Consider the following 171,337-nt stretch of genomic DNA (forward strand, 5'->3'; position numbering starts at 1 on the left):
AGACGCTATTTGTCGGAGATCTCGATGCGCAAACTCGTGACGGTGTTGCATGGGCAGACCGAGGTCGACCCGGTCGGGGTGGTGATGCCGCTGACCGCGTGATTCGTAGCCCGACCCCGCTGCTTAATACCAAGTTAAAGGAACTACCGAAGAACACCACGAAAAGGGACTTGACCATCAGTCATGTCCTACCACCTCAATTTTAGGGAAGTCTTTCTCCGAGTCTATGGCTGGGACTCGGCAGAAGTCGTCCTGATTGGTGAATAGATCTACTGATCTTGTCGACTGGGTCGATGCTACCTGCGAATACTCTTGGGCCTCGATCTGATCGACTCGGTTAACTCGAAACTGTGACTCCAGTTCATCAGATGTGAAGTAAGGCGAGGTCGAAGACGATATTTGTGGGCGGTGGCGCCGCCATTGGGAAGCTAAATGTGCAATCTGAGGCATTCGCGGAGCTGACCTCTTATTGGATGGCGTCTGAGCTGCTAGAAAGACTTGATTGAGGAGGCAACCGAATTGAGTGAAAATCAGTTTCCAGTCCTGCCGGAGGGGGCTCTTACTGCGGCGTAGGAGCAGACTTTGGCAGCTTTGCGGGATCCGGAGAGCCCGAAGCGAGTCCTGCAGTACTTCGACCCGCAAACAAATTGCGCGGGAGCGACGTTTGCCGGACTCGAACCACACGACCAGTCAGCGATTACAGCGACCGATCTTCTCGCAGTAACTACCTTGGCGATTGATATCCCAGTTCTTGCGATTCGCCGGTTCTTGGAAGATGACAATTTAATGTCGTCGATCGAGGCCACTTTGAAGGCGCTGCCTAAGCATGCGCTTGAAGAGACAACTGAGGCGGACTTTGCCGCCATGGCCGTGTTTTATGACCTGGTGAAAGCATCATTGGCGAGAGCTGGGTCCCGATCGTCGAATTCGTGGGTGACTTCGAGCAAAACTACTGCGAGGAAACGTCCGGACCTGTTCCCGGTCAGAGACAACGATGTGTGTAAATTCCTGCGCATAGATCGTCTTGGCGACCGGGCCAAAGATTGGGTTGTCTTCCGCGAACTAATGCGAGACGAAGCCATTCGTAGTGAGCTCGACGGAGTGATAGCGAAGGTGAACGAGCTGAACGTCGAGAGCCGATCGGTACTCGACAAAGAACCACTCCGACTCCTCGACGTTGTCCTTTGGACTGCGGCACGCCGATGCGTGCGCGGTTCCAATATTTAGGAGATCGAAGTCTGCAGCGACGCTGGCCTAGAGTCCCTGTCCCGCCACCCCAACATTCCCCATCCGAGCCCGCTCCACGGCCACCGCAATATGAACCCGATTGCTCGTGTCCAGCTTGATGTTGATGCGGTTGAGGTGGGTCTTCACAGTGGCCGGGCTCATGAATGTGGCGTCAGCGATCTCCTGGTTCGACAGGCCCTGTGCCACGAGGATCGCGATCTCGAGCTCACGTTCGGTGAGGTCGGCCAGCATCTCCTCGGCCTCATGTTGCCGACGTTGGTCCTGATCGGTCGTCACCTTCGTGATCAGCTGCCGCATCGACCGAGGCGAGAGGATCGGCTCGCCGACGTGGACCTTGCGGATCGCCTCGGCGAGGGCGACTGGAGCAATGTCCTTGAGCAGATAACCTGCGGCACCGGCCTCGAGGGCACGGAAGAGGTAATCGTCGGTGTCGAAACTCGTCAACGCAACGACCTGGGGTGGTCGGACGCTGTTGGCGAGACGCTCGATAGCTTCGATGCCGCCGATTCCGGGCATCCGAATGTCCGTGAGCACGACATCGGGAAAATGAAGTGCCGCCTTGTCGAGCGCCTCTTCGCCGCTCGAGGCAGACCCCACAACCTCGATGTCTTCGGCAGGATGGAGGATCCCTGTGATCCCGGTGACGACCATCGGGTCGTCATCGACGACGATCACCCGGACCGGGGCAGCGTTCTGGCTCATGGTCGACACACTACCCGAGGGGTATGACATCGATAGTTCGTCCGGCTTCAGCCCTGACGTTCGAACGGTGGAAGCGTCACATCGACGAGGAATGAGCCGTCACGGACACCGATGAAGACCTCTCCGCCGAGCATTGCCACTCGTTCCCGAATTCCGACGAGTCCGGCGCCGGCACCTGTCGACGACAGAGACTGCTGAGCGCCAGGGTTGGCTGGACCTACGCGGGGCGCCGAGGTGGGGTAGGGCGGAATGCCGGGACCCGCCTCGGTGGTGGTGCGGGGTGGGTGGAAGCGCTGGGCCGACGGTTCAGCGGGATTGGCGATGACGACCCGGGCGCCGAGGTCGGCCGAGATCGTGACCTCGAGGGTGACCGGGGCACCCGGCGCATGCTTCATCGCATTCGTCAGTGATTCCTGGACGATTCGATACACCGCGCGGTCGAGGACCGTGGGTGCGCTCTCGACGTCCTGGATGATGATTGATGGCCGGATGATCGTGCCGGTGGCCTGCACCGAGGCGACCAGCTGCGGGATCGAACGCATCGAGGTCAGGCTTGGGGGAGTCGACGCCTCCTTCTGCGGACCGGCATTGGCCAACGTCCCCTCACGGACTCCGCCGACAAGATGCCGCAGGTCTTCCAGGGATGCATGGGCCTCCTGACGCAGCGCCGAGGCGGTCGAGGCGATACCGGGGTCATCGTTGCCGCCGACCTCGAGAGCACCGCTGTGCAAGGAGATGACCGAGAGACGGTGGGAGAGCGTGTCGTGGAGTTCGCGGGCGAGAAGTTCGCGCTCGGAGGTGCGAGCAAGTTCGGCGGAAAGGTTCTCACTGCGCCGAGACTGCCGTTGGGCGAAGGACTCGACGGCACGCATGCGACGCGTGCGGCGCAGCAGGAACCCGAATCCGAGGCTGATCGCCAGCCCCATGAGCCCGGCGATGACCGTGAGCATGTTCATCCCGAACACGGATTCCTCTGCGGGCAGTGAGCCATCGACCCCGGGAATCTGGTTCGGGTCCGAGAGGAAGAGAATGCCGAAGGGATTGTTCGCCGGACTCTGCAGGCACAGGCGGACCACCCCGACGGTGATCAGCAACGCCCCGATGGCCGTGGCGGTCAGCGCCTGTTTGCGCGGAGAGCGGACGAGGAGATGGAACAGGCCGATGAGCATGAGGGTTCCGTCGCCCCAGGCGGTGGCGAGCACCGCGCCGATGACGAAGGGAATCCACGGCCATCGATGCCGCGCGAAGACGGAGAGCCAGAGGAAGGCTGCCAGAAGTCCGAGGAGCACGCCGAGGGTGCTGAGCATGCCGGTGTCATCGAAGGCCGGTGGGAACGCGAGCAGCGCGAAGAAGGACAGCGGAACACCGAGGATCCACGCGACGGTGCCGACGAGGATGCGCACAACGATGCGCACCGTGCGGCGTGACCGTGAATCACGCAGGCGCTGCTGGCCCTGGGGCGGAAGAGGTTGGTCTGACACGAGAGCATCGTATCCTGCGGCGCAGACATACGTAGTCAATCGTTCGGCCAGACCGGGTCCACCGATCGGCTGGCAGAGTCTGGCCGACAGGTGGATTCGCCAATTGAAGAACTTCGACAGGCTGAGAGAGTCGAAATCCACGGCTCCGCTTGGTCAGCAGCGATGCATCGACCGCAGTCCTGCCCGGTCTCGGAGCCCATCACCTCAAGGAGTGAAATGTCGAACTATCAGGATCCACAGCAGGCAGGCCCCAGCTACCGTATGCCGCAGGTTCCCACCGGAAACCAGGAGCCCAGGGCTCCCCAATACTTTCCCCAGGTGCCACAGGGACAGAAGCCGGTGAAGGTCAAGAAGCCGCTGTTCAAACGATGGTGGTTCTGGGCGCTCGTGATCGTCGCGCTCATCATCATCGTCTCCGCCATCAACGGTGGCGGAGACGACGCACCGACGACCTCGGCGTCGCAGGAGCAGTCGGACGCGGCCTCGACCAGCGACGATGGTGCCGGCGACCCAGCGGAGGAGGCTGCCCCGGTCGCGGAAGAGCCGGCGGATGACGCCCCGGCGGAGGAAGCTCCTGTCGAAGAACAGGCACCGGCGGAAGAACCGGAACCGGAGGCCCCCGCTGAACACAGCTCGGCACTCAACCAGGCCGACACCTACGCCAACACGATGCACATGAGCAAGGCAGGGGTCTTCGACCAGCTGACGAGCGAATACGGTGGCCAATTCTCTGAAGACGCGGCACAGTACGCCGTGGACAACGTCGACGCAGATTGGAACGAGAACGCTCTGGAGTCGGCCAAGACCTACCAGGACGACATGTCGATGTCGCCCGATGCCATCCACGACCAGCTGACCAGCGAATACGGTGGGCAGTTCACTCAAGAGGAGGCGGACTACGCGATCGAAAACCTGAACAGCTGAAGGGCACTCACCCGCGGGCTCGGGGCATGGCGAAAGCGCTCCGAGCCCGCATCAGACTGCCAGGGCGCGAGCTCGGTCGCTGATCGCCTGTGCCGCATCAAGCGTCTGCCCGAGGAATCCTGCCCCGAATAGCTTGACGTGTGCAAGGAGGGCGAAGAAGTTGTGCACGGGAAGGTCGTCACGCCAGCCGACGGGCATCGGATGGACCGCCTCGTAGCCGGCGAAGATGTCATCGAGGAGCGGTGTGCCGAACAGCGCCAGCATCGCGAGGTCTTCGAGGCGTTGCCCACCATGGGCGGCAGGGTCGATGAGGGTGCAGCCGTCGGGCGTCCACATGAGGTTTCCGGCCCAGAGGTCTCCGTGGACTCGGGCGGGAGTCTCTGTTCCCTTTCCTGCGATCCCGTCGAAGGTGCCGCCGGCGATGGCGTTGATCGCCGAGGTGATGGTTTGGTTCTCGTCCTTCGACAGCTGATCGTCGATGTCGTTCGCCACAGGCTCCAACCGGGTCTCCACCCAGAACTCGGTGAACGACGCACATGATGCGACCTCAACCTCGAACGGAGAGTCGAGCGGACCGAACCACGCGGGCTCTGCCGGTGACCAGCCGAATGCTGGGGCACCGGAGTCGTGGAGCAAGGCGAGCCGACGGCCGAAAGCGAAGGCCGAATGCGCATCCGGGGCGGTCTCTTCGACACGACCGAGACGCAGACTGGTCTTATCGTGATCGATAACGCTTACGACTGGCACGACATCGGGCTCGGCCAGCCATTCGAGACCGGCAGCCTCGGCGGCGAAGAATCCGCGGGGGGCACTGGTGCGCTGTTTGATGAATTCCGCCATGGCACCAGGGTAGTGGCTGGTGCGGTCGATTCACGCGCCATGCCACATCGCGTTTGGCGGTGCTGGTTCCAACTATGAGCCCAGAAGCGCGAGGGGAACCACAGCTACTCCATCCTGTCTGCGATAGGCGAACTTTCCGGATGTGACGACGATTTTGTCGATGAGCTCATCACCAATCTTCTCGTGCAGCCAATTGAGGTGACGAACGTCGGAATCATCGATTTCCGAGGCGAGCTTGATCTCTATTGCTACGACACGACCATCTGGACTCTCGACGATCAGATCTACTTCGTGATCTCCGGAGTGTGTCCTCAGATGACCTACCTGGTGACCGAACGGTGGGACATAGCAACGAACGCACAATGTGACGAGAGTCTCGAAGAGCGATCCGAGAAGGGGGCCGTTCTTCAGGCTCCGATAGTTGCGGTTAGTGTCTGCACGCGTTCGGTTTCCGAGAAGAGACTCCGGAGTCGCGCGGAGGAGCCGTGCTGCAAGAGCCGGATCTGCGAGCTGATGTTTCGGCTTGTTTCCCAGTCTATTCAGTTCTCCGCCTTCGGGTGCCCAAGCGGGAATTTCGTCCAGCAGCCACAGCTGGGCGAGGGCTTCCCTGAAATCCCCTATGGTCGCGCGACTTGGGCGACTCTCCTTTGTAACGGCCGCCGCGATAGATTCGAAACTTGCAGTCGTTGAGGCAGCTGCGGCATAAGCACGGAGCCACGCGAGCAGTGCTTGTGGTCGCCTGAACATTGAACCGAGTGCGGGGACTTCCCGCTGCAGCGCATAAGTAAGGTAGGCATCGAGTTCGTCGGCCACCGTTGCTTCGGATCCGTGTCGGAGGGCAGGAAAACCCGAAGACACAATTTCGCGCACGTACGAGTCGAGAGACACATCAGTTGTTCCTTCGATGTCGACGCTGACGTCGGCAAGGATTTGACCGAGGCTTACCGATGGTTCGTCGAGGCGGCGCTCTGCCAGGGACATTGGGTACATGCGGAGCCGAACGATACGACCCGCACCAGTGTGGATCTGTGCGTCGTTGGTGTTCGCGCTGCCTGTGAGAAGAAAGCGACCCGGAGTACGGTCATGATCAACCTCTCGGCGGACGTGGTCCCAAATCGGCGGATCGTACTGCCACTCGTCTAAAAGGACTGGACGATCGGCTGAGCTGGTTCGACCACGGTCAGCGCGAAGGATTGCCAGTTCTTCAGGGTTATCCAATGTGAAGACAGACCCCGCCAGTCTTGATGCGGTCGCCGATTTCCCCACGGCCTTTGGCCCGTCTAAGGCAATGGCGGGGAATCTCTTCAGAGCGTCTGAAATGACTCCGTCAAGGATTCGTGGTTGATACTCCATGGACCAAGATTACAGTTTCGCTGTCACTTGTTGAACAGTTTCGCAGCTTTGAATCGTACAGTTTCGCTGTCACTTATTGAACTGCTGCGCCGAACTGTCGTTTTCATCAATAGGCAGTTGATCAGATTTGTACAAAGGGAAGCAACGGACTCAGGGGATCGGCGTCGTCACTCGCTGAGGGACAGCCGCAACCGCCGAGGCAGGCCCTCCAACAACGGCAGCCACAGTTCCGAGGCTGCGGGGAAGCTCGGAACCGCGTGGCGCAGCACATGCACGGGAAGGCCCCCGACGATCGCGACCGTCGCCGGATGGATCAGTTCGGCCGCCTCGGGTCCGACGAAGGTGGCTCCGAGGAGCAGACCCGAACGAGCGTCGACCACGATCTGTGCCGTTCCCTCGGCGTCATCGCGCAGCAGCGAGGTTCCGGCGCTGCTGTTGAACGGCAACTGAGAGACCTCGACCTCGTGCCCGTCCTTGCGGGCCTCGGCCTCGGTCATGCCCACAGAGGTGACCTGCGGATCGCTGTAGACGACTTGGGGGACCGGCACGTTCGCCGGGATGGACTCGGATTCCTCGCCTGTGGCGCTGGCCCGGATCTGTGCGCCGTGCACTCGTGCCTGGTACTTGCCCCAGTGAGTCAGGGGCGCATCGCCACTGGCATCCCCGACGGCATACAGCCATTCGGGCAAACGTCCGGCGGTGATGTCCTCGTCAGTGAGTCCCACGCTTTCGAGTCCGAGGTCGTTGAGTCGCGGTTGGCGCCCCGTCGCGACCAGGATCTCATCTGCCGTGACGGTGGATTCGCCGTCGGGGCCGATTGTCTGGACTGTGACCTGTCCGCCATGGATCCGGCCCAGCCCGGTGTCTTTGGCACTTGGACGGTAGCAGGCCTCCACCTTGGTCTCCCGGTCGATGATGACTCCCGCCTTTTCGAGTGCCTGGGCGAGGTGCTGTCCTGCGAACGGTTCCTGGCCGGACAGTAGGCCGTCGCCGCGCACGAGCATCCGCACGTTCGCACCGAGTGCTGCCATCCAGGTCGCGGCCTCCACCGCAACGACGCCGCCACCGACGATGAGCAACGACTCCGGCACTTCCCGGACGCCGGTAGCGTCGCGGGACAACCACGGTGCGACATCGACAAACGTCGACGGTACGGTCGGCTGAGAACCGGTGGCAATGACAACTGCGTGCCGAGCTTCTACGATGACCGGCTGGGGTTCGTTGATCAGGACTCGTCGTTCGCCGATCAGCTGTGCCTGTCCGCGTTCGACTCGCAGACCGGCGCCTTGGGCCCAGTCGATTTGGCCCGTGTCATCGTAATGAGAGACCCACTCATCGCGCCGCTGCATCAGCGCATCGGCATCGATGCGTGCGCCGTCGAGACCGTCCAGATGCTGTGTCGCGTGGGCAAGTTCGATGGGGCGCAGCATCGTCTTCGAAGGGATGCACGCATAGTACGAGCACTCGCCGCCCAGCAGCTCCTCCTCGATGATGAGCGCCTCGAGTTCAGAGTCTTCGGTCGCGTACTGGGCTGCGTTCTCACCGACCGGGCCGCCACCGATGACGATGACATCGGTGGTCAGAGTTTCAGCGTTGTCGGTGTTGACGTCTTCGGTACTCATATCAATCCTGCGCTTTCATGATTCGGTGGGGCTCAGCTGCGCTTTCGCAGCCTCAAGGTGATCACTGTCGCCGGTCTGCAGTGCGTAGAGTCCGAGCTCCACCGGCGAGGTGGAGAACAGCTCGGCGCAGTGCTCAGCGAATTTCGGCCAGACTCTGCCACCGTTGTCCACATAGCGTTTGACTGTCGCATCGAACGCCCGTGCTGAGACGCTGGCGTGGTGGAACATGAAATCCCTGGCCGGGTCGCCGATCGCGGCCGTCGTCCAGTCGAGGATGCTGAGACTCCTCGCCCCTGCCATGAGCTGATGCGCCGGATACACCTCACCGTGCGTCACGACCGTGAGCGTGGGCCAATAGGCGTCATCGTCGAGCCACGCATTCCACCGATCACGCAGACTTCGGGCCACATCGAACTCGGCCACGACGCGATCGATGTCATCGCGCTTGCGCTGCCGCACCTCGGCGGGGGAGTGCTCGGTGATGCCCGAGGCGCGAACAACCGCGGGATCGACAGTGTGGAGCTCGGCGAGGAAATCGCCGAGGGACTGCGCATACTCGTCGGCTTCGACATCGAAGTGCCACTGCGGCTGACCCTGGTCATCGATCGTCAAACCCGGCTTACCGGGCAGGAGGGGATAGGCGATGAGCTCGGCGGTGTGGACCCGCCAATCAGGAACCGCGACGCTGAGATGGGGCGCAATCGCACTCAGGAAACGGCCCTCGACGGCGGCGCGATCGGTGACATCCGGGCGGCGGGGGATCCTCAGCACCCAGGACTGACCGTCGACCGCCTCGGCGATGGCGACCTGGAAGTCGAGGCCGATCTCATTGACTGCGATGGTCTCGGGGACGATGTCGAGGCCATGGTCCTGCGCAAGCTCGCGGATGGCTGTGGCATCAGTACTGGTGATCGGCATCGGGCTGCCTTTCCGGATCGGACTCGCTCCGTTGGGGTCTGACATCAGTTTAAGGCCGTGGCCGATCTGTCCGACAGGGGCGTGTGCGTGCGCAGTCTGCTGAGAAGGAGGGCTCCATATCCGATTTCCCACACGATGATCGCGTACATGCCGATGCGCTCCCAGACCCCATCGGGAAGGACAGTCCGCGGCACGGCTCGTACATCGACCTGGAGCATGACGATGCCGAGAATCCCGATGAGGCCGATCACGACGCTGATGACACCGATGAGGCGGCTGGGACGGCCAAAGGAGCTGCGCCGGCTCAACAGCAGGGAGATGCCGACACAGATCGCGGTCAGGTGCCCACCGAGGAAGGCGAAGAGCGCGCCTAGGAGATGGACCCAGCCGAGGCCGAGCTCGTTGTTGTGCTGACCGCCGTTGACCACGGCAATGAGCACCATTCCCAGGGCATGGAAGAGGGCAAAGACAATGATCGGCAGTCGCAGTGGCAACCGTGAGCCGCGGACCATACATATGGACGCTGCGGCGAACAGCAGACCCTGGACCACGAAGACGATGTTGATGACCATGTGCAGCGGCGAATCAATGGCTCGATCGCCCAACATCTCGACGTCGGGCACGCCGAGGTCGCTGATGTAATTCATTGCATACGAATAGTGAGGGAATGCAGAGGCAGTGATGGCCTCGGCAAGGAGATAGACGATGCCGGCGAGAATCCAGCAGATCGCTGCAATGGTGGTCGAACGCGCAACCGCGGAAGCGTCGGATTGGATCTCACGCATGACGCCAATGGTAGACGGGGAGTTGGGATGCACAAGCCGTTTTGCCAGTGTGAATCGACCGACACGCCCCAAGTCGCAATCTGAATGCCCTTGTCAGGTGGGATACGCCGTGCAACTATGAATTCATCCTGTTGATCGGATCCAAATGATCAATGAGAACCGAATAGGCAGCAAGGAGAAAGCGCATGAGTACAACTACCATCATCTGGATAGTCGTTGCGATCGTCGTAGTTCTGATTGTCGTCGGCATCATTATCGCGGTCAGTCGTAAGGCCGCAGCTAAGAAGCGCGAACACCAGCGCAAGGAAGCATCACGGATCCGCCAGGAAAACGCCGAGTCCGAGCATGAAGTTCATGCTCGGGAAGCGGATGCCGAGCGCCGCAAAGCCGAAGCGAAGAAGGCCGATGCCGACGCCGAGGTCCAGGCCGCAGAAGCCAAGCGCAAAGCCGCCGAGGCGGAGAAGCTGGATGCCGATGCCGCCAAACGCGATCGTCTCGCGCGGGAGCAGCGCCTCGAGCACGAAGATCAGCTCAAGAAGGCCGATGAACTTGATCCCGACGTGGACGCCCACGGCAACCAGAAAGCCGCACCCGGTGCGGCCGCCGGTGCTGGTGCCGGAGCCGCTGCAGGCACCGGAGCAGCAGCTGCCGGAGACGGCCTGGGCGCAGACGAACGTCATCCCGACGCTCCACACGCAGCGCACGACGGTCGGCCCGTCGCCGATGACGGTCGACCGGTACCTGACGAGTCTCAGGCCGGCCAGGATGCCCGTATCGCCGACCAGCCGCGCCCGGTCGCTGACCAGCAGCGCCCCGTGGCCGAAGGTCAGCCAGAGCGTCCCATGGCCGACCAGCGTCCGGTTGCCGATCAGCGTCCGGTAGTCGCCGACCAGCAGCGTCCCGTTGCCGATCAGCGTCCGGTCGACAACGGCCAGCCCGTTGCCGAGAGGCAACCTGTTGCTGACCAGCGTCCGGTTGCCGACCGCGATTCGCACGAGGCGGATTACGGAATGCGCTCGAGGCCGGCCGACCGCCCGGTTGTCGACGATCGTAGCGCGCCTCCTGCACCGGAAGGCGACCCGCGCTTTGTCGACGGTCAGGGACAGCGCGGAGATGTCGACGGTGTGCGAGACCCTCGTGCTCCTGAAGACGACACCCGCTTTACTGATCGCAGCTATGATCCTCGAGCCACCGAACGGAGAACCTTCGAGGATCCGGACTCACCGCGGCATTGAAGCCGCGGCACTGAAGAAGGCACCCAAGCTCCGACAGGCTCATCACCCTGTCGGTGGAACACCCACTTTGAAACAACTGAGGAAGGTCAGGGCAATGGCTATTATTCTCTGGATCATCGCAGCACTGCTCGTCATTTCGGGCATCTTCGCAATTTTCCGTAAGCAGATCGTGTGGGGCATCATCCTCATCGTCATTGGTTGCCTTGTCGGACCAGGCGGAGTGAGCATCTTCACCTGACCTGCTGAGACACCAATGCGGCGCCTCAACCCCCGGGAAGGGTTGAGGCGCCGCATTGTATTGGCGTCACGCGTAGCCGTGGTCCGGCGGCCCGTGGTCAGCCATTGAGGTGATCGATCGCGTACTGCGCTGCATCTTCTGTGAACTGACCGCCGTATTCGCTCGTCAGCTGGTCGAAGATGCCGCCCTTGCTCATGTGCATCATGTCCGAATAGGTCTCTGCGGAAGTAGCGCGGAGGTATATTCAGCGGGAACACTGGACTCAGCCTCTTCCTCAGCGACAGGAGCTTCTTCTTCGACGGGAGCCTCCTCCACGGGCTTCTCCTCCGGTGCCTCGTCTGCAACAGCATCTTCGACGGGCTCTTCGATCGCCGCAGGCTCGGCCTCGACGCTCGGGGCGGGATCCGCGATCTGTGTTGTGGCCGTCGGCTTCGTTGACAGTGCACCGATGAGGATTCCCAGGGCGATGACGGCACCGGTGACGATCCAGGCACGTTTCTTGTGCTTCTGGTAGCCGTTGAGCGGCATGCCCTGCTTGTCCCTCTGCGCACCGGACAGCGTGAGGATGAGGTCGACGAGGACCCGGATGCCGAGTCCGCCGAGGAGCCAAGCGAAAAGCCATGTTGCGATGAACGACTTCTGCCCTGCTCCACGTCCTTCTCAGGGCGGGTCTAAGGTGGCTAGTGACTCCCGTTGTCACCCGAACCGAGAGGAATCATCATGTCCCAGGCGCGCCCGCCTTTCCCGCCGTTCACTGCCGAGACCGCCGCACAGAAGGTCCAGGGTGCTGAGGATGCGTGGAACTCCCGCGATCCGCAGAAGGTCTCCCTCGCGTACACCCCGGATTCGGTGTGGCGCAATCGCGACGAGTTCCTCTCCGGTCGTGAGGAGATCATCGCATTCTTGACCAGGAAGTGGGAGCGCGAACTCGACTATGCGCTGCGCAAGACCCTGTGGTCATTCAGCGACGACCGCATCGCTGTGCGTTTCCAGTACGAATGGCACGACGCTGCGGGCCAATGGTGGCGCAGCTACGGCAACGAGCTGTGGGAATTCACCGCCGACGGTCTCATGTCACGTCGGGAGGCGAGTATCAATGACGTCACCATCACCGAGGCGCAGCGCCGCATCGTCGGTCCGCGCCCCACCGAGGAGCACGGAATGGACATCGATCTGCGGTGACGGCGGGCCACCTCGGCGGTGGTGCAGCAACGTCATGCGGTGCAACGAAAGAAGAGAGACGGACGAAACTGATGACAACGAGCTCGCACCTGCAGTTGCGCGATCTCAAAGCCCCTGACAGCCGGGCGTCAATCGCAGCATACGAACTGGCGGCTGACTATCACTCGCCTGCGTTGCTCAACCACGTGTTGCGGTCATGGCACTGGGCGCGTGGCTTTGCCGCAATGGAAAGTCGATCCACCTTCGATGACGAGCTTCTCTATGTAGCCGCACTGCTTCATGACATCGGAATCGCCGAGCCATTCGACAACCACACTTTGTCGTACGAGGAAGCCGGCGGTCACATCGCCGTTGCGCTGACGACGGGAGCCGGATGGCCCAGAGATCGGCGTGTACGCGCCAAAGATGTCATTGTCCGGCACAACTGGGCAGCCGTGGACCCGTCGACCGACCTCGAAGGGTATCTGCTCGAGGCTGGCACGGCTCTCGATATCACCGGCGCCCGATCGGGGGACCTGCCCTCGAGCTTCGTCAACGAGGTCCTCAAGAAATATCCGCGCCTGACAGTTGCCCACGAGTTCACCGCCTGCGTGAGCGCCCAGGCCGAACGCAAACCCTCGACCGCTGCTCAGCGCATTGTCGATAGCGGCCTCGAGCAGAAGATGCTCAAGCACCCGTTTGAGGCAGCACGTTCGGAGTAGTGCGGTTGCCTCAAATGGGTGCGTGACACGGAGAAGCCACCGGGGATCATGTCTGTACGACGTGGTCACCGGTGGCTTTTCAAAGGACCGTCACAGGGACGGTTCCTCAGGTCAGTTCGACGGGGTGCGGGTCTCGGCGCTGAGGAACCACGCCTGCTGCTCCAGCTGCGAGATGAACTCATGGAAGATGTCGGCCGTGGTCGGGTCGGCGGCATCGACTTCGTCATGGACCTTGCGCATGGTCGCGACCGTGGCTTCGACGGCGCGCACGCTGAGATCGATGGCGTCATGGGTCGTGATCTCGCCGGCTGGGAACTCCGGCAGGGACGACTGCTCGGCGACAACGCTGGGGCGACCGTCCGCTGTGGCGTGCAGGGCCCTCATTCGCTCGGCGATGCTGTCCGAGCCGGTGCGGGCGATGGCCACGACCTCGTCGAGGTTGAGGTGCAGATCGCGGAAGTTGGGGCCGACGACGTTCCAGTGGGCCTGCTTGCCGACCAACTGCAGAGCGATGAAATCGACGAGGACGGACTGCATATTCTTGGCCAGAGCAGGGGACGCAGTGAAGCCGTGCTCCGCGTTCTCCGCGCCCGTGGTCTTCGTTCCGGCCGGCTGGGGTACCTTGACTGATTCAGCCATGATTCGTTCCTCCTAAAGCAGTGCAACGATGTGCCGTATATGGGCACCTCCTGCCGACGATAGACCTCAATCTTGGGTATGAGGTCAACGTTGCCGCCGTCTGGGGGCCGATATACTGAACAGTTATGGGAGCCATTCCGCGCAATCTCCGTCAGGGCCTCGATCGCCTCCGCGCCATCGCACCATGGGCCGCCGCCGGGCTCGCCTGCGCGGTCCCGCTCACAGTGGGGGCTTCATTGGCGATCGACCTGGTGCAGAAACGCGGTCGCAAACATCGGACGGCGCCACGTCCTGGGACCTTCCACGCCCACGTCGAAGACTCCCAGCTGAGCATCTACACCGACGGGGCGACACTGTATGACGACATGCTCGACGAGATCGGATCCGCAAGTGAGTCGATTCAGATGGAGACCTTCATCTGGAAGAACGACGAGATGGGCCAGAAGTTCATCGACGCCTTCAACGCCGCAGCACACCGCGGTGTCGACATTCACCTGATCTACGACGGATTCGCCAACCTGAGCACACCCAGGTCCTTCTACGACCAGCTCGATGAGACCATCAAGGTCCTGCGAGTGCCGACAGTGGCCCGGAAATTCTGGAAGGGACCACTGCGCTACTCCGGGTTCAACCACTCCAAGATCCTCATCATCGACAACGACGTCGCCTTCGTCGGCGGCTTCAACATCGGCTCCCTCTACGCCCGCCACTGGAGAGACACCCATTTGAAGGCCGATGGGCCCGGCACCTGGGGGCTGCGCCAGTCCGTCGCCCAAGTGTGGAACGAACTCCACACACCCGATGAACAGATACCGTGGGTCGCGCCCCAGATCTGGGAGTCGAAGCTGCGCGTCTCGGCCAACCTGCCGATCCAGCTCGTCTATCCGATTCGCTCGATGTATATCAACGCTTTCGAACGTGCACAGAACCGCATCTGGCTGACCACCCCGTACTTCATCCCCGACCAGCAGCTCCTCAAGGCGCTCATCGACGCGGCCGCCCGCGGCGTGGACGTGCGGATCATGGTACCGCAGGAATCCAACCACATCCTCGGCGACTATCTCTCACGGGGCTACTTCGAACAGATGCTGCGCTCCGACGTCACCGTTCTGCTCTACACCGCAGCCATGATCCACTCGAAGATCGCCACGGTCGACGGCACATGGTCAACGATCGGCACCGCGAACATCGATCGGCTCTCGCTGTCATTCAACTACGAGACCAATGTCGAGATCATCGATCCTGACTTCGCGGCGGAGATGGAGAAGGCGTTCCTCAGCGACGCCGAGCACAGCCAGGAGCTCGGGCAGGATTTCCTGGACCGCCACCCGGTGGCCCAGGTCGCCGATTGGGCGCTGCGGCCCATGCGCCCTTTCCTGTGACGAACCGGTCCTGCTCTTGCGAGGACGATCGCGATTGATCACAGGCCGTAGGTGGTGTGCTTCCACAGCTTCGCCCAAGGGCGGGACGAGTCTCGACGTTGTCCAAGGTCGGTCCGTCGCCGCGACCCCACAGGTAGCGCTCCGCGGCCGTGAGGAAGAGCGAGGTGCAGTAGAGAGTGCCGCCGTCGCGCTCGATGACCCCAATGACAATGGTGAATCCGCCCGTCTGGGCTGGGGTGCCAGCTCCAGTCTCCGAAAGCCTGAGTGAATCGATGCTCTGCATTGGCGTGCAGCTCGACCCGATGATCGGCTCACCTGCACTGTTAGGATGCTCGTATGGCTTGGCAGTACTGGACCGAGGCCCACCGACAGGGACGTTGGAGGGAGGTGTCGACCCCTCACGCAGGTGCCGACCCAGGTACTGAGTCAGGTGTCGACGCGGGGCAGATGATGCGGGTACGCACGACCTCCTCGGCGGTGTCGAAGGGGACCGAAACCCTCGTCCATACCGGCCGAGTGCCACCACGAGTCGCCGATCTCATGGCCGCCCCGCACCAAATGGGCGATTTCCCCCATCCGGTCTCCTACGGATATCTCGCTGTCGGCGTCGTCGACGAAGGCCCGGCAGCATGGACCGGAACACGCGTCTTCGGACTGCTGCCCCACCACAGCCATCACCTGGTGACCCCCGACGATGTCCATCCGATCCCCGAGAGCATCTCCGACCATCGGGCGCTGCTGGCCGGAGCCGCAGAAACCGGTCTCAACATCCTCTGGCAGTCACCCCCGCACTACGGTGACCGGGTGGCGATCATCGGCGCGGGCATGATCGGAACCGCCACCGCGCTGCTGGCTTCGCATCTTCCACTCGATCGCCTCGAAATCATCGAGACCAACCCCGAACGGCGCACCCTCCTGACCAGCCTGGGCCTGACTGCCCTGACTCCCGAGGACGCCGGTGATGACTGTGACATCGCCATCCACACCTCAGGAGGCGAAGGCGGGCTGGCGCGGGCCCTCGAGATCACCGGCGATGACGGGACCGTCGTCGAAGCCTCGTGGTACGGGGACACGGAGCCCAAGGTGGCACTCGGTGCCGACTTCCACGCCAGGCGCCTTTCGATCGTCGCCAGCCAAGTGGGTCGGGTTCCGGCCGGACACCGCGCGCGCAGGACCCGCAGCGACCGACTGCGTGCGGCACTGACTGCGCTCCACGATGATCGTTTCGACGCCCTCATCACCGGGGTATCCGGGTGGCAGGACCTGCCGTGGCTGATGGACGAACTCAGCAGCGATACGGCGACCGCGGCAGCCACCCTGTGCCATGTGCTCGACTACGAAGAAGGGTCCTGAATGTTCAGCCTCAGCGTCAACGACCACGTCATGATCGCCCACAGTCTGCCGCACGAATTCTTCGGGCCCGCGCAGTCTCTCCACGGTGCCACCCTCGCCGTCGAGGTGACGTTCACCCGGGCCGAGCTCGACGAGCATGCCGTCGTCCTCGACATCGGTGAGGCTCTGGCGCTGCTCGACGACGCCCTGACACCGCTGCAGTATGCGAACCTCGATGAGCATCCCGATTTCGCGGGCCGCTTCTCGACGAGTGAGACCATCGCCGAATACATCGGCACCCGCCTCTCCGTTTCGCTCGCGGACCGTCCCGACATCGGGATCGCGGTCCACCTCCGCGAGAATCCTCGCGCCGCAGTGTCCTATACCGTTGCGAATCGGCCGTGACCTTCACCCTCATCGAACCGGACCTCGGACGCATCAGCGGGGGACTGCGCTACAACTCCGAACTCAGTGCTGCGGCCGGAGGCCGGATCGAGCGCATCACCGCACCGGGGTCCTGGCCCGAGCCGACGGAGGACGATGTGGCCAGGCTGCGCCAACTGGTTGCACAATGTCAGTCGGGTGAGTCGCAGCGCCCGGTCCTCATCGACGGACTCATCGGATGCAGCCTTCCCACACCGCTGTCTGGCCCGGTAGTGATGCTCCAACATTCGCTCGCACAGGGGCCTTCTGCTCAGCGCCGCGAGGCTGACTGTCTGCAGGCAGCATCTGCCGTGGTCACGACGAGTGCCTTCGCCGCCGCCAAGGTGGCCCGAAGATACGACATCACCGCCGAGGTTGCCCGCCCCGGAACGCATGTGCGCCCCGTGGCGCAGCCGGGTTCGCCTGCCCACCTCATCTGCCTGGGTGCGATGGAGGACAACAAGAACCAGCTGTTCCTCGCCCACGTCCTCCAGGAGCTGCGACGACGCGATGCCACCGCCTGGCGCTGCACCTTCGCCGGCCCCATCACCGACACCGTCTATGCCGAAGGCGTTCGTGAAGCACTGGAGGGCCTGACCTCGGTGGAGTGTGTGGGCGAACTCGACGAGGATGCCGTCGACGACCTCTACCGGCACGCGGACCTGCTGCTCCTGCCTTCGAAGGAAGAGACCTTCGGAATGGTCGTGCGCGAAGCCGCCGCTGCAGCCATTCCCTCTTTCGTCACCGCAGGCACCGGGGCGCAAGAGGCGCTGGGCGCTGGTCGTGCACTGGCGCTGGACGTCTCAGCCTGGGCAGACCTGCTGGAGCGGTGGTTGAGCGACGAGGCTGACCGAGCCGAACTCGCTGCAACGGCTCGTGAAATCCGTGAGTCCGCTGTGCCCGAGTGGAATGACACGGCGCGCACCGTGCTCGCCGTTCTGGAGGGCCAGGTGAGAGTCTCATGACTGCGGCAGAGCCGGGATGGTTGGACCTGAGGGTGCCCTTCGATGACGCAGCGCGAAAGCATGCGCTCCCGCTCCTCGACGAGGCGGCCAGGTCACTGGCGACTCGCGCGCTGACGGTCGACACAGAACGGCCGTTGGTCGTCATCGACGTCGGAGCGGGAACCGGTAACTCCATGCGGTGGTTCGACGCCCGCCTCACCGAACGACTGCGCGGACGTCGGGTGCAGTGGGTGCTCGTCGATGCCGATGAAGCCGCACTCGAGGTCGCCGCTGACAGGTTCGGCACCGCAGTGCACACGGTCGCAGCCCCGATCTCGTCCCTGCCGGACATCGCAGCCGAAGCACTGGCTGCGGCATCGTCGGCGGGGAACGCCGGTTCTGGGGCCGATCCGCGAACAGCATCCACCGTGTCGCCTCATCCATGCGAACTGCTCATCACCGGCAGTGCTCTGCTCGACGTGCTCACCCGCGATGACACGGCGGCAATCATCGAGACTCTGCACCGCTTCTCCGGAATCGGAATCTTCCTGCTCAGCATCGCCGGCCAGTGGCATCTCAGCCCACCGCACCCAGATGACGAAGTCATCGACGAGGCATTCGGCCGCCACCAGCGCCGTGATTCACGGCTCGGCACGCAGGCGGCGCCGGTGCTGGAGGCTGAGGCATGCGACATCGGTGCACGAGTGGAAACGTCGGCCGCCCCCTGGCATCTTGAAGCACCACGAGACTCGGAATTCCTCATCCGGTTCCTCACCGAACGCGTTGATGCCGCCATCGAGGAAGACCCCGGCCTGCGAGAGGCAGGTCGGTCGTGGCTGAAAGAGCGGTTGAACCATGTCGAATCGCGATCAGACGGTCAGTCAGGTCGCACGGAGGGTCAGGCTGCTGGGCTGCGCGTCGTCGTCGACCACACTGATGTGCTCATCGACGCCACAGACCACCGTGGTCGTGCCGATCGGCCCGCCCAGCCGAGCGGCGAGCCGAAGCGATGAGGACGATGTGGCTGCGGCGGGTGCTCATGCTGCTCATCACCGTTGCCCTGCTCGGCCTCACCGTGCGCATCGTCGGAATCCAGGCCCTGCTCGAAGGCGGGCGGGTGGTCACCCCCTTGACGATCCTCGCTTCGCTGGGCCTCGGCCTGCTCGCCACTGCCGGACAGGCCATGCGGTTCTCTCTGCTGCTGAAGCAGTCCGGAACTCATGTGACTCCGCGGCGAGCCCTTGCAGACTGCTATTCTGCCAGTCTGCTCAACATGATCCTGCCTGGCGGGTTGGGCGGAGACATGGCCCGCGTCGCGGCCTATCGCAATTCCGGCCCGCGCCGATGGCTGTCCCCGCTGACCGTCGTCGGAGCCGAACGTCTGAGTGCCACCACTCTGCTCTTCGCCACGGCCACGTTCACTCTGCTCCCGGTGGCCTCGCGCTTCGCATGGATTGCCGCGGCGGTCGCGGCAGCAACCTGCGTCCTCTCCATTCTGGGCATGCGGGGGATGGCAGCATCGACGATCGGGATCGTGTGGCTGACGGCAGCGGTGACCATCGGATCGTTCCTCGGGCTCTACCTCACCGCGATGGCCGCGCTCGGCGGCCCGGTCATTCCGGCGCTCGCAGTCGTCGGCCTCGCAGCGATGAGCATTCCCTTGGGGGTCGGCGGTTGGGGAGTGCGCGAAGTCAGTGTGAGCATTCTGGCCGGCAGCCTCGCAAGCTCCGTCGAATGGGCGGTCACCTCGTCGACCGGCTACGGTCTCCTGGCAACGATCTCAACGTTGCCTGGCGCCATCACCCTCGTTGTCAGGCTGGTGGGCCGCCGCCACTACAGCGGTGAGAGTCCTCCGCGGAGCCACCGTTCGCAAGCTCGCTGAGCAGGTACTCAGTGCACATGTCCTCACCGAACTGGTAACGCCGGAACGGCCGACGCAGCGCCTCAGCCATGACCGGAGTGCCCTCGAAGCGGATCCCCGGAACCCCATTGCCGATGAACACGGGCGCCGAGGTGAGGAACAGCCGGTCGAGTACGCCGGCTGCAAGGAACGACGACACAGTCCGTCCGCCGCCCTCAACGAGGATTGACCCGGCGACATACTCACGGATGAGCGAGACGATGCGTGCTGGAGGGATGTCGTCGCCCTCGGCCGCAGGGAGCCGCACCACACTGACGTGGTCCCCGACGTCCGAACTGGGGGCAACCTCGGCGCCGATGAGCCACAGCGTTGGTGACTCCGGTGAGGTGAGGACGGTGGCAGTGGTCGGGACTCGACCATGCGGGTCGAGGACGACGCGGACGGGGTTCTCCCCGGGCACGGCGCGCACGGTCAGCCGGGGATCGTCGGCGATGACAGTGCCGCAGCCGACGAGGACGGCACCGACCGACGCCCGGATCCGATGGAGATGGGCACGGTCGATCTGCCCGGAGACGAACTGCGCGTCTCCATCGGACGTCGCGATGAAACCGTCCTCACTCTGCGCCAGCTGTGCGACGACCTCGTCTCCGTCGGAGATCGTGTCATAGGCGGCCAGCGTGTCCCCTGCATCCTCTGTGCTGACTGTGCTCGCTGTGCCCTCGGCGTTCGTCTCCGTCTTGTCGACGTATCGGTGAACGGCAGGGGCAATATGGTCCATGAGGCGGCGTTTGGCCTCAAGGTACCCGGCACTCTCTGGTCGGTCCGGCACGTTCAGATCACGGCGTTCGGCCACCGTGATGCCCATGCCCTCAAGGGCGGTGACCTTGCTCGGGTTCGAGGACAGCAGGGTGATCTGCGGGCAGTCGAGATCGTGGAGGATCGCTGCCGCCCCTGTGTAGTCTCGTGCATCGTCGGGCAGGTCGAGGGCACGGTTCGCGGCGACGGTGTCGAGGCCGGTGTCCTGGAGGGCGTAGGCACGCAGTTTGTTCTCAAGTCCGATGCCGCGACCCTCATGCCCGCGCAGATAGATGAGAATACCGTCGCCGGCTTGAGCGATAGCCGCGAGCGAAGCTGAGAGCTGGTCACCGCAGTCGCAGCGATGCGATCCGAGGGCATCGCCGGTGAGACATTCGCTGTGGACTCGCACAAGGGGAGCGTCCACCAACGCCGGGTCACCGATCGACATCACCGCATGGGCCGTTCCATCGTGGGCGAAGGTGCGGAGCGTGAAGAGCCCGTGGACGGTGGGCAGCTTACTCGGCGGCCCGCCGACCAGGCCGGTTGAGTCCGTGCTTCCATGCAAGGCAGTCATTGTCCAAGTCTACGTTCGGGCCGGGTCTGCATTCAGGCAAGCTTTCCCGAATCTTCCGATTTCTGGGCACCGTAATGGGGCCCGATGGAGCCTGCCGCATATCAGCGCGAAGGTGTTGGTCTCCGGGCTTCGGCGTGTTGCTCGAGCCACAGGACGTCGCGGCCGAAGGAGATGACGAGTGCGGCGAGGGCGATCGCCGCACTCATGATGCCGATCCACGGGTTCTCCACCGCCAGAGGTGACCCCGCGGTGAGCAGGAGGATTCCCTGGCTTGCCGCAATCGTCTTGCGCAGGACCGACGGCGGCAGCTGCCGTCTCCAGTCGGGGCGGATGAGGGTGGCCCCGCGGAAGAGGTAGTAGAAGGTGCCCGGCAGAAGCACCCACCATCCCCAGACCGGGATGAGAGCGACGGAGAGGACGAGAACGACGAGCGCATCGACGGATTCGTCGAAGTCGGCCCCCGCCGAGGTGGTCCTGGTTCGCCGTGCCACGTACCCGTCGCAGGCGTCGAGGATGAGTGCCAGCGCACCGACGGTCACGGCCGGCCACGAGAAGCCGACATTGCCGAGGACGAGGGCGGCGAAGACCATGATGAGTCCGAGGCGAAGGGTCGTGATGTCGTCGGCCGGCTGCCACTTCTCGGCGCGGAACAGACTCCGTCCAGCGCCGAGGACTGCGAGGGCGGCCATGATGAGAATCGTCGACCACTGGGGATGGACAGCCAGGGCGAGAACTATCGCGGCGCCGAGTACGCTCAGCGGTGCGAAGAGACGGAGCCCAGGCGTCGGTGGTGGACGGCGGGAAGTGCTCATGCCTCCGTTGTATCAGACAGCGACCTGCCTGCAGGACAGTCATTGTCCGCTGTGAAATCGTCCGGGCGGGCTGCCGGGCGACATTCTGCTGCGACGGAGGTGCCTCTGCTTCGTGGTCAACGATCGCCCAGGTCCCTGCCCAGCTGCTCCATGACGTTCTGGGTCTCACGGGTCAGGAGGTCGAGAGCGAAGCGGATCGTCCGCCGGTCCTGGGCTCCCGCCCGAGTGACCGCGGCGATGTGACGGGTCGGGGCGTGTTCGCCGGTCAGCGGAATGCGCCGCACCGGGTGCAGATCTTGTGAACGCGAGAGGCGGGAGGCGACGCAGACTCCGAACCCGTCGTGGACCAGGGCGGTGCCGGTGTTCCAATCATTGGCGTAGTGGCCGATCCGAGGAGTGAAGCCGGTGCTGGCGCAGTTGGCGATGACCAGCTGGTGGTACGTGGTTCCCGGACGGCCGAGGATCCACGTCTCCTCCCTGGCGTCGGCAATGGAGACCGAGGAGCGGTCGGCCAGGTGATGGTCGAGGGGGACCATGAGGTCGAGCGGGTCGTCGATGAGGAACTGCTGGGCGAAGCGATCATCGGAGCCTGCAGGCGTATCCGTGGTCACGGCGACAATGCCCAGGTCGACGTCGCCGGCCAGCAGCAGGTCGTAGCATTCGCTGGGTTCGGCCTCTATCGTCTGCGTGGCCAGATGCGGGAACTCCTCATTGAGCGCCCGCATCGTCTGCGGCAGCAGAATGCTTGCAGCGGTGGAGAACGCACTGAGGGTGATCGAGCCGGTGACGGTCGTCGAATAGGCGTCGAGATCGGCCAGCGCCCGCTCCCACTCGGCGGACATGACGTCGACATGGCTCAGCAGCGAATGCGCGGCGGGAGTGAGTCGGATATTGCGCCCGCGCTGCTCGAGAAGGACGACACCGAGTTCTGTGGCCAGCTGTTTGACCTGATGGGAGACCGTGGACGGCGAATAGTGCAGAGCCTCAGCGGCAGCGGTGACCGTGCCGTGTCGCTCAATCATGCTCAGCATTGTGAGTCGGTTATCAATCATGCGGTTCCATCGAACGATAGCGTTTGTGATCTTACGATAGACAACAATACTTCAAGAATTGCATCATGAAGTCATCAGGCCATGGCCACCCAGCCGACAGCGCCGATCTGAACAGAAGGAGGTTTCTGCTTGCCCGAGTACGCACGCATCAGAGGATCGAGGCGCCAGCTGTGGATCGGGGCCGCCGTGCTGTTCACACTCGCGGCCGCCGCCAACCTCGCCAGCCCCTTGTACCCGCTCTTCCAGCAGTCCTACTCGATGTCGGATTCGACGATGACGGCGCTGTACGCGACCTACGTCATCAGCTGCCTGCCCTCACTGCTGCTGTTCGGATCCGCTGCGGACGTTTTCGGACGCAAGCCCGTGCTCCTGGCTTCCATCGTCTGCGTCGGTGTCGGCACCGCACTGTTCGTCGTCGGCTCAATCGGGGTCAGCGGACTCTTCGCTGGTCGCGTGTTCACCGGAATCGGACTGGGACTGGGCACCGGTGCCGGCATCGCACTCATGGTCGAAGCTTCACCGGCTTCACGCCCGTGGCTCGGTTCGACGGTGGCCACGATGTCCTTCGTCCTCGGCACCGGCGCCGGTCCGATCATCGCCGGCGCGGTGGCCGAGGCGACCTCCGGCGATGGAATCTCCGCCGGTGCGCTGACGGCTCCATTCTGGGTCATGATCGGACTCCTCATCATCACCGCCGCGCTCGTGGCGACCCTGCGCCTGCACAAGCCCATCACCCGGCAGCGCTGGCGTCCGACGTGGCCATCGGTGCCCGGTCCGATGCGCTCGAGCTTCAACATCGCCGCCGTCACCGGGTTGCTCGGGTGGGCCGCGCTCGGACTCTTCCTCGCACTGCTTCCCTCGATGACAGGATCGGTGCTGCCGGAACCGAGCACACTGACTTCGGGACTCATCGTCGGATCCGTCCTCGTCATCTCCGCTGCCAGTCAATTCGTGGCACCGAGGCTGCAGCCGCGGGCCGCACAGACCATCGGCCTGACGCTCATGGGACTCGGTGCTGCCCTGCTGCTCAGCTCCAACCTGCCCAGTTTGGGCGCCGCGACCGCACTCGTCCTCATGGCCGCTGCCGCCGTCGCCACAGGTGCCGGCCACGGCCTCAGCTATTGGGGAGCGAACCGGGAGACCGACCTGCTCACGCCGTCCCGTCAGCGAGCAGGCATCACCGCCGCCCTCTACCTCGCGTTCTACGCCGGGGCGGGGCTGCCGGCCATCGTCGTCGGTGCGATCGCCATCGGCACCTCGCTCATCGACGCGATCATGATCTTCACCCTGGTCCTCCTCCTAGCCGTCATCGTCTTCATCCCGGTGCCCAGCCTCGCGCTGACGACCATTCGCAGGTCCCGCGCCGAGGCAGCCGCGGCTCTCGACTCGCGAGCCGAGGAGAATGCGGCGCTCGACACGACCGCGACTCGGTCCGCCTGGGAAACTCCCAACCGGTTCGCAGCGAGTCAGGACTACCATTCGTACTGACGAATACTGACCCCTGACAGAGGACCCCAGCGTGACACTGACATCCGAACTGACCACGCAGCTCACCGCTTGGCGACGGGACTTCCATCGGTTCGCGGAGACGGGGTGGACGGAATTCAGGACCACCTCGGCGATCATCACCGTCCTTCGTGACCTGGGGTGGGACACGGTGTATGGCCCCGAACTCCACGACCCCGACGCCCGATTGGGTGTTCCCAGCGCCGAGGTGCTCGCAGTCGAACGCGAGCGTGCCGTTGCGCAGGGAGCCGACCCCGAGCTGGTGGCGGCGATGGGGGACGGGTTCACCGGAGTCCTGGGAGTGTTGGAGACCGGCCGTCCCGGCCCCGTCGTGTGCTTCCGTTTCGACATCGACTCGAACGACCTGATCGAACTTGCCGATGACAGCCACCGCCCGTTCGCCGAAGGCTTCGCCTCGGTCAACGACGGAGCCATGCACGGCTGCGGCCACGACGGTCACGCCGCCATCGGACTGGGCCTGGCCACCTCGCTGACGAGGGCGCAAGATGAGCTGACCGGGACCGTGAAGATCATCTTCCAACCCGCCGAGGAGGGTGTGCGCGGCGCTCATTCGATCGTGGCCGCCGGCTGGTTCGACGACGTGGACCTGTTCGTCGCGACCCACCTGAAATCCGACGATGAGAAGGGCAACGTGCTCACCGGCTCCGATGGGTACCTGGCGAGCACGAAACTCGACGCGACCTTCTCGGGTGTCGGAGCCCATGCCGGGGGAGACCCGGAGAGGGGCAAGAACGCGCTGCTTGCGGCCGCCTCGGCGACGTTGAACCTGCACGCGATACCCCGGCATTCGGCAGGGGCCAGCCGCATCAATGTCGGCACCTTCCATGCTGGTGAGGGGCGCAATGTCGTGCCCAGGGCAGCCTCGCTGCGGTTGGAGACACGTGGTGAGACGAGTTCGATCAATTCCTATGTGGAAGATCGAGCTCGGGACGTCATCGCCGGTGCCGCCCGGATGTATGACATCGATGCTTCTGTCACGGTCGTCGGCAAGGCGGACCAGGAGTCGCCGAGCCCGAAGCTCTTACCGTATATCCGTACGTGCTTCGAAGGAGTCGACGGAGTCGCCGAGATCCATGACTCCGGTGGGCTGGGCGGATCCGAGGACGCCACCGCGATGATGAAGCGGGTCAAGGAGCGCGGCGGCCTGGCCACCTACGTCCAGATCGGCATGGACACCTCCTGGGGCCATCACACCGAACGCTTCGACGTCGACGAGGACATGCTCGCCGTCGGCGTGGTGGCCGAGGCGAAGATTGCGCTGGGGGCGGGGGCGTTCCTGGCCGGGGAGGGTGACGAAAACCGTGTCCGATAAACTCATGTGAATGTCGAGAATTACGTGCCCTGACCTGAGTTCGAGAGTCGTCACCGCGGACAAAGCGGCTGTTCACATCGGTCACGGCGACCGCGTCGCCATGAGCGGGTTCACCGGTTCGGGGTATCCGAAGTCGGTGCCCGGGGCGATTGCCGAGCAGGCTCGTCGAGAGCACGATGAAGGTCGCGATTTCGGCATCGAACTGTGGACCGGTGCCTCGACCGCACCAGAACTCGACGGAGTGCTCGCCGAGGCGGGAGCCGTGAGCAAGCGGCTGCCCTTCCAGTCGGACCCGGCAATGCGGAAATCGATCAACGCTGGCGACACCGAATACGTCGACACACACCTCAGCCATTCGGCCCAGCAGGCCTGGTTCGGCTTCTACGGCAACCTCGATGTCGCCGTCGTCGAAGTCGCTGCGATCCTGCCCAACGGTCTGCTGGTTCCCGGCAGTTCGGTCGGCAACTCGAAGACCTGGCTCGACTTGGCCGACAAGGTCATTCTCGAGGTCAACTCCTGGCACCCACGTTCCTATGAAGGCTTCCACGACGTCTACTACGGCACCCGTCGCCCACCCGAGCGTCTGCCCATCCAGCTGCTGGAACCGATGCAGCGCATCGGCGACCCCTACCTGCGCGTGGACCCGTCGAAGGTCGTCGCCGTCGTGGAGACGAACGCCCCCGACCGGAACCTGCCGTTCAAGGCCGCCGACGAGGATTCGAAGGCGATTGCCTCCCACCTCGTGGACTTCCTGCGCCACGAGATCACAGCCCACAGGCTTCCACCCGAACTGCTGCCGCTGCAGTCGGGCGTCGGCAATGTCGCCAACGCCGTCATGGGCAATCTGGCCGACAGCGAGTTCGAAGGCCTGACCGCTTATACGGAGGTCATCCAGGATGGGATGCTCGACCTCATCGACAACGGGAAACTCGCCTCCGTCTCGGCCACAGCATTCTCACTCTCGGCCGAGCGGGCAGCGGACTTCAACGAGAACATCGAGTCCTACAAGGGGCGCATCCTCCTGCGCACGCAGGAGATGTCGAACCATCCGGAAGCCATCCGCCGCCTCGGCGTCATTGCGATCAACGGAATGGTCGAGGCCGACATCTACGGCAATGTGAACTCCACCCACGTCATGGGCTCGTCCATCATCAACGGCATCGGCGGATCCGGCGACTTCGCCCGCAACGCCTACCTCAACTTCTTCGTGTCGAACTCGGTGGCCAAGGACGGTGCGATCTCGTCGATCGTGCCCTTCGCCAGCCACATCGACCACACCGAGCATGACACTCAGATCCTCGTCACCGAGCAGGGACTGGCCGATCTGCGTGGACTCTCTCCGGTGGCCCGAGCCCGCAAGATCATCGCCAACTGCGCGCACCCGGACTACAGGGACCGCCTCGGCGACTATCTGGATCGGGCGATCGCTGAGAACCCGAACGGGCGGCACACCCCGCACCTGCTGGGCGAGGCCCTGTCCTGGCATGGGAACTTCCAGGCCAACGGGAGTATGTGACGTCTGCCTGTGAGATTGCCTGATTCAGGGTGCCGAACTATTCGGCGATGCCGCGCCAGCTATTCGTCGATGCCGCACCATTCGGCGATGAAGAGCGCCATGGATTTCGTGCACCTGCGCACTGATTCGATGCTCACGCGCTCGTCGAATCCGTGGATGTTCTCCGAGACGGGGCCGTAGACGAGTGTCGGTATCTGGCCGTAGTTGATGAAGACTCGACCGTCGAGATAGCCGGGAGTGGTGAAGCTGGTGAGATCTCTGCCGAAGGCATTCCGGTGAGTGCGTTCGAGCAGCTCTTCGGCATCGCTGCCGGGCCCGAGGACGTAGCCGTCGGCGTAGAACCCGTTGGGAGTCAGAACAGTTTCAAAGGTCGGGCGTGAACTCGTTCCGGCATCGGACACGCACTTTTCGACCTCGGCCCAGGCATCATCGGCGTTCGTTCCGGGGTAGGTGGCCACGCGGACCTGGAGTTCGCACCAGGCAGGCACGCTCGAGGGCCAGTCGCCGCCGCGGATCTCCCCGAAGTTGAAGTTGATGGGGTGATCGAGGTCCTCGAAATACGGATGATCGGCCTTGCAGTCATTCCAGGTCTGTTCGAGCACGCGCAGAGCCTGCATCACATCGAACGCGGCATCGATGGCGTTGAAGCCATTGGCCATCTCTCGTGGGTGAGTGGGGTTGCCGGTGACCCGGACCGTGAACCAGAGGACCCCCACATTGGCTCTGACCAGGGCATCTTCCTCGGGTTCGGAGATGATGACCGCGTCTGCGGTGTATCCGCGCAGCAGAGCGGCCAGGGATCCGTTTCCGGTGCATTCCTCCTCGACGACGGACTGGAGGTGGATGCGACCAGTGAGGTTGAAGCCGGCTTCACGGATGGCATCGAAGGCGAACAGGTTCGCGACGAGACCTGCCTTCATATCTCCGGCACCGCGGCCATACATCCACCCATCGGCCACCTCGGCGTCCCACGGAGAACGAGACCATTTCTCCTCCGGTCCCTGCGGCACGACATCGATGTGGCCGTTGAGGATCAGGGACTTCCCGACGTTCCGAGTGGGCTGGTACGTGCCGACGACATTGGTCATCCCCGTGTAGTCGACGGTGGAGGGGCCGTAGCCCGGATGCGACGTCAGCTCGGGGGAGTCGATGGCCCACCGGTCGATGTCGAGGCCAAGCCTGTGCAAATGGGACTCGATGAGATCCTGTGCGGGTTCCTCATGTTCACGTCTGGACGACGAGTTCACCAGCTCGGCGGTCACCGCCAACTGGTCGTCGAAATGGGCGTCGACTGCCGCGAGGATCCGTTGTTGTGCGTCGTTGGTGATCATCGGCTCTCCTTCGAGCGCAGTCCGTTCTGCGCGGTGGGCTCAGCTCCTGTGCTGACCCGTCTGCAGCGACTCTAGGGGAGTGCGACCGTGGATGCAGCAGCAGTCTCACATTCTCTGTGTCATGTTGTCAGCATCGTCGGCACTGCGGCGACGACCCATGCGAGTCCGGGACCGATGAGGCACATGAGGCCGGCGTATCCGATCATCTGCTTGTAGTAGCGGTCGCGGATCGTTGAGTGCACATTGGCGAGCAGCATTGCACCGTTGGTCGAGAACGGGCTGATGTCGACGATGGTCGCAGCGATCGCCAATGCGGCGACGAAGCCGCCCACGTGGACATCGCCTGATTCGAGGAACGGCACGGCCAGGGCGATGACGACGCCGATGATCGCCAATGATGACGCCAATGCTGAGATCAGACCCGACATGTAGAAGAGCAACAGGGCAGCCAGCAGGGGAATGCCGATCGCCGAGATCCCGGCGGAAACCCACTCGACGGTGCCTGCTGCTTGGAGGACGGAAATGTAGGTGAGCACCCCGGTGATGAGGATGACGACCGACCAGGACACCTTGGTCATCGCGGCCTTGCCCGCTGCCGGGTTGATGAAGGTGAGCACGATGGCGATCGTGATCGTCACGATCCCGACATCCCAGCTGAAGATCAGCACGGACAGAGCCATGGCGATCAGTCCGATCAGGGTCGGAACCTGGCTTCGCGTCAAGCGGACGGTGTCGGTTTTGACCGCGGAGTTCCCGGTTCCGGGACTCTGGATTTCGGGACTCCCGGAATCGGGACTCTTGGTTTCGGCGGACAGGGCATCGTCCGCCTCGGCGCGCAATCCGGGTCGACGGTGAAGGACGAAGTAGACGACGAGTGCGAAGATCAGGTTGAAGATCAGCGGTGCCAAGAACAACGACAACGGGGTCGGAGTCAGGCCGTTCTTGGCGAGGTAGTCGTTGATGAAGATGCCATAGACGCTGATGGGGGAGAAGGCACCGGCCAAGGCACCGTGGACGACGAGGAGACCGACCATGAACTGGTTGATCCGATGCTTACGCGCGAACGACAACGCCAGCGGAGCGATGATGGCCACGGCGAAGAGCGCGCCCAGTGCGATCAGAATCGCGGTGAGAGCGAAGAAGATCCACGGCATGAGCGAAGTCCGGCCACCGACGAGCCTGACACACCAATGGACGATGACCTCGATGACGCCGTTGTTCTGAGCAAACCCGAACAGATAGGTCAGGCCCACGAGCGCGAGGAACAAGTCGACGGGGAATCCGGCGAGGAATTCCTCCGGAGCCTGGTGGAGGACGAGTCCGCCGACCCCTGCCGCCGCAACGAAGCCCAGCAGGCCCATGTTGATGTCACGCCAGGTGCCGATGACGAACATCAGTCCGAGGACGATCACGCAGATCAGTTCAGCACTCATGGGAGCAGTGTCTCCTTCATCTTCACAATTACGATTGCCGGCGTCTTGCTATGGCGCGCTGCGGTAGTGGCGGGTGTCTGATGCGGCGGTGGATCGCTGCGACCCGGCGCGGTGGCAGCGTGGCCGCAGGCGAAACCGCACGTCACATGCTCTTCAACCTAAACGAAATCTCATTTATTGACCGCGCTATCTCGCAATGTAGGCGGTGGTGGGGTGGCTTCGGCTCAGCTGGGATGGGACCGCAGAAACTTGCTGGCGATCTCGTGTCAGTGCCGTTTGAGAGTATTGAACAACGAACAGAACTTGTGAATGGCAAGACACTTCTACCGGATCGGAAGATTTCTTAAGAATAGGTCTATACAAATAAGATTCGAATACGATAGAATATAAATATCATTTAATTCAGTCAGTGTTCTACTCACTCTTCCCGACGATGACGTACGAGGCAGGTGACACACGATGAAAAGCGCATCCTCAACCACCAACGAGCAACACCGCGAAGAAGGTAAAAAGGCCGACTCCGCTGGCAATGACGCCGGCGAGAATGCTGGTGAAAACGGAACACCCCGTTATAGCGTTCGCTATGAATCCAGTGTCACCAATCTCGGCAGTGCATCTGCAGAGTATGACCAAGCGCAGCTGAAGGTCTACGAGCTCAGTGCCGGAGTCATACTCGAGCAGGTCATCCAGCACTACGGCACAGACGTTCCCGAAGGGGATGACCCCTACACGGTCGCCACGATTGCCAGCTCAGTTGATCGATGCAAAGAATCTTCAGGCACAGAGAAGGGTAAGGGAACCGAATATCTGGTGACTGCGAGCGATCTTGCCTGGAATATTTCACCGTTGGGTGATCGTGACTTCGACCAAAGATGCACGGACCTTGTGGTCGTTTCCGCTACATCGTCTGCGGTCATGGCCTATGACGCCGAGTTCGCGAAGAAGGTGCGTTCGCCAAAGGTCGAAACCGAGCCCGAGACTGTTGAACCTCCAGACTTTCCTGGCTTCGAACCGGACACCGATTTCTCGCGTTGGGTCCACGACCAGGTGTTCACCGAGGACATCGCTGAGATCTCCGCGATCTTCGGAACATCTACTCCGCGCACCTATCGCCGCCTGACTGCGGCGATGACTGCTATTCACGGACTCCCGCGATTCGCTGACCGTGTTCGTGAGGGAGAATTCACGCAGGCGCACGTCGATGCCGCCGCCGACTTGTGTCAAACGGTTGCCATGCGGTTCCTGCCTCGACTGGACGAGTATCTTTCCGTCAGGCGGGCAGACGTGACGAGCGAATATTTCCGAACTGCTCTGCGTAAGAAGATTCAGCTTCTCGAGCCTGCAACAGACCGGGCCGAAACAGCTGCACGTCGGCGCCGAGTTGATATCGACACTTTCAAAGACGGAACCGCATGCTTGTCGTTGACAGGTCCAGCCGCTGAGGTGAATGCGAGCTTCCAGCGCATCCAGGCCATGGCGAGGGCAATTTATGCGGGGAATTCCAATACGTTCAATCTGGCGCCCGGCGTGGAAATCATCGACGAGCGCACCATCAGCAATCTCATGTTCGACATTGCCATCCGCCCTCAGCCGAAGCTCAGTATCAAGGTGAAAAGGATCGACCCGGTGACGGGAATCCAGACCACCTCCGAATCCTCACTTCTCGATGACAACGGGACTCCGCTGTTCGACTTCGACGACCAGGGTGTGGTCGGGCTGACGAAGTGTGCGAAAGGCGCTGAGGCATCACCTGAGGGTGGAACAGCCTTTGCTCCTGGTACACCACAGCAAGACGAAGTCACGGAATATGACATAACGGTCGGCATGCCCACCGACCAGTGGTGGTTGGCGAACCAAGCAGCCGTGGTGGTTACGGTTCCGTATCTGACGTTGAGCGGCGAATCGGAGCTTCCAGGCACACTGACAGACGGTTCTCCGGTGCCAGCAGAAACTGCACGGCGCATCGGCGCTCGTTCGAAGACGATGACGAGAGTCCTGACGGATCCGGCTACAGGTACTCCCGTCGACGCGAAAGCTACGACTTACCGGATTCCCAACGATGTGCGGAAGACGCTCATTGCAAAATGGGCGATCTGCACAGTACCGGGGTGCAGTCGAAGAGCAGAGAAGTCAGAGATCGACCACATCGTTCCCTTCGACCATGATCACCCTGACCGGGGCGGCCTCACTCGATTCACCAATCTGCATCCGCTGTGCAAAAAGCACCATGCGGTGAAGACTGCGCGAAACTACTTGGTGCGAATGCCGAAATCTGGCCTTGTCGAATACGAATTCTCCCATGGTGTGACCGCCGGTGTTACGGCTCCAGACCAGCCTGTCGATGCTGCTCAAGCACTTGAGCTCTATGCACTATCGGGGATCAGTCCAAAAAGGTGGCGGCTCCCAACAGAAATGGTTCCTCCGCCACCGAACATTCTTGTGCTCACGCCCGGCGAGACGACGATTCGAAAACGTGACGAGGAAAAGCAGCGCGAACGAGAACGGGCAGACCATCAGCAATGTCTGCAGGAGAACTATGACCTCGCAAAGGCCAAGCGCCGACAACTGATGATCGATCGGATGCAGGATTGGGACAATGCAGTATTCCAGCTCTGCCTGCCGCCCGGGTCGGATCCTGTGACCATGAAGCGACTACCTCGGGGTCGTCGCAGAGGCTATCCGCGTTCCAGAGCGAAGAAGGGGCCCGAAGGTTGGTCTTCGAAGAGCGAGTACATGCGAATGAGCAGAGCGTGGCAAGCCGCACGCGTGCAGTGGGAGCACGACAGCGCAAATGACCCACCACCATTCTGATCCTCGCTTCACTGATCTGAGCCCCAACTGTTTTGTTTGAACCTCGCTTCACTGATCTGAATTTCACTGGATCGGGCTGAACGGTTGGCAGAGGCCAGGGACCACCTCGGTGGTCCCTGGCCTCTGCAGTCTGGTCTAGGCATGCGGACCGTAGAGGGGCAGGTTTGGGACTCTCACGGGACGCATAGCTGTGTTTGCTAATGTCACACTGACGAAGTGTGCCAGGCGATTCGACCCCTCGGATCGGTTCAGAGCCGCAGAAGGAGAACCGGAATTCGTGCTGCTCAGCAAGCTGTTCGACAGATTCCTGCCAGCCGACCGCAGATTCAACCCTGAGGCTCTGGCCTGGATAGCGGTGATCTTCACCGCCATCGTGATGCTCGCAGTCGAATCCTCGATCGCGGTGGGAGTCCACGAAGCACCCGTCGCGCTGGCATTCATCATCACCGTCATCCACGCAGGATCGATGCCGCTGTCAATGCTGCGCCCACTCTTCGGCGTGATCGTCTCAGCCATCGCCTGTGGTGTCCTACCGCTGCTCGGCCCGTATCTTGCCGGCAATCCATGGCCGTGGATGGTGCCGATGATGATCACTCAGATCCTCATCATCCTCATCGTCGGGCTCCGCGCCCACTGGGGCGTCGCATTGGCCGCGCTGCTGGCCAGCATCGCCGTCTCTGCGGCCGCAGCCGTGATCGGACATTTCCAGTACCCCGAGAGTCGGTCGGAATCATCGATCGTCAACATCGTCATCTTCTCCTGCATCGCCGGCGGCTTCTACGTGGCTGCCATTATCGTTCAGCAGTGGCACCTGATCCGTTCGCAGCTGCTGCAGGAGCAGGAGAACACTGCCGAGGAGCATTCGAAGCGCGTCGTGGTCGAGGAGAAGACGCGAATTGCCCGCGAACTCCACGACATCGTCGCCCACAGCATGTCGATCATCAACATTCAGGCCTCGAGCGCACCATTTCGCCACCCCAATATCGATTCGGATGTGGAAAGGGAATTCGAGGACATCTCCGTCTCCGCTCGCAATGCCCTCACCGAGATGCGAGGACTTTTAGGGGTGCTGCGCAATGAGGAATCGAACCAGCAGCTGGCACCTCAACCCAAGTTCTCCGAGGTTGAGGGCCTGGTGAAGAAGGCACAGCAGGCTGGAGTCAAGGTCACCATGGAACGCAGCGGGGGACCGCTAGATCGCAGCCTGCGCGACAGCACCGGGCTGGCCGGGTATCGCATCGTCCAGGAAGCGCTGAGCAACGCCATCCGTCACGCCACTGAATCGCAGATCCATATCAAGATCGACAGCGGCGGCACCGCTTTGTGGATCAATGTCTTCAACACCGCGGGAAAAGGCCCCTCTGAGGCCGCGAAGAACGAAGTTCACCGTCATCAGGGGCTTATCGGGATGAGGGAACGCGCGTCCTCGGTCGGAGGCGAACTTCGGACCGGCTGGACCGGAAGCGGAGGCTTCGAAGTGGCGGCGGTGCTGCCGCTGTCCGTGGCCGATGCGCGCAAGTCAGGCTCAGATAAGCCCGGTTCACACGAAGCTGACGAGACAGACGAAGCTGACGAGACAGACGATCGCGACGTCAGCGCCGACCAGGACATAGGTGCGGACCCGGACGCCGACACAGGCACAGACACAGGCGCAGAAGACGTCACTGCCGCAGAGGCAGACGCGCTCACAAGCGCCGAGGCAGACGACACAGCGGGTCAATCGCAGGGTGATGAGAGGAGCAACGCGTGATTCGCATCGTGATTGCCGATGATCAGGCAATGGTTCGAGCAGGCTTCGCCGCGTTGTTGGACGCACACCCCGACATCGAGGTGGTGGGCCAGGCACAAGACGGTGTCGAATGCGTCAGCCTTGTCGCCGAGCTGAAGCCCGACATCGTCCTCATGGACGTGCGCATGCCCGAACTCGACGGCATCGAAGCCACCCGCGAGATCCTCTCGGCCCGGAGCCGTCAATCCGCGAACACTGCTGCGTCGGTGAACGCTGGCAAACCTGGGTTCGCCGGCCAGACTGGGATCGCCGGCCAGCCCGCGAACGCAGAGATATCGAAATCGGCTGTGTCCACCTCGGAGACAAGCGGTATCGGCGATGACGTTCCGCGCATCATCATGCTCACGACCTTCGACATCGACGACTATGTCTTCGATGCGATCCGTGCCGGTGCCAGCGGCTTCCTCCTCAAAGATGCCCCGCCCAATGAGCTCGCCGAGGCGGTGCGGGTGGTGGCCTCGGGCGATGGGCTGCTGGCCCCAAGCGTCACCCGTCGCGTCATCGAGCATTTCGCCGCGGGTCCGCAGACATCGAACGCGGAGGCACTGCCTGATCTCACCGACCGTGAACGCGAGATCCTGGTGCTGGTGGCACGCGGCCAGACGAACACAGAGATCGCTGCCACGCTCTTCATCGCCGTCCAGACCGTGAAGACTCACGTCTCACGAATCCTTTACAAACTCGACATCAGAGACCGTGCGCAGGCGGTCATCGCCGCCTACGAATCCGGGCTTGTGGTGCCTGGAGCAAAAGCCTGATCGTCCACCCCCTACCGGAGTAGGGGGTGGAATACGGTGCCGTGGGGTGATGCCAAACGAATGGTCCCTCTCGTACCGTAAGTAATATGGAATCAGTAGATGTCGTGAATAGGACGCTGTCGACACCCACTCTTGGGAAAGAAACAAGGGCGGAGGTGCTCGAGAAGAGGCGAGCTAATCGCGGTACCGAGAAGCAGGAGTTCACCAGCGATTTCAGTGCGCTGATGGCCCAGGTCAAAGAGGCTGGTCTGCTGGCTCGACGACCCGGCTGGAACACGCTGCGCTTCGTCCTCCTCGGAATCTCCTACGTCGTCGCCTTCGCGATGCTCTTCCTCATCGGCGAAAGCTGGTGGCAGATGGCCACGGCCGTCGTCTTCGGAATCCTCTTCACCCAGACGGCTTATGTCGCCCACGATGCGGCTCACCGTCAGATCTTCACCAATGGCAAGGTCGGCGAGTGGGTGTCGACCATCATCGGCAACCTGTTCATCGGCCTCAGCTTCGGCTGGTGGCTAAAGAAGCACAACGCTCTCCACCACGCCAATCCGAACAAGGCCGGCGTCGACGGCGACATCGCCCCCGGTGCACTGATCTTCGACCCTGCAGATGCCCAAGGACTCACCGGGTTGCGCAAGTGGCTTGCGGCCCATCAGGGTTGGTTCTTCTTCCCACTGCTGACTTTGGCGGGAGTGCAGCTGCACGTGAACTCGGTCAAGGCGATTCTCGTCGGCCAGTCCTCGATCAAGCGCCGTTGGATCGAAGGCATCTTCATCGGCATCCGCATCATCGGATTCCCCCTCATCGCAATCTGGGCCGCCGGACCACTCATCGGCATCGTCTTCACGATCGTCCAGGTCATGGTCTTCGGTGTGCACATGGGCGGCTCGTTCGCTCCCAACCACAAGGGACAGCCGATCGTTCCCAAGGACGTGAAGATCGACTTCCTGCGTCGCCAGACACTGATGTCACGCAACATCTCCGGCGGACGTCCGATGGGCTTCCTGATGGGCGGACTGAACTACCAGATCGAACATCACCTGTTCCCGAGTATGCCCAGCGTCAACCTGCACAAGGTTCAGCCGATGGTCCGCGAATACTGCGCTCAGAAGGACATCAAATACACGGAGACGACGCTCTTCGAATCGTTCGGCATCATCGTCCGCTACCTCAACCGGGCCGGACTCGGCCAGGCCGATCCCTTCGACTGCCCGGTCACCGCACAGTTCCGCTCACGCTGAGCTAGCCGCACATCTCCATCGGCGAACAAGCCGACCAGGACGATTCCACGCAAACCCCCACTGCCACCTCGGCGGTGGGGGTTTCTGCTTCGTGCATGTTGCTCAGGTCGTCGAGAATCAGGCCAGGTACACGAATCAGGTCAGGTGGTCGTGAGCACCGGAGACCCACTCGGCATAGCGCTCGGCCGAGCTCGCCACCGCCTCTTTGGCTCCGCTCGAGATCATCTGCCCGAAGTTGCCGTACATGCGATCGAAGTCGAGGTCAGCCACCGAGGCGGCGACGCGTCTGACGACCTGTGCCGACAGCGGCAGATAGTTGGGGAAGCTGCGCATGAACGTCACCCAGCCCGACCGGGCCACCGGTGCGATTGTGTCTCCGCTGAGCATGACGCCGCGGCCGTCCTGACCAGTCCACAAAGCCACAGCGCTGCCCGGGAAATGGCCGCCCGTTCGCTGCAGTCGGACGCCGGGAACGGGTTCCGCGACGTGATAGTAACGCCAGATGTTGGGGCCCTCGCGCTGAACCCAGTCGGCATCGGCACGGCAGACGAAGATCGGGGCATCGTCAAAGGCCGCGCTCCACTCGAGCTGCAGGCCGAACATGTGGGGATGGCTGGCAGCGATGGCCTGAACACCGCCGAGGTCGGAGACTGCGGCGATGACGTCCTCGTCGATGTAGGGCGGGACTTCGAAGAGCAGATTGCCGTGCTCGGTCTGTGCCAGATAGCATGTCTGTCCGATGCCCAGCTTCGGTTCCACCCGCAGAGCATAGAGGCCGGGTTCGCGTTCGACGATGGAGACGCTGTGGTGTTCGGATTCGAGCTCTTCACGCGTCGTCCAGTCCTGGCCTGACTCCGGCAGCCACTGGCGCTCATCCGAACAGATCGGGCAGACATCCGGTGGAGGCGTAGTCGTTTCGACACCGCACGTTCGGCAGATCGTCACGTTCGTCAGTGCTGTCATCGGGGAAAACCTCCTGCACCCGAGGATAGTCCTCGGGTGCAGGAGGGGCCAGGTACCCGAGGTCGGGTGTGGCGCGAAGGGCCCTTGTCGGGTCACCCCCGTTGGTGAGCCGGAGAGCAGCTCAGCTCACAGCGGCGCGCTTCTTCGAATGGGCCAGAAGGTGACCGACGAGGATGAGGGCGATGCCCAGGACGAACCACCCGATGAGCACCCACCACTGCATCGTCATGGGCGCACCCGGGAAGTAGGAGAGGTCTCGCAACAAGGTTCCAGAGGCACCCGGGACCAGGAACTGACCGATGTCTCCCCAGGCTCCTGCGAGGAATTCCTTCGGTGCTTGGAGCGAGGCGATCGGATTGCCGATGAACATCGTGAGCACCGCGCCGATGGCGATGCCCCCTGGGCCTATCAGCGAGACGAAGCCGTTGATGAGTGCCGCCGTTGCCGCCACAGCAAGTCCGGCAGCCAGCACGTTGAGCCCGAAGTTGCCCTGCAGAATGCCGAACCAGGTCTGCAGAACGAGAGTGAGTGCAAGTCCGCCGATTGCCCCGTAGGCCAGTACCGCGACGGCACGCATACGGCGCGAGTGGACGATCATGCTGGTGAGCACACCGCCGACGATTCCTCCGATGGTCAGAGGCAGGCCGGCGATCGCGAGACCGGCACCGGTGGAGTCATTGTCATTGAGCGGAACGACGTCGGTCACCGTGACCTGGGGGACCTCCATCGCCGAGGTGGTTGGGGCCTGTGCTTGCTCACCGGGGTTTTCCTGGGGTCCGGCAGGACCCTGAGATGCAGGGCTTTGAGATGCTGGGCCTTGAGATGCTTTCGCCAATGCGTCCTGCATCTCCTTCATTCCATCCTGCATTCCCGACATCGCCTGTTTGTCGATCTTCTGCTGCATCTGTGAGGCGATCCCATTCAGCTGTTGGGCAACGGCGGGGGAGGCTGCGGTTGAGGTGAGGATCTCGGGTTCGTCACCAACGATGAATGCTCCGTAGACCTCTCGCTCACGGATGAGCTGTTGCGCCTCGGCGCGGGAATCGACCTTCTTGAGATCGAGCATTCCCTCGGGAGCGTTCGCTGTGATCTGATCGATCTGCTTCTGATCGCCGACGGCTGCCACCGGAAGGTCCTTGGGCTCGGATGTCACGGTCGGCCAGCTGAACGCCAGCAGAATGATGGTGACGATGGCCGCGGCGAAGACAGCTGCGAGCAGAGCCTGCTTAAGGCTGGGTTTGGGTGCGCCCTTGGCTGGTTCGGCCTCGGGGCCCGTCTCGGCTGAGTCCGAGGTAGCGAGGATTCTCGTCTGCATGCCTGTCCAATCATTGAAAACGAATACTCGTTCTTTTTACTCCTGCGGGTACGATATATCAAGAATGGTCATTCGTTTTTGGGGGATTGGTGCCGAAGGTCACGGACGAACACAGAGAGGCCATGCGCACGCGGATTCAGGATGCCGCGCTTACGTGCTTCTCTCGCAAGGGCTTTGCCGGGGCGTCGATGGCCGACATCATCAGGGAGGCGGATCTCTCCGCCGGTGCCGTCTATGTCTACTACTCGTCCAAGGCCGAGCTCACTCTCGATGCCGGCAGGCGAATCATGGAACAGCGGGCAGCCGAACTGCAGGATTTCGGGTCGGCAGACGAGGTCCCGCCTCCTCAGCAGGTCTTCCCGAATCTGCTGAACACGATTCTCCGCGACTCACCATTCGCCCCGCTGCTGTTGCAGGTGTGGGCAGAGGCATCGCACTCGCCCGACTTCGCGAAGGTCGCAGCGAAGATCTATACAGACCTGATTGATCGCTTCACGGCCTATCTGAGCGCGTATTTCCACCGGGGAGCAGGGCTGGGCACAGATGCGGCGGAGGCGAAAGCTGAGCAGATCGCTCCCGCGGTCCTTGCGCTGATGCAAGGCGCCATCGTGCAGAACGCGATCTTCGGTGAGGATTCGCGTGAGCGCATTGCCAGCGCCATCGAAGCGCTGCTGACAGAGATCGCGGACTGAGGCACTGACCGCGGAGTTCGAAGACTGGAAGTATGCGTCTGAGGCTCCAACCTCGCGCCTGGGCTCGATGTTCTCTGGCCGACACTCTTTTCGGCCATGATGCGATCACTGCACACCGCAGGGCGAAGAATGGTCAACAATGGCACCTGAAGCGCACGCTCGTCTGTCGAAAGGACCACGACCTCCCATGTCGATCGCCTACCTCCCCGCCACGAACCGCGAATCCGAGCACATCATCCTGCGCGGAGCCACTCTCATCGACGGCAACGGCGGTGACCCGATCACAGACTCCGAGATCGAGGTCAGGGACGGACGCATCGTCTACGTCGGGTCCCGGCCCGACGAAGGAACCACCTCGGCGAGGGAGGGCAACGACGCAGGTGACACGTCCCCTCGTGTCATCCAGCTGCAGGGCAAGACGATCATGCCCGGCTTCATCGACTCCCACGTGCACTTCGGACTCACGGTCGAGAACCCGGCGGCGAACCTCGCCCGCTTCGCCTCCGAGCGGATCGTGCGCAGCGTTGTCAACGCCCGGAACACGCTCATGGCCGGAGTCACCACGGCGCGTGACCTGGGTGGAACGGACCGCGGCATTCGCGACAGCATCGAGCAGGGACTGATCCTGGGGCCGCGGATCCACTTGGCCATCAGCCCGCTGTCACCGACCGGTGGGCACACCGACTTCACTATGCCCAACGGCATGCCCACCATGCCCCCGATGCCCGTCGACCCGATCATCGACACCGACGACGATGTGCGCCGGACCATTCGCACCCTCGTGCGCTCCGGAGCCGACGTGATCAAGGTCTGCACCACCGGTGGCGTCTCGAGCCCAACCGATACACCCGATGACATCGGCGTTCCAGAAGAACACGTGCGGCTCATCGTCGAAGAGACCGCCAAGCGAGCAGGTCAGCCCGTCGCCGCCCACGCCCAGGGGCCCGAGGGCATCAAGGCCGCTATCCGCGGCGGAGTGCGCTCCGTCGAACACGGTTACGGAATCGACGATGAAGGCATCGAGCTCATGCTCGAACACGGCACCTTCCGCGTCCCCACGCTCAGCAGCGCACTGCGGATACCGGACCCGAAGAACGTGCCCGGCTATCTGTACGAGAAGAAGGTCAAGTGGTCAGCGATCGCACGCGAACGTGTCGCCGTTGCCATGGCCGCCGGGGTGAAGGTCGCACTGGGAACCGACGCTGGGGTGTGCCCGCACGGGCTCAACCTGCGCGAGGAGATGCACGCCGTCGAACTCAGTCTGACACCGATGCAGGCGATCGTGGCCGGCACGAAGAACGCGGCCGAACTGCTGCGGCTCTCAGCCGACGTCGGCACTCTCGAGGAAGGCAAACTCGCCGACCTCGTCGTTGTCGACTTCGATCCGCTGGCCGATATCACTGCGTTGGCTGAACCCGACAACGTCAAGGCCGTCGTCCAGGGCGGATCCCTGGTCAAGGACTCTGCCGGCTGGTTCGGCTCCGCCGCTGTCACCTCGGCGCTCGGATGATATTGACTCCGCCACGCACTATTTGCACACCAGCTCCACCCACCATCTCGACCACAGAAGAGGTACCTCAATGACGACTGACTTCCGGACAGAGGCCCTGTCCCTGACCACCGAACTGCGTGACCTGCGCCGCGAGCTCCACCGCAACCCCGAGCTGGGACTCGAGCTGCCCTTCACTCAGCAGAAGGTCCTCGACGCGCTCGAGGGTCTGCCGCTCGAGATCACCACAGGTCAGGACCTCAGCTCGGTCGTCGCCGTGCTCCGCGGCGGCAAACCCGGTCCCACGGTTCTGCTGCGCGGAGACATGGATGCCCTGCCCGTCACCGAAGCCACCGGACTCGACTACGCATCGATCAACGGAAACATGCACGCCTGCGGTCACGACCTGCACGTGACGGGTCTGGTGGGAGCGGCCAAGCTCCTGTCCGCTCATCAGGCAGAGCTGGCCGGGACGGTGGCATTCATGTTCCAGCCCGGCGAAGAGGGACCGGGCGGAGCCCAGCGCATGCTCGACGAAGGGATGTTCGAGACCATCGGATCGACTCCCGACTCCGCCTACGCTATCCACGTCGCCCCGGGAGTTCCCGGCACATTCGTCGGTCGCCCCGGCACGGTCATGGCCGGAGCCAATACGCTGCACGTGACGATGCACGGCAAAGGTGGGCACAGCTCCCGCCCCGAGGACGCCACCGATCCCATTCGTCCGCTCCTGGAGTTCGGCCAGGCACTGTATTCGATGATCACCGGATCGTTCAGCGTCTTCGATCCCATCGTCGCCGAGGTGACTCAGCTGGAGGCCGGCACCGCCGTCAACATCATTCCCGCGACGGCGAAGCTCGGCGCCTCCGTGCGTACCATGTCGGCCGAGACGACGAAGAAGTTCCCTGTAGCCGCGACTCGCCTGGCAGAGTCGATCGCCGCCGCACACGAATGCACCGCCGAGGTGGTGTGGACCGAGCAGTACCCCGTGACGGTCAATGACGCGCAGGAAATCGAGTTCGTTGCCGAGACGCTGACCGAAGCCTTCGGGGCGCATCGCTACGTGACCGCCCCGAACCCGGTCATGGGTTCCGAGGACTTCTCCTTCGTGCTCAATGAGGTACCTGGGGCGTTCCTCTTCATGTTCGCCTCTCCGGAGGACGTCGATCCTGCAACCGCAGCGACGAACCACTCGCCTGAGGTCCTCTTCGACGACGCACACCTGCCGGACCAAGCGGCAGCGCTGGCCACCCTAGCCTGGCAACGAACGCTGCGAGGCTGAGTCCTGGCCTGAGGCGCACAGGCCTGAGGTACACAGGCCTGCGCTGGCTTGCGAGGGGCCAGGTCAGACGGTGTCGCCGTCCTCGTCGACAGAGTGGACCCGGTCCTCGCGCATGCTCACCTTGTCCACGCCGGACAGTTCCATCAAGGGAGGGATCAGGAGGTGCAGGGGAGGTCTGCCCTCGAACTTCACGTCGATCTGGACCATCTTCACTCCGTCCTCCGATTCGAAGCGTTTGGAGTCGAGGATCGTGTTCGAATACCCCATGTTTCCGGCCACGGCGAGGATATCGCGGAGGATCCCGGACCCATCCTTATAGGCGATGCGCAGCAGCTTGCGGTGCGAGTCGTCGGGGATACGGCGGATCAGGGGAGCGATGACGAACAGAGTCAGCAGGTGGAGTGCGGTGAGCATCATGGCCAACGACAGCATTCCCGCGCCGCAGGCCATGCCCACGGCGGCCGTGACCCACACAGTGGCGGCCGTCGTGAGACCGCGCACCATGTTCCGGCCCTTGAAGATGACACCCGCACCAAGGAAGCCGATGCCCGATACGATCTGCGCGGCGATCCGCGACGGATCCAGGCGAGCCTCGTCGCCGAGCACGGCGGCGAACCCGTAGGCGGAGACCAGCGTGAACGCGCACGTGCCGATGCCCACGAGAACGTGTGTGCGATAGCCGGCGCTCTTCTGCCGGAACTGCCGTTCGAAGCCGATCAGCGAGCACAGGACGAAGCTGGCCAGGAGCAGTTCCGCCTCGACGAGGCCGGTCGGACCGAAGAATTCGATGTGAGAGCCCATAGTGCTTCTGACTTTAGCCCCTCATCTGTGCACGACGTCGCCTTTCGCATTGAACACCGGGCACTGAACACCGCACCACACGTCAGAACAGGCCAGCGCCGAGGTGGTTGTCCACCTCGGCGCTGGCCTGTCTGGGTCGCGCGGGAACTGCAATCAACCGATCACACAGTGGCGATCACACGGTGTTGATCACACAGTGGCGATCACACAGTGGAGGGGATCCACTCCTGCTGATCGGATGACTCGGACCGATCGGCCGCCTCGGCGGGGCGATTGCTCATGCCATCGCCTGCGGTCGGTGCCATCGTGGGCCTGGAGGAGAGCCGGTGGTAATCGTTCGGATCGTCTTCGACGATCGTCGACTGCACGGTCTGGCCCGACTGTCCGAACTGGCTCGACTCGCTGCCTTCCGATGGTGCAGGACCCGTTGATGATTCAGAACCCTGTGCTGACTTAGGCCCTTCGAGGGCCTTGGCCTGCTTCCGGGCCTGCTTCTTCTGCTCCCGCTCACGCTCGAGGTGGAGGTTGCCGAAGTCTTGCTCGGTCCGCGGCGGCTTAATGCTGTCGATGAGGAACACCAGCGCCAGGGACACGAGGCCCCAGAGTCCGAGGACCTGCATATGCTCGGTGACCACATCGCTGTCGAAGTAGATGATCGAACGAATGGTCTCCACCGCGGCTGCCATCGGCAGGAAGTCGTGCAGCGTGGTGAAGAACGACGGGATCATGTACTCGGAGATCGCCCCGTTCGAGGCGGGCATTCCGGCAAACATCAGTGTGCCGATGACCGGAATGATCGCGAGCATGCCGATGAGTCTCTCGAAGACCATTGCAAACATGGCGATGCAGAAGATCGCGATGATCCCGGCTCCCCACAGCTGCGCGAAATGACCGTCGACGGCACCGGTGATCGGGCCGGCGATGAGGGCGACGACCAGAGACATGAACGGTGCGTACACAGCGGTCAGGGGAATCATCCGCTTCAGCGGTCGACTCCACGGGTTTGCATTTGCGCCGACGATGACGACCATAAAACCAGCCAGGATCCAGCCCATGGCGATGTACATGACGACCACGCCGTTCTTGTCCCGATCCGGCAGGGGCGCAACGTTGTCGACGTCGAGCTCCATGTCCTGCGCCGAGGCGACCTGATCGAAGATCCGGTTGACGACCTGGTAGGCGCTGTTGTTCCCGGCCTCGTTCGCGATGAGACCGAACTCGGCGTTCTTCTGCGTCGGCAGGACGAGAGCCGCGACCTCGTCACGGTCTTCGACCTGAGCTCGTGCCTCTTCCTTGTCCGACGTGGCGGTGAAGTCGAACATGTTCTTGCCCATTGACTTCTCGAGGTCGGCGATGGTGTCCTTCGCCTGCTCGGTCGAGGAGCCGACCACAGTCACGGGCATGTCCTTGGGCGTGGGGGAGCCCATCGCGCCGAGCATGAAGGTGAGCATCATCGTGACCATCGCCAAGGGGAAGACGATGAGTGAGATGTAGCGCCACACCTTCGAATCCGGGCGCCGACCACCGTGCAGCGAGGGAATATTGACATCCAGCGGCTTCGGATCCGGATTGCGTCGGTGGGAGATGAAGTCATAGGCCTTCGTCAGCAGCAGACCGACGACGGCTCCGATGGCCAGGACCAGGAGGTGCTCGGTGACTCCTGCGCCGTCGAAGTACAGCACGGATCGCAGTGCTTCGCCGATCGCGGGCATGGGCAGAATCTCGTGCGTGAAGCGGTAGAACGCCGGCATCGTGTACACGGGGTAGGACAGGTTCGACGACGGCATACCGAGGACCATGAGGAAGAAGATGCCGACGATCACGCCCAAGGCACCGACGATTCGGGTGATGAACAGCTGCATGCAGGAGATCGCGAACACGCCCAACCAGGCTATGCCGAGGACTGGGACAGTGTCCTTGACATCGACGATGTCGAGAATCGGGCAGACAACCGTCCAGACCAAGCCGGCGATCACCGCGGCCCAGGCTCCGAGGATGGGGACGATGCGTTTGAACTTCAGCAGTTCGGGCGAATTCGAGCGCAGCACGCTGAAGGGCAGGTATCCGGCCATGACGATGGCTGTCATGAGGAACATTGCCCCGAGTCCCGACGGATCGTTGTCCGGCAAGGACGCAATGTCCTCGGTGGCGACGTCGAGGCCCTCTTCCTGCAGGGCGGGCATGACGAGACCGGTGACCGTCGTCTGCTGTTGAACTCCGGCACCTCCGGCGGTGTAGAGCGTGGCCTTATCGCCCTCGATGACAACCGCCGCCGAGGCTTCGCGATCGTAGACCATCTCACGTGCGGTGTGAGCATCCTCGACCGTGTCGACGTCGAGGGCATCCGGTTCGGCACCGTCGAGTGCGAACTTGATGTCCGCGGCCTTCGAATCCGAACCGGCCACCACGACGGGCATGTCGTTGGCCGAGGGGGAGTGCATGGTGCCGAGGTAGCCCGTGATCATCATGCCCACCATGATGAGCGGCATGATGAAGATCGCTGCCGTCCGGCCGATCAGCTCTGCCTTGGCGCGTTTGGCGGCTGCAGCCTCTGCATCGGCATCGGTGGTGTGCTGCTCGTTCGTCGACTGCGGTGCCTGGTCGTGGTCCTGGCTGTCGTCGTAGTCGTGATCGTGCCTGGTGTCGTGTGAGTCATGCTCACGGGCCTCGCGGCGGGTGAGCGGCGGTGGTGGTGTGGCCACTGTCGTCCTCCTGATGGATCGGAAGTCGAGTGATCACCGTTGACCACCTTGAACTCGACTACTTTAAGACACGTGACTTAGAATTGTGAAATCGACAGAGATTTGCCAAGGTGAGGGCGATGCTCGCCGAGGTGGTCAGGCCGCTGATATCGCGGCAGGGAGTCCGCGTCGTGAGCCACTTGAGAATGAAAGAATAGGGACTATGGGAAGCCAGAGTGACAGAGCGCGCGAGGTGCTGCTCAACTCCGCAGAGGAGCTCTTCGCCATCCACGGCATCGATGCGGTGTCGAATCGCCGCATCGTCGACTATGCCGGGGCTGCGAATCATTCCGCGATCTCATACCACTTCGGAGGGCGAGACGGTCTGCTGCGCGCACTTATGGAGCGTCATGTCGCCGCGATGTCCCTGCGCCGAGACGATTACATCGCTGGCCTGGGGGAAGCTCCGAGCATTCATGATTACGTCCGCAGCAGAATGGGCCCGTTGTTCGATGTTCTCGCCGATCTGCCGCGGCCCAGCTGGCGTGCACAGTTTCTCGCGCAGATGGGAATCGTGCCCTCAGCCGTCGAGATTATGAAGTCCGTGTTGGCTGAGTCCTCGCTGCCTGACGGGTTGAGATTCATCCACGGCGAGATGGAGGGTATTCCCGAAGGGGTCCTGCGCGGCCGGGCCTATCTGCTGGCCCATATGGTCACCAGCGCGTGTTCTGACCAAGAGGTGAGGATGAATGAGGGGACCCACAAAGGTGACTGGGAGCAGGTGGGGCGATTCCTCATCGATGCCGCCGCTGGCATGATCGCAGGCCCCGTGACATCACCGGACGGTGCGATCCGCTATCCCTCGATTCCGTACCTGTAACGGGTGGCTGCGCGAGGATAAATGTCTTGCGGGACTGAATCAGTCGCAGCCTTCGGGCCCGCACACTGCGCCATCGCGAAAGGCTTCGTCTCCGCCGGCAAGCACTGTGAGCTTCTGGCTTTCTCCCCACGCGGTCTCGAGCGCTTGTGTGAATGCCTCGGGAGGCTGGGCGCCGGAGATTCCGTATTTGCGGTCGATGACGAAGAACGGGACTCCGTTGGCACCCAGTGCCTGAGCCTCGGCGATGTCGGCCTTCACCTCGGCGGTGTACTCATCGGTGGAGAGGACGCGACGGGCCTCGTCGGCGTCGATGCCAACGGCGCGGGCCACCTCGGCGAGATACTCGACGTCACCGATGTTGCGGCCCTGCTCGAAATGACCGGACAGAAGGGCTTCCTTGGCCTGGCTCATAACCCCGTGGGACTTGGCCAAGTGGAGGAAGCGATGAGCAGTGAAGCTGTTGGCCACGACGATGGAATCAAAGTCATAGTTCAGGCCCTCGCCAGCGGCCTGCGCGGTGACGTGATCGAACATCTGTCGAACCTGCTCGGCGGGCATGCCCTTGGCCTGGCTGAGGTAGTCGGTCTCGGTTCCCGCATAGTGCTCGGGCAGGCTCGGGTCGAGCTGGTAGCTGCGCCATTCGACCTCGACGTCGTCCTTGTGCGCGAAGCCGTCCAAAGCGGTCTCGAAGCGACGTTTTCCGATGAAGCACCAAGGGCAGGCGATGTCCGACCAGATTTCAATCCTCATGACAGCTAGAACCCGAGCGTGAGACGGGTTATTCCCCGGTCTTGGGTGCTGGAGCGAGCGCTGGCCTGGTGGGTTCGAATCAGAACAGTGCTTCCTGTGGCGGGGGAGTCAGGCTTGCGGCTTGAGCTGCGGTCGACGTTGCGGCCCCGGACCGCGTCCGGTCTCCGCGCTTCGTCATCGGGTAATCATCGTCGGCGGAGCCGCGCAGGTCGTAGGCGTCGATGAGCGGATTGATGCGCCGGCTCAGCCAGGCGCGGTACTCCTTCGACGCATAGGAGGACTTCGCATACATCCGGCGGTAACGGGGGAGCAGCTCGGGATGTTCGCGTTCGAGCCATTCGAAGAACCACTCGCGAGCACCCGGTCGGAGATGCAGGGCACCATAGACCACGCGGCTCGCGCCGGCCTCCTTGATGGCGCTCAGCGCGGCATCAAGATGGTCCATGGAGTCGGTGAGCTTCGGCATCACTGGCATGAGGAAGACCGTGACGTTGAAGCCGAGGTTCGCGGCCGCTCGTACTGTTGCCAGGCGTGCTGTCGTCGTCGGTGTGCCCGGTTCGATCGTCTGCTGGAGGGTGTCGTCAAAGACGGCGATCGACATGCTGATCTCGACATCGACGTCCTCCCTGGCGCGGGCGAGCAGCGGCAGGTCGCGGCGCAGCAGCGTGCCCTTCGTCAGCACTGACATCGGGGTGCCGTGCTCGGCCAGAGCGGTGATGATGCCAGGCATGAGAGAGTAGCGGCCCTCGGCTCGCTGGTAGGGATCCGTGTTCGTGCCCAGGGCCACCAGCTCACGTGCCCACTTCGGTTTGGCCACCTCGGCGGCGAGGACCTCTGGGGTGTTGACCTTGACGATGACCTGCCTGTCGAAGTCCTGCCCGGAATCAAAATCGAGGTAGCGGTGAGTGCTGCGGGCGAAGCAGTACACGCAGGCATGAGAGCACCCGCGGTAGGGGTTGATCGTCCAGGTGAAGGGCATCGAACTGGCCGCGGGCACCTTGTTCAGGGCCGACTTCGCCAGCACTTCGTGGAAGGTGACGCCTGCGAACTCCGGTGTTCGAACACTGCGCACGAGTCCTTTGAGGCCGAAGAGCTCGGCGGGTGGGGCAGTGGTGGCTGATTCGACCAGGCCCGCTTCTGCACCAGCTGACGCTGCGCCAGTCTGTGGACCAGGTGTCGGGGTAAGCGTGCTCTGCTGATTCCACCTCATGACTACATTCGAACATGTGTTCGAGTGCGAGTCAAGGGTGCTCGAGGTGGGATGTGACGCGGTCTAGGGGGCTGTCATGCCCTTGAACTCGCTGCGATGGAAGACGAGCGCATCGGTGTTCGGTGGGTCATCAGCCCGAACGTCTGCGCCCTCCAGGCTGTTGGTGTCGAGGATTTCGAGCAGCGCGACGGTGTGGTCGCCTGCCTCGACCTCGTTGTAAAGACGCGTCCACAGGTGGGCAGGGCTGCCGGGAATGGTCAGCGCACCATCGGTGGTGATCACGGGGTCGATCCCAGAGAATCGCGAGGCACGATCCTTCGAAGCCAGCTGCCTGACCAGGAGCGACTGATGGGCGCCGAGGAGGGAGACTCCCAGTGCGGGTGCTGCCCGCAGCAGCGGCCACGTGCTCGAGGTGGTCTGCACCGCAACGCTGATCAATGGCGGGTCGAGTGAGACACCTGCGGTCACTGTTGAGGCGACCAGTCCGAGGGGTGTGCCGTCGACTTCGGCGCCGATGAGTGCGACGGCCTGGGGGAAGTGGGAGAAGGTCTCACGCAGAGCATCCGGTGACACGGCTGCGGCTCGTGCGATCGTCGTCATGAACTTGCCTCCGGTGGAATTGGGCTGTTGAGCGGCTGTGATTGCTGAGATCTTCCGCTCAACAAAGCCTTACTGATCTCAAGCGATCATCACAGATATCGCCGACAAGTGCATCCCGATGTGACACCAGTGAGTCTTCGTGCGTCCCCATATGACGATCAAAGTCCAACAGTGACGCGGCGGCGACACGAACCGCCACAGAGTCCCTGGATTGCTCAACGAAACTCAGACACTGATAAAGCACCTGACCACGGTAAAGCACCAGGTTCTGAAGAGACACCCTGACCACGTCGATGAGGGAGAACCCCATGTCACAGACCTCCGCAGTGGAGACGATCACCCCGGACCCACCTCGGCGATTCCTGGACGGGAAGAAGCGCGTGCTCGCCTCGGCCTTCGCCGGCACCACCATCGAGTGGTATGACTTCTACCTCTACGGCACCGCCGCCGCACTCATCTTCAACGTCCAGTTCTTCCCCAGCGGCAGCGAACTCGGCAGCAGCCTTGCCGCATTCGCCAGCCTCGCCGTCGGATTCTTCGCCCGACCGTTGGGCGGCATCATCGCCGGACACCTGGGCGACCGAGTCGGACGCAAGGCCCTACTCGTCGTCTCTCTGCTGTCCATGGGCATCGCCTCGACGCTCATCGGCCTGGTGCCGAACTTCAACACCATCGGCTGGTGGGCCGCTGCCGCACTTGTCGTCCTGCGCATCGTCCAGGGACTCTCCGCCGGCGCGGAATGGGGAGGATCGGCACTGCTCTCGGTCGAACACGCACCCCCACGCAAACGCGGCCTGTTCGGATCCTTCACCCAGATCGGATCCGCCGCGGCGTCTCCGATGCCCCGGAGTTCCAGGAACTCAAGGACTCCGGCAACGTCGCCAAGGCACCTCTGCGCGACGTCCTGACCAAGCACCCACGCGTCCTCCTGGTCACGATCGGCCTGCGCCTGGCACAGAACAGCGTCTTCTACCTCATCACCGTCTATATGCTCAGCTACCTGGCCGAGAACCGCGACGACTCGACCGCCGGCGTCACCGCCGTGATGATCGCCTCCGCCATCGGCCTGTTCACCGGGCCTCTGTGGGGATGGATCTCTGACAAGGTCGGTCGCAAACGCGTGACCATCGGCGGCATCATCGGGGTGGCCGTCTTCGGGTGGATCTTCTTCGCCTTCCTCGACGCCGGCCCACTGGCGTTCCTGCCCATCGTCGTCATCCTCGGCATGAACCTCGCCCACGACGCCATCTACGGACCCCAGGCGGCCTGGTTCGCCGAGCAGTTCCCCATCGAGATCCGCTACTCGGGCGTGAACATGGGCTACCAGCTGGGCACTGTCATCGGCGGAGGCATCATGCCGATGGTCGCAACACTCCTCTACGTCGTCGGCGGCCACTCACCGTGGCTGATCTGCGGCTACCTCACCCTGCTGTGCCTGCTTTCACTCATCGCAGCACTGGCGGCGAAGGACCCCGCCCGGGAGCTGGCGATCAGCGCCCGCGCGGGCGACTGAGCTCGCACCTGACTCCTACTGACCTGCCACCTGACACCGACAAGGAAAGAGACACACGATGACGAAACCGATCATTCTCAATGCCTTCGACATGATGACACCGGTCCACCAGTCACCAGGACTGTGGCGCCACCCGGAATCACGAGTCGAGGAATTCACCCAGCTGAACTTCTGGACCGATCTGGCCAAGACCCTCGAGGAAGGAGGATTCTCCTCCCTGTTCCTCGCCGACATCCTCGGCGTCTACGACGTCTACGGAGGCAATGCCGACGTCACCAACCGCGGGGGAGTCCAGTTCCCCCTCCTCGACCCGCTCGTTGCGGTGCCCGCCATGGCAGCGGTGACGAAGACGCTGGGATTCGGTGTGACCGCCTCGGTGACCTACGAACAGCCCTACCTGCTGGCCAGGACGCTGACGACCCTCGACCACTTCACCAACGGGCGCGTGGCGTGGAACATCGTCACCAGCTACGTGGACTCCGCGGCACGCAACCTGGGACTAGAAGGCCAGATCCCACACGATGAGCGCTACGACCGGGCCGAAGAGTACATGGACATCATGTACAAGCTCTTCGAAGGCTCCATCACGCCAGAGGCACTTCGCGCCGACGCCGAGGCCAATGTCTTCGTCGACCCCGACCAGGTTCGCGATATCAATCACGAGGGCAAGTTCTTCACCGTCCCCGGGCAGGCGCTCGCCGTGCCCGGCCCGCAGGGAACACCGCTGCTGTTCCAGGCCGGCGCCTCCAAGCGCGGACAGGAATTCGCCCTCGACCACGCCGAGGCGATCTTCTTCTCCGGACCCACCCCGGAGATCCTGCGCACCTGGGTCGACAAGGTCCGCGACGGACTCGAAGAACGCGGACGGGCCCGCGACAGCGTGAAGATCTTCGCGCTCGCCACCGTCGTCGTCGACGACACCGACGAAGCCGCAGAGGCCAGGCTCGCCGACTACACGCGCTACGTCGACACCGAATCCGCACTCTCCCTCTTCGGAGGCTGGACCGGCGTCGACCTCTCAGGTGCCAAGCCCGAAGACCCGCTGGAATACGTGGCCACCGACGCGAACCAGTCCGCGCTCGCCTCATTCACCACGATGGCCGGTGATAAGACCTGGACCATCCGCGACCTCGCCGAGTTCGTCGCCATCGGCGGACGTGGACCGGTCATCACCGGTGCACCCGCAACGATCGCCGACGAGTTCGAACGTTGGATGGACGAGGCCGACATCGATGGTTTCAACATCGCCGCGGCCGTCCGCCCTGCCGACGCCGAACGGTTCACGAAGTACGTCTCGCCCGAACTGCGTCGTCGCGGTCTCCTGCCCGAACCCGTCGAAGGTGCCACAGTCCGTGAGCAGCTCACGGGACAGGGACCCCGGCTGGCCGATGATCACAAGGGTGCAGGATTCCGGCTGGGATCTGACGCTCTGGTGTGAGCCTGCGCGGGCAAGTTCGACTAGGTGGCCGGTAGATGAGCATTTCGCAGTTGACCTGCGAGTTCATCTGCCGGCCACTTCTGGTGGATAATGGTCTGCGGCCATTTTCCGATCCGCCGATCACCTGAGGATCCCGCATGAGCGCTGCGACGCCCAAGACAACTGCCGAGGCCACCTCGGCGCCCGCCTACAAACGCAAGGCGCTCTTCGCCGCGGCTGTCGGATACGGGCTCGACGGCTTCGATCTGCTCATCCTCAGCTTCGCCCTCGGCGGGATCATCGCCACCTTCGGACTCAGCGACGTCGAGGCAGGGTCACTGTCGACGATCACCCTCTTCGGAGCGGTCCTCGGCGGCATCATCTTCGGATCACTGGCCGACCGCTACGGTCGCGTCCGGGTTCTGACCTGGACCGTTCTCATCTTCGCCGTGTTCACCGGACTGAGCTCAATCGCGCAGGGATACTGGGACATGGCCGCCTACCGGTTCATCGCCGGCATCGGAATCGGCGGCGAGTTCGGCATCGGCATGGCATTGGCCGCCGAGGCGGTGCCGGCCAACCAGCGTGCCCGAGCCACCTCATGGGTGGGCGTGGGATTCCAGATCGGCGTCTTCGCCGCCGCGATCGTCTCCGCTCCGGTGATCGCCCTGTGGGGTTGGCGGGCGCTGTTCGTCATCGGTCTCTTCCCCGCCATCTTCGCCTTCGTCATTCGCCGAGGTGTCGAAGAGCCCGACAAATTCGTGCAGTCCCAGCGGGGCCAGACAGCGGGGGAGTCGGGAGACTCAGCGGAGCTGCCGACATTCGGCGCGAAGATCCGTGCGCTGGTCAAGGACAGGGCGACCGTGAAGATCACCTTCGCGTTGATCGTCCTCTCGACGGTGCAGAACTTCGGGTACTTCGGCATCATCGCCTGGCTGCCCAACTATCTGTCGGAGAAGATGGACCTCGGCGTGACGAAGGGATCACTGTGGACGGCGGTGACGGTGATCGGAATGCTCGCCGGCATCCTCATCTTCGGTCAGGTCGCCGACCGACTGGGCAGGCGTCCTGCCTTCTGGATCTTCCAGGCCGGGGCGATCGTGTCGATCCTCGTCTACAGCCAGATGACCGACCCGAGTGCACTGCTCATCGGCGGCTTCTTCATGGGTGCCTTCGCCAACGGCATGCTCGGCGGTCATGGTGCCCTGCTGGCAGAGATGTACCCCACTCAGGTGAGAGCCACGGCCCAGAACGTCGTGTTCAACATCGGACGCGCTCTCGGCGGACTCGCGCCAGTGGTCATCGCGCTGCTGGCGGACTCCTTCGGCTTCGCCTTCGCTTTCGCGCTGCTGCCGACCATCTACATCATCCAGTTCCTCGCCATGTTCCTGCTCCCGGAGAAGCGCGGCGTCGAACTGGAATAGGGCGACAGCCCCGGCAATCAGCGGTCCGTGACATTTTGTGACGGCCGGGGGAGTGGGCGGGCACGTGCCCAGACCATACTGAGCGATTGTGAATAGTCCAGAACCTGCCGGCACCTCGGCGCACGCACCCCAGACCACCAGCACCGGAGGATCGTCTTCGCGGATCATCCGCAGCGCCTCCGACATCCATTCGGTCCTCGCCGAATTCGGATCCCAGGGCACGAAGACCAAGGCAGTCATCATCCTCGCCCTCGGCGGGATCTTCATGGACGCCTATGACTTCTCCTCCTTGGCCTTCGGCATCACTGCGATCAAGGAGCAGTTCGGGCTCTCCGGTTTCATGACCGGGCTCGTCAACGCCTCGATTATGGTCGGAGCAGTCATCGGTGCTCTCTTCGGCGGATACCTCGTCGACCGCTTCGGGCGCTACAAACTGTTCATGGCCGACATGGTCTTCTTCGTCGTCGCCGCCATCGGCTGTGCCGTGGCTCCCAACGAATGGGTCCTCATCTTCTTCCGGTTCATCATGGGCATCGGTGTGGGCCTCGACCTGCCGGTGGCGATGGCCTTCCTCGCCGAGTTCTCCAAACTCAAGGGCAAGGGAAACCGCTCTCAGCGCGTCAACGCCTGGTCACCTGCCTGGTACATCGCAACGGGCATCGGGTATCTGGTCGTCCTCATCATCTTCGTCACCCTGCCCTATGACCAGCACGCCATCCTGTGGCGAATCGTCGTCGGCTTCGGTGCAGTTCCCGCCCTCATCGTGCTCCTCGTCCGCCGCCGCTACCTCGCCGAATCACCGGAGTGGCTGGCCAACCAGGGCGACCTGCGCGCGGCCGTGGACGTCATGCGCTCACACCACAACCTCGATGTCAGGCTCGCAGACGACGCGAAACGCAGCCCATCGGAATCGACGGATACGGTGGAATCGGCTGATACGATCGCGAACGAAACATCCACTCCGCAAGCACCCACGAGCCAAGCATCTCAGCCTCAAGCGCCCAAGCGCGGAGGCAAGTGGAGCGGGTTCGCAGAACTCTTCGCCCCGCAGTACCGCGTGCGCACGATCGTCGCCCTCTGCGTGTCCGTGTTCTCCACCTTCGGCTACAACGCCGTCGCCTACGGCACCCCGCTGATCATCACGACGCTGTTCCACCAGACTCCGCTGGTCACGATCATCGCCTCACTCGTCATCAACCTCGGGTTCGGGGCCATCGGCGGACTCTTGGGCATGACGATCGTCAACCGGTTCGGCACCCGCCGCATCACGCTCGTGGGCTTCGCGATCCAGGCCGTCGCACTGGCCCTGCTGGCCATCGTCGGCATCCCGACCGGTGCCCTCGTCTTGGTATCGGTGGCAATGCTCGCGGCCTTCGTCTTCGCGCAGGCAGGTGGGCCCGGAGCCAACCTGATGAACTACGCCACCCTGTCCTACCCGACGAGGCTGCGTGGAATCGGCATCGGATTCAACCAGTCCGTGCTGCGTGCGTTCTCGATCGTCTCCCTCATCATGTTCCCGATCCTGGCCGGTTCGATGGGCACCGGAGTCTTCTGGATTGTTGCCTGCGCACCGCTGGCCGGAGCCATCGCCGTGGGCATCGTCAAGTGGGATCCGACGGCCAAGGACGTAGAAGAAGAATAAATGGTATGCCAAAAATCTGATGGCTGAACTGTCGGGTTCAAGCCCGTGACCAGCGGCTGAGCCGCTCGCACGATCCCTGTAGTTGAGCGTATCGACGGCTCTGTTGCAAATGTGTCATTGCGCACAGTCTGTGACTGGGGTTACGCTGAGTTCGAAAGAACCCGCCGTCGCAGCGCAGTGGTATTCAATTTGGTATCCCAGCTCTGTGCCCTGCAGATTTGAGTGACACCCATGTCAAAGACCGAGGCCACGCAGGACTCCGCACCGAAGTGGATGGGGCCGAGCCCCGAACAGCTGGCGGCGCATCGCATCAGTCCCCGGTTCTACAACTCGGATCTGGCGCCCAGTCGCAAAGAAGGGCGCAGTTGGACGGCCTACAGTGTCTTCACTCTCTGGGCCAACGACGTTCACTCGCTGGGCAACTACGGGTTCGCTCTCGGACTCTTCGCCCTGGGCCTGGGGGCCTGGCAGATCCTCGTGGCGCTGCTCGTCGGTGCCGCACTGCTCTTCTTCCTGCTCACGCTCTCCGGCTTCATGGGTCACAAGACGGGCGTGCCCTACCCGGTGATGAGCCGCATCGCCTTCGGCGTCCACGGCGCGCAACTGGCGGCATCTGTGCGCGGAATCGTCGCCATCGCCTGGTTCGGCATCCAGACCTACCTGGCCTCGAGCGTCCTCAACGTCCTGCTCATCACCCTCATTCCCGGTCTCCAGGCGTGGGCCGACACCGAGTTCCTCGGACTCTCCGGGCTGGGCTGGTTCTCGTTCACGCTGCTCTGGATCGTCCAGGTCATCATCGTCAGCTACGGCATGGAGATGATCCGAAAATACGAGGCGATCGCCGGACCGATCATCCTCGTCACCTTCGTCTTACTGGCCATCTGGATGCTCTCCCGCGTCGACTTCTCCATCTCCTGGGCCAGAGAGGACGCCCTGTCCGGGTGGCCGATGTGGATGCACATCCTCGGCGGTGGGTCCCTGTGGGTCGCGATCTACGGCACCTTCGTCCTCAACTTCTCCGACTTCACCCGCGCTGCGAAGAAGAAGGGATCGATCGTCGTCGGCAACTTCTGGGGCATCCCGATCAACATGCTCGTCTTCGGCCTCGTCGTGATCTCCCTGGCCGCAGCTCAGTACAAGATCGACGGCACGGTCATCACCTCACCGGCCGACATCGTGCAGACCATCGGCAACCCGATTCTGCTGGCGCTGGCCTCCCTGGCGCTGCTCATCCTCACCGTCGCGGTCAACCTCATGGCGAACTTCGTCGCTCCGACCTACGCGTTGACGAACATGTTCCCGCGTCATCTCAACTTCCGCAGTGCGGCCATCATCAGCGCGGTCATCGGGTTCGTCATCCTGCCCTGGAACCTCTACGACTCACCCGTCGTCATCGTCTATTTCCTGGGCGGACTCGGCGCTCTGTTGGGACCCCTATTCGGCGTCATCATGGTCGACTACTGGGTGATCAGGAAGACGAAGGTCAACGTTCCCCAGCTCTACACCGAGGCGGGAGACGGCGAGTACTTCTACCACCGCGGAGTCAACTGGCGAGCCATCGGCGCCTTCATCCCCGCCTCCGTCATCTCCCTCGTCTTCGCTCTGGTCCCGGCATTTGCCGGACTCTCGGAATTCTCCTGGTTCAGCGGAGCAGGCATCGCGGCCATCATCTACTTCATCATCGCCCGCCGGAACTTCACCTTCCGCGAGGTCGACGGCGAAGAGATCGCCGTCCCCACCACACACTGATTGAGAGCCCTGCCATGAGAATTCTCATCGTCAACGTGAACACGACTGAGTCGATGACTGAGGGCATCGCCCGCGCGGCACGAGAAGCTGCCTCGGCGGGCACCGAGATCATTGCACTGACCCCCACCTTCGGAGCCGAATCCTGCGAAGGCAATGTCGAGAGCTATCTCGCGGCGCTGGGTGTCATGGACGCGGTGATGAAATATCCGGGGGAGTTCGACGCCGTCGTCCAGGCCGGGTACGGAGAACATGGGCGCGAAGGACTCCAGGAACTCCTCGACGTGCCCGTCATCGACATCACCGAGGCGGGAGCAGCGCTGGCGATGTTCCTCGGCCACAGGTACGCGGTCGTCACGACGCTCGATCGCACCGTTCCCCTGATCGAGGACCGGCTCCTCTTAGCGGGACTCAACACGCACTGCACCTCGGTTCGTGCCTCCGGGATGGCCGTGCTCGAGTTGGAGAATCAGCCTGAGCGCGCCGTAGAGGCGATCGCTGATCAAGCCGCCGAGGCGGTCGAACGTGACCGTGCAGAGGCCATCGTCCTCGGGTGCGGGGGAATGGCCGATCTTAAGCAGGTCATCGTCGAACGCTGCGATGTCCCCGTCGTCGACGGGGTCACCGCCGCAGTGAAGCTGGCCGAATCGTTGGTCGGCCTGGGACTGAAGACCTCGAAGGTGAGGACCTACGCGCCGGCTCGTCCGAAGCAGTTGAGCGGTTGGCCCTTCAGCGCAGCGTGACCTCAGCAGTGTGTGAACTCAGTCCTCGTGTGACTCGGTTCCTTCGGCTGACTCAGTTTCCTCGCGTGACTCAGTTCCCTCATCGACAGCCTTGGCGAGGCGTTCCTTGTGCTTGTCGTGCTGCTCCTGGCTCGTCCCGAGGTGCCGGGCGGCCAGATCCCTGACCTTTGTCTGATCGCGATGGGCGATGGCGTCGTAGAGCTGAGCATGCTCGGTGGCGACGAAGTCGAGGTCATCGTGCTGGCTCAGCTGCCAGCGCATACGGGAGTCGAGGAGCTCACCGATCTCGGCCAGGAGCCGGTTGCCGGAGAGCTCGGTGACGATGGCATGGAAGTCCGCGGCCGAACGGTGGGCGCCGACCACATCGCCGGCCTTCGACAGTTCCTTGCCCTTGGCCATGGTGGCCTCGAGCTTGGCCAAACCCTCCCGATTGTGTCGCTGTGCGGCGAGTTCGAAGGACAGGATGTCGAAGACTGTCCGCACTTCGTTGAGGTCGGCGATGTCACTGGGGGAGAACTCGCGCACCGTCGACCAGGTGTTGGGTCGATTCGCCACCAGTCCCTCGGCAGCGAGCTGCTTGAGAGCCTCGCGGATCGGCACACGACTGACCCCGAGCTCGGTGGCCAGGTTCCGCTCCACCAGCTTGCTGCCGGGCAGACGGATTCCGTCGATGATCTCGTTGCGCAGCACTTCGGTGACCCGCACTGTCTCAGAGCGCGGGCAATCGCTGCGAGGACTGTCATTGTTCTTCACCAGGTCATTCTCCCACCAGTGTTCTGCGCAGCGTCAGCGCTTCATGGCTCGGCCGAGGGCATCGAGGCCGACCGATCCCAGGTTCAGCGCCTTGGTATGGAAGGCCTTGAGATCGAAGTCGGCTCCGGCTCCGGCCTCGGCCTCGGCCTTGGCCTCGTCACGGAACTGCTCCCACAGGCGCTGCCCGATCTTGTAGCTCGGGGCCTGTCCCGGCCAGCCGAGGTAGCGGTCGAGTTCGAAGGCGAGGAAAGAGCGGTCCATGGCGACATTGTCGGTGAGGAACTGCCAGGCCTTCTCCCGGTTCCAGGTCCCACCGCCGAGGCTCTCGGGGGCATCGAGTCCCAAGTGGAAGCCGATGTCGAGGACCACGCGGGCCGCGCGCAGACGCTGCGAGTCGAGCATGCCCAGGTAGTCTCCGGGATCGTCGAGGAAGCCGAGGTCGGCCATGAGCTTCTCCGCGTAGAGGGCCCAGCCTTCACCATGTCCGGAGACCCAGCACATGAGTCGGCGCCAGCGGTTGAGGGTGTCAGAGACATAGGTGGCCTGGCCGACCTGCAGATGGTGGCCGGGCACACCCTCGTGATAGACGGTGGTCTTCTCCTGCCAGGTGGCGAACTCGGTGACGCCTTCGGGCACCGACCACCACATGCGGCCCGGCCGGGAGAAGTCGTCGGTGGGGCCGGTGTAGTAGATGCCTCCGGTGGCCGAGGGCGCGATCATGCATTCGATCGTGCGCACCGGCTCGGGAATGTCGAAGTGGGATTTGCCGAGTTCGGTGATCGCTTCATCGGCGATCTTCTGCATCCACTCCCGCAGCCCGTCCGCTCCGTGCAGGGTCCGATCGGGATCGTTGTTGAGCGTCTCCATGACCTCGAACAGATCGGCTACGGGTTGGATCTTCTCCGCGACTTCGCGCTGCTCGGCGTCGATGCGGGCCAGTTCCTCGAGTCCCCATGCGTAGGTCTCATCGAAGTCGACTTCGGCGCCGAGGAAGTCACGCGAATACAGGGCGTAGGCCTCACGACCGCAGGCCTCATTCTCCGGCGCATCCGGGAGAAGTTCGGCAGCCAGAAAATCGGCGAGGTGGGAAAAGGTCTCACGGCCCGCCTCGGCGTGGGTGCTCAGCTGTTCGCGCAGCGACGACGGGACGTCGGTGGCACCGGCGATGAGCTGGTCGAAGTTGCTGCCGGGTTCGGCCAGCGTGCGGGCCTGTTCGATGACCTTCTCGATCTGGATCCGGGCCGCGACCTGGCCGCGGCTCTTGGCCAGGGCCAAGGACTCCTGATAGCCGGCCACGGAGTTCGGGACGGCCTCCATCGTGGTGGCGATGGTCTCCCAGTCCGCGGTGGTTTCGGTGGGCATGAGGTCGAAGGCGTCGCGGATGGACTGCAGGGGAGATTCGATGACGTTGAGGCTCGAATGTTTGAGTCCGGCGTCGAAATAGTCGCGTTCAACGGTCAACCGGTCGCGCATTGCATCGATGGTCACGAGGTCGACGTCGTCGAGTTCGGCCGTCTTCTCAACCTCGGTGAGCTTGGCCAGCGTTTCGACGGTGAGATCGTTGGCGGCAGCCAGACCGGCGGGGGAGAAGTCATCGAAGCCCTTCGCGCCCTCAATGCCGAGGTAGAGGGCGAGGGACGGGGAGAGCGCAAGTGATCTGTCGACGAATTCTTCAGCAACGGCATCAACGGCCGAAGGGGTTCTCTTCTGGGTCATGATTCTCACCCTATATGACTGAGAACACAGCAATCAGGCGCTAGAGCAAGATCACCCTGAGATGGACCGCCGCCGACGGGGACCACCGGATAGCATGGATTGGTTCCCAGCCCGATCTCAGAAATCAGCCCGATCTCAACGATCAGCGATTCGCCGATCACAGCCGATCGACACTGACCGCAGGCACCGATCTCACCGGGCAGGCTGTTCCCACCGGGCAGCTTGGGGACTGAGCGCATCATTCGACAGGAAGAGAGACTGATCTTCAGTGGCACGGGCACAGCTATGGACCAAGGACTTCGTCGTCGGCATCGGTCTCAACCTGTCGATGTCGATGGTGTTCTACCTCCTCATGACGTCCATGGCCGGCTACGCCGTCGCCAGATTCTCCGCAGGCGAGGCCGCTGCCGGCTTCGCGTCCTCCTCCTTCGTCGTGGGTGCCGTCGTCGCACGTGTGCTGACCGGAAAGTACCTGGACTTCATCGGCCGGAGGAAACTGCTCATCATCACGATGGCGATCTCGATCCTCGCCTCCGTGGCCTATATCTTCGCCGACACCCTGGTCTGGCTCCTCGTCATCCGCATCATCCACGGCATCGCCTTCGGAGCCGGCAACACGGCCATCATGACCGCGATCCAAAGCGTCATCCCGTCCTCTCGCCGAGGTGAAGGCACCGGTTACTTCGGCACCGCCACCACGCTGTCGACGGCCCTGGGCCCCTATCTGGGTGTCATCCTCCCACGTGCCTACGACTTCCCGATGCTCTTCGCAGCCTCGGCGTTCATGTCACTCGTCGCCTTCATCCTCTGCGTCATCATCAAGCTGCCCAAGCAGGAGCTCAGCGACTATCAGCGAAGCAGCAAATGGAACCTCAAACTCTCCACCCTCGTCGATCCGGCAGGGCTGCGGATCGGTTCGATCATGCTCGTCGTCGGCACCGCCTACGCCGCGGCCCTCGTGTTCCTCGCCGGCTATGCCGAGGACAACGGGGTTGCCAGTGCTGCCTCCCTGTTCTTCGTCGCCTTCGCCGTGGCATCTCTGATCGCACGACTGTTCGTCGGTCGCCTGCAGGACACCCTCGGCGACAACTTCGTCATCTATCCCGTCTTCATCTTCAACCTCGTGGGCAACATCCTGCTGGCGATGTGGCCGACCATGACGGGGATCATCCTCGCCGGCGTCTTCGTCGGACTGGGATTCGGCTCGCTCATGCCGTGCATGCAGGCGATCGCCGTGAAATCTGTGCCGATGTCGCGAGTCGCTGTCGCCACCTCCTCGTTCTTCCTGCTCCTTGACGCCGGATCCGGCATCGGGCCGATCATCCTCGGCGCCATCATGCCGCTGACCGGCGGCAGCGGCATGTTCATGCTCTGCGGCGGTCTCGTCATCCTGGCCATGATCCTCTACTACTTCGTCCACGGCCGCCGCCGAGGTGGTCGCCCCGGTCGCGAATACCTGCACTGAGGACGGTGTCGGCTGGGCTTGGTCATTGCCGGCCGGGCTGATGTCGCTGCCAGCTGGACGGAGGTTTCTCAGTTCGTGCGATCGCGATAGCCTGAACCCACCGATGACACCCCTGGATCGCAAGGACTGGCCATGAAATTCGCACTCGCGCAGATCAACTCCACCACCACGGTTGCGGACAACCTCGACAAGGTCCGGGACTACACCAACAGGGCCGCCGAGGCTGGAGCCGAGTTCGTCGTCTTCCCCGAGGCCACGATGTCCGCCTTCGGGCCCGGCCTGCGCGATGTCGCCGAGGCGAACACCGAGTCGTGGCGGTCGGAGATGACCCAGCTGGCAGCCGAGGCCGGAATCACCGTCATCGTCGGCGAGTTCGCGACCTCAGGTGAGAAGGTGATCAACCTGCTTGCCGTCTACACGCCAGAGGGTGAGCGCGAAGACTATGCGAAGATCCACCTCTACGACGCCTTCGGGTTCAAAGAATCCGACACCGTCGTCCCCGGCGAAGACCCGGTCGTCATCGACCTCGCCGGTGAGAGCGTCGGACTGACCCTGTGCTACGACATCCGCTTCCCGAAGCTGTACGCCGAGGTCAGCCGTCGTGGTGCCAAACTCGCCATCGTCTCCGCGTCCTGGGGCGCGGGGAAGGGCAAAGTCGAACAATGGGAGACTCTGGCTCGTGCCCGGGCACTGGACTCCAATATGTTCGTTGCCGCCATCGGCCAGGCCGATCCCGAGGTCAGCGGTGTCGAAGTTCCGCAGAAGGGACCGACCGGCGTCGGCCACAGTCTCGTCTCCGATCCCTTCGGTCACGTCATCACCTCACTGGACGGCCACGAGGCCCTCGAAGTCGTCGAGGTTGACCTCGCCGTAGCTGACAAGGCCGCCGAGGCGATTCCGGTGCTGGCGAACGCGAAGCTCGGGTACCGAGGCTGACTCAGGGGAGAGCTTGAGTCCGGCTGAGAATGTGCCGTAAAACACAGTAGTTGCACTTGAGGCAAAAATGCACCGAGTGCAATAATGTGAATATGGATTCCACATCTTCTAGCGAGCCCGAGGGGCTGCGCGAACGCAAGAAGCGCGAACGCGGTCAGGCTCTGCGTCAAGCCGCCCTCGATCTGGCACTCGAGAACGGGTACGCCAACGTCACCGTCGAAGACATCTGCGAACGCTGCGGAGTCTCACGGCGGACCTTCTTCAACTACTTCTCCAGCAAGGAAGAGGCACTGCTGGGCCGCGCCGACACCGTCTTCGACGATGAGGACCAGCCCGACATCGCAGCGTTCGAGGCAGGCGGCCCGGACGGGCGGCTGCTGTCCGACCTCCAGCACCTGCTGGCCTCGGTCGTGCGCACGCGCTTGAACAAGCGCGAAGAGATGCACCAGTATCACCTGTTGATGAAGCAGGATCCTTCGCTCATGCAGGTTCAGATGTCTCGCATGGGCAACAATGAGCGCCTGTTCCGCGAGATGATCCAACGTCGCCTCGACGGGGGAGCGACGGACTCGGGAACCTCTGCGACCGACGAGAACTCAGCGTCCGACGTGAACCGCAGGGCCACCTCGGCGACCAATAGCTCTTCTGACGATTCCGGCTCAGGCCACTGCCATGACGACGGCGACGGGGTGCCGGTGTCCATCCGCGCCGAGGCTCTGGCCGCCCTGGCGATGATGTCGATCAAGGCGACGTTCCTGCGCCTGCGCAAGGTCGAGGGTGACCCGGCCCCCGTCATCAAAGAACTGTTCGACGAACTACGAGACATTTTTGAGGAGGAAACCGCATGAGCTCAGCAACGCAGACAGCTGAGAAGGCGCCGATCGTCTTGAACAAGAAGACGATCGCCCTCATCTTCTCCGCGCTCATGGCCGCCATGTTCCTGGCGACCCTGGACCAGACGATCGTGTCGACGGCAATGCCGACGATCGTGGGTGAACTCGACGGTGTCGAGCATCAGGCCTGGCTGGTGACCATCTACCTGCTGGCGATGACCATCGTCATGCCGCTGTATGGAAAGTTCGGCGACATGTGGGGTAGGAAGGTCATCTTCCTCGTCGCGATCGCGATCTTCGTCGTCGGCTCATTCGGGTCCGGCATGGCCCAGTCCTTCTGGGAACTCATCGCCTGGCGCGGCTTCCAGGGACTGGGCGGCGGCGGTCTGATGATCCTGTCGCAGGCCATCATCGCCGACATCATTCCCGCCAGCGAACGCGGCAAGTACATGGGCCCGCTCGGCGGACTCTTCGCTATCTCCAGCGTGCTCGGACCGGTCCTCGGCGGCTTCTTCACCCAGCACATGGACTGGCGCTGGTGCTTCTGGATCAATGTCCCGATCGGCATCATCGCCTTCGTCATCGCGCTCTTCGCACTCAAGCTGCCGAGCCACAAGTCGGACAAGAAGGTCGACGTCCTCGGCATCATCTTCATGGTGGCGGCAACCTCGCAGCTGATCCTCGTGACCAGCTGGGGCGGCCACGACTACGACTGGAACTCGCCGACCATCATCGGACTCATCATCGGCACCGTCGTCTCGGCGCTCATCTTCGTCTACATCGAGACCAAGGTCAGCAACCCGATCATTCCGATCTTCCTATTCAAGAACAAGACCTTCGTCCTCTCGACAGTCATCGGCCTGCTGCTGGGCCTGGGCATGTTCTCCGCAATGGCGTTCCTGCCCACGTTCATGCAGATGGCATCCGGGACAGATGTGACAGGATCCGGCCTGCTCATGCTGCCGATGATGGCCGGTGTCATGCTGACCTCCATCGTCTCCGGCTTCATCGTGTCGAAGACCGGCAAGTACAAGATCTACCCGCTCTTAGGCACCCTCATCGCTGGCATTGCTCTGGCCTGGATGACCACGCTGACGGCCGATACCTCGATGGTGCTCATCGGATGCATGATCTTCACCATGGGCTTCGGCCTGGGCCTGGTCATGCAGATCATCGTCCTCGTCATTCAGAACTCCGTGGCCCCGGAGCTGGTGGGCACCGCAACCTCGACGAATAACTACTTCCGCGAGATCGGTGCCTCGGTGGGCACGGCCCTGTTCGGGTCGATCTTCACCTCCCGGCTGGATGACAAGGTCGGCGAAGCCATGTCCCAGGCACCCGGCGGCGCGGCAGCCGGTGGAGCCTCCACCGACTCGCTGACTCCGGAGTCCGTGGCCTCACTGCCCGGACCCATCCATGACCTCGTGGTCAATGCCTATGCGGACGCCCTGGCACCCTCGTTCTGGTACATGGTTCCGGTTTTCCTCGTCGCCTTCGTCCTCGCCTGGTTCCTCCCGCAGCTCAAGCTCTCCGACGTCGCCGGAATGGTGGCTCGTGGTGAAGCTGTCTACGGTGAGGACCTGGGCGGTCCTACACGAGGAGTCGTGAACGATTCGGGCGAGTCGGCGACTGCAGACACAGCGGCGGGTTCGGACGAGTCGGTGGCCGGTGAACGTGGTCCTCAGCGTCTGAGCACGGTCACCGTCGATGACGGATACGCACCGCGTCCTGGAATCGATACCGGAACCATCAACCAAGTGGAGCCCGGGGCCGACCCCGCAAAGGACCAGTACCGGCTGCGGTAAGCATTCCCCTCGGCGAACGGGGTGCACAGTGACATGCTTTGGGCGCCGACAGAAGATCTGTCGGCGCCCAAAGTGTGTCTGGCTGCTGAGCTCGCTGATCTGTCAACGTCCCAACGGCTCAGCGACTCAGCGTCCCGGTGTCAGCGACCCAGTGTCTGCGTCCACGCCTGGGGCAGTCGCCTGCGCACATTGCGACGTGGTGCGTTGAACCCGGCACGGTCATGCTTGGCCGTCTCCATCTGATCGAGGGCAGCAGCCTGATTGGCCGCGTAGGCAAGAGCCACCTGGCGGATCGCGACGACGGCCGCCACCGCAGCGGCACTGGCCATGTCGTCGCTGACGGGCTCGCCGTCGTGTGCGTGCACCTGTGTCCGATCCTCGAACGAGGTGGTTGCAACGTCCTCGAACGAGGTGGCTGCGGCATCGTCGACGGGCTGCGAAACGTCCTCACTCATAGTGGGATGTTACCGTGCTTGCGCGCTGGAGCGTCAACATGCTTGTTCTTCAGCGCCCGCAGCCCGCGCACGATCCGGTTCCGGGTTTCGCTCGGTTTGATGACCGCGTCGATGTAGCCCTCTTCGGCCGCCAGATACGGGTTGAGGAGGGCATCCTCGTAGTCCTGGATCAGTTCGTCACGCAGAGCATCGACGTCTTCGCCTGCCTCGCCGGCGGCCTTGAGCTTGCGCCGATAGACGATGTTGGCAGCCCCCTGGGCACCCATGACCGCGATCTGGGCGCTGGGCCAGGCAAGGTTGAGATCGGCGCCGAGCTGCTTCGAGCCCATGACGCAGTATGCTCCGCCGTAGGCTTTGCGGGTGATGAGCGTGATCAGCGGAACCGTCGCCTCACCGTAGGCGTAGATGAGCTTGGCGCCGCGGCGGATGATGCCGCTGAACTCCTGATCGGTGCCGGGCAGGAATCCGGGCACGTCGACGAAGGTGAGGATCGGAATGTTGAACGCATCGCAGAGGCGCACGAAGCGGGCGGCCTTCTCCGAGGCGTCGATGTCCAGGGTTCCCGCCAGCTGCATCGGTTGGTTCGCGATGACGCCGACGCTGACTCCCTCGACGCGTCCGAATCCGGTGACGACGTTCGGGGCGAAGAGTTCGGAGACCTGCAGGAACTCCGCATCGTCGAGGACCGTGGTGACGACATCGAGGATGTCATAGGGCTGAGACGGCGAATCCGGCATCAGCGTATCCAGGGCCTCGTCCTCAGGTGCGACGCTCAGGTCCGATTCGAACTCGTCGGCATCGGCGGGGTCGAGGTTGTTCTGGGGCAGGAACGAGAGCAGGTCGCGCACATAGTTCAGTGCATCGTCTTCGTCGCTGGCCAGGTAGTGGGCATTGCCGGACACGGTGTTGTTCGTGCGGCCACCTCCCAGCTCCTCATGGCCGACCTCTTCGCCGGTGACGGTCTTGATGACGTCGGGGCCGGTGATGTACATGTGACTGGTCTGATCGACCATGATCGTGACGTCGGTCAGCGCGGGGGAGTACACGGCACCGCCGGCCGAGGGGCCCATGATGAGCGAGATCTGCGGGATCACGCCGGAGGAAGCCACATTGAGGCGGAAGATCTCTGCGAACAGGGCGATCGAGCCCACACCCTCCTGGATTCTGGCGCCGCCGGAGTCGTTGATGCCGATGATGGGGCAGCCCAGCTTGATGGCAAGCTTCTGGACCTTGACGATCTTCCGACCATTCGCCTCGGCGAGGGAGCCGCCGAGGACGGTGAAGTCGTGAGCGAACACGGCCACGGTCCGGCCCTCGATCGTGCCCAGACCGCACACGACACCGTCACCATCGGGGCGGTTGTTCTCCATCCCGAACTGGTGGTTGTGGTGGCGCGCAAACTCGTCGATCTCCTGGAACGAATCCTCGTCGAGGAGCGCTTCGATGCGTTCGCGAGCGGTCTGCTTGCCGCGTTTGTGCTGGTTCTCCACCGACTTCACATTGCCGGTGTGGGCCGCGTCCCGGCGCTGGACGAAAGCGTCGATGCGCTCGGCTGTTGTACGTGGGGTATCCGTCATGCCTCCACAATAACGACGCAGGGTGCGATCATTGTGCACTCTCGCCAAAAGAATCTAAAGTGGTCTGGTGAACAGCCAACACATTCCCTTCCTCGTCGATGTCGAATCACTGCGCCGCAAGGCCGCGGACCGTGGTTTCGATCTCCCTACTGTCATCTGGGACGACGTCTGTTCGTCGACGAACGACGAGTTGGCCTCACTGGTCCGCGGGCAGACGCAGCTTCGCGAGCACCCCACCGATCGCACTCGCCGTATCGCAGCATCCGACGGCATCGACCTCGCCGAGGTGCCCGCCCAGTTCTCCGTCTACGGCACCGATCATCAGAACGCCGGACACGGGCGCCTGGGCCGGACCTGGACCGTGCCCCCGCGTCGTTCGCTGACGTTTTCGATCCTGCTGGAGCCCGGTGCCGTCTTCGACTCCTGGGGATGGATTCCCCTGATCGCCGGTGAGGCAGTCAGATCTGCCATCGCCGAGGCGGGAGTGCCTGCCGTACTCAAGTGGCCCAACGATGTGCTCACCGAAGACGGAAAGAAACTGTGCGGGATCCTGGCCCGAGTCGAACCGGCGCCGAGCGGACCGCGAATCGTCTTGGGGATGGGGATCAACACCCGCCTGCAGTCAGATGATCTGCCACGTGAGAGCGCCAGTTCGATTGCCATCGAAACGGACACCGACGGTTCAGAAGTTGCTCATGAAGACTTGTTAATCTCAATCCTGAGCACACTGATTCCTGCCTACAGGGAGCTTGTCGAATATGACGATGATGATTTCAGCCGCAGCGCAGCCGGTGCCAAGGTGCGTGCGAACATGGTGACCCTCGGGACTCGGGTCAGAGTCGAACGCCCCGACGGAAGCAACCTGTACGGCCGAGCCACCGGACTCGACTCCGGCGGCGATCTCATCATCGACAACGACATCAGTGTCAGCGCCGGCGACGTCCACCACCTGCGACCGGCCGCCGAGTCTGCTGACGAAGCTGAGCCAGCAGTGTCGAACGAGCCAACAGTGACGAACACGGAAGTCGAGGGCCACAGATGACAGGTGTCTCGGACTTCACCGCCGAATTCAACATCGTCTCCGACGACGGTCAAGACCCAGTCGACGAGCAGCAAGGTCCTGTCGATGAGTCGCCGAACTCGGCCGACGCTCCACAGGCTTCGGCCGATGAACCTCAGGGTGTCGCAGATGAGTCCCACGGCTCCGGCCAGGAGAGTCACGACTCGGTCCAAGAGGTTCACAACTCAGCGTCATCGGGCATGAACTCGATACCAGTGGTCACGGAGGACCAGATCGACGATTCGTCCACCTCCAACGCACCTCCCGCGGCCACCCCATCCCCTTCGATGCCGGGAATCGAGCACGGTGATGACGACCTCCCGGCCACCTCGGTGACGGATTCCGTCCCCAGGGACGAGGACGGTTCCAGCGGTGAGACGGATTCGTCCGAGGCCTCGGGACAGCTGGATGAGAAGGCTCGCGGAGACTTCTTCGGAGGGCTGCATGAGGACCCGCGAACTGCGGCCCTGCAGATCGTCGGCGAAGGTGACGAGGACGAAGACGAGACCGTCTACGAAACGCGCAGCGCGGCCGAACGCCTCGAGGAGATCCTCCTCGACGGCAAACGCGTGCTCGACCGGCGTGAAGCGGCGAAACTCGGGGGCATCTCCACGGTCTCTGCGCGCAAGATGTGGCGAGCATTGGGCATGTCCCAGACGGACGGCATAGAGAAGGCCTACACCGTCAGCGACGCCCATGCGCTGCGCATGTGGGCCAAGCCTGTCGCCGACGGCCTCATTGATCAGTCCACTGCCCTGTCACTGGCCCGCGCGATCGGTCAGACCACGGACCGTCTCGTCGTATGGCAGATGGAGACTCTCGTCGACTTCCTCACTGAGGAGGAGGGCCTGACCGATCCCGAGGCCAGACGCGACGCGCTGCAGCTCGTCGAGGACATGGTCGATCCTCTGCAGAAGATGCTGACGTATTCCTGGCGGCGCAACCTCGCCGAGGTGATGGGTCGCCTCAACGTCAACGTCTCCGATGGTCTGGCCATCGACAACAGGCAGGGTTGGTACGACTCGTCGATGCCGCTGGCACGTGCGGTCGGCTTCATCGACCTCGTCTCCTATACACGGCTGTCGCAGAAGATGGAGCCCAGACAGTTGGCGAATCTGGTCCAGGAGTTCCAGGGCATGGCCTACAACATCGTCGCCACTGGTGGCGGTCGCGTCATCAAGACTGTCGGCGATGAGGTGTTCTTCGCTGCCGAGACGCCCTTGGGCGGAGCGGAGATCGCGATGACCCTGATGGAACGCGTTACCGCTGCCCAGGATCTGCCGCAGGCCCGCGTCGGATTCGTCTGGGGCAGGGTCCTGTCTCGCCTGGGCGACATCTTCGGTTCCAGCGTCAATCTGGCTGCCCGGCTGACCGCGGTTGCCGATCCGGGAACGATCTTCACCGATGAGGACACGGCTCGGGTGCTCTCCGCCTCGGATGCCTATGTGTTCGAGCGGCGCGAATCTCTGTCGCTCCAGGGGCTGGGGGAGACCGGTATCGGCGAGATGAAGCGCGGTACGGCCGCCCAAATGCAGCTGGATCTCGACGACGACGACAACTGAGCCAGGCACTCCAACTGAGCCAGGCACTCCAACTGAGCCAGGCACTCCAACTGAGCCAGGCACTCCAACTGAGCCAGAGGCTCCAACTGAGCCAGGTTCCGCGACGCATCACGCACCGGTTGGTCTACACAGCACCGTTGGCTGCGCTGCGCACTGTTAGCCGTAAGGCATACAGTTGCAGTGGTTGTTTGTGCGAATACGGGTACCACGTGTGCAGTGATCTGTGATCACAATCACTACTGACGACAGGGCAGCTTTTCTCGTCCGATATCTCGGAAAGCCCTGCCAGGTTCCTCAGAACAGTGCGGTGTCGTCATCGTCGTCGTCATCATGGGAGACGATGACGGCGTCGTCGGAGTCGATCTTCGAGCGGGCGATCTCTTCCTTCGCCTCATCGAGATCCGGCCCGCCGTCGAGGTCGAGATCGAGTTCACCGAAGTTCGTCGCCAGGCCCTGAGTGCGCGTGGCAGCCGAGGACGATGAGCCCCCGCCGGAGGCCGCACCCCCGTCACCGGAAGCGTCAGTACCTGCCGCGCCTGAGTCACCTGCACCGGCTCCGCCGCCTGAAAGGGCCGCCTCGGCGTCACCGAGGCGGGGGACCGTCCCGATGACGTCGATCTTGGATTCCAGCGGCGAACCGGTGGCATCGCGCCTCGACATCTCGGCTGGCAGGGTCCTGGCCCCACCCGCCTGCGCAGCGGCCTGCGGAGAGTCGCCGACCCATGCCAGGGACAGCTCGGTCTCTCCCTTGAGGAACTTATGGGCACGCACACCCGAGGTCGCACGACCCTTGGTCGGATATTCGGAGAAGTCGCTGACCTTGATCGATGACGAGGGTGCGCCGTAGAAGTTCTCGCCGCTGGCGACGGTGACCACGGCGAACGTGCCGATGTTGGTGTCGGCGTCGCCTTCCTCATCGGTCTTGGCCGCCTTGGGCGTCATTCCGAAGAAGAGGGCGCGCGCATCGGCGGCAACCTTCATACCTGCCACACCAGAGGCGTTCCAGCCTTGGGCTCTCAGCCCGGAGGCGTCGAAGGCCAGCAGCTGTGCGTTCGAGGTCACGAACACAGCCAGGGACTCATCGATGTCCTTCGGCTGGGCGACGCCGATGACGGAGTCCTTGCCCTTGAGCGTGATCGCTTCCCATTCGCTCTTGTTCGGCCGCGCGGCCACGGACACGCGTTTGACGACTCCGCCCGCGGTGCCGAGGACGAATTCACGATCGAGGTCGATGAGGCCGAGGACGGTTTCGTTCTTCTCCAGCGTCACGTAGTCGGCGATCTTGACGCCGCCGGCGACGTTGGGCCGGGTTGCGGCCGGGGGCAGGGCTGGCAGGTCGACGACATCGACCATGTGCAGACGACCGGTCGAGGTCACCGCACCGACCTTGCCCTGAGTCGTCGACACGATCTCCGAACGCAGCGCGTCGTGGCTCGAGCGCTTCCCGACCCTCTGCAGCGGTGAGGCATCGGCGGTCCGGGCGATCCGGCCCGATGTTGAGAGCAGGACTCGGCAGGGGGCGTCGGCGATCTTGAGGTCTGCCTGCGCCTTCTTGCCCTTGGCAGAGAGCTCCTTCATCGAGCCTTCGATGAGGACCGTGCGCCGAGGTGAGCCGATGGCTTCCGCCGTCGCCTCGAGTTCGGTGGCGACGAGTTCACGCAGCTTGGCCTCATCGGCGAGCAGGTCTTCGAGGTAGGCGATCTTCTTGCGCAGTTCGTCGCGTTCGGCCTCGAGTTCGATCCGCGAGAACTTGGTCAGCCTGCGCAGCTGCAGGTCGAGGATGTAGGTGGCCTGGAGCTCCGAAAGTTCGAAGACGTCCATGAGGCGGGTGCGTGCCGTGGCCGCATCGTCGGAGGAGCGGATGAGCTGGATGACCTCGTCGATGTCGAGGATCGCAATGAGCAGACCTTCGACGAGGTGGAGGCGGTCCTTGGCCTTGCGCAGCTGGAACACCGTGCGGCGTCGGATGACGTCGATGCGGTGGGCGAGGTAGACGGTCAGCAGTTCGCGCAGACCCAGCGTCCGTGGCTGACCGTCGACGAGGCAGACATTGTTCATGCTGAACGATTCCTCGAGCGGGGTCTGCCGGTAGAGTTCGGCGAGGACAGCCTCCGGATTGAACCCGTTCTTGATGCCGATGACCAGGCGCATGCCGTTCTTGCGGTCCGAGTAGTCATCGATCGAGGCGATGCCGGTGAGCTTCTTCGCCCCGACGGCGTCCTTGACCTTGGACACGACCTTTTCGGGGCCGACGAGGTAGGGCAGCTCGGTGACGACGATGCCCTTGCGCCGGGCGTTGATGTTCTCGATTGAGACGGTGGCCCTGGTGCGGAACGTTCCTCGTCCGGTCTCATAGGCTTCGCGCACACCGTCGAGTCCGATGATCCGCCCGCCGGTGGGCAGATCAGGGCCGGGGATGAAGCGCATGAGCTCGGCAAGGCCGGCCTCCGGATTGCGGATCAGGTGGCAGCAGGCGGCGATGACCTCACCGGGATTGTGCGGGGCCATGTTCGTGGCCATGCCCACGGCGATTCCGGAGGTGCCGTTGATGAGCAGGTTCGGGAATGCGCTGGGCAGAACCTCGGGCTGAGTCAGAGTGTTGTCGTAGTTTCCGACGAAGTCGACGACATCTTCGTCGAGGCCGGCGATCATCTGCATCGAGGCCGATGTCAGTCGGGCCTCTGTATAACGTGGGGCGGCTGGGCCGTCGTCGAGGGAACCGAAGTTTCCGTGGCCGTCGACGAGCGGAACGCGCATGATGAAGCTTTGGCTCAGGCGCACCAGGGCATCGTAGATTGCGGTGTCACCGTGAGGGTGGAGCTTGCCCATGACATCGCCGACGATGCGGGAGGACTTCACATGGCCGCGCTCCGGGCGCAGACCCATGTCGCCCATCTGGTAGACGATGCGGCGTTGGACCGGCTTGAGGCCGTCACGTGCGTCGGGCAGTGCGCGGGAGTGGATGACCGAGACCGCATATTCGAGGAACGAACTCTCCATCTCCGACGAGACGTCGACATCGATGACTCTGCCTTCGGTCATGGAACTCCTTTGACTGGGACGCGCGAATGTTCTCCGGATGCTCTCCCGAGCGCCGAGTCGGTGCAGGCGCAACGGAGAGCACCCATTGATTCTAGCGTTCGATTAGAGTTCTATGGCCCAATCGGCCTCGGTCGAGGGTTCGTGTCGCACGCGAAGGCCGTAGAAGAGTGTCGCAGGCGAAGGTTCGTGTCGCAGGCGTAGGTCATGGAGGAGTGTCGCACGCGAAGGCGGTACAGGAGGGGAGTGCTGGTCGTGTGTTTAAGACTGCGCTGCGATGTCGCGCTTCCACTTGAGGAACTCGCTCATGTACTGCTCGATGTGCGAGCGGTCCGCGGTTCCGGCCATGAGCTCACTGACCATCATGCCCATCACCGAGCTGTTGATCCGGCGCGCGAGGTCGGCGTCGACCTGACCGAAGCGCATGATGAACTCATTGATGCTGCGCATGTTCCTCTGCTTCGCCACCACCGCTTCATCGGGCAACGCCGGGTCGAGGCTGAGCATGATCATCGTGTAGAAGCGATTGCGGTCCGTGGTCAGCCAGTTCATGCAGAAATCGACGGCGATCTCCTGTGCGGGCTTTCCACTGTCCCGGAACATGTCGGGCAGACGGTCGAGCTGCTGCGAGTTGAGGTCTCCGATGCGCCCCATGATTCCTGTGATCAGGGCGTCGCGGGTGCGGTAGACATTCGAGGTGGAGCCGACAGGCAGCTCGGCGAGGGCATCGACTGCCCGGTGGGTGAGTCCACGAACTCCCTGTTCGGCGACTACGGCAATCGCGGAGTCGGTGACGACGTCTCTTCGTGAAATCATTTCTTTCAGGCCTCACTCTCGTGAGGCACCTGCAGTACAGGTGCCTTTTGGATGGTGGATGGCCAGCGGTTGGCCACAGACTATGGCCAATGTTTGGCCGCACACTAAAACACGAATTCATAACGTTTCGTGTCGAACGGATACAGACACTACCTGCAAAGCAGAAGAATTGGTATAAGACTCGCCAAACTGACAGTCGGTTCCCACTAAACGGGGCATGTCTTCGTCCCATGGGCTCTGACTCCACCTTAGTGTCATGCGCGCGAAGGTGCCACCGTCTGGCCACCAGACCCTCCTCGGCAGCGGCCACGGGACCTGCCGGCCGATTCGACCAGCGCCTCTGTGCCAGTCGGCCCGCCCGCCGCCGATCAGCTGAGCAGGCGCCTCGTCGAGTCGATGCGCGTCGGGTCGAGGAGCAGATCGATCCGGGCGCTGAGGACATGCCCCTCGGTCTCCGTCGCGACCATCGGGTGGATGACGAGCTCGCGGATCTGCGGGTGGCGTTCGACGAGGACCGAGAGCCGTTCGAGCACATTGCCCAGCGGGTCGATATTCATCGGCGGCAGTCCCCGGTACCCGAAGAGTCGCGGCGAGGCCTTGATCGACTTGATCATGTCCCCGGCCTCCCTGTCGGTGAGCGGGGCGACCCGATGTGAGACATCGCCGAGCAGCTCGGTGGTGTCCCCGGCCAGAGAGAACGACAGCAGCGGCCCAAGAAGCGGATCCTCTCCGGCGCGGATGACGCAGGGGACTCCGTGTGGGGCCATGGTCTGGACATCGACAAGGGGATCCGAGTCCCCGATCACCTGGCGGATGATCCGCTGGATCGCCGTGAAGTCCTCCCTCAGCTCCTCGGGGGAGTCGATGTTCAGCCGCACCCCGCCGAGTTCCATGCGATGGCGCAGCACATTCGTCACTGCCTTGAGCGCCACGGGATAGCCGATCTCTTCGGCAGCGGCCAGACCCTCCTCGACCGAGGCGGCCGTGATGTAGGGCAGGACCTCGATGCCGTAGCAGGACAGCAGCGCCCGGGTGTCGCTGCGTTCGAGGCGGACGGGAGTTCCCGGCCGAGCATCGGAGAGGGCGGACTCGATGATCGAGCGCACCCCCTTGTCGTCGAGGTCCTCGATCTCGAGGAACCGGCCGTGGTCTGCGGCGCGCCAGCGCGAATAGTCGGTGGCCCTGGCCAGCGCCCAGACGGCGTCCTCCGGGCCCACGTAGCTGGGCACGGTGCGAGAGACCCGCGCCCCCTCGTCATCGGTGAGGTAGGTCGTCAGTTCGTCCTTGACACCGTGGATTCCGAGGAAGCAGGCGACGGTCGTCTTCTGGGATCTGGCCGCGGCCTCTGAGAGGTGCGCTGCGATCTCCGCTTCCTCGGCTCCTGCCGAGGGGGTGAACGTGACGATGACCGAGTCGATGTCGTCGCGGGCATACATGGCATCGAGCTCGGTCCGGAATCGCTCGGCGTCGACCTCGGGGTGCAGGGAAACCGGCTCGGCCTCGACATGCAGTCCCTCCGAGCGTGAGCGTTGGACGAGGAGGGTGGCCATCGCGGCCGAATTGCCGATGACGCCGACCCGTCGCCCGGCGGGCAGGCTCTGAGTCGAGAAGACCTGAGCGAGGTCGAAGAGCTGGTGGATCGTGTCCGCCCTGATCACTCCGGCCTGTCCGAGCACCTGGTCAAGGGTGTTCGGGGCCAGGGAGGAGGTGCGCACGATGTGTCCCGGAGGCAGTTCCCTGCCCGTGAGATCGGACTTGATGACGATGATCGGTTTGACCCGGGAGACGCGGCGGGCGATGCGGGAGAACTTGCGCGGGTTGCCGATCGACTCGAGGTAGAGTCCGACGGTCTTCGTGTCCGGGTCCTCCTCCCAATACTGGAGGACGTCATTGCCGGACATATCGGCGCGGTTGCCCGCGGAGACGAAGGTCGAGATCCCCAGGCCGCGGTTCTTCGCCGCCGAGAGCAGCGCGGTCCCGAGCGCGCCCGACTGGCTGAAGAGTCCCAGCGAACCCGAATCCGGCAGGAACGGGGCCAGGGAGGCGTTGAGGGAGACATCGGCGGCCTCGTTGACGAGGCCGAACGAATTCGGGCCCACCACGCGCATTCCGTAGGCGCGGGACGTGGCGACCATTCTTCTCTGCAGTTCGGCACCCTCGTCGCCGGTCTCGGCGAAGCCCGAGGAGATGACGAGCACCGCCTTGACCCCGTGGGCCGCGCACTCCTGGACCACCTCGGTGGCCGATTCCGCGGGAACCGCGATCACGGCGAGATCCGCGGTGCCGGGAAGATCTTCGAGGGTCCTGTACGCCTGGACCCCTGCGATCTGGTCCGCCTCGGGGTGGACGACCCAGAGGTCGCCCGTGAACTTCGCCGCGGTGATGTTGCGGATGAGGAGATGGCCGGTGGAGTTGCGTTTGCGGCTGGCGCCGATGACCACCACCGAGGTGGGGTGGAGGACCGTGCGTACGCTCAGGGCCTCGGCGCGGTGCTCCCGCGAGGCCTGCACCTCGATCGAGCGTGTGGTCGGGTCGATGTCGAAGTTCACGGCGACGACCCCGTCGTCGAAGCCGCGGGTGACCTCGTAGCCGGCGGCCTGGAAGACCTGGAGCATCGAACGATTCTGGGGGAGCACCTCGGCGGTGAACTTGCGGATCCCCGATTCCCGGGCGGCGGCCGCGAGGTGTTCGAGGAGGATCGAACCGATGCCGCGTCCCTGATGGGCGTCGGCGATGTTGAAGGCAACCTCCGCCGAGGTGGCCGAGATCTTGTCGAAGCGTCCGACGCCGATGATGTCGTCGCCGATGAGCATGATCAGCGCCACTCTGTCATGGTGGTCGACGTTGACGAAGCGCTCGAGGTCGCGCTTGGGCAGCCTCGGCAGAGGCGCGAAGAAACGCAGGTAGACGGACTCGGGCGATTGGGCCTCGTGCATCCGGGACAGGGCCTCGGCGTCGGCGGGAACGATGGGGCGCAGGTGGGCCGTGCCGCCGTCGCGCAGGACGACATCGGCTTCCCAGCCGGCAGGATAGTTTTCCATGCTCCCAGCATAAGCGGACGGTGAGAGTCCCTGACCGTACATGAACTGCAAGGTCACCGAACAGGAGCCGAAGGAACGGTGCGAAGTGGGAAGAGTCGGGCGAGTACGGCACAATAGGAGTCATGGCTTTACCCGAAGTTCTCGTCCACGATCTGCAGTCGGCCGGATACTACCCACAGCTCACACAGGGGATTCTGGCTGATTCTCTGTTCGACGAACCGGTTCTCGCGCACTTCGTCCACATCGACACTCATGTCGACATCGAATCGATTCACCGGCACGTCACCGCGTTCGTACTCACCGAGACGCGACTGCTGCTTGCGCACGTCGACGACGATCCCAACGTCGCGCCCGGCTCCAAACCGCGTGCCGTGACGAGCAGCGAAGACATCGAACTCTCACGCCTGGGCACCGTCATGGTCGGCCGGACGTTTGCCGACCCGGCCGCCTACATCCCCGGTGACAAGCCCGTCGAGGTGTCATTGACCATGTCCTGGGGCGCCTCCCGACGGATCGAAGCCTTCCCCGAGACCTGTGGGGACCCGGACTGCACAGCCGACCACGGCTACGGCGGATCCATCTTCTCCGAAGACGTCATGCTGCGCGTCTCCGCCGAAGCTGAGGGCCAGTCTGCCGTTGACCGGATCGCGGAGTTCGCCGGTAAGCTGCGTGCCGCCGTCTTCCACGCCAGGCTTCGGTCCCGCCGCTGATGGCAGATGGGACAACCTCACCCCTGACGGGGCCGCCCGACTATTCCGGGCCTATCCTCTCCGACGTGGTCCCGGCTGCGGCGCTCAGCCTCGGCGCGGGTGAGATCTTCGACGACACGGCACGGGCCAGGGCACAGTCCCTGGGACTCGACCGGGAGTCGCGGACGACGATCGTCGTCCTCATCGACGGTATGGGGGAGAGCCAGCTGCGCCAGTACAGCGGCTACACCCCTTTCTTCCGTTCCATGGCGGCCTCGCGGCGAACCCTGTCCACAGGGTTTCCCTCGACGACCGCGAACTCCCTGTCCTCACTGGCTACGGGACGTCTGCCCGGTGGCCACGGCGTCGTCGGGTATCGCGTCCTCGACCCGTCCAAGGATACTGTGTTCAACCAGCTGACCTGGGACCTCGATGTCGACCCTGTCTCTTGGGTGCCCGACGCGACCCTGTTCGAACGCCTCACCGAGGCCGAGGTCGATGTGGTCAGCCTCGGGGAGGCGAAGTTCGCCGGACGCGGACTCAACCGGGCCTCCCTGCGCGGCGGACGGTTCCGTGCCTCGAAGACGCTTGAAGAGCGCTGCGCCCAGGCCATCGAAGAGGCGAAGGCTCCCGGCCGGCGGCTCGTCTATCTCTACTGGGGCAACCTCGACAAGACCGGACACGTTCACGGTTCCAACTCCTCGCAGTGGACCGAGGAACTCGAACACGTCGATCTGGCTCTGTCTCAGCTGGCCAACGGCCTGCCGGCCGATTCGACGATGGTCGTCACCGCTGATCACGGAATGGTCGACATCGACCACACCCTGCGCCTCGACCTCGCCGATGCACCCGCGCTGCGCTCAGGGGTCAGGCACGTCGGCGGCGAACCCCGGGCAGTCCACCTCTATGCCGAGGACGGCGCCGAGGCTGACGTGTACTCGGCCTGGACCGAGACCGTGGGGGAGCGGGCACTCATCCTCAGCCGTGACGAGGCCATCCGGCGAGGCTACTTCGGCCCCGTCGACCCTCGGTTCCGGCAGCGCATCGGGGACTTCATGATCATCTGCCGCGACGAATTCGCCATCGTCGACTCGGACAACGAATCCGCCTCCGCGATCGCGCTCATCGGACACCACGGTTCGACGACGGAACGCGAGCTGCAGATTCCCCTGCTCGTGGTCTGAGCCGGGTGGCCGAGGACGAGATGCACCGCGATTCCCCGATGACCAGATGCCTCAGGAGGCCCCGTTGACCGAGCTCGAGTGGACCGAAGACGGTGCCCGACGATCGGCGACCTGGCATTCGGAGAACCAGTCCGCAGCCCCGACGCAGGTGACGGTCATCAGCGACGACATCACCGCCGATGCCGCCTACCGTCTGGCACGATCGGGGACCGCGCTGCTGTGGCGCGGGGACTATCACAACGGGCGTCAACTGCTGCAGGCGATGGACCGCCGTTTCAAGCGCCACAGTGAGCACCGTGGCGGCGGTCAGCAAGGGGCGACCGGTAGAAACGGTGGCCGCGGCGGCAAGCGTGGGACAGCCGGCAATCACGGGGCAACCGGCAATCACGGGGCAACCGGCAATCGCGGTGACCTCAGCGCACTGGGAGCCTTCGAAACGCAGCGTCGCTTCATCGCCGAACGAGCCCGTCTGCTCGGTACACTCATCGTCGAACTCGATGGCGACCACCAGCTGAACCTGCGTCGCGCCCCCGATGTCAGTCTGGCCTGCGAGGCCGCCTACGGCCCGTCGACGGGACCGATGTGCGTCTCGCTGACCGAGCTGAACGGGGTGCTGAGCGCCTACCAATGGCAGCTCAAGGGCGTGTCCATTCCCGCCCTCGGCGCCGACGTCCACCCGCGCTACGGGGTATTCTCCCCGATCCGCGGAGAATACGTCGATCTGGTCGCCCAGACACCATTTCCCGGGGCCGAACCGGCCACTGATGCTTCGTCGGCACCGGAGGCGTCGGCACCACAGTCGTCCGCACCAGAGCCATCGGCACCACAGACGGCTTTCGACCTCGGCACGGGCACCGGCGTGCTCGCCGCCGTGCTGCTGCGCCGCGGTGTCGAACGGGTCGTGGCCACGGACATCAACCCGCGTGCTGTGGCCTGTGCCCAAGAAAATCTGGATCGATTGGGATTGGCTTCATCCGCCGAGGTGGTCGAAGCCGACCTCTTCCCATCAGGTCGGGCCGATCTCATCGTGTGCAACCCGCCGTGGCTTCCTGCCCGCCCGACGTCGGCCCTCGAAGCCGGCATCTACGACCCGGGATCCGATGTGCTCCACCGCTTCATCGACGGGCTAGCCGCGTATCTGAACCCGGCGGGCGAGGGCTGGCTGATCCTGTCCGATCTGGCCGAACATCTTGGCTTGCGGACCCGGGAGGCGCTGCTCGAGCGCATCACCGCTGCGGGCCTGCGCGTCCATGATCGACACGATACGACCCCGCGCCACCCCCGCGCCTCGGACACTACCGACGAACTCCACAAGGCACGCGGTGCCGAAGTCACCTCGCTGTGGCGGCTGCGCCTGGCCACCTGAGGCCACGCCACTTGGGGCCACGCCACTTGAGGACAAGCCACCTGAGGTCGAGCACTCCTCCCACCGAGCGTGAGACTCACATGATGAACCTGCGCGTCCCATGTCCGCGGCGGACGATAGGATGGCGAACGTGACTTTTCCTCGTGTTGGTGTCATTGGCGGCGGCCAATTGGCACGTATGCTTGCCCCTGCCGCAGAAGCCCTCGGCATCCGCTTCTCAGTTCTCGCTGAGACCGCGGACGCCCCGGCCACCCAGGTCATCAATGAGGTGAGCGTCGGAGACTATACGGACTTCGCGACCCTCAAGGCCTTCGCCGAGGCCGTGGACGTGGTCACCTTCGACCACGAGCATGTTCCTCCGGAACACCTCCAGGCCCTCGCCGAGGCGGGTCACGCGATCCGCCCGGGACCGCAGGCTCTCATCTTCGCTCAGGACAAGATCCTCATGCGCCGACGCATGGACGAACTCGGACTGCCGAACCCCGCCTGGGCAGAGATCACCTCCCGCAGTGACATCGAAGCCTTCGCCGACCGAGTCGGGTACCCCTTCATCCTCAAAACACCTCGCGGCGGCTATGACGGCAAGGGCGTGCGAGTCATCGACAGCCTCGACGAGGCTGCAACCTGGCTTGACGAGGTCGGGCAGCTGCTGGCTGAAGAAAAGGTCGACTTCACCCGCGAACTCGCCGTGATGGTCGGACGCTCTCCGATGGGGCAGACCGCGGTATGGCCCGTTGTGGAGACCTGGCAGCAGAACGGGGTGTGCAAAGAAGCAGTCGCACCGGCACCGGGACTGGCAGCCGAGAAGTCGAAGGAGATCACCGAGGCGATCCTCAAGGTCGCCGGAGCCCTCGACGTCACCGGTGTGATGGCCATGGAGCTGTTCGAGACCGCGGACGGCTTCCTCATCAACGAATTCGCCATGCGACCCCACAACACCGGCCATTGGACCCAGGACGGGGCGGTGACAAGCCAGTTCGAACAGCACCTGCGCGCGGTCCTCGACCTGCCCCTGGGCAGCCCCGCAGCTCGGGAGGACGTGTCTGTGATGGTCAACATCCTCGGCGCAGACCACGAGGACCTCTACCATCCCTATCTCCATGTGATGGCTCATGACCCCGCGATCAAGGTCCACCTCTACGGCAAGGGTGTGCGCCCGGGCCGAAAGGTCGGCCACGTCAATGCCTACGGACGCGATGCCGCCCTGGTGCTCGCTCGCGCCCGCCATGCGGCGGACTTCATCGCCGGCGTCGACGTCGATCCGCACCCGCAGATGCCGGCTCCGACCGACCTCGACGCCAACGCCGGACCGTCGACCGACGACACCGGCAGCAGCGATGCCACCCGCGACGAAAGGGACTGATATGTCGACAGATGATGGGAACTCAGGGGCCGCCTCGGCGAAGGAATCTGCAAATTCCGGCTCAGCCGTCGTCGGAATCGTCATGGGCTCGGACTCGGACTGGCCGACGATGAAGGCCGCCGCAGAAGCGCTCGACGAACTCGGCATCGACTCCACCGCCGAGGTCGTCTCCGCCCACCGTATGCCCGAAGACATGGTCGAATGGGCCAAGACCGCAGCCGACCGCGGCCTGCGCGTGATCATCGCCGGCGCCGGGGGAGCGGCCCACCTGCCCGGGATGATCGCCTCAATGACCTCACTGCCGGTCATCGGCGTGCCGGTCCCATTGAAGTACCTCGACGGAATGGACTCGTTGCTGTCCATCGTGCAGATGCCCGGCGGGGTCCCCGTGGCCACCGTCTCGATCGGCGGGGCGAAGAACGCAGGCCTGCTGGCGGCCCGCATCCTCGGCGCCGGCGACACCGACTCCGCGGCGCAGATCCGGCACCGTCTCGATGAACATCGGAAGTCCCTCCGGCAGGTCGCTCTCGACAAAGGGCAGGCTCTGCGGCGATAATAGAACTACTTAACGAGCGATCAGTAATAGGAGAATGATGTTCGACCTCTACCAGCCCAGCGAAGAACACGAAGAGATTCGCGCCGCCGTGCGCAACGTCGTCGAGAAGAAGATCACCCCCTTTGCCGCCGAGGTCGACGCCGACTCCCGCTACCCGCAGGAAGCCCACGACGCACTGGTTGAGACCGACTTCTTTGCCGCACACATTCCCGAAGAGCACGGCGGCATGGGTGCCGATGCACTGGCTGTGGCCATCATCATCGAAGAGGTCGCCCGTGGCTGTGCCTCGTCCTCGCTCATTCCGGCCGTGAACAAACTCGGCAGCATGCCCGTCCAGCTCGGGGGCAGCGAAGAGATCAAGGCGAAGTACTTCCCACAGGTCGCCCGCGGCGAGGCCGGGTTCTCCTATGGCCTCTCCGAGCGCGAAGCCGGCTCCGACACCGCCTCGATGAAGACTCGTGCCGTCGCAGACGGCGATGATTGGATCCTCAACGGTGTGAAGACCTGGATCACGAACGCCGGCGTCTCCGAGTACTACACGGTTATGGCTGTGACCGACCCCGACGGTGCACGCGGTCGCAACATCTCCGCCTTCGTCGTGGAGAAGTCCGATGAAGGATTCACCTTCGGTGAGAAGGAGCGCAAGCTCGGCATCAAGGGCTCGCCGACACGTGAGCTCCTCTTCGACAATGTCCGTCTGCCCGGCGATCGCATCATCGGTGATCCCGGTGAAGGGCTGAAGATCGCCCTGCGAACCCTCGACCACACGCGCGTGACTATCGCCGCACAGGCCGTGGGCATCGCGCAAGGTGCACTCGACTACGCGATCGGCTACGTCAAGGAACGTCAGCAGTTCGGCAAGAACATCGCCGAGAACCAGGCCATCCAGTTCATGCTCGCCGATATGGGCATGAAGCTCGAAGCCGCCCGCCAGCTCACCTACACCGCGGCAGCCAAGAGCCAGCGCATGGACGAGGACCTCACGTACTTCGGTGCGGCGGCGAAGGCCTTCGCCTCGGATGCGGCCATGGAGATCACGACCGACGCCGTGCAGCTGCTCGGCGGAGCCGGCTACGTCGTCGACCACCCGGTCGAGCGGATGATGCGTGATGCGAAGATCACACAGATCTACGAAGGCACGAATCAGATTCAGCGCATGGTGATGGGGCGCAAGCTCATCGCCTGATGCCACACCCGCCTCGGCGGGAAAGAATCCGGACTTCGAGGAGGAAGGCCACTGCCAGCAGGCGGTGGCCTTCCTCTGTGTCCTGGGTCTGCAGGGGAGGGCGGGGCAGGTCTGTGACGGGGTCTGCGAGGGGGTCCGTGTGACCAAGTCCACCTGTCACCACGCGACATGCGCAGGTGAAATGTGCCGGAATCCCGGGTTCTCACGCGCCACAATGGATGAACACAGTGGACTCTCCAGAAGGTTTGGCACAGTGGACTGCGTCGCTGCGGGCTTCGGACCCGCGCGTGTGGCCATCACAGCAACGAGCACGAAGCAAAGGTAGGTCAGTGGCCGAAACGAGATACGTCGACCCCATCCATCACCCGTCGTATGCCTCACAGCCGACGCGTGATGTGCGGGCGTGGATTCTTCTCCTGATCAGCGTGCTCATCCCCGGGGGTGTGCAGCTGCTGTTCCGGTCTCGCCGCTGGGCAAAGGTCTCGCTGTCGATCACCGCGATCAGTTGGATCCTCGCGATCATCGCGCTCGTGGTGATCATCATCGATAAGAAGTTCCTCTTCACGATCGGCACGAACCCGATCCTGCTGACATTTCTCATCATCTGGCTTCCGGTCATCGCGATCAATTGGATCGTGTGCCTCTTCGACACGCTGCGCCGGATCAAGCTGGTCACGCTCTCGGCAAGAGCCCGCAAACGCTTCCTCGCTGCATTCTGTGCCCTCGTGCTCATCGTCGTGGGCCCCTTGGCCTGGGGCACGACGCTGCTGGACTCCCAGCGTGGGCTGATGGCCGACCTCTTCTCCTCGGGCAAGGCGGCGAAGCCCGTCGATGGGCGCTACAACATTCTTCTGCTCGGATCTGATGCGGGCAAGGGGCGCACCGGCATCCGCCCGGATTCGCTGTCCTTGGTCTCCATCGATGCGAAGACGGGCAAGACCGTCATCGTCGGCCTGCCGCGCAATATGGAGAACGTGCCGTTCCCCAAGGACTCACCGCTGCACAAGTACTACCCGCAGGGGTACAACTGCGGTGATGAATGCCTGCTCAACGCCGTCTTCCAGCAGGGCGAGCAGCACAAGGACGAGTTCGAGAATCCGAAACGTGCCGGCGAGCAGGCCACGATGGATGCCGCCTCGGCGATCACCGGACTCGAAGTCCAGTACTTCGCCATGGTCAATCTCAAGGGATTCGAGAACCTCATCGACTCTCTGGGCGGCATCACGCTCGTCTCCGGCGAGCGTGTGCCGATCTCCTCAAAGGTCGATCCGACCACGGGCGAACACGGACCGGTCAAGGGCTGGATCGAACCGGGCAAGCAGAAGCTCGATGGCTTCCACGCCCTGTGGTTCGCCCGTTCCCGTGAGTTCTCCAGCGACTACGAGCGCATGATCCGGCAGCGCTGTGTCCAGACCGCGATGGTCAAGCAGCTCGATCCCGCCACGGTGCTGACCCGATACCAGGAGATCGCCAAAGCCACTCCGGGGGCCCTGGCCACCGACATTCCCTCCTCCGAGGTCGACGACTTCGTGGACCTGGCGTTGAAGGTGAAGTCGCAGAAGATCGAGTCGCTTGACCTCACTCCGCCCAACGTGACACCATCTGATCCTGATTTCGACGCCGCCAGGACCTTGGTTGCGGACACCATCGAAGAGTCGTCCAAAGACGCTGAGAAGGACAAAGGCGCTCAGACGGCCCCCGGCGGCTCTGCCGGAGCCGTTGCCGGGGTCAACGCAAGTCTTAGGACTGTTGGGAGCGTGGGCGGAACCAATCCGCAGATCAGTGCGCAGGGCAGTGCCGAAGGCGGCTCTGACGAGGACAAAGAGATCGCGGAGAGAGAAATCTGCTACGTGCCCTGAGGCAGACATCACGTTCCCGGAGCACGGTGGTTCTGTCCTCAGTGAGAATCTGCAGCAGATTCCCGGAAAAAGTTTCTCTCGGTGTGTCCCGTGTAAACACTGGGAACCACACCCGTGTAATTTGCTTATTTTGTTATTTGGCTAGTCTGACACGCCGTATATGTGTAACAATTTTGAGATGTTGGGATTACCCACCGTCCTGCCAACGGTGAGATGATTCCAGGGCCTGAACTTCCCTGACTTCCTCGAAAAGGCTGTAACGATGAAATACTTATTGCCCACAGTCGCGGGCTGCGCTTCGGTCGCACTCGTCGGCACCTTAGCGGTCACGGCACCGACTGCCTTCGCGGCATCGACAGAGCCAGAAGTGACCCAGAAGGCGCTGAGCGTGAGCGAAGACGGACTCAACGTCCCCGGCGCCCGCGATTCCAGTGATTCCACTGCCACCGCCGCCAACCAGAGCGCAACGAGCAACCTGCCGAACATCTTCAAGTCGCAGACCGCTGTCGCTTCGACGAATGTGCCAGACATCGTCAACGTGAGTGCGGGTGCTTCGGCCGCTGCATCCACGGGGTCGGTCAATCCGGTTTCTGCCAGCCTGTCTTCCCCAGAGAGCGGCAACGGATCCGCAGGTGCCCAAGACTCCGCCCCGGCGGCTGAACCGTCGGCACCGGCTGCGGAGCAGGAGGAGAAAGACGGCGCGTCAGAGGACGCGAAGTCTGAGAACTCCGAATCGTCCGAGGACTCGAAGGACAGCGACGACATCTCGGGCTCAGTGCGTCAGAAGACCGAGGACGGCGTCAACATCGCGCTGATCTCCGACGTCCTCGACGTGCCGACGAACAACCCGAGCCTCATCGGCTTCACCTTCTCGCAGTCGAAGTCGAACATCCGGATCCAGGTCCGCGTCAAGAGCGGTTCTGAATGGGGCAACTGGCAGTCACTCGATGAGGAGCAGAAGGAGCAGGCGAAGAACGAAGGCTCCGAGCCGTTCACCGTCAACCGCGCTTCGGGTGTGCAGATGCGCATCCTCGGCGACAAGGCTCCCAGCGACGCCGAGCTCGTCCTCGTCGACCCGAAGCAGAATCCCAACGATGCTGCTGCTGTGGCCGAGAACGACCCAGTAGAGCTCGAGCCACAGAACTCGACCTCATCCGACAGTGCGGCAGACACCGCTGAGTCGACTCCCGACTCGAGTGCGGATTCTGCGAGCACCGAGACCGCGGCCGCTTCAGGCCAGGCCGAGGTCACCAATCAGAACTACGTGCCCGGATCTTCATCCGTGAGCACCGTCGCGAAGTCCGCTAAGGTGCCGAAGCCGAAGATCGGCTCGCGCAGCTCCTGGGGCGCCAAGGCATACAAGGGCAGCCCGGACTACGCCAGCAGCGTCAAGCAGGCGGTCGTCCACCACACAGCCGGCTCCAACAGCTACTCGGCTGAAGACGTCCCGTCGGTCCTGCGCGGTATCCAGTCCTACCACCAGTCGGGCCGCGGCTGGAGCGACGTCGGATACAACGTCATCGCCGATAAGTACGGTCGTCTCTGGCACGCACGCGGCGGCGACATCAAGAAGGCCGTTATCGGTGCCCACGTGGCCGGACACAACACCGGAACCTTCGGCATCTCAGTGCTCGGCTCCTACGACAAGTCGGCTCCGCCGAAGAAGACCCGGGACGCTGTCGCCTCGGCGATTGCCTGGAAACTCTCGCTCGATGGTGTCAAGCCGAGCAAGTCGACCGTCGTCGCGCACCGCGACCTCGCGAACACCAGCTGCCCCGGTGACGCCTTCTACTCCAAGATGGGCGAAATCCGCTCAACTGTCACCGACATCATGAACTCCGGTGATCTGCCGTCCGATGAGAAGAAGGACGACGACAAGAAGGACGACGACAAGAAGGACGACAGCAAGAACAAAGATGACGGTAAGAAGGACGACGGCAAGAAGGAAACGCCGAAGCCCAAGACCGCGATCGAAAAGTACGCTGCCGACCACAAGAAGGAACTCGGCAAGGCCACTGGCAAGGAACACGATGTCAAGGGCGTAGCCGGAGCACGTGCTCAGACTTACGAGAAGGGCAACGTCTACTGGTCCAAGAAGACCGGTGCGTACCACCTGACCGGAGCAATCAAGAACTCGTTCAAGGGTGACGTTGTCACCCAGTTGGGACTGCCCACCTCGCAAGAGAAGGGCGGTCTGAAGGACGGGGGATCGGCACAGTCGTTCCAGAAGGGCAAGATCTACTGGTCGAAGGACACCGGTGCTCACTACACCACCGGCACCCTTCTGAAATATTGGGGTGACAAGGGGACCATCAAGGGTCACCTCGGTTACCCCGAGTCGGACCCGGTCTACAAGGACGGGCGAGGCGAGCAGCTCTTCGAAGGTGCTCGACTCGTCTGGGCCGAGGGCTACGGAACCACAGAGTTCTCGCCCACAGGAACGATCGACGGCGGTGTCGTCGACAACAACGGTCCGGGTGATTCTGAAGACGCCAATGCTTCCGGTGGTGCCGATGCGTCGGCACCACCGGGGGACAGCGCCACAGATGGCGGTTCGGCTGCAGACTCCGGGGAAGGTTCTACAGACGACAAAGACGCCAAGGGTGACGACAAGGATTCCAAGGACGACAAGTCCAAGGACGACGACAAATCGGACGACGATAAGTCGAAGACCGAAGAGCCCAAGGGCGATTCGAAGGGTGACGACAAGTCGAAGGACGACAAGTCCAAGGACGACGACAAGTCCAAGGACGATAAGAAGGACGACAAGTCGAAGGACGACAAGTCCGATGACAAGAAGGACGACAAGAAAGACAAGCCGTCCAAGGCAGAGAAGATCCAGGCTCAGCGTGACTCCATCATCAAGGAGGCGAAAGCCCACCTCGGTGTGAAGTACGTCTGGGGCGGTACGTCGCCGACGAAGGGCTGGGACTGCTCGGGGTACACCCAGTACGTCTATGGCAAGCACGGCATCAAGCTGCCGCGCACAACCAGCCAGCAGCGCAACGCCGGCACGGTCATTCCGGCCAGCGAAGCGAAGGCTGGCGACATGATCTGGATCCCAGGTCATATCGGCATCATCTCGGAGACGAAGGGTCAGATGTACGACGCTGGCTCGACCCGGACGAACACGACGAAGCGCAGCTACAGCTGGATGCTCGATCGTGGAGCAAAGGTCATCCGCGTCGTCGGCTGATGACAGCAGCATCGCCTTCATCGGGCGAGACTGCACATGCCTCGTGGCCGGTTCCGAAAGGGACTGGCCACGAGGCATTTCGCGTGCCACGAGGCGTTTCGTCTATGGGGTTCAAGCACAGCCCCGCTCCGGATCTCCAGAGACTGATGCCGCTGCCCGCCATCCGAACTTATGAGGGCAACCCCACCGGCCTGTGCATTTGCCCTGGTAACACCCGGTGAATTGCAGATGTCCTGGCCTGAACAGTCAGTGAAGCCACTTCCGAAATCGGTGATTAGTCGAGGTGGACGCGCTAACGTGGAGAAGCACACACGGCATGTGTGTACATCCGATGATTCCAGCCGAAGGGGACCAAGACAGTGCGTCGATTGCACAACACGGTCAAGAATTTCGCGTGGGGCAGCACGGACGCGATCCCGGCAATCCTGGGTACCGCACCCGACGGCACTCCCTGCGCCGAGCTCTGGCTCGGAGCTCATCCCCTCAGCCCCTCGCGGTTGGACAACGGACAGTTCGATCAGCAGAGCTCGACTCACCGGTCGGCGCAGCAGGGCTCATCGTCATCTGTTGATGTGAAGACGAACAGCACCACGGTCGGCCCCAACCTCATCGAATACCTTGCCGGTGATCCTGCCGGACTGCTGGGCCACGACTCTGTTCAGGTCTTCGGGCCACGTCTGCCCTTCCTTCTCAAGGTTCTCTCCGCGCAGAAGGCACTCTCCATTCAGGTTCACCCGAACCCCGAGCAGGCGGCCCTCGGGTTCGCCCGCGAGGAATCCGAAGGTCCCGACCTCGATTCCCCGACGCGCAACTACAAGGACCCCTCGGCCAAACCGGAACTCATCTACGCTCTGACTGAGTTCCACGCCTTGACCGGTTTCCGGTCCCGCAAGGCCATGCGCTCCACCTTCGAACGCCTGCTGTCGCTGTCCCTGTCGCCGACCTCACTGGACTTTCTGGGTGATGTGCTCTCGGCGCTGAAGTCCGTCACCGAAGCCAAGGCCTTTGCCAGGGCCGTCGAGCTCGTCCTCGGTGACTCTCGGTCCGCAGGATTTGTCGACGAGGTTGCCGGACAGGATCTGGCAGAACTTCCCGACGGCCATATCAGCCGTTCGGGCACGGCAGTTGACCCTGCAGAGACCTTCCAGGAACTCGTTGCTGACTACCCGTCCGATCCCGGTGTGCTGGTGGCGCTCATGCTCAACCGCGTGCACCTGCAGCCCGGTGAGGCCCTGGCGATGGAATCCGGCGTCCTGCACGCCTACCTCGGCGGGACCGGGATTGAGGTCATGGCCTCCAGCGACAACGTTCTGCGCGGGGGACTGACGAACAAACACATCGACATCCCCGAACTGGGCAAGGTCGCAAAGTTCACTTCCGCCAAGCCTCGGATGGTCGAACCCGACCGTGACGGAATCCTCCTCGGGGCGACTGAGGACTTCGCACTGCAGTCGCTGCGGTGCCCTCGACTGACTCAGATCGAACGCCGCGGCGCCAGCATTGCGCTGTGCACCTCGGGAAGCATCACACTGACGTCGCTCGGGTCCACGGTGACACTGACACGTGGTCAGAGCGTCTTCATCGCGGCGAACGAGCCCACAGTGACCGCTGACGGACACGGCGACCTGTTCGTGGCCACCACCGGCCTCGACAACTCGCTGCCCTTCGCCTGAACTTTCCGCAGCTGGTCAGAGACTACTCGCAACTGGTCTGAGCCGACTGCGTATTGGCACCACGCACTGTGAGCAGCAAACCACCCCTTTGCTGAGGTGCCTTTTGGCACGGAGTGTAGGCGGTGCAGAACGAACTGTTGTCTGTGATGGTAACGGGGCGCTCAGCGACCAACAGGGTGTTGAGTGGCTTGCGGTGCGTGGTGAGTCTGGTCGCCGCTGCGCTGATCGCCTGCGACCATCCTGCGAAGCGCTCTCTGCAGACGGCACAACATACCCGCAGCACAGTGCTCCCTTGTGCCTTCCCTGCACAGCGCTCCTGACATACGGAAGAGTGGCACACGGAAGAGGCCGTCCTCGGCCGAATTCCTCTGAAGGAATCGGCCCAGGACGGCCTCTCATCAAACTGCCGGGACGATCAGACTTAGCGCCTCTGCCGCGCCGCTAGTCACCTAGCGTGACCGCGGCGCGCCGACCATCCGGCCGACATCCGAGAGTCAGCGTCTCAGGCTGCGTCGACGGAGATGGTGGCGACGTCGTCGGGGACGTTCACCTCGGCGCCGGTCTTCTCCTTGACCTCATCGACGGTGACTCCGGGAGCCAGTTCGACGAGGGTGAAGGAATCTCCACTGACGTCGAGCACGGCGATGTCGGTGATGATGCGGCTGACGACGCCCTTGCCGGTCAGAGGCAGCTCGCAGCTCTTCAGCAGCTTGTGCGAACCGTCCTTGGCGACATGGTCCATGATGACGATGACGCGCTGCGCACCGTGGACGAGGTCCATGGCACCGCCCATGCCCTTGACCATCTTGCCGGGGATCATCCAGTTCGCGATGTCGCCGTTCGTTGCGACCTGCATCGCGCCGAGGATCGCGGCATTGACCTTGCCGCCGCGGATCATGCCGAAACTGGCTGCGGAATCGAAGTACGAGGCACCGGGGGCCATCGTGACGATCTCCTTGCCGGCGTTGATGAGGTCGGGATCGATCTCGTCCTCAGTCGGGTAGGGACCCACGCCGAGCAGACCGTTCTCCGACTGGAGGACGAGGTCCACGCCCTCGGGCAGGTAGTTGGGCACGAGGGTCGGCATTCCGATGCCCAAGTTGACGTAGCTGCCGGCTTCGAGCTCTTGGGCCGCGCGGGCCGCCATCTGGTTTCTTGTCAATGACATATCGGCTCCTCAGGCTTCGCGAACGGTACGTTTTTCGATGGGCTTGTCGGCGACCTGTTCCGGGGTCAGCTCGACGACGCGGTGGACGAAGATGCCGGGCACGTGCACGTCATCGGGATCGATCTCGCCCGGTTCGACGAGCTTCTCGACCTCGGCGATGGTGATTCGAGCCGACTGGGCGGCTGGGGGATTGAAGTTCCTGGCTGAGGAGTGGAAGACGAGGTTGCCGTGGCGGTCTCCGACGGCGGCGCGGACGAGCGCGTAGTCGGGTGCCAGTGACTCCTCGAGGACGTATTCCTTCTCTTCGCCGAAGGTGTCGAAGACGCGGGTGTCCTTGGCCGGTGATTCCTTGACCACATTGCCCTCGGTGTCGTACTTCCACGGCATGCCGCCGTCTGCGACCTGGGTGCCGGCTCCGGTGATCGTGTAGAACGCGGGGATTCCGGCGCCACCGGCGCGCATCTTCTCTGCCAAGGTTCCCTGCGGGGTCAGTTCGACCTCGAGCTCGCCGGAGAGGTACTGGCGTGCGAATTCCTTGTTCTCACCGACATAGGAGGCGATGATGCGTCGGAGACGGTGGTCGGCGAGCAGCAGGCCCAGGCCCCGCCCGTCGACTCCGGCGTTGTTCGAGATCACTTCGAGGTCCTTGGCGCCCTGTTCCTTGATCGCGCGGATCAGGAACTCTGGGACACCGACGACACCGAAACCGCCCACGGCGATCGATGATCCATCTGCAATATCGGCTACCGCCTCGGCGGGCGTATCAACTACTTTGTCCATGAGCCCAGTCTGCCACGGACCTCGCCGAGGCTGCTCGCCAGGTCCGCAACGCGAGCGTCGTCCATGCCATTGGCCAACACAGATTCACCCCCGCGCAGGAGGTGATCCAGGAACGTCGCCCACTCCTGCGGTTGCGGGGTTGAGTTCGCCACCAGGATGCCGGAGCCGGAATCATCGGCCGGGTCGGCCCACGCGATCTCCTCGTCACCGACGAGGAGCGTTCCGGTGGCCTGCAGTCGCCGAGGTGTGACATCCGGGTAGGCCCGGATCGCTGAGTTCACATCGATGAAGTCCTCATCGACCGGTGTGCTCAGGGCCAGCGCGGGCGGGTTGTAGACGAAGACCTCTTCTGCCGCGGCCAGGCGCTCATCGTTCTCATGGCCCAACGGCACCAGCGCGTGGAAGTCACCGTCGAGCGCGGTGGGTGTGTCCGCCGAGGCGGCCGCACCGTCTGCCTGATCCTCTTGAGATCCAGCTCCGAGGACGACGCGACCATCGGCGAGGAGGACACTGAGGATGGCGACGAGCTCGCGCCAGTGCAGTCCGGCAGGCATTGGGACGAAGAGCGTGAAGTCGGGGCCGAGCCCATAGTCTCCGAAGAGTCCGACTCCCTTATTCACCCAGTTCGCCACGACGGGACCGGTGAGGTCGAGTCGGTCATAGTCGGGCCCGCGCCAGAACAGGACGGGTCCGCCGGTGCGGCTGATGATGGAAAGATCCACGAGGCAGACCTGCTTTCTCGATATACGTCAGAGGGTGGGGTGTTGTCAGGGGTTGAGGAGTCCGATGTTGATGCGGACTCCGCGGGGGAAGGCGCCGAGCTCGCCATCGGCCCACTCCCATTTCGTCGTCGCGCTGAGGTCTTCGGCGAAGAGTGCGGTGTGCATGCGCTCGACGAGTGAACCGAGGCCGACCATCGCCTCGAGCAGGGGAGGCCCACCGGCCTGCGGGGTCGCGGGCGAGTCGGAGGGGGCCATGGTGATCCGTGACCCGGAGCCTTCGATGCGCATCCGCCAGGCGGCCTGCCCGGGGGTGCGTGATGACCCGGCTCGGACGACGCGGATGGCGCGGGAGACACGTTCGAGGATGTCGTCGCTGTTGTCCCCGGCCGCGGCACGTCCGGGCAGCTCTGTGACTCCGAGCCCGCGATGGATCGCTTCGACGTGGCCGTAGCGGAACCAGTCCTCGCCGAGGTCGCGGCTGAGCGCCTTCGCCCCGGCCCGACCATTGTCCAGGTAACCACCGGCGCCCCGGACGAGTGCCATCGGAAGGCCGCGCGATGATCCCTTGACGAGATCGGCTGCGGCGGCGATCTCGTCGGCGACTGCGCGGACGGTCACCGATTGCACACGACCGTCGCCGTCGGGCTTGCCGCGCTGGTCATCGAGTCCGGAGAAGCCGGAGAGACCGAGCGCGAAGTCGCCGACTCCGATCCTCCACGGCCGCGAGATGGTGTCGGAGATGACGACGCCGATGCGCACTGAGAACGCCTCTTCGACCCGCAGCCGCAGCTTCTGGGCCGAGGCGTCGCTGTCGACTGGGTGAAGGACAACGGCTCCGCCGGAGTTCGACTGGTCGAGGCCGGCCGCCGCCTGCACGGTGCCCGAATGAGTGCGCACGATCTGGACGGTGGATCCGGAGGCATAGGTGCGTTCGGCGACGAGGTGGTTCGACGACTCCTTGACGAGATCCTCGAACTCCGCCCGGTCGTTGACGGAGAGCAGACGGCCGTCAGCTTTGGACACGACCTTCGAGGCGATGACGAGGATGTCACCGTCCTTGAGGTCGATCCGATTGCGACGCAGAGCGTTGACAAGGATGGCTGCCAGATCGGAACCGGGCGAAATGTCCTCCTCCAGGGGAGGTGCATAGACGGTGAGGAGTCGGTCGTTCATCACCGCGTCCGCATCGTCGTCGGGCAGCCTCGGCGCCCGTTTTCTGGGTGCGATTGCTGGGATCGGGCGACGATCGCGAGTGATTCGACTCTCATGACTCCATAATCCCACCGACGGCGAATGATTTCTAAATTCTCCAGATTTGCTCAGGCGCGCACCATAGGTTGTGTCCATCCCAGATAGTGGTCGCTACATGTGGTGTTCTCGGCGCGTGTGTATGTGAAGGTGTGTTCGAATAACTCTCCGGCGGCCTCTGCAATACTCCACGAGGGCTTGACGGGGCGGTAATGACACGCGTGTAATTTATACTTAACAGGGGAACGCACTTAGCACGAATCCTCGGATTCGAGCATCCACCACGCTGATGCCGTCAGCACGAGCTTCACCTCCGGAACCATCCGGGGAGCCGGTCGCACCCAGACCATTTCACTCCTCGAACGGTACCGGAACCGGAGCTCGCAGTGGTAGGTGAGCTGAGCGTGAGAAAGGGGAAAACCGTGCAAAGCGCACAGAGCAAAAGGCAGGAGAGGGAAGACTTCTCCACAGTCGTGCCCGGAGTCACTTCTCGAAGTGCCGAAGACTGGTTCGTCGAACCAGGAGCACGAACACCGGATACTCTGCCTGATCCATTGGCGATCGATCCGAACGATCTGACACCGCTTCCCACGGATAACTCCGCAGTATCACCGCTTTCACTGCTCTTCGGGGCAGCTGAGGACGGTGAGCTTTCCTGGCAGGACCAAGCGCTGTGCGCTCAGACCGACCCCGAGGCGTTCTTCCCCGAAAAGGGCGGATCGACTCGTGAGGCCAAACGTGTCTGCGCCTCGTGTGATGTCCGGTCAGACTGCCTCGAATACGCGCTGGCGAATGACGAGCGCTTCGGAATCTGGGGCGGTATGTCTGAACGTGAACGCCGCCGACTCAAGAAACAGGTCGTGTGAAACCTGCCGTTACAGTTGTCCTCGCCTCAGGCGATGACAGCAGCAGGGTCGAGCTCGAAACAGCTCTGAGCAAGTCCTACCCCGAGATCCCGATCGTGGATCTCGGGGGTCTTGCCGTCACAGAGGCCATGGCACTCCCCGAAGTCGCCGACAGCACCCATCTGTGGTTCCTCACCGCAGACTCACGCCCCGAGCCCGAATGTCTTGAAGAACTGCTCGAGGCCATCGGCGCGACAGAATCGATCGCCGCCGTCGGTCCCAAGATCATGCACTCAGATCACATCGTCTCCGCAGGCGTCACCACCACCTCGGCGGGAGCCAGGGTCAACCCCGTCGCAGACGGGGAGTACGACCAGGGCCAGCGCGACGGGCAGTCGGAGACTCTGGGTCTCGATCTGCCCGGCATGCTCATCGCCACCACGGAGCTGGAGAGGATCGGAGCACCCTCTAGGGTCCTCGGCGTTGCCTACCGTGGTCTTGAATACTCGCGTCGACTCCGCGACCTCGGCCGCAGAGTCGTCGTCGCCCCAAGCGCCAGACTCACGGTCTCCACCGCACTGGCCTCCCAACTCGGTTCCTCCCCGCTGCCACCTCTGTCGAAATCTCAGATCCGCACGGAACAGCGCTACCGACTCAGCCTCGCCAGCCCCGGCTTCCTCAGCATCTTCTGCCTCCTCGTCCTCACCCAGCTGAAGAACACTCTGGCGGGTCTGCTGTCGAACAACGTCCGCGCCGCCTCCTGGTATTTCTCTGCGCTGCTCGGACTCGGCGCCGACGCCGGCACGACCGCCCGGCTGAGGCGCTCGAACGCCCGCCGCAGTCGCCTCGCCAAACGCACCACCGACTCTCACGTGGCCCCGCTGTATGCGGACCCGGACGAACTCTCCGTCCAACGTCGGAGCATGAACTCCGCCGAGGAGGCCCGTCTGGCCCAGGCCGAATCCGCAGCCGATACCGGCCCCGGGCACGGCGATGAAACAGAACTCAATCCCGTGGGCGATACGGAAGAGGCCATCGACTCGTTCTCACGACTCGAGGTCACCGGCGGTGCCGGGCTCTTTCGCAGCCCTCTGACCTACCTCCTCATTGCGGCCGTGGCACTGAGCGGCTTCGTCTCCTTCCGACTCTTCGGCACCGGCCACCTCGTCGGCGGTGCCGTGGGCTCGACCGATGTCAGCCTCGGTGACCTCGTCAGGCGCCTGCTCAGCCCGAATCTCGACGTCTCCACCGGCGCCGCCGTGCCCAGCGACCCCTATCAGCTGGTCATCGCGGTCCTCAGCCTGCCGTTCCTGGGCCACGTCGACATCATGGTCCGCACCCTCATCCTCCTCGCCCCGATCCTGGCCGTCATCGCCGCCTACACCGCGGCGGGCACGATCGTGAAGAGGAAATGGGTGCGCGGATTCGCCGGGCTGCTGTGGATCGCCGCCCCGCTCTTCGTCACCGCGCTCTCAAACGGACGCCTCGGCGTCATCTTCGTGTGGATCGCGGCTCCGCTCTTCGTCATCGCCCTCCGCCGCAGCCTGCGCACCGGGTCCATCGCCGCTGCCGCAGGTGCCGGACTCCTGCTGTTCCTGATGGTCGCCGGCGTGCCGCTGATGCTGCCCCTGGGAATCATCCTCACCGTCGTCCTCCTGTGCACCGGTCGCGGCCTGCGCCACCTGTGGCTGCTGGCTCCGACCCTGTTCCTGGCCTGGCCCTGGGTGGTCGGCCTCGTCACCGAACCCGGCGCCCTCTTCGTCATGCCCGGACAGACCTTGGCCCCGCCAGCCCCGCCGACCTACCTCCTCGCGGTCGGCTTCCCCTCAACTATTGACATGACGTGGCTGTCCGACCTGCTTGCCGCGGTCGGCATCAGCGGAGTCAGCCCGGGACTGCTCCAGCTGTGGGTACCGGTCCTGGTGCTGCCGATGCTCATCCTCGCGTTCCTCACGGTCATCGAAGCTCACCTCAAACTCTCCCGGCTGACATGGGCCGTGGGCCTCTACCTCACCGGTCTGCTGGTGGCCACCGGACAGATCCTCATCCCGGCCCAGACCGGGCCCTTCCATCTCATCGGCTCCTATCCTGCCGCCGGACTGACCCTGCTCAGCCTCGGCGCGATCATGCTGCTGACCCTCGGAGCCCAGGCCACGACGACGAAGTCGACGAACTCCCGCCGGCTGCCCATGCGCGGCCTGACCGGGTTGGTGGCCATCGCAGCCGTCGGACTCATCGTCGTCAGCGTCGGATCCGGCACCACCTCGGCGGGCACCACTTCGGGCGGCGCACTCACTACGCAGGAGCACGGCACTGTTCCGGCCTTGGCCGCTGACCGGGCCGCCGATGATGTTCAGGCGCGCACGCTGCGCCTCGACGTCGTCGACGGCGAGGTCCGGGCACGGCTGCTCTCATCTGCCGACGGGACGGTCATCGGCACCTCGACCATTCACTCCGCCGAGGCGGTCGGCGGCTGGCCGTGGGAGCGCAGGCCCCTGCCCATCAGCGAGGACGAGACCCTCATCGCGCAGGCCGCCGCAGCACTGTCGGCCGATGATGCCGGTGACGTCCGCGCCATCCTCGGCGAGCTGGGCGTGGACTTCGTCCTCGTCGACTCGGATGCGAAGAACCTCCGCAATTCGGTGGCAGCAGCCGACGGTGTGGTCGAGGTCGGTCCGACCGAGTCTGGCGGACTGTGGCAGGTCGACACCCCCTACAACGGTCGCTTCCTCGTCCGCGAGCCCGACGGTACGTTGAGCACGGCACCGATGGACGGAACCACCGCCGAGGTGGCTGCAGGTGAGGACGGGCGCACCCTGATCGCCTCCGACGCCGCCGGCAACATCACCGCCAGCCTCGATGGCAAGGCCCTGCCGGCCCCGGAGAAGCCCACGAACGACTGGGCCGCCGAATTCTCACTGCCCGCAGCCGGGGGAGACGTCGAGCTCAGCTACGGCTCCGAGTTCTATGCACCGGGAGTCATCCTCGGTTGGGTCCTCGGTCTGCTCACCGTCATCGTCGCGATCCCCTTCGGATCGCAGCGGCAGAGCAGGGCCTGGTCGCGAACGACTCGTGCGAAATCTGAGAAGAAGGCTCGCACGACATCGCAGCGAGCGAAGACAGCACCGAAGTCGCGAGCACCCGAGCAGACAGTGGAGACGAAGCCATGAAACACCTGCGCAGCATCGTGACCTTCGCGGCGATCGCCGTGCCAGGCGTCCTCGTCGCCACCACATCGTTCCTGACGCCGCTGACCCCAGGCACCCTCGACCGCAGCCCCGAACAGGTGAGGATGCCCACCGCAGACACCCGCGTGATCTGCCCCGGCCCGCTGCTGACCGATGACGAAGCAGAAGGCACCGACGCGGAATTCGTCGATGACTCGAACGTGTCCACCCGAGTCGTCTCGGCTTCCGCGCCGATCAGTGCCGCCGACGGTTCCGTCTCGGCCGCACGCCTCCAGGTCGCGGATCTGGGAGGCTCGGCCAACTTCGACAACCCCAGCTCGGACGGCTTCATCTCCGGTGACGATCCGATCGATCAGACCAAACTCATCACCGGGTTCGCCCGCCCCGGAGCACCGGCGCTGACGACCGGCGTCGAAACAGTCGAAGGCACATCAGGTGACCTCACCGGTCTGGCAACGCTGACCTGCGGGGCAGCCGCCAGCAACTTCCGGATCCTGGCAGGCTCGGGTGCTGCAGGATCGAATTCCCAACTGCTGCTGAGCAACCCCGGTGACGTTCCCGTCCAGGCCGAGGTCGCACTCATGACACCTTCGGGACAGCGCGGGGAGCCGACAGAGGTCAGCATCAAGGCAGGGAAGCAGCGCGCCATCCGCCTGGGCGGTCTCGCCGGCGGAGCCGAGTCTCTGGCAGTCGACGTCAAGGTCGACGGGGGAGTCGTGTCCGGTTCCCTCCAGGAGACGGTGCTCGACGGTCTGACCCCCAAGGGCATCGACTTGGCCACAAGCGGGGCGGATGCTGATTCGCAGCAGGTCGTGACCGGACTCAACGGCAAGGACGCACGACTGCGTGTGGCCAACCCGAGTGATGACCTCGCGGAGGTCTCCCTCAAGGCCTACGGACCCGATGGTGAGATCGACATTCCCCGTTCATCCATGACCGTGGTCGCGCATGGAGTCGCCGAGGCGGATCTCGGCGATCTGGAGGCCACCAGCGTCATCCTCGACTCGGACCAGAGCATTCAGGCCAGCGCATTCATCGGCCAGGACGGGGAGAAGGGCAGCGCGGACTTCGGAAGCGTCAACGCCACAGACACCCTCGCCGACTCGCAGATCATGGCCCTTCCGCGCACGGGCACCGGAAAGCTCTACCTCTCACCGGGCCAGGGGCAGGTGCAGGTCAGCGGCATGCTCGATGATGGTTCGCTCACTGAGCCGCAGTCGATCGACCTCAACCCCACCGGCACCACCGAGTTCAGCCCCGCCGAGGTGTCCCCGGACGCAGTGCGGGCCATCGTCATCAGCGGTGAGAACGCCTCAGGATCCCAGTCGGACGGTGTCCACGCCAGCTATGTGGTCACCACCGACTCCGGGATCTCCTCGGTCCAGCCGGCACCGGCACCGGCCGGCGTGGCCTACCGCGACATCCGACTCGGCTGAGGCGGGGACAGCGAACTCGGCTAGGAGTTCCGGAGGATCTCGACCTGGTCGGCGACCACCTCGGCGATGAGGGAATCGCGCTGTCCGCTGCTGTGATATTCGATCACCCGACGGTAGAGGACGATGTGCGTGAGCCGGTGCGCGGTGGCGGGAAACACCCGCCCGAAGGCAGGTTCGGTCGAACTGGCCGGTGGGACGGCATCGATGGCCAGCACCACCTCGGCGAGCAGTGCCGGTTCTTGAGCCCGTTGGCGGGCGAACTCTTCGGCCGCGACACGGGCGAAGCTCTCGGATCGGCGCTGACGGGCGGGCACGTCGGCTAAGAACAGCGGGGACCGCAGTCCACGGCCGTGCCGATCACGGTGACGCCTGGTACTCATGAGTCAATATTGTACTGACCATAAGGCCCTGGCTGTCGGGGACAGGCGGTGCTCGCGTGTAAAGTGGTGGACTGTGTCAGCCGTGAGATTGTGTTCAAAAGTCAGCTGTTCGCGCAGTGCCACAGCCACCATGACGTACGTGCACGCTGATGCCTGCGTCGTCATCGGTCCGCTGTCGCGTCGCTCCGAACCCGGTGCCCACGACCTGTGCGCCGATCATGCCGCCAAACTGACCCCACCGGTGGATTGGCAGCTCATCCGCATCGGGGGTGAGCAGGCTCCGCCCGAACGAACCCGTGACGATCTTCTGGCCATCGCCGACGCCGTCAGGGAAGCAGCAGGCCGCCCCGGGAACGGCGCTCGCACAGGCGGGGGTGCAACTGCCCCGTCATCTGACTCTTCATCTCCCTCGTCGACGGGCTCGCCTGCGGGCTCCGAGAGCCGAAACGACGGCGCCGTGCAGGGCCGCAAACACGGTCACCTGCGCATCATCGGCGACTCATGACCACAGACAACGCCGCGCCCGATCCCAGCCGCACACCCGGTCCCGATCTCGTCGCGGCCCGCACGAGGGCGCTCGAGGCCGCGGTCGGTGCCTATGACATCCGGGGGCGCATCCCGGACCAGTTAGAGACCGATGTGCTCTTCGCTCTCGGCTGGGCTACGGCCACCGCGATGGCTGAACTCCATGACACCGCCGAGGTGGTCGTCGGCCACGATATGCGCCCCAGCTCACCCGGCTTCGCCCACGCATTCGCTGCCGGCATCGAGTCCGCCGGCTTCCGAGCCGTCCTGCTGGGACTGTGCTCGACCGATCAGCTGTACTTCGCCTCAGGCATCTTCGATCTGCCGGGTGCGATGATCACCGCCAGCCACAACCCGGCCGACTACAACGGGATCAAGATCTGCGGTCCTCGTGCCGCCGGAGTCAGCCTCGCCTCGGGGCTGGGACGAATCAAGGACCTGGCGCCGCAGGCACCCACACACAACGACGCTCCTGAGGTCCCGGTCGACGAGTCCGCCGCGAAGGACATGCGCGGCCGCTATGTCGAACGCATCCGCACCCTGACCCACGTCGACGAGGTCAGCGGTCTGCGCGTCATCGTTGACTGCGGCAACGGCATGGCGGGCAAGCTCCTCGGCGAGGTCTTCGGCACCGACGCCGGCTATGCTCAGGTGCCCTTCGAGGCCATCGGCCTGTTCACCGAACTCGACGGCACCTTTCCCAATCATGAGGCGAACCCGCTGAAGCCGGAGAACCTCCTCGATGTCTCCCGCGCAGTCGTCGACCAGGGCGCGGATCTGGGATTGGCCTTCGACGGCGATGCCGACCGCTGCTTCTTCATCGACGAAACCGGAGCGACCATGTCTCCTTCGGCTGTCGGAGCGCTCGTCGCCGAGCGCGAGATTGCTCGTGCCAAGGCAGCAGGCGTGGCCGAACCAGCTGTCATCCACAACCTCATCACCTCCCGCAGCGTGCCGGCCACGATCGCCGCCGCGGGTGGGCGAGCAGTGCGTTCGAAGGTCGGCCATTCCGGCATCAAAACCCTGATGCGCTCCGAAGGGGCGGTCTTCGCCTGCGAACATTCCGCGCACTTCTACTTCCAGGAGTTCTACGGCGCCGACTCCGGCATGCTCGCCGCGTGTCACCTGATAGCCGCCCTGGCGAACACCGGGGCACCGGCCTCACGGCTCGTCGCCGACTACGATCTCTACGTCCAATCGGGCGAGATCAACTTCACGGTGGCAGACCCCGATGCGGTTCGCGCGGCCTTCGCCGCCGAATCCTCTGACTTCCCAGCCAGCACCATCGATGACCTCGACGGCATCGGTCTGCAGGGCGAAGACTGGTGGGTCAACCTGCGCAAGTCCAACACGGAGCCACTGGTGCGACTCAACGTCGAAGCCAGCGATCCGGATCGTCTGCGCGAACTGACTGCACAGGCCAGTGAATTCGTCGAAGCCCGCAGGCAATAGACTCAAACGCAGACGACAACAGTTTCCGTTCCCGATGGAGGTACCGTGCTCGATTCCACCGACTACAAGGTTGCCGATCTGAGTCTGGCCGAGGCCGGCCGGCACCAGATCCGACTGGCCGAACGCGAGATGCCAGGGCTCATGGCTCTGCGCGAAGAATTCGGCCAGAGCAAGCCGCTGACCGGGGCCCGCATCGCCGGAAGCCTGCACATGACAGTGCAGACAGCTGTGCTCATCGAAACCCTCGTCGCCCTCGGGGCGCAGGTGCGCTGGGCCAGCTGCAATATCTTCTCCACCCAGGATGAGGCCGCCGCTGCCGTCGTCGTCGGCACCGGAAGCGTCGACGCCCCCGCCGGTGTGCCGGTCTTCGCCTGGAAGGGTGAGACCCTGGAAGAGTACTGGTGGGCCGCGGACAAGATCTTCGACTTCGCCGAGGGCGCCAACCTCATCCTCGACGACGGCGGCGACGCCACCATGTACGTCCTCAAGGGTGCTCAGGCCGAAATCGATGGGGGAGTCCCAGCCGCTGGCGAGGACGACCCGGAAGAGTTCAAGGTCCTCCTGGCACAGGTGCAGAAGTCACTCGAGGCCTCGCCCGGTCGCTTCGGACGCATTGCCGCCGGCATCAAGGGCGTCAGCGAAGAGACCACCACGGGCGTCAATCGTCTCTACCGTCTGGCCGAGGAAGGAAACCTCCCGTTCCCGGCCATCAACGTCAACGACTCGGTGACGAAGTCGAAGTTCGACAACCGCTACGGCATCCGCCACTCCCTGCCCGACGGCCTCAACCGCGCCACCGATGTCCTCATCGGCGGCAAGATCGCAGTCGTCGTCGGCTACGGTGACGTCGGTAAGGGAGCCGCCGAGGCGCTGCGCGGTCAGGGTGCCAGGGTCATCGTCACCGAGATCGACCCGATCTGCGCCCTGCAGGCGACGATGGACGGCTACCAGGTCGAGAATCTCCCCGCAGTGGCACCGACGGCTGACATCATCATCACGACCACCGGCAACACGCGTGTCGTCGGGGTCGAGGTGCTGACCAGTCTCAAGCCCGGAGCGATCGTGGGCAACGTGGGCCACTTCGACGATGAGATCGATCTGGCCGGACTGGCCAAGATCTCCGGAGTGACAAAGGTTGAGATCAAACCGCAGGTCCACGAATGGCGCGTTCCGGTGCCGGCTGAGCTCGGACTGGATCGTGACCAGACGGACTTCCTCGTCCTCTCCGAAGGTCGCCTGCTCAACCTGGGCAACGCGACCGGCCACCCCTCGTTCGTCATGAGCGCGTCGTTTGCCAACCAGGTGCTTGCGCAGATCGAACTCTGGGTCCGTGCCGATGATTACGACAACGATGTGCATCGCCTGGCGAAGGAACTCGATGAGAAGGTCGCCCGTCTCCACCTGCCGGCGCTCGGAGCCAAGCTGTCCGAGCTGTCGAAGGAACAGGCCGAATACATCGGTGTCGACGTCGCCGGACCTTACAAGCCCGAGCACTACCGGTACTGAGGTTCCCTGACGTTCTCAGGCCCGGCTCCCATCGACTGGGGTCGGGCCTGAACTGTCTGTGGTTCTGCTTGTGTGGGGTGTATTGGAGCTGAGCGTGTAAGTGGGTGTGCGGCTTTCAGCGGCTCTGCAGACTCAGTCCGTGGGGGAGAGTGTTGACGCCGGCGCGGAAGGCTTGAGACTGTTCGGCTCGGCGCTGCTGTTTTGCGAACTCGGCGGACCGTTGCCGGTGGATGACCGCTGACAGGAACTGTTCGGGCATCGTCCCCTCTGGTGGCGCGGGTGCAACATAGGGATTGAGCTCGGTAGCAAGTTCCTTCGCCCGCTCCCAGCGCGAATCGCGACCCAGATTCTCCGCCATCGACAGGAACTGGACGATTCGCCGGTGCAGTCCGGCCGGAAGTGTGGCGATGTCGGTCTCGGCCAGCCAATTGTGCAGATGCGGGGAGACGTGCGTGCGGATCGGCTGGGGTGGGGAGGTGCGTTCACTCACGGCCATCGTCCCGGCCATGTAGTCGCCGAGGCGTTTGGACTGTGGGGAGATCAAGCCGGAGAGAGCAGCCACACCGCCGCCGGTCGACAGGATCTCGAAGGGCCAGAGGATGGCCCGAATGAACGAATGCCTGGCTCGTTCGGCGCCGCCGTCATCGCGGACGACTCGCAGGCCGAGGATGAGCTTGCCGAGTGAGCGTCCGTGGGTGAGGACTTCGACGATCATCGGCAGGAGAACGAACACCGAAATGCTCATGATGGTCATGACCGATGTCAGCAGCAGCTCGTTGACCTCAAGAATCTGCAGCAGGAACCAGAACATGGCGATGATGAGCCCGATGTTGACGATCGAGTAGACGATGAAGTCGATGAGGCAGCTCAGCGCACGTGCCGCCAGGGCAGCAGGCTGAATGCTCAATTCGACGGCTTCTCCCGTCACCAAAGTACTCACAAATCCATCCTGTCATAATTCCCATCCCCACTTCACGGCGGATCGCCTGCCACCCACATTCGGAGCGGCGGGACTCTCAGATAGGGTTGAAGCATGGACCCGAATCTGCTGGCCGAACTTCACGGCGACAAGTGGCGAGAACTGTCCATGCTGGCCAAGCAGAACACGTTGAATCCGGCGCAGACACACAGGTTCCTCGACCTCTACCGCGATGCGTCGAAGGATCTCTCGCGGATCATGACGGTCGCACCCGACTCGGTGGAGGCCGCACGTCTGTCGGCGATCGTCCATCGCTCGCGCAACCATCTATCCGCGGTCCCATCCGGTGGTCTGAGCGGTCTCTCCCGCTTCTTCGTCATCAGCCTGCCGCTGTCGATCTATCGGCTCCGCTGGGACTTCCTCATCGCCGCAGTGTTCTTCCTGGCGGTCGCGAGCCTGGCCGGGATCTGGGCGGGAATGCATCCGGAGGTCCTCGAGACCTTCGGTGATCACGCCTTCCGCAAACAGTTCGCCGAACACGATTTCGTCGAGTACTACAAGGAGAACCCGAACGGCTTCTTCGCCGTGGGTGTGTGGACGAACAACGCGTGGATTGCCGTGCAGTTCGTGCTCCTGGGCATCACCGGTGTCTTCGTCGTCTCTGGACTGTTCTCCAACGCCGTCAACGTCGGCTTCTCCGGTGCGATGATGTTCGAGTTCGACCGCGGTTCGGACTTCTTCCTCTACATCCTCCCGCACGGCATCCCCGAGATCAGCTGCATCATCCTCGCTGCAGCCGCGGGGCTGAGGCTGTTCTTCGCCTGGGTGGTGCCGGGCCCACAGCTGCGGCGGAACAAACTCGCCTCGGAGGCCAGATCACTGCTGACAGTCGCCGGGGGACTGGTCATCATGCTGTTCATCTCGGGTCTCATCGAAGGCTTCGTCACCCCGAATCCGATTCCGCCGGCGCTCAAGATCGCCATCGGCGTCGCCTATACGGCCGCAGTCATCGCCTATGCCTGGTACTTCGGCAAACGTGCCGCCAAAGCCGGCCTCAGCGCAGACCTCGATGAGCATCAAGCCGGCTACTCAATCCTCGCCACCGACAAGTAGGGTCGCGTCGAACCACAGTCGCACAAGGCGCCTAGCCTCGGGCGAAAAGCTGACCACGAATAGGTAGCGCGCATGCTGAAGGCCAAGTCCGGCGGATCTACATGAGGTTCCTACGAACTCATCCGGGCTTCAGCATGCTGTGGGCCATCAACTTCACCTCCTCTATGGTGGGTTGGTCAATGGGGATTGCCCTCAGCGTTCACATCTACCAGCTGACCGGGTCAGCCTTGTGGACCGCCATCTTGGCAGCCACACCGACGGTCTCGGCAATAGTGTTTGGCCATCTGGCTGGCACGGTGGCTGATCGCTGGAACCCCCTGCGAGTAGTCCAACTGACCTTGCTGGCACGCGTCGTCGTCCTATTGGGACTCTTCGTGGTTGCTGAATCACCTGTTTGGTTGGCGATTTTGGTCTTTGTGCAAGCCGCCGTCCAGCAGATCTATCGGCCAGCGGAGCAGGTATTGATAGCTGACTTTGTCTCGGCTGAGGACCTACCCGAGGCAAACGGGCTCAATTCGTTCGCGTCGAACGCGACCCGGCTCGTTGCTCCGGCGTTGGGTGGCTTCGTCATCGCCGTCGTAGGGTTCGGCTGGACCGCGCTTGGGATGACCGCATTTATGGCTTGCTCGGCAATACTGAGTCTCACGCTGGGCCGCTGGTTCCAACAGTCGCCACCGAGCGAAGATGCGGAAATGCCAGACGGTTCCAAATCAGTCGGAACATATCTGAAGCTCTTACGCCGGAGCCCCCGGGCACGCGGGTTAGTCCTTCTCCAAGTGCTCGACGCCGTCAAAGAGGGCCCTCTGTCTGCGTTGTTCCCCGTTCTGATGCTGGGAGTAGTCGGTGCGACGTCCACTGAGATGGGACTGGCCAACAGCGCCTTCGCAGTGTCAGCAGTGGTGGCCGGCCCGCTGATCGGTGTGGTGATCAAACGCCTTGGTTATCAGCTGACGGTTGTGGGCGGAGCCGCCGTGGCGTACAGCCTGATCGTTGTTCTTGTGATCTGGCCTTCCTTCCCCATGGCGGTCATCGCATTCTTTCTGTCAGGGTTGCCTTTCACCGTGTCGTGGGTGGGAAGTCAGACGTGGCTGCTGCTGACTGCACCGCGATCGATGAGGGGCCGCGTTGTCGGTACGAATGGAGCTGTCTATTCGTGCTTCACCCTGATTACTATGCTGGGCAGCGGAGTCCTGGCCGACATGATCGGTGTCCGATGGGTGATAGGAGTTGCCGCAGGCGTGGCACTCATTGGTCTCGTTCCCGTCCACCTTCTATTGCGATCCGTGCCGAAACCAACCGACGCGTCTGCCGAATCAGAAGGGCAGAAATGATCATCGCTCCACCAGACTCAACCTCATCTGTGCCACCGCATTCGAGCGGGGCAGTGATCGTTTCTTCACCAATTGAAACGGTGAGGGGCGGACTGAGTATCCAAAGTGATAAGCGCGCACCCGAAACTGGCTTGGGGCTGCGGTCTAGAGCTTCCCGGTGGCCTTGAGATTGATGTAGAGATCGGCCAATGCGCCAGGCAGATCGTCGGGGCCCGCCTCGACGGACTGGACACCGGCACCGCGCAGACGAGTCTGCAGTGACTTCGACGTCAGCAGCTCCGATTCTGCGGCTGCGGCGGTGAAGATCTCGTCGGTTCCGTCACGTCTGGCAGCCAGTTCACGCAGTCCGGGATCCTCGACAGAGGCCAGGACCACACGGTGGCGGGCCAGGAGCGTCGGCAGGACCGGCAGGATCTCATCGGAGACGCTGCCCTCGTCCAACGCTGTGACGAGGACGACGAGGGCATGCTGGCGCGACGTGGCCAGAACGGTCGAAGAGATCTGCTCCCAGTCGGCATCGTAGAGTTCCGGATGCACCGTGGTCAGTGCCACCGACAGGTCATGGACAGGGTCCTTCGACCGATGACTCGAAGCGATGGCACGAATGCGAGCATCGGCGACGACGACATCGACGCGGTCACCTGCGCCCGAAGCCAGAGCCGTCAGCAGCAGAGCAGACTCCAACGCCGCATCGAAGACCGTGCCGTCTCCACACCGGCGTGCTGCCAGCCGGGACGAATCGACGACGATGACGACCCGGCGGTCACGTTCTGGCCGCCAGGTCTTGACGACCAGGTCCTGGGCCCGGGCACTGGCCCGCCAATCGATCGAGCGCACATCATCACCGTCGACGTAATCGCGCAGCGAATCGAACTCCGTGCCCATGCCGCGGATCATCACCGCCGAGCGACCGTCGAGCTCACGCAGCTTCTGGGTCTTCGACGGCAGTTCACGTCGAGAGATGAACGGCGGCAGGACGCGCACGATCGCAGGAACGTCGAAGCTCTTCTGGCGGGCGATCAGGCCCACGACGCTGCGACTGCGGATGGTGACTTTGTCACCGTGCAGGGCACCACGACGCACCGGCAGGAGCTGAGTGACCACCTGCGTGTTCTCCTCCGGCGCAAGGTCGAGCCGCGAACGGGTGCTCTTCGCCCCGGCACTGGGCGACCAAGCATCCCGGACGGCTAGGCGAAGTCGTCTGGGGGAGTCGTTGACCACTGTGAGAGTGGAATGGGTGGGGTCTCCCAACCGGACCATCGGTCCCGGTGTGCGCTGAAGGGAGGCCAACCTCGGCGGCGGTGTGAGGAAGAAGTCGACGAGCGCGAGGAGGACGATGATGCCGGCGACGATCAGCGCGCTGGTGAACCCCGGCATGAGCATGACGGGGATGATCCCAAGCAGGGTCAGCAGGAGCAGACGTGTGGTCATTCAGCGCGGGACTTCGGTGGTTGCGATGATCGAGTTGAGGACCTGATCGACGTTGAGCCCGTCCATCTGAGCCTCCGGACGCAAGATCACACGGTGGCCCAGAGTCATATGAGCGAGGGCCTTGACGTCGTCGGGTGTCACGTAGCCGCGACCTGACAACCAGGCATAGGCGCGTGCGGCACCGAGCATTCGGGTGGCGCCACGAGGGGAGACGCCCAAGGCCAGGGACGGTGCCTGCCTCGTGGCTCTGGCGAGGTCGACGATGTAGGTGATGACCTGTGGGGCGATGTAGATCTCGGCGATGCGCTCGCGCGCCTGCGCGATCATGGCCGCGTCGACGACCGGGGTCAGTCCCGCCTCGGCGAGGTGGGAGGCATCGAAGCCGTGGGCGTGACGGTTGAGGATCTCGAATTCCAGATCGCGTTCGGGCAGTCCGAGCACGAGTTTGAACAGGAAGCGGTCGAGCTGAGCCTCGGGCAGGGGGTAGGTGCCCTCATACTCCAGCGGGTTCTGGGTGGCAGCGACCATGAACGGTTCGGGCAGGGCACGGGACCCGCCGCCGACGGAGACCTGGTGTTCCTCCATGGCCTCGAGCAGAGCCGACTGGGTCTTGGGCGGGGTGCGGTTGATCTCATCGGCGATGAGGATGTTGGTGAACACGGGTCCGGCTCGGAACTCGAAGTTCGACACGGATGCGTCATAGACCAGCGAGCCGGTGACATCGCTGGGCATGAGGTCCGGCGTGAACTGGATGCGTGTGTTGTCGAGGCTGACCGAGGTGGCGAAGCTGCGCACCAAGAGGGTCTTGGCGACGCCGGGCACACCTTCGAGCAGGACGTGGCCCTGGCACAGGAGGGCGATGAGCATGCCGGTGACTGCTTCGTCCTGGCCGACGACGGCCTTGGCGATCTGCGTGCGCACATCGACGAATGCCTCGCGCAGCGGGTCGCGTTCCTGGGCCGGCTGCTGTGGGGCCTGCATCGGCTGAGCCTGCTGGGGCTGCGCCGGCTGCTGCGGCTGTTCCTGTGACGGGGCCTGTTGCGGCTGCGCCGGTTGCTGGGGCTGGGCGGAGTTCTCTCCCGGAGTCTGTGTCATGAGACCTCGCTTTCGATGAGGGTGAGCAGATGGACGATGTTCGCCAGATCTGAGTCGGTGTGGGGCACCGCGGAGGAGAAGACCGACTCGATTTGGGCCGGATCGCGGCCCGTGGAATTCGAGATGCCGACGATGATGTCAGTCAGGCCCGCCTCGGGTCCCAGCGCCAACCGCTTCGCAATGCGCAGCAGGGCACCCGTGCGCAGGGTGTGCAGGGCTCCGGTCCGGTCATGGCTGCGTGCAGCCAGAGCCGCTCGACCGTGCACCGTCTCCACTGCGGGAACGATCACCGGCAGGCGTTCGACGGCCAGGGGACCGAACCTGCGGCCGATGATGAGGAGGAGGACGATGATGCACGGAACCAGCCATACGGCTCCGGCGATGAACCAGCTGGGCACATAGTCCAGCGTCGATGGTGCCGATTCGGAGTCAGCGGACTCGGTGGGGTAGTAGACGACCAGATGGTCGGTCTGTGAGAGTTCGGAGAGTACCAGCGAGGCATGGCCCTCTTCGTCGATGCCGGCGTTGGTCGCCCAGGTGGAATTGCCGAGGACGGTGACGGGAAAGTCGCCCTTTCCTCCGCCGCCCTGGTCGACGATGAGCTGTCCGTGAGCCGATCCGGGAGTCACTGCGCCGCCGTCGATCTGCGAGACACCGGGACCGGCGAATGGGTAGCAGGCGCGAAGACCCTCGGTTCCCTTCCTGGCTTCGGCATACTCGTAGTCACCGGTCTCTACCGGGCCTGCAGCCTCGGCTGAGGGCACAGCACAATCTGGCTGTGAGATCTTATCCGGAGACGCCAGCGGACTGAGGCTGTCATTGACCGTGATGCGGTCGGTGAATTCCTGGACGGCATAGCCGGGGTCGATGAGCACGAGACGGTTGTCCTCGGCTGCCAGTTCGGACCGGAAGCCATCGATGTCGCCCTGGGAGAGCGTCTCGGCCTGCGTGGGAATCAGCAGTGACGTGTCGGGTTGTCCGGCGGCTTTATGGGCTGTGTCGAAATCCTCGGTGGTGGTGACGTCGACCCCCTGGTCGCGCAGGGTCTCGACCATGGCCTTCGTGCCGTCGCGTGAAGTGGAGTCGTAGTGCAGCGGGGCATCGGTGCCCCGGTCGGATGTCATCAGCATCGTCGCGATCACAGTGATGAGGATGGCGACGGCCGCGACGATCCATACCCCAGCCGATCTCAGGCGAGCCGTCACCGGCACGGCCGCACTGGAACGGGTTCCCCTGGTTGCGACGTCGATGAAGGCGCTCATGATGCCACCGCCGATCGCTGCCGAGGGTTCAAGGCGCTGAGCCTGCCATCGAGTGCCTGGAATTCGCCATAGGTTGTCTGCAGCGAATCGTTCGAAGTTCGGTCGCGTTCCTCACCGAAGAGGAGGTCGTTGAAGACGTTCGCCACGCGAGCCAGCTCTCGCCTGTGCTCGGGCAGGTGCTCTCCGGCGGTGCGGCTGAGTTCGCTGGCCGTCGACGCCGAATCGAGAGTCACGATCTGCTTCTGCGAGAGTACGGCGAAGATGGCACGGGCGGAATCGATGACCGCGGTCCTCATATCCCCACGTTCGGCAGCGGCCCGGGCGCTGTCCCTCCACGGACCGGGCTGCGGTGACGCAACAACGGGGTCGAATGCCGACAGCGGAAGGCTGGTCTTCTTCAGCCCGACGCGCCTGACTCGCCAGATGATCAGCGCGATGATGGCCGCGAGGGCTGCGACGACGATGAGCAGCAGCCATGGTGAGTTGCCGTCCAAGGCGGTGGAGACGAGTGAGTCCCAGATGCTGCTGAGCCATTGTCCGAGCTGTTCCAAAGGGGTGAGATCGGTGTTCGAGTATTCGTTCTTCGACAGTTCGTCTTCGACCAATTCGCGGCCGGTTTCACGATCGATGGGAGAGCTGCTGAGGATGCTCATGCGCTGCCCTCCTCGCGGCGGATGAGAACCAGGTCGAAGCCTTCGGAACGCATGCGCTGGTCGAAGTAGCAGACGCAGACGAGGCAGGAGAAGTAGGCGAAGAGGATCGCCGAGGATACGGTCGTCAAGATCAGGAGAGCGGCTCCGGCGACGACGGTGATGACCGTGATCGACGTCGAGGATGCGGCAGCGGCCCCGATGGCAAGCGTCGCGATGACGGTGAGGACCGAGACGAGCGGGGTGATGATGAGCTGGACCAATTGGTTGGACAGGAAGTAGCCGAGCCCCAGCTGGCCGAGGGTGCGCCAGAATCCTCGCCCGGTCAGCGTCCACGAACGGCGCAGTCCCGCACGCACGCCCAAGCCCTCGACGGCGATGGCCGAGCCGGTGAAGGCGAACCGCAGGTTGAGCCAGATCAGGGCGCACACCCACAGCCCCAGAGCGACGAGCGCGGTGACGATTGCAACAACCGGATTGTCGGCCAGGGCGAACAGAACTGAGGGAAGACTGAGCAGAAGCAGCAGGCCGAGGTTGACGGCACCCAGGAGCAGCGCGGCGAGAATGAGCGTCCACCGGCGCCCGTGCAGAGACCTCCACGACTGCGTCAAGGTGGTCTTGCGTGCCCCGAACGAGGCCTCGGCACCGCTGGCGGCCAGCCCGGCGAGGAAATGGGCCACGCCGAGGCTGAGCAGGCTGATCGCGAACGATCCCATCTGCGCGAGCAGGAAGAACCCGGACATCGCATCGTCATTGCTGACGATGTCGTTGAGGAAAGGCAGGAACTGCAGGACGACGAAGGTTCCCAGCGCGGTCAGAATCAGAGTCCAGAGCGTGAATACGATGAGAGCGGCACCGATGGTGAGGCCGGGAATGAACCTCAGCAGCCGGAAACCGGAATCGAGCACCTCGAAGAAGGTCAGCGGTCGTTTGGCCAGGATTCCACGCGGGGAAGGCGGGTGCCATTCGTGATGCGTCGGGCCCTGATCTCGTCGTTGCCACTGACCGGTCTGCCAGTCGACCTCTGAGGTCCACGCATTCGATCGTCCCATCACCGAACAATCCTGCCATGTTTCGCGGCCCGACGCCGAGTCGAATCGCCCCCGAAGCTGTGTTCACGACGTCTGCATTCAGCGGTGGGGGTGTCGAGGTCGAAAGATTGGACGCTCATAAGCGACAATGGGAGGATGAACGCTCGTATCCTCGTAGTTGATGATGACACGGCTCTGGCCGAAATGATCGGAATTGTGCTCAAAAGTGAAGGCTTCGAACCCTTCTTCTGTGCCACCGGCGATCAGGCTTTCGACGAATTCCAAAAGGTGAATCCGGACCTCGTCCTCCTCGACCTCATGCTGCCCGGGAAGGACGGACTCGAGGTCTGTCGGGAGATCCGGGAGATCTCCTCCGTGCCGATCATAATGCTCACGGCGAAATCGGACACCGTGGACGTCGTCCTCGGCCTGGAGTCCGGTGCCGATGACTACGTTCCCAAACCGTTCAAGCCCAAGGAGCTCATTGCCAGGGTGCGGGCCCGCCTGCGCATCTCCGAACCGCAGGCGCCGGAACTGCTCACCGTCGGCGATGTCGTTGTCGACGTCGCCGGTCACACGGTGACCAAGGGCGGTTCCCCGATCTCCCTGACCCCGCTCGAGTTCGATCTGCTGGTGGCGCTGGCCCGCAAACCCTGGCAGGTCTTCTCCCGTGAGACCCTGCTCGAAGAGGTGTGGGGCTACCGGCATGCGGCGGACACCCGTCTTGTGAACGTGCACGTGCAGCGACTGCGTTCGAAGATCGAGCGTGACCCGGAGAAGCCGGACATCATCGTGACCGTTCGCGGCGTGGGATATAAGGCAGGCAGAGCGGCGTGAGTCCCACCTCGGCTGTGGGCGGAGCGATCCGCACCGCAGCCTCGGCGGTCCAGACGTTCTGGAGGTTCCTCCTCCGTTCGTTCAGCCATTCCCTGCAGCTGCGGATCGTCGTCCTCACCATCGTCCTCACCTCCGTGGCCATCTTCGGAGTGGGGACGTACATGTCCCAGCAGATCTCACGTGGCCTCTTCGACACCCGGCTCCAGTCCCTGTCCTCTCAGGCCGGGACCATCGTCTCCGAGCTGCGCAGCCTCGCCCCCGTCGACGGGCAGGCGGTGACTCAGGAGAACCTGAGCTCTCAGCTCTCTTCGATCTACAACCGCTCCACCGGTTCCGTGTACTCGCTGTCGTTGGAGCCCAGTGATCCGAACTCATCGTTCTCAACCGTCAGTGCGGGGAAGACGGAGTCTGATGGCTCCGCCGTCGAGGTGCCCGCCACCGATGAGCTCAAGGAGGCCATCGGCAAGGCCCCGACCGATGACATGCTCTACCAGTCCGTGGCCCTTCCCGACGGTTCCGGTCCCGGTCTGCTGATCACTCAGGAACTCCAGATCCCAGGTGCCGGTCAATTCCAGCTCTATTATCTGGGTGACCTGTCCGAGCAGCAGGACACCCTCGACTTCGTGCAGCGTTCGATGCTCGTCGCAGCCCTTGTCCTCGTCGTTCTCGTCGGCGCGGTGGCCTGGATCGTCACCCGGCTCGTGGTGACTCCGGTTCGCACCGGCGCCGAGGTGGCACGTCTGATCGCCGATGGTGACCTGGACGAGCGCATGCCGGTTCACGGCAATGACGAGATCGCGGTGCTGGGGGAGTCCTTCAACGACATGGCCGACACTCTGCAGCATCAGATTCAGCAGATGGAGCGACTCTCCGTCCTGCAGCGACAGTTCGTCTCCGACGTCTCCCACGAGCTGCGCACACCCCTGACCACGATCCGGGCCGCCGCAGACCTCATCTACGATGCGCGCGACGACCTCGATCCGGTCACCTCCCGCAGCGCGGAACTGCTGAACTCGCAGGCGGAGAGGTTCGACAATCTCCTCTCGGACCTGCTCGAGATCTCCCGCTACGACGCCGGTGCCGCCGCCCTCGTGGCCAAGCCCGTCGATGTTGGGGCCATCGTGACCTCGATCATCGAAACGGTGTCGATGGTGGCTGACCAGATGTCGACGAACATCGTCGTCCACGCCCCGTCCTCGCCGGTGATGGCCGAGGTCGACCGCGTGCGCATCACCCGTATCGTGCGCAACCTCGTCGTCAATGCGATCGAACACGGAGAGTCCAATCCGATCGACATCTATGTCGCCTCCAACGCCGAGGCGGTGGCCGTGAGCGTGCGTGACCACGGGGTGGGCATGAACGAAGAGCAGGTCGAGCACGTCTTCGACCGCTTCTGGCGTGCGGATCCCGCCCGCAAACGCACCTTGGGCGGTTCTGGTCTGGGGCTGGCCATCTCGCTCGAGGACGCTCACCTGCACAACGGCTGGCTGCAGGTCTGGGGCAAATTGGGAGAGGGCTCGTGTTTCCGCCTGACCATTCCACGCCGTCCAGATCAGGAGATCACGTCCTCACCTCTGCCTCTGCCGCCACGAGATGCGCAGATCCAGGGTGCCGCCCTGGTAGCCGGCCCGCTGTCCTCGGACGGTTCCGTGCGGATCCAGACGGGCTCGATTCCCATCGTGGTCGAGACCGGTCAGACTGGCCCCGCCCACGACGGCTTCGTCGATGAGCCTGAGGTCATCAGCGGTGATTCGGCCATCATCGACGACGGCACCGATATTGACACCGACTCCGACGACGAGACACTTGATGTCGACGAGGCTGGCACAGCCACGGAGGTCAGTGACGACCCGGATGCCGCGAATGACTCTGAGGCGCGCAAGGGTTCTGAGACTCGCAAGGACTCGGATACCGGGAGGGACTCGGAGGGCGAGCCCGACTCCGACGCCGAGGCAGGCAGCAGTGAGCCCGAGCCCGACGCTGCTGGCGACGCCGAAATTCACATCGACATGGACACCGTTTGGCACCCCAGCACCACTCCCGAAGGAGGATCGAAGTCATGAAGACTCCCCGCCGTAGGAAGAGTCTGCAGATGCTCATCCTCGCCATCTTCGCCACCATGGCGCTGGGAGCCTGTTCCTCGATCCCGAGCAGTTCGCCCGTCGGTCACATCGAAGCGGGATCCGGTGACCCCGGAGCCAGCAGCGCCCGTATCCCTGACGGCCCTGAACCCGGTGACAGCATCGGTGAGATCGTCCGCGGATTCTTAGCAGCCGGTGCGGGTACCGGAAACAACTTCTCCGTCGCCAAGTCCTTCCTCACCGAGGCCGAGGCCCAGGAATGGAATCCGCAGGAGTCGGTGTCAATACTGCCCAACGACACCGATCTGGACTCGCTCAACGCCGGAGTCACCTCCGACAACAAAACGCTGACGATGTCGGCCCCGGTCGTCGGGCTCGTCAACTCCTCGGGCATCTACAATTCCACCAAGCCGGGAACTCAGTCGAACATGGAGTTCTCGCTGCGTCAGGAGAACGGGGAGTGGCGCATCGCCTCGGCGCCCGATGGTCTGCTCATCTCCGAGACAGAGTTCCAGACGATCTTCCTCAACTACTCGCTGCAGTTCTTCACCTCCGACTACTCCTACCTAGTCCCGGACTCCCGGTGGTTCCTCCGGTCCTCGTCAACACCGACGGCGCTCATCAACGAACTCCTCAGCGGACCGGCCTCGTACCTCTCGGGCGCGGTCGTGACCGCAATCCCTGGTGGTGCGAAACTCAGCGACACCAACGTGGTGACCATTGAGAACGGTGTTGCGCATATCGCCTTGGGCAGCCAGGGAGATGCGCCGACAGACAGAGAGAAGGGGCTGATCCGACAGCAGATCGCGTCGACGCTCAAGGTCATCCCCTCCATTTCGAGCATCGAGCTGACCATCGGCGGACAGCTCGTTTCGGAGAGTCTGCAGCCGAAGACCGATTCCTCCGTCCAGGTCGACGGTCCACCCGTGGTGCTGTCCCAGGACCGGCTCTCACGCATCTCCGGCACGACAGTGGCCAAGGTCGAGAACAGCCCGAATCTGGCTAAGGTCAAAGCCAGCGATCCAGCCGTGTCCTTCGACGATTCGCTCTACGTCTACCTGCAGAACTCCGGTAAGGAGCTCATGCGGCTCAAGGCCGATACCGTTGATGCGACTCCGATCTTCAAGGGCAAGAAGCTCGTCCGCCCCAGCATCGACCGGTTCAACACGGTGTGGACCGGAGAACGCGATAACAAGGGCAAGCTCACCGCCATCGGCGAAGACAGCAAGGAGTACTCGATCGCCACGGACTTCCTCTCCGGTCGAGATCTCATCGACCTCGAAGTCTCACGCGACGGGACACGGATCGCGCTGCTGAGCCGGCACAAGGGCGAACCCTCACGCATCGACGTCGTCGGCATCCCGCGTGACAAGGCGGGCAACCCCTCCAGCGCTGTGTCCGATGCCCCGATCGAGGTTGGATCGAACTTCGACGAGGTCAAGGACATCTCGTGGGCGGGATCGACGTCGCTGGTGGCCTTGGCTGCGATGGAAGGCGATGAGGTCCAGCCGTTCCGCATCGGTGTCACCGGACCTCCGGCGCAGCTGGGAGAGGTCCCCGACGGCAGCCGCATCGCCTCGGGCGAGGACGGACGTTCGATTCTCGTGACGAGCTCATCAGGTGAGATCTACTCCTACAATTCCAACGCCTGGCAGAAGCTCGTCGACATCACGGCCAAAGACCCCTCCTATCCGGGCTGAGGTGCGCAGCGCGGCGAGGTAGATTTCTCCCATGGGCCTGCTCACCGGATTCGGCGAACTCTTCCTGCCCCGCCGGTGCGCCGGCTGCGGGCGGGAGGACGTCTCATTGTGTACGGCCTGTCTGCATCTCCTCGGCGGCATCCCGCGCGCCATGGAACCTCGATACGGTCAGATTCCCGTCGTCGGCGTCTCGGAATACAGCACCCAGATTTCTCATATGGTGGTCAACTTCAAAGACAACGGACGCCGCGACATTCTCGACCCGCTAGCCCTGGCACTTGCACGCTCCATCACCGCGGCCTTGGAATTGGCTCATCATTCGGGTGGGAGGGTCAGACTGTTTCCCGCGCCGAGCTCCCCGCAGGCGCTGCGTCGTCGAGGTCGTTCCCATACGGCGGCATTGGCCAGACGCGCCGCGCAGCTGGTTCCCGAACTGTCACTGGAGGTCATCGATGTGCTCCTCACCAGACACCACCATGATCAGGTCGGTCTGGGAGCACATGCCAGGGAGGCCAATGTGGCCAGATCGCAGTATCTCAACCCGACGATCCTGGACTCAGCGATTGGGCGACCAGGCGGCGAAACGGAGTCGGAATCGGGTGTGGATCTTCTCATCGATGATTTCTCAACCACCGGCGCAACCTTGGCAGAAAGCGCAAGGGTATTAGCATCGGTGCAGATCAGACCCGCTGCAGGAGCCGTTCTCGGTCTCGGCCGCGGGGGCACTCGATTTGTCTCTCCCTTTACTGTATAACGGTGTTTACCCATCCAAGGGAATGGGATCGGATGAATCCGAAGAACGAGTCGCTAAGGACGCATCATGGACATTGTTGTCAACGGACGTCAACTGACCATCTCCGACAGTTTTCGGGCCCACATTGAGGACAAGATCGCCAAGGTCGAGCAGCTCGCACCGCGAGCGCAACGAGTCGAAGTGCACGTTGCTCACGAGAAGAACTCTCGTCAGCCCGAAACCAGCGAACGAGTCGAACTCACTGTAGTGGCGAAGGGACCGGCCATTCGCGCCGAAGCCATGGCAAGCGACAAGTATGCGGCATTGGATCTGGCCTGGGCGAAGCTCGTCGAACGATTACGGCGTGCCAGGGACCGCAACAAGGTTCCTCGAGCCGGCCACCATCGGAAGGAATCGACCGCAGAGGCACTCGCGAAGATGCCCGTGGCCGATTCGCTCGTCCCCGAGGAGGGCGAGGCGATCGACGCGAACGCGTCCGCGAACAACGATCAGACGAACGGTCGGATCAAGGCTGAAGGCGATTCGCCGGTGGTTCTGCGTGAGAAGACGTTCAACGGCTCACCCATCGGCATCGAGGAAGCACTCAACCGGATGGAGCTCGTCGGACACGACTTCTACCTGTTCATCGACGAGGAGTCGAGCAAACCCTCCGTCGTCTACCGCCGCAAGGGCTGGAGCTACGGGGTCATCGCCCTTGACCCGGAGCTCGAGCCAGTCGCCGACTGAGCCGAAATCGACAGTGCTGACTCAGGCTGAGGGGCACTGATTCGAACTCAGATAAGAATACGAACACGATCGCCGAGGTGGGAGGGCCCACCTCGGCGATCTGTGTCTGTGGATATGTCGGTGGTGTTTCAGGCTCGTGTACCCTCACGTCCCCAGGTGACCAGTCGCCACAGCCTCTCCAAGGGGCCCTGCCCGACGAAGCGCAGCCATAGTGCGGAGATGATGATCTGGATGATCATGATGCCGAGGCAGATGAGGACGCCTGCCAGGTATCCGCCATGGTCATCGAACTGGGTCAGGTCGGGCTCAATGGCCTTCACGCCCAGAATGAGCAGTGTGGCTCCGATGTAGTTGCTCAGCGCCATCCGACCCAGCTGTGCGAAGACCTGCCTCAGAACCGCCTCGGCGGGGGTGAGCATGAGCAGCATGACGATGACGACGAGGCACAGGGCCATGGTGATGCCGAGGCCGGCTGTGATCCACATGTGCACCTGGCGGGTGATGTAGTCGGTGAGCAGGAATCCGGTGACGGAGATGGCGGCGCTTGCGGCTCCGATCAGGGCCAGCCGGCCGGGATGGCGCAGTGCGCGGCGGATGGTGTCTGCGTAGCCGGCGGCGAATCCGAGCAGGAAGAGTCCGGGGATGATCACTTGGCCACCGCCGAACCAGACTCCGGCGGCCAGGAGGACCCCTCCGGCGATCGATGTGGTCGCGGCCAGCGCGCGGGCTGGAATCCACGTCGCGGGCAGAAGGATGACGATCGCGACGATCGCATAGGGCAGCAGAGCCTCACCGGGCTGCAGGAACGCGTGGCCGACGCCGAGGAGGGCCAGGAACAGGAAGCGGCGCAGCAGTGCGAACCTGGGTCTGGGACTGCGGGCCCTGGCCGAGTTCCACATGATGCCGAAGCCGATGCCGAAGAGCAGAGAGAAGATCGGGAAGAACCTGTTCTGCACGAAGTCCTGTTCGAACCTGTAGAAGCTCTGGACAGCGCCGGTCTCGGTGACTGCGTCAAGGCCGAACAGCGGCGGCAGATTGACGATCATGATGCCGCACAGCGCAATACCGCGTATGACGTCGAGGGCCGCGATGCGGGATCTGGCCGGAGTGCGCGAGCTGCGGGGCTCGGTCGTGGTGCGTGCGGGGGAGTCGGTCGGTGCTGTGGACGGGTGGTCGCTGGTGTCTGAACTCATGTGTTCCATCCTGGTTCACCCCGCCCGCCGCCGACATCGGCACAATGGCCGGACTCCGCGATCAGGGGTCAGCCATTCGGCCGATTCATCGCCCCGCGTTCATTGCCCCGGACTCCCACATTCGTGCAGCGATCTCGACCCGGTTGCGGGCACCCAGGCGCGTCTGGATGCTGCCCAGATGAGACTTCACGGTCCCCAGCGAGATATAGAGCTCGGCACAGATCTCCTGGTTCGTCCGCCCCCGTGCCACGAGGCGAGCGACGTCGTTCTCCCTCTCGCTGAGACCGGCTACAGGGTCCTCGCCCGTTCTGGTGTCCTGGGCGCGGCGGCTGAGCAGATCCAGGGTCAGCGACGGTGAGATCAGCGCGTCGCCGTTCGCGGCGGCCCTGACTGCGGCCAGCAGCAGGTCCGGGCCGGCATCCTTGAGGAGGAATCCGCTGGCACCACCGGCCAGAGCCGCATCGACGTAGTCGTCATCGTCGAATGTCGTGACCATGATGACCTTGGAGATCGGTGTCAGCCGAGGGAGGGCGGCGAGCCCGTCGAGCTTGGGCATGCGAATGTCGAGGAGGATGACATCGGGGTGTTCGCGTTTGGCCAAGGCGATGGCATCGACCCCGTCAGAAGCCTGCCCGACCACGGTGATCGACTCATCGGCGTCGAGGATGAGGGAGAACCCCATCCGCACCATTTCCTGATCATCGACCAGCGCCACCGTAATCACGATCGTCCTCCGTCGGCTCGTGTCGGACTCATCCCTGAACTCACGGGTTCAAGGGTAGCCGAGTCTCAAGCACCCAGCCCCCGTCGTGACTGGGCCCGGCGAACAGATCCCCGCCGAGGTGGTCGACCCGTGTGCGCAGCCCGTGGAGCCCGGTTCCGCTGCCGGCCCCGATCCCACCAGCACCGGTCCCGCCTGCACTGGGGCCGTTGATCACGGTGAGGATGATGTCACGACGTGACCCGTCATCGGGCATCGCCGAGGTGGTGGTGAGCAGCCGGACCGTGATCGGGACGCGGGACCCGGCATGGCGACGGATGTTCGTCAGTGCCTCGGCCAGCACCCGGTCGAGGACGGGCCAGATGGTGGTGGGGACCGCATCGGTATCGGTGCCGTTGAGGTCGAGGGAGAGGTCCTCAGCCTCGGCGAAGCCATTCGCCCGGTCGACGAGCCCCTGGAGGCCGGAGACGACGGGGGACCGGGCACCGGAATTGCCGGGGACGGACGTGGTGTCTGAGACCAACGACCGGATCTCCTCCAAGGCACGTGTGCCTGACTCCTCGATCTTGGACAGGGCAGTCCTGAGTATCCCGGCGTCCTCGCTGCGGGCCGCGGCTTGGGAGAGGACGACGATCCCGGTCACCTCGTGGGCGACCAGATCGTGGAGTTCGGTGGCCATCCGACGTCGCTCCGCCTCGGCGGCGGTGGCCTGACGTTCGAGCAGGGACCGGTCGACCATGCGCAGCAGGAGCCCCAGGGACAGACTCGCCACGATCACCGTCGAGGCACCGAAGGCGAAGGTGATCCCGTCGGGTATGAGGCCGGGGACGACGACGTTGCCCACCGAGAGCAGGATGAGCAGCAGCAGCTGGAGGCCAGTGGAGAACCAGCGGGAGAGCATGACCACAGTCACCAGGCTCAGCCACATCACAGTCGGGCTCAGGGTCGACGCTGCCGCGACCGGGATGAGCGCGAGGATCAGAGCGAGCGCGGCGAACGGCAGCAGTGAGATCTGAGGCCTCGTGACCCCGGCGGCAGCTCTTTGGGTGCGGATGAGGATCGGGAGCGCGGTGGCCAGCGCAAACAGATCGGCGATGATCACCAGCCAGCCCGAGCCGGTGAGCGCCTCTAAAGCGAAGGTCAGAGGCAGGGGGAGGAGCCACAGCCACGTGATCACAGTCTTCATCGCGTCCCAGTCTAATCGGGGAAGGTGCCCACCGGTGGGGTGGAACTTCAGGTCGTGGGCCTACTGGTCGTTGTCGTGGGAGGAGTCGTATTCGAGTTCGACGACCACGCCGGTCTTGGTTACGGCTGCTCCGTGCTCGCTCACGCCTTCCTCGACTTCGATCTCGCCGGCCAGTTGTCCGTCGGCGAACAGTCGCAGCGTGCGGTCCTTGACCTCGGAGGTGTAGGTGACCTTTGTGCCGTTGACCATCGCGGAGTCGGTGAACGATCCGTCCGCGCGCTCATTCGGGTCGACGTCTCCTGCGGGATGGTCGAAGGTCACGAAGCGTGTGAGACGGTCTGCCCGACCGTGGCTGAGACGGTGGACGAGCAGCTGGTCCTTGTTGGTCCCGGCCTGCAGCGCAAGATCGACGTAGGTGAGGTCCACGGAGTCCTGGATGGCGAAGAGGATGTATGGGCGACCATGGACGTCGATCCCGGTGGAGTCGACTCCCTGGTCAGCGAGATAGTCCTCGACCTGGTTTTCGAGTGAGAGCTTCGACTGGTGTTCCCAGACGAAGAGTCCTCCGATGGCAATGGCGATGATGCCGATAGCAGCGGCGAGAGCGATGATGGCCTTCTTCATGATCTGTCCTGGTTCCTATCGTGGGGGAGTCGTGGGCGTCGTGGTGACAATGACCATCCTTCCGGCAGACGGTCGTGCCGCCTTCGGCCGAACGGCTGGTTCAGATCGGCCGGATGGACGGATTTCCGTACCGTGTCAGTGCGGTGGCCTACTGTGGGTCCATGCAGAAGATGACACTGTCGGCGGCGCGCAGGACTGCAATCGCTGCAACGGGCCTCGACCGGCCGCGCCCGGCCCAGGTGACGGCACGACACCTGAAATCGACCTTTGCCAGATTGGGTCTGACCCAGATCGACTCGGTCTCACGCGTCGTCCGATCCCACTACCTGCCCTTCTTCTCGCGTCTGGGTCCGTATCCGCGGGAGACCCTCGACCGCCTCCTCTACTCAGCACCTCGAATGGGCGTCGAGTACTGGGCCCACGCGGCGGCGTTCGTTCCGCCTGAGACCTGGCGCCACTTCGAGCAGAGTCGCACCGAGTGGTGGCGCAATGACTACGGGCAGCGGCATCCGGAGACGGGTGCGGCGTTCCGCGAACTCCAGGCTTCCGTCCTCGATGCCTTGGAAGACGGACCAAAGACCGCGCGTGGAGTCGCCGATGTCGTCGATCATGAGATCCCCGAACGGCATCGCGGCCATTGGGGGTGGAATCCCAGCCAGGTCAAGATGGCTCTTGAGGCGCTGTTCGCCGGGGGAACAGTGAGCGCCACCGGCCGCAATGATCATTTCGAACGCATCTATGCGCTGCCGCGCGACGTCAGCGATGTCCTGCCGCAGACGTCCCTGGCCTATGGGCCGAGTCAGACACCGGAGCTGAGCCTCGTCGATCCGGCGGCTTCTCGTCAGCGGGGCATCTCAGGCACGGAGAACAACGTCCTCGAGCTCACGAGGATCGCCGCGAGAGCCCTGGGTATCGCGCGTCCGGGCTGCGTGGCGGACTACTTCCGCCAGCAGCGCGCACCCACGGACGAGGCGATCAGGACTCTGCTGGAGACCGGCGAGCTCATCGAAGTCGACGTCGAGGGCACCCGTGCTCTGAAGTGGCACACAGCGAGGACCCCGCGCCGAGTCGACGCACGGGCGCTGCTGGTCCCGTTCGACCCCCTGGTCTTCTACCGTCCGCGGATCGAATGGCTCTTCGACTTCCACTATCGGATCGAGATCTACACTCCGGCCAAGGACCGAGTGCACGGGTACTATGTGCTGCCGTTCCTCCTCGGCGAACGCCTCGTCGGTCGAGTCGACCTGCACCGGGACCAGGCAGCCGATACGCTCCGGGCGCTGAAGGTGACGTGGGAGCCCGGTGAAGAGCATCAAGAGGAACTGGCGCTGGAGCTGTGCGAAATGGCGAAGTGGCTCGGATTGGGTGCCGTGGATATGAGCGGTACTCACCTGCCATTAAGCTAGGGAATATAGAGTCGTTCGAGTTGTTGTCAGGCATTCATGCCGATTAGGAGAAAAGTGGCTAATTTCCTCGAGAAGCTTCTGCGCACCGGTGAGGGACGCACGCTGAAGAAACTCCGCCAGTACACGGAAGCGATCAATGCGCTGTCCGAGGAGTTCAGCGAGATGTCAGACGCTGAACTGCGAGAGGAAACAGATCGTTTCAAGAAGCGCTATCAGGAGGGGGAGACCCTCGACTCGCTGCTTCCGGAAGCCTTCGCCGCGGTGCGTGAGGCCTCGGGCCGCACCCTGGGCATGCGCCACTTCGACGTCCAGCTCATGGGCGGGGCGGCACTGCACTTGGGCAACATCGCCGAGATGAAGACCGGTGAAGGCAAGACGCTCGTCGCCACGGCACCGGCCTATCTCAATGCGCTCACCGGCGGGTCCGTGCACGTCATCACGGTCAACGACTACCTGGCGACCTATCAGTCCGAACTCATGGGCCGTGTGTTCCGGTTCCTCGGTATGGAGACAGGCTGCATCCAGGCGAACATGTCCTCGGACAACCGTCGCAAACAGTACGCCGCAGACATCACCTACGGGACGAACAATGAGTTCGGCTTCGACTACCTGCGCGACAACATGGCCTGGTCGGCCGACGAACTGGTCCAGCGCGGACACGCCTTCGCGATCGTCGACGAGGTCGACTCGATCCTCATCGACGAGGCGCGCACCCCGCTCATCATCTCCGGTCCAGCAGAAGGCGACGGCAACCGCTGGTACGAAGAGTTCGCCAAGGTCGTCAAGCGCCTCAAGACCGACCGTGACTACGAAGTCGATGAGAAGAAGCGCACCGTGGGTGTGCTCGAACCCGGCATCGAACGAGTCGAGGACTACCTGGGCATCGGCAACCTCTACGATGCGGAGAACACCCCGCTGATCAGCTTCCTCAACAACGCGATCCGCGCGAAGGAGCTCTTCAAGAAGGACAAAGACTATGTGATCCTCGACGGCGAAGTGCTCATCGTCGATGAACACACCGGTCGTGTGCTCAAGGGACGTCGCTACAACGAGGGTCTGCATCAGGCCATCGAGGCCAAGGAGAACGTCAAGGTCCAGGCTGAGAACCAGACCCTGGCGACGATCACCCTGCAGAACTTCTTCCGTCTCTACGACAAGCTCTCGGGCATGACCGGTACAGCCGAGACCGAAGCTGCTGAGTTCATGTCGACCTATAAGCTCGGCGTGGTCCCGATCCCGACGAACAAGCCGATGCAGCGCATCGACCAGTCCGACCTCGTGTACAAGAACGAGGTCGCGAAGTTCGACGCCGTCGTCGACGACATCGCCGAACGCCACGAGACCGGACAGCCGGTGCTAGTGGGCACCACCAGCGTGGAGAAGAGCGAATACCTCTCCAAGCACCTGAAGAAGCGCGGCATCCGTCATGAGGTGCTCAACGCGAAGAACCACGCGGGTGAGGCCTCTATCGTGGCAATGGCCGGTCGGAAAGACGCTGTGACAGTGGCGACGAACATGGCCGGCCGCGGTACCGACATCATGCTCGGCGGCAACGCCGAGTTCATCGCCGTGGCCGAGATGGAGAAGCGGGGCTTGGACCCGCAGGAAGACGCAGAGCAGTACGAAGCGGAATGGCAGGACGTCCTCAAAGCCGCAGAGAAGCGAGTCAAGAGCGAAGCCGAAGAGGTCGTCGAGGCCGGTGGCCTGTACGTCCTGGGCACCGAACGTCACGAATCCCGGCGCATCGACAACCAGCTGCGGGGACGTTCGGGACGTCAGGGTGACCCCGGCGAGAGCCGCTTCTACCTCTCACTGACCGATGATCTGATGCGACTCTTCGGCTCCGGTGCCGCTGAACGGATCATGGCCACCGCCAATGTTCCCGACGACGTCCCGCTGGAATCCAAGATGGTCTCCAGAGCGATCCTCTCCGCGCAGTCGCAGATCGAACAGCGCAATGCCGAACAGCGCAAGAACGTCCTCAAATACGATGACGTGCTCAACCGCCAGCGCACAGTGATCTACGACGAGCGTCGCAGCGTTCTCGACGGGGCGGACCTGGAAGACCAGGTCTCGAAGTTCCGCGAGGAGGTCATCGACGCCTATGTCGCCGAGGCGACCACCGGTCCGGTCGAGGACTGGAAGGTGGGCGAACTCTTCGAAGCACTAGGCAAGATCTATCAGCCCTCCATCACCGAAGAGGACCTGGCCGACGAGGTCGGCGGAATCGGAAACCTGACGAAGAACCGTCTCAATCGTGAGATCCAGTCCGACATCGAGGTGTTCTACGAGCAGCGCGAAGAGGCTCTGGGCGAAGAGGCAACCCGTGAACTCGAACGACGGGTCGTGCTCTCGGTCATCGATAAACGGTGGCGCGAACACCTCTACGAGATGGACTACCTGAAGAACGGCATCGGTCTGCGGGCCATGGCGCAGAAGGATCCGCTGGTGGAATACCAGCGCGAAGGCTTCGACATGTTCAAGACCATGCAGGATGGGATCAAGGAGGACGTCGTCCGCCTCACCAATACCCTGGAAGTGACCGTGAACCGGGCCGACGATGCAGCCGACGATGACTCCGAGGTCGAGGTCGATGCGGCAGAGCTGCGTCACACCACGCCCAAGATGCAGCTGTCCGCTCCGTCCGAGGACGGCTCATCCTCGATGTCTGAGTCCGAGGGTGACGAGGCCGGAGCCGAGCAGCCGGCCAACCGTGCCGAGCGTCGTGCGAAGAAGAAGGCGAAGAGCTGATTCTTCGGCTCTGACAACGAATTCACATCGTCTGCAGAGCAGTCATCGTCCACCGGGTGGTGAGCAGTTCCAAGCGAATTGCCACCGCCCGGAAGCGACTCTGGGTGCGGACGATGACAGTGACTTCGGCGACGTCACCGGTGACACGACAGACTCGCGCATTGCCAGCCTGCAGCGTTCGAGATGGCCCGAGCTCACCCACCGGCTTGGCCGGCGCCACCTCGGCACGCAGCTGGGCCCGCTGATCGATCTTCTCCAGCAGTCCCCGGTCGACCCAACGGGAGATGGAATCGCTGCGCCGTATGCCAGCGAAGATCTCCAAGCACGCCACCGCCAATGAGGTTGCGGTGGCTGCGATGCGGCTGTCATCCCGATCCGCTGCGACCTGGGTCGTCTTTGCCGCTGGGGCAGTGCCGATCCGGTTCTGTCGTGAGTTGGCAGGTGGCGTGTTTGCCACTCGTGGGCGTGAAAGCACCAGTGGGGCGGTCATGGCTGGATCTCCAATCGTTGGCCGGGCATGATGAGGTTCGGATTCGTGCCGATGACGTCCTTGTTTGCTGAGTAGATGTCATCGACGATGTCTTGGGCGGTGCCACCGGATGAGGGCTGGCTGATTGCGATCGACCACAGGCTTTCCCCGACGCCGACGATATGAACGCCGACCTCGTCGTCGGCACCTGGTGGAGCCGAGTCGTCGCTGTCTGCAGCTGGGTCAGGACTGTCTGGATCAGGGTCAGGGGCACCGGTGTCGGCCGCTGGTCCACCCTGGTCAGGGGAGGGAGGACGCGTCGGACCTGATGAGTCGGAGTCAGCAGGCGGTGGAACTGTCGGCCAGCCGGGGTCCAGCGAGGGATCGTCGGCGACTGCAGTCGGCCAGCCCGGATCGAGCGCGGCACTCGGCCCGTCCGGATCGGGCGCGGCACTCGGTGCGGCATTCGTTGCGGCAGCGGCGGCGTAGTGAGCGTCTCGTGGAGGTGCGCCCTCCGGCAGGGGAGAGGCCTGTGCCGCGTGAAGCGTCAGGCTCGCCGAGGCCACAGCGAGAACACTCGAACGCAGCACGGCGGGCACGATGCGCAGGACCGTCCCTGTGGCCAGTGTTCTCACCCGACCTCGGGGCAGGAGCCTGATCAGCATCGTCAGCAGAGACACCACACCGAGCCGAGACGACAGCGCCGCAGCTGTGCCGACGATGATGAGGATGACGAGATCGGTGGTGCTGCGTGGCTCTGGGAGCTGAACCCACGCGGTGATGAACGCACCGATCAGACAGAGCCACGAGATGGTGCAAGCTGCCAGCAGATACATGAAAGCGATCCTTCATTGGAAACGTACACCAATGATGTCGGTAGATAACGTTTGATGTCAATAGACAAATATAACTACAGTAGTGTAGTTCTCATGTACGGGTCGGAATCCCTTGCCTCACGCTCGTCACTGCGGCAGGCTTCAGATCATGGACGATCGGATCGACGCTCTCCTTGCGGATGTCGAAGCAATGCACGCGTCTCGGGAGATCCACGCCAGGCGTGGGGAGTTCGGTGATGAACTCGCGGTCCATGCTGCGCAGCGCACCCTGCTCGAGCGGATGCGTGGAACGCTCGGTCAGCCGGTTCAGGTAGTGGTTGCTGACCGGGAGATATCCGGGACCGCCGTGTTCCTGGGCGATGGAATCTTCGTCATCGCCGGCGTCGAGACAGTGGTCGTGGCCATCGACTCGATTCGAGAGATTCGCACCCGTTCCCGACGGCACAGATACGAACCCGGTGCCTTGGAGCGGTTGGGGATGGCGTCTGCGCTGAGGCGCCTGGCCGCCGATCACGAGGAGATCTCGCTGGAATTGGCGGGGGATGGTGGGACTATTCGTGGGCGCAGCGACATGGTCGCCGCCGACTATGTTGAGATCTCAGGCCGGATCATTCCGCACCGAGCGATCGTGCTGGTGCGTGCCAGGACCAACCCATTCGCCTAGGCAGTGCTGACGGTTCGAGCGCTGCGGTGCGCTCAGTCTTCGAGCGAGCCGGTCTTGATCTCGTGCTCGGTGCGTTCATACATCCGCTGGATGTACGCTTCGATCTCGGTCTTCTCCACACGCCACTGTCCGCGTCCGCCGACTTTGATGGCGCGCAGGTCGCCGGTGCGGACCAGGGCCCGCGCCTGAGCGATCGAGACATTGAGCAGATCGGCCACATCGGTGAGCGGCAGGAAGCGATTTTCGACGACCATGAGGGCCCCTTCTCATCCCAGGTGACTGATTGCTTGGTGACTAATTTTGCCAAAACCATTGCTTTGACCTCGTTTGGTGTTCAATACTATCACTCAGAAACAGTTCCTGTCATGGGAAATTTTCCAAAGGTGGAGATGCAATGGAGCTCTCAAAACGAATTCGTCGGCCCAAGTGGACCGATGCCAGACTGCTGGTCGGAGCGGTCCTCGTCGTCGTGGCCATCGTCGCGACCTATCTGCTCATCAGCGCCGCGAATGCGACGACCCGCGTGTGGGCCAGCGCCTCGCCTCTGGTCCCAGGTCAGGTGGTCAGTGCGGACGATCTGACGATTGCGGAGGTGAACCTGGCAGACATCGGAGACAAGTACCTCTCGGCCGACGCAGGAATCCCGGATCGCTCGAGTGTGCGCACGGTCATCGCCGCCGGTGAGCTGCTGCCAGCCTCGGCGCTGGCGCCCGTCGCGGAACTCGACGGCAGAATTGTGGCCATCGATGTCGCGGGCTCTGTCCCGACGGTCGTGGACACCGGCAGCCTGGTCGATGTCTGGGCGCAGCCGGAGTCGAAGGGGCTCGATGATGAGGGCATCGACCCAGAGCAGATCGTGACCTCGGCACCGGTGTCGAACATCTCCCGTGAGGTGGGCAGCTTCGGTGTCGGAGACGGTGCCAGGATCGAGGTCTTCGTCGCCAGCACTGAACTCTCCGATGTCCTCGGAGCCCTCGACGGCAACAGCGTGCTCTCCGTTGTCGGCGCCCCCGCTGAAGTCAAGGCCGAGGGCGGCCAGTCATGACGCAGGTCCTCCTGGCTGTGGACTTCGAATTCGATCTCATCCTGTTCGAACTCCTCAGTGAGGTCGACGATGTCACCATCGTCGCCCGCCCCGCGGACGAGGTCGAACTGCTCGCATTGTGTCGGACCGGCAGCGCCGACGTCGTCATCGTCGGGCAGTATTTTCCGGGCCTCGACGCGCAGGTCATCGCATCGATCCTGGCAACGGGGACGGCGGTGCTGGGGTTCGGCAATGACACCGCGGCATTGACGGCACTCGGCATCAGCACCAGCGTCCCGTCGAATGCCGATGCTGAGACCGTCGCCCAGGCGCTCAACGACACTCGCGACTCCACTGTTGTTCCGCCGCGGCCCATCGCCCCACCTGGGTCGGCGAGCGGTCAGGGACATATCGTCACGGTCTGGGGAACCGGCTCCTCTCCGGGTCGCACGCTCACGGCGGTCAACCTCGGCGATGATGGGGCCAGACAAGGGCATCGCAGCGTCGTCGTCGATGCCGACACAGTAGCCGCGATGGTGGCAACGACCCTGGGGTTGACGGAGGAGTCGGCACACTTGGCAAGCCTCTGCCGACTCGAGGCGGAGAAGGCGCCGCCCCTGGACGTCTCCGGCGTTCCGCGTGCTGCGATACGCGAGGACTTCCATGCCATCACCGGTTTGACCAGGCCCGACAGGTGGCCGGAAGTGCGCGCTTCGGTCCTCACCGCGGTGCTGGCTCGCCTGGCGAAGATGTTCGACCTCGTGGTCGTCGACGTCTCCGACCGAGTCGACCCCGACGATGACTTCGCCGATCCGTTCTACGACCGGCACTGTGCGACCCGGGCTGCTCTCGACGCCGCCGACACGGTGCTCGTCCTCGCTGCCGGAGATCCGATCGGACTGCAGAGGCTCGTCAAACTGCTGGGCACCGACAGAGTGGAGTCGCTGGGTTCGAGAATGCGCATCGGCATCACGAAGGTCCGCTCGTCAGCCGTCGGCCACCCCGCCGAGGGGCGAATCCGGGAAGTGCTGTCCAGGTTCGTCCGTCGGGATCCCGACTTCATCTTCAGCGAAGATCGTGTGACGACCGATGCCGCCATGTTGGCCGGACACACGCTCCACGAGGAGAATCCGAAATCCGTGCTCAGCCAGGAGTACGCTGCCGCGGTGGCCGAACTGCTCCCGGCACGAAAGCGCTCTAGGAAGACAGGTTCGGGGCGCAGGGTGAAGTCCCTTTAAGATTGGAGCATGTCGATTCGCTGCTACATCCCGACCACACTGGACGCACTTCGCCGAGGACTCGCCTCCGTGCATGCGGTCGCCCCCGACGCCCACGGTCGAGGGCTGGGCGGAGATGAACTTGAGGCGCGAGAGTTCGACGCTCTCTACATTGCGGCCGCACTGGCCGCCACCCAGTCATTCGAGGACGGTCCCGCAGACATCCAAGAGCCCTCGCCACGCGCCGTCGTCGCCTACGACGCACCCGATGCAACTGCCGGTGAGGAACTCGTCGACGGCTTCGACCTGCTCAGCCTTCCCGAGGTCGACATGACCTCGATCGTGAGCATCCACATCGACGAGGTCGAGGTCTGGGAAGAAGCTGCCAAGATCGGGGCCGACGGCGGACACGAAGCGGCAGAGGACCACCTCGGCGACTCAGATCTGCTCTGGTACGACGCGACCGAGCTTCCCGAGCTGCTGCGCGAACGCAGCTGAGACCGGACGCGGACATAGCTGAGACCGGGCGCGCCGCAGTCTCAGGCGCGTTCGAGCTTGTTCAGCCGATCGTCGAGACGGTTCTGCAGAATAGGCACCACGGCCTGTTCGATCATCGACCCGAACAGGGGAATCGAGGAGCTGATCTCGGCGCGCACCGACAGCGAAGTTCCCGCGTCCTTCTGGGTCAGCGTGATGAGCGCATCGATCTCAACGGGCACTCCGGCCGCGTGGGCGGTCATCCTGATCTCCGCGCTGTCACCGATGACGTCGCCGGGAATCATGTAGACCTCAACGAGTTCGGCATCCGCCGGCAGGTGGGAGGCCAGGGCCGAGGGCATCTCATCCTTGGGCAGCGGCGTCTTCACCGTCACCTCGGTGTCGGGATCGATTCGTTCTGCCTGGGCTTCATATCCCAGTGACTGCCACGTCGAGGCGTCGGCAAGCCTGAGAAGAAAATCGGACAGAGATTCCGAGTAATCATGGTTGAGAGTCAGAGTTCGCATAGCTCCAGTTTGCCAGTAGTTCATCGTCCTGACCCAGCATCGCCGTCGGCGTGCCTTTCTGGGCATTACGGCATAGTGTGGGTGATGGCGGTTCGACGTCGAATCGCAGTAAATTTTGCGCGCTGATCATAGAGGTGACATGGTGTCTCAGGTCTCATATTCGGACATTGCAGAAGAGTGGAGGAAGCAGAGGGGACAAGGTGCCCCGGAGAACTTCATCGAGGCGTACTATCCGCGTTTCGAACCAGGCACCTCCGAAGCAGGAACAGAGGCATTGGCCGCAGCGGCTGCCTCACACTACGCGCTGGGACTTGAGTACGACGGCAGATCACCGCAGATCTCCATCTACAATCCCGATGTCGACTCTCCCGAATTCCGTGACAATCACACTGTCATTGCGATGGTCCTCACCGACATGCCGCACCTGGTGTCCTCGATCGTCAGCGATCTGGCCACCAGCGGTCGAGCCATCCGGCAGGTCCACCACCCCATCATCGCCGTCGAAGGCCAGGGATCGGGGCTGTCGGTGCTCTCACGTGCCGAGGCACCAGCCGTCTCCGCCGACACCGCCGGCATCCCCCTGATCTCTGAGCCCAACGAGGCCCCCGCAACAGACCTTCCTCAGCAGCAGTCGTGGATTCGTCTCGAGATCGATCGCCTCCCCGAAGAGGACCTCCCCGGGCTGAAGGACCAGCTGCGCAGCGTCCTCGACTACGTGACAGCCGCTGCCACCGATGCCAGCGCCATGGCGATCCGAGCCAAGGACATCGCGAAGGAACTGCAGACGCAGCCTCCGCGCCCGGAGCTCGCCTCCGAAGCGGAAGCCGCAGCGGAGTTGCTCAACTGGCTCGACGGTCACTTCACCTTCCTCGGATACCGCGAGTACGACTACTCTCACGATGAGAGCCAGAGCAGCCTTGAGCCGATCGAGCACACCTCGCTGGGCATCTCCGCCCTGCGGCCGCTGACGAAGTCGCCGTTGAGCCGCGCCGTGGCAGACAAGGCCCTCGAGCCGCACGTTCTGGTGCTGACGAAGGCAAACTCACGCTCGCGCGTCATCCGCGGCTCGTTCATGGACTACATCGGGGTGAAGACCTTCGACTCGGCTGGTGAGATCGTCGGTGAACGTCGTTTCGTCGGTGTGTTCAAGCCTGAGTTCTACAACGACAGCGTGCTCAACATCCCGGTCATCAACCGCAAGGTGCGCAAGATACTGTCGGCCAGCGGGTTCCCCGCCGGCTCCCATTCGGCCAACGAACTCCTGGGCGTCCTCGAGACCTACCCCCGCGATGACCTCCTGCACGACGTAACGGAGACGATCTTCGACGTCGTCATGCAGATCGTCGACATGCAGGAGCGCCGCCAGTCACGCGTCTTCGTCCGCCGCGACCCGTACCAGCGATTCGTCTCCGTCATCCTCTACCTGCCCCGCGATCTCTACGACACGGCCGCACGCATGCGGGTCCAAGAGGTGCTGCGCAAGTTCTACAACGCCGAGAGCGTCGACTTCGACGTGCTGCTGACGGAATCCGCACTGGCACGCATTCACTTCGTGGCCCGTGTCGGCCGTGACATGGAACTGCCGCAGATCGATCCCAAGACCGTGGAGAAGCGGATCGTCGGCGCAGTGCGTTCCTGGTCCGAAGACGTCCACGCCTTCCTCGCACCCACAGAGCGAGGCGACAACGACAGCTCAGTGGCACGCGCGAACCGGTGGTCGAAGGCGTTCCCACCCAGCTACGAAGAACATCATTCTCCCGCCGACGCCATCGCCGACGTCTCCCGGTTCGAAGCGCTGGAAGCCGGTCACGGCCCCGCGGTTCGCCTCTATCGTCCGGAGGACACCACGGATGCACCTGTGCGATTGGCCCTCTACCGCAAGGAACGAGTCGGACTCTCGGAAGTGCTTCCGTTCCTCACGGCCTTCGGCGCGACCGTTCTCGACGAACGTCCCCATGAACTCGACCTCGCTGGCGGGGAACACCGCTACATCTATGACTTCGGGTTGACCTTCCCCGAGGAACTCGACGATGGCGACTGCGAACGGATCTCTGATGCGTTCATCGCCGGCTGGGAAGGCAAGAAGGAAGCTGGAGTCTTCGACCGCCTCGTCGTGTGCGGAATGCACTGGAAGCATGTCACGATCATCCGTGCTTTGGGCAAATACCTGCGCCAGGCCGGCTTCACGTACTCCGACGCCTACGTCGGTGAGGTCTACAGCGACAATCCGGAGATCTCACGCCTGCTGGTGGACTACTTCTTCGCGAAGTTCGACCCCACCGCCGACGATGCCGGACGCGATGACAGGATGACCGAACTCAACACCGCGATCGAGTCGGCACTCAGCGATGTCGCCAGCCTCGACGCGGACCGTGTCCTGCGGTCCTCTCTCGAACTGCTGCGCGCCACAGTGCGGACGAACTACTTCCTGGACGAAGACGGCGAACTGCCGACAGCGCTCGTACTCAAGATCCGCGCCAACGACCTCAGCTTCGTGCCCAAGCCGAAGCCAGCCCTGGAGATGTGGGTGTACTCGCCTCAGGTTGAGGGCGTGCACCTGCGCTTTGGAACAGTGGCCCGCGGCGGCCTGCGGTGGTCTGATCGTCGTGATGACTTCCGCACCGAGGTCCTCGGTCTCGTCAAGGCTCAGATGGTTAAGAACGCGCTCATCGTTCCGACCGGCGCCAAGGGCGGATTCTTCCCCAAGCAGCTGCCGCCGATGAGCGACCGCGATGCGTGGATGGCCGCCGGTCAAGCCGCCTACGAGGTCTTCATCGAAAGCCTTCTCGAGGTTGCCGACAATCTCGTCTACGGCGCCGACGGCACCCAAGAGGTCGTTTACCCGGACCGTGTGGTCCGACACGACGGCGATGACTACTACCTCGTCGTCGCCGCGGACAAGGGCACGGCACGCTTCTCTGACGTGGCCAACGCGATTGCCGAACGCCGCGACTTCTGGCTCGGCGACGCCTTCGCCTCCGGCGGCTCAGTCGGCTACGACCACAAGAAGATGGCCATCACCTCCCGCGGTGCATGGAAATCCGTCGAACGACACTTCCGTGAGCTCGGGGTCAACACCGCGGCCGACGACTTCACTGTCGTGGGAATCGGTGACATGAGCGGTGACGTCTTCGGCAACGGAATGCTGCGCAGCGAGCACATCAGGCTCGTCGCGGCCTTCGACCACAGAGACATCTTCCTCGATCCGAACCCGGATGCCGCACGCAGCTTCGTCGAGCGCAAACGTCTCTTCGACCTGCCGCGCTCCAGCTGGCAGGACTACGACCGGGAGCTCATCTCCAACGGGGGCGGAGTCTTCCCCCGGTCGGCGAAGTCGATCGACCTCAGCCCCGAGGCCGCCGCGGTTCTGGGACTCGAGCCCGGCAAGCGCAGCCCCGCCGAACTGATGTCCCAGATCCTCAAAGCCCCTGTCGACCTCGTCTACAACGGAGGAATCGGAACCTACATCAAGTCCTCCGATGAGAGCCACGCCGATGTCGGGGACAAGGCCAATGACGCCATCCGCATCGACGGTCGCGACGTGCGCAGCCGGGTCGTCGGAGAGGGCGGCAACCTCGGTGTGACCCAGCTGGGACGTGTCGAAGCGGCATTGAACGGTGTGGCGATCAACACCGACGCCGTCGACAACTCGGCAGGTGTGGACAGCTCCGACCACGAGGTCAACATCAAGCTGCTCCTGCGCACCCTGCTCCACAAGGGTGCCTTCGCCGCCGAGGATCGCGAGCGCGTGCTCCTGTCCTTCACCGATGATGTCGCCGATCGGGTGCTGTCGAACAACTACGCCCAGAACGTCGTCCTCGGCGAGGCACGGGCACAGACCGAATCGATGTCGGGCACCTACGGCCGGATGCTGAGCTACCTGGAGAAGAACGCCGACCTCGATCGCCAGGTCGAGTTCCTGCCCGATGCGCAGGAACTGACCAAACGTGAGTTCAGCTCCTATGTCTCTCCAGAGTTGGCCGTTCTGCTGGCCTACGTCAAGATGCATGCGGCCGATGAGATCCTCGACAGCGTGGTTCCCGATGAAGAGTGGATGAAGCGGGAACTGAGTTCCTACTTCCCCGATTCCCTGGTCGAGAAGTACGGAGAGCTGATCCCGGAGCACCCCCTGCACCGGGAGATCGCGACGGCCAAGCTCGTCAACCGGATGATCGACCGCGGCGGACTCACCTACGTCTACCGCATGTTGGAAGAGACTCCGGCCTCGGTGCCGCAGATCGCGCGCGTCTTCGTCGTCGTCTCCGAGATCTTCGGACTCGATGACTTCTTCGAGGCCGTATGCGCGCTCGACAACAAGGTGTCCACTGACGTTCAGGTCCAGCTGCAGCATGCCTATGTGCGTCTGCTCGATCGGTCCTCGCGGTGGCTGGTCCAGCAGGCCCCGGACACACTTGACGTGGATTCCGGCATCGAGATGTACGGCAAGGTCGTTGCGGCACTGCGGGACCGCGTGCCCGACCTCGTTGACGGGTTCGACGCCGCGAGCATGAAGGCGACGGCTGAAGGCTTCATCGACGAGGGAGTGCCCAGCGAACTCGCATGGCGAGCGGCAGCCCTGCTCGACGAGTTCGTCCTCCTCGACGTGGCACAGCTGGCTGGCCGGTCGAACGAATCCGCCGAGGACGTCGCAGAGGTCTACTATGCAGTCAACGACAAGTTCTCCGGTTCGCAGGTGCTCACTCTCATCGGCGATCTCGACCGCAGCGACCGGTGGTCGGCGCTGGCACGGGGTTCGCTGCGTGATGACTTCTACTCGGCCATCCTCTCCGTGGCCGGAACAGTGCTCGCCGCGACCGACTCACCGATCTCCGGGACCCCGGACGAACGAGCCAACCAGCGTCTGAGCGAGTGGCTCGAGCGCAACGACACCGTGGCCGCGCGAGTGCTGGATACGACCGAGACGATCTTGGGACTCGAGACCGTGACCCAGGCTCCGCTGTCGGTGCTGCTGCGCATGATGCGCGGAGTGGTCCGTTCCTCCGCATGGGAATCGGAGCACGGCGCCTGAGGTTGAGCGCAGGAGATCAGTGATAGCGTCAGATCATCGCTGACGTCGGCAGACTCACGGACTTCGAGTCCGTAGGTCTGCCGGCGTCTGGGCCGCCATCATCGGCTAGTGCCGTTGCCCATCCGGAAGAAGAACACAGTGCTCAACGAACTCCTGGCCGCCGAAGGCATCACCGACGAGACCGACGTCGAACACATCCACCTGCTGGTGGGGGACTGGCAGCTCATCGCCGATCTGTCGTTTGCCGACCTCGTCCTGTGGGTGCCCTCTGCCAGTGGGGCATATACGGTGGTCGCACACGCGCGACCGACCACCGGTGCGACCCTGTTCAATCGTGATCTCATCGGCGCCCGAGCCACCGGACTCGAACGGGAGCTCCTGGACACGGCAACCAGCACAAATGAGTTGGTCACGAAGGTGGCGCAGGCGAAGTCCCTGGGCGTCAATGCCGGCACCGACGACACGGAAGTCTCCGCCGAGGCGGTGCCCCTCGTCCGCGGGGGAGTGCCGATTGCCATCATGGTCCGGTATTCCGAGGAAGTCCGTCGTCGAGGTTCGTCGCGACTGGAGAAGTACTACACACAGTCGGCGATGTCGCTGCTGACCATGATCGCGCAGGGTGCCTTCCCCGATCGTGAGGCTCCCAGTGGTGCCCGGCACGGTGAACCACGCGTCGGAGACGGCATCTTCATCCTCGACCGTGACTCCCATGTCCAGTACGCGTCCCCGAACGCGGTTTCGCTCATGCACCGCCTCGGTCACCGGGGCGAGGTCGAAGGCGATTATCTCGCCGAGGTGGTGTCGAGTCTGAGCACGGAGCTGCGTCAGGTCGATGAGACTCTGCCGCTCGTGCTCACCGGCCGTGCCCCGTGGCGGACCGAGCTCGAAGTCGGCCGCACGAGTGTGTCGCTGCGAGCGATCCCGCTGACCGATGAGGGCACTCGCACCGGCGCGATCGTCCTCGCTCGCGACGTCTCTGAGATCAGACGCCGCAAACGTGAGCTGCTCTCACGCGATGCGATGATCAAAGAGATGCACCACCGGGTGAAGAACAACCTGCAGACAGTTTCGGCACTGCTGCGGCTGCAGACTCGTCGGATCGACAGCCCCGAGGCCAAGGGCGCTCTGACGGAGGCGATGCGCAGAGTCTCAATCATCGCCGTCGTCCATGATGTGCTCAGCCAGGGCGTCGAATCCGAGGTGGACTTCGACGAGGTCGTCGACAAGGGACTGCGGTTGACCCCTGAGCTGACAAGTCCATTGGTCCAGATCAGTCTCAAACGCTGCGGCAGCTTCGGCACCATCTCCTCCGCCGATGCCACCTCGCTGGCCCTGGCGATCACCGAGCTGATCACCAACGCGATCGAACACGGCTTCCCGGTCGCGGAGCAGGAGAATCTCGCTCCAGGCGAGACTCTGACCGGTCATGTGTGGGTGACGCCGGAACGCGAAGGCGATCATCTGCACGTCACGATCGCCGATGACGGTGTGGGACTGGGCGAACACCACAGCCCCGGCAACGGACTGGGCACACAGATCGTCAAGACTCTGGTGTCTGCCGACCTCGCAGGCTCGATCCAATGGCAGGAACGAGAAGGCGGCGGAACCGTGGCCATCCTCGACGTACCCCTGCGGGCCGACTCCTACGACTGAGGCAGCCGACTGCGGTCGCGTATTCTTCGCTGATCCGCGTATCGCCTACACGTACTGACAATTCAACTTGGTGCACCCTGGCGATGCGGCACTCACGGTGCGGGGTGAATCAGCGACAGTGCGAATTGTGCCGACAATATTGGTGTGCCGACGAATTTGATTGACCCCGTGTGCGGACACAATTGAGTCCCTTGCTCAGAATGCGAAGATCTCGTATTCCGAGCAAGGGACTCAAGTTGCAATCGACCGACTTCGGTCGCCGAGGGACTCAGCCGGCGCGGCGGGCACGTGCGGCGCGACGCTTGAGCGCGCGACGCTCGTCTTCACTGAGACCGCCCCAGACACCGGCATCCTGACCGGATTCCAGAGCCCACTGCAGGCAGGTCTCGACTACTTCACAGCGGCGGCATACAGTCTTAGCCTCTTCGATCTGGAGCAGGGCGGGTCCGGTGTTTCCAATCGGGAAGAACAGTTCCGGATCCTCATTGAGGCATGCTGCACGATGTCGCCAATCCATGGTGACCTTTCGACGAATTAAGTGAACGCGGTGTACGACACCCAAGTTCCAGGCGCGCAACTCTCTTACCCAAGGTTCACATAACCGTTTTGGGCACACAAGGGTAATGCAGTGTGAAATTTCTGACAAATATTTTGTTCATTGTCCTGCTATGGGGCTCTGGACGCAAATTCGTCCAATATGGGACTGAACTGTCCCGCCAGCGCTCACCAGCACACGATCGGATTCTGTTGCGACCCAGCTCTGAAGTGGCCCACGTTCGCGGCTAGACTGACGATGAAACGACTGGTCACCTCGGTGAGAGGATCCGAAGGAGCAGAAGATCCGTACGGGGTCGGACTCAGTCGCCTACGAGAACCGAATCGCACCGTGAACCAATGGAGGACTCATGACAACGGACAACCTTTCCCACGCACGCATCATCTCGGTCGGCGGTCACACCCCACAGGTCGATCCGGGTGCTTTCATCGCCGCCGGCGCCACCCTCGTCGGGGACGTCAGGGTGCTCAAGGGCGCCAGCGTCTTCTATGGCTGCGTGCTCCGTGCCGAGGCCGCTCCGATCACCATCGGCGAGGACTCGAACGTCCAGGACAACACCGTCATGCACACCGATGAGGGCAAACCGGTCGTCATCGGCTCCCGAGTATCCATCGGCCACCAGGCCCTCATCCATGGAGCGATCGTCGACGACGATGTCCTCATCGGCATGCACGCCACCGTTCTCAACGACGCCCACGTGGGAACCGAATCGCTCGTCGCCGCGGGGGCAATCGTCCTCGAGGGCACAGAGATCCCGCCTCGTTCTTTGGTCGCAGGCGTCCCGGCCAAGGTGCGCCGGGAGATGACGGACGACGGTGTGGAGAAGGTGCGCCAGAACGCACAGTCCTACCTGCGCCTGTCCGCGCTCCACCGGGATACCGCCGAGGTTCTCGACGAACTCTGAGGTGAACTCCGAGGTGCCGCGATCGGTCGCCGATGTTCGGCTCGTCTCGGTGTCGTTCGATCCGAAGTGTCCATTCGCCCCGCCGTCCGCTATTTGAGAGAATTGTTCTGTGAACACTGAATTTGAACCCACTGCAGATCGAGTCGTCATCATCGGCGGTGGCCCTGGCGGATATGAAGCCGCACTGGTTGCCGCACAATTGGGCGCGGACGTGATGCTCATCGAGCGCAACCGCTGTGGTGGGGCCGCCGTCCTCACCGACGTCGTCCCCTCCAAATCACTCATCGCCACAGCGGAGATGATGGAGGAGATCGCCCGGTCCGAGAGTCTGGGCATCCGCATCTACGACAGCGAGGGCGACGACGGCGACACGGTCATCGCGGACCTCAAAGCCGTCAACAAGCGCATCCTGTCCCTGGCCGACGCGCAGGCTAACGACATCTACCAAGCCCTGGTGCGAGCCGGAGTCAAGGTGATTCAGGGCACCGCGACCCTGGCCGATCGTGACCACGTCGCAGTCGTCGAAGAGGGCGGCACCGAATACACGCTCGAAGCCTCGACGATCCTGCTGTCGGTGGGCTCCCACCCTCGTGAACTCGATTCGGCCAAGCCGGATGCAGAACGGATCCTCACCTGGACCCAGCTCTACGACCTCGATGAGCTGCCAGAGCACCTCATCGTCGTCGGATCCGGTGTCACCGGTGCCGAATTCGCCTCGGCCTACCGTGCGCTGGGTACGAAGGTCACACTGGTCTCCTCTCGTGAGAAGGTACTGCCTGGCCAGGACGAGGACGCTGCCGACGTGTTGGAATACGTCTTCCGCAACAAGGGCATGAACGTCCTGTCTCGGTCGCGAGCCGACTCGGTCAAGCGCACAGACAACGGTGTCGAGGTGACACTGTCTGATGGGCGACGAGTGGAAGGCTCGCACTGCCTGATGGCGGTCGGTTCGATCCCGAACACCGAGGACCTGGGGCTGAGCGCTGCCAAGGTCAAGGTCAGCGAGTCCGGCCATATCAAGGTCGACGGCGTCTCGCGCACGTCCCGCTCCGGGGTATACGCCGCAGGAGACTGCACCGGTGTGCTTCCGCTGGCATCCGTCGCGGCCATGCAGGGCCGGATTGCGATGTTCCATGCCCTCGGCGACGCAGTGCAGCCGCTGAAGATTCGCCACGTCGCATCGAACGTGTTCACCGCACCGGAGATTGCGACCGTCGGCTTCACCCAGTCCGACTACCGGGAGAATTCGACCGACATCGATACGGTGATGCTGCCTCTGGACACGAATCCTCGTGCGAAGATGCTGGGCATCAAGGACGGGTTCGTCAAGCTCTTCGCTCGCCGAGGTTCGGGTTCGATTCTCGGCGGAGTCGTCGTCGGTCCTCGTGCCAGTGAACTCATTCTGCCGATCACCATGGCCGTGGAGAACCGTCTGACAGTCGATCAGCTTTCAGCCTCGTTCGTCGTCTATCCGTCCGTGAGCGGCTCCCTGACCGAGGCCTCCCGCCAACTGCACCGACACCTGTAGAAAAGTTTCTCTTTCCGAACTGTCGATATCGGGAACCCCCAACCGTCAGTATGGTGTCAGGCACCTTCGCCTGACGTGCTCAGCTCCCGCTGGCGCACATTCGAGGTAAGGAGAGAGAAATGAAGTACGTACTTCTGCTCATGGGAAATGCCGCCGATGCCGATTGCGGTACCGATGAGGGGCCCGACCCCAGTGAGTTCATGGCCTTCGACGAGGAGATCAATACGGCGGGGATCGTCGTCGGCGGATTCGCCCTCGAAGGTCCCGAGACCGGGGTGCGCGTGAGCACCCGAGACGCAGAGACGGTGGTGACGTCGGGTCCTTTCGCCGAAAGCGGGGAATTCGTCGGCGGAAGCTACATCATCGAGGTCGCCGACATCGACGAGGCGATTGCCTGGGCAGAGAAGAGCCCAGGATCCTCCCTCGGTCACATCGAAATTCGGCCGCTCGCCGACTACTGATGGCCTCGGCAGATCACGCCGACTCCTCGGCAGTCGCCCAGGTCCTCCACACCATCGGTGTCGAGGACCGTGGGCGGCTGTTGGCAGGGTTGGCCACACGCTTTCACGATCTGGACTTGGCCGAGGACGTTCTGCAAGAGGCGATGGTGCGCGCCCTGGAAACGTGGACCCGACGAGGTGTGCCGCAGAATCCGCAGGCCTGGCTGATGACGGCTGCGAAGAATCGAGCCCTCGACATCATCCGATCCGATGCGGTGAAAGCACGTCGACTTGCCGCACTCAGAATCGAATCCGAGGTCGACGAGGGCGATCATCGTGCACACTCGGCTGACCTCGACGAGGAGCTGAGCACAGCGAATATCCCCGACGAGCGGCTGGGACTGTTCTTCACCTGCTCGCACCCGACGTTGAAGGAACGGGAGAAGATCGCCCTCATCCTGCGTTTTCTGGCCGGTCTGAGCACCGCCGAAGTGGCAGCAGTGTTCCTCGTGGACACGACGACGATGCAGCAGCGGATCGTGAGGGCCAAGAAGCGGATCACCACTACAGGAATTCCCTTCGGCAGGCCCACAGCGGACCAGCTGCGCGAGCGCCTTCCCGGAGTGCTGCGAGTTGTCTATCTCATCTTCACCCAAGGCTTTGTACCGACGACCGGAACCACACACAGTCGAACCGATCTGCAGCAGGAGGCAATCACACTGGCGAGACTGCTCGTGAGGCTGCTGCCGCAGGAGACCGAGGCCAGGGGCCTGCTCTCACTCCTGCTGCTCACCGGTTCACGAGCCGGGGCGCGAACGGACCCAGCCGGATTGCCTGTGCCACTGGCCGAGCAGGATCGCGGGTTGTGGGATTCGCGGCTCATCGCTGAGGGGCTGAGCCTGGCTCAGACTGCCGCGGGTGAGCCCGAAGCAGGGCCCTACACAGTGCAGGCAACGATTGCGGCGCTCCATGCCGAGGCCGTCACCTATTCGGAGACCGACTGGAACCAGATCCTCGTCCTCTACGGCATCCTCTCCAGACTGGAACCCGGCCCCGTGGTGGCGCTCAATCGAGCGGTGGCCGTGGGCAAGGCGAAGGGACCCGAGGACGGGCTCAACGCGCTCGAAGAGCTGGCAGCGGATCCGGGACTGGCCGACTACCGACCTTTTCACATCGCGCACGCCCTCACCCTGAGGGAAGTGGGCAAGCCCGAACAGGCCGAACGTGCCTTCAGATCAGCACTGGACTGCCCCGGAAACGACGCCGAGTCGGACTACATCGAGGTTCAGATCAGGGATCTGCTGGCCTGAAGCGGTCCCGAGCCGCGAAACGGTCTCAGGCGGCGAAACGGATGATCGGCTCGCCCGACCTCACCGCGACGCCTGTGTCGACGAGCACCTCGGAGACGGTGCCGGAATGACCGGCCTTGAGAGGCTGCTCCATCTTCATCGCTTCGATGACGGCCAGAGTATCGCCGGCCTCGACGGTGTCACCGGCTGCAACGGAGACAGACACAATCGTGCCCTGCATGGGTGCGTTGAGTGAGTTCGAATCGTCGGCCAACTGAGCGCCCTTGCGGCTGAGGCTGCGCTTGCGGCGCGGGACACTCGGGCTGGGGACATGCCCGAGGTCGGAGATGACGTCCTTGGGAACCGAGACGGTCATCCGTCGCCCGTCGACCTCGACCACAACACTGAAACTGTCGGTTGCTGTACTCATCTGTTCTCCTAGTTGTGGGTCGGCGAGTGGATTGACGAAGGCAGTCTCGAGCCAATTGGTCCAGACCTCGAAGTCCTGGGCGAAGGCTTTGTCGGAGACGAGGACGCGGTGGAGGGGGAGCAGCGTGGACACACCTTCGATGCGATACTCGTCCAAGGCCCGTCGAGCCCGCGCCAACGCCTGGTTCCTGTCGGCTCCTGTGATGATGAGCTTTGCCAGCATCGGATCGAAGTCCGTGCCGACGACGCTGCCTTCGCCGATGCCGGAGTCCAAGCGAACGCCCGGCCCGGCCGGGGCCCGGTGGTTCTTCACCGTGCCGGTGGCAGGAAAGTAGGTCGTGGGGTCTTCGGCATTGATCCGGAACTGGATCGAGTGACCGCGGACCTGCGGGAACGACTCCGGCAGGTGCTCACCCGAGGCGATGCGCAGCTGCCAGGCGACGAGGTCGACACCTGTGACCTCTTCGGTGACAGTGTGCTCGACCTGGATTCGTGCGTTGGCCTCCATGAAGATGATCGTTCCGTCGGTGCCGAGCAGGAACTCGCACGTAGCAGCCCCCACATAGCCGACGTGGGCGAGCACTCGGATGGAGGCTTCGGTGACGAGACGTTCCTGGTCGGAGCCGAGGAACGGTGCTGGGGCCTCCTCGACGATCTTCTGGTTCCGGCGCTGCAGAGTGCAGTCGCGAGTGGAGAGGACCTGCACGTTTCCGTGAGCATCGGCCAGGCACTGGGTTTCGATGTGTCGTGGTCGCACGATCTGCTTCTCGATGAGGCATTCGCCGCGGCCGAAGGCGCTGAGCGCCTCACGCGTGGCTGCGGTGTAGGCGGTTTCGAGGTCGGCAGCAGTGGCACAGGCGCGGAAACCGCGCCCACCGCCGCCATGGACGGCCTTGATGACGATCGGATAACCGATCCGCCGAGCCACCTCGGCGGCCTCTTCCAGATCTGCGACGGCACCGTCGGAGCCGGGCGCGACGGGAGCAGAGACAGCCTCGGCGACCTCGCGGGCACCGGACTTGTCGCCGAGGAGTTCGATCGCTGCCGGGGGAGGGCCGATCCAGGTCAGGCCGGCATCGATGACAGCCTGAGCGAACATCGCATTCTCGGCCAGATAGCCGTAGCCGGGGTGGATCGCATCGGCGCCGGAGCGCTTGGCCAGGGCGAGGATCTTCTCGATGTCGAGATAGGTCTCCCCGGGACCGGCTCCGTCGAGGAGCCAGGCATCGTCAGCCAGATGCACGAAGTCAGCATCCGAATCTGCACGGGTGTACACGGCGATGGCCTTGACGCCGAGGTCATGGGCGGCCCGGATGATGCGCAGGGCGATCTCACCGCGATTGGCGATGAGGACGCGGCGCACTGCAGCAGTGGGGACGTCGGTGTGCAGCTGTGCGGTCGACGGTTCGGGGAGAACTGTGGTCATGACGCTCCTTTGTACGATCACAGAACAATTTAGAGATCGACACCAAGCGTTTGTAGGACACAGATAAAAAGTTCGGCCGAAAACTTCAAAGACCTCGGGCGTGTCCGTCTGCTCTCAGCGATTCTACCCGCGTGGAGACCACAGATCGGGCCAGAACAGGCCCGCGTCGCTGACCAATTCACGGACTACCGGCAGGCTGAGGCCGAGCACGGTGAGGTGGTCACCGGCAAGACTCTCGACAAAGGCTCCGCCGTAGCCGTCGATGGTCAGAGCGCCGGCCACATGGAAGGGCTCCTCGGTGGCAATGTAGGCGTCGAGTTCCTCGGGCGTGGGCTCGCCGATGAGCACCGAAGTCGTCGACCGTTTCGAGCGGAGGTCGACGAGTTGAAAGTCGGCCGCCGAGGTGCTGGTGCGTCTGAGCACAGCCATGGTGTGTCCTGTGTGCAGAGCGGTCCAGGCTCCGGCGATGTCGGCCCACACCTCACGCGTGCGCTCAGCATTTCCAGGTTTGCCGATCGCCTGACCCTCATGTTCGAGCAGCGAATCCCCGGCGATGATCACCGCGGTATCGGCTGTGGCCAGTTGGGCAGGCGAGGTGGCGAGCACACGGTCGACGACGGCACGGGCCTTGGCCTCGGACAGCGCCGTGGTGAGATCTCCGACCGTGCCCGTGAAGGTGGCTTCGATGGAGGGCTCATCGACCTCGGAGACGATGACGATGGGGTCGATTCCCGATGCGGTGAGGATCTGGCGACGGGACGGTGACTGCGAGGCCAGAACGACAGGGATCACGAAGCATCCTCCGACGCGAGGTCCCGTTCGACACCTGACTCAGAATCTGCGACGTGTCCCGCAGGCACAGCAGGTTCAGTCTGAGGCTCTGTCTCTGGCGTGGGTCGGCGGGCGCCTTCGCCCTTCTCCGGGATGTCGAGACTGCGGTCGACGTCGATGGGAGCATCGAGCCGATCAGCGATCGCCGCGAGGACGGTCGAGGACACCTGGGCGAATCCCAAGGTGCTGGGGAAGCGTCCGGACTCGTTGAGCAGCGATCGCCGTGTGGTCCCACTCAGCGAACCGGTGGCCCGCAACGGGGTAGCGCGAGCTGAAAGAGCCGCCAGCCACTGTGAGCCGGCAAGCACACGCGATGTTCGCCGCAGTGAGGTCTTGAGAGGGTCGCGCAGACCTGGAAGACCGCCGAGGTTGGGGCAGACCAGGACGAAGACGGTGTACCTGCCCTCTCGCTGGAGTCGATTGATCGCCTGGGTGAGCACGGGAATGCCGATGGTGCCGTGGATCGGGTGGATGATGTCGCCGGTGCCGATGGAGATGATTGCGAATCGTCGCTGCGCGGTCCAGGACTCAGACAGCTGACGTGAGAGCCAGGCGGAGCGCAGGATCTCATCGACTTGGCGCGGCAGGTCCTCGGACAGGGCCGATGGTCGCGCCGTCGATTGGACTCGGACAGTCGTTCCGAGGATGCGGCCCAGGCCACGGGCGATGAGATTCGGGGGAGCCTGCGCCGGGTCGTCGACATCGATTCCGCAGAGCCAGGAATCGCCGATGATCGCCAACGCGGCGGAATCTTCGTCATCGTAGTTGCGTGGGGGAGCGACCGCCTCGGCGAAGGTGGAATAGGTGCGCTGTGCGTCTTCATCGAACGCTTTGCGGAGCGCACCCGCCTGATGACGAAGGAGACCGACGGCCGATGCTCCGACACCCACGGCCGTGCCTGTCATGGTGGCCAGAGTGTACAACATGCGTTTTCCCACGAAATTCCCTCCTTTAACCGTCATCATTGCACTTCCCTCAAGCTCCCGACAACTATTGTTGAGTTATGTCTGACAATGAGAAGAAGCAATCCCCGAATCGGTTCCGTGGGGCCTGGGACGCGTTCCGCAAGGGCCGTGACAACGGACGATCCCAACCATCCGAGCAGCCCTCGCGTGTTCAGGACATCAGCGCAGAGGAGATCGCGCACAGCCGCATCGAAGCCGAGGCCGTCCCCTATGTGGCTCCGGGTCTCAAGCTCGCCGCCGCGTGGTCCTGGCGGTCACTCGTCGTGCTCGCCGCTGTCGGAGTCGCGCTCTGGCTGCTGGCGAAGGTCTCGAGTGTCGTCCTGCCTGTGCTCATCGCACTCCTGCTCACAGCACTCCTGGCGCCGTTCACCAATTGGATGGTCAGGAAGGGGCTGCCTCGAGTCGCGGCCGCACTCATCGCCTTCATCGGTTTCATCGTCGTAGTCTCCGGACTCTTCACACTGGTGGGCCAGCAGATCTACTCGGGAATGCCAGACCTCGTCGATCAGGTCATCACAGGATTCTCCGGAATCAGCAACTGGTTGGCCAGCAGACCCTTCGGTCTCGATGCTTCGACTATCACGGGCTATATCAACAATTCACTCGATGCGGCCACTAACTTCTTCCAGAACAACAGCTCCCAGCTGCTCGGCGGTGCCGTGCAGGCGACGTCATCGGTGGGCACCTTCCTCACCGGCGCCGCCGTGTGCCTGTTCGCGACCTTCTTCTTCCTCTACGACGGAGAGAAGATCTTCCGCTGGGTGATGCGTCTGCTGCCGCTGCCGGCTCAGCCCATTGCCACCGGAGCCTCGGAGCGCGGCTGGACCACACTCGTCCAGTACGTGCGTGTCCAGGTCCTCGTGGCCGGCGTCGACGCTATCGGCATCGGCATCGGTGCGGCGTTCCTTGGGATCCCGCTGGTCATTCCGATGACGGTGCTCGTGTTCCTGGCCTCGTTCGTCCCCGTCGTCGGTGCGATTGCCTCAGGCGTCGTGGCCGTGCTGGTCGCCCTGGTCTCAAACGGACCAGTCAGCGCACTGATCATGCTGGGCGTGGTCCTTGCCGTGCAGCAGATCGAAAGCCAGATCCTGCAGCCGTTCCTCATGGGTAAGGCCGTGTCGGTCCACCCATTGGCAGTCATCCTCGCTGTGACCGCTGGCGGCTTCCTGTTCGGCATCGTCGGCGCACTGTTCGCGGTTCCTCTGGTCGCCGTCCTCAACACGGTCGTGACCTACATCGTCCGGGCCAAGAAACCTCAGAATCCAGACGGTGAAGGAGACGAGGCCGCGGTCGTACTGGAACGCGCCAAGGACAAGCTGAATACCGCCATCCACGAGTCTGCAGAGGAGACATCTGCCAACGATTCTTCCAAGGGGACCGGCAGGCGCGAATGATCGGGTCCGCGGGTCCGAACGAGCAGAGCCGCACAGTGAGTGCGGCCGCAAAGTGAATAGAGCAGTGGGCGGGTGATCATCACCCGCCCACTGCTCTATGCTGCTCTCGGCTGCAAGCCGATCGAGGCTGTTCGATCAGCCGGAGAAAGGTTCGATGTTCGTGACTTCGACCTTGATCTCCTTGCCGTTGGGGGCCTCGTAGCTGCTCTTGCCGCCGATGGCCACACCGAGCACCGCGGCGCCCAGCGGGGACTTCTCTGAAAACACGTCGATATCAGAATCGCCAGCGATCTCGCGGCTGCCCAGCAGGAAACGCATGTCGTTTCCGGCGACCTTCGCGGTGACGACGGAACCGGGGGATACGGTCTTGCCGTCGCTGTCGCTCGATCCGACCTTCGCGGACTGCAGGAGCAGCTCGAGCTGGCGAATGCGTGCCTCCTGCTTGCCCTGCTCCTCGCGCGCCGCGTGGTAGCCGCCGTTCTCCTTCAAGTCACCCTCGTCGCGGGCGGCTTCGATCTTTTCAGCAATCTCTGCACGTCCCGGTCCGGAGAGGTGTTCAAGTTCCTGCGACAGGCGGTCGAAGGCTTCCTGAGTCAACCATGTTTCTTCCTGGGTGACATCCTCGGTCATGACTTCTCCTTCTTCGGTTCGGTGCACTGACAGGCGCGTCAGGCAACGAAAAACCGGGCGTTGGGTACGCCCGGATGTTGAATGAAACTACAGTCTAACGCATCTGCAGACGAAAACGATGATCTCCGTCACGCGCGTATACAGATGTTGTCGAGGGCGCGAGTGAGTCAGATTCGAGCGGTACCGGCGGGACTATTCGAACCAGCAGGAATCGACGTGGCCAGAGGAGGCGACCTGTGTTGTGGCCAGATCGATGCCCATCTGTCGGGGCGAGTTGGGGTCAGCGGTGGGATCGGCCGGGACCGTGATCTCGGTGAAGCCGACGATGGCCTCGTATTCGTTCGTCGCCTGCACAATGCAGTGCACATCGCGATCCTGGTCAGGAAATATTGCCACTGTGACCTGTGTTAAAGCAGAGTCGACAACCGAATAGTCAAGAGTCCTGGGTGTCGTGGGAGTGGTCTGTGGACGAAACGCCACGAATGCGATCGCGACGATCAGGGCGGCGACGATGACTGCGGCGATGATCTTGGCCGTTCTTCCGAGACGCCTCTTGGGCTCCCGGACGCGGCCGTAACGATCATCTTGCAGTGGTTTTTCCACTGTTACCTCAGTCATTGAATTCCTCATCTACGAACATTGCGCACTAATCTAGAGTAGTCGATCCGTCTCCTGTGATCATTTCAGCCATTGCGCAGGAATCGGAACGTCACCAGGCTGATTCGAAAGGGACACTCCAAACATGACTTCGCTTCCGTACCATGGACTGCGTCTGCTGACGGTTCATGCCCACCCTGACGACGAATCTTCGAAAGGTGCGGCGACGAGCGCGAAGTACGCCGCGTTGGGAGCACGAGTCCTCATCGCCAGCATGACCGGTGGCGAAGCCGGAGACATCCTCAACCCGGCCCTGCTGCAGAGTCCGAAGGCCAGCCGCGACATCGCCGGTCTGCGTCGCGAGGAGATGGCCACAGCCGCTGCCGCGCTGGGAGCCGAACACGTGTGGGTCGGACACGTCGACTCGGGCCTGCCCGATGGCGACTTCGACAATCAGACTCCTCCCGGATGCTTCTACCGTGTCCCCGACGAGGTGGCCATGCTGCCCCTGGTCCACATCATCCGCACCTTCCGCCCCCAGGTCGTCACGACCTACGACGAACTCGGCGGCTACCCTCACCCCGATCACATCAAGAACCACGCCGTGACGATGGCGGCAGTCGCCGCCGCTGCGGACGCGGAGCAGAACCCTGAGCTCGGCGAACCCTGGCAGGTTGAGAAAGTCTACTACAACCAGGACCTGTCGGCGAAGAAGTGGGTGACCATCCACGAGAAGATGACTGAAGCGGGACTCGAGTCTCCCTTCGCCGACCACATCGAAGACTTCAAGAAGCGCGATGCTCAGCGGGTCAACTGGCTGAGCACGACGATCGACTGCGCAGAGTTCTTCCCCTCGCGTGATCGAGCACTGCTGTCCCACGCCACCCAGATCGATCCGGAGGGTGGGTTCTTCTCGGCATCGCGAAAGGCCGCGCGGACCTACTGGCCCACGGAGGAATTCGAGCTTGCCGTCGACAACACGGGCCGGACTCCTCTGACACCCGGCGTAGACTTCCAGGAGACCGATCTTTTCGCCTCTGTGACCTTGGATGATGGTCGCAAGGTGTCCGCCAAGGGCATGCTGCCCGCATCACCGGACGAAGACGAAGACAACGAAGCGACAGGTGAGAGTGCATGATTCTGGCCGCAGCGCAGGACGCGACCCCCAGCGGAGCCCCCGACCCGGACCTGGTGACTCCCGGCACGATCGGCTTCCTGTCGACATTGGTGATCGTCATCGTCGTGATCTTCCTGATCCGCGACGCCCTTCGACGGGTGCGCCGCGTGCGCGCACGCGCTCAAGCCGATGACGCCTACCCGATCCCGATGCGCAAGTATGCAGTGCCCAACCAGTCGAAGCTGTCCGGGGATTCCGCACCGGCTGCGGATGACGAGACGTCGACAGCGGATGACGAGACGTCGACAACGGCCAAAACCGATGCGTCGCCAACAACCACGACCGATGCGGAAAAGCCGGAGCAGGGTGAATCTGCGCGGTCACAGGACTGACCTTCAGGACTGCCCGCTGGACTGAGCGGCAGACCTGCCCGGTGTCGTCAGAGGTCTAGTAAGCGGCCACCGCGGCAACGAGTAGGGCCGCGAGGTGGCAGCCATAGCCTGCGACCGTGAGAATGTGGAAGATCTCATGGAAGCCGAGCCATTTCGGTGACGGGTTGGGCTTTTTGATTCCGTAGATCACAGCACCGGTCACATAGCAGACGCCACCGGCAACGACGAGGATGCCCACTGCAGGGTTGCTCGCCCAGATCTGGGGAATGTAGCCGACCCCGGCGACCCCGAAGCCCACGTAGATGGGAACGAAGAGCCACCTCGGCGCGGTGGTGAAGATGGTTCTGAAGGCGACACCCAACAGCGCTGCGCCCCAGAGGACGGACAAAAGCAGAATCGTCTGATCCGGCCTGAGGGTCAGCACCGCCAGGGGCGTATAGGTCCCCGCGGTGATGAGGAAGATGTTTGCGTGGTCGAGACGGCGCAGGATCAGCCGGGCCCGAGACCGCCACCGTCCCCGGTGGTAGACGGCCGAGGTTCCGAAGAGCAGCATTCCGGTGATGGCGAAGATCGAGGCAGCGATCCGCGACTCGATCGTGGGGGAGATGATGACCAGCGCCAGCCCGCCGAGCATCGCCAGGGGAAAGGCGGCTGCGTGGAACCAACCACGCAGTTTGGGCTTGACCTGACCAGCCAGTTTGCCCAACTCACGGCGCAGAGCCGAGCGCCTGCGGGCAATGTGCTCGGGGTAGCCGGAACGCGGCTGGGCAGCGGATGTGGAGTCGACTGTCCTCTGCCCGTCGGAGCCGGATGATGAGGGTTCAGTGACTGGTGTGTTCATGGTTCTAGGATATCGACCCCACCTGAACGATTGAACAGTGGCATGTTCGATGACGCCGCCGCCGACGTGGGGTCGTTCGGGATAGTACTGTGTATTGTGGTCGAACCGACCGGAAATCGAGTGTGAAAGAGGTCAGCGTGGCGCGACCGGTGAGCCTGCTCTACCGACTCTACGAGCGGCGGCTCCTGCGCGAGCTGGACAAGTCCGTGCCGGTGCCGAGGCACGTGGGTGTGATCACCGACGGCAACCGACGCTGGGCGAAGGAGTTCGGTGCCACCACCGCCGACGGACACCGGGCCGGAGCCGAGAAGATCGTCGAGTTCCTCGGCTGGTGTGATGAGATCGATGTCGACATCGTCACGCTCTACGTTCTGTCCAAGGAGAATCTCGCCAGATCCGCCGAGGAGGTCGAAGTCCTCATCGAGATCATCTCCGACCTGGTAGAGAAGATCGCAGCGCTCAACGGGGTGCGGGTGCAGCTGGTCGGTGACCTCGAGATCCTGCCACCTGGCCTGCGTGCACGTTTGGAGGCGGCCACCTCGGAGGGGGACTGCCAGATGCGCGTCAACGTCGCCGTCGGATACGGCGGACGGCAGGAGATCGTCAACGCGGTGAAGTCCCTGCTGCGCCTGCGCACAGACGAAGGCACCGACCTGGAGACGATCATCTCCGAGCTCTCCCCGCAGCAGATCAGCGAACATCTCTATACCAAGGGCCAACCGGACCCCGATCTCATCATCCGCTCCTCCGGTGAGCAGCGACTGTCCGGGTTCCTCATGTGGCAGAGCGCGTACTCGGAGTTCTATTTCTGCGAGGCCTATTGGCCCGACTTCCGGCGCACTGATTTCCTGCGTGCCGTGCGCGACTACGGCCTGCGCCAGCGTCGTTTCGGCAAATAGGCCTCGGGCCGCCCCTGGTTCATCCGAAGTTCACGACAGCGACTCTCCCGAACACGCGTGCCGTTGCCCACACGGCCCCGATTCGGGGTTAGGTTGGCAGTAGTTGGTCGACACCAACCCGAGATCGGGGGATGTCAGGACTCGGATCTCGGCGGTACTCACGCCACAGGGGTCCTCATGACCGCACATGTCCACACATACGTTCTCGACACCTCGGTGCTGCTCTCCGATCCGGGTGCACTGCTGAGATTCGCAGAACATCATCTCGTCATTCCGTTGGTCGTCGTCTCCGAGCTTGAGGCCAAACGCAATCATCCGGAACTCGGCTTCACCGCTCGAAAAGCACTGCACATCCTCGATGACTTCCGCTCCGAGTTCGATCGCCTCGATGAACCCATTCCCGTCGGTGACGCCGGTGGGACCCTGCGGGTCGAACTCAACCACGTCGATGCGACGACGATGCCGGTCGGCTTCGACCGCTCGGAGAACGACACCCGTATCCTCGCGGTCGCCCGGAACCTGGCTGCCGAAGGTCAGGACGTGGTGGTTGTGACCAAGGACGTGCCGATGCGTGTGAAGGCATCGGCCCTCGGCCTGCAGGCCGAGGAATACCTTGCCGAGCTTGCCACCGACTCGGGGTTCACCGGAATGAGCGAATTGTCGTTGGACGAGAACGAGATGTCTCAGTTCTACGAGAACGGATGGGCCACCACCGAGGCGGTCGCCGATGAGGTCGTCAACACCGGAGTCGTCATCACCTCACCCCGCGGCTCCGCTCTCGGCCGCGTCAGGTCGGGCAAACGGGTCTCGCTGGTGCGTGGTGATCGCGACATCTTCGGTGTCCATGGCCGGTCCGCTGAGCAGCGAGTGGCCATCGACATGCTTCTCGATGATGCCCTGGGCATCGTGTCCTTGGGAGGTCGAGCCGGAACGGGGAAGTCCGCACTCGCTCTCATGGCCGGGCTGCAGAAGGTGCTGGAGGAGAATAAGCACTCGAAGATCATGGTCTTTCGCCCGATCTACGCCGTCGGCGGGCAGAGCCTCGGCTTCCTGCCCGGCAGCGAAGGCGAGAAGATGAACCCCTGGGCGGAAGCAGTCTTCGACACGCTTGGCGCTCTGGTCAGCAAGAACGTCATCGAAGAGGTGATGAACCGCGATCTGCTCGAGGTGCTGCCGCTGACACATATCCGCGGACGTTCACTCCATGATGCGTTCGTCATCGTCGATGAGGCACAGTCGTTGGAGCGCAATGTGCTCCTGACTGTCCTGTCTCGCATCGGCATGAATTCGAAGGTGGTGCTGACCCACGATGTGGCTCAGCGTGACAATCTTCGGGTGGGTCGACACGACGGCGTAGCGGCGGTGATCGAGAAGCTCAAGGGCCATGATCTCTTCGCTCACGTGACGCTGACCAGGTCGGAGCGCTCCGAGATCGCAGCCTTGGTCACCGATGTGCTCGAGGAGTTCGATCCCTTCCGCAGCTAGGCTCGGGACGAGTACCGCGAACCGCGCATCGGGGACTCGCACGGGGGACTCGCGAGGAGACGTCGTCGTCGACAGGCAGCCTACGCGTCGAGGGGTGGCCTCAGCGTCGACGGGCGGCCTCAGCGCCGATAGGCGACCGTGGCCTTGAGGGGCGACTCCCTGGAGTCTGTTCTCGACGCTGCGGTCTGCGCTCGATGAGGTGAATGCGAGGGGCCGGTTGCCAGGATGTGATGTCCTGGCAACCGGCCCCTCGCTGTGCGATGTATCTGCTGTAAAACCTACGTGCAGCTGTGTGGCTTACTTGTAGTCGCCGATCATCGTTGTGACGTCAAGGGCCTTGTCGAGGTCAGCCTCGGTGATGGAACCGTCGGAGACGAAGCCGAGGTCGATCGTGGCTTCCTTCACGGTCATCTTGTTGGCCACGGCGTGCTTGGCGATCTTCGCTGCCGATTCGTAGCCGATGACCTTGTTCAACGGAGTCACGATGGAGGGGCTCGCCTCGGCGAGGAAGCGGGCGCGCTCCTCGTTGGCCTTGAGCCCGTCGATCATCTTCTCGGCCATGACGGTCGAGGAGTTCGCGAGCAGACGGATGGATTCGAGCAGGTTCGACGCCATCACCGGGATGCCGACGTTGAGCTCGAAGGCACCGTTGGTCGAGGACAGAGCAACGGTGGTGTCGTTGCCGATGACCTGGGCGGCGACCTGGATCGTGGCTTCGCAGATGACCGGGTTGACCTTGCCGGGCATGATCGAGGAACCGGGCTGCAGGTCGGGGATGGCGATTTCGCCGAGGCCGGTGTTCGGTCCCGATCCCATCCACCGAAGATCGTTGCAGATCTTCATGTAGCCGTAGGCGATCGTGCGCAGCTGGCCTGATGCTTCGATGAGTCCGTCGCGGTTGGCCTGCGCCTCGAAGTGGTTGCGTGCTTCCGTGATGGGAAGGCCGGTCTCCTCGGCGAGGATCTCGACGACGCGAGCGGAGAATCCGGCCGGGGTGTTGATGCCGGTGCCGACAGCGGTTCCGCCCTGGGGCACTTCAGCCACGCGAGGCAGTGAGGCCTCGATGCGTTCGATGCCGTAGCGGACCTGCGCCGCGTAGCCGCCGAACTCCTGTCCCAGGGTCACCGGGGTGGCATCCATGAGGTGGGTGCGGCCCGATTTGACGACTGAGGCGAATTCCTTCGCCTTCTTCTCGAGCGAGGAGGCCAGTGTCTCCATCGCCGGGATCAGTGTGTTGACCAGAGCCTTGGTCACGGCGACGTGGACTGAGGTCGGGAACACGTCGTTTGAGGACTGCGAAGCGTTGACGTGGTCATTGGGGTGCACGTCGATGCCCTGGGATTCGAGGGCCTTGGTCGCCAGGGAGGCAAGAACCTCGTTGGTGTTCATGTTCGACGATGTTCCCGAACCGGTCTGGAACACATCGATGGGGAAGTGGGGGTCGTATTCGCCGGAGATGACAGCGTCGGCGGCGTTCTTGATGGCTTCGGCCCGGTCAGCGTCGAGGACTCCGAGCTCGAGGTTGGCCTTCGCCGCTGCCTTCTTCACCTGGGCCAAAGCTGCAATGTGCGCCGATTCCAGGGTCTTGCCGGAGATCGGGAAGTTCTGCACGGCGCGCTGTGTCTGTGCGCTGTACAGGGCATCTTTGGGAACTTTCACTTCTCCCATGGTGTCGTGTTCGATGCGAAATTCTTCGCTCATAGTTGTCCTTTCCGACAAGGTGTCTGGGCTGTTCGTCATTGTTGGTCGGCCGCGAATGCGGCCGTGGTCAAGCGAAGTGGGTCGAGACTGCGTCTTCGTCACCGCCGTGCTGCGCGACGACCGTCGTACGGCCGTCATGCAGCTGGTAAGTCAGGCCGACGATGATGAGGCGACCTTCTTCGACTGCGCGGGAGATGATGGCAGAGAGCTGCATGATCTTCTCGACGGTGTCCATGGTGTTCTGAGCGACCGTCTCATTGACGGTTGTGCGATTGTGTTTGCGGGCCCTGGCCACTGTGGGCAGGATCCGGGCTACGACGTCGGAGATGAAGCCGGGGGGAGTCTCTCCGGAGTCGTAGGAGTTGTACGCCGCCGTCACCGCGCCGCAGTTGTCGTGACCGAGCACGACAAGTAGGGGAGTGCCGAGAATCTCGACCCCATACTCGAGGGAACCGAGGGTCACGGGATCGACGACCTGTCCGGCATTGCGCACGACGAACATATCGCCGAGGCCGACGTCGAAGATCATCTCCGCTGCGACTCGAGAATCCGAACAGCCGAAGAGGGTGACGAACGGCATCTGGTTATTCGACAGTGCCTCACGCCGAGCGGTGTCCTGATTGGGGTGCTGCGGGACGTCATCGACGAAGCGATGGTTGCCTTCGAGCAGTCGGTTCCATGCCTCGTTCGGCATCAGTGAGATCCTCACTTCCGGTTGTCGGGCCAGGGATCGAATCGGTGGTGTCCGAATTCGACGATGACCGGGGTGGATATCAGAGGGTGGGCTCAGATGAGCCCGCGGCGGGCTGCCTCCTCGGCGGCCTCCACGTACGAGTGGGTCTTCGCTGCTTGATGCTCGGCGAAGACCGAACGCACGGTTCCCGACTTCGAGCGCATGACCAGCGAGTGAGTGGTGACGTGTCCGCCGTCGAATTTCACACCGTCGAGCAGGTCGCCGTTGGTGATGCCGGTGGCCACGAAGTAGCTGTTATCACCGGTGACGAGGTCATCGGTGTTGAGTACCTTGTCGACGTCGAGCCCGGCTGCGGCTGCAGCCTCACGCTCGGAATCGTCCTGTGGCCACAGACGGCCCTGGATGACTCCGCCCAGCGCCTTGATCGCGCAGGCGGTGATGATGCCCTCGGGGGTGCCGCCGATTCCCATCAACATGTCAACGCCGGTACCGGGACGGCAGGCGGCGATGGCACCGGCGACATCACCATCGGTGATGAGCTGGATGCGTGCTCCTGCGGCTCGGATCTCGTCGATCATCGTCTGGTGGCGTGGGCGATCGAGAATCATCACGGTCACAGAGGCTGGATCATTCGTGCCTTTGCCCTTGGCGACGCGGCGGATGTTCTCTGCCACTGGCAGGCGCAGGTCGACGGCATCGGCGGCAGCAGGGCCGGTGACGAGCTTCTCCATGTAGAAGACAGCCGACGGGTCGTACATGGCACCGTCTTCGGTGACTGCCATGACCGAAATCGCGTTGGGCATCCCCAGCGCGGTCAGGCGGGTGCCGTCGATCGGATCGACGGCCACATCGCAGTGGGGGCCTCCGCCGTCGCCGACCTGCTCACCGTTGAAGAGCATCGGAGCTTCGTCCTTCTCACCTTCGCCGATGACGACTCGTCCGGCCATGCGGACGGTCGAGATCACGTTGCGCATTGCGGCGACAGCGGCACCGTCGGCAGCGATCTTGTCGCCGCGGCCCACCCAAGGAGCGGCTGCAATAGCGGCGGCCTCGGTGACTCTGACGAGCTCGAGGGCGAGGTTGCGGTCGGGGGCGTCGGCTCCGACCTGTGCTTTCTGGGACCAGGCATCCGTCACAGCGACGGGAGGAGCCTCGGCATCCACTCGGCCTCGGTCATGATGAGATTTCACGTCAGCAGATTCATTGGAGTCACTCATAGGTCCAATTGTGCCACCCCGCACGTTCGGCGCCGACATCGGGACGATTTCGCGCCGTGACTGTGGCCCCCATCATGAAACCTCGCCCAGGATTGGCCCTGGGAGCAATCCCCGAGGACAATGGCGATGTGAATGCCCAATCCGATACCAACACTGTGGGAACGCAGGCGCCCGTGACGCGCACGGATGCCAGTCCCGAGGGAGTGCCAATGGCTGACGAGTCCGGAGTGATGCTCCCGGGGTCCAGGGAAGAGATGCGCTTCCTGCGGAAGAACTCGAACTGGGTCAATATGATCATTGCGATCTTGGCCTGCCTGGCCGTCGTCGCAGTGGTTCTGCTGATCGCACCTCAGCCGGAGGTCGACTCGCAGCGTGTGGTCGACTACCAGTCGATTGCGGAGCAGTCCCAGGACAGCGCCGACTTCGACCTCATCGTGCCTGAAATCCCGAGCGGGTGGACATCGAATGAGGCGAACTTGGACCGTGTGGGCGAATCCGACCGCACCTCCTGGTACATGTCCTTCGTCGGCACTGAACAGCAATGGGTGAGCATCGAGCAGGCCAAGGCCACCGAGAATTGGGCCGAGAACCAAGTCGACGATGCGATTGCTGCTGAGACGGTGACCGTCGGCGGCTCTGACTTCCAGATCTATCGGACTGAGGATGCCAAGGAATACTGGGTCACAGGCAAGGGCGACACGTTCGTCGTCATCACCGCCATCGCGTCCCCCGACACCATCAACGCCTTCGCACAGCAGGTCGCCGAACAGCTGAAGTGAGCCTCAGCCCTCGTCGTCTGAGGATTCTTCGCGCGCTTTGTCGAGGCGTTCGCGTGCCCCATCGAGCCATCCTTGGCAGCGGTCGGCCAGGGCTTCGCCGCGCTCCCACAGACTCAGCGAATCTTCCAGTGGAAGATTTCCGGCTTCGAGTCGTTTGACGATTCCGACGAGTTCCTCACGTGCCTGTTCATAGCTGAGCGAGGCGATGTCGGACTGGTTCTGCTGGGCTGCTGGCTCTGTCATGATTGCGTCCTTAGTGCGATTGTTTGTGTTGGTGCGTGTGATCGACGGTGATGGGCCCAGGCACCTTCACTATTCGGTTGCCTGACTGCTGTCGGTGCTTTCCTGTACGGCGGTGACCGCGGCATCGAAGCGGCCGTGAGCGACACGGACATGGACGCCGTCGCCGGCTTTGACCTCGTTCGAGTCTCTGATGGCTTGGCCGTCATCGCTTTGAACGACGGCGTAGCCGCGTTCGAGCGTCCGCAGCGGGGAGAGCGAGCGTGCCTGTGAACGCAGGTGGTTGATTTCGGTCTGCCCCTGCATGACGCGCGTCGTCGTCGCCTGCAGGCTGCGTCGACGGACCAGTCGCAGCTGCTCTTCGTGCGCGGTCACCATAGTCTGCGGCTCGGCCAGCACCGGACGCGATCGGACGGCGGTGAGCATTTCCTGCTCCCGGTCGATGATGCGGTTGACGGCGGCATCGAGTTCCGCGCGAGCACGCAGCAGGTTCATCGCTTCCTCGGCCACATCGGGCACGATGCGTTTGGCGGCATCGGTGGGAGTCGATGCGCGCAGGTCGGCGACTTCATCGAGGATCGGACGATCGGCTTCGTGGCCGATGGCCGAGACGACGGGAGTCTTAGCCTCAGACACGGCTCGGACCAGGGCCTCGTTGGAGAACGGCAACAGATCTTCCATGCTTCCACCGCCGCGTGCGATGACGATGATGTCGATCTGCGGATCAGCGTCGAGCTCGGCCAGATTCTTCATCACGCCGGGTACGGCATCGGGACCTTGGACGGCGCAGTTGCGAATTTCGAACTCGGCGGCAGGCCAACGCAGATGGACGTTTTGAACGACGTCTTTCTGAGCATCTGAGTCCCTGCCGGTGATCAGACCGATCCGGTTGGGCAGGAATGGCAGGCGTTTCTTCCGGTTGGGGTCGAACAGACCTTCTGCTCCAAGCTGCTTCTTCAGCCGCTCAAGCCGGGCCAGGAGCTCACCGAGGCCAACGGCTCGGATGTCATTTGCCCGCATCGTCAAACGACCGGTCTTCGTCCAGAAATCGGCCTTGAGGTTGGCGACGACGTGGCTGCCTTCGGACAGTGGCGCGCCAGTGCGTTCGAGGACGTTCTTCCAGATCTGAACCGGCAGCGACGTCTCGACGTCGGTGTCACGCAGTGTCAGATAGCTGGCCTTGCCGCGGTGGTTGAGCTCGACGACCTGGCCCTCGATCCACACGCTGGACATGCGGTCGATATAGGACTTCATCTTGCTTGAGAGCAGACTCAAGGGCCACGGGTTCTCCGCCGTCGTCTCTCCCGCAGTCGCAGGCAGCTCCTGAGCGTCGACCGTTTCGCCGAGAGTCCCGGGAGTGCCGGAAATTCGTTGCGCCATGTTGTCTCCCCTTCCAATCCACCACCCTAACGAACGGTGGTGACATGACGAATCAGCGCCGCGCAGGAACACCCCGGGTTGCAGGCTTGTTGTGGGTTGCTTCACCTTTGTAGCCGTTGTTCAGGTCCCCGGCCTAAACTGTGCTTGTGACTGCCGTATCTGTACCCATGCCCACCATTCCGCGCAAACGCCTCGCTCCGGAAGACATTCGGACGCCTGAAGGCGCCGACCAGAAGGTGCTTCTGGCCGCCCCGCGCGGATACTGTGCCGGTGTTGACCGCGCAGTGATCGCCGTCGAGCGCGCACTCGAGCACTATGGTGCTCCGGTCTATGTGCGCAAGGAGATTGTGCATAACCGCCATGTGGTCGACACCCTCTCCGAACGCGGCGCCGTATTCGTCAACGAAACCGACGAAGTTCCCGAAGGCGCCCGCCTCGTATTCTCTGCACACGGTGTCTCTCCTGCCGTCCACGCCGAGGCGGCCGCTCGCGAACTGTCGACGATCGATGCCACCTGCCCCTTGGTGACGAAGGTCCACCGCGAGGCAGTCCGTTTCGCCCGTGACGGTTACCGCATTCTGCTAGTCGGCCACGCAGGTCACGAAGAGGTCGAAGGCACGATGGGAGAGGCTCCCGACGACATCACGTTGATCCAGAACCCTGAGGAAGCCAAGACCGTCCAGATCGACGATGCAGAGAGCCTGGTCTGGCTGTCACAGACGACGTTGAGTGTCGACGAGACGATGGAAACGGTCAACATCCTGCGGGAACGGTTCCCGCACCTGCAGGACCCTCCAAGCGACGACATCTGCTATGCCACGTCGAACCGACAGGTGGCCGTGAAGAAGATCGCCCCACAGTCCGATCTGGTTCTTGTAGTCGGCTCAGCCAACTCGTCGAATTCCGTGCGTCTGGTCGAAGTTGCGCTGGAGCACGGGGCCAAGGACGCGCATCGCATCGATTTCGCTCGTGAGGTCGACGAAACCTGGTTCCATGATGTCGCAACTGTCGGCGTGACCTCAGGAGCGAGCGTCCCGGAGGGACTGGTCCAGGATCTCCTCAAACTGCTGGCAGAGTACGGCTTCGGCTCGGTCGAAGAAATCGTCACGGCGGAGGAGGACATCATGTTCTCCCTGCCGCGCGAACTGCGCAAGGACCTCAAGGCCGCCGGTAAGAAGACATCGAACAAACGCGATGGCGCCGACCGGGATCACGACCTGATCTGATCGCTGCCTGATCTAGTCCGTGCCAGTATGGCGGCGTCTCAGATCAGTGGGATCCTGTGTCGCGAATGGATCCTGTCCCGAGATGCGTGGCCGTGTGAGTTCTTCAGCGCTGACTCCACGGCTGCGTGAGTCGAGTTCAGCAACTGCATCGAGTTCGGTGGCGACGATTCCCGTGCTCGGAAACTTTCGGGCGGTGACGAGGAACCGCGATTCCAGCGATGAGACGAATCGGTTGTAGTCCTCAACCGACCGGTCGAGACTTGAGCCCATCCGTGTCACGTGGGTGACCAGAGTGCCTATGCGTTCGTAGAGTTCGGTGCCGAGCTTGAGTACCTCGGCTGCGGAGGTGCTCATGTCAGCCTGCCGCCAATTGAGTGCCACGGTCTTGAGCAGAACCAGCAGCGTGGCGGGGGAGGCGAGCACGACGTTCTTCCCGAGAGCATGATCGATCATCTTCGGATATGTGGACGCCGCCGAGGAGAGCAGCCCGTCCGTGGGGACGAAGCAGACGACGAAGTCCGGAGCAGTGTCGAAAGACTTCCAATACTCCTTGGATGCCAGCGAATCGATGTGTCGCAGCAGTGCGCGAGAATGATCCTCGGCATTGGAATCAGCACTGTCCATCCGGGCAGACAGGGGGGTCTTGGCGTCGATGATGATCGTTCCGCCGCCGGGCAGATTCACAGTCATGTCGGGGCGATGGCGTTTGCCGTCGCGCACGCTGCTGACTTGGGTCTCGAAATCCACATGGGGGAGGAGGCCGGCATATTCGACGATGCGTTTGAGCTGGACCTCGCCCCAGTCTCCACGCTGAGTCGTCGAATTCAGCGCGCTGGCCAGTGAACCGGTGGACTCCTGCAGTCTGAGGTTCTGTTGGCTCAGGTGCCCGATCTGCGTGTTGAGTCGCGTAATCTGTTCCAACTGCGTCCGGTCCTGGGACTGAAGGTTCTCCTGCAGGTGATTGACGCTTGCAGCCAGGGGGCCGATGGCCGCAGTGATCTCGCCGGCCATCTGTGCATCAGCCTCCAAATCCTCCGTCCTGTTCGTGAGAATCCGAGACGTGGTCTCCGCTCTCGTAAGTCGCTCAATATAGCGGGAACGCGTGTGTGCGCGTCCGAGGAGGAAGCCGAGGGCGACGCTGATGATGATCGCCAGGATGAGGATGACGATCCCTCCGGTGGCGGGGAAAGAATTCATGACTCAAGCGTGACAGACGGCATTGACACGAGATTTAGACCCGCACCTCGGCGGCGGGATAGACTTAGCTACCGTGGCTCTAACTATCGGAATCGTGGGACTGCCCAATGTCGGCAAGTCGACCATGTTTAATGCATTGACCAAGAACCAAGTTCTCGCGGCGAACTACCCGTTCGCGACGATCGAACCGAACGTCGGCGTGGTGCCGTTGCCCGACGCGCGACTGACTCGACTGGCGGAGATCTTCGGATCCGAACGCATTCTCAACGCAACTGTCGACTTCGTCGATATCGCCGGAATCGTCCGTGGCGCTTCCGAGGGCGAAGGGCTGGGCAACCAGTTCCTGGCCAACATTCGCGAGGCTGAGGCAATCTGCCAGGTCATCCGCGGGTTCGTCGATGACGATGTGATCCACGTCGAGGGCAAGATCAGCCCGGCCGACGACATTGACACCATCAACACCGAACTCATCCTCGCCGACCTGCAGACCTTGGAGAAGGCACGGCCGAGGATTGAGAAGGAAGTCAAAGGCAAACGGGCACCGGCAGAACAGCTGACCGCCATCGATGCCGCTGTCGAGATCCTCGAAAGCGGAAAGACCCTCTATCAGGCGATGCAGTCCGACAAGTTCGACGTCACCGAGCTGCGCGAACTTCAGCTGATGACCGTCAAGCCGTTCCTCTACGTCTTCAACGTCGATGACGATGTGCTCGCCGATGAAGAGAAGAAGGCAGAGATGCGTGCACTGGTGGCACCTGTCGAAGCGATCTTCCTCGACGCCAAATTCGAGTCCGAACTCGCTGAACTCGACGAAGCGGAAGCCCTCGAGATGCTGGAATCCACCGGCCAGGAGGAAGCAGGACTGGACAAGCTGGCACGCGTCGGCTTCGATACATTGGGCCTGCAGACCTACCTGACAGCCGGCCCCAAGGAATCCCGCGCCTGGACCATTCCGAAGGGTGCAACGGCACCCGAGGCGGCTGGTGTCATCCACACCGACTTCCAGAAGGGCTTCATCAAGGCTGAAGTCGTCTCCTTCGACGATCTCGACGCCAACGGCTCGATGTCCGCAGCCAAGTCCGCTGGTAAGGTGCGGATGGAGGGCAAGGAATACATTATGGTTGATGGGGACGTCGTTGAATTTAGATTTAATGTGTGAAAAGCCATCGAAGACTATGCCCCGGCCTAAGGCCGGGGCATAGTCTTCGATGGCTTGGTTCTCCCTATATCGCGTTGTCTGCTAGCCGTAATGGCCAACAGGTCGGGAGCACGAAGTGCGAAACTCTGTCAGGCGGCATACGTTCGGTTATAACCATCCATGGATGCCCTTCAACGAGAATCAAACTTGGATTCTGGGCCATAGCTGTAGCGCGCGTTGGACAATATCGGAGAGCCGCTCGTTCGATTGCTCACTGTTCCAGACCTTACTGGAGATCGCGTCAATTAACGTCTCATCCTCGGCATTGACCCAGTTGCTAAGCTCGGCGCATTTGTCCGCGAATTCCTTTGGAAGGTCCGCATTGACTTCAGGGGGAAGGAGGGCAAGATTTCCTATTTTGAAGATCCAGGAGTTCCGCGCTGTAGCCTCTGATCGTCCCTCCAAACCCTGAAGATGTTCCAAGGACAATTGGCGACTCAGATTCAGCGTCGTAGATTGATAAGACTCTTCGATTCGGGTGAGGATGTACCTGATCTTGAACGTATCTTTTGCCCGAGTTTTTGAGTAGGCCAGGCGACTGATCCCGTCCCTGAACTGCGCATTAGAGGCATCGATTCTGTCCGCGGCGGCCACGAATGAACTCAAAGCGGCTTCGAAGTCCGGCTTCGAAGAACCCGCTGACACGGATGCTGCAGCCTGGCGGTACAGGCGGCGAATTGTAGACGTTGAAGGTTTCTGAGCGATACTCCACCGGAATTGGAAACTCTCTGTAACTGTCAGGAACTTTAGAAGGGTCTTTCGAGAAATTCCAGCACGTTCCCGGAGGTATGCCCTCATCAGAGATAAAAGCAGCGGAAGTGGCTGGAGTGATCCTGCTACTAGGATTCCGTACAAGCGACTAGAGATATCTTCGTAATCATCCCGACGCCAAGCGGTCGCAAGTTCTCGCCATGTGTCGGCTGAGCCGTTGCTAGTTAGCGTCCGATTCAAGCCGGCCAGTATTTTCGCATCGATACTGAGTCCACCGATTAAATCTTGAGCTGAAACGTCTCGGTCCGTCGATGTTGCTATCTGATCGGCTATCGATCGTCGCAGTCGCGCCTGTTCGATTAGGTCTGTGCTTGCATGCCCGGGATGATGCCGCGAGTTCCATGCATAGTACAAGAAGAAGTCGGGAGTCATCCCCTCGAACGTGAGATCGTCGAGCTTTTCGAGGATGTCCGACCATGCACGCTCGGAGCTGTCCTCATCGCTGGAGGCGATCTCCGCGAACAACAAGTTCTTGACGAGATCCATCACCGTTAGACTTTTCCCTCGATCGTTGAGGGTTTCAAAAATGGTGAATGCATTCTTGCGATCTTCGACATTGATATAGACGACCTCGGTTTCGAGAATCGCATCACGAATATTGTCTAGCTGCGCGGTCGCGTCGTTTGTACCACTCAGCTCGTCACGTACCAGTGTCTCGAATGTTTTGTAGGCTTGCGACTCCAGCGCTTCGGAGTCGTAGCCTGGCGAAGTAGCTCGTTGTTTTTTCTCCAGAAGGACGTTGTCATTCAGGCGGCTCGCGGCGCTGACGTCCTTATTTCGTAGACGATGATTGCGATGGCCGTCGCGATCGTTGTATTCGAGATATTCATTGATGCCGGTGACGCGTGGCGCACTCCCGATCTCTGCGTATAGATCACGTAATACGCTCAACGCGATGATCGCGGTGGTCAATCGCTGTTGGCCATCGATCACCTCTCGAGGGGCCGCGGCTGCGCCGCTCGTCACCATGCTTCCGAAGAAGTGAGGGTCGGAAGTATTGGTGATATCGTTCCAAAAATCCTTGATATTCTGCGACTCCCATGCATATCGACGTTGATATCTGGGCACAACATGCTGCCCCTGCTGGAGTACCTCACCAAGACTTCGTTTCTGTGCATCAATCTGCAAAATACTGCCCCTCATCTGTGATCTTGCTAGTCCCCTGAGCATACCCATAATGGCCGAAGGTGGCTCTGGGACCACCGGATCAGTCTCAGCCGTCCATACCAGTCGACATATGATGAAATCCTCATGCTGCGGGCGCAGAGTCGCCTCAACGAAATGTTCGGGTGGATCCTGTGAAATACGGGGCTCAACGAACCACCTTGGTCTTAGTTAGCGGTGGCAAGGTCCAGTCGGGAGCCTAGACCAATTCTGTGACTGCACGTGCTGGAATTGGGTTCGCGCTTTAAGCTCTGACGGAAGCTATGTCATCACGAACGTGGCTAGCGGAGTACACATCGGGTACCTTTGTTCCGTCATCGGCTACACAGACTGGGTGGCCCATGAATCCGGCTGGTGCTGTGCGGGCCCGCGGTAGCGATGATGGCACCGCTCAGTCCTGCCGATCCTTGATGTACCGGCCGCCCCTGAACTCCTGCGACGCCCAAGTTCGGGATGCGAGATTGGCAGGAGCCTGTGCAACTGCTCGTGCGTGCTGTCGTAGTGGTCGTGGCCTCGAGCTTCATTCGGCAGTGTTCTCTGATCAGTAGCATCTTTCCGACCTGCGCCGCGGTCTGCGAGTCGTCGGTAATCGTCCTCGCCAAGAATTCGGCGGGGGAGAGTACGGCCTCGCCCGAGGAATCCAAGTGGACGTAGAAGCCAGCCAGCTTCTCCTCGTTTACCTACTTTCTGGTCTTCTCCGAGTCGTTCCGCTTCTTCGCGAAATAGGCGTACCGGTCGTCCTATGTATCCCGGTTCCTTGAAAACGGAACAATGCTATCTAGGGTCAACTCGACGCGACTGCTACTTGCTTGGCATCCAGTCGTTCCACTCTTGAGGGGACCAGCCACCGGATCGCCCGGGCTTAGCCGGGGTCCCTGGGATGCCAGGCCGTCCGGGACGTCCGCCGATCCCCGGCCTGCCTGGTACACCGCTGAATCCCGGGCGAGGGATGGAGGCGGAAACTTCACGCGTCATCCCGATGGCACGGTTTTGGGAGTCCCAGAAGGCTCCCTGTTCGAACCAGCCAAGGTGGCAGCCCGTCTGGTAGCTGATCACACTAGTTCCGTTGATAAAGCCTCGGTGCGCTCCGCCCAGGTCCAAGACTTCGTTACCGCAAAGCCAAGCGACGACAGTGCCGTTCTTGCTGAATATGGGGTCCATGATGTTTTTCTCCTCAAGTTGTTTGGGGCTACGGCGTTGTACTCGGCACGTATAGCGTATATGCGGGGCCTCTCCAGCTATCCAAGATGTTCTCCACCGTATCGAGGAACATCTCGCGAACACACCCAACTCCACGCAGCTGCGATACCGTTTTAGCTGGTCCACAGCTTCGGCTGCTTCCAACAAGTGCCAGCCGCTCAACAGATCATGGAAGTGGTAACCCCCAATGGTCCAGCCAATGAAGAGAGTCGACCCGATGCCGGTGGGGCCCTTCTAGGGATCTAGTGGGTTTTGGGATCTGGGTGTTCTTCCTGGGAGTCATCGATGCATTGGCACTTGCCCCGTTGCACCACTTGACGCTCTATGTTGCCGGAGCAGCCCTGGTTGTCTGTGCGATCCACGTGACGCTACTCATGCGAAAACGCAGGACTAGATAGCAAGCAATCTGTAAGGCCCTCCCGATTCGAAAGGATCTTGCAGCCCTGGGGCAGAGCGGTTCGACGTCGTAAGCGTCAAGACCAAGGTCGACACGACTTCCGAATCCACGGAGATTTTTCCAGAGTTTATTCGGGTACGGAATGCGGTTGAATTTAGGTTTAACGTATAGCGTTAATGACGGTGTCCGTTATACACTGGACTCGTGATCAGATCGTTCAGCAGCAAGGACACCGAGCGCATCTGGCATGAGCAGTACGTCAAACGCGTTGACCGGATGGTGCAGCGGGCGACCTTGCGGAAGCTGGAACTGATCCATGCGGCGAAGGATGTCGAGGATCTCAGGGTCCCGCCAGTCAACCGGCTGGAGCGTCTGGTCGGCGACCGACGCGGGCGGCACAGCACCCGCGTGAACGCGCAATCGCGTCTCTGCTTCGTCTGGAGAGAAGGAGGTGCGGACAATGTCGAACTCGTCGACTACCACTGAGGGCGACCTGATCGAGCCGATCCACCCGGGAGAGATCCTGCTGGAAGATTTCATCGAGGGCTTCGGGATCACACAGAATAAGCTGGCCGTGTCCATCGGGGTGCCGCCGCGCCGGATCAACGAGATCGTGCACGGCAAGCGGGGAATCACAGCAGATACCGCGATCCGTCTGGCGCGATATTTCGGGACGTCCGAGGAATTGTGGATGAACCTGCAGTCAAACTACGAGCTGCGGCTCCAGCGCCGGGCTCTGCGGGACAAGCTTGCGGGGATCACGCCGTTGGAGGTTGCATGACTGTCCTCTTGGAAGAGCTCCGCGATTCTGCACAACGTGACGGCGTGGAGAAGTTCGTGGTCGGTGCGGTAATACATCAAGATGGGGCTGCGCTGGTCGTCACTCGTAGCGAACTGGACGACTTCCTGCCGGGGATCGACGAGGTGCCCTCTGGTGGGGTTGAGCTTGGCGAGACCTTGGTTACGGCCCTTAACCGAGAGTTGTCCGAAGAGGTCGGGTTCGCTGCCGGCTCGATTGATGGCGACTTTCTTGAGACGTTCGATTATCGCTCCTCGTCGGGCAAGGCGACGAGACAGTTCACAGTCTCGGTGCCCTTGGCAGGTCGAGCAATTCGACTCTCTGACGAGCATGTCGCCTGCAGGTGGGTCACGGCAGAGAACGTCAGTGGGACGTCGTGCACGCTTGAGACGAGGCGCGTACTTGATGCGTGGTTCGCTCGCGGATCTTCTTGGGCCTACGGACTTCTACCGGAATGTTGGTGAGTTCAAGCCTGACGACTGCGATGCCCATTGATGTCTCTACGTGTGGGGACGTGGTTGAATTTAGGTTCAATGTATAGGCGAGCTCCCGGTCAGCCACCGCTGGCATGAGAGCGTGGGGGAATCGCCGTTTCCTTCCGCGTGGGACGCCCCCGCACGGAGGCCTGGGTGGAATGACGATCTATCGGAGGGCACACGCATAGGTGGCTGATTTCAAGGACGAGCTCTCGCCGGAGCTGATTCGGGCCCTGGGTCAGGATCTCTCCGTAGCCTGGGCCGCATTCGATCGGGCAGGGTTTGAGCGGACGGCCGGCGAGAACCTCGTCGGCCTGGAGATGAAAGCACGCATTCAGCAGATCGCTCATGCTCTCTGCGCGAGCATGCCGGCGGACCTGGACGTGGCAGACGAGGTGATTCGCCGCGTCCTCGCCGGAGGAGGCATGCAGGGTTGGGCTTCGCTTCCGGTCAACGAGTACGTGGCCGTCGCGATGCTGGGACGACCCGACATCGGGCTTCCGCTCCTGGCCGCGCTGACGCCGCGGTACACCGCGGAGTTCGCGATCCGTCATTTCATCGAGGCTCAGTACGAGCCGACGATGGAGCGCCTCCGCGCCTGGGTGGCAGATCCTGACGAGCACGTTCGTCGCCTCGTCTCGGAGGGCACACGCCCACGACTGCCTTGGGGTCAACGCCTCACGCGGTTCATCGCCGATCCTCGGCCGGCACTCGAGCTCCTCGAGGAGCTCGTGAACGATGAATCCTTGTATGTCCGTCGCTCCGTGGCGAATCACCTCAACGACATCGCCAAGGATCATCCGGACGTCGTGCTCGAGGCTGCCAGAAGGTGGGCAGCGAAAAGCACTCGAGGCGACTACGTCGTCCGGCACGGTCTTCGAACTCTGATCAAGCGAGGTGATCCCGAAGCGCTGAGCATCCTCGGATTCGATCCCGAAGCTCCGATCGAGATCACCGGATTGGAATGCTCACACCCCTCGATTCCCATCGGCGGCGAGACGACGATCGCGTTCACCCTGCGGGCAGCTGCCGAGACGAAGGCAACTATCGATTACGTGGTCCACTATCAAGGTGCGCACGGTCCCAAGGCCGGCAAGGTCTTCAAGCTCAGCGTTCGTGACCTGCCTGCTGGAGAGGCCGTCAGCTTTGTTCGACGTCATCGATTCGCGCCCGTCGCCACCCGTCGAATCCATCCCGGACCGCATCTGATCGAGGTTCAGGTCAATGGGCGAGTGCTCGGCAAAGCTGTCGTGGACGTCTACGCCCCGGCTGCCACTGATCCTCAAGAGCACTGAGGTCGCTGCATCTGTTCGCAGACTGGCAGCGCCACGATCTCAGATGGGTCCTCGACCCATGCGATGAGAAGCCGATCGAGCCACGTCTCCGGTGTCTTGATTGGCTTCGCGCCGAGATCGATCAGTCGGGCATAGCCTGCAGGTACGTCGTCGGTCCAGAGGATCACCGCCGCGTGCTGGCCGTCGGCGGTCGGGTCAAGTCCGTGGTCTTCGCGGGTGCTGGTCTCTGTTGCGAGACCGATTCGGTATCCGTCGAGTGCCAGGTCGACGTGAATCGGTGTTCCGTTACTTGGCGTGTGGAACACTTCCTTGAAGCCGAGCGCGTTGTAGAACGCGACAGCGCCGTTGATGTCACGCGTGAACAGAACGATCTGTGGCGTCCGGAAGAGGTCCAGCCGTCAATTCTGCGGTCGCCCGGCTCGTGACGCAACGAGTCGCCTGCCGGGCACAGACTCAGTGGTGTCGCCAAGTGTCCGCAGAGGTTGTTCTGTGCCGGAATGCGGTCGAATTTAGATTTAATGTCCAATAAGGGCCTCTGACCAGGGATTTTATCTTCTCGGCCTCCGGTTGGGTTCGATGGACAGGTTCCGCTTTACCATCAGGTGCTAAGCGTTTGTCCCGCTGACCTGGGACTTTGATCGGTCTCTGCGGAGCTCTCGCAGAGGCCGATTCTCGTTGTCGCGTTGCGGTAGCGTCTCTGGCGAGTGGCTTCGGCTGGGCAGTTCTGCGGCGGGTTCAAGTTGTTCGACCCGCGATCTCGCGGAAGGTGCGCTGACTCAAAAATCTGTCTGACTCATAAGTCGGTTATCCAACAACGCTTTGGTTCACTGGGGCAGGTCTCGTTCCGCCAGAGTGCGAGTGATTTCGTCCCGCTAGCAGCTCGCTCCCATGAGCCGCTGGTGGCGGTGCGATAGGTATTCTGGGGTGTGTGTCCCTTGGTCGTTCTTTTCGTGTCCTGTGGGGAGCGAACGCTGCGTCGAACCTGGCTGACGGTTTAGCGTTCGTCTCGATCCCGCTGCTGGCAACCTCACTTACGGACGATCCGCGCTGGATCGCCGGGCTTTCGACGCTCTACGCGCTCGTCCGGTTGCTCGTGGCTCTGCCGATCGGCGTATGGGTCGATCGTGTGGACCGCCGTTTAATCCTGATCGTCGCAAATATTCTGCGGGGAGTTGCCGTTCTCGCCCTTGCGATCTGCGTGCACCTGGGCATCGGAGGTCTTGTCCTCCTCTACGCCGCTTACGCGGTCATTGAATATCCGTCTTGTTGGGGGCCGTCAATCGTGAGCTCGGGGGCCAGTTGCATGATCCCGCGATCGTGGACTTCGGGTCCAGCTATGGCGTTCGTGGGGGCCACGACTTATAAGCTCCTTTCACCGCGTGTATAGGGCACGCGGCGAAAGGAGAATATTAATGGTACGCAAGATCAGGGCCAAACTGGTGTTACAGCTTCGAGCCGAGGGACTTCTGGCAGAGCGATCGCTGGCTCCCAGGCAATGTCACGCAAATCGGTCACGCAGGTCCTCGAGGCCGCCGACGCTGCGGGACTTGGGTGGGATGATGTCAAGGACCGTGCTGACAGTGAAGTGTATGGCCTCCTGTTCCCGGGCCGCGGGGACCATGACAGCGTGTTCGCCCAACCTGACTGGAAGGCAGTCCATAAGGAAATGGCCCGGGTCGGGGTGACGCTGAAGCTCCTCCATGGCGAGTACGCCGATGAGTGCGCTGCGGCTGGTGATCCGGCGATGAGTTATGACCGGTTCTGCCGCACCTATCAGCGTCACGTTCTCGTCACCGGTGCAGCTTCTCGTGTGGGACACAAAGCCGCCCAGACCATCGAGGTCGACTGGTCCGGTCCGACAATGCAACTGCACACGGGGGCAGA

General features: G+C 63.0%; 147 protein-coding genes and 1 pseudogene. 84 read left to right on the top strand and 64 right to left on the bottom strand.

Annotated elements, in window-relative coordinates; genetic code table 11:
• The first annotated feature begins 582 nt into the window (after positions 1-582).
• The gene (locus BAUR9175_RS04400; protein ID WP_101583064.1) at positions 583-1,227 is read left to right on the top strand and encodes a DUF6308 family protein; all 645 of its coding nucleotides are present in this window, start codon (positions 583-585) and stop codon (positions 1,225-1,227) included.
• 27 nt (positions 1,228-1,254) lie between these two features.
• Here BAUR9175_RS04400 and BAUR9175_RS04405 read toward each other — a convergent pair whose 3' ends face one another.
• Positions 1,255-1,950, bottom strand: coding sequence for a response regulator transcription factor (locus BAUR9175_RS04405; RefSeq protein ID WP_096158967.1), 696 nt, complete (start codon positions 1,948-1,950; stop codon positions 1,255-1,257).
• A 47-nt stretch (positions 1,951-1,997) separates the two neighbouring features.
• Complete coding sequence (locus BAUR9175_RS04410; protein ID WP_240516289.1) at positions 1,998-3,572, bottom strand: sensor histidine kinase; 1,575 nt, start codon at positions 3,570-3,572, stop codon at positions 1,998-2,000.
• Between the two features lie 75 nt (positions 3,573-3,647).
• On the opposite strand from BAUR9175_RS04410, the gene BAUR9175_RS04415 reads away from it, so the two are divergent.
• A complete protein-coding gene (locus BAUR9175_RS04415; protein ID WP_226829474.1) occupies positions 3,648-4,355 on the top strand; it encodes an Ltp family lipoprotein in 708 nt (235 codons plus the stop codon).
• A 51-nt stretch (positions 4,356-4,406) separates the two neighbouring features.
• Here the strand turns inward: BAUR9175_RS04415 and BAUR9175_RS04420 are convergent, their stop codons facing one another.
• The 5 genes from BAUR9175_RS04420 to BAUR9175_RS04440 form a co-directional block, all read right to left on the bottom strand.
• Complete coding sequence (locus BAUR9175_RS04420) at positions 4,407-5,195, bottom strand: fructosamine kinase family protein (protein WP_096158557.1); 789 nt, start codon at positions 5,193-5,195, stop codon at positions 4,407-4,409.
• A gap of 72 nt (positions 5,196-5,267) precedes the next feature.
• Positions 5,268-6,548: an ATP-binding protein gene (locus tag BAUR9175_RS04425; RefSeq protein ID WP_096158558.1), complete on the bottom strand. Its 1,281-nt coding sequence runs from the start codon at positions 6,546-6,548 to the stop codon at positions 5,268-5,270.
• 167 nt (positions 6,549-6,715) lie between these two features.
• Positions 6,716-8,170 carry a dihydrolipoyl dehydrogenase family protein gene (locus tag BAUR9175_RS04430; protein ID WP_096158559.1) on the bottom strand — a complete coding sequence of 485 codons (1,455 nt, stop codon included), beginning with the start codon at positions 8,168-8,170 and terminating at the stop codon, positions 6,716-6,718.
• 15 nt (positions 8,171-8,185) lie between these two features.
• Positions 8,186-9,088, bottom strand: a complete 903-nt coding sequence (locus BAUR9175_RS04435) for a macrolide 2'-phosphotransferase (protein WP_096158560.1) — start codon at positions 9,086-9,088, stop codon at positions 8,186-8,188.
• Positions 9,089-9,132: 44 nt separating this feature from the next.
• Positions 9,133-9,873: a DUF998 domain-containing protein gene (locus BAUR9175_RS04440; RefSeq protein ID WP_009884922.1), complete on the bottom strand. Its 741-nt coding sequence runs from the start codon at positions 9,871-9,873 to the stop codon at positions 9,133-9,135.
• 185 nt (positions 9,874-10,058) lie between these two features.
• Between BAUR9175_RS04440 and BAUR9175_RS19140 the strand changes: the two genes are divergently transcribed.
• Both BAUR9175_RS19140 and BAUR9175_RS19330 read left to right on the top strand, forming a co-directional pair.
• Positions 10,059-11,108 (top strand): hypothetical protein, encoded by a 1,050-nt coding sequence (locus tag BAUR9175_RS19140; protein WP_125178063.1) that lies wholly within the window; start codon positions 10,059-10,061, stop codon positions 11,106-11,108.
• A gap of 94 nt (positions 11,109-11,202) precedes the next feature.
• Entirely contained in the window at positions 11,203-11,346 is a 144-nt protein-coding gene (locus tag BAUR9175_RS19330; protein WP_009884920.1) for a GPGG-motif small membrane protein, read from the top strand.
• A 97-nt stretch (positions 11,347-11,443) separates the two neighbouring features.
• Here BAUR9175_RS19330 and BAUR9175_RS19625 read toward each other — a convergent pair whose 3' ends face one another.
• Positions 11,444-11,551: an Ltp family lipoprotein gene (locus BAUR9175_RS19625; protein WP_226829475.1), complete on the bottom strand. Its 108-nt coding sequence runs from the start codon at positions 11,549-11,551 to the stop codon at positions 11,444-11,446.
• Positions 11,548-11,874, bottom strand: coding sequence for a hypothetical protein (locus BAUR9175_RS04455; RefSeq protein ID WP_009884918.1), 327 nt, complete (start codon positions 11,872-11,874; stop codon positions 11,548-11,550). Before BAUR9175_RS04455 ends, BAUR9175_RS19625 begins: the two co-directional genes overlap by 4 nt.
• A 192-nt stretch (positions 11,875-12,066) precedes the next feature.
• Between BAUR9175_RS04455 and BAUR9175_RS04460 the strand changes: the two genes are divergently transcribed.
• Positions 12,067-12,528, top strand: a complete 462-nt coding sequence (locus BAUR9175_RS04460; protein ID WP_009884917.1) for a nuclear transport factor 2 family protein — start codon at positions 12,067-12,069, stop codon at positions 12,526-12,528.
• A gap of 71 nt (positions 12,529-12,599) precedes the next feature.
• The gene (locus BAUR9175_RS04465; protein WP_009884916.1) at positions 12,600-13,229 is read left to right on the top strand and encodes an HD domain-containing protein; all 630 of its coding nucleotides are present in this window, start codon (positions 12,600-12,602) and stop codon (positions 13,227-13,229) included.
• A 111-nt stretch (positions 13,230-13,340) separates the two neighbouring features.
• Here BAUR9175_RS04465 and BAUR9175_RS04470 read toward each other — a convergent pair whose 3' ends face one another.
• Complete coding sequence (locus tag BAUR9175_RS04470; RefSeq protein WP_101583066.1) at positions 13,341-13,868, bottom strand: Dps family protein; 528 nt, start codon at positions 13,866-13,868, stop codon at positions 13,341-13,343.
• Positions 13,869-13,993: 125 nt separating this feature from the next.
• Between BAUR9175_RS04470 and BAUR9175_RS04475 the strand changes: the two genes are divergently transcribed.
• From BAUR9175_RS04475 to BAUR9175_RS04505, 6 genes are all read left to right on the top strand, one after another.
• On the top strand, positions 13,994-15,250 hold the full coding sequence (locus BAUR9175_RS04475) for a phospholipase D-like domain-containing protein (protein WP_101583067.1): 1,257 nt from the start codon (positions 13,994-13,996) through the stop codon (positions 15,248-15,250).
• A 336-nt stretch (positions 15,251-15,586) separates the two neighbouring features.
• On the top strand, positions 15,587-16,603 hold the full coding sequence (locus tag BAUR9175_RS04485) for a zinc-dependent alcohol dehydrogenase (protein ID WP_009884913.1): 1,017 nt from the start codon (positions 15,587-15,589) through the stop codon (positions 16,601-16,603).
• Positions 16,604-16,987: a 6-pyruvoyl trahydropterin synthase family protein gene (locus tag BAUR9175_RS04490; RefSeq protein ID WP_009884912.1), complete on the top strand. Its 384-nt coding sequence runs from the start codon at positions 16,604-16,606 to the stop codon at positions 16,985-16,987. It abuts the gene before it with no gap.
• Positions 16,984-17,970 (top strand): glycosyltransferase family 4 protein, encoded by a 987-nt coding sequence (locus tag BAUR9175_RS04495; RefSeq protein WP_009884911.1) that lies wholly within the window; start codon positions 16,984-16,986, stop codon positions 17,968-17,970. Before BAUR9175_RS04490 ends, BAUR9175_RS04495 begins: the two co-directional genes overlap by 4 nt.
• Positions 17,967-18,962 (top strand): class I SAM-dependent methyltransferase, encoded by a 996-nt coding sequence (locus BAUR9175_RS04500; RefSeq protein ID WP_009884910.1) that lies wholly within the window; start codon positions 17,967-17,969, stop codon positions 18,960-18,962. The genes BAUR9175_RS04495 and BAUR9175_RS04500 overlap by 4 nt, the downstream gene beginning before the upstream one ends.
• Before the next feature lie 5 nt (positions 18,963-18,967).
• Positions 18,968-19,831: a lysylphosphatidylglycerol synthase domain-containing protein gene (locus BAUR9175_RS04505; protein WP_029417641.1), complete on the top strand. Its 864-nt coding sequence runs from the start codon at positions 18,968-18,970 to the stop codon at positions 19,829-19,831.
• Here BAUR9175_RS04505 and ribA read toward each other — a convergent pair.
• From ribA to BAUR9175_RS04520, 3 genes are all read right to left on the bottom strand, one after another.
• Positions 19,761-21,182: a GTP cyclohydrolase II RibA gene (ribA, locus tag BAUR9175_RS04510; protein ID WP_009884908.1), complete on the bottom strand. Its 1,422-nt coding sequence runs from the start codon at positions 21,180-21,182 to the stop codon at positions 19,761-19,763. The two genes, BAUR9175_RS04505 and ribA, sit on opposite strands and share 71 nt — an antisense overlap.
• Positions 21,183-21,283: 101 nt before the next feature.
• Complete coding sequence (locus BAUR9175_RS04515; RefSeq protein ID WP_009884907.1) at positions 21,284-21,994, bottom strand: CDP-alcohol phosphatidyltransferase family protein; 711 nt, start codon at positions 21,992-21,994, stop codon at positions 21,284-21,286.
• A 116-nt stretch (positions 21,995-22,110) separates the two neighbouring features.
• On the bottom strand, positions 22,111-23,046 hold the full coding sequence (locus BAUR9175_RS04520; protein WP_101583070.1) for a LysR family transcriptional regulator: 936 nt from the start codon (positions 23,044-23,046) through the stop codon (positions 22,111-22,113).
• 129 nt (positions 23,047-23,175) lie between these two features.
• Between BAUR9175_RS04520 and BAUR9175_RS04525 the strand changes: the two genes are divergently transcribed.
• Genes BAUR9175_RS04525 through scpC form a run of 3 tightly spaced genes read left to right on the top strand, consistent with a single transcriptional unit; the run spans position 23,176 to position 27,401 of the window.
• The gene (locus BAUR9175_RS04525; protein ID WP_101583072.1) at positions 23,176-24,534 is read left to right on the top strand and encodes an MFS transporter; all 1,359 of its coding nucleotides are present in this window, start codon (positions 23,176-23,178) and stop codon (positions 24,532-24,534) included.
• Positions 24,535-24,565: 31 nt separating this feature from the next.
• Positions 24,566-25,885 carry an amidohydrolase gene (locus BAUR9175_RS04530; protein ID WP_009883029.1) on the top strand — a complete coding sequence of 440 codons (1,320 nt, stop codon included), beginning with the start codon at positions 24,566-24,568 and terminating at the stop codon, positions 25,883-25,885.
• A gap of 10 nt (positions 25,886-25,895) precedes the next feature.
• Positions 25,896-27,401 carry a succinyl-CoA:acetate CoA-transferase ScpC gene (gene scpC, locus BAUR9175_RS04535; protein WP_096158564.1) on the top strand — a complete coding sequence of 502 codons (1,506 nt, stop codon included), beginning with the start codon at positions 25,896-25,898 and terminating at the stop codon, positions 27,399-27,401.
• 59 nt (positions 27,402-27,460) lie between these two features.
• On the opposite strand, the gene BAUR9175_RS04540 is transcribed toward scpC, so the two are convergent.
• A complete protein-coding gene (locus tag BAUR9175_RS04540) occupies positions 27,461-28,732 on the bottom strand; it encodes an ArgE/DapE family deacylase (RefSeq protein WP_096167515.1) in 1,272 nt (423 codons plus the stop codon).
• Positions 28,733-28,851: 119 nt separating this feature from the next.
• The gene (locus BAUR9175_RS04545) at positions 28,852-30,165 is read right to left on the bottom strand and encodes an SLC13 family permease (protein WP_069599861.1); all 1,314 of its coding nucleotides are present in this window, start codon (positions 30,163-30,165) and stop codon (positions 28,852-28,854) included.
• Positions 30,166-30,624: 459 nt separating this feature from the next.
• On the opposite strand from BAUR9175_RS04545, the gene BAUR9175_RS04550 reads away from it, so the two are divergent.
• The 4 genes from BAUR9175_RS04550 to BAUR9175_RS04565 all read left to right on the top strand — a co-directional run bounded on the left by BAUR9175_RS04550 (position 30,625) and on the right by BAUR9175_RS04565 (position 36,761).
• Positions 30,625-32,976, top strand: coding sequence for an HNH endonuclease signature motif containing protein (locus tag BAUR9175_RS04550; protein ID WP_009883034.1), 2,352 nt, complete (start codon positions 30,625-30,627; stop codon positions 32,974-32,976).
• Between the two features lie 277 nt (positions 32,977-33,253).
• Positions 33,254-34,726, top strand: coding sequence for a sensor histidine kinase (locus BAUR9175_RS04555; RefSeq protein WP_101583073.1), 1,473 nt, complete (start codon positions 33,254-33,256; stop codon positions 34,724-34,726).
• Positions 34,723-35,523, top strand: a complete 801-nt coding sequence (locus BAUR9175_RS04560; protein WP_083248702.1) for a response regulator transcription factor — start codon at positions 34,723-34,725, stop codon at positions 35,521-35,523. Before BAUR9175_RS04555 ends, BAUR9175_RS04560 begins: the two co-directional genes overlap by 4 nt.
• Positions 35,524-35,609: 86 nt before the next feature.
• On the top strand, positions 35,610-36,761 hold the full coding sequence (locus BAUR9175_RS04565) for a fatty acid desaturase family protein (protein WP_081448551.1): 1,152 nt from the start codon (positions 35,610-35,612) through the stop codon (positions 36,759-36,761).
• 135 nt (positions 36,762-36,896) lie between these two features.
• Here the strand turns inward: BAUR9175_RS04565 and BAUR9175_RS04570 are convergent, their stop codons facing one another.
• Both BAUR9175_RS04570 and BAUR9175_RS04575 read right to left on the bottom strand, forming a co-directional pair.
• Entirely contained in the window at positions 36,897-37,724 is an 828-nt protein-coding gene (locus BAUR9175_RS04570) for a hydrolase (RefSeq protein WP_009883039.1), read from the bottom strand.
• Between the two features lie 121 nt (positions 37,725-37,845).
• Positions 37,846-39,039, bottom strand: a complete 1,194-nt coding sequence (locus tag BAUR9175_RS04575) for a hypothetical protein (RefSeq protein ID WP_096160884.1) — start codon at positions 39,037-39,039, stop codon at positions 37,846-37,848.
• Between the two features lie 122 nt (positions 39,040-39,161).
• Between BAUR9175_RS04575 and BAUR9175_RS04580 the strand changes: the two genes are divergently transcribed.
• The 3 genes from BAUR9175_RS04580 to BAUR9175_RS04590 all read left to right on the top strand — a co-directional run bounded on the left by BAUR9175_RS04580 (position 39,162) and on the right by BAUR9175_RS04590 (position 42,502).
• Positions 39,162-39,731, top strand: a complete 570-nt coding sequence (locus BAUR9175_RS04580) for a TetR/AcrR family transcriptional regulator (protein WP_050773370.1) — start codon at positions 39,162-39,164, stop codon at positions 39,729-39,731.
• A 187-nt stretch (positions 39,732-39,918) separates the two neighbouring features.
• A complete protein-coding gene (locus BAUR9175_RS04585) occupies positions 39,919-41,241 on the top strand; it encodes a metal-dependent hydrolase family protein (protein ID WP_101583075.1) in 1,323 nt (440 codons plus the stop codon).
• A gap of 70 nt (positions 41,242-41,311) precedes the next feature.
• Positions 41,312-42,502, top strand: coding sequence for a M20 metallopeptidase family protein (locus BAUR9175_RS04590; RefSeq protein WP_101583076.1), 1,191 nt, complete (start codon positions 41,312-41,314; stop codon positions 42,500-42,502).
• Between the two features lie 63 nt (positions 42,503-42,565).
• Here BAUR9175_RS04590 and BAUR9175_RS04595 read toward each other — a convergent pair whose 3' ends face one another.
• Positions 42,566-43,303, bottom strand: coding sequence for an MgtC/SapB family protein (locus tag BAUR9175_RS04595; protein ID WP_009883044.1), 738 nt, complete (start codon positions 43,301-43,303; stop codon positions 42,566-42,568).
• A 203-nt stretch (positions 43,304-43,506) separates the two neighbouring features.
• Entirely contained in the window at positions 43,507-46,005 is a 2,499-nt protein-coding gene (locus BAUR9175_RS04600) for an ABC transporter permease (protein ID WP_101583078.1), read from the bottom strand.
• Between the two features lie 202 nt (positions 46,006-46,207).
• Here BAUR9175_RS04600 and BAUR9175_RS04605 point away from each other — a divergent pair, with 202 nt between their 5' ends.
• Entirely contained in the window at positions 46,208-46,864 is a 657-nt protein-coding gene (locus BAUR9175_RS04605; RefSeq protein ID WP_069599866.1) for a TetR/AcrR family transcriptional regulator, read from the top strand.
• A 39-nt stretch (positions 46,865-46,903) separates the two neighbouring features.
• Here the strand turns inward: BAUR9175_RS04605 and BAUR9175_RS04610 are convergent, their stop codons facing one another.
• The 3 genes from BAUR9175_RS04610 to BAUR9175_RS04620 all read right to left on the bottom strand — a co-directional run bounded on the left by BAUR9175_RS04610 (position 46,904) and on the right by BAUR9175_RS04620 (position 49,424).
• Entirely contained in the window at positions 46,904-47,614 is a 711-nt protein-coding gene (locus BAUR9175_RS04610; RefSeq protein WP_069599867.1) for a DsbA family oxidoreductase, read from the bottom strand.
• A gap of 79 nt (positions 47,615-47,693) precedes the next feature.
• A complete protein-coding gene (locus BAUR9175_RS04615) occupies positions 47,694-48,824 on the bottom strand; it encodes an Rv2578c family radical SAM protein (protein ID WP_096158568.1) in 1,131 nt (376 codons plus the stop codon).
• Between the two features lie 63 nt (positions 48,825-48,887).
• Positions 48,888-49,424: a flavin reductase family protein gene (locus tag BAUR9175_RS04620; protein ID WP_009883052.1), complete on the bottom strand. Its 537-nt coding sequence runs from the start codon at positions 49,422-49,424 to the stop codon at positions 48,888-48,890.
• 308 nt (positions 49,425-49,732) lie between these two features.
• Between BAUR9175_RS04620 and BAUR9175_RS19635 the strand changes: the two genes are divergently transcribed.
• From BAUR9175_RS19635 to BAUR9175_RS04655, 7 genes are all read left to right on the top strand, one after another.
• On the top strand, positions 49,733-50,332 hold the full coding sequence (locus BAUR9175_RS19635; RefSeq protein ID WP_257944264.1) for an MFS transporter: 600 nt from the start codon (positions 49,733-49,735) through the stop codon (positions 50,330-50,332).
• Positions 50,317-50,937: an MFS transporter gene (locus tag BAUR9175_RS19640; RefSeq protein WP_257944273.1), complete on the top strand. Its 621-nt coding sequence runs from the start codon at positions 50,317-50,319 to the stop codon at positions 50,935-50,937. Before BAUR9175_RS19635 ends, BAUR9175_RS19640 begins: the two co-directional genes overlap by 16 nt.
• Positions 50,938-50,995: 58 nt before the next feature.
• Entirely contained in the window at positions 50,996-52,375 is a 1,380-nt protein-coding gene (locus BAUR9175_RS04635) for an LLM class flavin-dependent oxidoreductase (protein WP_101583081.1), read from the top strand.
• Between the two features lie 137 nt (positions 52,376-52,512).
• Positions 52,513-53,778: an MFS transporter gene (locus tag BAUR9175_RS04640; protein ID WP_101583083.1), complete on the top strand. Its 1,266-nt coding sequence runs from the start codon at positions 52,513-52,515 to the stop codon at positions 53,776-53,778.
• An 88-nt stretch (positions 53,779-53,866) separates the two neighbouring features.
• The gene (locus BAUR9175_RS04645; protein WP_083248703.1) at positions 53,867-55,420 is read left to right on the top strand and encodes an MFS transporter; all 1,554 of its coding nucleotides are present in this window, start codon (positions 53,867-53,869) and stop codon (positions 55,418-55,420) included.
• Between the two features lie 231 nt (positions 55,421-55,651).
• Positions 55,652-57,169, top strand: a complete 1,518-nt coding sequence (locus BAUR9175_RS04650) for an NCS1 family nucleobase:cation symporter-1 (RefSeq protein ID WP_101583085.1) — start codon at positions 55,652-55,654, stop codon at positions 57,167-57,169.
• 14 nt (positions 57,170-57,183) lie between these two features.
• Positions 57,184-57,909: an aspartate/glutamate racemase family protein gene (locus tag BAUR9175_RS04655; protein ID WP_101583087.1), complete on the top strand. Its 726-nt coding sequence runs from the start codon at positions 57,184-57,186 to the stop codon at positions 57,907-57,909.
• An 18-nt stretch (positions 57,910-57,927) separates the two neighbouring features.
• Here the strand turns inward: BAUR9175_RS04655 and BAUR9175_RS04660 are convergent, their stop codons facing one another.
• Together BAUR9175_RS04660 and BAUR9175_RS04665 are read right to left on the bottom strand one after the other, a co-directional pair.
• Positions 57,928-58,662, bottom strand: a complete 735-nt coding sequence (locus BAUR9175_RS04660; protein WP_101583088.1) for a GntR family transcriptional regulator — start codon at positions 58,660-58,662, stop codon at positions 57,928-57,930.
• A 33-nt stretch (positions 58,663-58,695) separates the two neighbouring features.
• Positions 58,696-60,378, bottom strand: a complete 1,683-nt coding sequence (locus tag BAUR9175_RS04665; protein ID WP_101583090.1) for a DUF885 domain-containing protein — start codon at positions 60,376-60,378, stop codon at positions 58,696-58,698.
• Between the two features lie 268 nt (positions 60,379-60,646).
• Here BAUR9175_RS04665 and BAUR9175_RS04670 point away from each other — a divergent pair, with 268 nt between their 5' ends.
• The 4 genes from BAUR9175_RS04670 (at position 60,647) to BAUR9175_RS04685 (ending at position 65,417) form a co-directional block, all read left to right on the top strand.
• Positions 60,647-61,843: an MFS transporter gene (locus BAUR9175_RS04670; RefSeq protein WP_096146739.1), complete on the top strand. Its 1,197-nt coding sequence runs from the start codon at positions 60,647-60,649 to the stop codon at positions 61,841-61,843.
• Positions 61,844-61,975: 132 nt separating this feature from the next.
• Positions 61,976-62,779 (top strand): carbon-nitrogen hydrolase family protein, encoded by an 804-nt coding sequence (locus tag BAUR9175_RS04675; RefSeq protein ID WP_101583092.1) that lies wholly within the window; start codon positions 61,976-61,978, stop codon positions 62,777-62,779.
• 92 nt (positions 62,780-62,871) lie between these two features.
• Positions 62,872-63,627 (top strand): TetR/AcrR family transcriptional regulator, encoded by a 756-nt coding sequence (locus tag BAUR9175_RS04680; RefSeq protein ID WP_069599877.1) that lies wholly within the window; start codon positions 62,872-62,874, stop codon positions 63,625-63,627.
• Positions 63,624-65,417 (top strand): MDR family MFS transporter, encoded by a 1,794-nt coding sequence (locus BAUR9175_RS04685; RefSeq protein WP_101583094.1) that lies wholly within the window; start codon positions 63,624-63,626, stop codon positions 65,415-65,417. Before BAUR9175_RS04680 ends, BAUR9175_RS04685 begins: the two co-directional genes overlap by 4 nt.
• Before the next feature lie 140 nt (positions 65,418-65,557).
• Here BAUR9175_RS04685 and BAUR9175_RS04690 read toward each other — a convergent pair whose 3' ends face one another.
• Together BAUR9175_RS04690 and BAUR9175_RS04695 are read right to left on the bottom strand one after the other, a co-directional pair.
• Positions 65,558-65,872 carry a hypothetical protein gene (locus tag BAUR9175_RS04690; protein WP_101583096.1) on the bottom strand — a complete coding sequence of 105 codons (315 nt, stop codon included), beginning with the start codon at positions 65,870-65,872 and terminating at the stop codon, positions 65,558-65,560.
• Positions 65,869-67,449, bottom strand: a complete 1,581-nt coding sequence (locus tag BAUR9175_RS04695) for an acyl-CoA carboxylase subunit beta (RefSeq protein ID WP_096146736.1) — start codon at positions 67,447-67,449, stop codon at positions 65,869-65,871. Before BAUR9175_RS04695 ends, BAUR9175_RS04690 begins: the two co-directional genes overlap by 4 nt.
• Before the next feature lie 67 nt (positions 67,450-67,516).
• On the opposite strand from BAUR9175_RS04695, the gene BAUR9175_RS04700 reads away from it, so the two are divergent.
• Both BAUR9175_RS04700 and BAUR9175_RS04705 read left to right on the top strand, forming a co-directional pair.
• Entirely contained in the window at positions 67,517-68,491 is a 975-nt protein-coding gene (locus tag BAUR9175_RS04700) for a biotin--[acetyl-CoA-carboxylase] ligase (protein WP_096146735.1), read from the top strand.
• A complete protein-coding gene (locus BAUR9175_RS04705) occupies positions 68,488-70,071 on the top strand; it encodes an adenylate/guanylate cyclase domain-containing protein (RefSeq protein WP_069599881.1) in 1,584 nt (527 codons plus the stop codon). Before BAUR9175_RS04700 ends, BAUR9175_RS04705 begins: the two co-directional genes overlap by 4 nt.
• Before the next feature lie 294 nt (positions 70,072-70,365).
• On the opposite strand, the gene BAUR9175_RS04710 is transcribed toward BAUR9175_RS04705, so the two are convergent.
• From BAUR9175_RS04710 to BAUR9175_RS04720, 3 genes are all read right to left on the bottom strand, one after another.
• Positions 70,366-73,113: a DNA gyrase/topoisomerase IV subunit A gene (locus BAUR9175_RS04710; protein ID WP_009884549.1), complete on the bottom strand. Its 2,748-nt coding sequence runs from the start codon at positions 73,111-73,113 to the stop codon at positions 70,366-70,368.
• Between the two features lie 258 nt (positions 73,114-73,371).
• On the bottom strand, positions 73,372-73,926 hold the full coding sequence (locus BAUR9175_RS04715) for a TetR/AcrR family transcriptional regulator (RefSeq protein ID WP_009884548.1): 555 nt from the start codon (positions 73,924-73,926) through the stop codon (positions 73,372-73,374).
• Between the two features lie 368 nt (positions 73,927-74,294).
• A complete protein-coding gene (locus BAUR9175_RS04720) occupies positions 74,295-76,967 on the bottom strand; it encodes a bifunctional acetate--CoA ligase family protein/GNAT family N-acetyltransferase (RefSeq protein WP_069599882.1) in 2,673 nt (890 codons plus the stop codon).
• 122 nt (positions 76,968-77,089) lie between these two features.
• On the opposite strand from BAUR9175_RS04720, the gene BAUR9175_RS04725 reads away from it, so the two are divergent.
• From BAUR9175_RS04725 to manA, 9 genes are all read left to right on the top strand, one after another.
• Positions 77,090-77,677 carry a DUF5998 family protein gene (locus BAUR9175_RS04725; protein WP_009884546.1) on the top strand — a complete coding sequence of 196 codons (588 nt, stop codon included), beginning with the start codon at positions 77,090-77,092 and terminating at the stop codon, positions 77,675-77,677.
• Positions 77,677-78,840: an alkaline phosphatase family protein gene (locus BAUR9175_RS04730; protein ID WP_009884545.1), complete on the top strand. Its 1,164-nt coding sequence runs from the start codon at positions 77,677-77,679 to the stop codon at positions 78,838-78,840. The genes BAUR9175_RS04725 and BAUR9175_RS04730 overlap by 1 nt, the downstream gene beginning before the upstream one ends.
• Before the next feature lie 64 nt (positions 78,841-78,904).
• Positions 78,905-80,206, top strand: coding sequence for a methyltransferase (locus BAUR9175_RS04735; RefSeq protein ID WP_257944266.1), 1,302 nt, complete (start codon positions 78,905-78,907; stop codon positions 80,204-80,206).
• Positions 80,207-80,327: 121 nt separating this feature from the next.
• Positions 80,328-81,569 (top strand): 5-(carboxyamino)imidazole ribonucleotide synthase, encoded by a 1,242-nt coding sequence (locus tag BAUR9175_RS04740; protein WP_101583098.1) that lies wholly within the window; start codon positions 80,328-80,330, stop codon positions 81,567-81,569.
• Position 81,570: 1 nt separating this feature from the next.
• Positions 81,571-82,125: a 5-(carboxyamino)imidazole ribonucleotide mutase gene (purE, locus tag BAUR9175_RS04745; protein ID WP_009884542.1), complete on the top strand. Its 555-nt coding sequence runs from the start codon at positions 81,571-81,573 to the stop codon at positions 82,123-82,125.
• A gap of 37 nt (positions 82,126-82,162) precedes the next feature.
• Positions 82,163-83,311: an acyl-CoA dehydrogenase family protein gene (locus BAUR9175_RS04750; protein ID WP_029417529.1), complete on the top strand. Its 1,149-nt coding sequence runs from the start codon at positions 82,163-82,165 to the stop codon at positions 83,309-83,311.
• A 329-nt stretch (positions 83,312-83,640) separates the two neighbouring features.
• Positions 83,641-85,170, top strand: coding sequence for an LCP family protein (locus BAUR9175_RS04755; protein ID WP_101583099.1), 1,530 nt, complete (start codon positions 83,641-83,643; stop codon positions 85,168-85,170).
• 262 nt (positions 85,171-85,432) lie between these two features.
• Entirely contained in the window at positions 85,433-88,366 is a 2,934-nt protein-coding gene (locus BAUR9175_RS04760; protein WP_257944268.1) for an NlpC/P60 family protein, read from the top strand.
• 359 nt (positions 88,367-88,725) lie between these two features.
• Positions 88,726-90,039: a mannose-6-phosphate isomerase, class I gene (gene manA / locus BAUR9175_RS04765; RefSeq protein WP_101583103.1), complete on the top strand. Its 1,314-nt coding sequence runs from the start codon at positions 88,726-88,728 to the stop codon at positions 90,037-90,039.
• 502 nt (positions 90,040-90,541) lie between these two features.
• Here the strand turns inward: manA and BAUR9175_RS04770 are convergent.
• The 4 genes from BAUR9175_RS04770 to BAUR9175_RS04785 are packed head-to-tail and all read right to left on the bottom strand — an operon-like array spanning position 90,542 to position 93,882.
• Positions 90,542-91,207, bottom strand: a complete 666-nt coding sequence (locus BAUR9175_RS04770) for a 3-oxoacid CoA-transferase subunit B (RefSeq protein ID WP_069599887.1) — start codon at positions 91,205-91,207, stop codon at positions 90,542-90,544.
• 9 nt (positions 91,208-91,216) lie between these two features.
• Positions 91,217-91,987, bottom strand: a complete 771-nt coding sequence (locus BAUR9175_RS04775) for a CoA transferase subunit A (protein ID WP_009884536.1) — start codon at positions 91,985-91,987, stop codon at positions 91,217-91,219.
• Positions 91,975-92,709, bottom strand: a complete 735-nt coding sequence (locus BAUR9175_RS04780) for a hypothetical protein (RefSeq protein ID WP_096146730.1) — start codon at positions 92,707-92,709, stop codon at positions 91,975-91,977. Before BAUR9175_RS04780 ends, BAUR9175_RS04775 begins: the two co-directional genes overlap by 13 nt.
• A gap of 45 nt (positions 92,710-92,754) precedes the next feature.
• Positions 92,755-93,882 (bottom strand): coenzyme F420-0:L-glutamate ligase, encoded by a 1,128-nt coding sequence (locus BAUR9175_RS04785; RefSeq protein ID WP_101583104.1) that lies wholly within the window; start codon positions 93,880-93,882, stop codon positions 92,755-92,757.
• A 479-nt stretch (positions 93,883-94,361) separates the two neighbouring features.
• Here BAUR9175_RS04785 and BAUR9175_RS19860 point away from each other — a divergent pair, with 479 nt between their 5' ends.
• The 3 genes from BAUR9175_RS19860 to BAUR9175_RS04800 are packed head-to-tail and all read left to right on the top strand — an operon-like array spanning position 94,362 to position 99,426.
• Positions 94,362-94,823 (top strand): WhiB family transcriptional regulator, encoded by a 462-nt coding sequence (locus BAUR9175_RS19860; protein WP_271709906.1) that lies wholly within the window; start codon positions 94,362-94,364, stop codon positions 94,821-94,823.
• Positions 94,820-97,972, top strand: a complete 3,153-nt coding sequence (locus tag BAUR9175_RS04795; RefSeq protein ID WP_096146728.1) for a glycosyltransferase — start codon at positions 94,820-94,822, stop codon at positions 97,970-97,972. Before BAUR9175_RS19860 ends, BAUR9175_RS04795 begins: the two co-directional genes overlap by 4 nt.
• A complete protein-coding gene (locus BAUR9175_RS04800) occupies positions 97,969-99,426 on the top strand; it encodes a DUF5719 family protein (protein ID WP_101583106.1) in 1,458 nt (485 codons plus the stop codon). The genes BAUR9175_RS04795 and BAUR9175_RS04800 overlap by 4 nt, the downstream gene beginning before the upstream one ends.
• 20 nt (positions 99,427-99,446) lie before the next feature.
• Here the strand turns inward: BAUR9175_RS04800 and BAUR9175_RS04805 are convergent, their stop codons facing one another.
• Complete coding sequence (locus BAUR9175_RS04805) at positions 99,447-99,806, bottom strand: metallopeptidase family protein (protein WP_009884529.1); 360 nt, start codon at positions 99,804-99,806, stop codon at positions 99,447-99,449.
• An 82-nt stretch (positions 99,807-99,888) separates the two neighbouring features.
• On the opposite strand from BAUR9175_RS04805, the gene BAUR9175_RS04810 reads away from it, so the two are divergent.
• The 3 genes from BAUR9175_RS04810 to ahcY are packed head-to-tail and all read left to right on the top strand — an operon-like array spanning position 99,889 to position 103,289.
• A complete protein-coding gene (locus tag BAUR9175_RS04810; RefSeq protein WP_180959205.1) occupies positions 99,889-100,311 on the top strand; it encodes a DUF3499 family protein in 423 nt (140 codons plus the stop codon).
• Complete coding sequence (locus BAUR9175_RS04815; RefSeq protein WP_101583109.1) at positions 100,308-101,783, top strand: phosphohexomutase domain-containing protein; 1,476 nt, start codon at positions 100,308-100,310, stop codon at positions 101,781-101,783. The genes BAUR9175_RS04810 and BAUR9175_RS04815 overlap by 4 nt, the downstream gene beginning before the upstream one ends.
• 45 nt (positions 101,784-101,828) lie before the next feature.
• Entirely contained in the window at positions 101,829-103,289 is a 1,461-nt protein-coding gene (gene ahcY / locus BAUR9175_RS04820; RefSeq protein ID WP_096146723.1) for an adenosylhomocysteinase, read from the top strand.
• A 115-nt stretch (positions 103,290-103,404) separates the two neighbouring features.
• Here ahcY and BAUR9175_RS04825 read toward each other — a convergent pair whose 3' ends face one another.
• Positions 103,405-104,229, bottom strand: coding sequence for an RDD family protein (locus BAUR9175_RS04825; protein ID WP_257944269.1), 825 nt, complete (start codon positions 104,227-104,229; stop codon positions 103,405-103,407).
• Between the two features lie 93 nt (positions 104,230-104,322).
• Between BAUR9175_RS04825 and BAUR9175_RS04830 the strand changes: the two genes are divergently transcribed.
• The gene (locus tag BAUR9175_RS04830) at positions 104,323-105,321 is read left to right on the top strand and encodes a stage II sporulation protein M (RefSeq protein WP_101583111.1); all 999 of its coding nucleotides are present in this window, start codon (positions 104,323-104,325) and stop codon (positions 105,319-105,321) included.
• A gap of 134 nt (positions 105,322-105,455) precedes the next feature.
• Positions 105,456-106,652, top strand: coding sequence for an MFS transporter (locus tag BAUR9175_RS04835; RefSeq protein ID WP_219618405.1), 1,197 nt, complete (start codon positions 105,456-105,458; stop codon positions 106,650-106,652).
• Positions 106,653-106,796: 144 nt separating this feature from the next.
• Here BAUR9175_RS04835 and BAUR9175_RS04840 read toward each other — a convergent pair whose 3' ends face one another.
• Genes BAUR9175_RS04840 through BAUR9175_RS04860 form a run of 5 tightly spaced genes read right to left on the bottom strand, consistent with a single transcriptional unit; the run spans position 106,797 to position 112,142 of the window.
• Positions 106,797-108,083: a DUF58 domain-containing protein gene (locus BAUR9175_RS04840; RefSeq protein WP_009884707.1), complete on the bottom strand. Its 1,287-nt coding sequence runs from the start codon at positions 108,081-108,083 to the stop codon at positions 106,797-106,799.
• Positions 108,084-109,178 (bottom strand): AAA family ATPase, encoded by a 1,095-nt coding sequence (locus BAUR9175_RS04845; protein WP_009884706.1) that lies wholly within the window; start codon positions 109,176-109,178, stop codon positions 108,084-108,086. It abuts the gene before it with no gap.
• Positions 109,175-110,440 (bottom strand): DUF4350 domain-containing protein, encoded by a 1,266-nt coding sequence (locus BAUR9175_RS04850; RefSeq protein WP_069599897.1) that lies wholly within the window; start codon positions 110,438-110,440, stop codon positions 109,175-109,177. The genes BAUR9175_RS04845 and BAUR9175_RS04850 overlap by 4 nt, the downstream gene beginning before the upstream one ends.
• On the bottom strand, positions 110,437-111,093 hold the full coding sequence (locus tag BAUR9175_RS04855; protein ID WP_069599898.1) for a hypothetical protein: 657 nt from the start codon (positions 111,091-111,093) through the stop codon (positions 110,437-110,439). The genes BAUR9175_RS04850 and BAUR9175_RS04855 overlap by 4 nt, the downstream gene beginning before the upstream one ends.
• Positions 111,090-112,142: a DUF7847 domain-containing protein gene (locus BAUR9175_RS04860; RefSeq protein WP_069599899.1), complete on the bottom strand. Its 1,053-nt coding sequence runs from the start codon at positions 112,140-112,142 to the stop codon at positions 111,090-111,092. The genes BAUR9175_RS04855 and BAUR9175_RS04860 overlap by 4 nt, the downstream gene beginning before the upstream one ends.
• A gap of 135 nt (positions 112,143-112,277) precedes the next feature.
• Here BAUR9175_RS04860 and mtrA point away from each other — a divergent pair, with 135 nt between their 5' ends.
• The 5 genes from mtrA to hpf all read left to right on the top strand — a co-directional run bounded on the left by mtrA (position 112,278) and on the right by hpf (position 118,219).
• A complete protein-coding gene (gene mtrA, locus BAUR9175_RS04865) occupies positions 112,278-112,958 on the top strand; it encodes an MtrAB system response regulator MtrA (RefSeq protein ID WP_009884702.1) in 681 nt (226 codons plus the stop codon).
• Entirely contained in the window at positions 112,955-115,021 is a 2,067-nt protein-coding gene (gene mtrB / locus BAUR9175_RS04870; protein ID WP_009884701.1) for an MtrAB system histidine kinase MtrB, read from the top strand. The genes mtrA and mtrB overlap by 4 nt, the downstream gene beginning before the upstream one ends.
• On the top strand, positions 115,018-116,739 hold the full coding sequence (locus tag BAUR9175_RS04875; protein ID WP_069599901.1) for an LpqB family beta-propeller domain-containing protein: 1,722 nt from the start codon (positions 115,018-115,020) through the stop codon (positions 116,737-116,739). Before mtrB ends, BAUR9175_RS04875 begins: the two co-directional genes overlap by 4 nt.
• A 31-nt stretch (positions 116,740-116,770) precedes the next feature.
• On the top strand, positions 116,771-117,493 hold the full coding sequence (locus BAUR9175_RS04880) for a ComF family protein (RefSeq protein ID WP_069599902.1): 723 nt from the start codon (positions 116,771-116,773) through the stop codon (positions 117,491-117,493).
• Between the two features lie 66 nt (positions 117,494-117,559).
• Positions 117,560-118,219 (top strand): ribosome hibernation-promoting factor, HPF/YfiA family, encoded by a 660-nt coding sequence (hpf, locus tag BAUR9175_RS04885; protein WP_069599903.1) that lies wholly within the window; start codon positions 117,560-117,562, stop codon positions 118,217-118,219.
• A gap of 128 nt (positions 118,220-118,347) precedes the next feature.
• Here the strand turns inward: hpf and BAUR9175_RS04890 are convergent, their stop codons facing one another.
• The 4 genes from BAUR9175_RS04890 to BAUR9175_RS04905 form a co-directional block, all read right to left on the bottom strand.
• Complete coding sequence (locus BAUR9175_RS04890) at positions 118,348-119,412, bottom strand: DUF418 domain-containing protein (RefSeq protein ID WP_101583115.1); 1,065 nt, start codon at positions 119,410-119,412, stop codon at positions 118,348-118,350.
• Positions 119,413-119,497: 85 nt separating this feature from the next.
• Positions 119,498-120,139, bottom strand: coding sequence for a response regulator (locus tag BAUR9175_RS04895; RefSeq protein ID WP_101583116.1), 642 nt, complete (start codon positions 120,137-120,139; stop codon positions 119,498-119,500).
• Between the two features lie 37 nt (positions 120,140-120,176).
• Positions 120,177-121,319: a sensor histidine kinase gene (locus tag BAUR9175_RS04900; RefSeq protein WP_101583118.1), complete on the bottom strand. Its 1,143-nt coding sequence runs from the start codon at positions 121,317-121,319 to the stop codon at positions 120,177-120,179.
• 60 nt (positions 121,320-121,379) lie between these two features.
• Positions 121,380-121,943 (bottom strand): hypothetical protein, encoded by a 564-nt coding sequence (locus tag BAUR9175_RS04905; RefSeq protein ID WP_096160916.1) that lies wholly within the window; start codon positions 121,941-121,943, stop codon positions 121,380-121,382.
• A 161-nt stretch (positions 121,944-122,104) separates the two neighbouring features.
• Here BAUR9175_RS04905 and BAUR9175_RS04910 point away from each other — a divergent pair, with 161 nt between their 5' ends.
• Together BAUR9175_RS04910 and secA are read left to right on the top strand one after the other, a co-directional pair.
• Positions 122,105-123,349 (top strand): winged helix-turn-helix domain-containing protein, encoded by a 1,245-nt coding sequence (locus BAUR9175_RS04910; RefSeq protein ID WP_101583146.1) that lies wholly within the window; start codon positions 122,105-122,107, stop codon positions 123,347-123,349.
• Between the two features lie 54 nt (positions 123,350-123,403).
• Complete coding sequence (secA, locus tag BAUR9175_RS04915) at positions 123,404-126,100, top strand: preprotein translocase subunit SecA (RefSeq protein ID WP_009884692.1); 2,697 nt, start codon at positions 123,404-123,406, stop codon at positions 126,098-126,100.
• 22 nt (positions 126,101-126,122) lie between these two features.
• On the opposite strand, the gene BAUR9175_RS04920 is transcribed toward secA, so the two are convergent.
• Together BAUR9175_RS04920 and BAUR9175_RS04925 are read right to left on the bottom strand one after the other, a co-directional pair.
• The gene (locus BAUR9175_RS04920; RefSeq protein WP_069599908.1) at positions 126,123-126,590 is read right to left on the bottom strand and encodes an Rv3235 family protein; all 468 of its coding nucleotides are present in this window, start codon (positions 126,588-126,590) and stop codon (positions 126,123-126,125) included.
• Complete coding sequence (locus BAUR9175_RS04925) at positions 126,587-127,405, bottom strand: LysM peptidoglycan-binding domain-containing protein (RefSeq protein ID WP_069599909.1); 819 nt, start codon at positions 127,403-127,405, stop codon at positions 126,587-126,589. Before BAUR9175_RS04925 ends, BAUR9175_RS04920 begins: the two co-directional genes overlap by 4 nt.
• A gap of 148 nt (positions 127,406-127,553) precedes the next feature.
• Between BAUR9175_RS04925 and BAUR9175_RS04930 the strand changes: the two genes are divergently transcribed.
• Positions 127,554-128,069: a hypothetical protein gene (locus tag BAUR9175_RS04930; RefSeq protein WP_009884688.1), complete on the top strand. Its 516-nt coding sequence runs from the start codon at positions 127,554-127,556 to the stop codon at positions 128,067-128,069.
• 32 nt (positions 128,070-128,101) lie between these two features.
• Here BAUR9175_RS04930 and BAUR9175_RS04935 read toward each other — a convergent pair whose 3' ends face one another.
• Positions 128,102-128,323 carry a helix-turn-helix domain-containing protein gene (locus tag BAUR9175_RS04935; RefSeq protein WP_009884687.1) on the bottom strand — a complete coding sequence of 74 codons (222 nt, stop codon included), beginning with the start codon at positions 128,321-128,323 and terminating at the stop codon, positions 128,102-128,104.
• A 140-nt stretch (positions 128,324-128,463) separates the two neighbouring features.
• On the opposite strand from BAUR9175_RS04935, the gene BAUR9175_RS04940 reads away from it, so the two are divergent.
• From BAUR9175_RS04940 to BAUR9175_RS04950, 3 genes are read left to right on the top strand one after another with little or no spacing between them, the layout of a single operon-like run.
• Positions 128,464-129,114 (top strand): SAF domain-containing protein, encoded by a 651-nt coding sequence (locus tag BAUR9175_RS04940; protein WP_009884686.1) that lies wholly within the window; start codon positions 128,464-128,466, stop codon positions 129,112-129,114.
• Entirely contained in the window at positions 129,111-130,331 is a 1,221-nt protein-coding gene (locus BAUR9175_RS04945; RefSeq protein WP_101583120.1) for a CpaE/TadZ family protein, read from the top strand. The genes BAUR9175_RS04940 and BAUR9175_RS04945 overlap by 4 nt, the downstream gene beginning before the upstream one ends.
• Before the next feature lie 9 nt (positions 130,332-130,340).
• On the top strand, positions 130,341-130,808 hold the full coding sequence (locus BAUR9175_RS04950) for a DUF6912 family protein (RefSeq protein ID WP_096158589.1): 468 nt from the start codon (positions 130,341-130,343) through the stop codon (positions 130,806-130,808).
• Positions 130,809-130,849: 41 nt separating this feature from the next.
• Here the strand turns inward: BAUR9175_RS04950 and BAUR9175_RS04955 are convergent, their stop codons facing one another.
• On the bottom strand, positions 130,850-131,314 hold the full coding sequence (locus BAUR9175_RS04955) for a DUF2505 domain-containing protein (RefSeq protein WP_009884683.1): 465 nt from the start codon (positions 131,312-131,314) through the stop codon (positions 130,850-130,852).
• Between the two features lie 139 nt (positions 131,315-131,453).
• On the opposite strand from BAUR9175_RS04955, the gene BAUR9175_RS04960 reads away from it, so the two are divergent.
• Together BAUR9175_RS04960 and BAUR9175_RS04965 are read left to right on the top strand one after the other, a co-directional pair.
• Positions 131,454-136,343 carry an NAD-glutamate dehydrogenase gene (locus BAUR9175_RS04960; RefSeq protein WP_101583121.1) on the top strand — a complete coding sequence of 1,630 codons (4,890 nt, stop codon included), beginning with the start codon at positions 131,454-131,456 and terminating at the stop codon, positions 136,341-136,343.
• Between the two features lie 138 nt (positions 136,344-136,481).
• Positions 136,482-137,996 (top strand): sensor histidine kinase, encoded by a 1,515-nt coding sequence (locus BAUR9175_RS04965; RefSeq protein WP_009884681.1) that lies wholly within the window; start codon positions 136,482-136,484, stop codon positions 137,994-137,996.
• Between the two features lie 268 nt (positions 137,997-138,264).
• Here BAUR9175_RS04965 and BAUR9175_RS04970 read toward each other — a convergent pair whose 3' ends face one another.
• Positions 138,265-138,513, bottom strand: coding sequence for a WhiB family transcriptional regulator (locus BAUR9175_RS04970; RefSeq protein WP_009884680.1), 249 nt, complete (start codon positions 138,511-138,513; stop codon positions 138,265-138,267).
• Between the two features lie 388 nt (positions 138,514-138,901).
• Here BAUR9175_RS04970 and BAUR9175_RS04975 point away from each other — a divergent pair, with 388 nt between their 5' ends.
• The 4 genes from BAUR9175_RS04975 (at position 138,902) to BAUR9175_RS04990 (ending at position 142,734) form a co-directional block, all read left to right on the top strand.
• Positions 138,902-139,456, top strand: a complete 555-nt coding sequence (locus tag BAUR9175_RS04975) for a gamma carbonic anhydrase family protein (RefSeq protein WP_009884679.1) — start codon at positions 138,902-138,904, stop codon at positions 139,454-139,456.
• Between the two features lie 109 nt (positions 139,457-139,565).
• Positions 139,566-140,984, top strand: coding sequence for an NAD(P)H-quinone dehydrogenase (locus BAUR9175_RS04980; protein ID WP_009884678.1), 1,419 nt, complete (start codon positions 139,566-139,568; stop codon positions 140,982-140,984).
• Positions 140,985-141,103: 119 nt separating this feature from the next.
• Complete coding sequence (locus BAUR9175_RS04985; RefSeq protein ID WP_009884677.1) at positions 141,104-141,445, top strand: YciI family protein; 342 nt, start codon at positions 141,104-141,106, stop codon at positions 141,443-141,445.
• Positions 141,445-142,734, top strand: a complete 1,290-nt coding sequence (locus BAUR9175_RS04990) for an RNA polymerase sigma factor (protein ID WP_069599915.1) — start codon at positions 141,445-141,447, stop codon at positions 142,732-142,734. Before BAUR9175_RS04985 ends, BAUR9175_RS04990 begins: the two co-directional genes overlap by 1 nt.
• Before the next feature lie 25 nt (positions 142,735-142,759).
• Here the strand turns inward: BAUR9175_RS04990 and BAUR9175_RS04995 are convergent, their stop codons facing one another.
• From BAUR9175_RS04995 to BAUR9175_RS05005, 3 genes are all read right to left on the bottom strand, one after another.
• Positions 142,760-144,568: an acetyl/propionyl/methylcrotonyl-CoA carboxylase subunit alpha gene (locus BAUR9175_RS04995; RefSeq protein WP_101583123.1), complete on the bottom strand. Its 1,809-nt coding sequence runs from the start codon at positions 144,566-144,568 to the stop codon at positions 142,760-142,762.
• Between the two features lie 123 nt (positions 144,569-144,691).
• Positions 144,692-145,360: a Maf family protein gene (locus BAUR9175_RS05000; protein WP_009884674.1), complete on the bottom strand. Its 669-nt coding sequence runs from the start codon at positions 145,358-145,360 to the stop codon at positions 144,692-144,694.
• A complete protein-coding gene (locus BAUR9175_RS05005; RefSeq protein WP_180959204.1) occupies positions 145,357-146,337 on the bottom strand; it encodes an SGNH/GDSL hydrolase family protein in 981 nt (326 codons plus the stop codon). The genes BAUR9175_RS05000 and BAUR9175_RS05005 overlap by 4 nt, the downstream gene beginning before the upstream one ends.
• 65 nt (positions 146,338-146,402) lie before the next feature.
• Between BAUR9175_RS05005 and BAUR9175_RS05010 the strand changes: the two genes are divergently transcribed.
• Positions 146,403-147,758, top strand: coding sequence for an AI-2E family transporter (locus tag BAUR9175_RS05010; RefSeq protein ID WP_101583125.1), 1,356 nt, complete (start codon positions 146,403-146,405; stop codon positions 147,756-147,758).
• Between the two features lie 135 nt (positions 147,759-147,893).
• Here BAUR9175_RS05010 and greA read toward each other — a convergent pair whose 3' ends face one another.
• The gene (gene greA / locus BAUR9175_RS05015; protein ID WP_069599918.1) at positions 147,894-148,388 is read right to left on the bottom strand and encodes a transcription elongation factor GreA; all 495 of its coding nucleotides are present in this window, start codon (positions 148,386-148,388) and stop codon (positions 147,894-147,896) included.
• Positions 148,389-148,580: 192 nt separating this feature from the next.
• On the bottom strand, positions 148,581-149,006 hold the full coding sequence (locus tag BAUR9175_RS05020; protein ID WP_226829480.1) for a DUF4307 domain-containing protein: 426 nt from the start codon (positions 149,004-149,006) through the stop codon (positions 148,581-148,583).
• Between the two features lie 124 nt (positions 149,007-149,130).
• Between BAUR9175_RS05020 and mca the strand changes: the two genes are divergently transcribed.
• Positions 149,131-150,123, top strand: coding sequence for a mycothiol conjugate amidase Mca (gene mca / locus BAUR9175_RS05025; RefSeq protein WP_069599920.1), 993 nt, complete (start codon positions 149,131-149,133; stop codon positions 150,121-150,123).
• Positions 150,120-150,494: a hypothetical protein gene (locus BAUR9175_RS05030; protein ID WP_226823840.1), complete on the top strand. Its 375-nt coding sequence runs from the start codon at positions 150,120-150,122 to the stop codon at positions 150,492-150,494. The genes mca and BAUR9175_RS05030 overlap by 4 nt, the downstream gene beginning before the upstream one ends.
• 55 nt (positions 150,495-150,549) lie before the next feature.
• On the opposite strand, the gene trhA is transcribed toward BAUR9175_RS05030, so the two are convergent.
• A complete protein-coding gene (trhA, locus tag BAUR9175_RS05035; RefSeq protein ID WP_069599922.1) occupies positions 150,550-151,335 on the bottom strand; it encodes a PAQR family membrane homeostasis protein TrhA in 786 nt (261 codons plus the stop codon).
• Between the two features lie 137 nt (positions 151,336-151,472).
• On the opposite strand from trhA, the gene BAUR9175_RS05040 reads away from it, so the two are divergent.
• Complete coding sequence (locus BAUR9175_RS05040) at positions 151,473-152,234, top strand: isoprenyl transferase (protein ID WP_009884666.1); 762 nt, start codon at positions 151,473-151,475, stop codon at positions 152,232-152,234.
• 177 nt (positions 152,235-152,411) lie between these two features.
• A complete protein-coding gene (gene phoH2 / locus BAUR9175_RS05045) occupies positions 152,412-153,719 on the top strand; it encodes an RNA 5'-3' helicase PhoH2 (protein WP_096160924.1) in 1,308 nt (435 codons plus the stop codon).
• Positions 153,720-154,016: 297 nt separating this feature from the next.
• On the opposite strand, the gene BAUR9175_RS05050 is transcribed toward phoH2, so the two are convergent.
• The 3 genes from BAUR9175_RS05050 to glpX all read right to left on the bottom strand — a co-directional run bounded on the left by BAUR9175_RS05050 (position 154,017) and on the right by glpX (position 157,331).
• The gene (locus tag BAUR9175_RS05050; RefSeq protein ID WP_101583127.1) at positions 154,017-155,420 is read right to left on the bottom strand and encodes a class II fumarate hydratase; all 1,404 of its coding nucleotides are present in this window, start codon (positions 155,418-155,420) and stop codon (positions 154,017-154,019) included.
• Between the two features lie 67 nt (positions 155,421-155,487).
• Positions 155,488-156,114 carry a carbonic anhydrase gene (locus BAUR9175_RS05055; protein ID WP_101583128.1) on the bottom strand — a complete coding sequence of 209 codons (627 nt, stop codon included), beginning with the start codon at positions 156,112-156,114 and terminating at the stop codon, positions 155,488-155,490.
• Positions 156,115-156,206: 92 nt separating this feature from the next.
• Positions 156,207-157,331: a class II fructose-bisphosphatase gene (glpX, locus tag BAUR9175_RS05060; protein ID WP_009883708.1), complete on the bottom strand. Its 1,125-nt coding sequence runs from the start codon at positions 157,329-157,331 to the stop codon at positions 156,207-156,209.
• Positions 157,332-157,540: 209 nt separating this feature from the next.
• On the opposite strand from glpX, the gene BAUR9175_RS05065 reads away from it, so the two are divergent.
• The gene (locus tag BAUR9175_RS05065) at positions 157,541-158,110 is read left to right on the top strand and encodes a DUF4245 domain-containing protein (RefSeq protein WP_101556703.1); all 570 of its coding nucleotides are present in this window, start codon (positions 157,541-157,543) and stop codon (positions 158,108-158,110) included.
• A 3-nt stretch (positions 158,111-158,113) separates the two neighbouring features.
• On the opposite strand, the gene BAUR9175_RS05070 is transcribed toward BAUR9175_RS05065, so the two are convergent.
• The gene (locus tag BAUR9175_RS05070) at positions 158,114-158,353 is read right to left on the bottom strand and encodes an exodeoxyribonuclease VII small subunit (protein WP_009883710.1); all 240 of its coding nucleotides are present in this window, start codon (positions 158,351-158,353) and stop codon (positions 158,114-158,116) included.
• 69 nt (positions 158,354-158,422) lie between these two features.
• Positions 158,423-159,730 (bottom strand): exodeoxyribonuclease VII large subunit, encoded by a 1,308-nt coding sequence (gene xseA, locus BAUR9175_RS05075; RefSeq protein ID WP_009883711.1) that lies wholly within the window; start codon positions 159,728-159,730, stop codon positions 158,423-158,425.
• Positions 159,731-159,897: 167 nt separating this feature from the next.
• On the opposite strand from xseA, the gene BAUR9175_RS05080 reads away from it, so the two are divergent.
• On the top strand, positions 159,898-160,956 hold the full coding sequence (locus BAUR9175_RS05080; protein WP_009883712.1) for a 4-hydroxy-3-methylbut-2-enyl diphosphate reductase: 1,059 nt from the start codon (positions 159,898-159,900) through the stop codon (positions 160,954-160,956).
• A gap of 12 nt (positions 160,957-160,968) precedes the next feature.
• Here the strand turns inward: BAUR9175_RS05080 and BAUR9175_RS05085 are convergent, their stop codons facing one another.
• Positions 160,969-162,153: a DNA recombination protein RmuC gene (locus tag BAUR9175_RS05085; protein ID WP_101583130.1), complete on the bottom strand. Its 1,185-nt coding sequence runs from the start codon at positions 162,151-162,153 to the stop codon at positions 160,969-160,971.
• A 73-nt stretch (positions 162,154-162,226) separates the two neighbouring features.
• Between BAUR9175_RS05085 and ychF the strand changes: the two genes are divergently transcribed.
• Positions 162,227-163,312: a redox-regulated ATPase YchF gene (ychF, locus tag BAUR9175_RS05090; RefSeq protein ID WP_009883714.1), complete on the top strand. Its 1,086-nt coding sequence runs from the start codon at positions 162,227-162,229 to the stop codon at positions 163,310-163,312.
• A gap of 180 nt (positions 163,313-163,492) precedes the next feature.
• On the opposite strand, the gene BAUR9175_RS05095 is transcribed toward ychF, so the two are convergent.
• Together BAUR9175_RS05095 and BAUR9175_RS19915 are read right to left on the bottom strand one after the other, a co-directional pair.
• Positions 163,493-165,250: a DUF262 domain-containing protein gene (locus BAUR9175_RS05095; protein ID WP_164513954.1), complete on the bottom strand. Its 1,758-nt coding sequence runs from the start codon at positions 165,248-165,250 to the stop codon at positions 163,493-163,495.
• Between the two features lie 837 nt (positions 165,251-166,087).
• Positions 166,088-166,447 carry a 4-fold beta flower protein gene (locus BAUR9175_RS19915; RefSeq protein WP_371860655.1) on the bottom strand — a complete coding sequence of 120 codons (360 nt, stop codon included), beginning with the start codon at positions 166,445-166,447 and terminating at the stop codon, positions 166,088-166,090.
• Positions 166,448-167,087: 640 nt separating this feature from the next.
• Here BAUR9175_RS19915 and BAUR9175_RS05105 point away from each other — a divergent pair.
• The 4 genes from BAUR9175_RS05105 (at position 167,088) to BAUR9175_RS05120 (ending at position 169,453) form a co-directional block, all read left to right on the top strand.
• Complete coding sequence (locus tag BAUR9175_RS05105; protein WP_101583135.1) at positions 167,088-167,369, top strand: type II toxin-antitoxin system RelE/ParE family toxin; 282 nt, start codon at positions 167,088-167,090, stop codon at positions 167,367-167,369.
• Positions 167,344-167,664, top strand: a complete 321-nt coding sequence (locus BAUR9175_RS05110; RefSeq protein WP_101583136.1) for a HigA family addiction module antitoxin — start codon at positions 167,344-167,346, stop codon at positions 167,662-167,664. Before BAUR9175_RS05105 ends, BAUR9175_RS05110 begins: the two co-directional genes overlap by 26 nt.
• Positions 167,661-168,146 carry an NUDIX hydrolase gene (locus BAUR9175_RS05115; protein WP_101583138.1) on the top strand — a complete coding sequence of 162 codons (486 nt, stop codon included), beginning with the start codon at positions 167,661-167,663 and terminating at the stop codon, positions 168,144-168,146. The genes BAUR9175_RS05110 and BAUR9175_RS05115 overlap by 4 nt, the downstream gene beginning before the upstream one ends.
• A gap of 200 nt (positions 168,147-168,346) precedes the next feature.
• Complete coding sequence (locus BAUR9175_RS05120; protein ID WP_101583139.1) at positions 168,347-169,453, top strand: DNA alkylation repair protein; 1,107 nt, start codon at positions 168,347-168,349, stop codon at positions 169,451-169,453.
• Here the strand turns inward: BAUR9175_RS05120 and BAUR9175_RS05125 are convergent.
• The gene (locus BAUR9175_RS05125) at positions 169,441-169,848 is read right to left on the bottom strand and encodes a VOC family protein (RefSeq protein ID WP_125240482.1); all 408 of its coding nucleotides are present in this window, start codon (positions 169,846-169,848) and stop codon (positions 169,441-169,443) included. The two genes, BAUR9175_RS05120 and BAUR9175_RS05125, sit on opposite strands and share 13 nt — an antisense overlap.
• 533 nt (positions 169,849-170,381) lie before the next feature.
• Between BAUR9175_RS05125 and BAUR9175_RS05130 the strand changes: the two genes are divergently transcribed.
• Both BAUR9175_RS05130 and BAUR9175_RS05135 read left to right on the top strand, forming a co-directional pair.
• On the top strand, positions 170,382-170,840 hold the full coding sequence (locus BAUR9175_RS05130) for an MFS transporter (protein WP_257944272.1): 459 nt from the start codon (positions 170,382-170,384) through the stop codon (positions 170,838-170,840).
• Positions 170,841-170,865: 25 nt separating this feature from the next.
• Positions 170,866-171,337: pseudogene (locus tag BAUR9175_RS05135) on the top strand (IS21 family transposase); the annotation flags it as partial.

This window comes from Brevibacterium aurantiacum (assembly GCF_900169065.1).
Taxonomy (GTDB): domain Bacteria; phylum Actinomycetota; class Actinomycetes; order Actinomycetales; family Brevibacteriaceae; genus Brevibacterium; species Brevibacterium aurantiacum.

Bases quoted from the DNA above. Each gene is read 5' to 3' on its own strand.
- BAUR9175_RS04405 (WP_096158967.1), bottom strand. From the start codon at position 1,950: ATGAGCCAGAACGCTGCCCCGGTCCGGGTGATCGTCGTCGATGACGAC.
- BAUR9175_RS04415 (WP_226829474.1), top strand. From the start codon at position 3,648: ATGTCGAACTATCAGGATCCACAGCAGGCAGGCCCCAGCTACCGTATG.
- BAUR9175_RS04420 (WP_096158557.1), bottom strand. From the start codon at position 5,195: ATGGCGGAATTCATCAAACAGCGCACCAGTGCCCCCCGCGGATTCTTC.
- BAUR9175_RS04425 (WP_096158558.1), bottom strand. From the start codon at position 6,548: ATGGAGTATCAACCACGAATCCTTGACGGAGTCATTTCAGACGCTCTG.
- BAUR9175_RS04430 (WP_096158559.1), bottom strand. From the start codon at position 8,170: ATGAGTACCGAAGACGTCAACACCGACAACGCTGAAACTCTGACCACC.
- BAUR9175_RS04435 (WP_096158560.1), bottom strand. From the start codon at position 9,088: ATGCCGATCACCAGTACTGATGCCACAGCCATCCGCGAGCTTGCGCAG.
- BAUR9175_RS04440 (WP_009884922.1), bottom strand. From the start codon at position 9,873: ATGCGTGAGATCCAATCCGACGCTTCCGCGGTTGCGCGTTCGACCACC.
- BAUR9175_RS19140 (WP_125178063.1), top strand. From the start codon at position 10,059: ATGAGTACAACTACCATCATCTGGATAGTCGTTGCGATCGTCGTAGTT.
- BAUR9175_RS19330 (WP_009884920.1), top strand. From the start codon at position 11,203: ATGGCTATTATTCTCTGGATCATCGCAGCACTGCTCGTCATTTCGGGC.
- BAUR9175_RS19625 (WP_226829475.1), bottom strand. From the start codon at position 11,551: ATGATGCACATGAGCAAGGGCGGCATCTTCGACCAGCTGACGAGCGAA.
- BAUR9175_RS04455 (WP_009884918.1), bottom strand. From the start codon at position 11,874: ATGCCGCTCAACGGCTACCAGAAGCACAAGAAACGTGCCTGGATCGTC.
- BAUR9175_RS04460 (WP_009884917.1), top strand. From the start codon at position 12,067: ATGTCCCAGGCGCGCCCGCCTTTCCCGCCGTTCACTGCCGAGACCGCC.
- BAUR9175_RS04465 (WP_009884916.1), top strand. From the start codon at position 12,600: ATGACAACGAGCTCGCACCTGCAGTTGCGCGATCTCAAAGCCCCTGAC.
- BAUR9175_RS04470 (WP_101583066.1), bottom strand. From the start codon at position 13,868: ATGGCTGAATCAGTCAAGGTACCCCAGCCGGCCGGAACGAAGACCACG.
- BAUR9175_RS04475 (WP_101583067.1), top strand. From the start codon at position 13,994: ATGGGAGCCATTCCGCGCAATCTCCGTCAGGGCCTCGATCGCCTCCGC.
- BAUR9175_RS04485 (WP_009884913.1), top strand. From the start codon at position 15,587: ATGGCTTGGCAGTACTGGACCGAGGCCCACCGACAGGGACGTTGGAGG.
- BAUR9175_RS04490 (WP_009884912.1), top strand. From the start codon at position 16,604: ATGTTCAGCCTCAGCGTCAACGACCACGTCATGATCGCCCACAGTCTG.
- BAUR9175_RS04500 (WP_009884910.1), top strand. From the start codon at position 17,967: ATGACTGCGGCAGAGCCGGGATGGTTGGACCTGAGGGTGCCCTTCGAT.
- BAUR9175_RS04505 (WP_029417641.1), top strand. From the start codon at position 18,968: ATGTGGCTGCGGCGGGTGCTCATGCTGCTCATCACCGTTGCCCTGCTC.
- ribA (WP_009884908.1), bottom strand. From the start codon at position 21,182: ATGACTGCCTTGCATGGAAGCACGGACTCAACCGGCCTGGTCGGCGGG.
- BAUR9175_RS04515 (WP_009884907.1), bottom strand. From the start codon at position 21,994: ATGAGCACTTCCCGCCGTCCACCACCGACGCCTGGGCTCCGTCTCTTC.
- BAUR9175_RS04520 (WP_101583070.1), bottom strand. From the start codon at position 23,046: ATGATTGATAACCGACTCACAATGCTGAGCATGATTGAGCGACACGGC.
- scpC (WP_096158564.1), top strand. From the start codon at position 25,896: ATGTCGAGAATTACGTGCCCTGACCTGAGTTCGAGAGTCGTCACCGCG.
- BAUR9175_RS04540 (WP_096167515.1), bottom strand. From the start codon at position 28,732: ATGATCACCAACGACGCACAACAACGGATCCTCGCGGCAGTCGACGCC.
- BAUR9175_RS04545 (WP_069599861.1), bottom strand. From the start codon at position 30,165: ATGAGTGCTGAACTGATCTGCGTGATCGTCCTCGGACTGATGTTCGTC.
- BAUR9175_RS04550 (WP_009883034.1), top strand. From the start codon at position 30,625: ATGAAAAGCGCATCCTCAACCACCAACGAGCAACACCGCGAAGAAGGT.
- BAUR9175_RS04565 (WP_081448551.1), top strand. From the start codon at position 35,610: ATGGAATCAGTAGATGTCGTGAATAGGACGCTGTCGACACCCACTCTT.
- BAUR9175_RS04570 (WP_009883039.1), bottom strand. From the start codon at position 37,724: ATGACAGCACTGACGAACGTGACGATCTGCCGAACGTGCGGTGTCGAA.
- BAUR9175_RS04575 (WP_096160884.1), bottom strand. From the start codon at position 39,039: ATGCAGACGAGAATCCTCGCTACCTCGGACTCAGCCGAGACGGGCCCC.
- BAUR9175_RS04580 (WP_050773370.1), top strand. From the start codon at position 39,162: ATGCGCACGCGGATTCAGGATGCCGCGCTTACGTGCTTCTCTCGCAAG.
- BAUR9175_RS04585 (WP_101583075.1), top strand. From the start codon at position 39,919: ATGTCGATCGCCTACCTCCCCGCCACGAACCGCGAATCCGAGCACATC.
- BAUR9175_RS04590 (WP_101583076.1), top strand. From the start codon at position 41,312: ATGACGACTGACTTCCGGACAGAGGCCCTGTCCCTGACCACCGAACTG.
- BAUR9175_RS04595 (WP_009883044.1), bottom strand. From the start codon at position 43,303: ATGGGCTCTCACATCGAATTCTTCGGTCCGACCGGCCTCGTCGAGGCG.
- BAUR9175_RS04605 (WP_069599866.1), top strand. From the start codon at position 46,208: ATGGGAAGCCAGAGTGACAGAGCGCGCGAGGTGCTGCTCAACTCCGCA.
- BAUR9175_RS04610 (WP_069599867.1), bottom strand. From the start codon at position 47,614: ATGAGGATTGAAATCTGGTCGGACATCGCCTGCCCTTGGTGCTTCATC.
- BAUR9175_RS04615 (WP_096158568.1), bottom strand. From the start codon at position 48,824: ATGAGGTGGAATCAGCAGAGCACGCTTACCCCGACACCTGGTCCACAG.
- BAUR9175_RS04620 (WP_009883052.1), bottom strand. From the start codon at position 49,424: ATGACGACGATCGCACGAGCCGCAGCCGTGTCACCGGATGCTCTGCGT.
- BAUR9175_RS19635 (WP_257944264.1), top strand. From the start codon at position 49,733: ATGTCACAGACCTCCGCAGTGGAGACGATCACCCCGGACCCACCTCGG.
- BAUR9175_RS04635 (WP_101583081.1), top strand. From the start codon at position 50,996: ATGACGAAACCGATCATTCTCAATGCCTTCGACATGATGACACCGGTC.
- BAUR9175_RS04640 (WP_101583083.1), top strand. From the start codon at position 52,513: ATGAGCGCTGCGACGCCCAAGACAACTGCCGAGGCCACCTCGGCGCCC.
- BAUR9175_RS04650 (WP_101583085.1), top strand. From the start codon at position 55,652: ATGTCAAAGACCGAGGCCACGCAGGACTCCGCACCGAAGTGGATGGGG.
- BAUR9175_RS04655 (WP_101583087.1), top strand. From the start codon at position 57,184: ATGAGAATTCTCATCGTCAACGTGAACACGACTGAGTCGATGACTGAG.
- BAUR9175_RS04665 (WP_101583090.1), bottom strand. From the start codon at position 60,378: ATGACCCAGAAGAGAACCCCTTCGGCCGTTGATGCCGTTGCTGAAGAA.
- BAUR9175_RS04675 (WP_101583092.1), top strand. From the start codon at position 61,976: ATGAAATTCGCACTCGCGCAGATCAACTCCACCACCACGGTTGCGGAC.
- BAUR9175_RS04680 (WP_069599877.1), top strand. From the start codon at position 62,872: ATGGATTCCACATCTTCTAGCGAGCCCGAGGGGCTGCGCGAACGCAAG.
- BAUR9175_RS04685 (WP_101583094.1), top strand. From the start codon at position 63,624: ATGAGCTCAGCAACGCAGACAGCTGAGAAGGCGCCGATCGTCTTGAAC.
- BAUR9175_RS04690 (WP_101583096.1), bottom strand. From the start codon at position 65,872: ATGAGTGAGGACGTTTCGCAGCCCGTCGACGATGCCGCAGCCACCTCG.
- BAUR9175_RS04695 (WP_096146736.1), bottom strand. From the start codon at position 67,449: ATGACGGATACCCCACGTACAACAGCCGAGCGCATCGACGCTTTCGTC.
- BAUR9175_RS04705 (WP_069599881.1), top strand. From the start codon at position 68,488: ATGACAGGTGTCTCGGACTTCACCGCCGAATTCAACATCGTCTCCGAC.
- BAUR9175_RS04710 (WP_009884549.1), bottom strand. From the start codon at position 73,113: ATGACCGAAGGCAGAGTCATCGATGTCGACGTCTCGTCGGAGATGGAG.
- BAUR9175_RS04715 (WP_009884548.1), bottom strand. From the start codon at position 73,926: ATGATTTCACGAAGAGACGTCGTCACCGACTCCGCGATTGCCGTAGTC.
- BAUR9175_RS04720 (WP_069599882.1), bottom strand. From the start codon at position 76,967: ATGGAAAACTATCCTGCCGGCTGGGAAGCCGATGTCGTCCTGCGCGAC.
- BAUR9175_RS04725 (WP_009884546.1), top strand. From the start codon at position 77,090: ATGGCTTTACCCGAAGTTCTCGTCCACGATCTGCAGTCGGCCGGATAC.
- BAUR9175_RS04730 (WP_009884545.1), top strand. From the start codon at position 77,677: ATGGCAGATGGGACAACCTCACCCCTGACGGGGCCGCCCGACTATTCC.
- BAUR9175_RS04740 (WP_101583098.1), top strand. From the start codon at position 80,328: ATGGCGAACGTGACTTTTCCTCGTGTTGGTGTCATTGGCGGCGGCCAA.
- purE (WP_009884542.1), top strand. From the start codon at position 81,571: ATGTCGACAGATGATGGGAACTCAGGGGCCGCCTCGGCGAAGGAATCT.
- BAUR9175_RS04750 (WP_029417529.1), top strand. From the start codon at position 82,163: ATGTTCGACCTCTACCAGCCCAGCGAAGAACACGAAGAGATTCGCGCC.
- BAUR9175_RS04760 (WP_257944268.1), top strand. From the start codon at position 85,433: ATGAAATACTTATTGCCCACAGTCGCGGGCTGCGCTTCGGTCGCACTC.
- BAUR9175_RS04770 (WP_069599887.1), bottom strand. From the start codon at position 91,207: ATGTCATTGACAAGAAACCAGATGGCGGCCCGCGCGGCCCAAGAGCTC.
- BAUR9175_RS04775 (WP_009884536.1), bottom strand. From the start codon at position 91,987: ATGGACAAAGTAGTTGATACGCCCGCCGAGGCGGTAGCCGATATTGCA.
- BAUR9175_RS04785 (WP_101583104.1), bottom strand. From the start codon at position 93,882: ATGAACGACCGACTCCTCACCGTCTATGCACCTCCCCTGGAGGAGGAC.
- BAUR9175_RS04800 (WP_101583106.1), top strand. From the start codon at position 97,969: ATGAAACACCTGCGCAGCATCGTGACCTTCGCGGCGATCGCCGTGCCA.
- BAUR9175_RS04805 (WP_009884529.1), bottom strand. From the start codon at position 99,806: ATGAGTACCAGGCGTCACCGTGATCGGCACGGCCGTGGACTGCGGTCC.
- BAUR9175_RS04815 (WP_101583109.1), top strand. From the start codon at position 100,308: ATGACCACAGACAACGCCGCGCCCGATCCCAGCCGCACACCCGGTCCC.
- BAUR9175_RS04830 (WP_101583111.1), top strand. From the start codon at position 104,323: ATGGACCCGAATCTGCTGGCCGAACTTCACGGCGACAAGTGGCGAGAA.
- BAUR9175_RS04835 (WP_219618405.1), top strand. From the start codon at position 105,456: ATGCTGTGGGCCATCAACTTCACCTCCTCTATGGTGGGTTGGTCAATG.
- BAUR9175_RS04840 (WP_009884707.1), bottom strand. From the start codon at position 108,083: ATGACCACACGTCTGCTCCTGCTGACCCTGCTTGGGATCATCCCCGTC.
- BAUR9175_RS04845 (WP_009884706.1), bottom strand. From the start codon at position 109,178: ATGACACAGACTCCGGGAGAGAACTCCGCCCAGCCCCAGCAACCGGCG.
- BAUR9175_RS04850 (WP_069599897.1), bottom strand. From the start codon at position 110,440: ATGAGCGCCTTCATCGACGTCGCAACCAGGGGAACCCGTTCCAGTGCG.
- BAUR9175_RS04855 (WP_069599898.1), bottom strand. From the start codon at position 111,093: ATGAGCATCCTCAGCAGCTCTCCCATCGATCGTGAAACCGGCCGCGAA.
- BAUR9175_RS04860 (WP_069599899.1), bottom strand. From the start codon at position 112,142: ATGGGACGATCGAATGCGTGGACCTCAGAGGTCGACTGGCAGACCGGT.
- mtrA (WP_009884702.1), top strand. From the start codon at position 112,278: ATGAACGCTCGTATCCTCGTAGTTGATGATGACACGGCTCTGGCCGAA.
- BAUR9175_RS04875 (WP_069599901.1), top strand. From the start codon at position 115,018: ATGAAGACTCCCCGCCGTAGGAAGAGTCTGCAGATGCTCATCCTCGCC.
- BAUR9175_RS04880 (WP_069599902.1), top strand. From the start codon at position 116,771: ATGGGCCTGCTCACCGGATTCGGCGAACTCTTCCTGCCCCGCCGGTGC.
- hpf (WP_069599903.1), top strand. From the start codon at position 117,560: ATGGACATTGTTGTCAACGGACGTCAACTGACCATCTCCGACAGTTTT.
- BAUR9175_RS04890 (WP_101583115.1), bottom strand. From the start codon at position 119,412: ATGAGTTCAGACACCAGCGACCACCCGTCCACAGCACCGACCGACTCC.
- BAUR9175_RS04900 (WP_101583118.1), bottom strand. From the start codon at position 121,319: ATGAAGACTGTGATCACGTGGCTGTGGCTCCTCCCCCTGCCTCTGACC.
- BAUR9175_RS04905 (WP_096160916.1), bottom strand. From the start codon at position 121,943: ATGAAGAAGGCCATCATCGCTCTCGCCGCTGCTATCGGCATCATCGCC.
- BAUR9175_RS04910 (WP_101583146.1), top strand. From the start codon at position 122,105: ATGCAGAAGATGACACTGTCGGCGGCGCGCAGGACTGCAATCGCTGCA.
- BAUR9175_RS04920 (WP_069599908.1), bottom strand. From the start codon at position 126,590: ATGACCGCCCCACTGGTGCTTTCACGCCCACGAGTGGCAAACACGCCA.
- BAUR9175_RS04925 (WP_069599909.1), bottom strand. From the start codon at position 127,405: ATGTATCTGCTGGCAGCTTGCACCATCTCGTGGCTCTGTCTGATCGGT.
- BAUR9175_RS04930 (WP_009884688.1), top strand. From the start codon at position 127,554: ATGGACGATCGGATCGACGCTCTCCTTGCGGATGTCGAAGCAATGCAC.
- BAUR9175_RS04935 (WP_009884687.1), bottom strand. From the start codon at position 128,323: ATGGTCGTCGAAAATCGCTTCCTGCCGCTCACCGATGTGGCCGATCTG.
- BAUR9175_RS04940 (WP_009884686.1), top strand. From the start codon at position 128,464: ATGGAGCTCTCAAAACGAATTCGTCGGCCCAAGTGGACCGATGCCAGA.
- BAUR9175_RS04945 (WP_101583120.1), top strand. From the start codon at position 129,111: ATGACGCAGGTCCTCCTGGCTGTGGACTTCGAATTCGATCTCATCCTG.
- BAUR9175_RS04950 (WP_096158589.1), top strand. From the start codon at position 130,341: ATGTCGATTCGCTGCTACATCCCGACCACACTGGACGCACTTCGCCGA.
- BAUR9175_RS04955 (WP_009884683.1), bottom strand. From the start codon at position 131,314: ATGCGAACTCTGACTCTCAACCATGATTACTCGGAATCTCTGTCCGAT.
- BAUR9175_RS04960 (WP_101583121.1), top strand. From the start codon at position 131,454: ATGGTGTCTCAGGTCTCATATTCGGACATTGCAGAAGAGTGGAGGAAG.
- BAUR9175_RS04970 (WP_009884680.1), bottom strand. From the start codon at position 138,513: ATGGATTGGCGACATCGTGCAGCATGCCTCAATGAGGATCCGGAACTG.
- BAUR9175_RS04975 (WP_009884679.1), top strand. From the start codon at position 138,902: ATGACAACGGACAACCTTTCCCACGCACGCATCATCTCGGTCGGCGGT.
- BAUR9175_RS04985 (WP_009884677.1), top strand. From the start codon at position 141,104: ATGAAGTACGTACTTCTGCTCATGGGAAATGCCGCCGATGCCGATTGC.
- BAUR9175_RS04990 (WP_069599915.1), top strand. From the start codon at position 141,445: ATGGCCTCGGCAGATCACGCCGACTCCTCGGCAGTCGCCCAGGTCCTC.
- BAUR9175_RS04995 (WP_101583123.1), bottom strand. From the start codon at position 144,568: ATGACCACAGTTCTCCCCGAACCGTCGACCGCACAGCTGCACACCGAC.
- BAUR9175_RS05010 (WP_101583125.1), top strand. From the start codon at position 146,403: ATGTCTGACAATGAGAAGAAGCAATCCCCGAATCGGTTCCGTGGGGCC.
- greA (WP_069599918.1), bottom strand. From the start codon at position 148,388: ATGACCGAGGATGTCACCCAGGAAGAAACATGGTTGACTCAGGAAGCC.
- BAUR9175_RS05020 (WP_226829480.1), bottom strand. From the start codon at position 149,006: ATGACTGAGGTAACAGTGGAAAAACCACTGCAAGATGATCGTTACGGC.
- mca (WP_069599920.1), top strand. From the start codon at position 149,131: ATGACTTCGCTTCCGTACCATGGACTGCGTCTGCTGACGGTTCATGCC.
- BAUR9175_RS05030 (WP_226823840.1), top strand. From the start codon at position 150,120: ATGATTCTGGCCGCAGCGCAGGACGCGACCCCCAGCGGAGCCCCCGAC.
- trhA (WP_069599922.1), bottom strand. From the start codon at position 151,335: ATGAACACACCAGTCACTGAACCCTCATCATCCGGCTCCGACGGGCAG.
- phoH2 (WP_096160924.1), top strand. From the start codon at position 152,412: ATGACCGCACATGTCCACACATACGTTCTCGACACCTCGGTGCTGCTC.
- BAUR9175_RS05050 (WP_101583127.1), bottom strand. From the start codon at position 155,420: ATGAGCGAAGAATTTCGCATCGAACACGACACCATGGGAGAAGTGAAA.
- BAUR9175_RS05055 (WP_101583128.1), bottom strand. From the start codon at position 156,114: ATGCCGAACGAGGCATGGAACCGACTGCTCGAAGGCAACCATCGCTTC.
- glpX (WP_009883708.1), bottom strand. From the start codon at position 157,331: ATGAGTGACTCCAATGAATCTGCTGACGTGAAATCTCATCATGACCGA.
- BAUR9175_RS05065 (WP_101556703.1), top strand. From the start codon at position 157,541: ATGGCTGACGAGTCCGGAGTGATGCTCCCGGGGTCCAGGGAAGAGATG.
- BAUR9175_RS05070 (WP_009883710.1), bottom strand. From the start codon at position 158,353: ATGACAGAGCCAGCAGCCCAGCAGAACCAGTCCGACATCGCCTCGCTC.
- xseA (WP_009883711.1), bottom strand. From the start codon at position 159,730: ATGGCGCAACGAATTTCCGGCACTCCCGGGACTCTCGGCGAAACGGTC.
- BAUR9175_RS05080 (WP_009883712.1), top strand. From the start codon at position 159,898: ATGCCCACCATTCCGCGCAAACGCCTCGCTCCGGAAGACATTCGGACG.
- BAUR9175_RS05085 (WP_101583130.1), bottom strand. From the start codon at position 162,153: ATGAATTCTTTCCCCGCCACCGGAGGGATCGTCATCCTCATCCTGGCG.
- BAUR9175_RS19915 (WP_371860655.1), bottom strand. From the start codon at position 166,447: ATGGACCCCATATTCAGCAAGAACGGCACTGTCGTCGCTTGGCTTTGC.
- BAUR9175_RS05110 (WP_101583136.1), top strand. From the start codon at position 167,344: ATGTCGAACTCGTCGACTACCACTGAGGGCGACCTGATCGAGCCGATC.
- BAUR9175_RS05115 (WP_101583138.1), top strand. From the start codon at position 167,661: ATGACTGTCCTCTTGGAAGAGCTCCGCGATTCTGCACAACGTGACGGC.